This is a genomic window from Pseudomonas sp. LBUM1663, from assembly GCF_059695905.1.
On record NZ_CP166792.1, the window covers coordinates 6,243,417 to 6,470,382 of the forward strand.

The following is a 226,966-nucleotide window of genomic DNA, read 5'->3' on the forward strand; positions in this document are numbered from 1 at the left end:
GTGCCTCATTACAACAAAAACCGGAGCCGACCATGACCGCCGACATCGCGTACCTGCAGAACCTGCAACAGCCTCTGGACGAGCTCCATGCCCTGTTCGATGCGCAGCGTGCGGCGTATGCGGCCAACCCGATGCCACCGGCCGCCCAGCGCCAGCAATGGCTCAAAGCCCTGCGCGACCTGCTGAGCAATGAACGTCAGGCCATGATCGACGCGATCAGCCAGGATTTCAGCCACCGCAGCGCCGATGAAACCCTGCTTGCCGAACTGATGCCCAGCCTGCACGGTATTCATTACGCCAGTCAGCACCTCAAAGGCTGGATGAAAGCCTCGCGGCGCAAGGTCGGTATCGCGTTTCAGCCGGCTTCGGCGAAAGTGGTTTATCAGCCGCTGGGCGTGGTCGGCGTGATCGTGCCGTGGAACTACCCGCTGTATCTGGCCATCGGGCCGCTGGTGGGTGCGTTGTCGGCGGGCAATCGGGTGATGCTCAAACTGAGTGAGTCGACCCCCGCCACCGGTTTGCTGCTCAAGGAGTTGCTCGGCCGGATCTTCCCGCAAGACCTGGTCTGCGTAGTGCTGGGCGAAGCCGATATCGGTGTCGCGTTCTCCCGACTGCGTTTCGATCACCTGCTGTTCACCGGCGCCACCAGCATCGGCAAGCACGTAATGCGTGCGGCGGCCGAGAACCTGACGCCGGTGACCCTTGAGCTGGGTGGCAAGTCCCCGGCCATCGTGTCCCTCGACGTGCCGCTCAAGGACGCCGCCGAACGTATCGCGTTCGGCAAGACGCTCAATGCCGGGCAAACCTGCGTGGCCCCGGACTACGCGCTGGTGCCGGAAGACCGCGTCGGTGCTTTCGTCGAAGCCTATCGCCAGGCGGTTCGCGGGTTTTATCCGACACTGGCCGACAACCCGGACTACACCGCGATCATCAATGACCGGCAATTGGCGCGGCTCAATGGCTACGTCGGCGATGCCACCAGCAAGGGCGCGCTGCTGATTCCGCTATTTGATCAGGGCCAGGGCCGGCGCATGAGTCACAGCGTGCTGCTGAACGTCAGCGACGACATGACCGTGATGCAGGACGAAATCTTCGGCCCGCTGCTGCCGATCGTTCCGTACAAGGATCTCGATCAGGCGTTTGCCTACATCAATCAACGACCTCGTCCGCTGGCGCTGTATTACTTCGGCTACGACAAGCGCGAACAAAATCGCGTACTCCACGAAACCCATTCCGGCGGTGTTTGCCTCAACGACACCTTGCTGCACGTGGCGCAGGACGATATGCCGTTCGGCGGCATCGGCGCCTCGGGCATGGGCCATTACCACGGCCACGAAGGCTTCCTGACTTTCAGCAAGGCCAAAGGCGTGCTGATCAAGCAACGCTTCAACGCGGCGAAACTGATTTACCCGCCCTATGGAAAATCCATTCAGAAACTGATCCAGAAGCTGTTTATCCGCTAACGATCACACCGTCGGGTAATAACAATAATGAGCCCAAGCCTGTCCGATACACCCGCGCTGTCACGGCGCGGCCTGCTTAAATTCAGCCTCGGCGCGAGTGCTTTCCTGGCCACGGCCGGATTGGGCGCGAGCCTCAGCGGCTGCTCATCGAGCATCCCGGCCAGTGGTTTCGCGATTCTGCGCAGCGGCGATTTGCTGTTTCTACGGGCGCTGATCCCGGTGATGCTCGAAGGCGCCGTGGCTGCCGGGAAGATGCCGAAGGCAGTCGATGAAACTTTGCACTGCCTGGATAACAGCCTGAATCACCTGTCGCCGGAAATGCTCAAGCTCACTCAGCAATTGTTCGACGTGCTAGGGATGGCGGTGACCCGCGGGCCGCTGACCGGGATCTGGGGCAGTTGGGAAAACGCCAGTGCCGATGAGATCCGGCACTTTCTCGATCGCTGGGAAAACAGCTCGTTGAGCCTGTTGCGCATGGGGCACAGCTCGTTGCTGCAACTGGTGATGATGGCGAGGTACAGCCGCGCGGAATCGTGGGTGCATTGCGGGTATCCGGGGCCGCCTGCTGTTTGAGACCGAGTCGCTCCCTTCGCGGGCAAGCCTCGCTTCTTCAAGGGCTTACGCGGTTGTGTAGGAGCGGGGCTTGCCCGCGAAGACGTCAGCCGCCTCACCACTGCATCCAAAACCATAACAACTAGAGAACCCAAAGATGCCCGTACCCGACCCGTTCCGCGAAGGCATGGCCCGTGGCTGGAAAACCTACGACGGCTCGCAACTGACCCAGGACCTGACCCTCGAAGCGGACGTGGCGATCATCGGCAGCGGCGCGGGCGGCGGGACCACCGCGGAAATCCTCAGCGCCGCCGGCTACAAGGTGTTGCTGATCGAAGAAGGCCCGCTCAAGACCAGCAGCGACTTCAAGATGCTCGAAGACCAGGCCTACACCAGCCTCTATCAGGAAGGCATCGGCCGCATGAGCAAGGACGGCGCGATCACCATCCTCCAGGGCCGCGCGGTGGGCGGCACCACGTTGATCAACTGGACGTCGAGCTTTCGCACCCCCGAGCCGACGCTCGAGCATTGGGCCAAGGAGCATGACGTCAAAGGCCACAGCCCGGCCGAGATGGCGCCGTGGTTCGAAAAAATGGAACAACGCCTGGGCGTCGCGCCGTGGAGGATGCCGCCCAACGCCAACAACGACGTGATCCGCAAAGGCTGCGAGCAGCTGGGTTACACCTGGCATGTGATCCCGCGCAACGTGCGCGGTTGCTGGAACCTTGGCTATTGCGGCATGGGCTGCCCGACCAACGCCAAGCAATCGATGATGGTCACGACCATTCCCGCGACCCTGGAAAAAGGTGGCGAGCTGCTGTACCTGGCCCGCGCCGAAAAGCTCTCGATCAAGGACGGCAAGGTCACCGGCCTGCAATGTGTAGCGATGGACGACCGTTGCGTAGCGCCTACCGGACGCACGATCACGGTCAAGGCGCGGCATTACGTGCTGGCGGGCGGCGGGATCAACAGCCCGGCGCTGCTCCTGCGCTCGGAGGCGCCCGATCCACACCAGCGGCTGGGCAAGCGCACGTTCCTGCACCTGGTGAACATGTCCGCCGGGCTGTTCGACGAGGTGATCAACCCGTTCTACGGTGCGCCGCAGTCGATCTATTCCGACCATTTCCAATGGCAGGACGGCACCACCGGCAAGATGTCCTACAAACTCGAAGTGCCGCCGCTGCACCCGGCGCTGGCCAGCACCTTGCTCGGTGGTTTCGGCAAGGAAAACGCCGCGCACATGGAAAACCTGCCCCACACCCACGCGATGCTGGCGTTGTTGCGCGACGGCTTCCATCCGGACAGCCCCGGCGGCAGCGTCGAATTACGCGGTGACAACACGCCGGTGCTCGACTATCAGGTTTCACCTTATGCCTGGGACGGCTTGCGCAGGGCTTTCCACAGCATGGCCGAGATCCAGTTCGCCGGTGGCGCCAACGCGGTGATGCCGATGCACGCCGACGCGCGCTACGTGAAAACCCTCGCCGATGCACGCGCGCTGATCGACGGATTGAGCCTTGAGTTGTATCGCACGCGCCTGGGCAGCGCTCATGTGATGGGCGGTTGCGCCATGGGCGAGGACCCGAAAAACGCGGTGACCGACAGCCTTGGCCGGCATCACCAGATCAGCAATCTGTCGATCCACGATGGCTCGCTGTTCCCCACCAGCATTGGCGCAAACCCGCAATTGTCGGTCTACGGATTGACCGCGCAACTGGCGACTTCGCTGGCCGAACGTTTGAAAAACCTATGAAAACGGAGAATATTCCAATCGTCTATAGTGCTTTCTTACCCAACAGGCGACTTGGCCGACCGGGAAGGCTGCGATACCATCCGACTCCCCAACGGACTCCCGCCAGGACGACGCGATGAACCGAGTGTTGTACCCAGGTACCTTCGACCCTATTACCAAGGGCCATGGCGACTTGGTCGAACGCGCCGCGCGCCTGTTCGATCATGTGATCATCGCCGTCGCTGCCAGCCCGAAGAAAAACCCGTTGTTTCCCCTGGAACAACGTGTGGAGCTGGCCCGCGAGGTCACTAAACATCTGCCCAACGTTGAAGTCGTCGGCTTCTCGACGTTGCTGGCGCATTTCGCCAAAGAGAAGAACGCCAACGTGTTCCTGCGTGGTTTGCGCGCGGTGTCGGACTTCGAATACGAATTCCAGCTGGCCAACATGAACCGCCAACTGGCGCCGGATGTGGAAAGTCTGTTTCTTACCCCGTCCGAGCGTTATTCGTTCATTTCCTCGACGCTGGTCCGTGAAATCGCAGCGTTGGGCGGCGATATCACCAAGTTCGTCCACCCTGCGGTGGCGGATGCCCTCACCGAACGCTTCAAGAAGTAACGACCGCTCAAGCGGCGCCCGCGTGCACTGCGGGCGCCAATGCGGCACAATTGCGCGCATTGGTTTATTGCGCCCGGGCCGTCCGCCCTGGCTGGAGTTAGCATGTCCCTGATCATCACCGACGATTGCATCAACTGCGACGTCTGCGAACCCGAGTGCCCGAACGCCGCCATTTCCCAAGGCGAAGAGATCTACGTGATCGACCCGAACCTGTGCACCCAGTGTGTCGGCCACTACGACGAACCTCAGTGCCAGCAAGTGTGCCCGGTGGATTGCATTCCGCTGGATGAAGCGCATCCGGAGACTGAAGAGCAGTTGATGGCGAAGTATCGGGTTATTACCGGAAAGGCGTGAACATTGCGGTGCCTGTACTGACGCCATCGCGGGCAAGCCTGCTCCCACAGTGGATCTGCTGTGTTCACACCATCTGATTAACAACACAAGTCAATGTGGGAGCGGGCTTGCCAGCGATGAGGCCATCAGCCAAACAGAAGCTGTAACTGATTTCACTCCCGCTGCTCAAACCCCTCCCCGATACACCCCAGGCACCGCACAAACGCAGCCCTCGCCGGATCAACCACCAGCGCCTGCCCCGCATCGCCAACGCCGCCGCCCAACGCGGTAAACGGTAACGACACCACAAACGCCCCGGCACCGATCACCGTCGCCACGACCAGCAAGGGTCGGGCGATCAGCAAGTCGCCGAGCATGGCGTAGGCCGGGGGATTCTGAATGGTGTAACGCGGGTCACCGCTGCCGCTGTTGGCCGCCAGCGCGGGCGCACCGACGCTCAGCAGCAGCGCAACAACAAGGGTTCGAAACGAATTCATGGCACGGTCCTTCGGCTAGGCAGTGAGAACACTGACTATAGACCGTCGGACGCATCAGCTCTGGCAGCGTGGGCAAAAGACGCTGGCGCGCTGCCCCAGTTTCACTTCGCGCAGTTCAGTGCCACAGACTTTGCAGGGCTCACTGCCCCGGCCGTAGACGAACAATTCCTGCTGGAAATACCCCGGCTGACCGTCGCCGCCGATAAAGTCCCGCAACGTCGTACCGCCACGCTCGATGGCCGCGGCCAGAATGCGTTTGATCTCGATCGCCAGCTTCAAATAGCGCGCTCGGGAAATGCTCTTGGCCTCGCGGCGCGGGTCGATACCGGCGGCGAACAGGGCTTCGGTCGCGTAGATATTGCCGACGCCGACCACCACCGCGTTATCCATGATGAACGGCTTGACCGCCATGGATCTCGCCCGAGACTGCTGGAACAGACGCTCGCCATCAAACAGGTCGGTCAACGGCTCCGGCCCCAGGCGGATCAACAGTTCGTGGTTGAGCGGGTCGAGGCTCCAGAGCATCGCGCCAAACCGGCGCGGGTCGGTATAGCGCAGGGCCAGGCCGGACTCGAGTTCGATGTCCACATGCTCATGCTTGGCCGCCGGCATACCGACTTCTACCAATCGCAGGTTGCCCGACATACCCAAATGGCTGATCAGCGTGCCCACTTCGGCATTGATCAGCAGGTACTTGGCGCGGCGCTCCACCAGCACGATGCGCTGGCCTGACAGGCGCACATCGAGGTCTTCAGGAATCGGCCAGCGCAAGCGGCGGTCACGCACGATCACCCGGCTGACGCGCTGGCCTTCCAGGTGCGGCGCAATCCCGCGGCGAGTGGTTTCGACTTCCGGCAGTTCAGGCATGGTGCTCTCGAATCAGGGTTCTCGAATAAATGAAGCCGCTGATGCTCAGTGGTGAGTCCTGAGGTCACGAATCGTTTGCTTGAGGGTCTCGAAGTCGTAGTCCGAGAGGCCGACATAATCGAGCACCAGATGCCCGATGCTGTTCCACTCATGGTCTTCGTTCTGATTACCCAACACCCGGTAAGACGCACAAATGTGCTCGGCCATCTTCAGGATCGCCAGCAGGTTCTTGAGCTGAGCGTTGCGCGACGATTCATCGCTGAAGATCGCCAGGGCATTGTGGTGATTGGCGATCGCGGCGGTCACATGCTCCGGCAGGCGCCAGGACTTGGCCGTGTAATAACCGACCACCGCGTGGTTGGTGTTGAACACCCGGTTCTCGGTGTCGACCACCCGGCATTCCGCACTGGCGTTGGCGTAAGCCTCTTCCAGAACGGTCATGTAGTTGGGGAAACGTTGCAGCATCAGCGGCACGCCGCAGTCGTGGAACAGCCCCAGCGCATACGCTTCATCGCCGGCCTGGGCGCCGATGCGCTTGGCCAGCGTCAGGCAGGTCATCGCCACGTCCTGAGCCGTATCCCAGAACCGGTTCAGGGTGACGATGGTGTCGTCGTTCATCTCGCCCTTGATCGACTGCGCATTGATCAGGTTGATGATCGAGCGGCTGCCCAGCAGGTTCACCGCACGCTGGATCGAGGCGATCTTGTTGCTCAAGCCGTAATACGGCGAGTTGACGATCTTCAGCAGAGCGCCAGAGAGTCCCGGGTCCTGGGAGATCAGCTTTGCGATCACTTCCAGATCCGGGTCGGGCATGTACTGCTCCATCTGCAAATCCACCATGATTTGCGGCTGGGCAGGCACACTGATGCCTTGCAGGGACTGTTGAATCTGTTCGGAAGTCAGCTCTTGGGACATAAGTACACACTCTGGGCCAGGCGCAGATTCTAGCTTCTAAAAGTTGGATCCGACACACCGGCCGACACATTGGCGAAAGTTTCATTTCCGCATAGCAATCGAAATCGCTTTCGCGGGCAAGCCTCGCTCCTACAGGTTTACACGATCCAGTAGGCGCGAGGCTTGCCCGCGAAGAGGCCATCAGCGTTTCATCGCCCGCCCGGCCCGCCACAAGCCTCAACACGCTATACTCCCGCTCTTTTTTCCGGAGCGACGTCATGTCCCTGCCTAGCCTGCGCCTCAAAGCCAACGCCGACCGTCGCCTGCGAAACGGCCACTTGTGGGTCTATAGCAACGAAATCGATGTAGCGGCAACCCCTTTGCACGGTTTTCAAGCCGGCGACCAGGCGATCCTTGAAGCCGCCGGCGGCAAGACGCTGGGCATCGTGGCCATGAGCCCGAACAACCTGATCTGCGCCCGCCTGCTGTCGCGCGACATCAAGTTGCCGCTGGACAAATCGCTGCTGGTCCATCGTCTGAACGTTGCGCTGTCCCTGCGCGATCGCCTGTTCGACAAGCCGTTCTATCGCCTGGTCTACGGTGACTCCGACCTGCTGCCAGGTCTGGTGGTCGACCGCTTCGGCGACATCCTGGTGGTGCAGATCGCGTCGGCGACCATGGAAGCCCATAAAGAAGACGTGATCGCCGCGCTGACCCAAGTGCTCAAGCCAAGCGGCATTCTGTTCAAGAATGACTCCGCGGCCCGTGACGCCGAAGGCCTCAACCGTTATGTCGAAACCGTGTTCGGCCTGGTGCCGGAATGGGTCGCGCTGGAAGAGAACGGCGTGAAATTCGAAGCACCGGTCATCCAGGGTCAGAAAACCGGCTGGTTCTACGACCACCGCATGAACCGCGCACGCCTGGCTCCTTATGCCAAAGGCAAACGCGTGCTGGATCTGTACAGCTACATTGGCGGCTGGGGTGTGCAAGCGGCCGCGTTCGGCGCCAGTGAAGTGTTCTGCGTCGACGCGTCGGCATTCGCCCTTGACGGCGTCGAGCGCAACGCCGCGTTGAACGGTTTCGCCGAAAAAATGACCTGCATCGAAGGCGACGTGTTTGAAGCCCTGAAAGAGCTGAAAGCCAGCGAAGAACGCTTCGACGTGATCGTTGCCGACCCACCCGCCTTCATTAAGCGCAAGAAAGACATGAAGAACGGTGAAGGCGCCTACCGTCGCCTGAACGAGCAAGCCATGCGCCTGCTCAGCAAGGACGGCATTCTGGTCAGCGCGTCGTGCTCGATGCACCTGCCGGAAGACGACCTGCAGAACATCCTGCTGACCAGCGCCCGCCATCTGGACCGCAACATCCAGATGCTCGAGCGTGGCGGTCAGGGCCCGGATCACCCGGTGCACCCGGCCATCGCCGAAACCCGCTACATCAAGAGCATCACCTGCCGGTTGCTGCCAAACAGCTGATAACGCCGGTTTGACGGGGAGCCAGACGGCTCCCCGTTTTATTATCTGATATTGAATTCCGCTCTAACTTCCTACACTTACAATCCTACGAACTAGCAGGACGTTTCCCTGCGCCTTTCACTATTAAGCATTCGACTGACAAAACTTGTTCACGCCCAAGATCGATCTGACAAAATTACTGGAAGATTCCTACCTAATATCGCCTTGATAAGAGCTCATTACACTCTATGATTGTGAGTGTCACCACGAAGTGACACTTACTTTCAATTACAAGGAGTTCCAAATGAAAGCAATTACTCTGGAAGCTAACAGCATCGCCAACCTGGCTTTTCTGGTTGCCCCTAAAGCCCGCTAAGTGAATGAGACGCTGGGGAGTGCCAGCTACCCAGCGTTTTCTATGGCATTGCCCAGAGCGAACCGTCCATCATGCAGATCAGCCCTCATTTATTCATACTTCCTCGCACGCCCGGTCAAATAGTCTGGGATTACAAGAACCATAAACAGTTTGAACTGAACCTCAAGTACTCCACTCGACTGGCGGAACTTATCGACAATCCCGAAAAGTTCAATGAACGCAATACAATTGACACTCAGCTACTTGGCGCTGGAATACTGACAACTGCAACAACAGACATTACTGAGTGGGGCTGGGACGAACTGTCGAAGATATTCCATATCGGCACCAAGAACATTCCTTGCGAACACATTCCGCAAAATATCAATGAATGGTCAAAGCAATACCTTGATCATTGCACCGACGTACTGAGCACGCCCTCGCCGAAAGCCAGGCGCTCGGAACGCTTGGCATGCGAGCTGATTACCCTGCCAAAACCTTCCTGCCTGCCGGAAGGCACCCTGGCAAACGCCCTGTCCAATCGGAAAACCTGCCGCACCTTCACGGGGGAAGCGGTTTCCCTCGAAGCGGTGAGTTCATTGCTTTACCTGTCCCTCGGTTATCTGCATGAGCGCGAAAATGACGTTGACGAAAGCATCGTCGAAGGTCTCGGCGCCCGGCGCAGCAGCCCGTCCGGTGGCGGACTGAATGCCTGCGAAGGCTTTTTGCTGGTGCAAAACGTCAGCGGCCTGCCACCCGGCGTCTACGCCTATCACCCCGCCGGGCACTCACTGAGTCTGGTTAATCCGCTGCCTTCCCAACCCTTGGGACAACTGATGTGTGGTCAACATTTCATCAATAACCTGCCCGCAGGCCTGTTCATCACCAGCCGATTCGACAAGCTGTGGTGGAAATATGAACACTCGCGGGCGTACCGAATGGCCTACGTCGAGGCCGGCCACATTTCCCAGACCTTTCAACTGGCGGCCACCTCGCTGGGACTGAACACCTGGCTGACCGGCGCATTGACAGATGACCAGGTCGAAGCGCTGCTGGGACTTGTGGGCAGCGCAGAGCAACCGTTGTTCTTTGTCGGCTGCGGCCAGAGCGACGGGCAAGTGATGTGCAAGGAGTTGAAAGCGCTGCTGAGCAATCGGGGGGCGGAACAATGAGCGAGCCCCTCATCGACCCCGCATCAGCCCCTGCCTCATGGGCCCATCGCTTCACCCTTGGAGACTGGAACACCCGAGCCTCGGTGCGGGTCAGCGAACACACCTACCATTTACCACCGGACCTGAAACGGCAACTGGAAACCCGCCACTGGTTTGCGCCGGAGTTTCTGCCTTACCTGAATCATCCGGCAATCAAAGCAGCAGGCAGAGCAATCGCTCATCGTCTGTCCGCCAACCATCTGGTGTATTTCCTCGACTACACCACCCTGCTCGAACACCGCATCGTCAACCGATCCGTGGAAACCATCATCCACAACGAACTGGGGCTTTCCATCCCCCCACGGATGAAAACGGCCGCGCTGCAGCTCTACACCGATGAGGCTTACCACGCGCTGTTCTCCAACAACCTCGCCGAGCAGATTGCCGATATGTACGGCATGACTGAACGCCCAGTCCTGCCCCAACGGATCGCCCGGCTGAACGTCCTGCTCGACCGCACGCCGGACAAGCACAAAGCACTGGCGTGGTTTCTCGTCGGCTTCGTTTCGGAGACGATCATCGCCAAGGAGCTGCTCGACGTTTGCCGCGACACGCTGGTGAGCAGCGTTCAGGAAATGCTCAGGGACCACCTTGCCGATGAGGCAAGGCACAGTCGCTACTTTTGCGAAGTGTTCCATTATCTGTGGCTGCAATTGAATTGCGGCCAACGCACGTTCACCGCCAGGTCGCTCCTGGAAATCCTGCTGCTTTTCTTTGAAATCGATGAACGCTGGCTTGGGGAAAGCCTGCGCAGCGCCGGCGTGAGTGAAACCTCTGTCGCGCAGATCCTTGGTGATCTGACCGGCCCGCAAGCACAGCGCCTGCGCGCCCGGTCGGGTGCAGGGGCGACGCTCAATGCAATGAAAAAAGCGGGGTTCTTCGATCTGCCTGCCAATCGGCAACTTTTCTCCAGGGCAGGGCTGCTCGATGAATGACGGAAAACAGGTAGCCCGGGGCGAACAGCGTGCCATGGTCATTCTGTTGATGACCATGACGCTGCTCGGCGTCTTTCCCCTGGATGTGGTGCTCCCCTCCTTTCCCGATCTTTCTGACTACTTTCGGACCTCACCGTCCGACATCGCCCTGTCCGTCAGCGTGTTCGCCATTGGCCTGGCGTTGTCCGTGGTGCTGGTCGGACCCTTGTCAGACTTGTGGGGGCGCAAAAAACTACTGCTGGCCGGTATCGCAATTGCGGTAGTCGGAGCCACGGGGTGTTTGGTTTCCAGCGAATACAGCTGGTTTTTGTTCTTCCGGGTGATCCAGGCCGTTGGTTGCGGGTCCTTTGTCCTGTCACAGGCATTGGTTCAGGACTTGTTCGTCGGCAAGGAACAGGAGCGAATCAGAATCTGGATGGTGACCGGCGGCGGGGTGTTCATTTCGATTTCGCCGCTGCTGGGGACGTGGTTGCAATTACAGTTAGGCTGGCAGGGCAGCTTTTATGTGTTTATCAGCCTGGCCGTCATTGTCTGGCTTAAAGCCTTCTTTCTGCTCAGGGAAAACCCTCACCTTCATACCACGGCACATGAACGCTTCTTCAGCGCCTATTGGCGGGTGTGTTCGGATTTGCGCTTCATGGGGTATTGGTTGATTTCAGCCTTGGCTTTTGCCTGCCATTTCTCGTTCATCGTCATTTCACCGATCATTTTCATGGAGCGGCTGGCGCTGTCGCCTTACGCATTTGCCTGGGCGTTGCTGCTGTATGGCGTGGCCTATGTGGTTGGCGGGATTGTCGCCAGCGCTCTGCATCGGCATCTGCAGGCCAACACGCAAATAGTCATCGGCCTGGGGCTGATCGCTTTGTCAGGACTGGTCATGCTGTGGTTGGCGGAACAGTTCGGGCTCTCTGCGGCAGCGGTGCTGATACCCATGCTGATTTGTACGGCAGGCACCACCATTGCCAGGCCCATCGCCAACTCCAAAGCCATGAGTCTCTACCCCCGGAATGCCGGAACCTCGACCTCGGTCGGCGGCGTGCTGATTTTCATGTGCGGCGGTGTGATCAGCGTGGTGATCAACCTTGCCTCCGAAGACCTGACCACGGCACTCGCCTTGTGCTTCTTGACTTTGAGTGCCGCGGGTCTTGGCCTGAATGCGTTGATCATTCGGCGGCATATGGCGCTAAAAACGGGCTGACACCTGCCGGCATTCCGGGCGGGTCGTGAGCCGTCGCATCCGTCTGCGCAACCCGGTCTTGCGCGAAGCCTGATGCAATGTTTCTGGAGTCATTGCTCCTCAGGCTCGGGGACTAACGAAAGCGTACCTATTTGAATGTTCTTATAGCGCGGTTCGATGAGTTTCACGTCTCCCGCACGCAACTGGTCAAGGTGCTGCGACATGACATTGGCGCCCTGGAGCACGGTGACATATTTCCACTCACCGTCGGCTGCGCGTTTATAGAGGAACGCCCTGTGGTCCCACTCCTGCTGATTGAATTGCACCACTTCGGCTTGGCCATCACCGTCCAGGTCGACCGCCCACATCACGCATCCTTCATCCTGGCACTGACGTTTTTGGCTGTTGAGGCTGATGAATTGCTCGCTGCCGTCCACCTTCGGCCCTATCCACTCAACGTTCACGGGAGTCGGTTCCGACGAAAGGTACGTAGCGGTGGGTTCGCCGGATGTTTGTTTGATCTGGGCGCGCAACACCTCTCGCGAAGGCGCATCAAGAATTTCATTGCGTTCAAGCAGCTCGGACAACGCCTCGAATTGCCGCCGTCCGGACACGCCGAGCCCGTTGCGCAAGTAGTTGGTATCGAACGTCGACACCGGCGTCCGACCATCGAGCAAGCGTTGAACCTGATCCCGTGCGCTAAACGATTGCGCATTGAGCCACGGTGTATTGATCAGAACCAACACCACGCACACGGCCAGAGCAAGGGCCGGGTTACTGCGCCGCAGACCGTCCAGCCATTGGACCTTGCGTTGCACCACCGTCCACATGGCGGCCAGGCTATACGCCGCGAAAACCGCAACCAGCAACAGACTGACAAAACGCCGGGGCGACAGGCCGTATTGCTCAACCCGCAACCAGCTTGAGTACCCGGCCACCGCAACCAGTACTGGCAAGCACAGCAAGCCCACCTCGACACCGCGCATCAGCCATGCCGGATAAGGCTGGGACTGACGCCCGTCCTGAAACACCCCGTTTAGCAAGAACAGATAAATCCCCACCAAACACAACAAAATCGGGGTCGAGTAGCCGGTGGCCCAGATCTGTTGCAGGCCGGTAAAGGGGAGCGTCACGGTAAACAGAACGGTAATGAGCGTGATCAGCGGCAACAGAAAATGACACGCCGCCAGGAAGACTCCCCGCAGCATGCCGATGACTTTTTCGTTGTGCAGCCCGAGGCGCATGGTCAGGGAAAACACCACCGGCCCACTCAGACAAATAAACATCGAGGAACCGAATAGCTCGGCATAGAACCCGATGCCCAGCATGACAAACAGCTTGCTCCAGAGCAGAAGCAGCAAACCGAACACGCCGGTCAGCGTCAGTGCAAAAAACACCACGAACACATGGCTCCAGGCGTACTGGAACAGATTTTCATAGCGCCAACTGCGGTCTTCGCCGCAAGGCCAACTGGCCAGAAACGCACACACCACGTAACACAGCGGCACGCTGGTCAGCAGCCATGTGTTCGTCACCCAGCGGTTGCCATACTCCAGGCCCGACGCCACGACCCAGCTGCTGATTGACATCGTCAACACGCAAAAAACCAGCGTCAGAGCCAGAACCCGCGGGTTTCTGAGTTTAGGGCCGAGCAATTGCAGGAACAGGCCACCCACCAACACCAGCGTCAGGCTTGCCGCCAGCACCCCCGCGCCCAATGTCTTGAGTGTTTCGAACTGCCAGAACACTAACCCTTGGCACAGGCCGGTCAGCAGGTAAAACCACAACGAACGATTCAACAGCGACATTCCAATTCCTTTTGGTGGAGTTGCACGAGGGGCAGGCAGTTTAGCCAAGCGTTCTGCGCGCTGATATCCCCACGAAACGTTCGCTCACCCTACCGATGGTCATGCCGCACGTTGTATCAGCGCCGGATCAACGCTTCCCGGCATTCCCTCCTGACGCCAGCCGTGTAGAATCGCGACATTCATCGCCAGTCATCCCCCGGCGGGTTTATGAGCTCAAGCTGAAGCGCGCGGCGATCCCGCAAAGTTATCGGCAACTTCCGGACACACGGCCATTTCTGGGTGTTCCAGACGTCAATAGAAGCTCACTTCCCTTTTGATACCTGATTAGCCGCCCGGAGTGCTTCATGCCTGATTACCGCTCGAAAACATCCACCCATGGCCGCAACATGGCCGGCGCCCGCGCACTGTGGCGCGCCACGGGGATGAAAGATGACGACTTCAAAAAGCCGATCATCGCCATTGCCAACTCCTTCACCCAGTTCGTACCGGGCCACGTCCACCTCAAGGACCTCGGCCAACTGGTTGCCCGCGAAATCGAACGCGCTGGCGGTGTGGCAAAAGAATTCAACACCATCGCCGTGGATGACGGCATCGCCATGGGCCACGACGGCATGCTCTATTCGCTGCCGAGCCGCGAGATCATCGCCGACTCCGTCGAATACATGGTCAACGCCCACTGCGCCGACGCCATCGTCTGCATCTCCAACTGCGACAAGATCACCCCTGGCATGCTGATGGCCGCCTTGCGCCTGAACATCCCGGTGATCTTCGTCTCCGGTGGCCCGATGGAAGCCGGCAAGACCAAACTGGCCAGCCACGGTCTCGACCTCGTCGACGCCATGGTCATCGCCGCCGACTCCAGCGCTTCTGACGAGAAAGTCGCTGAGTACGAGCGCAGCGCCTGCCCGACCTGCGGCTCGTGCTCCGGCATGTTCACCGCCAACTCGATGAACTGCCTGGTTGAAGCCCTGGGCCTGGCATTGCCGGGCAACGGTTCGACCCTGGCCACCCACAGCGATCGCGAACAGCTGTTCCTGCAGGCTGGCCGCACCATCGTCGAGCTGTGCAAACGTTATTACGGCGAGAACGACGAATCGGTATTGCCACGCAATATCGCCAACTTCAAGGCGTTCGAAAACGCCATGACGCTGGACATCGCCATGGGCGGTTCCACCAACACCATCCTGCACTTGCTGGCCGCCGCCCAGGAAGCCGAGATCGATTTCGACCTGCGCGACATCGACCGTCTCTCCCGTCACGTGCCGCAACTGTGCAAAGTCGCGCCGAACATCCAGAAGTACCACATGGAAGACGTGCACCGTGCCGGCGGGATCTTCAGCATCCTCGGTTCCCTGGCCCGCGGCGGCCTGCTGCACACCGACTTGCCGACCGTGCACAGCAAAACCCTGGCCGAAGGCATCGCCAAGTGGGACATCACCCAGACCAGCGACGAAGCCGTGCATCACTTCTTCAAGGCCGGTCCTGCGGGCATCCCGACGCAAACCGCGTTCAGCCAGTCGACCCGCTATGAAACCCTCGACGACGATCGTGAAAACGGCTGCATCCGCAGTGTCGAGCACGCTTACTCGAAAGAAGGCGGCCTGGCCGTTCTCTACGGCAACATCGCTTTGGACGGCTGTGTGGTGAAAACCGCGGGCGTCGACGAATCGATCCACGTGTTTGAAGGCAACGCGAAGATCTTCGAAAGCCAGGACAGCGCCGTACGCGGCATCCTTGCTGACGAAGTGAAGGCCGGCGACATCGTGATCATCCGTTACGAAGGCCCGAAAGGCGGCCCGGGCATGCAGGAAATGCTGTACCCGACGTCGTACCTGAAATCCAAAGGCCTGGGCAAAGCTTGCGCCCTGCTCACCGATGGCCGTTTCTCCGGCGGCACCTCGGGCCTGTCCATCGGCCACGCTTCGCCAGAGGCTGCTGCGGGTGGCGCGATCGGTCTGGTGCAGGATGGCGACAAGGTGCTGATCGACATTCCGAACCGCTCGATCAATCTGTTGATCAGCGACGAAGAAATGGCCGGCCGCCGTGCCGAGCAGGATCAGAAAGGCTGGAAGCCTGTGGAAAAACGTCCACGCAAGGTGACCACTGCACTGAAGGCCTACGCCCTGCTGGCCACCAGCGCCGACAAAGGTGCTGTGCGTAACAAGGCGATGCTCGACGGGCTGTGATGCTTAACCGTTGAACAAAAAATGCCCCGCCAAGTGCGGGGCATTTTTTTTCTGGCGTCCTCGGTCAAATGTGGGAACGGGCTTGCTCGCGAAGGCGGTGGGTCAGTCGACATCAATGTTGGATATGACGGCCTCTTCGCGGGCAAGCCCGCTCCCACAGGGGTCTTCGGTGTTCACACAATCGACGCTCCACTTCAAATCCTGTGGGAGCGGGCTTGCCCGCGATGGATGCGCCTCGGTCTTACTGAATTTCTTCAGGCTTGACGATCACCCAGTTCTTGTCCGCCGTCACCGGCAACCCTTCCTTGGCCTGGGCCGCTGCGTGCTTGGCCATCATGCCGTTAATCTGGGTCATGTATTTGTCCTTGCGGTTGACCCACAAGTGGATGCCGCCCTTGGCCACGTCGACGCTGTGGAACAGCATGAAACCGTCGCTGCTCGGGGTGTCGCCGCCCACCAGCACCGGTTTTTTCCACTCATCGATGTAGGTCAGGATCGCCGCTTGTTTGCCGGCCATCCAGGTCGCCGGGGTCCACAGATACGGGGTCAGTTCGAGACCGAGGTTGGCCTTCTCGTCATACTTGCCCGCGGTGATTTGCTTGCGCGCCGTGGTCAGTTCGCCGGACTTGGGGTCCTTGAGCAGCAAGCTCACGCCAATGACGTTTTGCGGTTTGACGTTGTAGCCGTACTTCGGATCGGAAGCGACCATGCGCACCAGCTCTTCGGAGGCGGCGGTCATCACGTAGACCTCGATGCCGTTCTCCATCAGCTTGTTGTAGAGCTCTTTCTGACCGGTGAAGATTTTCGGCGGGTTGACGTCGAGGTTCTTGACCACATCGCCTTCGTAATAGGTCGCCGGCACTGGCTTGCCCAAGGCCATCAGCTCATCGACGTAGCCTTTGAGTTCCTGGAGGGTGAAACCGGAGAACACTTGCGCGACCCATGGATAGCACACCATGTCGTCGATTTCGCAGAGGCGATAGTAGTAGCTGAACAGGCTTTCCTTATGGTCGGCGGTGTCCTTGAACGGGATCAGTTTCAGGGAGGGGTCGAGTTTCTCGCGGGTGATCAGGCCTTTGCTTTCCATGTACGGCAGCAACGACTCTTCGAGGTCGTAGCGGTAACTGGTGTTGTCCATGTCGAACACCGCGTAGTTACCTTTGTTGGCGTTGGCCGCAATCATCGCGTCCAGCGCCTTGGCCTGATCGGCTGGCCAGTGTTTCAAATCCGTGGCGAAGACCTGGCCGGCGAGGCCAAGACAGAGTGCTGCTGCGAGAAATTTCGGTGCGAGTTTCATCGGCGGTTTCTCCCTGATCCAAAGATATCGACGCTAACAAATAAGTGTGACAGCTCTCGCCTGCCAGCGACCGCTCGCGTCCCTTTCGCGCCAAGTGCAACCCCGACAGCGACACCGGCTTATTCCAAAAACGACAGTTATCAGACTTTTTTGATATTAATTCATTGGAAATCAAGCTGTTAGGCTTCCCGGTTCGCAGCTGCCCCGGAAGGTGGCCGGCACAAGTCACTTTCGGAGTTCTCATGAATCTGCCGCTGATCCTCAATCTGCTGGTATTCCTCGCCCTGCTCTTTGGCTTGGCGCAAACCCGTCATACGACGTGGAGCTTAGCTAAAAAAGTCCTGCTCGCGCTGGTGTTGGGCGTGGTGTTTGGTGTCGCTTTGCACACGATTTACGGTGCCGGCAACCCAGTGCTGAAAGCCTCGATCGGCTGGTTCGATCTGGTGGGCAACAGTTACGTGCAGTTGCTGCAAATGATCGTCATCCCGCTGGTGTTCGCCTCGATCCTCAGCGCCGTGGCCCGTCTGCACAACGCGTCGTCGTTGGGCAAGATCAGCTTCCTGACCATCGGCACGCTGCTGTTCACCACCGCCATCGCGGCGCTGATCGGCATCGGCTTGACCAACCTGTTCGGCCTGACCGCCGAAGGTCTGGTGGCCGGCACGCAGGAAATGGCCCGTCTGCAAACCATCCAGAACGACTACGCGGGCAAGGTCGCTGACCTGAATGTGCCGCAGTTGCTGCTGTCGTTCATTCCGCAAAACCCGTTCGCCGACCTCGCTCGCGCCAAGCCGACTTCGATCATCAGCGTGGTGATCTTCGCAGCGTTCCTCGGTGTCGCGGCGCTGCAACTGCTCAAGGACGATGTCGAGAAAGGTCAGAAAGTGATCAACGCCATCGACACCCTGCAAGCCTGGGTCATGCGTCTGGTGCGTCTGGTGATGAAGCTGACCCCGTACGGCGTCCTGGCGCTGATGACCAAAGTGGTCGCCGGTTCCAACCTGCAAGACATCATCAAACTCGGCAGTTTCGTGGTGGTTTCCTACATCGGCCTGGGCCTGATGTTTGTGGTCCATGGCCTGCTGGTGTCGGCGGCCGGGATCAACCCGTTGCGCTTCTTCCGCAAGATCTGGCCGGTGCTGACGTTCGCGTTCACCAGCCGCTCCAGCGCCGCGACGATTCCGCTGAGCATCGAAGCGCAGACCAGCCGATTGGGCATCCCGCAGTCCATCGCCAGTTTCGCCGCGTCGTTCGGCGCGACCATTGGCCAGAACGGCTGTGCCGGTCTGTACCCGGCGATGTTGGCGGTGATGGTGGCGCCAACTGTCGGCATCAATCCACTGGACCCATTGTGGATCGCAACGCTGGTGGCGATTGTGACCTTGAGTTCGGCCGGTGTGGCGGGCGTGGGTGGTGGTGCGACGTTTGCCGCGCTGATCGTGCTGCCGGCGATGGGTTTGCCGGTGTCATTGGTGGCGTTGCTGATTTCGGTTGAGCCGCTGATCGATATGGGCCGCACGGCGTTGAACGTGAGTGGTTCGATCACGGCCGGGGCGATTACCAGCCAGATCATGCAGCAGACGGATAAAGAACTGCTGGATGCCGATGAGCATGCGGAGTTGGCGCACGCTTAAGTTCTTTAGCGTCTGATCTGGCCTCATCGCCAGCAGGCTGGCTCCCACAGGGATTTGGGGTGTTCACACAATCCGTGTTTCACCTCAAACCCACTGTGGGAGCCAGCCTGCTGGCGATGCTCTTAGGCTTTTTCCCAGACTTCGAAGTTGTACGCCGGCTTATCATCCACAGCCGGATTCTCAATGTTCGACACCAATTTCCACTGCCCCACATCAAACTCCGGAAACCACGCATCCCCCTCCGGGCTCAACGCCACGCGCGTCAAATACAACCGATCAGCCTGCGCCAACCCTTGCGCATACAACTGCGCGCCGCCAATCAGCATCACCTCATCGACGCCCTGCTCGTTCGCCCATTCCTGCGCGCGAACCACGGCCGCCTCCAGCGACGGATAAACTTCCGCGCCTTCCAGCACCAGATCCGCCTGACGGCTGACCACGATGTTCAACCGGCCCGGCAGCGGACGACCGAGGGAATCCCAGGTCTTGCGCCCCATGATGATCGGTTTGCCGAGGGTGGTGGCCTTGAAGTATTTGAAGTCCCCTGGCAAGTACCAGGGCATGCTGTTGTCGACGCCGATCACACGGTTTTCACCGAGGGCTGCGATCAGGCTGAGGGGGAGTGATTTAGTCATGCCGGCGAGGATACCAGAGCCTCCCGTACCCCGATAAGCGCCACAGCGGTTATGCTCACAGCTCATTTGAGCGACGGGATGCCGCGTGACTGAACTGACTCCACTGCAAAACCTCTGGCTGACCGAGACGGTGCGCCTGCGTGAAGAACACGCCGGCCCCCTGGATGATCTGGAAGCCAACCGACTGGCCCGCAGCGCCGGCGGCGACTTGCCGACGCGGATTCAGCGCCGGGCCGTGTGGCTGGCCGAGCGCGACGGTTTGTCCAACGCCCTCGAGCATTGGCTGCAAGGCGCGCGATTGGCGCTGATCGTCATGGCGGTGCTGGCCATCGTCAGCGGCGCTGGATTGGCGTTTGCCGCATTGGGTGACGGCCAGGCCCCGGTGAATGTGTTCTGGGCCCTGGGCAGTCTGCTGGGGCTCAATCTGATTCTGCTGTTGAGCTGGGCGTTGGGCCTGGTGTTTGCCGGCGAACACGGCGCCAGCCTTGGACGCTTGTGGCTGTGGCTCAGCGAAAAACTCGCTCGCGATGCCAAAGCCGCGCAACTGGCACCGGCCCTGCTGCTGTTATTGCAGCGACGCAAACTCAATCGCTGGGCGATCGGCGTGTTGGTCAACGGCTTGTGGTTGCTGGCGATGCTCAGTGCGCTGGCGATCTTGCTGACGTTGATGGCGACCCGGCGCTACGGCTTTGTCTGGGAAACCACCATTCTGCGCGGCGACACCTTCGTCGCCATGACCCAGGCCCTCGGCGCCCTGCCGGCCTTGCTCGGTTTCAGCGTGCCCAGCGTGGAGATGATCCGCGCCAGTGGTGATGCCGCACTGAACATCGAAAGCGCCCGCCAAGCATGGGCGGCGTGGCTGGTCGGCGTGTTGCTGGTCTACGGGGTGTTGCCGCGTCTGTTGCTGGCGCTGTTCTGCCGCTGGCGCTGGACATCCGGCCAAGCCGCTTTGCGCCTGGATTTGAACCTGCCCGGTTATGCCCAGTTACGCGAACGCCTGATGCCCACCAGCGAACGCCTCGGCATCAGCGATGCCGCGCCTGCGCAACTGCATCGTGTCGAAAGCGGCGTCAGTGAACAGCAAAGCGACCGCGCGCTGCTGGTGGCCATCGAGCTGGACGATCAACGTCCATGGCCGCCGCAGCTGCCGAAAACCGTGAACAACGCCGGCATCCTCGACAGCCGCGAATCGCGCAACAAACTGCTCGAACAGCTGAGTCGTTTCCCCCCGGCACGCCTGGCGATTGCCTGCGATCCGCGACGCTCACCGGACCGTGGCAGCCTGGCACTGATCGCCGAACTGGCGCGCAATGCCGCCGCGACCCGCGTGTGGTTGCTGCAAGCGCCGCCCGGCGAAGCACTGGATGCCGAACGCCTCGGCGACTGGCACATAGCGCTGCAACAGCTGGACCTGCCGTTCGCCGATTGTGTGCCCGTGAACTGGCTGGAGACCGGCCATGACTAACGCCTGGAAAGCACCCTTGAAGCTGGCCGTGGTCGGCCACACCAACGTAGGCAAAACCTCGTTGCTGCGCACCCTCACCCGGGATGTCGGTTTCGGTGAAGTGTCCCATCGCCCCAGCACCACCCGCCATGTCGAAGGCGCGCGGTTGTCGGTGGACGGCGAGCCGTTGCTCGATCTCTACGACACGCCGGGGCTTGAAGACGCCATCGCCCTGCTCGACTACCTCGAACGTCTGGAACGTCCCGGCGAACGCCTCGACGGTCCGGCACGACTGGCACGGTTCCTCGAGGGCAGCGAAGCCCGGCAGCGCTTCGAACAGGAAGCCAAAGTGCTGCGGCAACTGCTCGCCTCGGACGCCGGACTCTATGTGATCGATGCTCGGGAACCGGTCCTGGCCAAGTACCGCGACGAACTGGAAGTGTTGGCCAGTTGCGGCAAACCGCTGCTGCCGGTGCTGAATTTCGTCAGCAGCGCCAACCATCGCGAGCCGGATTGGCGTGAAGCACTGGCACGCTTGGGCCTGCATGCCCTGGTGCGTTTCGACAGCGTTGCACCGCCCGAAGATGGCGAACGTCGACTCTATGAAAGCCTCGCCTTGCTGCTGGAAAACTCACGCGAACAATTGGAGCGCCTGATCGCCGATCAACAGTCCCAACGCTTGGCCCGCCAACAGAGTGCGGCGCGATTGATTGCCGAGTTGCTGATCGATTGCGCCGCGTGCCGGCGCAGCGTGGTCAGCGAAGCGGAGCAGGAACAACAGGCGATCAGCGAACTGCGCAAAGCCGTTCGGCAGCGGGAGCAGCGCTGCGTTGAAGGCTTGCTCAAGCTCTATGCCTTTCGCCCACAGGACGCGGCGGCCAGTGATCTGCCGCTGCTCGATGGCCGCTGGGGCGATGATTTGTTCAACCCGGAAACCCTCAAGCAACTCGGCGTGCGGGTCGGTGGCGGCATCGCGGCCGGCGCGGCGGCCGGTGCCGGGGTCGATTTGCTGGTGGGCGGCCTGACCCTCGGCGCGGCGGCATTGGCCGGCGCAATTGCCGGCGGCGCCCTGCAAACCGCCCGCAGTTATGGCAGCCGGTTAATGGGCAAGATCAGAGGTCAGCGAGAATTGACGGTCGACGACAGCGTGTTGCGGTTGCTTGCGTTGCGTCAGCGGCAATTGCTGCAAGCGCTGAATGCCCGTGGGCATGCGGCGCTGGACAGCATCCAGGTGGCCACGCCGCAGGACAAGACCTGGCGCGAAGGCAAACTGCCCGAAGCCCTGCACAAAGCCCGGGCGCATCCGCAGTGGTCGTCGCTGAATCCTCATCCCAAGTTGAGTCAGGCGGAGCGGCAAGAGCAGGTTGAGGTGTTGGCACAGCAGTTGTAAACCTGGGTGATTATGGTGTTTGGGCTGGCCCCATCGCGAGCAGGCTCGCTCCCACATTGGAATGCGTTCCCCTGTGGGAGCGAGCCTGCTCGCGATGGCAGCAACCCGGTTTCGAGCTATTACGCAGCCAACAACCGCGACGCCTTGTCCTTCAAGACACCCAGATCCATCACCGGCACGCCCATGTCCTTGGCCTGTTCATCCCACTGCCGCATCCGCAAACTGACCGCGCACAACGGATCCTTCTCGAAGGCTTCAGCCTCAGACTCAGTCATCACCCCACCCTGATATTCCAGAGTCCGGCGGCTGGCTTCGCTCAATCGCTCGTAGTACCCGGGCTCTTTGAGCGTTAGATAACGCTTGGCCTGGACGTGGTATTCCACCAGCCGCGCCAGGCGCTCGCTGAAACCGGCCCGACGCAAGTAATCGGCGCCGAGGCGCTCGTGGCTGACCACGCCGAAGCCGCCCATGTTCTCGGCGCTCCCGGCGCAGATATGCCCGATGTCGTGGAAGAACGCGGCCAGCACCACTTCATCATCAAAACCTTCGGCCATGGCCAGTTCGGCAGCTTGGGACATGTGTTCGATCTGCGACACCGGCTCGCCGATGTAATCGCTGTCGCCAAAGCGCTCGTACAAACCGAACACCTCGGCAATCACTTGTTCATGACGCGCCATCAGTTCTCCCCCAACAGTTGAGCGACGTTCCGTTCGGCCATCGCCGGCCCGACGCTCATCCCGACGCCAGTGTGCATCAGCGCCACGCTCACACCCGCCATCGGCCTCAAGAAGGAGAACGGCGCCGGCCCCCGTGAACCATAGACACCCTGCCAGCGTTCGACCACTTGCACCTTGCAGCCGAGGGTTTGCTCGGCCAGTTCAATCATCCAGTTGTCCACCTGCTCGGTATTGAACGGCGATGGATCGCGGCCGTAATGATGGGAGTCGCCGATGATCAATTCGCCATAAGGCGTCGGGCTGATCAGCAGGTGGATGCCGTTTTCATGCAGGTGGGATTCCTCGCGCAGAATCTGCGCCTGCACCGCCGCCGCTTCCGGCAGATCGGCGAAAGCGCCGTAGTGCACGCAGCTCAACCCGGTGAGCAATGCGTGTTGCAGATTGAGTTTGATTTGAGGCCGGGCGCGGAGCATTTGCAGGCGGCAGATTTGCGGGTTGAGCGCGGCAATCGGCTCGGCCAGCAACGTCTGATAGTCGTGGCCGGAACAGACGATGATCTGCTCGGCGCTGAAGGATCCAGCGGTGCTGTGCAGGCGACCTGGCTCGATGTCGCGCACCAGGGTGGAGAAGTGAAACTCGACACCGAGTTCGCGGTGCAGGTAGTCGATCAGCGCTGGAATCGCTTCGCGGGAATACAGTTGCTGATCGTCCATGCCGTGCAACGCGGCACGGTGATGCCTGAACTGACCGCCGTACAGATCGCGCAATGCAGCACCGCGCAGTAATTCGACGCGGTAACCGTGTTCCACGGCGCGACCGGTGCAGAAGGCTTCGAGCAGGTGTTCTTCGGCTTCGGTGCGGGCGAACAGGTACGAGCCGTTGCGCTTGAGTTGCAGCCCGGCCAGTTGCGCCCATTGGCCCCAGATGTCGCGGCTGGCCTTGGCCAGTTCGAGCATCGGTCCCGGTGGCTGACCGGTGACCAGGGCTTGGCCGAAATTGCGGACCGAGGCGCCCAAAGGCGTTTCGCTGCGCTCGAAAACGGTGACTTTCAGACCGCGTCTGGCAGCGGCGTAGGCGTGGGACAGGCCGAGGATGCCGGCGCCTACGATCAGCATGTCGTTGTGGTGTGTCATGAAGATAATCCCGCTTTTTGTGGCGAGGGAGCTTGCTCCCGCTGGGGCGCGTAGCGGCCCTGAAAATGGGCCTGCTGCGCAGTCCAGCGGGAGCAAGCTCCCTCGCCACAAGGTGTGAGTCAGTTACTTGGCAACCACTTTCTCGGACTTGCCGTCATAGCGCTTGCGCCACTCGGTCAGGATTTCGTCGCGATTCTTCGACGCCCAGGCAAAGTCGTTCTTGATCAGACGCTGCTCATAATCCGCCGGCAATTCAGTCTGCGGCTTGGCAATCCCCGGTTGCGCGAGCACCGCGAAGTTCTCTTTATAAAGCTCCATCGCCGCCGGACTGGCCGAGAAGTCAGCCAGTTTCTTCGCCGCCTCTTCGTGTGGTGTGCCCTTGATGACTGCGGTCGCTTCGATCTCCCAGCCCAGGCCTTCCTTCGGCAGGATGATGTCCAGCGGTGCACCCTGGCGTTTCAGCTGTACGGCCGGGTATTCAAAGGAAATGCCGATCGGAAACTCACCCGCCGCCGCCAGTTTGCAAGGCTTGGAACCGGAGTGAACGTACTGGCCGATGTTCTGGTGCAGGTCGTCCATGTACTGCCAGCCCTGCTTCTCGCCGAAGGTCTGCAGCCAGGCGCTGACGTCGAGGAAACCGGTGCCGGACGAGGCCGGGTTGGGCATCACGATCTTGCCTTTGTACTCAGGCTTGGTCAGGTCCTGCCAGCTCACGGGTTTAGTCAGACCCTGCTTCTCGGCTTCGACGGTGTTGAAGCAAATGGTCGCGGCCCAGACGTCCATACCGACCCAGGCGGGCGGGTTGGCGGCGTCGCGGTAGTTGCCACCGATCTTGCCCAAGTCTTTCGGCGCATAGCTTTGCAGCATGCCTTGCTGATCGAGAATCGCCAGGCTCGACGCGGCCAGGCCCCAGACTGCGTCAGCCTGTGGGCGGGCTTTTTCGGCCAGCAGTTTGGCGGTGATGATCCCGGTGGAATCGCGCACCCACTTGATCTCGATGTCCGGGTTGGCCTTTTCGAAGGCTTCTTTGTAGGTCTTCAGTTGTTCGGCTTCGAGGGCGGTGTACACCGTCAACTCGGTTGGCGCCGCGAAGGCGTTCAGGCTGAAAGCGGTGAGGACAGCAGCGGCCAGGGCCAGGGGCTTGAACATGATCTTTTCCTGTCTTTGAGTTGAGGGGTTGTACAGAATCAGTTGCCGGGAGCGGTCTGCCGCCAGGCCTGGGAACGGCGCAGCAAACCGCGCGAAGCCCAGGCCAGCAGCAGGGACACGCCCGCCGAGGTGAACAGAATCAGTGTCGACATCGCCGCCGCGCCGCCGACGTTGCCGGCGTCGTCCATGTTCAGCACCGCCACCGCCGCGAGGATGGTGTCGGGGCTGTAGAGGAAGATCGCCGCCGAGACGGTGGTCATGGCCGAGACGAACAGGTAGCGCACGATGTCCAACAGCGCCGGCAGGCAGATCGGCACGGTGACCCGCAGGTAGTGCCGATACAGCGGCGCCTTGAGCGACAACGCGGCGGCTTCGAACTCGGCATCGAGTTGGCGCAACGCGGTGGTGGCGGTCATTTGCGCAGTGGTCAAATAGTGAGCAATGGTGCAGACCACCAGCAGGGTCATGGTCCCGTACAGCACATGCAGCGGATTGCCGGTGAGGTTGAAGAAGAAGACATAACCCAGGCCCAGCACCAGACCCGGCACCGCCATTGGTACGAAACTGAGCATGCGCAAGGTCAGGTTCAGTCCACGCTGGCCCTTGGTTTTTTCCATCAGGTAGGCGCCGGTAAAGATCAGCACGCTGCCGATCAACGCCGTGCACAACGCCATCTTCACGCTGTTGCCGTAGGCCAGCCAGCCGCCGCCCGCGGTGTCGTTGAACTGATAGTGGTTGAGCGACAGCGACAGGTTGTACGGCCAGAATTTCACCAGCGACGAGTACACCGCCATACCGAACACCAACAGCAACACCGCGCAGATCAGCAACACGATGGCCAGGTAGCAGCCGTCCCGCCGTTTCGATGGCGCCGGTTGAAAGACCTGCGCCCGACCGCTCATGGAATCGCCGTGACGTCGACGCAACCAGGCATCGACCGCGAAGCTGAACAGCGCCGGCAGCAGCAGGACCATGCCGATCAACGCGCCGCGACCGAACTGTTGCTGGCCGACCACGGCTTTGTAGGCTTCCAGCGCCAGCACTTGATAGTCGCCACCGACCACCACGGGCACGCCGAAGTCGGTGATGGTCAGGGTGAACACCAGACAGAACGCCGCGAACACCGCCTGACGAGTGGCTGGCCATGTGATGCTGCGAAAGGCTTTGGCCGGACTGGCGCCCATGCTGGAGGCGGCGTCGAACAGTCGCGCATCCGCCAGGGAAAGGGCCGACAGCAGAATCATCAACGCGTGTGGGAAGGTGTAGATGACCTCACCCAAAACAATGCCCCAGAAGCCGTAGATATTGTCAGAGAGCAAACCGCGCAACATGCCCTGGTTGCCGAATAGATAAACCAGAGCAATGCCCGGCAACATTGACGGAGCCATCAGCGGCAACAAAGAAATCCCGCGCCAGATGCCTTTGCCGGGAATCAACGTGCGTTGCAATGCGTAGGCAAACAGGTAGGCCAGCGGTACGACAATCGCCGCGACACTGAGGGAAACCTTCAGGCTATTGCCTAGCAACCAATGGAAGTTCGCACTGGTCACCAATTCACCCGCCGCGACCCAACCACCACCCTGCCCCGCTTCCGAACTGAAGCCGCGCCAGAAGATCGCCAGCAACGGCATTAACACTGCAATACCGAGCAACACCAGCAAAAGGACTTTGCCGCCGACCACGAACACCCGGTCGCCGATCTCGGCACGGGAGGTCTGCCGAACCTGCTTGTGCGGTATCGGCAGCGCGATGTTCGTGCTCATCAGGCAAACACCTGCAAGCTACGCGGAGGCAAGGCGACCATGATCTGCTGCGCGCCCAGACGCGGCATGGCTTCCGGCGCCAGTTCCGCCAGCAATGCGTGGCCCGGCAGTTGATCGAGTTCGAAGCTCATGCGGCAGCGGTTGCCGAGGAAGGTGATTTCGCGAACCTTGGCCGGGAACAGGTTTTCTTCATGCACCAGCGGGTTGACGTTGATCGCTTCCGGGCGGCAGAACAGGCGGCCCGACGTGGTTTTAGCGCTGCCATCGGCCAGGCGCATGCTCATCCCGCCGACCTGGGCGTGGCTGTCGCTGCTGCGGCTGAATGGCAGCCAGTTGCCCTGGCCGACAAACTCCGCCACAAACGGCGTGGCCGGGCGGTCGTAGATGTCCTGCGGCGTGGCGTATTGCTCGACCTTGCCGTTGTTCATCACGGCGATGCGGTCGGCCATTAACATGGCCTCGTCCTGATTGTGCGTGACCATCAGGGTGGTGACGCCGAGGTTGCGCTGCAGTTGGCGCAGCTCGGTGCACAGATGCTCGCGGACTCGGGCGTCGAGGGCCGACATGGGTTCGTCCAGCAGCAACAACGATGGCGCCGGCGCCAACGCCCGAGCCAGCGCGACACGTTGCTGTTGGCCGCCGGACAGTTGGCCTGGGTACTTTTTCTCACTGCCAGTCAGGCCGACCAGTTCCAGCATCTGACCGACGCGCTTGCGCACTTCATCGCGACCACTGCCGGCGAGGCCGTAGGCAATGTTCGCTTCGACGGTGAGATTGGGGAACAGCGCGTAGGACTGGAAGAGGATGCCGTAGTCCCGGGCCTGGGGTGCCAGGTGGGAAACGTCGCGATCGCCGAGGTACAACTCGCCGCTGTCCTGCTTCTCAAGACCGGCGATGCAGCGCAGCAAGGTGGTTTTGCCACAGCCGGACGGGCCGAGCAGGCAAACCAGCTCACCGGCCGCCACGTCGAGAGAAACGTTATCCAGCGCGGTGAAGGCGCCAAAGCGTTTCTGCACGCCGCGCACCTTCATCGGGGCGCCAGGGTTGGTCAGGGCAGTTGCGATCGAGTGGTTCATGGACAGGCCTCATCAGCAGATGAAGCCCATCCTAGGTTTGTAATGCGTCGGTCATGTGGCAGTGAGGCAAAAACGGCTGATAGTGGTATTCAGGGATTTGGGTTGGATGGAATGAGCAATGAATAACCTGTGGCGAGGGAGCTTGCTCCCGTTGGACTGCGCAGCAGTCCCATTTTCTGGGGCCGCTTCGCAGCCCAGCGGGAGCAAGCTCACTCGCCACAGGGGCCTATGCCGGGGCCATTTCCTGCGCCAGGCCGAGAAACGCCGCCGGTAACCGGGCGCCTTTGCGCTCCTTGAGGCAATACAGATACTCGGGAATCTGCGGCGCATTCTCAATCGTCAGCACGCGCAATTGAGGGTCATGCGGCACTTCCTGCCGGGCGATGATGCTGATGCCGATGTTGCGCAAAACCGCCTCACGAATCGATTCACGGCTGCCAATTTCCAGCAGCGGCCCGAAACTAACCCCCGCGCTGGCCAGCAACTCTTCGGTCAACCGCCGAGTGGTCGAGCCCGACTCGCGCATCAACAAGGTATGCCCGGCCAATGCACTCAGAGGAACATGGTCGTGAACTGCCAGCGGATGATTGCGATGCACCGCCAACACCAGCGGATCGCTGCCGAGCACCCGCCGAATCAGCCGCGCATCGTCGAGCAACTGCGACGACGCCGCGACATCCACCCGGTAATCCTCCAGTGCCTCCAGCACCTGCTGGGAGTTGCCGATTTCCACCGACACTTCCACCTGGGGCAAGCGCTCGCGAAAGGTCTTCACCAAGTCGAGGATGTAATACGGCGCCGTCGCGGCAATGCGCAATGTGCCCTCGACCTGGCCGCTGTTGCGCAGGAAAAACTCAATGTCGGCTTCCTGCTGCAACAGCGCCTTGACCATCGGCAGCAACCGCGCGCCTTCATCGCTGACGCTCAGGCGGCGACCGCCACGGTAGAACAATTCAACCGAGTACTGGCTTTCCAGATGGCGGATCTGCGTGGTCACCGTGGGTTGGCTCAGGCCGAGCTTTTTCGCCGCCAGGGTAATGCTGCCCAGGCGGGCAACCATGTAAAACGCCTTCAGCTCGGCACTCAGCACACCCGCTCCTCATCGCTTATTTGCGCAACAGGCGCAAACCGTTGAACACCACCAACAGGCTCACGCCCATGTCGGCGAACACCGCCATCCACATGGTGGCGATCCCGGCGAAGGTTACCCCAAGAAAGATCGCCTTGATGACCAAAGCGAGGGCGATGTTCTGTTTGAGGATGCTCGACGTCTGCCGCGACAGACGTATGAACGCAGGGATCTTGCGCAGATCGTCGTCCATCAGGGCGACATCGGCGGTCTCGATGGCGGTATCGGTGCCGGCGGCAGCCATCGCAAAACCGATTTCGGCCCGGGCCAGTGCCGGCGCATCGTTGATGCCGTCGCCGACCATGCCAACGCGATGCCCCTGTGCATAAAGTGCTTCGATGGCCTGCAGCTTGTCGGTCGGCAGCAGGTCGCCCTTGGCCTCGTCGATGCCGACTTGCGCAGCAATCGCCTGAGCGGTGTGGACGTTGTCGCCTGTAAGCATCAGGGTTTTGATGCCCAGATCGTGCAGTTGCTGGATCGCTTCGCGGCTGGATTCCTTGACCGTATCGGCCACGGCGAACAGCGCCAACGGGCCGGACTTGTCGAGCAACAACACCACTGACTTGCCCTGTTTTTCCAGCGCAAACAGCTTCTCTTCCAGCTCGGGCGAGCAAAGGTTCAGCTCTTCCACCAGACGATGGTTGCCCAAGTGGTAGGTCTGACCGTTGATTTCGCCGCGTACACCGCGACCCGCCAGCGCTTCAAAGTTATCCACAACGAGTGGCGCTAATTGTTTATCCACCGCCGCATTGGCGATGGCCAACGACACCGGGTGATCCGAGCGCCCGGCCAGCGCTGCCGCAATCGCCGGGGCGGTGGCGTCAGCGGTTGGATCAAGCGACAGATAATCGGTCTGCACCGGTTTGCCATGGGTAATGGTGCCGGTCTTGTCCAAGGCCAGGTAATCGAGCTTGTAACCGCCCTCCAGATAAACACCGCCCTTCACCAGGATGCCTTTGCGCGCCGCCGCCGCGAGGCCGCTGACGATGGTCACCGGGGTAGAGATAACCAGTGCGCACGGACAGGCAACGACCAGCAAGACCAACGCCCGGTAAATCCAGTCGAACCAGACGGCGCCCATGAACAGCGGTGGAATCACTGCAACGGCCAAGGCCAGCAGGAACACCGCCGGGGTATAGATTTTCGAGAACTGATCGACGAAGCGCTGGGTCGGCGCCCGTGCGCCCTGAGCCTGTTCTACGGCGTGGATGATCCGCGCCAGTGTGGAATTGTTCGCCGCCGCAGTGACGGAATATTCCAGGGAACCCGCCTGGTTGATGGTGCCAGCGAAGACCTTATCGCCCACCGTCTTCTCGATCGGCAGGCTTTCGCCGGTGATCGGTGCCTGATCGATGGTCGAACTGCCCGACACGACTTCGCCGTCCAGGCCAATCCGCTCGCCGGGACGCACCCGCACTCGCGCACCGAGTTCGATGGTTTTGACGTTTTGCTCGACCCAACGGCCGTCGGCTTGCTGCACCGTGGCCTGTTCCGGGGTCATCTGCATCAGGCCGCCAATGGCGTTGCGCGCCCGGTCCAGCGACTTGGCTTCGATCAACTCGGCCACGGTGAACAGGAACATCACCATCGCCGCTTCCGGCCATTGGCCGATCAGGATCGCGCCGGTGACCGCGATGCTCATCAAGGCGTTGATGTTCAGGTTGAGGTTCTTGAGCGCGATCCAGCCTTTCTTGTAAGTGGTGAGGCCACCACTGAGGATCGAAATCAGCGCGATGATCGCCACCACCCAGTCCGGCGCGGCGTTGGTGAAGTGGATCACCTCTGCCGCCAACGCACCCACGCCGGACAGCGCCAAGGGCCACCAGTGCTTTTTCTCGGGGATCGGCGCTGGCACTTCGGTGCCCTGCTCCATCGGTTCGGCCACCATGCCCAGCGACTTGATCGCCTCGATAATCGGCGCAGTGCTCGACAGGTCATGGGTGACGCCCAGGACCCGATTGATCAGGTTGAATTCCAGTTGCTGCACACCCGCGAGCTTGCCGAGTTTGTTCTGGATCAGCGTCTGCTCGGTCGGGCAATCCATGGCGTCGATGCGGAAACTGCTCAGCCGGGCGCCGTCGGTCGGCTTGTCGCTCAACTTGATCAGCGAAGGTGCTGCCGCCTTGGAGGAACAGCAGGAATCGCCGTGCCCGCCATGGTCATGCTTTTGCACAGGCTGCAGCTTTTGGCTGTGATCGTGATCGTGATCGTGATCAGCCTCGGGTTTGTGGGTGTGAAGGGAATCGCTCATTGGTTGCGTCCATGAAGGTGCCTGTTGCCAAGTAAAGACCCTGTAGCCACTATAGGGTCAAGCACCCTTTTGGAGATTGTTGTCATGAAGATCGGAGAATTGGCGAAACTCACCGACTGCGCCGTCGAAACCATCCGCTATTACGAGCGCGAAAACCTGCTGCCGGAACCGGCCCGCAGCGACGGCAACTACCGCGTCTACACCCAGGCCCACGCCGAACGCCTGACCTTCATCCGCAACTGCCGCACGCTCGACATGACCCTGGAAGAGATCCGCAGCCTGCTGGCCCTGCGCGACAGTCCGCAGGATCAGTGCGAAAGCGTGAATGCGTTGATCGACGAGCACATTCACCACGTGAAGGCGCGGATTGATGGGCTGATGGCGTTGCAGGCACAACTGCTCGACCTGCGCCAACGCTGTGGCGAGGGGACGGACATTGATCAGTGCGGGATTTTGCAGCGGCTGGAAGTGAGTGGCGGGGTTGTGGCGACGGAAGTTGAGCATTCCCATGTCGGCAGGAGTCATGGGCATTAATCCCATCGCCACATCAGCGACTAGATCAATTTGAACTCCAGTACGCCTCGTAGCCCCATGCCGTAAGTGATGCCAGGGACCATGCCCGAGCCCAGAAAAAGACTGCAGAGTAAGTGAACGGACTCACCCCGATGCTCTTCATAGACGGAGGGCTCAATCCGAAACCTGGTGGGTAAGTCGGGCTTGACCGTCAATTTGCGCTGATAGTCTCTCCAGGCTCCGCCCTGCCCGCCATCTGCGCTACTTTTCCAGAACATTTCAATGGCGTTGTTTGTTCGCAGGTTTTCAATCCGAGGAATGGTCAGAATGACGCCATCGGGATGTTGATTAATCTCAAGAAAGCCCTCCGAGACGCCTTCAATAGAAACCGGGCCGGTTTGAATCAGTGCTGGGGCGAAGGTCATGAACAACGATGCAGAGGGTATAGCGTTATCGCCTCTTTCGATGACAAAAATGACCTCGAGCCGGTCTCCTTCAAACTGCCTTGCGATGTCGTCGGGGATATCAAAATGTAATGAGGTGAAACTCAGCGCTGGCTGGGGCTGCGACTGGTAACTTCCCCCGGAACCGCCTAACGCCAACCATTGCACACGAACCTGATCGCCGATCTGAAATTCCCTATCGTTTACTACCACGACCACGCGAAGTGAATCGACGAAGATGGGGGCACCGGTGAAAATCTCCATGGGCACCACGCACTCCCATGGATCGAGGCTCGGAATGAAATGAAAGAGCCCAGACTGGCTTTCACAGCCAACGTACGGCTTCCCTGTTAATTCGGCGCGCTCCGTGCCGAAATGTTTTTCCGAAAAGCCGACTGTTCCACCGGCCGCAGTGTTATTCATGACAAGGCTCCTGAAATAAAAAGAGGGTGTTGCTGACCGCGGCCTGATTGGCCTCGTGATCAGTCAAACACCCTCTCGTTTATTCGCCTACTGTCACAAATGACAGTCAGATAGAACCTTTTCTAATAAAACAGCCTAGCTCTTGAACCAATCAGACCGCCATCGGCGCCGTCATCGGCGCGTGGTGCTGATACCCCTCAAGCGAGAAATCGCTCGGCTCGATCAACTCCAGCCACTCCGGCTGATACTCACCGGTCTTGGCAAACTCCGGCACACGCTCACTGATCACCAGCTTGGGCATCGGGAACGGCTCGCGCTTGAGCTGTTCGTTGAGCATGTCCAAATGGTTTTCGTAGACGTGGGCATCACCGATGAAATAGGTGAACCAGCGCGGTGTGTAGCCGGTCAGGCGACCAATCAGGCTCAGCAGCGCGGCGCCTTCGGTGAGGTTGAACGGCGTGCCCAGGCCCAGGTCGTTGGAGCGGATGTAGAGGGTCAGGGAGATTTCCTTGGTCTCGACATTCGGGTGGAACTGGTACAGCAGATGGCACGGCGGCAAGGCCATTTCATCGAGCTGCGCCACGTTCCAGCCGTGGAACAGGATGCGGCGGCTGCCCGGGTCCTTGATGATGGTGTCGACGCACTGGCGAATCTGGTCGATCGCCTTGTACAGAACGACATAGGCCTGACCGTCTTCTTCACCTTCGGCGATCTGACGATAGCCTTGGCTCAGGGTCTGTTCGATGGCGGCCTGATTGCTGACCGGAATCTGCTTGTACGCCGGCCATTTGCGCCATTGCACGCCGTAGATTTCGCCAAGGTCGTCTTCGCCCTGACGGAACGGATTGGCCAGCCATTGCGTGTTTTCGTTGGCGTTCTGATCCCAGACTTTGCAGCCCAGCGCGCGGAATTCGGCGGCGTTGTTCACGCCCCGCAGGAAACCACACATCTCGCCGATGGCCGATTTGAAGGCCATCTTGCGCGTGGTGATCGCCGGGAAACCTTCTTTGAGGTCATAACGCAGCATCGCGCCCGGAAAGCTGATGGTGTTCACGCCGGTGCGGTTGGCTTGCTTGGTGCCATTCTTGATGACGTGGGCGACCAGTTCGAGATATTGCTTCATGAGTTACCTGTGTCCTTGAACCCGGGGTCGTCACCCCGGGATTCGAATTTATACGGCTGCCGCTGGAGTCGCCGGGGCGCGGTGATACGCCAGCCAGATCAGGAACAGCCCGCCAACGATCATCGGTACGCAGAGCACCTGGCCCATGGTCAGCCAGTTCCAGGCCAGATAGCCCAGTTGCGCGTCCGGTACGCGGACGAATTCCACGATGAAACGGAAGATGCCGTAGAACAGGGCAAACATCCCGGACACCGCCATGGTCGGCCGCGGCTTGCGCGAGAACAACCAGAGAATGGCAAACAGCGCCACGCCTTCCAGGGCGAACTGATACAGCTGCGACGGGTGACGCGGCAGCTGCGCCGGATCGCTGAACGGCGGGAAGATCATTGCCCACGGCACGTCGGTCGCCTTGCCCCACAACTCGGCATTGATGAAGTTACCGATGCGCCCGGCACCCAGGCCGATCGGCACCATCGGAGCAACAAAATCCATCAGCTGGAAGAACGACTTGTTGTTCTTTTTACCAAACCACAACGCCGCCAGCATCACGCCGATGAAGCCGCCATGGAACGACATGCCTCCCTTCCACACTTCGAAAATCAGCATCGGGTTGGCCAGGTAAGCGTGCAGATCGTAGAACAGCACATAGCCCAGGCGGCCGCCGACGATAACGCCCATCGACATCCAGAAGACCATGTCGGAGAGTTTCTCCTTGGTCCAGGTCGGGTCGAAACGGTTGAGCCGGCGCGATGCCAGCAGCCAGGCGCCGCCGATGCCGATCAGGTACATCAGACCGTACCAGTGGATTTTCAGCGGACCGATGGCCAGGGCCACCGGGTCGATCTGCGGGTAAGGCAGCATTGCGACTCCTTGTTGAAAGTTGAAAGCAGAATTCCCGGGCGACGCTGCCACCTCAGGATTAAGCCAGCATTGCGAGCTAGAGCAGGAAGCTCAGGCCTACGCAGAACAGCAAAGCCGCGAACAGCCTTTTCAGCAACTTCGGCGACAGCCTGTGGGCCAGTCGCGCACCGAGACGGGCAAACACCATGCTGGTCAGGGCAATCCCGAGCAGCGCCGGCAAATAGATAAAACCGAGACTATGGGCCGGCAGCAAGGGATCGTGCCAGCCCAGAATCATGAAACTTAATGCACTGGCCAAGGCGATGGGCAGACCGCAGGCCGACGAAGTTGCCACCGCTTGCTGCATCGGCACGCTGCGCCAGGTCAGGAACGGCACCGTCAACGAGCCGCCGCCAATGCCGAAAATCGCCGAGGCCCAGCCAATCACACTGCCGGCCACCGTGAGACCGAGTTTGCCGGGCACCGTTTGGCTGGCTTTGGGTTTGACGTCAAGCGCCAGTTGCGCCGCGATGATCAGCGCAAACACGCCGATGATTTTCTGCAGGTTCGGGCCGGAGATCGCTTCGGCCGTCAGCGCCCCGAAACCGGCGCCCATCAGAATACCGACGGTCATCCACACGAATATCGGCCAACGCACGGCGCCACGACGGTGATGCTCGCGAACCGCATTGACCGACGTAAAGATGATCGTCGCCAGGGAAGTGCCGACCGCCAAGTGGGTCAGGATCGACGCATCGAAGCCCTGCAAGGTGAAACTGAACACCAGAACCGGGACGATAATGATCCCGCCGCCAACCCCGAACAGCCCGGCCAGCACGCCTGCGCAGGCGCCCAGCGCCAGATAGAGCAGAAATTCCATGGACGATCCCAATGCTTAGCCAAAACCGGAGCGGCATGGTAACGGATGCATGGCCTCGGGCTCCACTGCGGATGGCAATGGAACGACAGGCGACGACTGCGTAGAGTGGGCAAAAAACACACAAGGACCACCTTATGTGCCTGATTGTTTTTGCCTGGCGACCGGGTCACGCCCAGCCGCTGATCGTGGCGGCCAACCGCGACGAGTTCTATGCCCGGCCCAGCCAGCCCCTGGCGCAATGGCCGCACGCACCGCACGTCTACGCCGGTCGCGACCTCGAAGCCGGCGGCACCTGGCTTGGTATCGGTGCCAATGGGCGCTTTGCTGCGCTGACCAATATTCGTGATCCGCAGCAGCCGCCCTCGCGAAAATCCCGAGGTGAGCTGGTGGCGGGTTTTCTCTTGGGCAACATGCCAATTGATGATTACTTAAGCGACATTGTCGGACGTTCGCTGGAATATGCCGGGTTTAATTTGCTGATCGGCAATGCCAACGAACTGTGGCACTTCAATGCGCGGGAGTCTGAGGCGGTGATGCTGGCGCCAGGGGTTTATGGGTTGTCGAATGCCGGGCTGGATACGCCGTGGCCGAAACTGCTCAAGGCGCGGGCGGCGCTGGAGAAAGTGCTGGAGGATCCGCAGCCAGAGGCGTTACTGGCGTTGCTGAATGATCCGCAGACCGCACCCTTTGCCGAGCTGCCGGATACCGGCGTGGGGCTGGCGACCGAGACGTTGTTGTCGAGTGTGTTTATCGCCAGCCCCACGTATGGGACGCGGGCGAGTACGGCATTGATTGTTCAGGCGGATGGGAGGCGGCGGATGGTCGAACGGAGTTTCGGGCCGTATGGGGGACATTTGGGGGAAGTGGAAATCAAGATTTGAAGGCTAGCGATCAGCTGTGGCGAGGGAGCTTGCTCCCGTTCGGTTGCGCAGCAGCCGCAAAACGATTGGGAATGCTTCGCACTCCAGCGGGAGCAAGCTCCCTCGCCACAGGGCCATCAGCCTTTCAGAGGGCTTTGACTGCCGCCGGATTGACCATCCGCGCCAACCCAAGGTTCTTCAGCGCCAGTTGCAACGAGCTGTGGATCACTTGCGGGTTGTCGATGGTCATCAGCTCGGCCAGCAATTCCTGGGCCTTGCTCAGGTTGATCTGCCGCAGCATCCACTTCACTTTCGGCAGGTTGGTGGCGTTCATCGACAGGCTGTCGAAGCCCATCGCCATCAACAGCACCGCCGCCGCAGGGTCACCGGCCATCTCGCCGCAGATGCTCACAGGCTTACCTTCGGCGTGGGCATCGCGCACCACGTTCTGCAACGCTTGCAGCACCGCCGGATGCAGATAGTCGTAAAGGTCGGCTACACGCGGGTTGTTGCGGTCCACCGCGAGCAGGTATTGAGTCAGGTCGTTCGAGCCGACCGACAGGAAGTCCACCTGCCGCGCCAGTTCCTTGGTCTGATACACCGCTGCCGGAATCTCGATCATCACGCCAATCGGCGGCATTGGCACGTCGGTGCCTTCGTCGCGGACTTCGCCCCAGGCCCGGTGAATCAAGTGCAGGGCTTCTTCCAGTTCGTGGGTGCCGGAGATCATCGGCAGCAGAATCCGCAGGTTGTTCAAGCCTTCACTGGCCTTGAGCATCGCGCGGGTCTGCACCAGGAAGATTTCCGGGTGGTCGAGGGTGACGCGAATGCCGCGCCAGCCGAGGAACGGGTTGTCTTCCTTGATCGGGAAGTACGACAGCGACTTGTCGCCGCCGATGTCCAGGCTGCGCATGGTCACCGGTTGCGGATGGAACGCGGCGAGTTGCTCGCGGTAGATCGCCAGCTGCTCCTTTTCGCTCGGGAACCTCTGGTTGATCATGAACGGCACTTCGGTGCGGTACAGACCGACCCCTTCGGCACCACGCTTCTGCGCTCGCGCCACATCCGCCAGCAGGCCGGTGTTAACCCACAGCGGCATGCGGTGGCCATCGAGGGTCACGCACGGCAAATCGCGCAGGGAGTCGAGGCCGAGCGCCAGTTGTTTCTCTTCTTCCACCACTTCGGCGAACTGCTTGCGCAGCACGTCGCTGGGGTTGGTGTAGACCTCGCCGCGATTACCATCGACGATCAATTCGATGCCGTCGACCTTGGCATAGGGCAGGTCGACCAGGCCCATCACCGTCGGGATGCCCATCGCCCGGGCGAGGATCGCGACGTGGGAGTTGCCTGAACCGAGGACAGAGACCAGACCGACCAGCGTGCCTTCCGGCACCTCGCCGAGCATTGCCGGCGTCAGCTCTTCGCTGACCAGAATGGTTTTTTCCGGGTAGATCAGATTCTGCTGACGCTCTTCCTGCAAGTAGGCGAGCAAACGGCGGCCAAGGTCCTTGACGTCCGAGGCGCGCTCACGCAGGTAAGCGTCGTCCATCAATTCGAAACGGTTGACGTGTTCAGTGACCACCTGGCGCAACGCGCCCTGGGCCCACTGACCGGTCTTGATCACCGTGGTCACTTCGTTGCCCAGCGCCTCGTCGGCGAGCATCATCAGGTAGACGTCGAACAAGGCCCGCTCTTCGGGACGCAGCTGCGAGGCCAGTTTGGCGGACAAGGCACGCATGTCGGCGCGCACGCCTTCGATGGCGGTCTTGAACAGGCCGAGTTCGGCCTCGATGTCGGTGATGGTCTTGTCGGGCACCACGTCCAGATCGGCCGGCGGCAGCATGACCACCGCGGTCCCGACCGCCGCACCCGGCGAACCCGGTACACCGACGAACTTGGCTTCCTGGATGCCTTTGCCCTGACGGCCCAGGCCACGGATCGAACCGGTGGCCTCGGCGTGGGCGATAACGCCGGCGAGCTGCGCGCTCATGGTCACGAGGAAGGCTTCTTCACCTTCATCGAACTGGCGGCGTTCTTTTTGCTGAATGACCAACACGCCGACGACGCGGCGGTGGTGAATGATCGGCGCCCCGAGGAATGAGGCGTAGCGCTCCTCGCCAGTTTCGGCGAAGTAGCGGTAGCGCGGGTGATCCGCGGCGTTTTCGAGGTTCAGGGGTTCTTCACGCGTGCCGACCAGGCCGACCAAACCTTCGTTGGGTGCCATGCTGACTTTGCCGATCGAGCGCTTGTTCAAGCCCTCGGTGGCCATCAGCACGAAGCGGTTGGTCTCAGGGTCAAGCAGGTAGACCGAGCAGACCTGGCTGCCCATGGCCTCTTTGACGCGCAACACAATAATCCCCAACGCCGCCTTGAGATCCTTGGCGGAGTTAACTTCCTGGACGATCTTGCGCAGCGTATTGAGCATGGCTCGGGGTCGAACTCCGTCGTCAGTCGCGCGTTAAAAGGCGCGGGGCAAGCTCTTTGAGAGCGCGTCGATACACCTCGCGCTTGAATGTCACCACCTGGCCCAACGGATACCAATAACTGACCCAGCGCCAGCCATCGAACTCCGGTTTACCGGTCAAATCCATCCGCACCCGCTGCTCGTTGGAGATCAGGCGCAGGAGAAACCATTTCTGTTTCTGGCCGATGCACAGCGGTTGGCTGTGGGTACGGACCAGACGTTGCGGCAAACGATAGCGCAACCAGCCCCGGGTGCAGGCGAGAATTTCAACATCTTCGCGCTCAAGACCCACTTCTTCGTTCAACTCGCGGTACAAGGCGTCTTCCGGCGTCTCCTGGGGGTTGATCCCACCCTGTGGAAACTGCCAGGCATCTTGATTGATACGGCGAGCCCATAGCACCTGTCCGGCATCATTCGTGAGAATGATCCCGACATTGGGGCGGAAACCATCGGGGTCGATCACGGCAACAACCTCGCAAACGCATGTCGCCGCATTGTTCCACAAAGGTTGTGAAGGCAGCAACGAGCCGACCTACCTTATGTGCACTCTTGTGAAAAGTCCGTATTCTGGACGCCTTTCTACAGACTTTTCAGCGAGTAACTGCAATGCGGCTGGCTTTATTCGACTTGGACAACACGCTTTTGGGCGGCGACAGTGACCACGCCTGGGGCGATTACCTGTGCGAACGCGGCTTCCTCGACGCCGTCGCGTACAAGGCTCGCAACGACGAGTTCTATCAGGACTACCTGGCCGGCAAGCTGGATAACGATGCTTATCTGAACTTCTGCCTGGAAGTCCTAGGCCGCACCGAGATGGCCACGCTGGATCAATGGCACCTGGATTACATGCGCGATTGCATTGAGCCGATCGTGCTGCCCAAGGCGATTGAATTGCTGGCAAAGCACCGTGAGGCTGGCGACAAACTGGTAATCATCACCGCCACCAACCGCTTCGTCACCGGGCCGATTGCCCGGCGTCTGGGGGTTGAAACCCTGATTGCCACGGAATGCGAAATGGTCGATGGCCGTTATACCGGGCGCAGCACCGACGTTCCATGCTTTCGCGAAGGCAAGGTGACGAGGCTGAATCGTTGGCTGGAAGAGACCGGACACTCGCTGGAAGACAGCTATTTCTACAGCGATTCGATGAATGATTTGCCGTTGCTGGAGCAAGTGGCGAATCCGGTGGCGGTCGATCCTGATCCTAATCTGCGGGCCGAGGCCGAGCAGCGTGGCTGGCCGGTAATTTCGTTGCGCGATTGACATTGCTTTCGCGGGCAAGCCTCGCGCCTACGGATCACCTAAACCCTGTAGGAGCGAGGCTTGCCCGCGAATGGGTCAACACGGTCCATCGCCTTAAACAGGCTTGGCGCCCATCAACCCCGCAATGGCGATAAAGCAGACAAAGCTGAACAGTGCGAGAGCAAAGGTGAACTTGCCGCTGCCGCCGGGCGCAGTACGCAGCTTGTTCAGCCGCACCAACAACCAGACCCACCCCAACGCCGCCAGGGTGTAAAGCACACTCGACGCCAGCAACCACGCCTGCCCCAACGGCCAGCCCACCAGATGCACCATCCACCAGCCGGTGAATGGCATGCTCAGCAACGCCAGGCCCATCAGCAGCCAAACGAACACCCGAGGCCGTTGCAGCGTGCGTGCCGCAGCAGTCGCATCGCCACTACGCCGCGTTTGCCAAAACCATATCCCCAAGCCCAGTGCACAGCCCAATAATATTGCCGTCGCCGCGGTGTGCGCCATTTTCAGGGCGGTTAACGTTTCCATTGTTCGATTTCCTTATGACCTGCCCATCAGCGTAGCCACTCAGCCAAGAAACAGCTTATAGGCCGGGTTGTCGCTTTCGTCCCAGTATGGGTAACCGATTTCTTCCAGTGCCGCCGGCACCAGATGACGTTCGTCGTGCGGCACTTGCAGACCCGCGACCACGCGGCCATCCGCCGCGCCGTGGTTGCGGTAGTGGAACATCGAGATATTCCAGCGCCCGCCGAGCTTGTTGAGGAAGTTGAACAGCGCGCCCGGACGCTCAGGGAATTCGAAGCGCAGAATCACTTCATCGACCACGTGGGCCGCGCGACCACCCACCATGTGGCGAATGTGCAGCTTGGCCAGTTCGTTATCGGTCAGGTCCAGCACCGGAAAACCCTGCTCGCCGAGGCTGGCGATCAGCGCACTGCGCGGGTCGGTTTCCGGGTGCGTTTGCACGCCCACGAAGATGTGCGCTTCGCTGCCGGTGTTGTAGCGGTAGTTGAATTCGGTGATCTGGCGCTTGCCGATGGCCTCGCAGAACGCCTTGAAGCTGCCCGGTTTCTCGGGGATGGTCACGGCGATGATGGCTTCACGACCTTCGCCCAGCTCGGCGCGCTCGGCAACGTGGCGCAGGCGGTCGAAGTTGACGTTGGCACCGGAATCGATGGCGACAAAGGTGTGCCCGGTGACACCGTGCTGCTCGACGTACTTCTTGATCCCGGCCACGCCCAGGGCGCCGGCAGGTTCGGTGATCGAGCGGGTATCGTCGTAGATATCCTTGATCGCCGCACAGATTTCGTCGGTGCTGACGGTGATGACTTCATCGACGTAGTCTTTGCAGATGTCGAAGGTGTGCTGACCGATCTGCGCCACCGCGACGCCATCGGCGAACAGGCCCACCGTCGGCAGCACCACGCGCTCGCCGGCCGCCATGGCCGCTTGCAGGCAGTTGGAATCGTCCGGTTCGACGCCGATGATTTTGATTTCAGGGCGCAGGTATTTCACATACGCCGCGATCCCGGCGATCAACCCGCCGCCGCCCACCGGAACGAAGATCGCATCGAGACGCCCGGGGTGCTGGCGCAGAATCTCCATCGCCACGGTGCCCTGCCCGGCAATGGTGTGGGGATCGTCATAGGGGTGAATGTAGACGTAGCCTTTTTCGTCGACCAGTTTGAGCGAGTAGGCCAGGGCTTCCGGGAACGAATCACCGTGAAGCACCACTTTGCCGCCACGCGAACGCACGCCTTCGACCTTGATTTCCGGGGTGGTCTTGGGCATGACGATGGTCGCCTTCACGCCCAGCACTTTCGCCGCCAGGGCCAGGCCCTGCGCGTGGTTGCCCGCCGAGGCGGTGACCACGCCGCGAGCTCGCTCCTCGTCGCTGAGCTGGGTCAGCTTGTTGTAGGCGCCGCGAATCTTGAACGAGAACACCGGCTGCAAGTCTTCGCGCTTGAGCCAAATGGCGTTGCCCAGCCGCTCTGAGAGCTGGCGGGCCGTCTGCAATGGGGTTTCTACGGCAACGTCATAAACGCGCGAGGTGAGGATCTTCTTGACGTACTGTTCGAGCATCGGAAAGCATCACTGAGCGGGTTGGGCAGGGCCAAGGAGTCTAACCCGGCTTTCGGCCGGGCGACCACACTAAACAGGTGGTTTTAGACACCATTGAACCCTTGTGGCGAGGGAGCTTGCTCCCGCTGGAGCGCGCAGCGGTCCCCCTACATTGGTTCAGACATACCGTATGTGCAGGTTTTGCGACTGCTTCGCAGCCGAACGGGGGCAAGCCCCCTCGCCACAAAAGCAAATCTGATCCGCGCGCCAATCGGGCAATGACCTGCCACACCGCCAAGCCTATAATGCCGGCCTTTCGTTCCCTCCTTCGGCACCTCGGAGCCCGCATGACCCAGGATCAACTCAAACAGGCAGTGGCTCAGGCCGCCGTCGACTTCATCCTTCCGAAACTCGACGACAAAAGCGTCGTGGGTGTCGGCACCGGCTCCACCGCCAACTGCTTCATCGACGCCCTGGCCAAACACAAAGGCGCATTCGATGGTGCGGTCGCCAGCTCCGAAGCCACCGCCGCCCGCCTCAAGGGCCACGGCATTCCGGTGTATGAACTCAATACCGTCAGCGATCTGGAGTTTTATGTCGACGGCGCCGATGAAAGCGACGAGCACCTGAACCTGATCAAGGGCGGCGGCGCGGCCCTGACCCGCGAGAAGATCGTCGCGGCCGTGGCCAAGACCTTCATCTGCATCGCCGACGCCAGCAAACTGGTGCCGGTACTTGGCGCGTTCCCGCTGCCGGTCGAAGTGATCCCGATGGCCCGCAGCCATGTGGCCCGCGAGCTGGTGAAGCTCGGCGGTGACCCGGTTTACCGTGAAGGCGTGCTGACGGACAACGGCAACATCATCCTCGACGTGTTCAACATGCAGATCACCAACCCGGTGGAGCTGGAAACGCAGATCAACGCCATTGTGGGCGTGGTCACCAATGGCTTGTTCGCGGCGCGTCCGGCGGACTTGCTGCTGCTGGGCACCAGCGAAGGCGTAAAAACCCTGCGCGCCCAGTAAGCCGACACGCAGATAAACCATGTGGGAGCGAGCCTGCTCGCGATAGCGGTCTTTCAGTCAACATCTCTATCGACTGACACGGCCTCATCGCGAGCAGGCTCGCTCCCACAGTTGTTTTGGGGTATTGGTCAGGGTTGCACTGGTTTTTTGAAGACGTAGAACAGGTTCGGCTCGCTCACCAGGTACATCGTGCCGTCGTCATCCATGGCGATGCCTTCCGCTTGCGGCACGGTCTTCTGCAAGCCCTGACGCCCCTTGCTCAGTGACATGGTACTCAGCGGTCGCCCGTCCACATCCAGTTCCAGAATCAGCCGCGACTCGTCGGACAGCGCCAGCAAATGGCCGCTGCGCTCGTCATATTGCAGGCTCGACAGGTCTCGCACGAACATCCCGGCATCGCGCTTGGGGTTGTTGACCACGTGCACCGCGTAGGATTTCTCCGGATTGTAATGCGGGAAGCCCTGCACTTCGTAGATCAGCATCGGGTCGCGCTCCTTGGCGACGAACAGCCGCTTGCCCACCGAATCGTAAGCCAGACCTTCGAAACCCTTGTTGCCGCTCATGTGCACGCCGAGGGTCATCTGCTCGGCATCCGCCGCATCGAGGAATGTCGTGTCCTTCTCCAGATGAATCTTGATCAGCCGTTGCTGGCGTTCATCGGTGATCACGTAAGTGTCGGCGCTGATGAACTCCACCGCCTCCGGGTCGCCGAAGCCAACCAGCGCAACGCGTCGAATGATCCGCCCGTCCAGCGACAGCTCGATCAGCTCGGCGTTTTTGTTGGTGACGGTAAACAGGCTTTTGCGCACCGGATCGAAGGTCAGCGCCGACACATCGTCGTCCAAGCCGTCAATGACCCGGGCCTCGATTGCTACCCGGTATTGATCCAGGCCAATGGACTCGCTGCTGAGCGGTTTCCAGAGGGTGTGCAGGTTGAACCAGGCACGCTCGAACAGGCGCATGTATTGGCCAACCGCAACCAGCGCGACCAGTGCAATGACTGTCAGGATCAAAAGAAGGGGTTTGGGACGGGCAAGTCGGCGCATTCAGGCGAGCTCGGAAACAGAAACAGGCGGATGAAATATCACGCCTGTATGAATTCAAGCTTAATGGCCAGTGGCCCTGAATCACAACTTTCCGATTCGGGCGCCTATTTCTGCTTTTCGAAACGGTAGAACAGGTTTGGCTCGCTTACCATGTACAGGGTGCCCGCCTCATCCATGGTCACGCCTTCGGCACGCGGAATGGTCTTCTTCAGGCCGTTGAAGCCGCCCAGCAAGGTCATGAAGCTGACCTGCTCACCCTTCTCGTCCAGTTCCAGCAACAAGTGGGAGTCGGCGGACAGCGCCAGTGTGTGGCCCGTGCGCGGATCGATGGCCAGCGCCGACAGGTTGCGGACGTCCAGTTCGTCATTGGCAAGCTTTTGCTTGTTGCCCTTGAGGGTCTGGCTGCCGTCGCTTTTCCAGCTGAACAGCGCCGGTGGGCGTTCCTCACCCAGCAGGATTTGCTGATTGCGCGGGTCATAGACGATGGCTTCGAAGGCCTTGTTCTGGTCTTTCGAAGGGCCGAGGTCATATTTCGGGAAGTTAGCGATGTTCAGCTCGCGAGTGTCGGCATCGACCTTGACGATGGAGAGCATGTGCTCACGCTCATCGACGATGGCCAGCAGACCGTTGCCCATCACGGTCAGGGCTTCCGGATTGCTCCAACCCACCAGCGGCATTTTGCGCAGGACGTCGCCCTGCAAGGTCAGCTCAACGAGAAACGGGTTTTTGCCCATGACCGAAAACAGGGTTTTGGTCTGCGGGTCGTAGGCCAGGTCCGACGCTTCGTCCTTCTCCATGCCTGGCAGCAGCTTGGCGTCGATCACCGCGCGGTAATCCGGCAGCCAGATACTTTCCTGACGCTCGGCCGGGCTTTCAAAACGCTCATGCAGCCAGAGCACACCGCGATCGTCCCAATGCATGGCAAAGGCGAGGCCATAAGCGGCGACGGCCACCAGCAAAAGCCAGGAATACCAACGCATGACAAAGCGCGAGCGGCGGGCAGTTTTGACTGTGGGCAGCGGTTGGGTGGCCATTCAGGATGCGTTCCAGAAATTCAGGCTACGGGTAATAGCACAATTGGGATCGGCACAGACGCCGGAATCCGCGGAATTATCCAGAATGGATGTGAAAAAAACGGGAAATGGCGGGATTGCCCTGCGTGAGCGCCGCTTTGCCTGAGGCAGAAACACAATACCCTGTAGGAGCCAGCAAGCCGGCTCCTACAAAGGTTGGCGTTGTGTTAGCGGACGCTGCTGGTGAAGCTGCTCGCGCCTGGCAGTTCGATCACCAGTTCATCACCGACATTCAGCGGGCCAACACCCACCGGCGTGCCGGTCAGGATCACATCACCGGCCTGCAGCGAGAAGCAGCCGGCCATGTGCTGGATCATCGGCACGATCGGGTTGAGCATGGCGCTGCTGTTGCCATCCTGGCGCACTTCGCCATTGATGGTCAGGCGGATGCCGATGTCGGTCAGGTCCTCAAAGATACTGCCGGACACGAACGGAGCAATCACTGCCGCGCCGTCGAAAGACTTGGCGATTTCCCAAGGCAGGCCCTTGGATTTCAGCTCGGCCTGCTTGTCGCGCAGGGTCAGGTCCAGGGCCGGAGCAAAGCCGGAGATCGCATCCAGCACTTCTTCACGGCTTGGCTTGGTCGACAGAGGCTTGCCGATCAGCACCGCGATCTCCGCTTCGTAATGCACCGAACCGCGCTCGGTCGGAATGCTGAAACTACCTTCCAGCGGCACCACGCAACTGCCCGGCTTGATAAACAACAGCGGTTCTGTAGGCACCGGGTTGTCCAGTTCCTTGGCGTGTTCGGCATAGTTGCGGCCGATGCACACCACCTTCCCGAGAGGGAAGTGAATACGCGTACCGTCGACATACTGGTGCTGATAGCTCATTACCGACTCCTGTTTCGTAGCGCTTAAATTCAAAAGTCAAACAGCGAAAATTTTGCCCGGGTTCATGATGCCGTTCGGGTCGAACACCGCCTTGACGGCTTTCATGTACTCGATCTCAACCGGCGAGCGGCTGTAGGTCAAGTAATCCCGCTTGGTCATGCCCACGCCGTGTTCGGCGGAAATCGAGCCGTTGTACTTCTCGACGGTTTCGAATACCCACTTGTTAACGGTCGCGCACTTGGCGAAGAACTCGTCCTTGCTCAGGTTTTCCGGCTTGAGGATGTTCAAGTGCAGGTTGCCGTCGCCGATGTGGCCGAACCAGACGATTTCGAAATCCGGGTAGTGTTCGCCGACGATCGCGTCGATTTCCTTCAGGAATGCCGGGACTTTCGATACGGTGACCGAAATGTCGTTCTTGTACGGCGTCCAGTGGGAAATGGTTTCGGAGATGTATTCGCGCAGCTTCCACAGGTTCTGCAGCTGGGTTTCGCTCTGACTCATCACGCCGTCCAGCACCCAGCCCTGCTCGACGCAGTGCTCGAAGGTTTCCAAGGCGTGGTTGGCCACTTCTTCGGTAGTCGCTTCGAATTCCAGCAAGGCGTAGAACGGGCAATCGGTTTCAAACGCCGCCGGCACGTCACCGCGCGCCATGACCTTGGCCAGGGCCTTGTCGGAGAAGAATTCGAAGGCGGTCAGGTCAAGTTTGCTCTGGAACGCGTGCAGCACCGGCATGATCGAGTCGAAATCGGCGGTGCCGAGGACCATCGCGGTGAGGTTTTTCGGCGCACGGTCCAGGCGCATGGTCGCTTCGACGACAAAACCGAGAGTGCCTTCGGCGCCGATGAACAGCTGACGCAGGTCGTAGCCGGTGGCGTTCTTGATCAGGTCGCGGTTCAGTTCCAGCAGATCGCCCTTGCCGGTGACGACTTTCATGCCGGCCACCCAGTTGCGGGTCATCCCATAGCGAATCACCTTGATGCCGCCGGCATTGGTGCCGATATTGCCGCCAATCTGGCTCGAACCTGCCGAAGCGAAATCCACTGGGTAGTACAGGCCTTTTTCTTCGGCGACGTTCTGCAAGTGTTCGGTGACCACGCCTGGCTGGCACACTGCGGTGCGGTCGGTCAGGTTCACATCGAGAATCTGGTTCATGTAGTCGAACGACACGACCACTTCACCATTGGCCGCCACCGCTGCGGCAGAAAGACCGGTGCGACCGCCCGACGGCACCAGCGCCACCTTGCGTTCGTTGGCCCAACGGACAATGGCCTGGACCTGCTCAGTGGTCTTGGGAAACACGATGGCTGTCGGGGCCGGGGCGAAATGCTTGGTCCAATCCTTGCCGTAAGCATTCAGGGAGTCGGCGTCGGTCAACACCTTGCCAGGCTCAACCAGGGTCTTCAGCTCATCAATCAGGGCAGGATTGGTCATCGACAGAACTCTCGAACAATTCATGGTCATCCTGAGAACGCTTCACGTCGCAGGAATGAGTGTTTAGCGGGGTGCGTATGCTAGCATACCGACCCCGCAGGGTAGTGCCCAACGGCTATTCTGCGGTAACGGCCTTCTTGCCGTTCGGGTCAGCATCTGTTGACCATTTCCTGCCATTTTTCTCCGGGATACAGGTTTACGCAGATGAGCAAGACTTCTCTCGATAAGAGCAAGATCAAGTTCCTTCTTCTCGAAGGCGTCCACCAATCGGCTGTCGACGTCCTCAAGTCGGCGGGCTACACCAGCATCGAGTACCTCACCGGTTCTCTGCCGGAAGCCCAGCTGAAAGAAAAGATCGCTGATGCGCACTTCATCGGCATTCGCTCTCGCACTCAACTGACCGAAGAGATCTTCGATCACGCGAAGAAGCTCGTGGCTGTTGGGTGTTTCTGCATCGGCACCAACCAGGTCGACCTGAACGCGGCGCGCGAACGCGGCATCGCGGTGTTCAACGCCCCGTACTCCAACACTCGCTCCGTTGCCGAGCTGGTGCTGGCCGAGGCGATCCTGTTGCTGCGCGGCATTCCTGAGAAAAACGCTTCCTGCCACCGTGGCGGCTGGATCAAGAGCGCAGCCAACTCCTTCGAGATCCGCGGCAAGAAGCTGGGCATCGTCGGTTACGGCTCGATCGGCACTCAACTGTCGGTCCTGGCGGAAGGCCTGGGCATGCAGGTGTACTTCTACGACACCGTGACCAAGCTGCCACTGGGCAACGCCACTCAGGTCGGCAACCTGACCGAGCTGCTGGGCATGTCCGACATCGTCACCCTGCACGTTCCGGAAACCGCAGCCACCCAGTGGATGATCGGCGAGAAGGAAATCCGCGCCATCAAGAAGGGCGGCATCCTGATCAACGCCGCTCGCGGCACCGTGGTCGAACTGGACGCCCTGGCGGACGCGATCAAGGACAAGCACCTGATCGGCGCGGCCATCGACGTATTCCCGGTGGAGCCACGCTCCAACGACGAAGAGTTCGAAAGCCCGCTGCGTGGCCTGGACAACGTGATCCTGACCCCGCACATCGGCGGTTCCACCGCTGAAGCGCAAGCCAACATCGGTCTGGAAGTGGCAGAAAAACTGGTCAAGTACAGCGACAACGGTACCTCGGTATCGTCCGTGAACTTCCCGGAAGTGGCCCTGCCGGCTCACCCTGGCAAGCACCGCCTGCTGCACATCCACGAGAACATTCCGGGCGTGATGAGCGAGATCAACAAGGTCTTCGCCGAGAACGGCATCAACGTCTCCGGTCAGTTCCTGCAGACCAACGAGAAAGTCGGCTACGTGGTGATCGACGTCGACGCCGAGTACTCGGAAATGGCCCAAGAGAAGCTGCAGCACATCAACGGCACCATTCGTTGCCGCGTGTTGTTCTGACAGCGACTTGAGCGACAAAAAAAGGAGACCCTCGGGTCTCCTTTTTCATGGGCGCTACTAACGTTACTTAACGTTGACAGTGATCTTCTCGGAGACGACCGGTGGATCGAAGGCCATATGGTTCATGTCGCCCAACTCCAACTGCAAGGTGTGCTTGCCAGGTGTCAGCGTCAGCTCGGTTTCGGTTTGCGCCTTGCCGAAATGAACGTGATTGGCATCTGCCGGGATGACTGCCCCTGCAGCCACGACATCCTTGGCATCAATCAGCAAATGGTGGTGGCCGGTGTTCTTGGTGGTATCGCCCGCTGGCGCCAGCGCAACGTTCTCGACAGCGAATTTAACCTTGAAAGTTTGCGGAACAGTCCCACCATCTTCAGGAGAAACGATGGACACTTCGGCACCCTTGGGGGCCGGTGTTGCAGCACTGGCCAGCACCGAAACGCCCATCAATAGGCCAGCCAATGCTGCTCGTGACATAAACGTTTTCATTCTCTTCTCCAGTTTTTCCGTAAAATCCGCGTGGCCGAGACAACTTCACGGCCATTCGTTGTCGAAGGATCTCGACAACCATAGCAAAGCGAGCCTGAACCAGCGCGTCGCAATAATGAATTCAAAGGAGTGACCATGCGTTTTTTGCCTGGCCTGATCTGCCTGCTACCCCTTTTGAGCCCTTTGGCTCATGCCGAACTGATTGACGACGTATTCGACCGTGGCGAATTGCGCATTGCGCTTGAGGCTAATACACCGCCCTTCAATTTCAAGGACGACGGCAAACTCACTGGTTTCGAAGTCGAATTGGGCCAACTGCTGGCCAATGAGCTGGATGTGCGAGCCGACTTTGTCGTCACTGATTCCAGCGATCTGCTGCCCGGTGTTGAAACCGGCAAATACGACATCGCCATCAACCACATAGCAATGACCCCGGAACTGAAGGATCGTTTCGACTTCACCGAACCTTACGCGCACACCAATGCGCCATTGATCGCGCAGAAAGAAGAAGAGCCGCGTTCGATCCTGTTGGTGCAGTCACTGGCGGAAGAAAAGCCGAAAGCCGCGCCGACCGTGGACCTGGCGATTCCGTTTCAGAAGGGTAACCCGGCATTTCACGCCAGCCTGGAGAACGCGTTGGCGCGGATCAAAGCGGATGGGCGACTGGGGGCGCTGGAGCAGAAGTGGCTCAAGGCAGACACGAGTGAGGCGCCCAAACCATAAGACCACCGACGATCCCTTGTAGGAGCCGGCTTGCTGGCGATTGCGGTATAACATTCAACATTTACAGTGACCGTTACACCGCAATCGCCAGCAAGCCGGCTCCTACAGGATTTCCGTTTAGAGTTGCAGCGCAGCGGCGGCTTCCGACAATTGAAGTTCGCTGAAGACTTGCACGCCATGGCGCTTGAGCAACGCCGCCGTCACTCCCTCGCCACTGACCTTCACGCCGCTGAAGCTGCCGTCATACGTCAAAAGATTCCCGCACGACGGGCTGTTAGCCTTCAGCACCGCAATCCGGATGCCGTGCTTTTGCACCAACTCCAGCGCCTGATAAGCCCCAGAAAGAAACTCGGCGCTGACGTCCTCACCCTCGGTGGTGATGACAGAGGCGTGGCCATCCAGCACTTCACCCCCCTGCCCGCCCGGAATTTCCGCCGCAGCCCTAGGCGTCGGCAACCCACCGGCCACCTCCGGGCACAGCGGCACCACCCGACCTTCATCGAGCCATTGTTGAAGCTGATCGAACGGCCCGCTCGCCCCGCCGTCGTAACGCACGCGATGGCCCAGCAGGCAGCGGCTTACCAGAATCTTCTGCATGATCAGAACGGCTCGTTGCCGCGACGCCGGAACCATCCCGTCAATGACAGGCGATCCCGGGTCGCGGGCAGGACTTCGTGGGGCACCTCGCCCGACAGGAACACCACCAGGCATCCGCCGGTGGGCACCACATCGTGTTCGACGCCGCCCGCCAGGTACATGCGCAACTGGCCACCGTGTTCGGGCAGCCAGGCGTCATTGAGGTAGATCACTGCCGAGACCATGCGCCGGTCGTCATCACGAAAACGATCGACATGCTTGAGGTAAAACGCACCGGGCGGGTACAGGGCGAAATGGCTTTCGAAATCTTCCAGGCCCAGGAAGAGCCCGCGATTCATCGCCTCACGCAGGCTGTCCATCAAGCCCAGGTAACTGTCGCACGCCACGGCTTGGCCGGGCTCGAGCCACTGGATGTGGTCGCCGCGAATCCCCTCGCGAATCTCCGACGTCGGCCCGCGCCCCACGGCCGCCGGGGCCAGTTCGCCCTCGGCTGCACGTTTACGGCACTCAGCCGCCAGTTCCCGGGTCAGACCCAGAGGCAGGAAAATATTCTGCTGCGACCAGCCGCGCTCGGCCAGGTCGTCGACGATACGTAACAGCAGCGGATGATCAGAGGGTATTTGCATGGCGCGCATAGTATTCCTGTGCCTGCAAATCCGACAGAGCCGTGCGGCGGAGGATTTGTCGGATTACTGATACGAATTCTCGACAAGTACGAAAGCCGCACGGAGAATAGTCGCCTGCTGACAGGAGTCCCTATGCGCCGTTTGCTTTTTTCATTGCTGATGCTCTGTGTGTTGCCCGCTTGGGCAGACGGCCACGACCAGTTGTACAAGGTCGCCGGTTGGCCAGATCAGCGCGCGCATTTTAACGACGCCCTCTCAGCCGCTCAGCAGCGCTACCAGAACAGCCTGCCACCGGCGGTGTTTCAAGCCTTGGTGAACAACAGCAATCAACGTTTCGCCCCCCAGGCCGTGGACCAGCGCGCCGAAGCGCAATTGCGCAAGAGCCTCGCCGATCCGAAACCTGCACTGACCTTCTTTGAATCGCCCCTGGGCAAAAAAATCGTCGCCGCCGAACTTCTGGCGACCCGTCGCGATCAGTTGGCGAAAAACGCCAAGGGTTTACCGAAGATTCAGGCCAGCGACAGCCGCATGCTGATCATCGGCCACCTGGCCCAGGCCCTGCCCGCTCGAGAGGCCGGCGCGGAAGTCAGCCTGGCGATTGCCGGCGTCGCGGCCGACAGCCTGAGTTCGATGATCCCCGGTTTGCTCGGTGGTGGTCAGGCGCAGGGGATGTTGAATGGTCAGCGCCAGCGGTTGATGGATCAGATCGGGGCTGATCTGAACAACACGCTGTTGTATGTCTATCGCGATTTGTCGGATGAAGAACTGGAAGAGTTCGCTACGTTTGCCGAGTCCACCGAGGGCAAGGCGTATTACCAGGCGGCGTTGGCGGCGATTCGGGCGGGGTTGGCGGTGGGGCAGAATCCGGCGAACCTCAGCCAGTAATCTTTAGCGCCTGAAAGATCGCTATCGTCGGAACGCCGCCCGGAGCAAGCCCCGCTCCCACAGGGTCCTGTGTACACGGAACAAATGTGGGAGCGGGCTTGCCCGCGATGGGGCCTTAGCGGTCGCTAAAGATTCCGGCCCTTGATCCGCTTGCTCAAAAACCCGAAATACTCTTCCCGCATCGCCAGAGTCTCATTCGCCAGATGATGCCGAGCCTCCGGCAGCATCAGCACCTGGGGCCGATCAAACTTGGCCTTCAACACCTCGAGGTTATGCTCCCAATCCACCGTCATGTCCGCCTGCCCCTGCACAATCAGCGGTCGCCGTGGACTGTTCGGCGCGGCCTCTATGCGCTTGATCCACCGCACCAACGCACCGACCCAGGCCGTTGGCAGTCGCAGCGGTTGCAGCGGATCGGCTTGCAGGAACGGCAAAAAATCAGGGTCGTTGGAGTTCTCGCTGAAACGCCGGGCGATGGCTTTGACGAAAGGCTTGAGCAGGTAATAACTGAGCTGCGACCAGCCCCAGGCGCGCGGCCGAACCAGCGGTGACAGCAAAATCACCTGACCCTGGGCCGGACTGTTCGCGCCCTGATTGAGCACATGATCGATCACGATCGCCCCACCGGTACTCTGCCCGCACAAGTGCCACGGCTGTGGAAGGTCGAGCGACTGTGCCTCGGTAAACAACCCTTGCAGCGTGTGCTGATACTCGGCGAAATCCTTGATGCTCGCCCGTTCGCCGCTGGACAGACCATGCCCCGGCAAGTCGCAGGCAATCACCGCGAAGCCCTGATCCAGCGCCCACTCGATTACATGTCGGTAGAGCCCGGTGTGGTCGTAGAAGCCGTGGAACAGAAACAGCGTCGCCTTCGCTCGTTCAGGCCACCAGACCTGGCTGACCACTTCATAGCCATCGACCTCAAAACGCCCTAACCCGCTGCGCTGCGTTCGGCCCGGAAAATCCAGACCGTAAAACCGCTGATAGGCCAGCGCCTCCACCGAAAGCGGCTGCCACTCGGCCAGTGGCTGCAGGCTGGCGCGCAAATGATCGGGGTCGAAAGTGGCAGACATGAGCTATTCCAGAGCACTAAACAGACTTTATGGGCCTGCGATATTCATCTGTCGCGGCAAGCATGGCAAGCTAGCCGACCTTCGAGGATTGAAACCCATGCGTCCGGCCTACCGCACCACACTGCTTGCCAGCCTGCTCGCCCTCGTGTGTGCCGGCGTCTTGTGGGCGGCCTATGACTGGTTTCAGGGGCGCTACCTGCGCGCCTTCAGTTCGCACACTGCGGTATTTTCCGGCGACCCGCTGCGCCTGCCCGACGAACTCGCCGGCCCCGGCGCCATCCGCCTGGTGCATTTCTGGGACCCGGCTTGCCCGTGCAATGTCGGCAACCAGCAACACCTGACTGAACTGGTCGAGCAATACGTGCCGCAGGGCGTGGAGTTTTACGCGGTCCAAAAACCCGGCAGCCACGGTCAGTTGCCCAGCACCTTGAGCCGCCTGAAAACCATCACCGTTCTCCCGGGTTCCGAACAGATCCCCGCCAGCCCGGCGGTGGCGATCTGGGACCGCAGCGGCAAACTGGCGTATTTCGGCCCGTACAGCGAAGGCTTGACCTGCAATTCGAACAACAGCTTTATCGAGCCCATCCTGCAAGCACTCAGCGAAGGTCGTACCGTGGGCGCCACCCATACGCTGGCGGTCGGGTGCTACTGCCCTTGGCCGGAGGAAGTGAAGTAAGGCAATCCTGACTATTCCAGGACCGCGATGCCCGGCACAGGAGGTCTGTGCTACATGTTTGCAGCCCGCACGGGCGGCAATCCCGAAGAACAAGGAGTCACCATGAAACGCGTCCTGACCGTACTGGTATTGCTGATCGTCACGCTCGTCATCGGCGTCGGCGGGTACGTGTACATCAAGCAGCCAACGCGCCAGGGCCAGGTGGAGTTGCAGCATCTTCAGGGATCGGTGACCGTGCGTTACGACGAGCGCGGCGTGCCGCATATCCGCGCCGAGAACGAAACCGACCTCTACCGCACCCTTGGCTACGTGCAGGCCCAGGACCGGTTGTTCCAGATGGAAGCCATGCGCCGCCTCGCCCGGGGTGAGCTGGCTGAAATCCTCGGGCCGAGACTGATCGACACCGACAAACTGTTCCGCAGCCTGCGCATCCGTGAACGCGCCGAGAGTTATGTGGCCGCGCTGGATCGTCAGTCACCGGCGTGGAAGGCGCTGGAAGCCTATCTGGATGGCATCAATCAATATCAGGACACTCACGCGGCGCCCATGGAGTTCGACGTGCTGGGCATCCACAAGCGCCCTTTCACCGCCGAAGACAGCATCAGTGTCGCCGGTTACATGGCTTACAGCTTTGCTGCCGCGTTTCGCACCGAACCGTTACTGACGTTTGTGCGCGACCAATTGGGCGCCGAGTACCTGAACATTTTCGAACTCGACTGGCAGCCCAAAGGTGTATTGGCCAAGACGCGCTCAGTATCCGGCCCCGCCCTCGCCGCCGGAGACTGGAAAGACCTGAACGCCCTCGCCCGTCTGAGCGAACAAGCCTTGGCCGAAAACGGCCTGCCGCAGTTCGAAGGCAGCAACGCCTGGGTGATTTCCGGCAACCGCAGCAAAAGTGGCAAACCGCTGCTGGCCGGTGACCCGCACATTCGCTTCTCGGTGCCGTCGGTGTGGTACGAGGCGCAACTGTCGGCGCCGGGCTTCGAGCTCTATGGCCATCATCAGGCGTTGGTGCCGTTTGCCTTTCTCGGCCACAACCTGGATTTCGGCTGGAGCCTGACGATGTTCCAGAACGACGACCTCGACCTGATCGCCGAGAAGGTCAACCCGGACAATCCGAACCAGGTCTGGTATCGCGGCAAATGGGTCGACATGGTCACCACCGAGCAACAGATCGCGGTGAAGGGCCAGGCGCCGGTTACCCTAACGCTGCGCCAGTCGCCCCACGGCCCGATCATCAACGATGCACTCGGCACTGCCGCCGGCAAGACGCCGGTGGCCATGTGGTGGGCGTTCCTGGAAACGCCGAACCCGATCCTCGAAGGTTTCTACCAGCTCAACCGCGCCGACACCCTGGCCAAGGCACGCGCGGCAGCGGCCAAGGTTCAGGCGCCGGGCTTGAACATCGTTTACGCCAACGCCAAGGGTGACATCGGCTGGTGGGCCTCGGCGCTGCTGCCCAAACGCGCGGCCGGTGTAAAGCCCGGTTTCATCCTCGACGGCAGCACCAATCAGGCGGACAAGGACGGTTTCTACCCGTTCAGCGCCAACCCGCAGGAAGAGAACCCGGCGCGGGGCTACATCGTCTCGGCGAACTTTCAGCCCGTGTCGCCGACCGGCATGGAGATTCCCGGTTACTACAACCTTGCCGACCGCGGCCAGCAACTCAATCGTCAGCTCAGCGACAAGAGCGTGAAATGGGACAACGAGGCCAACCAGAAGCTGCAACTGGGCACCACCACCGCCTACGGCCCCCGTCTGTTGGCGCCGCTGTTGCCGGTACTGCGTGAAGTGGTGAGCGATCCCGCCGAACTCAAACTGGTCGAGCAACTGGCGCAATGGAAAGGCGATTACCCGCTGGATTCCAACAGCGCCACGCTGTTCAACCAGTTCCTGTTCAACCTGGCCGACGCGACGATGCACGATGAACTGGGCAATGATTTTTTCGAGACCCTGCTCTCGACTCGCGTGATCGACGCTGCGCTACCCCGCCTGGCCGCGACGGCCGATTCGCCGTGGTGGGACAACCGCAACACTCTCGGCAAGGAAACCCGCGCCGACACGGTGAAAGTGGCCTGGCAAGCGAGCCTCGCTCATCTCAAGACCACCCTTGGTGCTGACTTCGCGCAATGGCAGTGGGGCAAGGCACACACCCTGACCCATGGTCATCCGTTGGGCGTGCAGAAGCCTCTGGACCGGATCTTCAACGTCGGCCCGTTCGCGGCGCCCGGCACCCATGAAGTACCGAACAACCTCTCGGCCAAAATCGGCCCGGCGCCGTGGCCGGTAACTTACGGACCATCGACCCGGCGTCTGGTGGACTTTGCCGACCCGGCCCACAGCCTGACCATCAACCCGGTCGGCCAGAGCGGCGTGCCGTTCGACAGCCATTACGATGACCAGGCGGAGGCGTATGTCGAAGGGATTTACTACGAGGCGCATTTCAATGACGAAGAAGTCACGGCCAATACGCGCAGTACGTTGAAGTTTTTGCCGGCGCGCAGTGCTCAGTAGATTTGTATTGGCTGGACTGGCCTCATCGCTAGCAGGCTAGCTCCCACAGTGGTCCTGTGCTCGCAGACCCATTGTGGGAGCTAGCCTGCTAGCGATGAGGCCCGCAAGAACAATGCATATTCATGGCTCAAACCATCGCCGCAAAATTCAACCTGAACTGCTGCGGCGTCACCCCCAACCGGCGACTGAACACCGTGCGCATGTGCTGGGCATCGCGAAACCCGCACTGATACGCCACTGTCTTGAGCGGTGAATGGGTGCTTTCAAGCAGCACCCGCGCCGCGTCCACCCTCGCCCGTTCGACGAATTCCGCCGGGGTGATTTTCGCTTCCTTGGCGAACACCCGGGAAAAGTTGCGGGCGCTCATGTTGGCCGCGTTGGCCAGATCGGCAATGGCCAGGTCGCCGGTAAGGTTGGCCAGGACGTAGAGCTGCACCAGCGCCACCGCCGATGTCGGTTCGGCATGGGGTGTGAGGAACGGGCTGAACTGCGATTGCCCGCCCGAGCGCTGGGTGAACACCACCAGCCGCTTGGCCACGCTTAAGGCCACTTCCGGTCCGTGGTCCCGGGCCAAGAGGTACAACGACAAATCGATCCCCGCCGTGACGCCGGCCGAGGTGAAGAGTTCGCCGTCCTGCACGTACAGGCGATCGGCATCGACCTGAGTGGACGGGCACATCCTCGCCAACGCCGCGGCATCGTCCCAGTGGGTGGTGACGGTCCGTCCCTCGAGCAATCCGGCCCGGGCCAGCATGAACGCGCCGTTGCAGATCGAGCCAAACCGTTGCGCCCGAGCACAGGCATCGCGCAACCAGGCATCGAAGGCCGCGCCAAACTCCAGGAACGGCAACTGCGGCCCGCCGGCCACCAGCAGCAAGTCATAAGCCTCCAGCGCTTCGCTGAAATGCCGATGGGCATTGAGCGACAAACCGTTGGAGCACGCCATCATCCCGCGCTCGACACCGATGACCTCCAAGCGGTAATGGTCATGCGGTTCGAGGAAACGATTGGCTTCGGAAAACACATCCATGGGGCCGGTGACGTCCAGCGACTGGACGCCTGCGAATACCACGATGGCAACGGTTTTTTGCATGGTTCGATTGCCTCTACGGATCACACTGACCTGTGGCGAGGGAGCTTGCTCCCGCTGGAGTGCGCAGCACTCCCATTCCTGTCACCACTGTTTGCCTGGTGTAATTGAGTTGGAGGTTTTGGGGCCGCTTCGCAGCCCAGCGGGAGCAAGCTCCCTCGCCACAAAAGCGTATTCGCCGGGAGCAACCCTAGCCAATCCGGGCGCAACAAGCGAGGTTGGCGCGATATACATGCTCATTGGCCGGGATCGCAGCCATGGATCGATTGTCCAGTCCGGGAGTCGGGAACAGACTTGCTCCATCAGCGCCGCCACGGCGTTCCCCACGAGGAAAGCACCATGAGCAGCATCATTGCCGGTATCAAAATCCCCGACAGCGCGTTGGCCAAGGCCACCACTGAATACATTCGCGACGCCGAGTCCGACTTGCTTTACCACCACTCGCGCCGGGTGTTTCTGTTCGGCGCCTTGAGCGGTGAGCGCAAGCAGTTGGCCTACGATCCGGAAATGCTCTACGTCGGCGCCATGTTCCATGACCTAGGCCTGGTGGAAGGTCATCGCACGGACAACGAGCGCTTCGAAGTCGATAGCGCCAACGCCGCCAAAGCGTTCCTCAAGCCGTATGGGTTGTCGGATGGCGATATCGAGCAAGTGTGGCTGTCGATCGCCCTGCACACCACGCCGGGCGTGCCGCAACACCTGCGGCCTAACGTGGCATTGGTCACGGCCGGTGTGGAAATGGATGTGCTGGGTATCGATTACGCCGCGTTTCCCACCGTGCAGCGGGAAGCGGTGGTGCATGCGCATCCACGGGGCGAGGGGTTCAAGGAATGCATCCTGTGTGCGTTCGCCAATGGCTTCAAACACAAACCGGACACCACGTTCGGCACGGTGAACGCGGATGTGCTGGTGGACAGCGAGCCGGGGTTCAAGCCGATGAACTTCGTCGAGATCATCCGCAAATCCCCTTGGGTTTCCTGACCACCAAAGAACCTGTGGGAGCGAGCTTGCTCGCGATGGCGTCATCACAGTCAACATTGATGTTGAATGTAAGTCCGCTATCGCGAGCAAGCTCGCTCCCACAGGGTGCTAGGTTGGCCACGCATTTGTGGCCAACGCTTTAAGCCGCTTCCGGCGCCGGGGCGCGACGCACGTCCGGTTGTTTCCACGAGTCGGCCGCGCTTTCTTCGATCGCCTGCTGGATCGCACGCTTGCGCGCTTCTTCGGCACGGCGGCTGAAGAACCAGACCAGGAAGGTCATCAGCGAAACCGCCAGCAGAATCAGGCTGGCCACGGCGTTGATCTCGGGTTTAACCCCAAGGCGCACCGCCGAGAACACTTCCATCGGCAGGGTCGTGGAACCGGGGCCCGACACGAAGCTCGCCAACACCAGGTCATCGAGGGACAGGGCGAACGACATCATGCCGCCGGCACCCAGGGATGGCGCGATCATCGGGATGGTGATCAGGAAGAACACTTTCCATGGCCGCGCACCGAGGTCCATGGCCGCCTCTTCGATGGACAGGTCCAGTTCACGCAAGCGCGCCGACACCACCACCGCCACATACGCCGCACAGAACGTGGTGTGAGCGATCCAGATGGTGACGATGCCGCGTTCCTGTGGCCAGCCGATCATCTGCGCCATCGCCACGAACAGCAGCAACAGCGACAGACCGGTGATCACTTCAGGCATCACCAGCGGCGCGGTGACCAGGCCACCGAACAACGTGCGACCCTTGAAGTGGGTGATCCGCGTCAAAACGAACGCCGCCAACGTACCCAGTGCCACCGCCGCCACCGCCGTGTAGCAGGCGATTTCCAGCGAGCGCACCACCGAGCCCATCAGTTGCGTGTTGTCCATTAACCCGACGTACCACTTGATCGACCAGCCGCCCCACACCGTCACCAGTTTGGAGGCGTTGAACGAGTAGATCACCAGGATCAGCATCGGCGCGTAGATGAACAGCAAGCCCGCTATCAGCATGAAACTCGAGAAACGGAAGCGCTTCATTCTTTACCCTCCATTTCCTTGGCCTGACTGCGGTTGAACAGGATGATCGGCACAATCAGGATCAGCAGCATGACCACCGCCAGCGCAGAGGCCACCGGCCAGTCACGGTTGTTGAAGAACTCTTGCCAGAGCACTTTACCGATCATCAGGGTTTCCGGACCGCCGAGCAGTTCCGGGATCACGAACTCACCCACGACCGGAATGAACACCAGCATGCAACCGGCGACGATGCCGTTCTTGGACAGCGGAATGGTGATCTTCCAGAAACTGTTGAACGTGCTCGAACCCAGGTCCGACGCGGCTTCCAGCAGGCTGCTGTCGTGCTTCACCAGGTTGGCGTAGAGCGGCAGGATCATGAACGGCAGGTACGAATAAACCACGCCTATGTACACCGCGAGGTTGGTGTTGAGGATCTGCAGCGGTTCGTCGATCCAGCCCATGGTCATCAGGAAACCGTTGAGCAGGCCGTTGTTGCTGAGGATGCCCATCCACGCATACACGCGGATCAGGATCGCGGTCCAGGTCGGCATCATGATCAGCAGCACCAACACCGTTTGCATCTCTTTACGGGCACTGGCGATGGCATAGGCCATCGGGTAGCCGATCAGCAAACAGAGGATGGTGCTGATCAGCGCCATCTTCAACGAACCGAGGTAAGCGGCGATGTACAACTCGTCGCCGGCCAGCATCGCGTAGTTGCCCAAGTTCAACAGCACCTGGAGCTTCTGGTCGATGAAGCTGTAGATCTCGGTGTACGGCGGAATGGCTACGTCGGCTTCGGCGAAACTGATCTTCAGGACGATGAAGAACGGCAGCATGAAGAACAGGAACAGCCAGATGAACGGAACCCCGATGACCAGCTGGCGGCCACCGGGAATTATTCGATTGAGGCGGCGTTTGAATTTGCGCATGTTCATGAGCGAAGTACCACGCCGCTGTCGTCTTCCCAGTACACGTAAACCTGGTCACCCCAGGTTGGGCGCTGGCCACGGCGCTCGGCGTTAGCGACGAACGACTGGACGATCTTGCCGCTCGGCAGCTCGACGTAGAACACCGAGTGACCGCCGAGGTAGGCGATGTCGTGCACCTTGCCGCTGGACCAGTTGTATTCGCAGGTCGGCATGGTCGGGGTCACCAGCAGTTTTTCCGGACGGATCGCGTAGGTCACGGATTTGTCCTGCACCGAGGTGCTGATGCCATGTCCCACGTAGATCTTCCGGTCGAGGTCCTTGCAGGTGATGATCGCGTGACCCTCGGCGTCATCGATCACTTCACCGTCGAAAATGTTGACGTTGCCGATGAATTCGCAGACCAGGCGGCTGGTCGGGGTTTCGTAGATGTCGATCGGGCTGCCGATCTGGGCGATCCAGCCCAGATGCATGATCGCAATGCGCTCGGCCATGGTCATGGCCTCTTCCTGATCGTGGGTCACCATGACGCAGGTCACGCCGACGCGCTCGATGATCTCGACCAGCTCCAGCTGCATCTGCGAACGCAGCTTCTTGTCCAGCGCACCCATCGGTTCGTCGAGCAGCAACAGCTTCGGCCGCTTCGCCAGGGAACGCGCCAGGGCCACACGCTGACGCTGACCACCGGACAACTGATGCGGCTTGCGCTTGGCGTACTGCGTCATCTGAACCAGCTTGAGCATGTCCGCGACACGGGCATCGACTTCAGCTGCGGGGATTTTGTCCTGCTTGAGGCCAAAGGCGATGTTCTGCGCCACGGTCATGTGCGGGAACAAGGCGTAGGACTGGAACATCATGTTGATCGGCCGCTCGTAAGGCGGCATGTCGGTGATGTCCACGCCATCGAGGAAAATGCGCCCCTCCGTGGGCCGTTCGAAGCCTGCGAGCATGCGCAGCAACGTGGATTTGCCCGATCCCGAACCGCCGAGCAAGGCGAAAATCTCGCCTTTCTTGATTTCCAGGGACACATCGTCCACGGCAATCGTCTCGTCGAACTTCTTCGTGACCCGGTCGATTTTGACCAGCACCTGTTTAGGTGTCTGGTCGCCCTCGAGGGCTTTCTTATAGGCGCCGGAGGCAACTGCCATTTACGAAACTCCCAGAAAAAAAGAGTGCAGTTCGCTCAAGGTGAGCCAACCTTGGATAGTTTGAGCCTTGAAGCTATTTACCCGACTTGACCTTGGTCCAGCTGCGGGTCATCAAACGTTGAATGTTTGGTGGTAACTCGACGGACACGTAGGTCTTGTCGAGGACGGCTTGCGGTGGATAAACCGACTCGTCGGTGCGGATGGACTGTTCCATCAATTTGTCCGAGCCAGGGTTGGGGTTCGCATAGCCAACAGAATCACTGACTTGTGCGATCACCTCGGGTTTCAACAAATAGTTGATGAAGGCGTGGGCCTCTTTGACGTTGCTCGAATCCTTCGGAATCGCAAGCATGTCGAACCACAGCGCACCGCCCTCCTTGGGAATGGTATAGGCCACATTCACGCCTTTGCCGGCTTCGGATGCCCGGGCCTTGGCCTGGAACATGTCACCGGAAAAACCGATGGCGATGCAAATGTCGCCGTTGGCCAGGTCCGCGATGTATTTGGAGGAGTGGAAGTACGTCACGTAAGGGCGCACCGCCAGCAACTTGGCTTCGGCCTTTTTGTAGTCTTCGGGGTTGGTGCTGTTGGCGTTGAGGCCCATGTAGTTGAGGACGGTGGGCATCATTTCATCGGCGGAATCGAGGAACGCCACGCCGCAGCTGTGCAGCTTCTTGATGTTCTCCGGTTCGAATACCGCGCTCCAGGAATCGATCTTGTCGACGCCCAGCACAGCCTTGATCTTGTCGACGTTGTAACCGATGCCATTGGTGCCCCACAGGTAAGGCACGGCGTACTGGTTACCCGGATCGTTTTGCTCAAGACGCTTGAGCAGTACCGGATCGAGGTTGGAATAGTTCGGCAGCTTCGACTTGTCGAGCTTCTGGAAGGCGCCCGCCTTGATCTGCTTGCCGAGGAAGTGGTTGGACGGCACGACTACGTCATAACCGGTACGCCCGGCCAGCAACTTGCCTTCCAGGGTTTCGTTAGAGTCGAAGACGTCGTAAACCGGTTTGATGCCGGTCTCTTTCTGGAAGTCGGCCAGCGTGGTCGGGCCGATGTAGTCCGACCAGTTATAAATATGCACAGTGCCGGCGGCCTGGACACTGACAGCGAGTGTCAGCCCGGCGCCGACCAGCATGGCATTGCGCAACAAAGAAAAAATAGGCAAGTGGAGGTCCTCTAAAATTAGTTGGGCCCAAGTTGCCCCGCGTTACATGACAGTCATGGCTGCCCAGCAACAAAACCGGCGCGCAACTTACCCTCGAAAAACCGTTCCAGCAAAACTTTCTGTCATTTAATTACACCTGTTGCCGTCACCGCGCAGGCGACGGCAACAGGTTGTTGCCTCAAATCGGCTTATTTACCCGATTTAATCTTGGTCCAGCTGCGCGTCATGATCCGCTGGGTCGCGGCCGGCAAGTCAGCAATCGCGTACAGCTTGGCCAACACGTCCGCCGGCGGGTAGATGCCTGGATCGCTGGTGATTTCTTTATCAACCAAAGCGGTGGCGGCCGCGTTACCGTTCGGGAAGCGCACGGCGTTGGTGATTTCAGCCATGATTTCCGGCTTCTGCAGGAAGGTCATGAACTTGTAGGCGCCTTCGACGTTTTCGGCATCTTTAGGGATGGCGACCATGTCGTAGAAGCTGCCGGCACCTTCTTTCGGAATGTTGTAGCTGACTTTCACCTTGTCACCGGCTTCAGCCGCGCGAGACTTGGCCTGGTAGATGTCACCCGAGTAACCCACGGCCACGCAGATGTTGCCGTTGGCCAGGTCGGAGATGTACTTGGACGAGTGGAAGTAGCCCACCGAAGGACGAATCTTCAGGAACAGTGCTTCGGCTTCGGCCAGTTGTTTTTTGTCCTGGCTGTCGGTTGGATAGCCCAGGTAGTGCAACGCCACCGGAATCATCTCGGTTGGCGAATCGAGGAAACTGATACCACACGACTTCAACTTGGCGGCGTTTTCAGGTTTGAACAGCAGGTCCCAGGAATTGGTTGGCGCATCGGCACCCAGTGCAGCCTTGACCTTCTCGGCGTTGAAGCCAATACCAATCGAACCCCACATGTACGGGAAAGCATGTTCGTTGCCCGGGTCGCTCACCGATACCGCTTTGAGCAGGTCGGTGTTCAGGTTTTTCCAGTTAGGCAGCTTGGACTTGTCCAGCTTCTGGTAAACGCCGGCCTTGATCTGCTTGGCCAGGAAGTTGTTCGACGGCACGACGATGTCGTAGCCGGACTTGCCTGCCAGCAACTTGGCTTCCAGGGTTTCGTTACTGTCGAATACGTCGTAGACAACCTTGATGCCGGACTCGGTTTCGAACTTCTTGATGGTGTCCGGTGCGATGTAGTCGGACCAGTTATAGACGTGCAACACCTTGTCGTCCGCCTGAACCGCACCCGCCATTATGCCCATCAGGGACATGGCGAGGAGTGTCTTGCCAGCAAGCTTTTTTCCTAATGCCTTCATGCGTAATGCTCCAAATTTTTTCTTTTTTGAACCACTTTGTTCAGCGGCCGAACCCGGACAACTGGAACCGCGGCTAGTCTGGCAAGATCCGAGGCGGTCTTTCAAGGAAAGGCCTCCCTTTAGAACTGCTCTGAGCGAAAGTTTCATGACTCCCGCCCAGAGCCTAGCACTTAGCCCTGCAACGCACTCAGGGTCAGGTCCAGGCACTTGCGTGCCTTGGTGACCAGCTCATCGATTTCAGCCTTGGTAATCACCAGCGGTGGAGCAATGATCATGGTGTCCCCCACGGCGCGCATGATCAGGCCGTTGTCGAAGCAGAACGTGCGGCAGATCATGCCGACGCCCTTGCCTTCGTAACGCTTGCGAGTGGCCTTGTCCTGAACCAGTTCTATAGCCCCCAACAGACCGACCCCGCGCACTTCCCCCACCAACGGGTGATCGTTCAGTTCCCGTAGACGCTTTTGCAAATAGGGTGCCGTTTCGGCATGAACGCGCTCAATAATTTTTTCTTCGCGCAGGATACGAATGTTTTCCAGTGCCACCGCCGCGGCCACCGGGTGCCCGGAATAGGTGAAACCGTGGTTGAAATCACCGCCTTCGTTGAGCACAGCGACCACTTCGTCACGCACGATCAGGCCACCCATCGGGATGTAGCCGGATGTCAGGCCTTTGGCGATGGTCATCATGTCGGGCTTGAGGTCGTAGAAATCGGAACCGAACCACTCACCGGTACGGCCGAAACCACAGATCACTTCGTCCGCCACGAACAGGATGTCGTACTTGGCGAGGATTTCCTTGATGCGCGGCCAGTAGGTCTCTGGCGGAATGATCACGCCGCCGGCGCCCTGGATCGGCTCGGCAATAAAGGCACCGACGTTGTCCACGCCGATTTCCAGAATCTTCTCTTCCAGCTGATTGGCCGCCCACACACCGAACTCTTCCGGCGTCATGTCGCCGCCTTCGGCGAACCAGTACGGCTGGGCAATGTGGACGATGCCCGGGATCGGCAAGTCGCCTTGTTCGTGCATGTAGGTCATGCCACCCAGGCTCGCGCCGGCCACGGTGGAACCGTGATAGCCGTTCTTGCGACTGATGATGACTTTCTTCTTCGGCTGGCCCTTGATCGCCCAATAGTGGCGGACCATCCGCAGCATGGTGTCGTTGCCTTCGGACCCGGAACCGGTGAAGAACACGTGATTCATGCCCTCCGGCGCTATGTCGGCGATGGCCTTGGCCAGTTCCAGCACCGGCGGGTGAGCGGTCTGGAAGAACAGGTTGTAGTAAGGCAGTTCGCGCATCTGTTTGCTGGCGGCATCGGCCAGTTCATCGCGACCGTAGCCAATCGCAACACACCACAGGCCGGCCATGCCGTCGAGGATCTTGTTGCCTTCGCTGTCCCAGAGGTAAACGCCCTTGGCGCTGGTGATGATCCGCGGGCCTTTCTCTTTCAGCTGCTTGAAGTCGCTGAACGGGGCCAGGTGGTGATCGTTGCTCAGGGTTTGCCATTCACGGGTTTGCGGGTTGTTGCTGGTCATGCGAATTCTCCTAAGATTTCGGTGAAGGGCGCCGCCAAGTGCAGCGGCGCCCGGCGCATCAGACGGCGAAGAGCAGGAATTCCCGCTCCCACGAACTGATCACGCGCTTGAAATTTTCATGCTCGGCCCGCTTGACCGCGACGTAGCCAGTGATGAATTTCTTGCCCAGGTATTTCTCGACGGTCGCGCTGTTTTCCATACGTTCCAGCGCGTCTTCGATGGTCAGTGGCAGGCGCAGGTTGCGGCGTTCATAGCCACGACCCACCACCGGCGCACTCGGGTTCAAGCCTTCGACCATGCCGATGTAACCGCAGAGCAGGCTCGCGGCAATCGCCAGGTACGGGTTGGCGTCAGCGCCCGGCAGGCGGTTTTCCACCCGACGGTTTTGCGGCCCGGCATCCGGAACCCGCAAGCCCACGGTACGGTTCTCTTCGCCCCACTCCACGTTCACCGGCGCCGAGGTGTCGGGCAGGAAGCGGCGGAACGAGTTGACGTTGGGCGCGAACAGCGGCAATAGCTCGGGGATCAGTTTCTGCAAGCCACCGATGTGATGCAGGAACAGTTGGCTCATGGTCCCGTCTTCATTGGAGAAGACGTTCTTGCCGGTTTCGATGTCGATGATGCTCTGGTGCAAGTGCATCGCACTGCCCGGCTCGCCTGTCATGGGCTTGGCCATGAAGGTGGCCGCCACATCGTGCTTGAGCGCCGCTTCGCGCATGGTGCGTTTGAAGATCAGGATCTGGTCGGCCAGGGACAGGGCATCGCCGTGACGGAAGTTGATTTCCATCTGCGCCGTGCCGTCCTCGTGGATCAACGTGTCGAGGTCCAGTTCCTGCAATTCGCACCAGTCGTAGACGTCCTCGAACAGCGGATCGAATTCGTTCGCCGCTTCAATGGAGAACGACTGACGACCGATCTCCGGGCGCCCGGAACGGCCAATCGGCGGTTGCAACGGGTAGTCCGGGTCGTCACTGCGCTTGGTCAGGTAAAACTCCATTTCCGGCGCCACGATCGGCTGCCAGCCCTTGTCGGCATAGAGTTTCAGAACCTTCTTGAGCACGTTTCGTGGCGACAGCTCGATCGGGTTGCCCTGCTTGTCGTAGGTGTCGTGGATCACCTGGGCGGTCGGCTCAATGGACCAGGGCACCAGATAAACCGCGTTCTGGTCGGGCCGGCAGATCATGTCGATGTCGGCCGGGTCGAGCAGTTCGTAATAGATGTCGTCTTCGACATAGTCGCCGGTCACGGTCTGCAACAGAACGCTCTCGGGCAGGCGCATGCCTTTTTCGGCAATGAACTTGTTGGTCGGCGAAATCTTGCCCCGGGTGATCCCGGTCAAGTCGGCGATCATGCATTCGACTTCTGTGATCTTGTGGTCTTTCAACCAATCGGTGAGCTGGTCGAGGTTGTTACTCATAAATGCCTCTTAGGCTGAGTTTCCTGACTCTTATAAGTCAGGCGTTGTTTGACGCATGGGCGTCGCGTGATACAGATTGCCACTGCAATAGCCGCGCACAAGTACCCACTCGGGTAATAGCGTGGGTCAGCGAGAGCGTAGTGGAACGTGCAGAATCATGAGCAGAAGCCGACGCGTTGGTCGGGCTGCCAGGGCGAAACGGTTCTATATTGGAAAGAGAGCCAGTAAAGAGAATGTCGTGCAGACCGTCCAGAATATCGGACGGCGCCAGCAGGTTCGCCGGGGAAGAAAGAGTCGGCGGCACGCCTGTGGCAACGCTTGCCTTGGCGTGGACGCAACAATCGCCACTGATATGATAAGCATGCAGACCGATCTGCCTTGAGCAGATGGCGACGCCGATTAACGGCAGGCGAGACATGAAGCACCCCGGTATTATTGCTGTTATGGGTTTGAATCGAGCTTAGCCTTGTTCATTTTTTTACACAACACCCCCGTAAAAAATACAACACGGCCCGCTCAAGCTCGCGGGCGCCAAAGCGCTCAAAGGCATAAAAACGCCCCAAACTGCCTCAAAAAAGCCCTACGAGCGCTTTTTTAGGGCAAAAAAGGCCTCGCTTGACTTCGGCAGGCCGTTCGGGTTGACTGAAACCCGAAGAGATCAATGATTGATATTTTTAACAACAAAGGTGTTGCATCATGTCGGTACCCCCGCGTGCCGTTCAGCTTAACGAAGCGAACGCGTTCCTTAAGGAACATCCTGAGGTTCTGTACGTTGACCTTCTGATTGCGGATATGAATGGTGTGGTGCGCGGCAAGCGCATTGAACGCACCAGCCTCCACAAGGTTTACGAGAAAGGCATCAACCTGCCGGCCTCTCTATTTGCTCTGGATATCAATGGCTCGACGGTGGAAAGCACCGGCCTGGGCCTGGACATCGGCGATGCTGACCGAATCTGCTATCCAATCCCTGACACCCTGTGCAATGAGCCCTGGCAGAAGCGCCCTACCGCGCAACTGTTGATGACCATGCACGAACTCGAAGGCCAGCCGTTCTTTGCCGACCCGCGAGAAGTGCTGGCCAATGTGGTTCGCAAGTTCGACGAGATGGGCCTGACCATCTGTGCCGCGTTCGAACTGGAGTTCTACCTGATCGACCAGGAGAACGTGAACGGTCGTCCGCAACCGCCACGCTCGCCGGTATCCGGCAAACGCCCGCATTCGACCCAGGTTTACCTGATCGACGACCTCGACGAATATGTCGACTGCCTCCAGGACATTCTGGAAGGTGCGAAGGAGCAAGGCATCCCTGCCGATGCAATCGTCAAGGAAAGTGCCCCGGCGCAGTTCGAAGTGAACCTGCACCACGTGGCCGACCCGATCAAGGCCTGCGACTACGCGGTCCTGCTCAAGCGCCTGATCAAGAACATCGCCTACGACCATGAGATGGACACCACCTTCATGGCCAAGCCTTACCCAGGCCAGGCGGGTAATGGTCTGCACGTGCACATTTCGATTCTTGATAAAGAAGGCAAAAACATTTTTGCCAGCGAGGATCCCGAGCAGAACGCCGCACTGCGTCACGCGATCGGCGGTGTGCTCGAGACCCTACCGGCGCAGATGGCTTTCCTCTGCCCGAACGTCAACTCCTACCGTCGTTTCGGCGCACAGTTCTACGTGCCGAACTCGCCGTGCTGGGGTCTGGACAACCGTACCGTAGCGATCCGCGTTCCAACCGGTGCCGCCGATGCCGTGCGCATCGAACACCGTGTGGCCGGCGCCGATGCCAACCCGTATCTGTTGATGGCTTCGGTCCTGGCGGGCGTGCACCACGGCCTGACCAACAAGATCGAGCCGGGCGCTCCCGTGGAAGGCAACTCCTACGAGCAGAACGAGCAGAGCCTGCCGAACAACCTGCGTGATGCATTGCGCGAGCTGGACGACAGCGAAGTCATGGCCAAGTACATCGATCCGAAGTACATCGATATCTTCGTGGCCTGTAAGGAAAGCGAGCTGGAGGAGTTTGAACACTCCATCTCTGACCTTGAATACAACTGGTACCTGCATACCGTGTAAGCGGTTGCAGTAAAAAGCAAACGCCGCAGGCTGTTAAAAGCCTGCGGCGTTTTTTTATGGCTGAACACCAAACCCTGTGGCGAGGGAGCTTGCTCCCGCTGGGTCGCGAAGCGACCCCAAACCGGTCAATGCGGCGTGCCTGACAGAACCGCATTTCGGATTAAAGGGAGTCCTTCGGCCTCCAGCGGGAGCAAGCTCCCTCGCCACAGGGAATGTAGGCACCACAGGGGAGATGGCACATCTGGCTGCTCTGCGTACAATGCCCCCTGCCCCGCAGGAGACTCCAATGACGCGCACCGCCACCGTTCGCAAACCCCGCGCCCGCAGCCAAGCCCGGATCGATTCGATACTCGATGCCGCCCGCACGCTGCTGGCGGCCGAAGGGGTGGCCAGCCTGTCGATCTACAGCGTCGCCGAACGCGCGGAGATCCCGCCCTCCTCCGTCTACCATTTCTTCGCCAGCGTTCCGGCGCTGCTCGAAGCCTTGACGGCCGACGTCCACGCCGCGTTCCGCGCCTGCCTGCAAGCACCCATCGACCACCACGCCCTCAGCGGCTGGCGCGACCTGTCGAGAATCGTGGAGCAGCGCATGCTCGACATCTACGGCGAAGATGCCGCTGCCCGCCAACTGATCCTGGCCCAGCACGGTTTGACCGAAGTCACCCAGGCCGACCGCCAGCACGACATCGAACTCGGTGACCTGATGCACAAGCTGTTCGATCATCACTTCGAGTTGCCGAAGTTGCCAACCGATGTCGATGTGTTTGCACTGGCGATGGAGCTCGGCGACCGCGTTTATGCGCGTTCGGTGCAGCAGCATGGGCAGATCACGCCGCGCATGGCTGAGGAAGGGATGCGGGTGTTTGATGCGTATCTGGGGCTTTATCTGCCGCCCTACCTGCCGAAACGCGCCGTTTCAGCCTGATCTCTGTGGTGGCTGCGACGGCCTCATCGCGAGCAGGCTCGCTCCCACATTGGATCTTCGTCGAACACAGCATTTGTGTACGGCACAATTCCCTGCTCGCGATGCCCGCACCGCCGAATTCGCTGACTCACACGCATAAAAAACCCCGAAGGGCTCACGTCCTCCGGGGTTGCTCACAGTGCACGCCCTTACAACTTGGCGATCGACACCTCGGTGGATTTCACAAACGCGATCACTTCACTACCAACCACCAGTTCCAGCTCTTTCACTGAACGCGTGGTAATCACCGAAGTAACGATGCCGGAGGCGGTCTGTACGTCGATTTCCGACAGCACGTCGCCCAATACGATTTCCTTGATCGAGCCTTTGAACTGGTTACGAACGTTGATGGCTTTGATAGTCATGATGTTGATTCCTGTCATTGGATAAGGCGGGTTATTGCGCCCAACGCAATTGCGTAGGCAAGGGTGAAACGGGTTCCGGTTCCGGCGGTTGGCCGGGCAGCGCCAGCACGCGATTGAGGACTTCGGTTTCCAGCGCCGCCAGCCGATGGGAGCCGCGCACCCGAGGGCGCGGCAGCTCAACGTGCAGGTCTAGGCCGACTTCGCCCTCTTCGATCAGGATCACCCGATCGGCTATCGCCACCGCTTCGCTGACGTCGTGGGTCACCAGCAACACGGTGAAGCCGTGTTTCTGCCAGAGCCGTTCGATCAGCTGCTGCATTTCAATTCGGGTCAGGGCGTCCAGCGCGCCCAGGGGTTCGTCCAGTAATAGCAATCGCGGTTGGTGGATCAGCGCGCGCGCCAGGGCCACACGTTGCTTCTGGCCACCGGACAGCGCCGCTGGCCACTCATTGGCCCGATCTGCCAGGCCAACCGATTCCAACGCTTCCAGCGCTTGCGGCCGCCAGTTGCCCTTGAGCCCGAGACCCACGTTGTCGATGACCTTCTTCCAGGGCAGCAAACGCGCTTCCTGGAACATCAACCGGGTGTCTTCCCGGGCATCGCTCAGCGGCGCGGAGCCGGCGAGCAATTCACCACCGGTGGGTTTGTCGAGGCCGGCGAGCAAGCGCAGCAAGGTACTTTTGCCACAACCACTGCGACCGACCACGGCGACGAACTGACCGGCCGGTATGTGCAGGTCGATCTCACGCAACACCTGCCGCGAACCAAACGTCTTCTGCAGCTTGCGCACCACCAGCGGAATTCCGCGCAGCAGGCGTGGAGGTTGTTGAGCGGTCATGCGGCACCTCCTTTGGCAACCTGATACGCCGGATGCCAGCGCAACCAGACACGTTCAAGTCCACGGGCCGCGAGGTCGGCAAGCTTGCCCAGCACGGCGTACATCAGGATCGCCAGCACCACCACGTCGGTCTGCAGGAACTCCCGGGCATTCATGGCCAGGTAGCCGATGCCGGAGCTGGCGGAAATGGTTTCCGCCACGATCAGCGTCAGCCACATGAAGCCCAACGCGAAACGCACACCCACCAGAATCGAAGGCAGCGCCCCCGGCAAAATCACTTGGCGGAACAGGCTGAAACCGGACAAGCCATAACTGCGCGACATTTCCACCAACGCCGGGTCGACGTTGCGGATGCCGTGATAGGTGTTGAGGTAGATTGGGAACAACGTGCCCAACGCCACCAGAAAAATCTTCGCTGACTCGTCGATGCCGAACCACAGGATCACCAGCGGAATCAGCGCCAGGTGCGGCACGTTGCGGATCATCTGCACCGAACTGTCGAGCAGGCGTTCGCCCCACTTCGACAGGCCGGTGATGAAGCCCAAGGCCAGGCCGATGCTGCCACCGATGGTGAAGCCCAATGCGGCACGCCAGCCGCTGATCGCCAGATGCGTCCAGATTTCGCCACTGCGCACCAGGCTCACGCCGGCCTCGATGACCGCGATCGGCGCCGGCAGGATCCGTGTCGACAACCAGCCCGCCGACACCGACAACTGCCACACCGCCAGCAGCAACACCGGCAACGCCCAGGGCGCGAGGTTGTGGATAATTCTCTTCATGGGGCGCCTCAGTTCTGGGACGCGGCTTTGGGAAGAATATCGTTGGCGACCATCTCACCGAACGGGCTGACGTAATTGGCGCCCTGGGGCAGCTCCGGACGTTCGATGTCGAGGTGCGGGAACAACAACTCCGCAACCCGGTACGACTCTTCCAGGTGTGGATAACCGGAGAAGATGAAGGTATCGATGCCCAGGTCCGCGTATTCCTTCACGCGGGCGGCCACGGTCGGACCATCTCCTACCAACGCCGTACCGGCACCACCACGCACCAGGCCGACGCCGGCCCACAGGTTGGGGCTGACTTCCAGGTTGTCGCGGCTGCCGCCATGCAGCGCGGCCATGCGTTGCTGACCGACCGAATCGAACCGCGCCAGAGAAGCCTGGGCCCGGGCGATGGTTTCATCATCCAGATGGGAGATCAGCCGATCCGCTGCTTGCCAGGCTTCGTCATTGGTTTCGCGAACGATTACGTGCAAGCGAATACCGAAACGCACGGTGCGTCCCAGCTTCGCCGCTTTGGCACGCACTTGTTCAATTTTCTCGGCAACGGCGGCCGGTGGTTCGCCCCAGGTCAGGACCATTTCCACCTGCTCTGCGGCGAGGTCTTGCGCCGCCTCCGACGAGCCGCCGAAGTACAGCGGCGGACGCGGTTGCTGGATCGACGGATAGAGCAATTTGGCGCCCTTCACGCTGATGTGCTGACCGTCGTAGTCAACGGTTTCGCCTTCCAGCACGCGGCGCCAGATGCGGGTGAATTCCACCGAAGCTTGATAGCGTTCTTCGTGGGTCAGGAACAAACCGTCGCCGGCCAATTCTTCCGGATCACCGCCGGTGACCAGGTTGAACAGCGCACGACCGCCGGACAGACGATCCAGAGTCGCTGCCTGACGCGCGGCCACCGTCGGGGAAATGATCCCGGGGCGCAGCGCGACAAGGAATTTCAAACGCTGGGTCACCGGGATCAGCGATGCCGCCACCAGCCACGAGTCTTCGCAAGACCGACCGGTGGGAATCAACACCCCGCCGAAGCCCAGGCGATCCGCCGCCTGGGCGATTTGTTGCAGGTAACCGTGGTCGACGGCGCGGGCGCCTTCGGCGGTGCCAAGGTAATGGCCGTCGCCGTGGGTAGGCAGAAACCAGAAAATATTGAGGCTCATGGAGTGGTCTCCTTGGGGAATCGAATTACTGCGCTTTGGCAACGACTGCCGGTGGCGTCCAGATCACGTCTTTGATGCTCAACTGTTTCGGAATCAGCTTGAGCTGGTAGAAGCTGTCGGCGATTTTCTGTTGGGCGGCGACCACTTCAGGCGTGAGAAACAGGGCGCCGTAACCCTGGCGCTTCACCGAGGTCAGGGTGATGTCCGCGGGCAGGCCGAGCAGTGGCGAGACTTGTTTGGTCACGTCTTCGGGATTGGCTTTGGACCATTCACCGACGGCGCGCACTTCTTCCACCAGGGTCTTGATCACCTCAGGATTTTTCTGCGCGTAAGGCTTGGTCGCGAGGTAGAACTGATGGTTGTCGACGATGCCCTGGCCGTCGCGCAGGGTGCGCGCTTGCAGTTGCTGTTCGGCGGCGGCCTGGTACGGGTCCCAGATCACCCACGCATCGACGCTGCCACGTTCGAACGCGGCGCGGGCATCGGCCGGCGGCAGGAAGACGGTCTGGATGTCGGTGTATTTGAGGCCGGCGTCTTCCAGTGCGCGGACCAACAAGTAGTGGACGTTGGAGCCTTTGTTCAGGACGACTTTCTTGCCCTTGAGGTCCTGCACCGATTTGATCGGCGAGTCCTTCGGCACCAGGATCGCTTCGCTGTGTGGCGCTGGCGGTTCGTAAGCGACATAGAGCAAATCGGCGCCAGCGGCTTGAGCAAATACTGGCGGGGTTTCGCCGGTAACGCCGAAGTCGATGGAGCCGACATTCAAGCCTTCAAGCAGCTGCGGGCCGCCGGGAAACTCAGTCCATTGCACGTCCACACCTTGGGCGGCGAGGCGTTTTTCGAGGGTGCCTTTGGCTTTGAGCAGCACTAGGGTGCCGTACTTTTGATAACCGATCCGAAGCGTCTCGGCCTGAGCTTGAGTAATGGCGCCGAAGGTGACAGCCGCTGCAAACAGAGCGACCAGACCACGACGCAAAATGACAGTGCGCATGGCGCTCTCCTTTTTGCAGTTGGGTTTTGGCTGCACCTGCTTGCCCGTTAGCGGGCGAGTAAGGCCAGTACATCAATTTCAGGTGTGACTTAAGTGCTGACTTAAATGCTCCAGCGAGCACTCAACAAACGTTCATTCAACAGGTTCGGATCGAGCGGCTTCGGCCGTCGGGCCATGGCGCTGAAAAACAATTCCAGCGATTCATTCAGTCGTTGTTCCAGCTCTGGCGCCAACTGCGCCTGGGCGCTGCCTTCGCCGTAAGCGATCTGGCTGTCTACCGCGAAAATCCCGTGGAGCATTTCCTGGGCTTTCAACGCCGACAGCACAGGCTTGAGCGCGTAATCCACCGCCAGCATGTGGGCGATACTGCCGCCGGTAGCCATGGGCAAAACCACTTTGTGGTCCAACGCGCGCTCCGGCAGCAGGTCCAGCACGGTTTTCAGCGCGCCGGAAAACGACGCCTTGTAGACCGGGGTGGCGATCAACAGGCCGTCGGCATTTTCAATCTGTTGCAGCAGGTCGATCACCTTCGGGCTGTCGAAGCGTGCATGCAGCAAGTCTTCGGCCGGGAAGTCCCGTACCTGGTAACTCACCACTTCCACACCTTGCTCCTGCAACCAGCGTTGGGAGCGCTCCAGCAGCACCCCGGAACGGGAGCGTTGGCTGGGACTACCACCGAGTGAGACGACCAGCATTCAGGCGATTCCTTGAACGGTGTTGGCGGTTCGCGGTTTGCGATCTCGCTGTGATGGAGATGACCTTAACAGGTGATTGTTATATCCATAAATCATATTTATTCATTTGGTTATGCATTTTGGAGATATAGAAAAACGCTTCCTGCGGGCGAAAAAAAGGCCGTCGAAACGGCCTGAAATCCCCTGCTTTATGGATTCTGCGGTGTCTGTCAGTCCGCCATCGCGAGCAGGCTCGCTCCCACATTGGAATGCGGTCAACTGTGGGAGCGAGCCTGCTCGCGATGGCGATACCAGCCGCGCCAAAAATGCTGATGACTTACCTGTTGGGCTGCGGCGTCAGGCGCAGGTACGGTTTCACCGAGCGATAACCCTTGGGAAAGCGTTTCTTGATTTCGTCTTCGTCCTTGAGCGACGGCACGATCACCACTTCATCACCGTCCTGCCAGTTGGCCGGGGTGGCCACCTTGTAGTTGTCGGTGAGTTGCAGCGAGTCAATCACCCGCAGGATCTCGTGGAAATTGCGCCCGGTACTCGCCGGGTAGGTGACGGTCAACCTTACCTTTTTGTTCGGGTCGATCACGAACAGCGAGCGCACGGTCAGGGTGTCATTGGCGTTCGGGTGGATCAGGTCGTAGAGGTCGGAGACCTTGCGGTCCGCGTCGGCCAGGATCGGGAAGTTGACGAGGGTGTTCTGGGTTTCATTGATGTCCTCGATCCACCTGTGGTGCGAGTCCACCGGGTCCACGGACAGAGCGATGGCTTTCACACCGCGATTGGCAAACTCATCCTTGAGTTTTGCAGTGAAGCCCAGTTCGGTGGTGCACACCGGCGTGAAGTCCGCCGGATGGGAAAACAGCACGCCCCAGCTATCGCCCAGCCATTCGTGGAAACGGAGGGTGCCGGCGCTGGAATCCTGTTCGAAGTCGGGGGCGATATCGCCCAGTCTGAGGCTCATGGTGCTGCTCCTGGTGAGTGCTTGTTGAGCTCAACTGTGCCTGTGTTCCTTATGGATTAAAAAGAATAAATATCGATTTATTTAGATCATAAGTGAATATTAAATATCTGTTCACTGGACCTGCGCGAGCATCAGGACGAACATCGCCCACAAGGTTCGAGAAGGCCTTGAGTGGCTGCAAAGAGGGAATTTTCACGGCGGGATTACGGGGGTGACCCCGCCTTGAAAACGCAAAAGCCCCGCCCGGCGAGATGCCGGGCGGGGCTTTTTTTCAGCGGTTACGCGAGCGCTATTACAACAGCGGGATCGAGTAGCTGACGATCAGACGGTTTTCGTCCTGGTCGCGTTGGCCTGGGACGTCGTTGCGCCACATGGCGTTTTTCCAGGTGAGGCCCAGGTTTTTCAGTGGGCCGCTCTGGACTACATAGGCCAGGGTCAGGTCGCGTTCCCACTCGGAACGGCCGGAACCGGCCACTGCGGTGCTGGAGCTGCTGATGGTGTCGATGTTGTCACCGCGCAGGTAAACGATGCCAGCAGTAGCGCCTGGCAAGCCAACCTTGGCGAAGTCATACGAGTAGCGAGCTTGCCAGGTACGTTCGCCGGCGCGGGCGAACTTGGCGATCTGGCTATCGGTAGTCAGGTAAGCCGACGAGCCGTCACCCTGGTTCAGCCAAGGGAAATCGCTGCTGCCGTTGCTGACCTGGTAACCGCCACCGAAGGTGTGACCAGCAACGGTGTACAGGAACAGGCCGCTGTAAAGGTTGTTGTCAACTTTGCCCCGGCCAGCGCGGAAGCCCTGATAGTTACCGGAGCTGAAATAAGTCGAATCGTGGCCGTTGGCACCATCGTCAGAGCTGTTGAAGTAACGCAAGTCAGACTTCAGCACACCTGGACCGATCGACCAGTTGTGAACCAGACCCAGGAAGTGTTGCTTGTAGAAGTCTTCCAGGTTGCCGTAGTAGTACTGGGCAGTCAGATCTTTGGTGATCTTGTAGTCGCCACCACCGTAGATGAACTTGTTGCTGTCACGGCCGGAAGCAGTACGACCATTAGCACCAGCGATCGACAACTCTTCATTGTTGCTGGAGTTACGGCCCTTGACGTGCTCGATCTGACCACCGATCAGTGTCAGGTCCTTGATCTCGTTCGAAGTGATCTGACCGCCCTGGAAGGTTTGCGGCAGCAGACGACCGTCGTTGGTCACGATCACCGGCAGTTTTGGCTGCAGGGTGCCCAATTTCAGTTCGGTCTGGGAAATCTTGGCTTTAGCAGTCAGGCCCAGGCTGGAGAAGTTATCAACTGCTTCGCCGTTGGACTTGCTTGGAAATACAGTACCGCCATAAGAACCATAGTTCGTGGCGGTTGCAGGGCTCGCACCATTAGTGCCGCCGCCCGAATCCAGACGCACACCCAGCAGGCCGATAGCATCGATACCGAAGCCGACAGTGCCTTGGGTGTAGCCGGAGATAAAGCGCAGGTCGAAGCCTTGACCCCATTCTTCGTTCTTGTTCTGAGCGCCAGCAGCTTTGGTGCCCGAATCACGGTTATCGTTATTGATGTAGAAGTTACGCAGACCCAGAGTGGCCTTGCTGTCTTCGATGAAACCGGCGGCGCCTGCCTGCTGCGCCAAAACCCCTACGGCCACAGCCAGGGCCAAGGTGGACTTGTTCATTTGTTTCGCTCCTATCGTTTCTAATCTTGTGTTCCTGGTCCTGAGTCGAATGCCCTGGATCCTAAGACGCGCAATTTTTGCCGAACTCTCTAGCCCGGTCGTTTTGGCCGCGCAGGATACATCGACATAAAGCCAAAAAGAATTGTGTGATTCTTTTTCATAGCGATACGGAATATGCCTGCGCAGCACAGATCCGAGGTATCGGCTAAAAAGCCGATTCCTGAACCTGTTCTTCTGACGGGGATTATTTTGCTTAACACCGGGCTCCGTGCTGAGTACCGGACGGGGCCTACTTTAGGTGCTGGCAAAAAAAACTAAAAGGAATAAAAAATACTCAACACTGTGGTTTTTGGAATATATACAGACAAAAAAAAGCCTCGCCTGCCGGCAAGGCTTTTTCTGACGACTTGTTACATGAAGCTGTAGGTGTAGTTGAAGATCAGACGGGTCTGATCCTGATCAACAAGGCTTATGCCGTCGCCACGATAAGTACCGTGACGCAGAGTTGTACCAAACCCTTTCAGCATGCCCGTTTGAATCACGTAATCGATACGTGCGTCGGTCTCATGCTCGCTTAGGTCTTTACCAGTGCCGTTGGTAGCTTTGATGTCCTGACCACTCAGGTAAGCAATCGAAGCTTTCAGGCCGGGCACGCCCAGCGAGGCGAAGTCATAGGAGTACTGGCCGTACGTGGTGTTTTCACCAGCACGGATGAAACTGCCCACCGTGGCGTCGGTAAACGAGTAGAAGCTGGCGCCGCCGCCGCCTTCAGGACGCCCGTTACCATCAACAACGTTACCTTGGTTCAAGAAGACAAAGCCGCCGTCATCGCTGACACGCTGATGACCGAGCAGGAATGCGCTGCCACCCAGGGTATAGGTGAACGTGGCGTTCCAGGTGTTGTTATCAACTTCGCCCTTGTTCTTGGCGTAGCCACCGTTGTTGTTGAACTGATAGCCGGCGCTGCCGTTGCCGTTCTTGCCGTCGGAGCTGCTGTCGAAATAACGCAGGTCAGTCTTGAACGACTGGTTCGGGGCGATTGGGAAAACGTGCACCAGGCCGAGGAAGTTCTGTTTGTAGAAGTCTTCCAGGTTCGCGTAGTAGTACTGCAGCGTCAGGTCTTTGGTGACCTTCCAGTCAGCACCGGCGTAACGGAACTGGTTGCTGTCCTGAGTCGCGCCCGCCACAGACAGGCCTGTGGAGTTCGAGGAGGCGCGACCTGTCGCGTGCTCCAGTTGACCCAGGTTGAAGGTGACGTTGTCGATTTCCTTCGAGGAGATGGTGCCACCTTCAAAGGTTTGCGGCAGCACGCGGCTGTCGTTCGCAATCAGGATCGGCATGTTTGGCTGAAGAGCGCCGCCCAAGTGGGCCTCGGTCTTGGAGAAGCGCGCTTTGACGTTGCCCGACAGGCGGCTCCATGCATCCGATGCCGATTTATCGCTATCGCTAGGGTTGAAGGAGTTGCTGTCCGGGTGATGGCCCTTGCCACCGTCCAGATGGATACCGACCAGCGCCTGGGCGTCGATACCGAAACCGACGACACCTTGGGTAAAGCCCGACAGGTAATCGAACTTCAGACCTTCAGCGGTCTCGCGCTGTCTGTTTGAAGGAGTACTGGAAGTGGTGTTGGCAGCATTTTCACGGTTATCGGCGTCGAAATAATAGGTACGCGAACTAACCGATGCCTTGCTGTCTTCGATGAAACCGGCGGCGCCTGCCTGCTGCGCCAAAACCCCAACGGCCACGGCTAACGCCAAGGTGGACTTGTTCATTGTGAAGCTCCTCTCGATTCTAATTCTTGTGTTCCTGGCCCCAAGTCGATGCTCGGGATCCTAAGATGCGCGATTAGCGCCAGAGCGAGACCCACAAGTCAATCGTAACTATGTGTGTCTACGACTATGGTCTAACCCTCCGTTTTTTGGTCCATGCAGGTCATGAGCTCGTCACAAACCTGAAAAGAACTAGCCAGTTCTTTTCTCATACCGTTTAGGAATTCAGCTGAGAACTCATCACTGACCCCAAGACAGAGCCTCCAGCTCATAAGCTAATTCCTAAATGGTATTTGTTAGCTATTTTTTAGATCGTTTAGCGTTTGAAGCAATTCGGAAACATTCCCCTACCGAAAGGCGACGCCATGACGACCAAACGCGCACTATCCAGACCAATTGTTACAGTTTATGTATCGCTATTATTTTCACTCAGCGCTCAGGCGGCGAACCTCACCGTCGGTTATCAAACCGGCATCGACCCCAGCAAAGTCCCCCAAGCGGACGGTGTTTACGAAAAGACCATCGGCGAAACAATCGACTGGCGTCGCTTCAACAGCGGCCCGGAAGTGGTGACGGCCATTGCCTCCGGCGACGTGCAGATCGGCAACCTTGGCTCAAGCCCGCTGGCCGCGGCCGCCTCGCGCAATCTGCCGATTGTTGCGTTCATTGTTTCCGCGCAGATCAACGCCGCCGAAGCACTGGTGGTGCGTAACGGCAGCGGCATAGAAAAACCGGAAGATTTGATCGGCAAGACGATCGCCACGCCGTTCGTTTCCACCTCCCATTACAGCCTGCTCGGCGCGCTCAAGCACTGGGGCCTGGACGCCTCGAAGGTCAAAGTGGTGAACCTGCAACCGGCGGAAATCGCTGCGGCCTGGAAGCGTGGTGACATTGATGGCGCGTTTGTCTGGTCGCCGGCGCTGGGGGACATTCGCAAGACGGGCAAGACGTTGACCGACGCCGCACAAGTGGGTCAGTGGGGCGCGCCGACGTTTGAAGTGTGGGTGGCGCGTAAGGATTACGCCGAGAAGCATCCGGACGTTGTGGCGAAATTCGCCAAGGTCACCCTGGACTCGTTCGCCGACTATGCCGCGCATAAAGACAGCTGGACCGCTGACTCGGTGCCGGTGCAGAAAATCGCCAAATTGACCGGTGCCAATGCGGTGGATGTGCCGGAGTTACTGGCCGGCTCAACGTTCCCGGATGCCAAGGCCCAACAGACCACTGCGCTGCTGGACGGCGGCACGGCCAAGGCCATTGGCGAGACGGCAAAGTTCTTGAAGGAGCAAGGTAAGGTCGAGACGGTGCTGCCGGATTATTCGGCGTATGTCAGCGCGAAGTTCGTGCAGGAGTAACACACAAACCCTGTGGCGAGGGAGCTTGCTCCCGCCGGGCTGCGGAGCGGCCCCAAACCCGGTAAACGCGTTATGTCTGATAGACCGAGTTGCCGGGATTGGGAGTCCTTCGGCCTCCAGCGGGAGCAAGCTCCCTCGCCACAAAAGCCCGCAGTTACAGGGCTTTTTCGAAGATCTTCGAATTACGCTGATAGTTGTACAGCGACGCACGCGCCGACGGCAGGCGTTCAACGCTGCTCGGCACGAACCCACGTTCGCGGAACCAGTGAGCGGTCCGGGTCGTCAGCACGAACAAGGTTTTCAAGCCCTGGGCCCGGGCGCGGGTTTCGATGCGCTCCAGCAGCTCATCACCGCGACCGCCGTGGCGGTATTCCGGGTTGACCGCCAGACACGCCAACTCACCCGCATCCGAATCGGCAATCTGATACAACGCCGCACAAGCGATGATCATGCCTTCGCGCTCAACCACGCTGAACTGCTCGATCTCGCGTTCCAGCACCTCGCGGGAACGACGCACCAGAATCCCCTGCTCTTCCAGCGGGCTGATCAGGTCCAGCAAACCACCGACATCTTCGATGGCCGCTTCGCGCACGATCTCGAATTGCTCCTGGGCCACCAACGTACCGCCACCGTCGCGGGTGAACAGTTCGGTCAGCAGCGCACCGTCTTCGGCGTAGCTGACGATATGGCTGCGGGCGACACCGCCCCGACACGCTTCAGCCGCCGCATCCAGCAGTTCCGCCTGATAGTTGCTGCCCAGACGCTGCAAATGCGCCGGGACTTGTTGCGGACGCAGCTCACGAACCAGCCGACCGTTTTCATCGATCAAGCCGAGGTCGGCACCAAACAGCAGCAGTTTGTCCGCCCCCAGGTCGATGGCCGCGCGCGTGGCGACGTCTTCGCAGGCCAGGTTGAAAATCTCACCCGTCGGCGAGTAACCCAACGGCGACAGCAACACGATGGAGCGCTCGTCCAGCAGGCGATTGATGCCCTTGCGGTCGACCCGGCGCACTTCGCCGGTGTGGTGATAGTCGACGCCTTCCAGCACGCCGATCGGCCGCGCCGTCACCAGGTTGCCGCCGGCTACCCGCAGGCGCGAGCCCTGCATCGGCGATGAGGCCATGTCCATGGACAACCGCGCTTCGATGGCGATGCGCAACTGGCCAACGGCATCGATCACACATTCCAGGGTCGCGGCATCAGTGATGCGCATCCCGTGGTGGTAATGCGGGGTCAGGCCTCGCGCGGCAAGGCGGGTTTCGATTTGCGGACGGGAGCCGTGAACCAGCACCAACCGCACGCCCAGGCTGTGCAGCAGCACCAGGTCGTGGACGATGTTGCCGAAATTCGGATGCTCAACGCCGTCGCCGGGCAGCATGACGACGAAGGTGCAATCGCGGTGGGCATTGATGTAAGGCGAAGCGTGACGAAGCCAATTAACGTATTCGGGCATGAACCTGGGCCTGTAATAAATAGCAGCCAAAAAATGGGCGAAACTGAAAACGCACAGCGGGCTGATGGTTATCGTCGGAACAGGCTTGGCGACACGCGCGCTCTCCTCATGAATACGGGTTGGGACACTGGCAATTTACAAGGCTTGCCAGCCATGACACAGCCCCTGCTCGCGAAGGCAGAGTGTCAGTCGCAACTGACGTGTCTGACACACCGCTTTCGCGAGCAAGCTCGCTCGTACAGGGATCTCGTTCAACTGGCTGGCATTGGCGTTTGGGCCGGCGTCAGGCAGTAATGTTCAATCAGTTGTCGTAATAGATGCACGGTAGGCTGCAAACGTGACATTTCGAGGTATTCCCCCGGTTGGTGCGCACAGGCGATATCGCCCGGACCCAGCACCAATGTTTCGCAGCCAAGACGCTGAAGATAAGGCGCTTCGGTGCCGAACGCCACTGCTTCGGCGCGATGGTCGGTCAGCTTTTCGGCGACCCGGACCAATTCGGCGTCCTCAGCCTGCTCGAACGGCGGCACTTCGGGGAACAGCGGCGCGTAATTGATCTTCACCTGATGGCGTTCGGCAATGGGATTGAGCCGCTGCAAAATTTCCGCGCGCAGGACTTTGGGGTCCATGCCCGGCAACGGCCGCAAGTCGAACTCCAGTGAACACTGGCCGCAGATGCGGTTGGGGTTGTCGCCGCCATGGATGCAGCCGAAGTTCATGGTCGGCGTCGGCACGCCGAATTGCGGATTACGGAATTCACGCTGCCACAGCAGGCGCAGACCGCGAAGCTCGCCGATGGCATCGTGCATGGCTTCGAGGGCGCTGTGGCCCAGGCGCGGATCCGAGGAATGGCCGCTCTGCCCGAGGATGTCGATGCGCTCCATCATGATGCCTTTGTGCATGCGGATCGGCTTCAGCCCGGTCGGCTCGCCAATCACTGCCGCACGCCCCAACGGACGGCCCGCTTCGGCCAGGGCACGAGCGCCGGACATCGAGCTTTCTTCATCGCAGGTGGCGAGGATCAGCAGCGGCTGTTTGAACGGTTGATCAAGCAGAGGTATCACCGCCTCGATGGCCAGGGCGAAAAAGCCTTTCATGTCGCAACTGCCCAGGCCCACCCAGCGGCCATCGACTTCGGTCAGTTTCAGCGGATCGGTCTGCCACAGTGCGCCATCGAACGGCACCGTATCGCTATGCCCGGCCAGCACCAGGCCACCCGGGCCAGAGCCGAAACTGGCCAGCAAGTTGAACTTGCCGGGGCTGACCTGCTGGATGTCGCAGGCAAAACCCAGGTCACCGAGCCACGTCGCCAGCAAGTCGATGACCGGACGGTTGGATTGATCAAGGCTGGGCTGGGTACAGCTGACCGTCGGCGCGGCAATCAGCGCTGCGAATTGATCTTTCATGGACGGCAAAGGCATCGCTGACTCCAACTCGCGAATAGAAGTCCATCATAGAACCATCCGGCGACAGGAATAAACCGTCGCGGCGCGTAGGACGAGTGAGTCCTGTACACTGCACGACCTTGGCAGCCACACATTCCCCCGGCTGCGCTCCCGATCCTGGATTTTCCGGCCATGCAGAAAGAAACCGAAATCAAACTCCGCGTCAGCCGCGAAACCCTCGCCGCCCTGCGCGAGCACCCGCTCCTGAAAAAACGCAACAAAAGTGGCTGGGAACGCCGTGAGTTGATGAACCAATACTTCGACACGCCTGAGCGCGACTTGGCCCGCGCCAAGGTTGCCCTGCGCCTGCGCAAGGACGGCGAAGAAGTGATCCAGACCCTCAAGACCCGTGGCCAGAGCGTCGCCGGTCTGTCCGAGCGTAACGAATACGACTGGAACCTGCCCAAAGCCAAGCTCGACGTTAAGAAACTCGACGGCGAATGCTGGCCTGAAGAGTTGGCCGAGCTGGACAAAAAAAACCTGAAGCCAATCTTCACCACCGATTTCGTTCGCGAACGCGCCGAAATCGCCTGGGGCCGCGGCAAGACCAAAGTGGTCATCGAAGCCGCGCTGGACTTGGGCCACGTGGTGGTCGGCAAGCAGAAAGAAGAAATCTGCGAGCTGGAACTGGAACTGCGCGAAGGCGAGCCCGCCGCCCTGCTGGAACTGGCCGCCGAACTGGCTGCGACCCTGGCCCTGATGCCGTGTGACATCAGCAAGGCTGAACGCGGCTATCGCTTGTACGACGCCAACAGCTATTCGTTGAGCCTGCCGGCACCGCAAATCACCGCTGAAATGCCGCTGGACGATGCATTCGCCGCACTGAGCTGGCATTTGCTGAGCAGCAGCCAGCGTCTGGCCGAGCAGTACCGCTTCAACGGCCACTGGCGCCTGTTGCTGGACTGGGTAGAGAACCTGGCTGAGCTGCGCGCTTTGCTGAGCAGCCTGGGCCAGGCCGCACCGCGCCAGTCGACCCACGACCTTCGCGTGGCACTGGATGCCTTGCTCGAAGACTGGCGTCCGCTGGTACAAGCCGGTATCGACGACGAAGACGTGCGCAAAGCCGCGCCGGAGCAGTTCCTCGAAGAACTGGAGGACCCGCGCTGGGGCCTGTTCTCGCTGAACACTTCGCGTTGGTTGCTGGCCCGCACCTGGGCAGCTGATCGCAACGTCCGTGGCAATCGCCAGGGCGCTGCCCAGTTGGGTAGCTGGTTGCCGCGCTTGCTCGGTGAAGAAGCGACCTCCCTGCAATTGCAGCGTTATCAGCAACAGCCGGAAGACCTGGCCGAGCAACTGCCACGCATCGAACGTATACAGGCCTGGCTGCACCATGCCCGTGGCGTGCTGGACATCCCGGAGATGGATCGCTTGTACGGTGAGCTGAAGCAACTGGCGCAGCTGGCTAACGAACCGATCACCGATGAATCGCTGGATGCGCGCAAGCAGCAGGCGATTGCGGTTTATCAGAATCGTGCCTGGAAAATGCTGCTGCGTATGTAAATTAACTTCTGTGGCGAGGGAGCTTGCTCCCGTTGGGCTGCGCAGCAGCCCTGATTTTGGGGACGCTTCGCGCCCCAGCGGGAGCAAGCTCCCTCGCCACAAAAGCTCTCCACCGTACTAGCGCAACACCGGCAAACTCGTCGTCGACTTGATTTCGGACAACGCCACAATCGAGTTCACCTCCTGAATCCCCGGCACCATCGACAGCTTTTCAAAGAAAAACCGCTCATACGCCTCGATGTCCGCCGTGACAATCCGCAGCAAGAAATCCACCGACCCCATCAGCACATAACACTCCAGCACCTCGGGAAAGCCGCGAATCGCCTCGGTAAACTCAGTGAAGTTCGAACGCCCGTGCGCGTTGAGTTTGATCTCGGCAAAGATCTGCGTGTTAAGCCCGATCTTCTTGCGGTCGAGCAGTGTCACCTGACCCCGAATGATCCCCTCCTCCTTCATCCGCTGAATCCGCCGCCAGCACGGCGACTGAGAAAGTCCCACCTGCTCGGCAATCTGTGCGCTGGAGAGCGAAGCGTCTTCTTGCAGCAACGCGAGAATCTTGCGGTCGTAGCCATCCAGCTCGCTTTGCATAAATAAACCCATTATTGATAGCCAGCCGAATCAAACAATTCGAAAAAAAGGCAATAAGCCCCATCATAGATAAGAAATGCCCGGCACCGAATGTAAAAATTCCTCCATTGATTTGGAGACCGACCATGCCGCACCTGGAAGCTGTGAACACCTCGCCTATTCGCACCGATGTCTGGAACGCCAGCAACGTGCACTGCCGCGTTCATTACCAACTGCTGGCCGAAGCCGAGCCGGACCTGATGTGCCGGGCGCTCAACCTGTTCGCCTTGCAGCTTCTGACGCCACAACAGGTCAGCGCGCAGCGGATGGACGATTTGATGTCGATCGACATCGTCATGGACGGGCTGAGCTGGCATCGCGCCGAAGTGATTGCGGAAAAATTACGTAACCTGATCAGCGTGTGTTCGGTGGAGTTGCAAGCGGCTGATTCCCTGCGGGAAGCGCCAGTTCAGGCGGCAGGCTGACAAACCTCGACACGGCTTCGTCGGGTAGTGGCCCAACGGTCGGCGGGTCCGCGACTATCCTTTGCGAACTGTTGTTCATGAGGAGCCCGCATGTCCGTTCAACTTGCCATTCAGGACCGCTGGCTGGATCTCAATGATTTGCTGCGTGAACTGGTCGCCCAAGGCTTTATCAGCCAGGACTCGGCCGAACACGCGCTCAATGCCCGCCGCCGCCACGCCGCCAATGGCCAGATGCATCCCCTGGAATTCATCGCCAGCCAGCACCTGGACGACCTCAGCCGTCCGGGCAAACACCTCGATCTGGAAAGCCTGACCCTGTGGCTTTCGCAACAGGCCGGCCAGCCCTATTTGCGCATCGACCCGCTGAAAATCAACGTCGCGGCGATTACGCCGCTGATGTCCTACGCCTTCGCCCAGCGCCACAAGATTCTGGCGGTGTCCATCGACCGCGACGCGGTGACCGTGGCCAGCGCCCAGCCTTACGTCAACGGCTGGGAAGCTGACCTGACCCACGTGTTGAAGCTGCCGATCAAGCGCGTAGTGGCCAACCCGGTGGACATCCAGCGCTTCAGCGTCGAGTTTTTCCGCCTGGCCAAATCGGTCAGCGGTGCGACCAACGCCGATCAGCAAACCAGCTCCCTGGGCAACTTCGAACAACTGCTCAACCTCGGCGCCAGCGATCAGGAACCGGACGCCAACGACGCGCACATCGTCAACATCGTCGACTGGCTGTTCCAGTACGCCTTCCAGCAGCGCGCCAGCGATATCCACATCGAACCCCGGCGCGAGCAAGGCACGGTGCGGTTTCGCATCGACGGCGTGCTGCACAACGTCTACCAATTCCCGCCGCAAGTGACCATGGCCATCGTCAGCCGCCTGAAAAGCCTCGGGCGGATGAACGTTGCGGAAAAGCGCAAACCTCAGGACGGCCGGGTGAAGACCAAGACCCCGGACGGCGGCGAAGTCGAGCTGCGGCTGTCGACATTGCCGACGGCGTTCGGCGAAAAAATGGTCATGCGGATCTTCGACCCGGAAGTGCTACTCAAGGACTTCGATCAGTTGGGCTTCTCCGCCGAAGACTTGCGCCGCTGGCAGGACATGACCCGCCAACCCAACGGCATCATTCTGGTCACCGGGCCGACGGGTTCGGGCAAAACCACCACGCTGTACACCACGCTCAAGAAACTGGCGACGCCGGAGGTCAACCTCTGCACCATTGAAGACCCGATTGAAATGGTCGAGCCGGCCTTCAACCAGATGCAGGTCCAGCACAACATCGACCTGACCTTCGCCGCCGGTGTACGCGCGCTGATGCGGCAGGACCCGGACATCATCATGATCGGCGAGATCCGTGACCTCGAAACTGCGGAAATGGCCATTCAAGCCGCGCTCACTGGCCACTTGGTGCTCTCGACCTTGCACACCAACGATGCGCCCAGCGCCATCAGCCGCCTGCTGGAACTCGGCGTGCCGCATTACCTGATCAAAGCCACCGTGCTCGGCGTCATGGCCCAACGCCTGGTCCGTACCTTGTGCCCGCATTGCAAGGCACCGCTGACGTTGGGTGAAGAAGACTGGCAAACCCTGACCAAACCCTGGCAAGCGCCACTGCCCACCAATGCCCAGCGCGCCATCGGCTGCCTGGAATGCCGCGACACCGGCTATCGCGGCCGCGCCGGGGTCTACGAAATCATGCAATTGACGGATGGCGTTAAGGCGCTGATAAATCCCGACACTGATTTGCTGGCGGTGCGGCGTCAGGCGTTCAAGGAAGGCATGCGCAGCTTGCGGCTGTCGGGGGCACAGAAAGTGGCGGCCGGGTTGACGACGATCGAGGAAGTATTGCGTGTGACGCCGCAGAGCGAACAAAAGTAGGCGCGGCAATCACGGAACTGGATTGGGGAAATGGCGATCCAACCCCGTAGTTAACCAGTGGAGTCCCCCCATCATGCGTCTCAAACTTGCTGTCGCTACCATCGCTTTGTTGTCCCTTCCAGTCGGTTCGGCGATGGCCGATAGCTTTTGGCGTAACGTCATCTCTTCCGGTGCCACCACCGGTTCGACCTACCTGACCTTCAAGGATCACAAGCTGATCGTTGCCGCGCAGGACGACGCCGGCAGCTTCGTCGCCAGTGACGGCGGCATCCGCGGTCCTTATCTGGAAGCCGCGATGCAGAAAGTCCGCGCCGACAACCCGGGCCTGCAGGCGACGGACATGGAACTGGCGAATGCGATCCTGGCGAAGAATGCCGTCGCTTCGGAATAAGCTTTGGCTAAACAAAAATGCCGCTCAAACGAGCGGCATTTTTTTGCCCAACACAAACCCCTGTGGGAGCGGGCTTGCCCGCGATGAGGCCATTGGCTTCACATTAATGTCGCCTGACAGAACGCCATCGCGGGCAAGCCCGCTCCTAAAGGACTTGCATGTACTTCGCAGTTTTTAGCGGTAATCGTCCACCGGCACGCAGGCGCAGAACAGGTTCCGGTCGCCATAGACGTTATCCACCCGATTCACCACCGGCCAATATTTATGCGCCTTGGTGTGCGCATCCGGGGTCACCGCTTGCTCGATGCTGTAAGGCCGCTCCCAAACCCCGGTGATATCAGCCAGGGTATGCGGTGCCCGCTTCAGCGGATTGTCTTCGGCGGGCCAGTTGCCGTTCTGCACCTCGGTGATTTCCGCACGAATGCTCAGCATCGCCCCGATAAACCGGTCCAGCTCGGCCTTTGACTCACTCTCGGTCGGCTCGACCATCAGCGTTCCCGGCACCGGAAACGACATGGTCGGCGCATGGAAACCGTAATCCATCAGGCGCTTGGCTACGTCCTCTTCACTGATCCCGGTCAGCGCCTTCAATGGCCGCAAATCCAGAATGCATTCGTGCGCCACCCGCTCGTTGCGCCCGGCGTAGAGCACTGGAAATGCTCCGGATAAATGCTGCGCCAGGTAATTCGCCGCAAGGATCGCCACCTCGCTGGCATCCGCCAATTGTGGGCCCATCATGGCGATGTACATCCAGCTGATCGGCAAAATGCTCGCACTGCCCCAAGGCGCGGCGCTGACTGCGCCATTTTGCGGCAACGGTCCCTCAATCGGCACCACCGGGTGATTGGCGACGAACGGCGCCAAGTGTGCGCGCACACCAATCGGGCCCATGCCCGGCCCACCGCCGCCATGGGGAATGCAGAACGTCTTGTGCAGGTTCATGTGGGACACGTCGGCGCCAATGTCCGCCGGACGGGCCAATCCCACCTGAGCGTTGAGGTTGGCGCCATCCATGTACACCTGGCCGCCGTGGCTGTGGATAACTTCACAGATTTCGCTGATGCCTTCCTCATACACGCCATGGGTCGACGGATACGTCGCCATCAGGCAGGCGAGTTTGTCGCCCGCCTCCGCGGCCTTGCCTTTGAGGTCATCCAGATCGACGTTGCCGGCCTCGTCGCACTCGACGATCACCACGCGCATCCCGGCCATCTGCGCCGAGGCCGGGTTGGTGCCGTGGGCCGAGGACGGAATCAGGCAAATGTCTCGCGCCCCCTGTTGACGGCTCTCGTGATATTTGCGGATCGCCAGCAGCCCGGCGTACTCGCCTTGGGCGCCGGAGTTGGGTTGCATGCAGATCGCGTCGAAACCGGTGATCGCGCAGAGCCAGCGTTCCAGTTCCTCGATCATCAGTGAATAACCCACTGCCTGCTCTTTCGGCACAAACGGGTGCAGGTTGGCGAACTGCGGCCAAGTGATGGGGATCATCTCGCTGGTGGCATTGAGTTTCATGGTGCAGGAGCCCAGCGGGATCATCGATTGGTTGAGCGCCAGGTCTTTGTTTTCTAATTGCTTGAGGTAACGCAGCATCTCGGTTTCGCTGTGATGGGCGCTGAATACGGGATGGCGCAGATAAGGCGAACTGCGCAGTAGCCCTGCGGGAATGCCGGAAGCAAGGGTTTCAGCGTCCAGTTCGTCGACGTTGAGCCCATGATCGGCACCGAGGAACACATCAAACAACTTCGCGACGGTGGTTTCGTCAGAGGTTTCGTCGAGGCTCAGCCCTAACTGCCCGCGCCCGAGAATGCGCAAATTGATCTGTGCGGCCCGGGCACTTTCGATGATTGCCGTCTGAGTGCCACCGACCTCCAGCGTCAGCGTGTCGAAAAAGTGTGTGTTGAGACGGGTGATGCCATGGCGCTCCAGGCCAGCGGCAAGGATGCTGGTCAGCCGGTGGACGCGCTGGGCAATGCGTTTGAGCCCTTCCGGACCGTGGTAGACCGCATAGAAACTGGCGATGTTGGCCAGCAGCACCTGAGCGGTGCAGATGTTCGAGTTGGCCTTCTCCCGGCGGATATGTTGCTCACGGGTTTGCAGGGCCATGCGCAGCGCGACATTGCCGCGAGCATCTTTCGACACGCCGATGATCCGCCCGGGAATCGCGCGCTTGTACTCATCGCGGCTGGCAAAAAACGCCGCGTGCGGCCCGCCGTAACCCATCGGCACACCGAAGCGCTGGGACGAGCCGAACACCACGTCAGCGCCCAATTCCCCAGGCGGGGTCAGCAACAGCAAGCTCAGCAGATCCGTCGCAACACAGGCCAGCGCCTGCTGGGCATGCAGATGATCGATCAACGGACGCAGGTCGCGGATCTCGCCGTGGGTGTCGGGATATTGCAGCAACGCGCCGAACACCTCGTGCTGCTTCAAGTTATCCACAGCGTCGACGATCAACTCGAAACCGAACCCTTCGGCCCGGGTCTGCACCACGGAAATGGTTTGCGGATGGCAGTTCTCGTCGACGAAGAACAGATTGCTCCGGGACTTGGCGACCCGCTTGGCCAGCGCCATGGCTTCCGCCGCCGCCGTGGCTTCATCGAGCAGCGAAGCGTTGGCCAGTTCAAGGCCCGTGAGGTCGATGGTCAATTGCTGGAAATTCAGCAGCGCTTCGAGCCGGCCCTGGGCGATCTCCGGCTGATAAGGGGTGTAGGCGGTGTACCAACCGGGATTTTCCAGCACGTTGCGCAAAATGACGGCCGGCGTGAGGGTGCCGTGGTAACCCATGCCGATCAGACTGGTCCAGACCTGATTCTGCTCGGCGTACCCGCGCAGCTTGGCCAGCGCCGCTTCTTCGTCAAGTGCAGGCGGCAAATCGAGCGCCCGGTTCAGGCGAATTCCCGGCGGCACCGTCTGCTCGATGAGCTCGACCCGGCTGCCGAGGCCGAGACTGTCGAGCATCGCCTGTTGCTCGGCGGCATCGGGTCCGAGGTGGCGGCGAAGAAAGGCATTGGGGTCGCGTAACTGGCTCAAGGACGGCAACTGGGACATGACGGGCTCTCTCTTGACTGGCGCTCAACGTCGATGCAACACGGTCAAACCAGCATAGCAGCCGCTGCCATCGGCGAATTCTGGAAATCGGACACTGCCCTCTGTGGGAGCGAGCCTGCTCGCGATGGCGGTGTATCAGTCGCTGATGATGTCGACTGATCCACCGCCATCGCGAGCAGGCTCGCTCCCACAAGGGAAAATCCGTCAGGCGAAAAAAAGCCCCGACTAGTCGGGGCTTTGGGATGACGCTGAAGGCTTACTCGCCGATGGCGGCCTTGTAGCCGGCGGCATCGAGCAGCTTGTCCAGCTCAGCCTTGTCGCTAGGCTTCAGTTTGAAGATCCAGGCACTGTACGGTTCGGAGTTGAGCAGTTCCGGGTTAGCGCTCAACTCTTCGTTGATCGCGATCACTTCACCGGATACCGGGGAGTAAATGTCGGATGCGGCTTTAACCGACTCAACGACACCGGATTGATCACCGGCAGCGAATACTTTTCCGACTTCGGTCAGCTCAACGAACACCACATCGCCCAAGGCTTCCTGAGCGTGATCGCTGATGCCCACGGTGACGGTGCCATCGGCTTCGAGACGGGCCCATTCGTGACTTTCGGCAAAACGCAGGTCGGCAGGGATATCGCTCATGTTCTGTGTCCTCAAGAGAATTGTCAGCGGTCGTTGCCCGCCAAAAAGGTTAGATCAAGGTTTTGCCATGGCGGACGAAGGTCGGTTTGACCACCCGAACCGGGTACCACTTGCCACGGATTTCCACTTCTGCGCGGTCGGCAGTTGCCATCGGCACGCGCGCCAGTGCTATCGACTTGCTAAGCGTAGGAGAGAAACTACCACTGGTGATCTCTCCTTCGCCAACATTGGCGATACGGACCACTTGATGAGCGCGCAAAACCCCGCGTTCCTCAAGGACCAGACCGACCAGCTTGTGCTGCACGCCACCGGCCCGCTCGGCTTCCAGGGCACTGCGACCGATGAACTGGCGAGTGGCCGGTTCCCAGGCAATGCTCCAGGCCATGTTCGAGGCCAGCGGTGAAACGTCTTGATGAATGTCCTGGCCGTACAGGTTCATGCCGGCTTCGACACGCAAGGTATCGCGGGCGCCCAGACCAATAGGAGAAATGCCCGCGCCCACCAGGTCGTTGAAAAACCCTGGCGCCTGATTGGCCGGCAGAACGATTTCCAGGCCATCCTCACCGGTATAACCGGTGCGCGCGATAAACCAGTCGCCGTCAGGCTGGCCTTCAAAAGGCTTGAGCATCTGGATCAGGTTGCCGCGGGACTGGGTCACCAGTTCGGAAATCTTGTGTCGGGCGTGTGGACCCTGAATCGCGAGCATCGCCAGTTCGGAGCGCTCGTTGAGCTGCACATCGAAACCGTCGAGATGGGCCTGCATCCAGGCGAGGTCCTGATTGCGGGTGGAGGCGTTGACCACCAGCCGATAACCGTCCTCGAGACGGTAGACGATCATGTCGTCGACGATGCCGCCGCGCTCGTTCAGCATCGTGCTGTACAAGGCACGGCCGGCGCTGTGCAGGCGCTCGACGTCATTGGCCAGCAAATGCTGGAGCCAGGCCTTGGCCTGGGGGCCGCCGACATCGATCACGGTCATGTGGGATACATCGAAAACTCCGCAATCGCGGCGCACCTGATGGTGTTCCTCGACCTGCGAGCCGTAATGCAGAGGCATATCCCAACCGCCAAAATCGACCATCTTCGCGCCGAGGGCGAGATGAAGGTCATACAGAGGCGTGCGCTGTCCCATGGGTTTCTCCTTCCGGGCGTGGCGAAGGTGCGGGTCGGTGCTGCATGGGGTGAAAGCCTTGAAATAGAAGGCTTTCAGCCGATTTCAGCTACCAGGTCCGTAGGACGGACCGCACCGAATGCCGCGCATTGTAGCCTCAAGGTGTAGGACTGACACCTAGGCGTTTCGATGCGCCGAACGTCGAATCAATCCGATGACCGGTAACAGCCCGACCAAAACCAGGGTCAGGGCTGGCAGAGAAGCCCTCGCCCACTCGCCTTCGCTGGTCATTTCAAAGATCCGTACTGCCAGCGTGTCCCAGCCAAACGGGCGCATCAGCAGGGTCGCGGGCATTTCCTTGAGCACATCGACGAACACCAGCAACGCGGCGCTCAACGTGCCGGGCAGCAATAACGGCAGATACACTTTGAAAAACAGTCGTGGCCCACTGACGCCAAGGCTACGTGCCGCTTCGGGCAAAGATGGCCGTATTCGCGCCAGGCTGCTTTCCAGCGGCCCGTAAGCCACTGCAATGAAACGCACCAGGTAGGCCAGCAACAACGCCGACAGACTGCCCAGCAGCAATGGCTTGCCGGCGCCCCCCAGCCAACCCGACAACGGGATCACCAGTTCACGGTCCAGGTAACTGAACGCCAGCATGATCGACACCGCCAGCACCGAACCCGGCAGGGCGTAGCCGAGATTGGCCAGGCCGACACCGGAGCGGATCGCCCGGGTCGGCGCCAGTCGCCGGGCAAATGCCAGTATCAGGGCAACGCTTACGGTAATCAGCGCGGCCATGCCGCCCAGGTACAAGGTGTGGACGATCAGACCGGCGTAACGCTCATCCAGGTCGAAGCGACCACGCTGCCAGAACCACACCACCAGTTGCAGCATCGGAATGACAAAGGCACAGGCGAACACTAAGCCACACCAGCTCGTGGCCGCCAACGCTTTGAAACCCCGCAGGTGGTACAGCGCCTGGACCCGGGGTCGCTCATTGCTCGTGCGATTGGCCCCGCGAGCACGACGTTCGCCGTACAACACGATCATCACCACCAGCAGTAACAGGCTGGCCAGTTGCGCGGCGGTGGAGAGGCTGAAAAATCCGTACCAGGTTTTGTAGATCGCCGTGGTGAAGGTGTCGAAGTTGAACACCGACACCGCACCGAAGTCCGCCAGGGTTTCCATCAACGCCAACGCCACGCCGGCACCAATGGCTGGGCGCGCCATGGGCAAGGCCACTCGCCAGAACGCCTGCCACGGCGATTGACCCAGCACCCGCGCCGCTTCCATCAAGCCTTTGCCCTGAGCGAGGAATGCCGTGCGCGCCAGCAGGTAAACGTAGGGATAGAACACCAGCACCAGTACCAGGATGACACCGCCGGTGGAGCGCACTCTCGGCAACCTGAGACCGGTGCCGAACCATTCCCGCAGCAGGGTTTGCACGGGGCCGGCGAAATCCAGCAGGCCGACGAAGACGAAGGCCAGCACGTAAGCGGGAATGGCAAATGGCAGCATCAGCGCCCAGTCCAGCCATCGCCGACCGGGGAATTCGCAGAGGCTGGTCAGCCAGGCGAGGCTGACGCCCAGGAGTGTGACGCCGATTCCGACGCCGAGCACCAACGTCAGCGTGTTGCCCAGCAGGCGCGGCATCTGGGTGTCCCAGAGGTGGGACCAGATTTGGTGATCGATGGTTTGCCATGACAACAGCAAAACGCTAAGTGGCAGCAGGACCAGCGCAGCGATGGCGAAGACCAGGGGGTACCAGCGGCGTTGGGCGGGGTGGGCCAAGGGGATTCTCTAGAAAATGCAGGGCCGACTCTAACTTGAAGTCGGCTCCATTTTGTGGCGAGGGAGCTTGCTCCCGCTCGGGTGCGAAGCAGCCGCAGGAGGTTATCAGATATCTCGATTCTGACCTGTCGACGCCAACGGGGCCGCTTCGCACCCCAGCGGGAGCAAGCTCCCTCGCCACAGGTAGCCGCTCGCCACAATAACGGTGAGGTCAGTTCCAGCCCGCCCGATCCATCATCCGAATCGCTTCAGCCTGACGCTTGCCGGCAATTTCCACCGGCAGCGTATCAGCCACAAACTTGCCCCAACTCGCCACTTCCGCAGACGGTTGAACCTCAGGGTTGGCCGGGAACTCCTGGTTCACGTCAGCGAAGATCTTCTGCGCTTCAGGCGTCGTCATCCACTCAACCAGGGCTTTGGCGGCTTCCGGGTGTGGTGCATGCTTGGTCAGGCCGATGCCCGACAGATTGACGTGCACGCCACGGTCGCCCTGGTTCGGCCAGAATAGCTTCACCGCCAGGTCGGGTTTCTGCTTGTGCAGGCGGCCGTAGTAGTAAGTGTTGACGATGCCCACGTCGCATTGGCCGGCATTGATCGCTTCCAGCACCGCGATGTCATCGGAGAACACATCGGTGGACAGGTTGTTGACCCAACCCTTGAGGATCTTCTCGGTTTTGTCAGCGCCATGCACTTCGATCATGGTGGCCGTCAGGGACTGGTTGTAGACCTTCTTCGCCGTGCGCAGGCACAGGCGGCCTTCCCAGTTTTTATCGGCCAGACCTTCGTAAGTGGTCAGCTCGCCCGGCTTCACCCGCTCGGTGGAGTAGGCGATGGTCCGCGCCCGCAGGCTCAGGCCAGTCCAGGCGTGAGCCGAGGAGCGGTATTGCAGCGGAATGTTGGCGTCGATCACCTTGGAGGTGAACGGTTGCAGGATGCCCATCTGCTCGGCCTGCCAAAGGTTGCCGGCATCGACAGTCAGCAGCAGGTCGGCGGTGGCGTTCTCGCCCTCGGCCTTGATCCGCTGCATCAACGGCGCTTCCTTGTCGGTGATGAATTTCACCTGCACACCGGTTTTCGCGGTGTAGGCATCGAAGACCGGCTTGATCAGCTCGTCGATACGCGAGGAGTAAACCACCACCTCGTCGGCGGCCTGGGCAGCGGTGGTGCCGATCAGGGTCAGGGCGAGTGCGGTCAGTAGACGCTTCGGTGCCAACATGGGAGCGGTCTCTCGATTGGAAAAGTGAGGGCAAATGATAAGGACTCACATTTACCATCTCAATCGATCAGTTGGCGGAGGAGTTACCAGATGTTGCACCGTTGGAATTTGCGGTGAATGTTCCGGCCTCATCGCGAGCAGGCTCGCTCCCACAGGGATCTCCAGCGTTCACAAATAATGTGTGATGAACTGAGCCCTTGTGGGAGCGAGCCTGCTCGCGATGAGGCATCAGCCACAACGAAGATGTCAGGCCTTGGCCAACGCTGGCAAATCCCCAATCAACCCCAGCGCTTCCCGCACAAACAACGCCTTGGCTTCCGGCATCTGGTCGACCATCTTCAACCCGGCATTACGCAACCAGCGCACCGGCAACGGATCCGCCTGGAACAAACGCTCAAAGCCTTCCATCGCCGCCATCAGCGCCAGGTTGTGCGGCATGCGCCGACGCTCGTAACGACTGAGCACCTTCACATCCGCCAACCGCTCACCGCGCTCCGCCGCCTGCAGCAACACTTCGGCCAGCACGGCGGCATCGAGGAAACCGAGGTTGACGCCCTGCCCGGCCAGCGGATGGATGGTGTGCGCCGCATCGCCGATCAGCGCCAGGCCTTCTGCCACATAACGCTTGGCATGGCGCTGGCGCAGTGGCACGCACAGACGCGGGTCGGCGCTGAGTACCGTGCCGAGCCGGCCTTCAAAGGCACGTTCCAATTCGAGACAGAAACCGCCATCGTCCAGCGCCATCAGCCGTTCGGCTTCGCTCGGCGTGGTCGACCAGACGATCGAACACCAATCTTGCTGACCATCGCGCTCCAACGGCAGAAACGCCAATGGACCGTTGTCGGTGAAGCGCTGCCACGCGGTCATTTGATGAGGTTTGGAGCTGCGCACGCTGGTAACGATCGCATGGTGCAGATAGTCCCACTCGCGCGTCGCCACGCCGGTCAGGCGCCGGACCGCCGAGTTGGCGCCATCCGCCGCAATCACCAGGGGCGCACGCAAGGTACGGCCATCGGCCAGGGTCAGCAGCCAGTCATCGCCGGAGCGGCGCATCTGCTCCAGGCGCGCATTGGCCAGCATCCCGAGGTCGCAGTCGTGCAGACGATCCAGCAAGGCATCCTGAACCACGCGGTTCTCGACGATATGGCCCAGCACGTCGGCATGCACACTGGCGGCCGAGAAACGGATCTGCCCGGTGCCGCTGCCGTCCCAGACCTGCATCTCGGTGTATGGGCTGCTGCGCCGGTCGGCGATGCCTTCCCACACGCCCAGGCGCTCAAGAATTCGCTGGCTGGCCGCCGACAAGGCGCTCACCCGAGGTTCGAACGGCGCCTGGGCATCGAAGGGTTTGACGCTCATCGGACTGCCGTCCAGCAGCAGAACTTCCAGCCCGCTGTCCTGCAACGCCAGCGCCAGGGCGCTGCCGACCATTCCGGCCCCGACAATCAGCAGATCTGCGCGCATTTCCATGCTTTAAGCCTGTCTCGCTTGCGGTTTGAGCCGCACGTAAAGGGTTTTCTGCACCCGCGCCACCAGGGCGCCGGCACCGTCATGAATATCGACCTGCAACTGCGGCAGGTATTTTTCGCCATTCGCCGTCTGTCGGCGGATCTCGTCGAGCAAGGTCTCGTCGATGCTGAAGCGGGCAAACACCGGGCCTTTACCTGGCGCGATGAAATCGATGTCAGCGGCCTTGTCCCAGACGATGAACCGGCGACCGAGGTTTTCCATCAGCATCAGCATGTAGAACGGGTCGACCATCGAATACAGGCTGCCGCCAAACTGGGTACCGACGTAATTGCGGTTGTACCAACTCAGGCCCATGGACACTTGAATGTCCCGGAAGTCATCGCTGATGTGTCGCACCCGAACCCCGGCGCCGAGGTACGGCGGGTAGAACGACATGAACCAACGCATCAACCGCGCTTTGCCGAATGTGTCAGTCAGCCACTTAAGCATCAGGACGCGTACCCAGGCCCATGGCTTGCCGGGCGAACCAGCGCTTGGCCGGCGGCAGCAGATCGAGACCGAGCAGGCCAATGTTGCGGCCCAGCGAAACCAGTGGCTGCGTGCTGCCGAACAAACGGGTCACCTGATCGGAGAACCCCACGGTCAGGTTCTGATCCATGCGCTGACGCTCGCGATAAGCCTGCAAGGTCGCGAAGTCACCGGGCGATGTGTCGCTTGCCAGCAGCGCATCGGCCAAGGCCTGGGCATCGCGCAGCGACAGGTTGAAACCCTGGCCGGCAATCGGGTGCAGGCTGTGGGCGGCGTTGCCAAGAATCGCCAGGTGCGAACGCACTTGCTCTTCGGCTTCGATCAACGTCAACGGGTACAGATGCCGCGCGCCCACCTGTTTCAAGGTGCCAAGGCGATAACCGAACACGCCCTGCAACTCGCTGAGGAAGCTGCGTTCATCCAACGCCGCCAGTCGTTGCGCGTCCATCCCCAATCGGGTCCAGACCAGGGCGCAGCGGTTGTCCGGCAGCGGCAACAACGCCATCGGGCCGTCGTCGGTGAAGCGCTCGAAGGCCATGCCGTTGTGGGCTTCGCTCGGGGTTATGTTGGCGATCAGCGCACTCTGGTTGTACGGACGCTTTTTGATGCCGATGCCCAATTGCTCGCGCAGGCCGGATCGGCCGCCATCAGCGAGCACTGCAAGGTCGCATTCGAGAGTGGTTTCATCGTTGAGGGTCAGGCGATAACCATCGGTCAGCGGCTCCATGCGCGTAACTTCCGCCGGGCAGCGCCTACTGATCACATCCTTGTCCAGGCCCTGCCAGAGGCATTGGCCGAGCCAGGCGTTTTCCACCACATACCCCAGCGCCGGAACGCCCTCTTCCATCGCTGACAAACGTGCGGTGGAAAAACGTCCACGGTCGGAGACATGAATCTGCTTGATCGGCTCGGCGCGGCGGGAGATTTCCTGCCACACGCCCAACCGTTGATAAATCTGTTTGGCACCGTAGGACAGCGCCGAAGAACGAGCGTCATAGCTCGGCTGATACGTATCGCCGGGGGCAAACGGTTCGATCAGCACGATCTTCCAGCCGCGCGCCTTGGCCCCGGCCTGCAACGCCAATGCAAGGCTGGCGCCCACCAGACCACCACCGATAATGGCTAGATTGACTCGACTCATGCGGCTTGTGTCCGCGCGGCGGCCATCAAGGCCTCGATCTCGGCGACCGTTTTCGGCACGCCTTGGGTCAGGATTTCACAACCGTTTTTGGTGACCACCACGTCGTCCTCGATGCGCACGCCAATGCCGCGCCATTTCTTCGCTACGTTCTGGTTGTCCGGGGCAATGTAGATGCCCGGCTCCACAGTGAGCGCCATGCCGACTTCCAGCACCCGCCATTCGCCGCCGACCTTGTATTCGCCGACGTCATGCACATCCATGCCCAGCCAATGGCCGGCGCGATGCATGTAAAACGCTTTATAGGCTTCGCTGGCGATCAACTCGTCGACGGCGCCCTGCAACAGGCCCAACTTCACCAGACCGGTGGTAATCACCCGGACCGTGGCTTCGTGCGCCTGATTCCAGTGTTTGTTCGGGGCGATTTCGGCGAAGGCGGCTTCTTGCGACGCCAGCACCAGTTCGTAAATCGCTTTCTGCTCCGCTGAATACTTGCCGTTGACCGGCCAGGTGCGGGTGATGTCGCTGGCGTAGCAGTCGATCTCGCAACCGGCATCGATCAACACCAGGTCGCCGTCCTTGAGCACGGCGTCATTCTGCTGGTAATGCAGGATGCAGCTGTTGCGCCCGGCGGCGACGATCGAACCGTAGGCCGGCATCTTCGCCCCGCCCTTGCGGAACTCGTAATCGAGTTCGGCTTCGAGGCTGAACTCATGCAGCCCGGCCCGACTGGCCTGCATCGCCCGGATATGCGCCTGAGCGGAAATCCGCGCGGCTTCGCGCATCACTTTCACTTCTGCCGCCGATTTATACAGGCGCATGTCGTGCAGCAGATGATCCAGGGCAACGTATTCGTTCGGCGGCTGGGCGCCGAGGTGCGCTTTAGAGCGGATCACGTTGATCCACTCCATCAGGTGCCGGTCAAATTCCGGGTTGCTGCCCATGGCCGAATACACCCGGTCGCGACCTTCGATCAGGCCCGGCAGGATGTCGTCGATGTCGGTGATGGGAAACGCGTCGTCGGCGCCGAAGTCGCGGATCGCGCCTTCCTGGCCGGCGCGCAGGCCGTCCCACAGTTCGCGCTCGGCGTTGCGTTCACGGCAGAACAGAATGTACTCGCCATGTTCGCGACCGGGCATCAGCACGATGACGGCTTGCGGTTCGGGGAAACCGCTCAGGTACTGGAAATCGCTGTCCTGGCGGTAAACGTGCTCGACGTCACGGTTGCGAATGGCCACCGCGGCGGCGGGCAGGATCGCGATACTGTTGGGTTCCATCTGCGCCATCAGGGCCTTGCGGCGACGGCTGTATTCCGATTTCGGGATATGAATCATGGGCAGATGGCGTTCCCTGGCAAACGATTAATGCAGCGACGGTTTGGCGGCGGCCGGCTCGGCAGGTTTCTTGGTTTCGGTGAACAGCAGCAGCGGCGCGACGCGCAGGTACTCCATGACTTCCATGTAGTCGCTTTCGCCGTCTTCGGACTCTTCCAGGGCGTCTTGCACCTGGGAAATGGCGGCCAGATCCTGCAACACTTCGGTGGCTTCGGTGCTCAGCATGCTGCTGTCACGGCAGTTCAGGCCGAAACCGCTGAGGAAGCCCTGGCACCATTGGCCCAGTGCCGCGGCACGGTCAGCCAGTGGTGCGTCATCGGTCGGCAGCAACAGAACCACGGTGACGTCGTCGCCGGTGAGCTCGCCCTTGACCATCTCCTGCAAGCCGATCAAGGCGTTGCGGACATTATCCTGGGGCTCGGTTTCGAGCAGCTCGGCGGCATCGATCAACCACTCTTCTGCATTGAAGCCGGCACCGGCGCAACTGCGGCCGAGCAGCAGGCCATGCAGTTCGGCAGGCGAGACGTTATGACCGCTGGAAGTCAGCAGGGTGGCGAAGGCTTGGTACGGGGAATTCTGAATGGGCATGGGCAGCTAGGCGCCAGACGGCGCTATGTCTAGAATGAAGGCCTTGTATCCTACATCGACAGACTCGCCAAGACTATTAAAGGCTGTCCGCCCGTTACCTCCCCATCAGACACGAGCCCAGTGGACATAATGGAAGACACCGACCTGCAAGCGCTGATGGCCAGACTCGAACTGCTAATTAGTCGAGTCGAGCAACTTAAGAGTCAAAACGGACTCCTATTAGCTCAGGAAAAAACCTGGCGCGAGGAACGCGCTCACCTCATTGAAAAGAACGAAATCGCCCGGCGTAAGGTCGAATCAATGATTTCGCGCCTCAAGGCCCTGGAGCAAGACTCATGAGTTCAAGCAATAGCGTTACCGTGCAGATCCTCGATAAAGAGTATTCGATCATCTGCCCCCAGGAAGAGCGCAGCAACCTGGTGAGCGCCGCCCGTTACCTGGACGGGAAGATGCGCGAAATCCGCAGCAGCGGCAAAGTCATCGGTGCCGACCGCATCGCCGTGATGGCAGCGCTGAACATCACGCACGATCTTCTGCACAAGGAAGAACGCCCGGATGTGCAGGCCAGCGGCTCGACTCGCGAGCAGGTTCGCGACCTGCTGGATCGCGTCGATCTGGTGCTCGCCACCGATCCGGACGTCACCAAGGGCTGAAACACGAAACCGCTTGGGGTATACTCGCATCACTCCCTGGGGTGCTTGCCAGTTGACCACGTCCCTGAGCCGATTCGCACTACCCTGGAGGCTGCACGTTGGGCTGGTGTGCATGTCCGCTAGACGGAAAGCCTTAAAGCCTACTGCATCTTCCACCTTGAACTTTCGGGTTCAAGGGCTAAGTCAGCAGCGGTTCATCCGGGGAGCCTGATTCCAGTCCGATGCCGGTTTAAATACCGGCATCGGCTTTTTTACGGGTACGCTTTACGTATCCGTCCTGTCGAAGCCTGAATCCATGACCGAACCTGCGCTGCTGCCCCGCCCGCAACTTCGACGCATGCTGCGCAAGGCCCGCCGCGCACTGACCCCCAGTCAGCAACGCCAGGCGGCTCGTGGGCTCTACAAGCAATTGGCTCAGCAACCGCTGTTCCGCCGGGCAAAACACATTTCTCTTTATCTGCCCACCGACGGTGAAATCGACCCGCGTGTTTTGCTGCGTGCCGCTCAGCGTCGAGGCAAGGCAACGTATCTACCGGTGCTCAGTGCCTGGCCGCGGACCAAAATGGTGTTCCAGCGGATCCGTCCCGGCGAAAAACTCAAACCCAACCGCTTTCGTATTCTCGAACCCCGGCACAACCTCGCCCGCCAGCGCAAAGTCTGGGCGCTGGACCTGGTGTTGTTGCCATTGGTGGGATTTGACGACGTCGGCGGCCGCCTGGGAATGGGCGGCGGTTTCTACGATCGAAGTCTCGCCTACCTGGCGCGCAGAAAAAACTGGCGCAAACCGACGCTGCTGGGCCTGGCCCATGAATGTCAGAAAGTGGAACGTTTGGCTCAGGCGAGCTGGGATGTACCGTTGCAAGGAACGGTTACCGACAAGGCGTGGTATTTCGCAGGCTAGACGCCACTGGAGTCAGCGGCGTCCGAAAGACAGGCTCAGCGCTTGAAGGCCGACGGCTGTTGTTGCTGTGCAATTTCAATTGGCGCGTCAGTCTTGTTGTTCCACAGGCTTTGGGCATAGCCGGTGGTCACGACGCCGAGGCCAAACAAAATAACCAAAATCCATAGTAAATCCGGTTTGCGTTTCATCGATTGCCCCCCAAAGGCACATCAACACGATGACAGCAGCGGTTTCCGTTGTAGGTGTAGGCCGTGCAGCAGCGTCAAGCTTAGAAGGCCGGCATTTTGCGACAACGTGAACTGACACGCAAACGCTGGCGTCAACCGACTGTCGGTTTGTCATAAAATTGCCCGACAACTTGCCCACTCACCTCGCAAGGAGCAAAAACCATGGCCTATTGGCTAATGAAATCCGAGCCCGATGAACTCTCGATCAAAGACCTGGCGAAGCTTGGCAAAGCGCGCTGGGACGGGGTTCGCAACTATCAGGCGCGTAACTTTTTGCGGGCGATGGCCGTGGGCGATGAGTTTTTCTTCTATCACTCCAGCTGCCCGGAGCCCGGGATTGCCGGAATCGGAAAGATTGTTGAAGCGGCGTATCCGGACCCAACGGCGCTGGAGCCGGAAAGTCATTACTACGATCCAAAGGCCACGCCAGAGAAAAACGCCTGGAGCGCGATTGATGTTGCGCATGTCGAGACGTTTGCCAAGGTGTTGAAGTTGGATTATTTGAAGCAGCAGACGGCGTTGGCCGAGATGCCGCTGGTGCAGAAAGGCTCGCGACTGTCGGTGATGCCCGTTACCGCCGAGCAATGGTCTGCGGTGCTGGGCCTGCGCTGAAAAAAGCTGCACTGCCCGCCGCTCTGACCTGGATCGGTCAGGCGTGACACCCAGTTGACAGATATCAAGTCGGCCCGCCGCTTGCCTGTCAGACTACGACGCTACAGACGCAGGATGCCAACATGTCGATTCACAGCCGCTCTTCACTTTTTTTCGCCTTTTTACTGGGAGCTTTGCTGCTGGCCGCTGGGGGGTTTGGTTATTGGAAGTCGACCCTTAGCCGACTGCCCGAAGGGTTGTATGTCGGTAATGGTCGACTTGAAGCCACTGAAGTGCAGATCGCCAGCAAAACACCCGGCCGGCTGGCCGAAGTCCTGGTGGATGAAGGCGACAAGGTTACCAAGGGTCAACTGCTGGCACGCATGGACACCCGGACCCTTGAAGCCCAGCGCAACCAAGCTGAAGCCGAAGTGATACGCGCCCGGGAAAACCTCAATGCAGCCCAGGCCAATGTGCAACTGCGCCAGAGCGAGCAACGGCTTGCCCACCAAGAGCTCAACCGCTCCCAGGAATTGTTCAAGCGCGGTTTCTCCAGTGGCCAGATCATCGATCAACAGCAGTCGCGCTTCGACACCGGCAACGCGGCCGTCACCGCCGCCCGTGCGCAGGTGTCCGCCGTCGGCGCAGCCATTGGCGCGGCACAGGCACAAGTCGCTCAGTTGACCAGCGAAATTGACGACAGCAGCCTGCGGGCGCCCATTGACGGGGTGATTCAGCTGCGCATGGCCGAACCCGGCGAAGTCCTCGGTGCCGGTGGGCGGGTATTGTTGCTGATTGATCCCAACGATCAGTACATGAACCTCTATCTCGCCGCATCCGTCGTCGGACGCCTGGCGGTCGGTGATGAAGCGCGGATCCTGCTGGACGCCCTGCCCGGCCAGCCGTTGCCGGCAAAAATCAGCTTCGTGGCAGCCAAATCGCAGTTCACACCCAAAGAAGTCGAGACCCGCGACGAACGTCAGAAACTGGTGTTTCGGGTCAAGCTACGCCTGACCCAACCCAGCAGCGTGCCCCAGGCCAAACCGGGAATGCCCGGTAACGGCTACGTGCGCACCGCGCCCATTGGCTGGCCGGCCAATCTTCAATGACCGGCCTGGCGCTGCATGCCGAAGGCCTTCAGCACCGTTACGGCCAACAGCAGGTGCTGACCGACATCACGTTCAGCCTGCCTGCCGGCACCCGGTGCGGGTTGATCGGTCCGGACGGCGCGGGGAAATCCAGCCTGTTGGGATTGATCGCCGGCGTGAAGACGCTGCAAGACGGCCAACTGGACGTGCTCGGCGGCTCGATCAAGGACCGCCGCCACCGTAACAGCCTCTACTCGCGAATCGCGTTCATGCCTCAAGGCCTGGGCGGCAACCTGTATCCCGAGCTGTCGATCAGCGAGAACATTCACTTCTTCGCCACCTTGTTCGGGCTGTCCGGGGCCGAATGCGATCAGCGCATGCAAAGTCTGCTGCTCGCCACCGATCTCCTGCGATTTGCCGAGCGCCCGGCGGGCAAGTTATCGGGCGGGATGAAACAGAAGCTCGGCCTCTGTTGTGCGCTGATTCATGAACCCGACCTGCTGATCCTCGATGAACCGACCACCGGTGTCGATCCGTTGTCCCGGCGGCGCTTCTGGGAGTTGATTGATGACGTCCGCCGTCAACGCCCGCAATTGACGCTGCTGGTTGCCACCGCCTACATGGAAGAGGCCGAGCAATTCGAACACTGCCTGATGCTCGATGGCGGCAAACTGATCGCCGCCGGTTTGACCCGCGATCTCGCGGCGACGACCCCCAGCGGCAAGCTCGATGAAGCCTTTACCCACTTTCAGGGCGACACCGGCCGTGACAACCAGCCGCTGGTGATCCCTGCCCGGACCAACGCCACGGCCGACATTGCCATCGAAGCCCATGACCTGACCCTGCGCTTCGGCGATTTCACGGCGGTGGACAAGGTTAGCTTCGCCATCGGCCGCGGCGAGATCTTCGGGTTTCTGGGCTCCAATGGCTGCGGCAAAACCACCACCATGAAAGTGCTCACCGGGCTGATCCCGGCCAGCGAAGGCAGCGCCACGCTGCTGGGCAATCCAGTGAACGCCAAGGATCTGGCCACCCGCAAGCGCGTCGGGTTCATGTCCCAGAGCTTCTCGCTCTATGGCGAGCTCAGCGTGCGGCAGAATCTGGATTTGCACGCCCGGTTGTTCGATTTGCCCAAGGCCGAGAGCGCGCAACGCATCGACGAGTTGATCCAGCGCTTCAACCTGGGCAGCGTCGCTCATCAGCCGTCCGGAGCACTGCCACTGGGCCTGCGCCAACGGTTATCGCTGGCGGTGGCGGTGCTGCATCGCCCGGAAGTGCTAATCCTCGACGAACCGACCTCCGGCGTCGACCCGGCCGCACGGGATGATTTCTGGCGGCTGCTGATCGAATTGTCCCGCGAACAGGGCGTGACGATTTTCCTGTCCACACATTTCATGAACGAAGCCCAACGCTGCGACCGCATCTCGCTGATGCACGCCGGCAAGGTCCTGGCCTGCGACACCCCGGCAGCCCTGCAACGGCAGTTCAAAGGCCAGACACTGGAGGCGGCGTTCGTCACCTGCCTCGAGCAGGCCCAAGGCCCGATCGCGGCAGCAGCGCCGCCAGCACCCATCGACACGACGCTCGCGTCGGCCGCCCCAATGCAAGATCGCCGCTTCAGTTTTGGACGGTTGCGGGCGCTGGCGAGTCGTGAAAGCAAGGAGTTGCTGCGCGATAAAGTGCGCATGGCCTTTGCCCTGCTCGGGGCGATGTTCATGATGGTGATCTTCGGCTACGGCATTTCCCTGGATGTGGAAAAACTCGCCTTCGCGGTTTACGACCAGGACCAGACCCCACAAAGCCGGGCGTATCTGGAGGCTTTTCGCAGCTCCCGTTATTTCGATGAACAACCGCCCATCCGCGATGCAGCGCAATTGCATCGACGATTACAACGCTCGGAAATCAAACTAGCGCTAGAGATCCCGCCTGGATTCGGCCGGGACCTGTTCGCCGGTCGCCAACCGGCTGTCGCGGCCTGGTTCGATGGCGGTATGCCGTTTCGTGCCGAAACCAGCCGCAATTACGTGGAAGCGGTACACCAGGCCAACCTGGTGCAGTTGGCCGAGCAGTCCAGTCCCGCACTGAACCGACAAGCGGCAGCCAAACTTGAAACCCGCTTCCGTTACAACCAGGATGTCGTCAGCGTCAACGCCATCGGTCCCGGCGTGATGGCGCTGATCCTGGCGTTCATCCCGGCCATGCTGACGGCACTGGGCATCGTGCGGGAGAAAGAACTGGGCTCGATCACCAACTTCTACGCCACACCGCTGACGCGACTGGAGTTCCTGTTAGGTAAACAAGCGCCGTATCTGGCCATCAGCCTGATCAACCTCGCCATCCTGACAGCCATGAATCGCTGGTTGTTCGGCGTGCCCTTCAAAGGCAGCGCCCTGACCCTGGCCTTCGGCGGGCTGCTCTACGTGCTGGCGACCACCAGCATGGGCCTGTTGATTTCAGCGTTCACCCGAACCCAGATTGCCGCCATTCTCGGCACCATGATCATTACCAGTCTTCCGACCATTCAGTTTTCCGGCTTGATCGTGCCGCGCTCGTCCCTTGATGGCGCGGCCGCGGTCATGGGGATGCTGTTTCCGGCGGGTTACTTCCTCGATATTGCCGTTGGCACGTTTACCAAGGCCTTGGACATCCGACAGTTGTGGCCGCAATGCCTGGCACTGTTCGGGTTCTTCCTGGGGTTTACCGGCCTTAGCCTGGCCATGCTGAAAAAGCAGGAGGCCTGATGCACAAGCTTGCGCACATCCTGCGTCTTGGCCTCAAGGAACTCACAAGCCTGCGACACGACAGCGTGTTGCTGCTGTTCCTGTTCTATGCCTTCACCGTCGCGATCTACATGCCGGCCGCCGGCTCGGTGATCGGCGTGCACAACGCCAGCGTGGCCATGGTCGATGAAGATCACAGCCACCTGTCACGACAATTGGCGCAAGCCCTGCAGCCGCCGGAATTCCAGCCGCCGGTCTCGCTGCCCTATGAACAACTGGACGACGTGCTGGACAGCGGGCGATTCACTTTCGTGATCAATGTCCCGGCGAATTTCCAGGCGGATCTGTTGGCTGGCCGCCAGCCGGCGGTGCAGGTGAACGTCGACGCCACCGCCATGAGCCAGGCATTCATGGGGGCGGGCTACATCGGACGGATTTTCCAGCGCGAATTGCTGACCTACAGTGGCCAGGGCGATGCGGCGAGCAAAGCCCCCGTGCTGTTGACCACCCGAGCGCTGTTCAATACCAACCTGGAGGGCGGCTGGTTCCTGGCGGTGATTCAAATCGTCAACAACATCACCATCCTCGCCATCATCCTGACCGGCACAGCGTTGCTGCGTGAGCGCGAACACGGCACCCTCGACCATTTGCTGGTGCTGCCCCTAACGGCGCTTGAAATCATGCTGGCGAAAATCTGGAGCAACATGCTGGTGGTGGTGCTGTGCACCTGGGTGTCGCTGGAGGTGATCGTCAAAGGTGCACTCGGCGTGCCGCTGGCCGGTTCCATGACCCTGTTCTTGCTGGTGACAGCCGTTTATCTGTTCGCCAGCACAGCGCTGGGAATATTCCTCGCGACCCTCGCCCGCTCGACACCGCAATTCGGCCTGCTGGCGATTCCGGTGATCATCCCGATGTTGCTGCTCTCCGGCGGCAGTACGCCGCTCGACAGCATGCCGCAATGGCTGCAATGGGTCATGCAGGGCTCGCCATCGACCCACTTCGTCAGCCTGAGTGCCGCGATCCTGTTTCGCGACGCGGGTATCAATGTGGTGTGGCCGGACTTGCTGGCATTGAGCGCCATTGGCCTGCTGTTTTTTAGCGTTGCGCTGATGCGGTTTCGCAAGAGCCTGGCGTCTTGAATCGCGGGCAAGCCGGTGCCCACAGGGTTCTGTGCAGGTCCTGTGGGAGCGGGCTTGCTCGCGAAGAAGCCGGCCCGGGCAGCGAGAGACTTACTGGATGATCAGGTTGTTGAACAACAAATCCTCAACCACCGGCTTGCCGGTTTCGTCGTTCATCACTTGCTGAGTCTGCTTCAAGGCTTCCTGACGCAGCTTTTCCTTGGCTTCAACGTTGCTCATCGCTTCGGTCGTCTGCTGGGCAAACAACGCCACCAGCTGATTACGGATCAACGGCTCATTGGCCTTCACCGCCTTGGTCGCCTCGTCACCGGTCACGCGCAAGGCCACATCGGCCTTGTAGACCTTGAGCTTCGGCGTACCGTCCAGCCCATAGTTGCCCACGAACGGCGGGCTCAGGGTGATGTAATTGACCTTCGGAGCTTCACCTTCTTTGGCTTCTTCGGCCATCGCTGCCACGGGCAGAGAGAGGGCCAGCAACAACATGATCCACGCTTTCACAATTCGCTCCTTATCCGGTTTGCGGCCTAGCATAACGACCCGCCGCTCAAGCACAAGCTTATGGCTGGCTATCAGGGTCGGGCATGCTCGTTGACCCATCGACTCACACACCTACACTTATCGGCCATCACTCACAAAGGAATAGCCCTGATGAAAGCCGTGCTGTGCAAAGCCTTCGGCCCCGCCGAATCGCTGGTGCTGGAAGACGTCGCCAGTCCTGTCGCGAAGAAGAATGAAATCCTGCTGGACGTGCATGCCGCCGGGGTGAATTTCCCGGACACGCTGATCATCGAGGGCAAATATCAGTTCAAGCCGCCCTTCCCGTTTTCCCCGGGTGGCGAAGCGGCCGGCGTGGTCAGTGCGGTGGGTGAAAAGGTCAGCCACCTCAAGGTCGGTGACCGGGTCATGGCCCTGACCGGCTGGGGCAGTTTCGCCGAACAGGTCGCCGTGCCGGGCTACAACGTGCTGCCGATCCCGCCCTCGATGGACTTCAACACTGCCGCGGCATTCAGCATGACCTACGGCACCTCGATGCACGCACTCAAGCAACGGGCCAATCTGCAACCGGGTGAAACACTGCTGGTGCTCGGCGCTTCCGGCGGTGTTGGCCTGGCCGCCGTGGAAATCGGCAAAGCCATGGGCGCCCGCGTGATCGCCGCCGCCAGCAGCGCCGAAAAACTGGCCGTGGCCAAGGCGGCCGGCGCCGATGAACTGATCAACTACAGCGAAACCAGCCTCAAGGACGAAATCAAACGCCTGACCGACGGCCAGGGCGCCGACGTGATCTACGACCCGGTGGGTGGCGATCTGTTCGACCAGGCCATCCGCGCCATCGCCTGGAATGGCCGCTTGCTGGTGGTCGGTTTCGCCAGTGGACGCATTCCGGAACTGCCGGTGAACCTGGCGCTGCTCAAGGGCGCGGCAGTGGTCGGCGTGTTCTGGGGTTCGTTTGCCCAACGTCAGCCGCAGGACAACGCGGCGAACTTCCAGCAATTGTTTGTCTGGTTTGCCGAGGGCAAGTTGAAGCCGTTGGTGTCGCAGGTGTATCCGCTGAGCAATGCGGCGCAGGCGATCAATGATCTTGGCCAGCGCAAGGCGGTCGGGAAAGTGGTGGTACAGGTTCGCTGAGCCTGAAGAAGCGGTCCGGATTGTCCGGGCCGCTTTTTTTGCGTTGGGCTAAATCAATTTCCGGATATCTTCCGGCAGCAAGCTCATGTACTTGCGAACCGGACTCGCCCGACAATCCCTGACAATTTTCGGCACGCGCTTATTGAGCTTGGCAATCAATGCCAGGCGCTCCTCATTCTGTAACTGCGTCGTATAAATCACGTTCGACAAATAAGCACGCGTGTAGTCAAACACCGCTGAATCAACCCACGCGTACTCCGGAAAATCGGCCAACGCCTCATTGATGTCACGGCACCTCAATTGCTTGAGCCACTTGTTAGTGTGAATGGGCGTATCCAGATCCAATCTGAAAACCATTGGGGCCGTCACTTCCTGTTCAGCAGGTATGTCGCCTTCGACCGTCCACGGCTTGAAGCGCCACTGCGTGATCGCCTTCCGGGCCGCTTCAGCCAGATCGGGATGGTCGCTTTGCAGAATGCTCACGTTGTTGACCGCACCATCGGCATATACGATGAATCTGACCCTGACTTCCCCCGTGACCCCGGCCCTGAACAGCTCTCTCGGGTAAATCGGCTTCGGATTGTTTTCAGGGATCAAAAACACCTCCCCTGCCCAGGCACCCACGGCCCCAACCACCCACAGTACAAACACCAACCACCGCATAGTCCCTCCCCTTCACCACTGAAATGCCAATCCCGACACCAGCACAAAGGTTAAGACCCAGCGGCCCGAAACAGAACGCCGCGACTTCCTGTTCGGTCGAAGGACATTTCCCAAAGCCCCGTCCTACCCGGGACTGAAATGCGTCATCAATGACCACTCGGGACGTTTCCCACAACGCCCTTCACTTATACCTGTGCGACATGTTCATAAAGGAACACACGATCTCCCATATTTCCGCTGTTTGGTCGATGCGAACCGGTGCTATTTTCGGTAACGAAACTGTAACATTCGCATCCGCAGTCAAAACAAGAAATCTGGAGCTCTTGAATGTTTGCTTTCTTTCGTCCTGCCGCACATCAGGCTCCATTGCCTGAAGAAAAAATAGACGACACCTATAAACGCCTTCGCTGGCAGATCTTCGCCGGGATTTTCATCGGGTATGCGGGTTACTACCTGCTGCGCAAGAACTTCACCCTGGCGTTCCCCGATCTGATTGCCCAAGGCTATTCGAAGGGTCAACTGGGTGTGGCCATGTCGGCGATTGCCATCGCCTACGGTCTGTCCAAGTTTCTGATGGGCATCGTGTCCGACCGCTCCAACCCGCGTTACTTCCTGCCCTTCGGCCTGGTGGTCTCTGCCGGGGTGATGTTCGTGTTCGGTTTCGCACCGTGGGCGACGTCGAGCGTGACCATGATGTTCATCTTGTTGTTCATCAACGGCTGGGCGCAAGGCATGGGTTGGCCGCCAAGTGGCCGCACCATGGTGCACTGGTGGTCACAGAAAGAACGCGGTCAGGTGGTATCGGTCTGGAACACCGCGCATAACGTCGGCGGTGGTTTGATCGGCCCGCTGGCGATTCTCGGCATGGGCTGGTTCAACGACTGGCACAGCAAGTTCTACGTCCCGGCCGCCGTGGCGCTGCTGGTCGCCGTCTTTGCATTCATCGTGATGCGCGACACGCCGCAATCGACCGGCCTGCCGCCGATCGAGAAGTACAAGAACGACTACCCGGAAGGCTACGACGCCAGCCACGAAGAAGAATTCAGCGCCAAGGACATCTTCGTCAAATACGTGCTGCGCAACAAAATGCTCTGGTTCATCGCCCTGGCCAACGTCTTCGTCTACTTGCTGCGCTACGGCATCCTGGACTGGGCACCGACTTACCTTAAAGAGGTCAAGCACTTCGACTTCGACAAGAGTTCGTGGGCGTATTTCCTCTATGAGTGGGCCGGCATTCCGGGCACGTTGCTGTGCGGCTGGATGTCGGACAAGGTTTTCCGTGGCAACCGTGGCCTGACCGGCATGGTGTTCATGGCATTGGTAACCGTTGCGACGATCGTGTACTGGCTGAATCCACCGGGCAACCCGATGGTCGACATGATCTCGCTGTTCGCGATCGGCTTCCTGATCTACGGTCCGGTAATGCTGGTGGGCTTGCAAGCGCTGGAACTGGTGCCGAAGAAGGCCGCCGGTACCGCCGCGGGCTTTACCGGTCTGTTCGGTTACTTGGGCGGGTCAGTCGCGGCGAGTGCGCTGATGGGCTACACCGTGGACTATTTCGGTTGGGATGGCGGCTTCATCCTGTTGGTAGCCGCCTGCTTGCTGGCAATGGCATTCCTGGCCCCCACGCTGGGGCACAAGCAAATCGCCAGTCAGACCCGCGAAGAAGCGATCGCCTGATCAGCCTTTGATTTGCAGCGCTTGAGCCGCGCCTCCAGATTCCGGTCTGGCATGGCGTGGCTACGCAGGGCGTTGGCGGTCTGCTCGACATAATCGCGAGTGGTGCCGTAACGCCCGCAAGCGTTTTCGAACACGTGGCTCAGCACATGATCTGGCAAGTTGCCGGCATAGCTGGGCAAGTGCCGCTCCAATACAAACCCCAATGCCTGAACCTGGCTTCCGTCTTCGAGACGGCAGTTGAGCCAGTGTGGGCGATAGGATGGAAAGGGCATTTCGCGCTGCCAAAGCGCATAAAGCGAGGCGTCCAATTGTTCTTCGGGCAAACGATAAGCAAAGCCGCTGCAAGACCCGCCGCGATCCAGGCCAAAGACCAAGCCAGGGACTTCCGGCGTGCCGCGATGTTCGTGGGACCACAGGTACAAGCCGCGATGGTAGCCATGCACTCGACCGCGCACGCGTTCCACCGCCGCACATTCAGGGCGCCAGATCAGCGAACCATAAGCGAACAACCAGACTGGCCCGCCCTTGTGACGCGCCATGGTCGACTGCATCGAGCTGAGCAATTGTTCATGCGTAAGCTGCGGCCCCAGATCGAGCCGCGGAGGGTAAGCCAGATTCAAAAATGCAGATTCAATGGCACTCATGGCGAATAGCGTTCAGCTCCCCGCGGATAAAGAATTACTTAATAGAACGCACCGCTGTAACAATAAGGCACATATGTTTTAAGGCAATTTAAGTGCCATGGCACAGTTCTTAAATAATGACCTTGCTGGATATAACCTACCGGTATTTATATAAATCTATAAATACCGATCAGCTATATGGGGAGTTATAACGACCAAGATCGCGGATCAAGATCGCGGATCAAGATCGCGGCGCGTAGGCAAAGACATCCGCACGCATCTGATGAGCATCCATCCCCGCGTCGACCAAAGCATCCAGCGTGCCGTAGACCATGGCCGGTGAGCCGCTGGCATACACGTGCAGCGCTTTCAGATCAGGGAAGTCCTCACACACCGCCTCATGCAACATGCCGCAACGCCCCTGCCAGCCGCATTGATCGCTGACGACTTTATGCAGGAACAGATTGGGCAGCTTCAGCCACTCATCCCAATGCTCGATTTCATAAAAGTCTTCCGGCCGACGCACACCCCAATACAGATGCACCGGATGCTTGAAACCTGCGGCCCGACAATGTTCGATCAGGCTGTGGATCTGGCCCATTCCGGTGCCGGCGGCAATCAGCACCAGCGGACCGTCCGGCAGTTCCGCCAGATGGGTATCGCCGAACGGCATCTCGATGCGCACCATCGGATTGCGTTGCAGTTGTTCGATCAGGTTCAGCGCACTGCTTTCGCGCGCCAGCACATGGATTTCCAGGTCGCGCCCGGCATGCGGCGCCGAGGCCAGGGAGAATGCGGATTTCTCGCCGTTCTCGCGCTCGATCATCAAATACTGACCCGCGTGATAACGCGGCGGCTTGCCGGCTGGCGCCCGCAGATGCACGCGAAAGGTATCTCCGCCGACGTCCCTGCATTCAATGACCTGACACGACAAGCTGCGCACCGGCAATTCTCCCAGCGCGAGCACGCCATCCCACAGCACGATGCAGTCTTCCAGCGGCTCTGCTATGCAAGTGTAGAACTCGCCATGGTCACGCACACCGCCGTCCTGTTGGACCCGGCCTTCCACCAGCAACGCCGCGCACACGTGGCAATTGCCGTTGCGGCAGCTTTGCGGGCATTCATAGCCCAGACGCCGCGCGCCATCGAGAATCCGCTCGCCGGGCAGAATCTCTAGCACTGCTCCGGAGGGCTGCAAGGTTACACGCATCAATCTATTCCTAACTGATTCCAGATGGCATCGATCCGTTGGGTCACGGCGTCGTCCTTGACGATCACCCGGCCCCACTCGCGAGTGGTTTCGCCCGGCCATTTATGCGTGGCATCGAGCCCCATCTTCGAGCCCAGTCCAGAGACCGGCGAGGCGAAGTCGAGGTAGTCGATCGGCGTGTTGTCGATCATCACCGTGTCACGCTTGGGGTCCATGCGCGTGGTGATGGCCCAGATCACGTCGTTCCAGTCGCGTGCGTTGATATCGTCATCACAGACGATAACGAACTTGGTGTACATGAACTGTCGCAAAAACGACCAGACACCCAGCATTACCCGCTTCGCGTGACCCGGATACGACTTCTTCATGGTCACGATGGCCATGCGGTACGAACAACCTTCCGGCGGCAGGTAGAAGTCGGTGATTTCCGGGAACTGCTTCTGCAGGATCGGCACGAACACTTCATTCAGCGCCACGCCGAGAATCGCCGGCTCATCCGGCGGACGGCCGGTGTAGGTGCTGTGGTAGATCGGTTTGATCCGGTGGGTGATGCGCTCGACGGTGAACACCGGGAAGCTGTCGACTTCGTTGTAGTAACCGGTGTGGTCGCCGTAGGGGCCTTCGTCGGCCATTTCGCCCGGATGGATCACGCCTTCAAGGATGATCTCGGCGGTGGCCGGCACTTGCAGGTCGTTGCCACGGCATTTCACCAGCTCGGTACGGTTGCCGCGCAGCAGACCGGCGAAGGCGTATTCGGAGAGGCTGTCTGGTACCGGCGTGACGGCGCCAAGGATGGTCGCCGGGTCAGCGCCCAGCGCCACGGAGACCGGGAACGGCTGGCCGGGATGTTTTTCGCACCACTCGCGATAATCCAGTGCGCCGCCACGGTGGCTCAGCCAGCGCATGATGACCTTGTTGCGGCCAATCACTTGCTGACGGTAGATGCCGAGGTTCTGGCGGTCCTTGTTCGGACCTTTGGTGACGGTCAGGCCCCAGGTGATCAGCGGGCCGACGTCGCCTGGCCAGCAGGTCTGCACCGGCAGCATCGCCAGGTCGACGTCGTCGCCTTCAATGACCACTTCCTGGCACACCGCGTCTTTGACGACTTTCGGCGCCATCGCGATGATCTTGCGGAAGATCGGCAGCTTGGACCAGGCGTCTTTCAAGCCCTTCGGTGGCTCGGGCTCTTTGAGGAAGGCCAGCAGCTTGCCGATCTCGCGCAATTCGCTGACCGCTTCTGCGCCCATGCCCAGCGCTACGCGCTCAGGGGTGCCAAACAGGTTGCCGAGCACCGGGATGTCATAACCCGTGGGTTTTTCGAAAAGAAGAGCCGGACCTTTGGCACGCAGGGTGCGGTCGCAGACCTCGGTCATTTCGAGCACTGGGGACACCGGAACCTGGATGCGCTTGAGTTCGCCGCGCTTTTCCAGGCCGCTGATAAAGTCGCGCAAGTCGCGATACTGCATGCGTGAGCCTCGTGTTGGCCGTGCCGTTCGGGGGTGGCAGTTTAGCGCCGAACCCCTCTATTCAGAACCACGAACTACCGGTTCTTCAAAAATCAGATAGCAAAAAGCCGGGTTTCCCCGGCTTTTTGGCCCGTTCGACTTACTTGCGTTTCATCGACAGGAAGAACTCATCGTTGGTCTTGGTCGTTTTCAGCTTGTCGACCAGGAACTCGATGGCAGCGATTTCATCCATCGGATGCAGCAGCTTGCGCAGGATCCACATGCGCTGCAACTCGTCGTCGGCCGTCAGCAACTCTTCGCGGCGGGTGCCGGAACGGTTGATGTTGATGGCCGGGAAGACGCGTTTTTCAGCGATACGACGATCCAGAGGCAGTTCCATGTTGCCAGTGCCTTTGAATTCTTCGTAGATCACTTCGTCCATCTTCGAGCCGGTTTCAACCAGCGCGGTGGCGATGATGGTCAGCGAACCGCCTTCTTCGATGTTCCGCGCGGCGCCGAAGAAACGTTTCGGTTTCTCCAGGGCGTGGGCATCGACACCACCGGTGAGTACTTTGCCGGAGCTCGGGATCACGGTGTTGTAGGCGCGAGCCAGACGGGTGATGGAGTCAAGCAGGATCACCACGTCTTTCTTGTGTTCGACCAGGCGCTTGGCCTTCTCGATCACCATCTCGGCAACCTGCACGTGGCGGGTTGGCGGCTCGTCGAACGTCGAGGCAACCACTTCGCCGCGCACGGTGCGCTGCATTTCGGTTACTTCTTCCGGACGTTCGTCGATCAGCAATACGATCAGATGAACTTCAGGATTGTTACGTGCGATGTTTGCCGCGATGTTCTGCAGCATGATGGTTTTACCGGCTTTCGGCGGTGCAACGATCAGACCGCGCTGGCCTTTGCCGATCGGAGCGCACAGGTCGATGACACGACCGGTCAAGTCTTCGGTGGAACCGTTGCCGGCTTCCATCTTCATGCGCACGGTCGGGAACAGCGGGGTCAGGTTCTCGAAGAGAATCTTGTTTTTCGCGTTCTCGGGACGATCGTAGTTGATCGTGTCGACCTTGAGCAGCGCGAAATAACGCTCGCCTTCCTTGGGAGGGCGGATCTTGCCAACGATGGTGTCACCGGTGCGCAAGTTGAAGCGACGGATCTGGCTCGGCGAGACATAGATATCGTCTGGGCCGGCGAGATAGGAAGCGTCAGCGGAGCGCAGGAAGCCGAAGCCGTCCTGGAGAATCTCCAGCACGCCATCACCGGAGATTTCCTCGCCGCTTTTAGCGTGCTTTTTGAGCAGGGAGAAAATCACGTCCTGCTTGCGCGAACGGGCCATATTTTCTATGCCCATCTGTTCGGCCAATTCGAGCAGTTCGGTAATCGGCTTTTGCTTGAGTTCAGTCAGATTCATATAGGAATGACGTAATCATTTATGGAGGGGGGGAAATTAAGCTTTTGGCTTAATGAGGCCGCGCCGCAGAGAAGGCGACAGGATCGCGTACTTATTCGAAAAGGAGTGCGTCGGCGACGGCTAGCAGGGGGCAATGGAGAAACCAGTGCGGGGCCGAATGTACCACCTGAGTTTCGGAGCGTCTAGCCCTCAATAACGAAAAGGCCCCGCAATATGCGGGGCCTTTTCATGACGCTTTATAACAACGCTTAAATGTTGGCGTCGAGGAAGGCAGCCAGTTGCGACTTCGACAGTGCGCCGACCTTAGTCGCTTCAACGTTGCCGTTCTTGAACAGCATCAGAGTCGGGATACCACGCACGCCATGCTTGGCCGGGGTTTCCTGATTCTCGTCGATGTTCAGCTTGGCAATGGTCAACTTGCCTTTGTAGGTTTCAGCAATTTCGTCCAGGACAGGAGCGATCATCTTGCAAGGGCCGCACCATTCTGCCCAGTAGTCGACCAGTACAGCGCCTTCGGCCTTGAGTACGTCAGCCTCGAAGCTAGCGTCGGTGACGTGTTTGATAAGATCGCTGCTCATGGAAGTCTCCAGGTTGTAAGCAAAAAAACGTGGCCCATCATAGCCGCCCTTCCCTCGTTCAGGAAGGTGCAGTTGATTGAGTCTCGCTATGGTGCGGCATGAGTTTGGGTATAGCTCAAGTCACGGTGTGGCGGGAGCGACGAAGGCAATTCCGGTGCGCAGGGCGGCATTGCGCACATGTTCCTGCATGGCTTTCTGCGCTGCGCCGGACGAGCGCCGGGCCAGCGCGCGGAGGATTTTGCGGTGTTCCTGCCAGGTTTCCATGGCGCGCTCGGCCCGGATGAACGGTAGCTTCTGGCTCTCCAGAAAAATGTCGGCGCTGGCCGTGAGAATGCTCAGCATCGCCTGATTACCGCTGGCCAGCAGGATGCGCCGGTGAAAATCGAAATCCAGTCGCGCCGCCGCCTCGAAGTCACCGACCTTCAATTCGTTGCGCATGGCGGCCACGTTATCTTCCAGCGTATCGAGTTCGTGAGTGCTCAGGGTTACCGCCGCCAAACCGGCGGCAAAACCCTCCAGGGCATAGCGCAACTGGAAGATGTCCAACGGCGATGCCTGGGCCGCGAATGGCCAGCTCAGCGCCGCATCGCCGCGCGGAAAATCCACCGGCGACTGCACAAAAACGCCCTTGCCCGGCTGGATACTGATCACGCCCAGCGCACTCAACGACGACAGCGCCTCACGCAGGGACGCCCGACTGACCCCCAATTGCACCGCCAGATCCCGCTGCGAAGGCAACGCATCACCCGGCGCGAAACCCTGCTCGGTGATCAGTTTACGGATGGCTTGCAGCGCCACTTCAGGTACGGCTCGGGAAATCGAATTCATGGTTTTTTCAGACGAACCAGGACAATGAGCGGCTAGTTGTAAAGCTATTCGCCGCCCTCGGCAAGTCGTGCCCCATGGGGGTTCGGCACGTTTCACGGATGCGCCATGAGGGTGCGAAATGCCCTTTCACTGTTCAGACCAGTAAGACCGAACGAATCCAGTAAAACCGCGGCCTGCGGTACCCAAAACCGCTTCTTGGCATGGCCCGTGCTCTGTCGATCCGCAGAATTCATTCCTCGCCGATCCGGAGATTCGCCATGACCCTGCGTTACAGCGCCCTTCTCACTGCCCTGTTTGCCAGCCTGATGTTGAGCCAGGCACCCGCTCACGCCGACGGCCTGGAGGATGTGGTCAAACGCGGCGTCCTCAAGGTGGCCGTGCCTCAGGACTTTCCACCGTTCGGCTCGGTCGGCCCGGACATGAAACCGCGCGGCCTCGACATCGACACCGCCAAACTGCTGGCCGAGCAACTCAAGGTCAAACTTGAACTGACCCCGGTCAACAGCACCAACCGCATCCCGTTCCTGACCACCGGCAAGGTCGACCTGGTGATCTCCAGCCTGGGCAAAAACCCCGAGCGCGAGAAAGTCATCGACTTCTCAAGCGCCTATGCGCCTTTCTACCTCGCCGTGTTCGGCCCGCCAGACGCCGACATCAAAAGCCTGGACGACCTCAAGGGCAAGACCGTCAGTGTCACCCGAGGCGCCATCGAAGACATCGAGCTGACCAAAGTCGCTCCCGAAGGCGTGACCATCAAACGCTTCGAAGACAACAACTCGACTATCGCCGCCTACATCGCCGGCCAGGTTGACTTGATCGCCAGCGGCAACGTGGTGATGGTCGCGATCAGCGAGAAGAACCCGAAACGCATTCCAGCGTTGAAAGTGAAGCTCAAGGACTCGCCGGTCTATGTCGGCGTGAACAAGAACGAGCCGGCACTGCTGGGCAAGGTCAATCAGATCCTCGCCACCGCCAAAACCGACGGTGCACTGGAGAAAAACTCCCAGACCTGGCTGAAAGAGCCATTGCCGGCCGACCTCTGATCGTCGCTCGGGAGATTAGATATGGCCTATCAATTCGACTTTCTGCCGGTGGTGCAAAACACCGACCTGCTGCTGCGCGGCGCGTTGTTCACCCTTGAACTGACGGCCATCGGCGCGGTGTTGGGTGTGGGGTTGGGCATTGTCGGGGCGCTGGTGCGGGCGTGGAACATTCGCCCGTTCTCGGCGATCTTCGGGGTCTACGTCGAGTTGATCCGCAATACGCCGTTCCTGGTGCAGCTGTTTTTTATCTTCTTCGGCTTGCCATCGCTGGGCGTGCAGATTTCCGAATGGCAGGCGGCGGTGCTGGCGATGGTGATCAACCTCGGCGCCTACTCGACCGAAATCATTCGCGCCGGCATCCAGGCGATCCCCCGAGGACAGCTGGAAGCTGCTGCAGCCCTGGCGATGAGCCGATTCGAAGCGTTCCGCCACGTGATTCTGCTGCCGGCGCTGGGCAAAGTCTGGCCGGCCCTGAGCAGCCAGATCATCATCGTCATGCTCGGCTCGGCGGTCTGTTCGCAAATCGCCACCGAAGAATTGAGCTTCGCCGCCAACTTCATTCAGTCGCGCAACTTCCGCGCCTTTGAAACCTATGCCCTGACCACGCTGCTGTACCTGTGCATGGCGCTGCTGATCCGCCAACTGCTGAACTGGATCGGCCGTCGCTATATATCGAGGAGCAGCCAATGAGCGATTTCACGTTCTGGGACGTCGTACGCAACCTGCTCACCGGCCTGCAATGGACCGTGGCACTGTCATTGGTGGCGTTTATCGGCGGCGGGTTGATCGGCTTGCTGATCATGGTCATGCGCATCTCGAAAAAGCCCTTGCCGAGCAACGTTGCCCGCACCTACATCGAGTTGTTCCAGGGCACGCCTTTGTTGATGCAGCTGTTCCTGGTGTTCTTCGGCGTGGCGCTGGCCGGTGTGGAGATTTCGCCGTGGATGGCGGCGGCGCTGGCCCTGACGCTGTTCACCAGCGCCTATCTGGCGGAGATCTGGCGCGGCTGCGTCGACTCGATTCCCAACGGCCAGTGGGAAGCCTCGTCGAGCCTGGCGCTCAACCCGCTGGAGCAACTGCGCTACGTGATTCTGCCGCAAGCGCTGCGGATCGCCGTGGCGCCCACCGTGGGCTTCTCGGTGCAAGTGGTCAAAGGCACCGCCGTGACCTCGATCATCGGCTTCACCGAACTAACCAAGACTGGCGGCATGCTCGCCAACGCGACGTTCGAACCGTTCTTGGTCTACGGCCTCGTGGCCCTCGGTTACTTCCTGCTTTGCTACCCCTTGTCCCTCAGTGCGCGCTATCTGGAAAGGAGACTGCATGCCTCTGCTTAGAATTTCCGCCCTGCATAAATATTACGGCGACCACCATGTGCTCAAAGGTATCGACCTCAGTGTCGAGGAAGGCCAGGTGGTGGCGATCATCGGCCGCAGCGGCTCGGGCAAATCTACGTTGCTGCGCACCCTCAATGGCCTGGAATCGATCAACGACGGCGTGATCGAGGTCGACGGCGAATACCTTGACGCCGCACGCGCCGATTTGCGCAGCTTGCGGCAGAAAGTCGGGATGGTGTTTCAGCAGTTCAACCTGTTCCCGCACCTGACCGTGGGCGAAAACGTGATGCTCGCGCCGCAAGTGGTGCAGAAAGTACCGAAGGCTAAAGCGGTCGAGCTGGCACGGGAGATGCTGGAGCGGGTCGGGCTGGGCGAGAAGTTTGATGCCTTCCCGGACCGACTGTCGGGCGGACAGCAACAGCGCGTGGCGATTGCCCGGGCGTTGGCAATGTCTCCCAAAGTCTTGCTCTGCGACGAAATCACGTCAGCGCTGGACCCGGAATTGGTCAATGAAGTGCTGAGCGTGGTCCGGCAACTGGCCAAGGAAGGGATGACGCTGATCATGGTCACCCATGAAATGCGTTTTGCCCGGGAGGTGGGGGATAAGCTGGTGTTCATGCATCAGGGCAAGGTGCATGAGGTCGGGGATCCGAAGATTTTGTTTGCAAATCCGCAGACGGCGGAGCTGGCGAATTTCATCGGCACAGTTGAAGCGGCGGGCTAACCCTTTTGTGGCGAGGGAGCTTGCTCCCTCGCCACAGGAACTCATGCCGTCCGTGCTCTGGATCAAGGCTTTGAACGCTGCGCGTTGGCGCCAGCCTTTGATCGTGGCACGATGTCGAGGTTATCGACCGAGACCCCATGACCATGCCGCAATCCCAAGCCAAGAATCTGTCCCTGATCGCCGCAATCGACCTGGGCTCCAACAGCTTTCACATGGTCGTGGCCAAGGCCCAGAACGGCGAAATCCGTATTCTCGAGCGCCTCGGGGAGAAGGTTCAGCTGGCCGCCGGCATCGACGAAGAGCGTCAGCTCAACGAAGAATCGATGCAGCGCGGGCTTGATTGCCTGAAGCGTTTTGCCCAACTGATCAACGGTATGCCGCCGGGTGCCGTGCGGATCGTCGGCACCAACGCCCTGCGTGAAGCCCGCAACCGCGGCGAATTCATCCGCCGCGCCGAAGAGATCCTCGGCCACTCGGTGGAAGTCATCTCCGGTCGTGAAGAAGCACGCCTGATCTACCTTGGCGTCTCCCACACCCTCGCCGACACCCCGGGCAAACGCCTGGTGGCCGACATCGGCGGCGGCAGTACCGAATTCATCATCGGCCAGCGCTTCGAACCGCTGCTGCGCGAAAGCCTGCAAATGGGCTGCGTCAGTTATACCCAGCGTTATTTCAAGGACGGCAAGATCACCCCGGCCCGCTACGCCCAGGCGTACACCGCAGCGCGGCTGGAGATCATGAGCATCGAACACGCCCTGCACCGCCTGACCTGGGATGAAGCCATCGGCTCCTCGGGCACCATCCGTGCGATCGGCTTGGCCTTGAAGGCCGGCGGTCATGGCACGGGCGAGGTCAACGCCGAAGGCCTGGCCTGGCTCAAGCGCAAACTGATGAAGCTGGGCGACGTCGAGAAAATCGACTTCGAAGGCATCAAGCCCGACCGCCGCGCAATCTTCCCGGCGGGCCTGGCGATTCTCGAAGCGATCTTCGACGCCCTCGAACTGCAACGCATGGACCACTGTGAAGGCGCCCTGCGCGAAGGCGTGCTCTATGACCTGCTGGGCCGTCATCATCATGAAGACGTCCGTGAGCGCACCCTCAGCTCGCTGATGGAGCGTTACCACGTCGATCTGGAACAAGCCGCGCGCGTCGAACGCAAAGCCCTGCATGCCTTCGATCAAGTGGCCAAGGATTGGGATCTGGACGACGGCGTCTGGCGCGAATTGCTCGGCTGGGCCGCCAAGGTCCATGAAGTGGGCCTGGACATCGCTCACTATCAGTACCACAAGCACGGCGCCTACCTGATCGAGCACTCGGACCTGGCCGGGTTCTCCCGCGAAGACCAACTGATGCTCGCGCTACTGGTGCGCGGTCACCGGCGCAATATTCCCAAGGACCGGTTTGCCGATTTCGGCGATGACGGTATCAAGCTGATTCGCCTGTGCGTGCTGCTGCGCTTTGCGATCCTGTTCCATCACATCCGAGGCACCCAGGAAATGCCGCAGGTGGTACTGCACGCCAGCCGCGACAGCCTCGATGTGTTGTTCCCGGAAAACTGGCTGGACGAAAACCAACTGACCCAGGCTGACTTCGCCCTCGAAGCGGAATGGCTGACCCGGGTCAGCTTCACCCTGAACGTTCGCTAAACCCAACGTTGTGTGAGGAGATTGCTGTGGCAAGGGGATTTATCCCCGTTCGGCTGCGAAGCAGTCGTGAAGTCAGTGGATGCGGTCTGCCTGATGCACTGAGGTGGCAGTTTTCGGGGCCGCTTCGCAGCCCAACGGGGATAAATCCCCTCACCACAGTTAAGTAGCCACAAACAAAAATGGCGATCCGCAGGGATCGCCTTTTTTTATGCAGCGTGTGGGTTAACGCACGGCCAGAATCGGGCTGCCCAACCGCTCCAGCAAGGTCGCCTGCGCGCTGCGCGGGTTCTGGTTGCCGGTCGGGGTGTTGCGGATGTAGCGACCATCCGCCTGCAGGCTCCAGCTGTGGGTGTTATCGGTTAGATAAAGCTCCAGCTCTTTCTTGACCCGCATGATCAGCTTCTTGCCTTCCACCGGGAAGCAAGTCTCGACGCGCTTGTCGAGGTTGCGCTCCATCCAGTCGGCACTGGACAGGAACATCTGCTCTTCGCCGCCATTGAGGAAGTAGAAAACCCGGGTGTGCTCCAGGAAACGCCCGATGATCGAACGCACGTGAATGTTGTGCGAAACCCCGGCGATGCCCGGCCGCAGGCAGCACATGCCGCGCACCACCAGATCGATACGTACCCCGGACTGGCTGGCCTTGTACAGCGCACGGATGATCTTCGGATCGGTCAGCGAGTTGAACTTGGCGATGATGTGGGCCGGTTTGCCGTCGAGGGCGAACTGGGTTTCGCGGGCAATCATGTCCAGCATGCCCTTCTTCAACGTGAACGGCGCATGCAGCAGCTTCTTCATGCGTAGGGTTTTACCCATGCCGATCAGCTGGCTGAACAGTTTGCCGACGTCTTCGCACAAGGCGTCGTCCGAGGTCAGCAAGCTGTAGTCGGTGTAAAGACGGGCGTTGGCCGCGTGGTAGTTGCCGGTACCCAAGTGGGCGTAACGCACGATCTCGCCGGCTTCGCGACGCAGAATCAGCATCATCTTGGCGTGGGTCTTGAAACCGACCACGCCGTAAATCACCACCGCACCGGCCGCTTGCAGACGGCTGGCCAGTTGCAGGTTGGACTCTTCATCGAAGCGCGCACGCAATTCGATCACCGCGGTGACCTCCTTGCCGTTACGCGCCGCATCCACCAGCGCATCGACGATTTCCGAGTTGGCGCCGGAGCGGTACAGCGTCTGGCGGACCGCCAAGACATGCGGGTCCTTCGCGGCCTGGCGCAACAGGTCGACTACCGGGGTAAACGACTCGAACGGGTGCAGCAGCAGGATGTCCTGCTTGCTGATCACGCTGAAGATGTTCTCGCTGTTCTGAAGCAGTTTCGGGATCTGCGGCGTGAACGGCATGTATTGCAACGCGCGCTGACTGTCCAGGCCGGTAATGCTGAACAAGCGGGTCAGGTTGACCGGACCGTTGACCTGATACAGCTCGGTCTCGTGCAGGTTGAACTGCTTGAGCAAATAGTCGGACAAGTGTTTCGGGCACGTATCGGCCACTTCCAGGCGCACCGCGTCACCGTAGCGACGGGAGAACAACTCGCCGCGCAAGGCGCGGGCCAAGTCTTCCACGTCTTCGGTATCGACCGCGAGGTCGGCGTTTCGGGTCAGGCGGAACTGGTAGCAGCCCTTGACCTTCATGCCTTGGAACAGGTCATCGGCGTGCGCGTGGATCATCGACGACAGGAACACATAGTTGTCGCCCGCGCCGCCCACTTCTTCCGGCAACTTGATCACGCGCGGCAGCAAACGTGGCGCCGGGATGATCGCCAGGCCGGAATCGCGACCGAAGGCGTCGATACCTTCGAGCTCGACGATGAAGTTCAGACTCTTGTTCACCAGCAACGGGAACGGGTGCGTCGGGTCGAGGCCGATCGGGGTAATGATCGGCGCGATCTCGTCGCGGAAATAGCGACGCACCCAGGTTTTGATCTTGGTGGTCCAGTGACGCCGACGGATGAAGCGGACCTGATGTTTTTCCAGTTCCGGCAACAGAATGTCGTTGAGAATCGCGTATTGGCGGTCGACATGACCGTGCACCAGTTCGCTGATGCGGGCCAGAGCCTGATGCGGTTGCAGGCCATCGGCGCCGGCCTGTTCACGGGCGAAGGTGATCTGCTTCTTCAGCCCGGCCACGCGAATCTCGAAGAACTCGTCCAGGTTGCTGGAGAAGATCAACAGAAACTTCAGCCGCTCCAGCAACGGGTAGGACTCATCCAGCGCCTGTTCCAGCACGCGGATGTTGAACTGCAGTTGCGAGAGCTCGCGATGGATATACAGGCTGCTGTCATCCAGGCCGGGAATCGCAATCGCCGGTGCCGCGGTCGCGGGTTCGGTCACCGCCGCGGGTGGAGCAGGCTCCAGCTCCGGCGGGGTCTCGGCGATTTGCTCGACCACGGGTTGAGCCTCTTTTACGGCAACTTCAGTAAGTCCTTCGGTATTCATGGAATGTTCCTGGGAGGGCTATTTCTGCTCTCGTAACAATTGAGCGGCGCGCACGGCAAAGTAAGTCAGGATGCCATCAGCCCCTGCACGTTTAAAAGCGGTCAGGGATTCGAGAATAACCCCTTCACTCAACCAGCCATTCTGGATGGCCGCCATGTGCATGGCGTATTCACCGCTGACCTGATAAACAAAGGTCGGCACTTTAAATTCTTCTTTGACCCGGTAAAGGATGTCCAGATACGGCATGCCTGGCTTGACCATGACCATGTCCGCGCCTTCTGACAAGTCCGCCGCCACTTCGTGCAGGGCTTCGTTGCTGTTGGCCGGGTCCATCTGATAGGAGGCCTTGTTGGCCTTGCCCAGGTTCAGCGCCGAACCTACTGCGTCGCGGAACGGGCCGTAATAGGCGCTCGCGTACTTGGCCGAGTAAGCCATGATCCGCACATTCACGTGATCGGCCAGCTCCAGCGCTTCGCGGATAGCCTGGATGCGACCGTCCATCATGTCCGACGGGGCCACCACCTGAGCACCGGCCTCAGCGTGAGACAGTGCCTGCTTGACCAGTGCGTCGACGGTAATGTCGTTCTGCACGTAGCCTTCTTCGTCGAGGATGCCGTCCTGGCCGTGGGTAGTGAACGGGTCCAGAGCGACGTCAGTGATCACCCCCAGTTCCGGGAATTGCGCACGCAGGGCGCGGGTCGCGCGCTGGGCAATACCATTGGGGTTCCAGGCTTCGGCGGCGTCCAGGGACTTGAGCTCCGGCGGCGTGACCGGGAACAACGCCAGCGCCGGAATCCCCAGTTCGACCCACTTAGCCGCTTCTTCGAGCAACAGATCGATGGTCAGGCGCTCGACGCCCGGCATCGACGCCACCGCTTCGCGACGGTTTTCACCGTCCAGCACGAACACCGGCAGGATCAGGTCATCGACGGTCAGAACGTTTTCACGGACCAGTCGACGCGAAAAATCATCACGGCGATTGCGACGCAGGCGGGTTGCAGGAAACAAACGGTTGGCGGGGGTAAAGCTCACGGCAGACTCCTGAGCCCGCTGGCGTGCGAGCGTGACAGTTATAAGCGGCCATTATGACCGTGGTATTACAGTTATGTGCACCCCTGCGGCAGGTAGTCGCATTCCATTGTCCTTGTAGGAAATGTTCACGTCGAGACACATTTGGACACTTTCATGAATGTGCACGAAGGCGTAGGCTGCGCGTTCATTTCGCCAGCATCCAGACAATGCTCCAACAATTTCTTCAGGAATTCGGCTACTTCGCCCTCTTTCTCGGCACGTTCTTCGAAGGCGAGACCATTCTGGTGCTCGCAGGCTTCCTCGCGTTCCGCGGATACATGGACATCAAGATCGTCACGATCGTGGCGTTCTGTGGCAGCTATGCCGGCGATCAGCTGTGGTATTTCCTCGGGCGCAAACACGGTCGCAAATTGCTTGCGCGCAAGCCACGCTGGCAAATGATGGGTGACCGGGCGCTGGAACATATCCGCAAACACCCGGACATCTGGGTGCTGAGCTTCCGCTTCGTCTACGGATTGCGCACGGTCATGCCGGTGGCGATCGGCCTGTCGGGTTATCCGCCGGGGCGTTATCTGCTGCTCAACGGGATTGGTGCTGCCATCTGGGCAGCGGCGCTGGCCGCTGCGGCATATCACTTCGGCGCGGTGCTCGAAGGCATGCTGGGCAGCGTCAAGAAGTACGAGCTATGGGTGCTCGGCGCCCTGCTGATCCTGGGCCTGGGCCTGTGGCTGCGCCGGCGCTTCAAGAATGCCCGTCTGGCGAAGAAGATCTACGCCGACGAGCAAGCCGAGCTGGCCAAGGCCGCCGAGACTAAGACGCCAATCGAGTGAAACGGTCCCTGCAACAGTAGAGACCGATGCCGCTGAGCAGGCTGTAGCTGAGCAGGCCGATCCAGCCCACCGCGCTGGCTGGCCACAGCCCGACCACCGGCGCCAGCCACACCAGCGGCACATTCGATGCCAACCGCAGCAGCTCCAGTTTCAACGCCTGCGGACGATTCTCCAGGGCCATGCCCAACGTAAACAGACCGAATGCCACTGCGCCCCAGCCCAACACCAGCGCGGCAGTCGGCAAACGTGGCTCAAGGTTCATCAAGTAGCTGCCCAGCGCGATGTAGACGCAGAACTGCAACGCCACATACACCTGCTGACGCCCGTCCAGCGGCACCTCGAATTTGCGGAACTGGCTCAGGTCCGGTTTGTTCATCGGGTACTTGGCCGCCACATCCGCCGGCCGCCAACCGGTGCGCATGAACCAGATCCGCAGCTTGTCCCATTTGCTTTCAGCCCGCCGCGCGTCATCCCAAAGCTGCGCGTAAAACTGCACGTTCGCCCACAAAGGATTCCAGCTCGCCAACGGCGTGGTCACGCCAAAAATCACCGGCTCATTGTCGTCCTCTTCCTGGAACGAGCCGAATAGACGGTCCCAAATAATGAACACCCCGCCGTAGTTGCGATCCATGTAGAGAGCGTTCTGTGCATGGTGAGCCCGATGATTGGACGGCGTGACAAAGAACCACTCGAACCAGCCGAGCTTGGGAATGTGTTTGGTATGCACCCAGAATTGATAGAGCAAGTTCAGCGCGGCGACGCTGATGAACACCAGCAGCGGCACACCGAGCACCGCCATCGGCAGGTAGAAAATCCAGCTCAGCAGGAAGCCGGTACTGGTCTGGCGCAGGGCCGTGGAAAGGTTGTAGTCCTCGCTCTGGTGATGCACCGAGTGCGCGGCCCAGAGGATGTTGCGCTCATGCCCCATGCGATGCAGCCAGTAGTAGCAGAAGTCATAGAGAACAAAGGCAAACACCCAGACCCAGACGCTGTCGGCCGACAGCTCGAACAGCGCCAGATGCTTAAGGGCAAACGCATAGGTCAGCAGGCCGATGCCTTTGGTCAACAGGCCCGTGGTGGTCGAAAGCACCCCGGTGCTAATGCTGTTGATCGCGTCCGCCAGCCGATAATTGCTCAACCCGCGCCAACGGTCCGCCAGCAGCTCGACGGCAATCAGCACAAAGAAAAACGGCACCGCATACAGAATGAAGTCCATTGACGCGCCCTGATCGGAATCTTGAGGACAGATGCTAGGTGTAGCCGCGAATTAACCCTATGGCAACGAGTGACAAATTAGTGGACATTTAACGCCATGAATCTGGAGAAAAACCCATGAGCAAAAAAATTGCAGTGATCCTTTCCGGCTGTGGCGTGTACGACGGCGCCGAGATCCACGAAAGCGTGATTACCTTGCTGCGCCTGGACCAGCGTGGCGCCGAGGTGCAGTGCTTTGCCCCCAATATCTCGCAATTGCATGTGATCAATCACCTGACCGGCGACGAAATGCCCGAGTCGCGCAATGTGCTGGTGGAATCGGCGCGGATTGCCCGGGGCAACATCAAGGACATTCGCGAGGCCAGCGTAGAAGACTTCGACGCGCTGATCGTGCCCGGCGGTTTCGGCGCAGCCAAGAACCTGTCGAACTTTGCCATCGAAGGCGCGGGCTGCACGGTTCAACCGGACGTCCTGGCGCTGACCGAAGCGTTTGCCGAAGCGGGCAAACCGGTGGGGTTGATCTGCATTTCGCCAGCACTGGCGGCGAAAATCTATGGCCCGGGCGTGACCTGCACCATCGGCAACGACGCCGATACCGCCGCCGCCATGAACAAGATGGGCGCCACTCACCAGGATTGCGCAGTGAGCGACATCGTCGAAGACAAGGCCCGCAAACTGGTCTGCACCCCGGCTTATATGCTGGCGCAGAGCATCAGTGAGGCTGCATCGGGGATCAACAAACTGGTCGACCGCGTGCTCGAACTGACCCACGAGAATGATGTGTAACACAGGCTCGCTCCCGCAGGGTTCTTTGTAAGGCTCAGGTTTTGCGGGTCAGCCGCGTGAGTATCCGATCCAGCGCATTGGCGAACGCCTGCTTTTCGCGCTCACTAAACGGCGCCGGCCCGCCGCTCATCTGGCCCTGCTCACGCAGATCGGTAAACAGGTTACGCACCGCCAACCGATCGCCCATGTTTTGCGCATCGAACTCCTTGCCCCGTGGGTCCAGCGCGGCAACGCCCTTCTTCACCAGCCGATCGGCCAGCGGCACATCGCTGCAAATCACCAGTTCACCCGGCACCGCATGTTCCACCAGATAGTCATCGGCGGCATCCGGGCCGCTGGGCACCACGATCAGCTTCACCAGGGCCAGGCCCGGTTTGATCTGTGGCTGCCCCGCCACCAGCACCACTTCGAACTGGCGCTTGAGGGCGAACTTCACCACCAGATCCTTCGCCGCCCGTGGACAGGCGTCGGCATCGATCCATACGCGCATTGTGTTTTCCTCCGTTAAAAGCTTCGCGGGCAAGCCTCGCTCCTACAGGATTCGCGCGTTATATAGGGCCGCGTATAACCTGTAGGAGCGAGGCTTGCCCGCGAATGTGAGCGAAGCGAATGCTTCTTAAGAAACCGAAACCCGCCGCTTCTCCGCCACCCAGCTACGCCCATACAACACAATAATCGCAATGATCGCCACCGCCTGAGCACTCAGCGAGTACGCATCCGCGTGGATCCCCAACCAGTCGAAGTCAAAGAACGGCACCGGCCGCGTGCCGAAGATCCCGGCTTCCTGCAACGCCTTCACGCCATGCCCGGCAAACACCACCGACAGCGCGCACAGCAGACCGGCGTTGATGCTGAAAAACAACGACAGCGGCAGTTTCTGCGAGCCGCGAAGGATCACCCACGCCAGCCCGACCAGCAACACCAGCGCCGTTGCACCACCGGCCAGCACCGCGTTATGCCCCGCAGGCCCCGCCTGCAGCCACAGGGTCTCGTAGAACAGAATCACTTCAAACAGCTCGCGATACACCGAGAAAAACGCCAGCGTCGCAAAGCCGAAGCGTCCGCCGCCGCCCACCAGGCTGCTCTTGATGTAGTCCTGCCACGCCGCCGCATGGCGACGGTCGTGCATCCACACGCCGAGCCAGAGCACCATGACGGCGGCAAACAACGCCGTCGCACCTTCCAGCAATTCACGCTGCGAACCGCTGACATCAATCACATAGGCCGCCAGTGCCCAGGTCGCCAGACCGGCCAACAACGCCAGGCCCCAACCGACGTTGACGCTGCGCACCGCCGACTGCTGGCCGGTGTTGCGCAGGAACGCCAGAATCGCCGCCAGCACCAGAATCGCTTCCAGGCCTTCGCGCAGCAAAATCAGCAACCCGGAGATGTAGCTTAAGGACCAGCTCAAGCCGTCGCTGCCCAGCAACCCGGCGGACTCCTTCAACTTCGCCTTGGCTGCGTCCAGACGCTGCTGGGCCTGGGCCACCGGCAAACCGTCCTGCAACGATTGACGGTAAGCCATCAGGGACTTTTCGGTGTCCTTGCGCACGTTGGCGTCGACGTTGTCCAGCGAGCTCTCGACCAGCTCGAAGCCTTCCAGATAGGCCGCTACCGACAAGTCATAGGCTTGATCGTGATCGCCGGCACGATAGGCCAAGAGGCTCTTGTCCAGGGTCGCAGCGGTGTAATCGAGCAACTGCGCCGGGCCACGCTTGACCTGCGGAGGTTGTGCCCGCTGCGCACGGAAGGTCGCGGCGGCTTGCGGGCCATCGGCGGCCTGCACTTCGGCTGGCGTCTGACGAGCGAGGTCGGCGATGTTGAAGGTCTTTTCGGATTTGGCTGCGGCCGGATCGGCGCTGAAACTGGCGATGTAAGTCGCCAGGTCCCAGCGCTGACGATCGTCCAGCTGATCGGCGAAGGCCGGCATGTCCGTACCTTCGACGCCCAGGCCCAAGGTGCTGTAGATCGCGTACAGACTCAGGTGATCCAGGCGCGCAGTGTCTCGCAGATTGGCCGGCGGCGGTGTCAGACCGACACCCGCCGGGCCGTCACCGCCCCCCGTATCGCCGTGGCAGACCGAGCAATGCTGGGCGTACAGCGGTGCGCCACGGGTCGGATCCGGGGTAATGATCGGCGCCTGACTGACTTCATAGGTCACGGCCAGTTTCGCACCCAGCTGTCGAGCCTGACGGGCCACGTCCGTACCGTCCTGACGGGCAGCGATGGCGTTGCGCAGCGTGCTGACGCCTTGCTCCAGCGCGGGTTTTTCCGGTTTGGCCGGCATCGCGGCGATCAAGCCTTGCAAGACCTTGATGAATTCCAGCTGCTCGCGGTATTCGGAGTCGTCGATGACGTTGCCCGCTTGCACCGTCTGCGGGTAATCCGCGCCGATGTAATCGAGCAAATGCAGGGCTTGCGGCGCGCCTTCCACGGTGTCCGCCAGCAGATTGAAACTGCACAAGGCAAACAGCGGCAACACCAGCCAGGCCAGGAAACGGGACGGGGCAGTCATGAATGAATCTCAATTGGTAATACGAAGTAACACATTGTTCACTTCCAGTGCCATTCACTCAAGCTTTGTCTGCGTCGGCCGCTGGAGTGCAGGAACAAAGTGCCATCATCCAAGTCTATAATTTGCCGCCTCATGGCGGCTTATCTTCAAGGAAGACACTCAGTAAATGGCCACCCGCCTGCGCTTCTTGTTTGTACTCGGTGCATGTTTGCTACTGAGCGGCTGTCCCACCCTGCGTGACTACAACGCGGAGCTGGGCGAAACACTCGAGTATTTCAAGGCAGGGCAGCTCGACGGTGCGGTTGCCGTACTCGACCGCAACAATCCCATTCCCCCGGGCGACCTGCTTTACCACTTCGAAAAAGGCGAATTACTGCGCCTCACCGGCAATTTCACTGACAGTTATCAACAGTGGGACTACGCCGACCGGTTGATCGAAGGGTGGGACAATTCGCCCCTGTTCGTCCCCTTCAAAAAATTCACCGAGTTCAACAGTTACAGCGCCAACGACAAGGTGCGCTTCTACGATGGCTACGATTTCGAGAGAGTCGCCCTGACCACGCAAATGGCCCTGATGCTGCTCTCCGGCTCCGAAACGGAACTGGCGCGCGTCATGATCAAGAAAACCCACGAGCGCGAAGCAACCATTGCCGACAAACGTGACAAGCAATACCTGGAACTGGAAAACCAGGCGAAGGAAGAAGGGGTCGCGATGAAATTCCAGGACCTTCAGGGCTACCCGGTAGCGACCCTCGACGCCCCCGAAGTGATCGCGCTGAAGAACAGCTACCAGAGTGCGTTCAGCCATTACCTCGCCGGTTTCATTTACGAATCGCTGAACGAGAAAGACCTCGCCGCGCCGGGCTATCGCCAGGCCATCGAACTGCGCCCCAATACGCCACTGCTTGAACAAGCCTTGCGCAACCTGACCAAATCCCCGCTGAAGGCTGGCGAGGTCGACGTTTTGCTGATCGTGCAAACCGGTCTGGCGCCGGCGCGCAGTTCGGTGCGCGTGCCGATTTCAGTGGACGTCGAAGGTGAAACCTACATCACTAACATGTCGTTCCCGATCCTCATCCCCGACACGTCCACTGCGCCTGTGGACTTCGTCAGGGTGGATGGCAAAAAACAGAAACTGACGTTGCTCAACAGCTTCGGCGACATGTCGCGGCGCACGTTGCGTGACGACATGCCGGGCATTATTCAACGCACGCTCCATCGCGCCCGTTCCAATGTCGAGTACCTGGCCTATCTGAAAAAACACAGGCCCGAGAAACTTGAGGAAACGATCCTGCAGCAGCTTCAACGCGAGGATGCCGACACCCGCGGCTGGCGTACGTTGCCGGACAAGACGCTGGTTGCCCGCCTGCGGCTCAAGAAAGGCCTGCACCAACTGACGCTGCCCAACGCGCCGGACGCAGCACCGGTCAGGTTCAAGGTGGATCAGACCCATCAAGCCTTCAGCCTGCGCGCCGTGGGTGACCGCCGATTCGCCGCCGATGTCGCCCTGCAGCTCGACCCCCTTCCCGCACCGCAGGCTGCCATCAGCCCTGCTCGACCCTGAACGGAGATTTTCATGGGATTGAAATGCTTCGCCGTTGTCGCCCTGGCCTTGTTGGCTGGTTGCGCCACCCCGTCGCCGCCGCCGGAACCCGGCAGTGCCGCCAGCAAAGTCATGGCCACCGGACCGATCGAGAACGTGGCCATCGGGCCGATGCGCATGGCCAGGGAAAACGGTTTCCTGACGGTCAATACGCAGCTGAGCAACACCGACTCCCACAACCGAACGCTCTATTACCGCTATCTTTGGCTGGGGCCGGAAGGCTTCCCGGTGGCCGACGCCGATACCTGGAAAAGCCTGACTCTTTATGCCGAGCAGACGAGCTTTCTGCCGGCCATCGCCCCCGTGCCCCAAGCCGTGGATTTCCGCCTGGAGATCAATACGCCGTGAACCGCCCACTTGAGACTTTGCCCATGTTTGCACGCGTTTCGTTCCTTGCCCTGGCCGCGCTGCTGATCGGTGGCTGCGCCGACAATCGCTCACCGGTGCTGGGCAGTGGCAACATCAGTTATGGCGACCCGAAAGCCGTGGAACTGATCACCAACGAATTCGGCTCGACCGACCTGCAAATGATCGCGGAAAGCATGACCCGCTCCCTCGCCCAGTCCGGTGTTTTGAAGGGCCGCCCGGTGGTTCAGGTGTACGACGTGATGAACAAGACCAGCGAATACATCGACACCCGGGAAATCACCACGTCGATCAAGACCCAGCTGATGCGTTCCGGCACCGCGCGCTTTGCCAGCGACAACACGGACATGCAGAGCCAGGTCGACCATCTGAAATTGCAAAACCAGAGCGGTCTGTACAAGAAGAGCACGGTGGCCAAAACCGGCAACATGATCGCCGCCCGTTATCGCCTGGAAGGCTCGATCAGTTCCATCGTCAAGCGCAGCAACGATTACAAGGACGTCTTCTACAAATTCAGCCTGCAGTTGGTCGATGTCGAAAGCGGGCTGGCCGAGTGGATGGACGAAAAAGAAATCCGCAAGACTACGGAGCGCTAAGCAATGCGTGCATGGATTGGCATCCTGGCCCTGGCCTGCGCCGCTGGCGTACAGGCGGCCCCGAAAATCGCCGTCACCGACCTCGCCTACGAGGCCAGCGTGGATCAATACGTTCACGTGGTCTCGGCCCGGGACAATCATCAGCAGGACTATTACGGCGCCAGTGGCTCGTCCAGTTACGACGAGTACACGACGCAGAACAGCTATCTGGAACAGACCGAAATCCGCCGATTCAGTGGCGACATCAAAGGCCAGATGCTCAAGACCGGGATGTTCCAGCTGATTCAGGGCTCACCCTACACCGCCAGCGCCAAAAGCGATGTGTACGACGTGATCAAACGCATCAAGGCCGGCGACTTCAAAGGCGCCGACTACGTGCTGTTCGGCACACTGTCGGACATCGACTTCACGCAGGACATGAATGAACTGGCCAACACTGACAGCTATTCGGCAGTGCTGGCGCTGACCCTGGTGGCGGACTTCAGCCTGATCAACACCCAGACGTATGAGATCACCTCAGCGTTCACGGCGATGGGCGAAGCTCAGGACACCAAATTGGTGAATGATCGGGATATCCACGTTTCGCTGAACCGGCCCCGGGTGGTGCGGGACGTGTCGAGGTCGTTGGGCGAGGACGTGGCTCGCCAGTTGAGCGAACAGCTCGGGGATGGCAGTTATGTGCCGTCAGGACAACCGCAGCCGCGCAACGACCTGCCGCCGGATACGGCGCCGGTCATCCTGCGCTGATATCCAGGCTGACATTCCAATGTGGCGAGGGGCTTGCCCCCGTTGGGTCGCGAAGCGGCCCCAATCCCAGCAATATCGATGCATCAGGTAAACCGCGGTTGCCGGTTTTACGACTGCTTCGCAGCCGAACGGGGGCAAGCCCCCTCGCCACAATGGATCGCGTCTCCCTTGAGAGGTTTTACACCGCAGCTTTGCGCAGCGTCGCCATAAACGCCGCCGCACCAATGAACAGCCCGGCAAACGTGCGGTTCATGCGTTTCTGCTGTTTTGGCGTGCGCAGCAGACGCAGTACCTTCGACGCCAACCCGGTGTACCCGGCCATGACGATCAGGTCGACGCAGACCATGGTCACGCCGATGATCAGGTACTGAGCCAACAGCGGCGCGTGCGGATCAATGAACTGCGGCAATACCGCCAGCATGAACACGAGGGCCTTGGGGTTGCTGATATTGACCAGGAAGCCGCGAAACACCAGGGCCATCGGCTTGCCGATCTGACGCACGGCTGCGTCGTCACTCATGTCGGTGGGCAGTGCACGCCATTGCTTGATCGCGAGGTAAACCAGGTACGCCACACCGAACCATTTGATCGCATAGAACGCGGTGGCTGATGCCGTGAGAATCGCGCCCACACCGGCGCCGACAATCGCGATCTGTACCGCGAGGCCCAATTGCAGGCCCAGGGCGTTCCAGTAACCGCGCCAGAAACCGTATTGCAGACCGCTGGACATCGACGCAATGGCGCCGGCACCGGGAGACAGACTGATCACCCAGCAGGCGGCAAAAAACGCCAGCCATGTTTGAAGCTCCATTGCACACCTCGACTCAGACTTGTGACAGACGTCTAAGCTAATGCGGCTTTGGGCTGATGACCATCGATTTTTTACGGGATGTTGCGGGTGCCGACCAGTGTTTACGGCTTGAGGGGCTCATCGTCTGACACATCGATATCGCGAGCAGGCTCGCTCCCACAGGTTTTTGGGTTGGATTGCAGATTTGTGATCAACCCGGACCCCTGTGGGAGCGAGCCTGCTCGCGATAGCGGTGTGTCAGGCAACAGAAGGCTTACTTTTCGATCCCGCTCAACGGAAACACATCACTCCCGCGCCAGCGCCGAACCGAGCGCTGGAAGAACAGGCTGTTGGGCACTTGCACCATGGCGCTGCCGGTACCGAGTTCTTCCGCTTCAATCAGCGTGGTGTAAAGCAGATTGATCGCCACCACCCGACCTTTGACGCCGGGCTTGTCGGTGGTGTCCACCAACTCGACGACGTCACCGATGCGGAACGGGCCGACGGTGAAGATCAGGATCGCGCAGAGCAGGTTGGAGAGCACGCTCCACATGGCGAAGAATGCCACTGCCGCGACAGCCACAAACCCGGACAACGCAGTCCAGAGCACGGTGGCCGAGACTCCGAGGCGTTCGAGTACGAAAATCAGCGCACTGCCCATGATCAGCCAGCGCAAACCGCCGCGCAGCGGCATCAGCAGCTGTGGTGGAAACGGGTAGCGCTCGCCCAGGCGAGTCAGGCATTTAGCGACGAAGCGTTGGGCGAAGTAACCCGCCAACAGAATCAGCAGGATTTGCGCGGCGAACCAGATCGGCTCGCCCCACCCCGCCGGCAGCGGCAGCTTGAAGGCTTCCATCAAGACAGCGCCTCCAGCTCCGCCTGCATGCTTTCGAGCAGTTCCAGAGCTTCCATCCAGGCTTCTTCGAGTTCGGCTTCACGCATCTTCAACTTGGCCTGTTCAGCCAGCAGATCGCGCAAGTCGTTTTTGCGCGCCGGTTCGTAAATGTCGCTGTCGCCGAGGCTGGTATCGATCTTCGCCAGTTTCTCGTGCAGCTTGCCCAACTCGGCTTCGAGCTTGTCAGCCTCTCGCTTGTGCGGTGCCAGTTGCTGACGCAACGCAGCAGCAGCCTGGCGCTGGGCCTTCTTGTCGGTCTTGTCCGGGTTGACCGGGGTGTTGCTGACCGGGGCATTGCGCTGACGGTAGTCGACCAGCCAACGGGCGTAGTCTTCCAGATCGCCGTCGAACTCCTCGACCTTGCCGTCCGCCACCAGATAGAAATTGTCGGTGGTGCTTTTGAGCAGATGGCGATCGTGAGAGACCACCAGCACCGCACCACTGAATTCCTGCAGGGCCATGGTCAGCGCCAGTCGCATTTCCAGGTCCAGGTGGTTGGTCGGTTCGTCGAGCAGCAACAGGTTCGGCCGATCCCAGGCAATCAACGCCAGGGCCAAACGGGCCTTTTCGCCACCGGAGAAATTCAGCACCGGCTCGTCGATACGCGCGCCACGGAAGTCGAAACCGCCGAGGAAGTCGCGCAGGGTCTGCTCGCGTTCGGTGGGTGCCAAACGCTGCAAGTGCAGCAACGGGCTGGCCTTGGAATCCAGAGAGTCCAGCTGATGCTGGGCGAAGTAGCCCACGACGGTGTTTTCGCCACGGGTCAGGCGACCGGCCAACGGCGAGAGTTCACCGGCGAGGTTCTTGATCAGGGTCGACTTACCGGCGCCGTTCGGGCCCAGCAAACCGATCCGCGCACCGGGGGTCAGTTGCATCTTGACCTTCTCCAGCACGGCTTTGTCGCCATAACCCAGGCGAGCATCCGACAGATCGATCAGCGGGCTGGAGATTTTCTGCGATTCGCGGAAGACGAAGTCGAACGGCGAATCGACATGCGCGGCGGACAGTTCTTCCATCCGCTCCAGGGCCTTGATCCGGCTCTGGGCCTGACGGGCCTTGGTGGCCTGGGCCTTGAAGCGGGCGATGTAGCTTTCCATGTGCGCACGTTGCGCCTGCTGCTTCTCGTAGGCCTGCTGTTGCTGGGCCAGGCGTTCGGCGCGGGCACGTTCGAACGCGCTATAACCGCCGCGGTACAGGGTGATCTTGCGCTGATCGACATGGGCCACGTGATCGACCACGGCGTCGAGGAAATCCCGGTCGTGGGAAATCAGCAACAAGGTGCCGGGATAGCTCTTCAGCCATTCTTCGAGCCAGATGATGGCGTCGAGATCCAAGTGGTTGGTCGGTTCGTCGAGCAGCAACAGGTCCGAGGGGCACATCAAAGCCTGCGCCAGGTTCAGACGCATCCTCCAGCCACCAGAGAAATCTCCTACCGGACGATCCATTTGCTCGTTGGTGAACCCAAGGCCAGCCAGCAGCTTGCGGGCCCGAGCGTCTGCGGTGTAACCGTCGGCACTGTCGAGTTCCGCGTGCAGGCGTGCCTGAGCCGCGCCGTCATGCGATGCTTCGGCCGCGGCGAGGTCGCGTTGCACCTCACGCAGTCGCAGGTCACCATCGAGCACGTAGTCGACCGCTAGGCGTTCGAGGGTCTCGATTTCCTGACGCATGTGGGCGATACGCCAGTCGGCCGGCAGGAAGCAGTCACCCGAGTCCGGGTGCAGCTCGCCCCGGATCAAGGCGAACAGGCTCGATTTGCCGGCGCCGTTGGCACCGATGAGGCCGGCTTTGTGGCCGGCGTGCAGGGTCAGCTCAGCGTCTTCTAGCAGACGTTGAGGGCCACGCTGTAAAGTCAGGTTCTGAAGTCGAATCATAATGGCGGCGGAGTCTACCAGCTTCGCTCGCAACTGGCGCGAGTAGCACTATGTCCTCTGACCTGTGGAGCTTTTCCGTTACCACTTACTCCCGTCGCGGCGTTGAAGCCGCGTGCCTGACGTTGCAGTCGGCGGGTGTGAACGTGTGCTTGCTGCTATGCGGGTTGTGGCTGGGAGAACGTGGCGTTACCTGCAACGAACAACGCTTGCAGTTGCTTCGCGATGTAGCCGGACCTTGGGACGCCGATGTCGTGCAACCGTTGCGCGCCTTGCGAATGCAATGGAAAGCCGCCGCTGGCGAGGATGCCGGGCTGGATGATTTGCGCGAACAAGTGAAAACGCTGGAGATGGAAGCAGAACGGCATTTGCTGTTGCGACTGGAGCGTTTGGCGCAGAGTTGGCCGCAGTATGAGGTGACCGATTCAACGGCCTGGCTGGAAGGTGTGGCGGCAGGCGCCGCCCACCTGGACCGCGACGCGCTGCATCAGCTGCGCGTCGCGGCAACCGGCACTTAGGAAGCGCTGGCTGGGGTGGTGCTCGACGGTGCGGCTGGCGTTGGCGCAGACGATGGGGTCGAGGTGGTGGCTACTGGAGCAGGCGAAGCCGATGCAGCTGGCGACGGAGCTGGAGTCGCTGGTTTGGCAACTGGCGCAGTCGCTGGCTTGGCAGCAGCGGCCGGTTTTTTCACGGCTGGCTTCGCGGCAGGTTTTGCGGCTGGCTTCGCGGCAACAGGTTTTGCAGCGGCTGGTTTGGCTGCTGGTTTGGCTGCTGGTTTCGCTGCAGCAGGCTTGGCGGCGGCAGCGGGTTTCGCGGCGGCGGCTTTGGCAGCGGGTTTAGCAGCGGGTTTCGCCGCAACTTTTGCAGCGGGTTTCGCAGCCGGTTTGGCGGCTGGTTTGGCGGCAGCGGTTTTAGCCGCGGCAGGTTTTGCGGCTGGCTTGGCGGCAGCAGCTTTTGCAGCGGCAGGTTTTGTAGCTGGCTTGGCAGCAGGTTTGGCAGCAGCCGTTTTAGCAGCTGGTTTTGCTGCCGATTTTGCAGCAGGTTTTGCCGCTGCGGTTTTCGCCACAGCCGGTTTCGCAGCCGCGGTTTTTGCAGCAGGTTTAGCGGCGGCCGTTCTGGCAGCAGGTTTGGCAGCCGTCGATTTAGCAGCTGGTTTTGCAGCGCTGGCAGCAACCGGTTTTTTCGCCGCAGGTTTTGCCGCAGCTTTCACCGGCGCTTTGGCGACAGGTTTGGCCGGTGCTTTTGCAGCAGTCGGTTTGGCAGCAGCTTTCTTGGCAGGTGCGGCAGAAGGCTTGGCCGAACGCAGGGACAACGCCTTGCCGACAGCCTCCTGTACGCGACCGATACCCTGGGCCAGTTTCAGGCTTTCTTGAGCATCGCGCTTGAGTTGCAGAATGTAGCTGCGGGTTTCGGATTGACGATCCTTGAGGGCATCGAGCAAGTCCTCAAGTTCTTTCACCGCACCCTTCGCTTTGGTTTGTGCCTTGGCTTTACCGGCAGCTGCGGCGTCCTGCAATTTGGTACGGGATTTGTGCAATTTCTCCTGCGCTTTTCCGCGCTGCTTTTCCAGTTTGGCGAGCAGTTTTTCAGCATCAGCCAAGGCTTGGGAACAAGCGTTTTCCAAATGATCGAGCAGGCTGCCCGAGAGTTGTTGGAGTAAGTGCAACGGGGTATTTACAGGCTTCTTGGTGGCCGACATGGTTTACCTCCTGGCTGACGTGGGTGCGGCTCATACTAGACCTCTGATGACACCGCCGCTAGGGCATGTTGACAGTATCGAAAGCGCTGCGTTGCAACAGATTGAAATTCTTCTGCGCGGGTGCAAAACCAGTTCACCTTTGAGCGCACTCACACTGGCATAATCCACCGCATCTCAGATCGGAGTGTGCCCATGTCGCGCTACTTTTTTTTATCGTTGTGTGTGTTTTTTTCCGTGGCCCAGGCCGCCGAAAAAACCACCCCAAATGAGGCTCACGATCTTGCTTACAGCCTGGGTGCGAGCCTGGGTGAGCGCTTGCGCCAAGAGGTGCCGGATCTACAACTCCAGGCATTGCTCGACGGCCTGCAACAAGCCTATCAAGGCAAGCCACTGGCATTGAAAGACGAGCAGATCGAACAGATTCTGGCCGAGCACGAAGCCCAAGTCGCCGAGCAACCCGCCGTCGCGCAAAGTGAAGTCGCACTGGAAAAAGAGCAGCGGTTCCTCACCGAGGAAAAAGCCAAACCGGGTGTTCGTGAATTGGCGGATGGCATTTTGCTGACCGAGTTGGCTCCGGGCACGGGGGCCAAGGCGGGTCCTAATGGCAAGGTCGAAGTTCTATATGTAGGACGCCTTCCCGACGGCACTGTGTTCGATCAAAACAGCAAGCCTCAGTGGTTCAGTCTTGATAGCGTGATCAGCGGCTGGCGCAGCGCATTGCAAAACATGCCGGTGGGTGCGAAATGGCGCCTGGTGATTCCGTCGTCGCAAGCCTATGGCGCGGACGGTGCCGGCGACCTGATCGCCCCCTTCACGCCACTGGTGTTCGAAGTCGAATTGCGCGGCGTCACAGGCTGAAAGCCGGAAACGAAAAACGGCGCGCATCGCGCACCGTTTTTTAGTCTTGCAGGAGAGGTTCAGGCCTGAACCGGGTCCTCTTCCTTATGAGCAGTGTGCAGCACTTCGATCAGGCAATCTTCCAGTTCGAAGCGTTCGTGCAACAGCCCGCCCAGCTCCTTGAATTTCTCTGCGACGCACTTGCCTGCATCACACAGGTCATTGAACGCCAGCAACTTCTCGGTGATGACGTCGATGCGCGGGTAAATCGTCTCGGCCAGCTCCAGCCCGCGAGTATCGCCAAAAGCCTTGGCTTCGCCGGTCAGCTGTTCGTAGATTTCGAAGTGCCCGGCAGATACGTAATCGACCAGCACGCCGCAGAATTCCTGCAACGGCTTTCGGTTTTCGCCCAAAGCCGCTGGCTCGGCACCGAGAGCATCGTAGGCTCGAACCAGTTCGTGACGCTCCTGCAACCAGCGATCGATCAGCAGATGCACTCCACCCCAACGTTCCTGAGCATTCTGACAACTTTCGAGCATGGTGATCTCTCTTCCCTTGTGGGTCATGCTGCCCTACACCTGTCGCAGTCTTGATAATCAAGAATCGACCAGGCAGAGCGTCATCGAGCAACATAATTCCAATGACACGTGCGGGCCAGATTATGCCCGCGCGACAATGGCTTCAAGGTACGCAGGAGATAAAGTTCATACAAGTGTTTAATCACCCGCCAGCCCCCGGGGCGACGACACGCCGCTGAGCGGTCGCTCGCAGGCAAGCCAGACAACGCGCAGCAACTGATAAACACCCAGAATCGTCATCGCCATGAAGAGCAGCAGACTCCATTCGGGGATGCTCAGGTCGAACAGCGTCCAGGAAATTTCTGCGCAATCTTCGTCCCCTTTGAACATCCGCGTCACTTTGCACAGCCAGGGCAGGTTCTCGTATAGGACCTGCGGATGGGTGGAGCAGGTCGATAGCTGATGCGCCGGATCGCTTTGCAACAAGACTTGCCGCCACGCCGTGACCATACCGGCGAGACTGCATGACAAACCGAGCAGCCAATAAAGAAAAGTCCCGAAGCGGCCGGGGCCATGCACCGAAGCCGTCAGGCAGACACCGGTAAACAACGCCAGGCAGACTCGCTGCAAAAGGCATAACCCGCAAGGCTTGAGGCCGATTGCGTATTCCAGGTAATAGGAAACGCCCAAGGCCAGGGCACCTGCAATAAAAGCCATGAAAAACAAGGAGCGTGAGCAGGCCAAAAACATGGCTTATCCGTAACAGTAGAGACAGGCGGTTACGGTAGAGGAAAGCGCGCCAGCCTTTCAAGGCAGGCCGGCACGGACACTTCACCAGAAGTGTAGGGAATTCCCGACAGCGTCGAGAGGACTTGATGTAGCCCCCTGTAGGACAAAGCCGATCAGGGATTGCAAAGCTAAACATTCAACGAGATTTGAGCGGCCAGATCGCGCTCAGGAATGACTCCCGCCCCTGTAGCAGCAGGCGCAGCCTGCGTCCGGCTGCAGAGCAGTCTTCATAAATTTAAACGCGATTTGCCTGATGAAACCGTAGCGCTCGTTTTACGACTGCTTCGCAGCCGGACGCAGGCTGCTGCAGAGGGAGTACGTCAGGCGTAAACGGGCGCTGGGAGTGGCGCCGCCAAGAGGCGCTCGTCCAGCAGGACCAGGCCTTCCTGGAACAACTGGTTGCTGCGCTCTGTGTCGCCAAGCTGAGCGAGCAACCGCGCCAGTTCCGCACAGGCTTCCGGGTTGCGCTGTACCCGCAAACTGCTTTCCAGATAGTCCCGCGCCTTGCCCCACAGACTGCTTTGCAGGCACAGCCGGCCGAGTGTCAGCAGAAGGCTTGGGTCGGCCGGATGATCCTTGAGCCAACCCTCGGCCGTTTGCAGTTGACGAGCCGGATCGCTACCGCGCACCAGACCGTAGAGACGCGCCAAATGACTGTCGTACTTGCGCTTGAGCGCCGTGCGCAGAACTTCTTCTGCTTCGACCTGTGCGCCCAGTTGCCGCAGTTGCTCCGCGTAGGCCAGCACCAACTGAGGCTCCTGGCGCTGAGCCGAGGTGAGTTGCTGCCAGGCGCGATTGAGCGATTGCAAACCCACCGTGCCGTCCGCTTCCTGATGCGCCGCCAGGGAAAGGTTTTCACCCCACGCCCGGCGTTCCAGATCGGCCAGCTCGGCGGGCGGCAAGACTTTATCCTTGCGCAGCTCAGGCAGCAGGCGAATCACCGCCGACCAGTCGCCGCGCTGCTGATGCAGACGCTGCAACTGGCGCAGGGTCTGGACGTTATGAGGATGGCGCTCGTGCATGGCTTGCAACGTCACCAGAGCGCCTTCCGTGTCGCCACGGTCGTTCTGCAACTGCGCGTGACTCAAGGCAATCGCCAACTCCGCCCGGGGCTGGCGTTCGAGGGCGCGCTCCAGCAAGTTGTCGCATTCCTCGTAGTGACCTTGTTCATTGGCGGCGCGTGCAGCCCCGAGGTAGTAGAGCAGCGGCTGGCGCTCGGCTTCGGCGGCGCGATGCAGGTGACGCTGCGCACTGGCCCATCGACCTTCTGCCAAGTCCAGCTGACCATGTTCGATCGCCACTTGCACCCGACGGCTGCGATTGCGCCGCGACCACGGATTGACCACGCCGCTGGACGTCATCACCAGCTCGACCAACGCCTTGATGCCCCAGAACACCAGCCAGAGCACGACGACCAACGCCAGGGTTGCCCACAGGCTCGCTTCATAGCGGAAGGTCTTGTAGGCGATCAACACGTAACCGGAATGCTCGGCGATCGCCAGGCCCAGTGCGGCAGCTGCGGCGATGACCAGAAACACGATCACATAAAGGCGTTTCATGGCGTGGCCTCCTGCGCAGTATTGGCGGCCGGTTTCGCCATCGGCTTGATCGAGTCTTCGGCGTTGACATTACGCCGCTCCAGATACCCCTGAACCGCACTCAACGTCCCGGTGAGGTCCGGCGTGACCACCGTGACCGGCTGCTTGCTCAACTCGCCCACCTGCTCAAGCATGACTTTGCTTTGAGGGTTGTCCGGGTTGAAGTTGCCCGTCAATACATCACGCGCCTCGGCCAGCGCCTGTGTGTAGACCGCTGCCTGGCCATTGAGCGCGGCCCACTGCGCCTGCTCCAGCGCCAGGCTCAGCGCCAGACGCACCTGACTCAAGCTCTGCCCTGCCAGCAATGGGCGAACATTTTTGTCAGCATTGAAGTCGATGCGGATGTAGCGCGAAATCTGATCCCACCACTGCGCCCAACGACTGGCACCGTCGCCATCGGCCGTCAGGCCCAACAGCGATTCGCCACGATCTTTGTACTCAGGGGCCAGCTCGGTGAGGTCGATGACCTGATCGCGCAATGCGCCCAATCGCAGGAACAACCCGGTACGATCCGGCTGCTCTGTGCTGCGCAGCGCCACCAGGGTTTTGGCGACTTGCTCGCGAGCGGCGAAGGCACCGGGATCGTTCTGTTCACGCAAAATTTCATCGGCGCCCTGCACCAGGGCCTGGGCGCTGCTGATGTCCTGCAGCGCAGAAAGACGCAGGCTGGCCAGACGCAACAAGTGCTCGGCTTCGGCTAGACGCCAATCCTTGCGGCTCGCGCCGAGGACGGTTTCAAGACGCTGATTCAAGCGTTGCTGATCGCCTTGCAACTGCGTCACCAGACGGCTGCGAGCGTCCAGTTCTTCGGCCGCAGGCATTTGTTCAAGGCGCGCGCTCAAGCGCTGTTCGTTGAGTTTCAGGCTCTGCGCCTGATCGCTCAACGCCTGGACCTGGCTCAACTGCTGCTGATTGTTGGCTTGCAGGTGACGCACCTGCCAGACACCCCAACCGCCCACGGCAACACCGGCGGCGCCCAGCAGTAGCGCGACGATTGCCAGCCCATTGCCCCGGCGCTGCACTGTGGCAGGTGGTGGAGTTTCAACCGGCGCTTCAAGCACCGGCAGCACGTCATCTTTAGGCAAGGCTGTTTCGCTCACGTATCCATCCTTTGCATTAGAGAACGGGTTCGGGATGCTCCCGTAACGCCGTCAGCAAAGCCGTGGCACTGGCGCCACGACAATCCACAACTGTTTGGGCCCCGGCGGCACGTGCCAGCTCGGCGACCCTGGGGCTTGGAACAAACAACGGCAACCGCGCCATTTCAGGCCAGGCATCGCCCGCCAATTGGCGCAGGTGCTCAAAACCCTGTCCACTGCTGACCACCAGCCCGTTCAAGCGTTCCGCTTCGATCCGGTCAGGCAGCACCGTCGACGGGTATTGAGGCAGTCCGCGACGGTACAACTCCAGATACTCGACACTAGCACCAAGCTCGCGCAAACGCTCAGCCAGCAACTCGCGCCCGCCCTCCCCGCGCAGGATCAGCACCCGCGCATCGGATCGAGTAACAGCTTCGCGCAACGAAGGAAGCTCGAGCAAGGCTTCGCTGTCATCGCCCTCGGCGGGGGAGCTCACGTCCAACCCGTTATCGGCCAGGATCTGCGCAGTCGCCGCGCCCACGCTGAACCAGCGTGGGGACGGTGGCTGCGGCCAATACTGATTGAGCAGGTCGACGCCGATTCTGGCGGCCGGTTTACTAACTACGATCACCGCACAGTAACGATCCAGCCCCTGAATCACCTCGCGCATTGTGTCAGAGACAGCAATCGGCTCGATCTCCAGAAGCGGCAAGCTGCTGCTGAAAATCCCCGCTTGCGACAAAACGCCGCTCAGCGCCGCCGATTCATCCGCAGGGCGTGTCAGCAGCAGGCGCCAGCCCGTCACTCGTGACCTGCCTCGCCATAGACCGCCTTCAGAATGTCGTTGGCGCCCTGGCTCAGTAAGTCTTCAGCCACTTGCACACCCAAGGCTTCTGCATCGCCACGCGGTGCGCGGGCCTCGGCACTGAGCAGCAGGCCGCCGCTCGGATCGCCCACCAGACCGCGCAACCAGATCTGCTCGCCTTCAAGCACGGCGTAGCAGGCGATTGGCACTTGGCAGCCGCCATTCAGATGTTTGTTGAGGGAACGTTCCGCGGTCACGCGGGTGGCTGTGTCCTGGTGATGCAACGGCGCCAGCAAGGCGTGAATTTCGCTGTCAACGCTACGGCATTCGATGCCGACCGCGCCTTGGCCACCGGCCGGCAAGCTGTCGTCGACGCTGATTGCCGAGGTGATGCGCTCTTCGAAGCCCAAGCGAATCAGGCCGGCGGCTGCGAGGATGATGGCGTCGTATTCGCCGGCATCAAGCTTGGCGAGGCGCGTGTTGACGTTGCCGCGCAGAAAGCGGATTTCAAGGTCCGGGCGGCGGGTCAGCAACTGAGCCTGGCGGCGCAGACTGGACGTGCCGACGATGCTGCCTTGCGGCAACTCATCCAGGCTGGCGTAGGTATTGGAAACGAACGCATCGCGCGGGTCTTCGCGCTCGCAGATGCAGAAAAGACCGAGACCTTCGGGGAAATCCATCGGCACGTCTTTCATCGAGTGCACGGCGATGTCGGCTTCGTTTTCCAGCAGCGCGGTTTCGAGTTCCTTGACGAACAGACCCTTGCCACCGATTTTCGACAGGGGCGAGTCGAGCAGCTTGTCGCCACGACTGACCATGGGCACCAGCGTCACAAGCAGGCCAGGATGAGCCTGCTCCAGACGGGTCTTGACGTATTCGGCCTGCCACAGGGCAAGAGCACTTTTGCGGGTGGCGATGCGGATTTCGCGAGAGGACATGGATCAATCCGTACTGAATAGATACGGCGGATAATAACAGCTCAGCCAAATCCACTTTGACTTGTATCAGACACTGCGTGGCCTCCCTGGCCTCAAACTTCCAGCAAACGGATATGAAGTTCGCCTGTGATCAGCGAATTAAAGCTGTTGCATCATTTTGCGCACGCCGGCCACGTGGCGACGGCTGACGATCAGGGCATCGCCATTGAGCCCTTTAAGGAACAGTTGAAAATGCCCCAGCGGCGTGCGTTGCAGACGTTCGATGCGTTCGCGGGCGACCAGCGCGTTGCGGTGGATGCGCACGAAACGATCGCCAAATTCATCTTCCAGGGCCTTGAGCGGTTCATCCAGCAGCACTTCGCCGCCTTCATGGCGCAAGGTCACGTATTTGTGGTCAGCAATGAAGTAGACCACCTGACCCAGCGGGATCAGCTCAATGCCTTTACGTGTTCGGGCACTGATGTGGCTGCGGGGGCCGCTACCGCTTTCGGCGGCTGGACGGGTCAGGGCGGCGAGCTGGACGCGATTGGGCCGCTCGGCTTTTTTCAATGCATCATGTAAATGTTCAGTTCGCACAGGCTTCACCAGATAGCCCACGGCGCTGGCCTGCAGGGCTTCCACGGCAAATTCATCGGGCCCGGTGCAAAACACCACGGCGGGCGGGGTTTCGCGTTCGCACAACCGGGCAGCCACTTGCAGGCCATCAAGGCCAGGCATGCCGATATCGAGCAACACGATATCCGGCTTGTGACTGTCGATCAGCGCTAACGCCTCTTCGCCGTTCGTGGCGCTGGGCTCCAGGACATTGTATCCCTCGAGTTCGCCAACCATTCGGCTCAGGCGCTCGCGGGCTAGGGGTTCGTCATCAACGATCAGGACATTCATATTGCGCTGGATTCCTGCGTGAGTCTCGCACAAGGATAGCGTAGACAGGTGAAGTGACGTCCGTCACCGCGATCCACGCTAAGACTAGCGCGAGGGCCAAAAAGTGCCGCGAGACCGGCGGCTAAATTTTCATCTGCCAAGTGATTGGAGGCTCTGGCCCGCATAAGCGAGGTATCGCCGTAGGGTTTGCCGATACACAATATGAACACCCCCTCTTCTTATAGTCAGCCGCAGCGCCCCAGAAGTGCGCTGATCCTACTGTCCAACTGTAGACGGTTGCCGGGACGATATTGCTCAATCGAAAAATATCGTTGCGCAATTTCCCACAAGGCATGTCCTGAGTATGGACCCCGCCTTGTGAAAAAAACCTGTCGACCAGCGTCAGCGACAGGATTGGCAACCCTGTTATTATCCGCGGCAGCTTCCAACGTCATTTTTTTCTTCAGCCGACACGAGCGAATTCATGAGCACTGACAAGACCAATCAGTCCTGGGGCGGCCGCTTCAGTGAACCCGTCGACGCCTTCGTCGCCCGCTTCACCGCCTCCGTCACTTTCGACCAGCGCCTGTATCGCCACGACATCATGGGCTCGATCGCCCACGCCACGATGCTGGCCAAGGTCGGCGTGCTGACCGACGCCGAGCGCGACAGCATCACCGATGGCCTGAAGACCATCCAGGGTGAAATCGAGGCCGGTCAGTTCGACTGGCGCATCGACCTCGAAGACGTGCACATGAACATCGAGGCGCGTCTGACCGACCGCATCGGCGTCACCGGTAAAAAACTGCACACCGGGCGCAGCCGCAACGACCAGGTCGCCACCGACATCCGCCTGTGGCTGCGTGACGAGATCGACCTGATCCTCAGCGAAATCACCCGCCTGCAAAAAGGCTTGCTGGAGCAGGCCGAGCGCGAAGCCGGCAGCATCATGCCGGGCTTCACCCACCTGCAAACCGCGCAGCCGGTGACTTTCGGGCACCACATGCTGGCCTGGTTCGAAATGCTCAGCCGCGACTACGAGCGCCTGGTCGACTGCCGCAAGCGCACCAATCGTATGCCGCTGGGCAGCGCCGCGCTGGCCGGCACCACGTACCCGATCGACCGCGAATTCACGGCTCAGCTGCTGGGCTTCGACGCCGTGGGCGGCAACTCGCTGGACAACGTGTCCGATCGCGACTTCGCCATCGAGTTCTGCTCGGCCGCGAGCATCGCGATGATGCACTTGTCGCGGTTCTCCGAAGAGCTGGTGCTGTGGACCAGCGCGCAGTTCCAGTTCATCGATCTGCCTGACCGATTCTGCACCGGCAGCTCGATCATGCCGCAAAAGAAAAACCCGGATGTGCCAGAGCTGGTGCGCGGCAAGACCGGCCGCGTCTTCGGCGCGCTGATGGGCCTGCTGACTTTGATGAAGGGCCAGCCACTGGCCTACAACAAGGACAATCAGGAAGACAAGGAACCGCTGTTCGATGCCGCCGACACCCTGCGCGACTCGCTGCGGGCCTTCGCCGACATGATCCCGGCGATCAAGCCCAAGCACGCGATGATGCGCGAGGCGGCTCTGCGTGGTTTCTCCACCGCCACCGACCTGGCTGACTACCTGGTACGCCGTGGCCTGCCGTTCCGTGACTGCCACGAAATCGTTGGCCATGCCGTGAAGTACGGCGTGGAAAGCGGCAAGGACCTGGCGGAAATGAGCCTGGAGGAGCTGCGCAAGTTCAGCGACCAGATCGACCAGGACGTGTTCGCCGTGCTGACCCTGGAAGGCTCGGTGAACGCCCGTGACCATATCGGCGGGACTGCGCCGGCGCAGGTGAAGAAGGCTGTGGCGCGCGGTCAGGCACTGCTCGCCAGCCGCTAAGTCAAAAGCTTCGCGAGCAAGCCCGCTCCCACATTGGGTCTTTGGCGTTCACAAAATGTGTGTTCGCCGCCGATCAAGTGTGGGAGCTGGCTTGCTCGCGAAGACGATCTAACAAACGCTACAAAACCTACTTCTTGGACGCGACCATCGCCATAAACGCTGGCATCGCCGCTTCCTTGTCCGCCGCAATCCGCTGCACGTTCGGGTTCTGCTCCAGTCGCTCCAATAGCGCCCTGGCCGCCGGCATCTCGGCCAGCAGATCGATTTCGAACAGCTTCTGCGCCACCGCACAGGCCAACGGTACGCTGTACAAGAAATACAGATCCGCAATGCTCAGACTGTTCCCCGCCACATAAGGGGCGAATTTGCCATGCCTGCCTAATGCGGCAAACCCCGCCAACAGCTCGGCCTTGGTCTTGTCCTTGATCGCCTCTGGCACCTGCATGCCGAAAAACGCCTGGGGGTAACAGGCGCGAGCCGGCAACTCGATGTACAACTCGATTTCCTTGGCCACTGCCAGCACCTGCGCCCGCTCGAACGGATCGCTCGGCAGGAGCGGTGTGCCTTTCTGACTTTGCTCGATGAACTCGAGGATTACCGCAGTTTCGTTGATGAAACCCTGCTCGGTGCGCAAGACCGGCACCTTGCCGCGCGGACTGATGGCCAGCGCCTCCGGGCTTGTACCGGCGTAAAACGGCACTTCTTCAAACGGCACGCCCTTCTCCAGCAGCGCCAGCTTGACCATGTTGTAGTAGTTACTGACAGAAAATCCATAAAGCTTGAGCATCACAAAGCCTCCAGGCCGTGCGGGGTTGGCAGTGCCTGTTTATAGAACGCCGAAGCGATTCTTGCCAGCAGCATCACAGCGCTGAATGCAGGTAAACTGGCCGCCTTAAACTTGAGGAGCCTGCCATGAGCGAGCCAACTGATATCGAGATCGACGAAGAAGAATTCGCCGAAAACACCCTGATCGAAGCCATCGAAAACCAGATCGAAAGCGACAACCCGCCTGCGGCCAAGGCCACTTTCAACAAGCTGACCCTGGTGGGTTACGAGCGTGAGGAAATCCTCAATCTGATGGCCCACGTGTTGGCGGTAGAAATCGACGCGATCCTCGAAGAAGACCGCGCGTTCAACACCGAATGGTACGAAACAGCCCTGCGTGCATTGCCAGAGTTGCCGCCGGAAAAGAAGTAACCCCGACCTCCAGGGCGCAGGCCTCTGTGGCGAGGGAGCTTGCTACCGCTGGAGGGCGAAGCGCTCGCAATATCTTCGACAGTTGCCGAGATTTTGGGGCTGCTTCGCAACCCAGCGGGAGCAAGCTCCCTCGACACAAAAACCCCTTTGCCACAGAAGCTCCATCGCCTCACAACCTTCTCTCAACACAGATTGTCACCAATCTCCTCCGCCTTCCCCCAGACCCTGACTACACTGATTCCACCCCGCTGCCGCACCACCCTCCGGGGAATGCATCCCGAGGCGAAAAAACCCTGTCGCGAGCACTGGACATGCCGCACGAGTGGGCTCACCTTAGGGGCGCTGTCGTCCAATTCCTAGAAAGTCTGGAGTCCTTATGTCGCTTACCCCTGAGTTGGTTGCCGAACTGGAAATCCTCGCCCTCTTCAACCTGGACAGTACCCAGGAAGGTTTGAAAATTCATCAGACCGCTGCCCCGAAAGCCATTGCTGCCGCTCAACGCCTGTACGAAAAAGAACTGATCGATCAGCCCGATGGCGGTTATCTGACCAGTCTGGGGCGTGACGCCGCGCAAAATGTACAAACCGTTCTGACGATTCTGAGCGTCCAGGAAACAGCCTGAGTATTACCGCATCGCCCACGGAAACCCCTGCTACGGGATTTCCGCGGGCACACTTTTTGACCTGCGGTCGCCGCACGGTAGAAATCTGACGTCAAAAACAAAATCAGCTTAAAAGTCCCGGGCCCGAGGCGCTAAACTGCCCCTCATCCGCAGACCCTACGTCCGAGCCTCGCGAGCCGGTTTGAGCTGACATGACCCGCACCCATGAAATCCGCCCCGATCTGGACCAGGGAATCGACCGCAAGGTTCTCAGCCAGCTGCGCGCGCGTTTTCTGAAGCTCAACGAAGGCCGCATGGCCCGTGCCATGGAAGGGTTGTCACCCCGCCAGCAAACGGTGCTGACGCTGCTGCCGCTGTTTTTCCACGTGAATCACCCGCTGTTGCCCGGTTATGTGTCGGGCAGCACGCCGGCCGGGCTGTCGAATTTCGAGCCTGACGCCAACGCCCTCGCCGAAGCCCAGCGCCTGACCCGATCGTTTTCCTATAAGCCACGCCACGGCAGCAATCCACCGCGACCGATCCACGGGCTGTTCCTGATGGGCAGCCTCGGCACCCTGGCCCAGGCCGATCAAAGCGACATGGACGTGTGGGTCTGTCATGGGCCGGACTTGAGCGAGAGCGAACTCGCCGAGCTGCGCAAAAAGTGCCAGTTGCTTGAGGCCTGGGCTGCCAGCCAGGGCGCCGAGGCGCATTTCTTTCTTATCGACCCGACCCGCTTCGTGCTCGGCGAGCGCGATACGCAATTGAGTTCGGAAGACTGCGGCACGACCCAGCACTACCTGCTGCTGGATGAGTTCTACCGTACCGCGATCTGGCTGGCCGGCCGCACGCCGATCTGGTGGCTGGTGCCGGTCTACGAAGAAGCCGCCTACGACCATTACACCCACACGCTGCTGTCGAAGCGTTTCATCCGCGCAGACGAGTCACTGGATTTGGGGCATCTGGCCTATATCCCGCCGGGGGAATTCATCGGCGCCGGGCTCTGGCAGTTGTTCAAAGGCATCGAGTCGCCCTACAAGTCCGTGCTCAAGCTTCTGCTGACCGAGGTTTACGCCAGCGAACACCCGAAGGTCCACTGCCTGAGCCTGCGTTTCAAGCAGGCGGTATTCGCCAATCAACTGGACCTCGACGAGCTCGACCCCTACATCGTCGTTTACCGGCGCATCGAGGAATACCTCAACGCGCGTGGCGAGCCGGAGCGCCTGGAACTGGTACGCCGAGCGTTGTACCTGAAGGTCAACCGCAAGCTCACCGGCAGCAGTCGCACCCAGAGCTGGCAACGTTCGCTGCTTGAGCGTCTGGCTCACGAATGGAACTGGGATCAGCGGCAACTGGCACTGCTCGACAGCCGCAGCCAATGGAAAGTCCGCCAGGTCAGCACCGAACGCCGAGCCCTGGTCAACGAGCTGAACTACAGCTACCGCTTCCTGACCCAGTTCGCCCGCAACGAGCAAACCGTCAGCCTGATCAACAAACGCGACCTCAACGTGCTGGGTCGGCGGCTGTATGCAGCCTTTGAGCGCAAAGCGGACAAAGTCGAGTTCATCAACCCTGGCATCGCCCCGGACTTGGCCGAAGACACCCTGACCCTGGTGCAGGCGCCCAACAAGAAAGAACCCGGGCAAACCCAGTGGGGTTTGTACAACGGCAGTCTTGCAGCCCACGAGTGGGAACATTTCGCGCCGATCAAGCGCAGTCGCCAATTGCTGGAGTTGCTGACCTGGTGCCACCGCAATGGCGTCATCGACAGCAGCACCCGCCTCGCCTTGCACCCCGGCACCAGCGATTTGAGCGAGTTCGAACTGTTCAACCTGCTCGGCAGCCTGCAACAAAGCATCGCCCTGCCGTTGGCGACGGTCGCCGAAGAGCCGTTGCTGCGCGCCAGTGTGCCGAGTGAAGTGCTGATTCTGGTGAACGTCGGCGTCGACCCGCTCAAGCATCACCGCGACCTGAATATCCTGATGACCACCGAGCGCACCGATTCCCTGAGCTACGCCGGTGTCCGGGAAAACCTGGTGCTGACCCTGGACCAGGTCACGCTCAACAGCTGGAACGAAGTGTTGGTCAAACGCTACGACGGCCCTCACGCCCTGCTCGACTGCCTGCGCGATTACCTCAACAACTTGCCGAACGGCCCACAGCAACCCCGTTTGAGGGTGCGTTGTTTCTGCCACAACCGGGCGCAATTCATCGCCCGGCGGGTCGAAGAGGTACTCGACACCGCACAGAACCTGCTGCTGAGCCAGCTCAATCATCGTTACCTGCTACAGGTCCAGCAGCATTATCACGTACTGGAACTGGTGCCCGGCCAGGTCAATCACGTCGCCCTCGCCACGCTGCCAGCGCTGTTCGATTACCTGGGTGAAGAACTGGCGAGCTACAGCCCGCTGCACTTGGACCCGATGGCACTGGAAGACCACGACCTGGCGCTGATCCTGCCCATGGGCCAGCCCGAATGCATTCAGGTGTTCTACCGGATCACCGAACAGCAGGCGGATCTGTACGTACTGGATGAGTTCAATGCCCTGTGGCAACAACGATTGCCCTATCACGACGAGCAAAGCCTGCTGGTGCCGCTGCAACGGTTCCTGCAATCGATCCAGTACCGGCGCGACGCGTTACTGCCGATGAACACGGCCCAACCCCTGAACCTCGACACGTTGTATTACCAGCTATTGCCGTCAGGTCCCGGCCGGGCCCGTCGCGTCGAAGCCCGGCCGGCGCCGCAAACCCCGATCAACAAACCGTTCTACGACGTGCAGGCGATCATCGGCAAAGCCGCGCCGGGACAGGTGCAGGTCACGTTGTATTGCAATCAGCGGGAGTTTTCAGAGCTGGAATATGGCAACCAACTGTTCAGTGTGGTCGCCCAGGAAATCGTCGAGCAGCGCCGGGAAACCGAGCGCTATCGCTGCTACATCACCGACCTGGACCTGTCGGGTCTGCTCGGTGATGCTCAGAGTTCAAGTAATTTGTACTTGCGCTACAAGGCTGACCTGGAGCGCGCGTTGAATGAGGCGCTCGAGCAGGTCTAAGCGGTTTATTCCGGAAAGTGGCCGCCCTCGGCTGGCTGTGATTCCACTTCCAGCAGGGTCAGTTTCAGGGTTTTGCCACCCGGTGCAGGCCAGTCGATGTGTTGACCAACCTTGAGGCCAAGCAGCGCGCTGCCGACTGGCGCCAGAATCGAAATTTTGCCTTCGTCAGCGTTGGCATCCTTGGGGTAGACCAAGGTCAGGTGATAGTCCTTGCCACTGCCTTCTTCGCGGCAATGCACACGGGAATTCATGGTGACGACATCGGCGGGCACTTCATCGTGACCGACCAGGGTATCGGCGCGATCCAGTTCGGTTTGCAGCGCGATAACGCCCGGCAGCGTGTCATCCAGGCTGTCGATCAGGCGCTCCAGACGTTGCACGTCCAGACGAGTAAGGGTGATGGAAGGTGCGGTCATGATTGAGGCAGACTCCTTTCTTCTGCACAAAAAAAGCAAAACCCCGCCAGAAAAAGGCGGGGTTTTCACGAGCCTCGATGGGTTGAGGCGTTTCTGGACACTATCACAGCTCAATAAATATACAAGTGAGGGGCGACCAAGCCCCTGCGCTGACATTTTGGAGAGGGGCTTGCCTGTGGCGAGGGAGCTTGTCGGATCGCCACAAAAGCTCTTATGCCAAGACTTTGCGCTGGACTGCCTGGGCGCAGATTACCCGGCGGCGATCATCGTCGGCCGAGCGCCACTCCCGGATGTCTTCGACATGGCGAAAACACCCGAGGCAGACTTTTTGCTCGTCCAGCCGGCACACGCCGCTGCACGGTGAAGGCACCGCCGGGCTGACATTGCTGTAGAGCGGCTTGGGCGGACGAATGGGCGCAGGTTGCGTCACGATCTCACAGACCTTCGAAGTCGAGGTCGACGTCAGCCTGCTGCTTGACGATGCGCTCAAGCATTTCACCCAACTGCTCTTCGCTCTTGTCGCACATCCAGCGCTCGCTCTCGGCGTCGTAATCGAAGTGGAAACCACCCGAGACGGCTGCGAGCCACAGCTGACGCAGCGGTTCCTGGCGGCTGAAGATCAACTGGCTGCCGTTTTCGAACTTGACGGTGAGCACACCGGCCGAGCTCTCCAGATCAATATCCAGGTCGCTGTCATCGAAAATATCTTCCAGCGTTTGCTGGGTGGCATCGACCAGGTCGTGGAAACGGGCTTCGGTCAAACTCATTGCGGCAACCTCAAAAAGTGTCTGTTCACGCTCAAGCGCCGCAAGATACGGGCGAGCCCCGGTGATTGCAAAGGATAACGATCAAGCGGCTGCCCGGCAGACTTCGAAACTTGTGGGAGCGAGCCGGCTCCGGGCGGCGCTCCGACGATAGCGGTGTGTCAGACAACATCAATGTTGAATATTAGACCGCTATCGTCGGAGCGCCGCCCGGAGCCGGCTCACTCCCACAGGGATTGCACCTGGCTCGTCGGCATAGAGCGCAGCCCCGCCGGACGGGAGCCCCGTCGCATAGGCAATCCGCCGGGTGGCCGGTATACTCCGGCGCAATTAACGCATTTTCAAGGATTTCGCCATGAAGCGCCTGATCTCTTCCCTTGCCGCGCTCCTCGCGGTTGCCTGTCTTGTGTCGGCGTGCGGCCAAAAAGGCCCGTTGTACCTGCCTGACGATTCCCAGGACCCAGCCGAGCAGGCACAGTCCTCGCAAAAGCAGCCGTCCAAAGCACATAAGCACGACGTCTACCAATAAGGGAACGCCATGGACGCTTTTAACTACCGTGACGGTGAGCTGTTCGCGGAAGGGGTTGCCCTGTCCGCCATCGCCGAGCGCTTCGGCACACCGACTTACGTCTACTCCCGCGCCCACATCGAAGCCCAGTACCTGGCTTACGCCGATGCGCTGGCCGGCATGCCGCACCTGGTGTGCTTTGCGGTCAAGGCCAACTCCAACCTGGGTGTATTGAATGTCCTGGCGCGTCTCGGCGCCGGTTTTGACATCGTTTCCCGTGGCGAGCTGGAACGCGTACTGGCCGCTGGCGGCAGCGCCGACAAGATTGTCTTCTCCGGTGTCGGCAAGACCCGTGACGACATGCGTCGCGCCCTGGAAGTTGGCGTCCATTGCTTCAACGTCGAATCCACCGATGAGCTGGAGCGTCTGCAAGTGGTCGCCGCCGAACTGGGCGTTCGCGCACCGATCTCGCTGCGTGTGAACCCGGACGTCGATGCTGGCACGCACCCGTACATTTCCACCGGTCTCAAAGAAAACAAGTTCGGCATCGCCATCGCCGACGCCGAAGACGTGTACATCCGCGCCGCCCAACTGCCAAACCTGGAAGTGGTCGGTGTCGATTGCCACATCGGTTCGCAACTGACCACCCTGCCCCCCTTCATCGACGCCCTCGACCGCCTGCTGGGCCTGGTCGACCGCCTTGGCGATTGCGGCATCTACCTGCGCCACATCGATCTCGGTGGTGGATTGGGCGTGCGTTATCGCGATGAAGAGCCGCCAATGGCTGCCGACTACATCAAAGCCGTGCGCGAGCGTCTCGACGGTCGCGACCTGGCGCTCTTATTCGAGCCGGGCCGCTTCATCGTCGCCAACGCCGGCGTGCTGCTGACGCAGGTCGAGTACCTCAAGCACACCGAACACAAAGACTTCGCCATCGTCGATGCGGCCATGAACGACCTGATCCGCCCGGCGCTGTACCAAGCCTGGATGGACGTCACCGCCGTGCGCCCGCGCACTACCTCGGCTCGCGCTTACGACATCGTTGGCCCGATCTGCGAAACCGGCGACTTCCTGGCCAAGGATCGTGAGCTGGCCCTGGAAGAAGGCGACCTGCTGGCCGTGCATTCGGCCGGCGCCTATGGGTTTGTCATGAGTTCCAACTACAACACCCGCGGCCGCGCCGCTGAAGTGTTGGTGGACGGTGATCAGGCATTTGAAGTGCGTCGCCGTGAGACGGTAGCCGAGTTGTTTGCTGGCGAAAGCCTGCTGCCGGAGTAATCCCATGCTGCTGCGTTTTACCAAGATGCACGGCCTGGGCAACGACTTCATGGTCCTAGACCTGGTCAGCCAGCACGCGCACATCCTGCCCAAGCACGCCAAGCAATGGGGCGATCGTCACACCGGCATCGGTTTCGACCAGTTGCTGATCGTCGAAGCGCCGAGCAACCCGGACGTGGACTTCCGCTACCGGATTTTCAATTCCGACGGTTCCGAGGTGGAACAGTGCGGCAACGGTGCGCGCTGCTTCGCCCGCTTCGTGCTCGACAAACGCCTGACCGCCAAGCGGCAGATTCGCGTCGAGACCAAAAGCGGCATCATCGAGCTGGATATCCGCAGCGACGGCCAGATCGGTGTCAACATGGGTGCACCGCGCCTGGTGCCGGCCGAGATACCGTTCGAAGCGTCGGAGCAGGCCCTGAGTTATCAGGTTGACGTCGACGGCGCTGCGGTCGAACTGGCCGCCGTCTCCATGGGCAACCCCCATGCCGTGCTGCGGGTCAGCGACATCAACAACGCACCGGTGCATGAACTGGGGCCGAAAATCGAACACCACCCGCGCTTCCCGGCGCGGGTCAACGTCGGTTTTCTCCAGGTCATCGACCGGAACCGTGCGCAGTTGCGCGTCTGGGAACGTGGCGCCGGGGAAACCCAGGCCTGCGGCACCGGCGCGTGCGCTGCCGCAGTGGCCGCGATCAGCCAGGGGTGGATGGATTCGCCGCTATTGATCGACCTGCCCGGCGGGCGTCTGTCCATTGAATGGGCAGGCCCTGGCCAACCGGTCATGATGACCGGCCCAGCAGTCCGCGTTTATGAAGGACAAGTGCGTCTTTGAGAGAGTTGAATCCATGAAAGACAAGCCTCAGGTTCCCGCCCCACAGCCCGACGAATCCCCTTCCGAAAGCCTTGAGGCGGCGGCGATTGCCGCGTACCTGGAGGCTCATCCGGATTTCTTCGTCGAGCACGAAGAACTGCTCCCGGCCTTACGCATTCCGCACCAGCGTGGCGACACTATTTCGCTGGTCGAGCGCCAGATGACCATCCTGCGCGACCGCAACATCGAGTTGCGCCATCGCCTCTCGCATTTGATGGACGTGGCCCGGGACAACGACCGCCTGTTCGACAAGACCCGCCGCCTGATTCTGGCGCTGATGGACGCCAATAGCCTGGAAGACGTGGTGATCAGTGTCGAAGACAGTCTGCGCCAGGACTTCCAGGTGCCTTTTGTCAGCCTGATCCTGCTGGGCGACAACCCGATGCCGGTGGGCCGCTGGGTCACCCATGCCGAGGCGCAAACGGCCATTGGCGGCTTGCTCTCGGAAGACAAAAGCGTCAGCGGCAGCCTGCGCGATCACGAACTGGACTTCCTATTCGGTGAAGAACAGCGCAAACAGATCGGCTCCACCGCCGTCGTCGCCATCAGCTATCAAGGCATCCACGGCGTCCTGGCCATCGCCAGTCGTGACCCGCAGCACTACAAAAGCTCGGTCGGTACGCTGTTCCTGAGCTACATCGCCGAAGTCATGGGCCGCGTGCTGCCTCGGGTCAACAGTTCCCTGCGCTCGGTACGCTGATCGTGGAACGGCAACTAGACGCTTACTGCGAACACCTGCGCAGTGAGCGACAGGTGTCGCCCCACACGCTGTACGCCTACCGCCGCGACCTCGACAAAGTGCTGGGCTGGTGCGTCAAACAGAACATCAGTAGCTGGGCCGCGCTGGATATTCAGCGTCTGCGCAGCCTGATCGCGCGCCTGCATTCTCAGGGTCAATCGTCCCGCAGCCTGGCACGCCTGCTGTCGGCCGTGCGTGGGCTCTATCATTATCTGAACCGCGAAGGCCTGTGCGATCACGACCCGGCCAACGGCCTGGCACCGCCCAAAGGCGAACGCCGGCTGCCGAAAACCCTCGACACCGACCGTGCGCTGCAACTGCTTGAAGGCGCGGTGGAGGATGACTTCCTGGCGCGTCGGGATCAGGCGATTCTGGAGCTGTTCTATTCCTCGGGTTTGCGGCTTTCGGAACTGACCGGACTCAATCTGGATCAGCTGGATCTGGCCGACGGCATGGTTCAGGTGCTCGGCAAGGGCAGCAAGACTCGATTGCTGCCGGTGGGCAAAAAGGCCCGCGAAGCCCTGGAACTGTGGCTGCCGTTGCGGGCCATGACTAATCCGGCGGATGACGCGGTGTTCGTCAGCCAGCAAGGCCGGCGCCTTGGCCCTCGGGCTATTCAGGTTCGAGTCAAAGCCGCTGGTGAGCGTGAGCTGGGGCAAAACCTGCACCCGCACATGCTGCGGCATTCCTTTGCCAGCCATTTGCTGGAATCCTCGCAGGACCTGCGCGCCGTACAGGAATTGCTCGGCCACTCGGACATCAAGACCACCCAGATCTACACCCACCTGGACTTCCAGCACCTGGCCACGGTCTACGACAGCGCCCATCCACGGGCCAAACGCATTAAAGGCGATGATTCATGACCCTCCAATTGATCACCTTCGACCTCGACGACACCCTGTGGGACACCGCCCCGGTGATCGTCAGCGCCGAAGCCGTACTGCGTGAATGGCTGACCGAGCACGCACCGAATCTGGGCGCGGTGCCGGTGGAGCATTTGTGGGCCATTCGTGAGCGGATCCTGACCAGCGAGCCGAGCCTCAAACACCGCATCAGCGCGCTGCGGCGCCGGGTGCTTTTCCATGCACTGGAAGAATCCGGATACGACCACGGACAGGCTTCGGAGCTGGCCGACAAGGGTTTTGAAGTGTTCCTGCATGCCCGACACCAGATCGAGGTATTCCCCGAAGTCGAGCCGACGCTGGAAACCCTGGCCAAGCATTACGCCTTGGGTGTGGTCACCAATGGCAACGCCGATGTACGCCGACTGGGGCTGGCTGATTACTTCAAGTTTGCGTTATGCGCCGAAGACATCGGCATCGCCAAGCCTGATGCACGACTGTTTCATGAGGCGTTGCAGCGTGGCGGGGCGACGGCGGCGACGGCGGTGCATATCGGCGATCACCCGGGTGATGACATTGCCGGAGCGCAGCAGGCGGGGTTGCGGGCGATCTGGTTTAACCCGGCGGGGAAGGCTTGGGAGGCTGAGAAAGCACCGGATGCCGAGATTCGCAGCCTGACCGAGTTGCCAGCGTTGTTGGCCCTCTGGAATTCCGTTTCGTAGCGTCTTCGAGATCGCCTTCGGGCAAGCCTCGCTCCTACAGGATTTGTGTCGCACGCCAATTATGTGAGCGACGCAAAACCTGTAGGAGCGAGTTTTGCCGGCGAAGAACGATAACGCGGTCTACTTACCCATACCCCATGAAAAAGCCCGCAGCGACGGCGGGCTTTTTCAGCAAGCAAGGGCAGACGCTTAGATAGGCCGGCTGCCGTACTTGTTGTCAGGCTTCTTGGGAGGATCGGCGACCACATTGGCCTCCACTTCCTGCACCTTGCCGCCCTTGGCCAAAAACTCTTCCATGGCCCGCGCGAGAGCATCGCGTTCCTTGTTCTTGGCTTCGACGCTCGGCAGCTCATCGACCGATACCGCAGCCTTGGCTTTACCCTTGGCGGTCGGAACGGGCGTTTCACCGCCGTCGTCTTCAGCGACGTCTTCGGCCGCTGCTTCCAGACCTTCTTCGGTTTCGTCGTCGTCGCCTACTTCGAGGTCGTCGTTTTCCAGATCATCGTCGCTCATGTTCTACCTCATGACTTGCGAAAAGCAGATTAGTTATAGCCCAGCTTCACCGTCTGTCGACAGCCGCCGGAAAAATTCAATAACCGCTGGTGACCAGCGGTTCATGCCTCTTCACCGTGCACGGTGGCCAGGACTTTACGGGCACCGCCAAAATCACGGTGCTCGCCCAGATAAACACCTTGCCAGGTCCCCAGCGCCAGTCGGCCTGCCGAAATCGGCAAACTGAGCTGACAGCCAAGCACGCTGGCCTTGAAGTGCGCCGGGAGGTCGTCCAGGCCTTCGTCGTTATGCTCATAGCCGTCTGTTCCTTGTGGGATCAGACGATTGAAAAATCGTTCGAAGTCGCGACGTACCGCCGGATCGGCGTTCTCGTTGATGGTCAACGACGCCGAGGTATGCTGCAGCCACAAATGCAACAGACCGACCCGGCACGCCTTGAGTTCAGGCAGGCCGGCGAGTAACTCGTCCGTTACCAGATGAAAGCCCCGGGGCCGTGCCCGCAGGGTAATCAGAGTCTGTTGCCACATACAGTTCTCCGCACGTTCGGGGCGCATTCTAGCGCGCTCAGGGAAAAAACAAAGGCCCTAATATTCCTTCAATCATGTAAGCCATTGGCCGCAGAAAAACGCCCGTCGTAAACGCCAATAAACGTGTACGAAAAAACCTTTCAGCAGTCCCTTCACTGACAAACGCCAGACAAAAAAATGCCCGGCAAGCCGGGCAAGTTTTTTATGCGCGTACTACAAGTTGTAGCCGCGTTCGTTGTGGAGCGCCAGATCGATGCCGACAGCCTCTTCTTCTTCCGTGATACGCAGGCCCATGACAGCGTCCAGAACCTTGAGAATGATGTAGGTGACGATCGCGGTGTAGATCACCGTGAAGCCCACGCCTTTGCACTGAATCCAGACTTGAGCGGCGATGTCGGTGACGGTGCCGAAACCACCCAGGGACGGTGCGGCGAACACACCGGTCAGGATCGCGCCGAGGATACCGCCGATGCCGTGTACACCGAAGGCGTCCAGGGAATCGTCATAACCGAGTTTGCGTTTCAGGGTGGTGGCGCAGAAGAAGCACACCACGCCCGCAGCCAGGCCGATGACCAGAGCGCCCATCGGGCCCACGGTGCCAGCGGCCGGGGTGATGGCGACCAGACCGGCCACAACACCCGAAGCGATACCCAGTGCACTTGGTTTGCCGTGAGTGATCCACTCGGCGAACATCCAGCCCAGTGCAGCGGCGGCGGTTGCGATCTGGGTCACCAGCATCGCCATACCGGCGGTGCCGTTGGCCGCAGCGGCGGAACCGGCGTTGAAACCGAACCAGCCGACCCACAGCATCGCGGCACCCATCAGGGTGTAACCGAGGTTGTGCGGGGCCATCGGAGTGGTCGGGAAGCCTTTACGCTTACCGAGCACGATGCACGCAACCAGACCGGCCACACCGGCGTTGATGTGCACCACGGTGCCGCCCGCGAAGTCGAGTACACCCCAATCCCACATCAGACCGCCGTTGCCGGACCAGACCATGTGCGCAATCGGTGCGTAAACCAGGGTGAACCACACGCCCATGAAGATCAGCATGGCGGAGAACTTCATCCGCTCGGCGAAGGCACCGACGATCAGCGCAGGGGTGATGATGGCGAAGGTCATCTGGAAGGTGATGAACACCGCCTCAGGGAACAGCGCCGCAGGACCGGTCAGGCTCGACGGCGTGACACCGGCGAGGAATGCCTTGCCCATGCCACCGAAGAACGAGTTGAAGTTGACGACGCCCTGCTCCATGCCGGTGGTGTCGAACGCGATGCTGTAGCCATAAATGACCCACAGAATGCTGATCAGACCGGTAATGGCGAAGCACTGCATCATCACGGAAAGAATGTTTTTGGAGCGAACCATGCCGCCGTAGAACAGGGCGAGACCGGGAATGGTCATGAACAGCACGAGGGCTGTCGAGGTCATCATCCAGGCGGTATCGCCGGAGTTGAGGACTGGGGCCGCCACTTCGTCTGCCGCCATAGCCAGGCTGGGCATTACGAGGGACAACAGGGCTCCTAGCCCTGCGAATTTACGCAGAGTCATATTGTTTTCTCCTGGGGCGTTGGGTTTGTGGCGGCGTTTAAATCGCGTCGGTATCGGTTTCGCCGGTACGGATGCGAATCGCCTGTTCCAGATTGACCACGAAGATCTTGCCGTCACCGATCTTGCCGGTGTTGGCGGCCTTGGTTATCGCCTCGATAACCCGGTCCAGATCCTTGTCGTCAATGGCGACATCGATCTTCACCTTGGGCAGAAAATCGACCACGTACTCCGCGCCGCGATACAGCTCGGTGTGACCCTTCTGCCGACCGAAGCCTTTGACTTCAGTAACGGTAATGCCCTGCACGCCGATCTCGGACAGCGACTCGCGCACGTCGTCCAACTTGAACGGCTTGATGATGGCAGTGACTAGCTTCATGAAAACTCTCTCCCGAATTGGTGGACTTGCCCCAGGAAAACAAACCCGTCTCAAGTCTAAGCGCAGTGCCTGGCTTTGTAACGCATCGTCGGCCTTTGATTGCCCGTCCGACGCCAGCTAACCGCTCCTCACGAAACAACTCCCCGTTCCGCTTGGCGCACTGCATTCGTCACAGCGACTGCATCAGTGCATGGGTTACTACTGACTAAGCAGAAAGCTTGCCATCTCGCCAAAACCCACTGAATTCAATTCCTTGGCCGCTGCCAACAGCCACTTCCCTCAATCGGTCCGACGGATACGCACAACAACAGTGCGTAGCCGTCCGTCCACATGCGCGAAAAGCGTGCATCCCTGCTGTCGGAATTGACTATAGACACTGCGTGATACACTGCCCGCCATTGTTGACAGGACATTTCCCATGCTCGCACCCAAAGACTTCCTCGACGCCCTGACCGGCACCGCCTCCCGCCTCTTCAGCGGCGAAACCCCGTTGCCGAAAAGCGAAATCGAAAGCCAGTTCAAAGCGTTGTTGCAGAGCGGCTTCAGCAAGCTGGATCTGGTGAGCCGTGAAGAGTTTGATAGTCAGATGGTTGTGCTGGCGCGGACTCGGGCGCGGCTGGAAAGCCTCGAAGCGAAGGTTGCAGAGCTGGAAGCGAAGCTCAATCCCCCAACCGAATAACCCATCTGACAATGCAATCCCCTGTGGGAGCGAGCCTGCTCGCGAATAGCGTCACCTCGGTCTCCAGCCATCCCACACTGGACAGACCAACCCTGTAGGACCTGCCAAAAGCTGCGATCGTTTGATCTGCCGCCCCGCCACCATCTCGGCAACGTCCTACAAAGATCACCACCGCCGTCCGATAGCGTCGTGAAGCCCAGGCTCCTAAGCTCATCCCCAGCTGAACATTCAGCACTGGGTTTGGCGACCTGGAAGACCCCGACGCACCGCGACCACATTCGACCGAGGAGTTTATTCCCATCTCGAATTATGGCGGCTATGCGTGGGAGACCTTCGGGTCTGCCGGTTCTCGGGCGTCACCGGTTCGCCAACCCGCGCATAGCTGCCACCTTTTTCGTTTGGCGACGATCAGAGGCAGTTTTCTTCACTCGACCCCGAGAACTGCACCATGAATGAAAACTATCTAATCCCTCACGTCTTCACCCGCCACAAACTCCACCTCCACGCGCTTTTGATCGAAAACCAGCCTTGGTTCAGCGCCCGAGACCTAGGCCGTCTGCTTCGCCTTTTCCTCGACGAACGCGCCGTCCGAAAACTCGATCCCGATCAACATCAAACCGCACGAGTCGTCATCCACGGCACCCTCGAAAATACCCTGCTGATCAGCGAATCCGGCGTCTACGCCCTGCTCGTCTACCACTACTGCCCCGAATACCGAGGCCTGCGCGAATGGCTGACCCACGACGTCGTACCCGCCCTCAGAGACGCCCAACAACCGACGTCAAGCGAACGCCCGGTACTGAGCCTGCTGAACTGGCCAGAGATGTCGCTGAGTTTGCTGCACTGGAATAACCAGCCGTGGATCCGGCTGCAGGATGTTCCGCAGATGCTGGTGGATGGTGAACGGACGCAACGTGCGGTCAATGTACCGTGGTGGAAGCGTGCTTCGCGGAAGCTGCAATCGCGTTAAGTGGCTAAAGCGCGACCACGTCCGATTTCGGCTTTGCGCAGATCGTAAGTCAATTGCAGGTTCAGCCAGAACTCGGGCGCGGTGTTCAGGAAGCCAGATAGCTTCCCCGGTAGATCAACACTGACACAACGCTGCTGCATCACGATTTCGTTGACCACTTTTAACGTTTCGTTCAACGAACGGGCGAAAGCCGACTCTGAAATGCCCAACGGATCAAGAAACTCCTCCTGAAGAATTGCGCCAGGATGAACCGGTCGCATTCCATTACCGTTCATTTTCCTCTCCGAAGTCAGCGATCAATTAATGATCATAAGCAGCCCTGCCAGACAGACAAGAGCGCTCACACACTTTCACCGGGGTCCTTCATTGATCTAGGCAAGGTCCTACAAAAACCTCATCCCGCGACTGATTACATCGGCAATCCGCACTCGCTTACGCTTGATCACCAGAAAGACACTCGCAACATCCAGTGAAAGTTTGTCGCTTCATTCGTAACGCCGAAAAACAACACCCCGACTACCCTTCAAAAAACCGCAGGAAGCGGTCCCCGTAAAGATCAAGGAACGACCATGTCCCTCTCCATCGTCCACAGCCGCGCCCAGATTGGCGTGGATGCGCCCGCCGTTACCGTCGAAGTCCATCTGGCCAACGGCTTGCCGTCCCTGACGATGGTCGGATTGCCCGAAGCGGCTGTTAAGGAAAGCAAGGACCGGGTGCGCAGCGCGATCATCAATTCAGGCCTGCAATTTCCTGCACGGCGTATCACCTTGAATCTCGCTCCCGCTGACCTACCGAAGGACGGCGGACGATTCGATCTGGCGATTGCCTTGGGAATTCTGTCCGCCAGCGTGCAGGTGCCGACGTTGACGCTGGATGACATTGAATGCCTGGGAGAACTGGCACTGTCAGGCGCGGTACGTGCCGTGAGAGGCGTATTGCCGGCTGCGCTGGCAGCTCGCAAGGCCGGACGCTCGTTGATGGTGCCGCGGGCGAACGCCGAGGAGGCGTGCCTGGCATCGGGTTTGAAGGTGTTTGCCGTGGACCACCTGCTGGAAGCCGTTGCGCACTTCAATGGACATACGCCGGTTGAACCCTACGTTTCCAATGGCTTGCTCTACGCCAGCAAACCCTATCCGGACTTGAATGAAGTGCAGGGGCAAATCTCGGCCAAGCGCGCATTGCTGATTGCGGCGGCTGGGGCTCATAACCTGCTATTTAGCGGACCACCGGGGACTGGGAAAACGTTGTTGGCGAGTCGTTTGCCGGGTTTGCTTCCACCGCTCGCCGAAAACGAGGCGCTGGAAGTCGCAGCCATTCAATCCGTCACCAGTTGCGTGCCCTTGAGCCACTGGCCGCAACGACCATTCCGCCAACCCCATCACTCGGCCTCCGGCCCTGCATTGGTGGGTGGCGGATCGAAGCCGCAACCCGGCGAAATCACCCTCGCCCATCATGGCGTGCTGTTCCTCGACGAACTTCCGGAATTCGATCGCAAGGTGTTGGAGGTTTTAAGGGAGCCGCTGGAGTCCGGCCACATCGTGATTTCCCGCGCCAAGGATCGCGTGAGGTTTCCGGCACGCTTTCAATTGGTGGCCGCGATGAACCCGTGTCCCTGTGGATATCTTGGTGAACCCAGCGGCAAATGCAGTTGTACACCGGACATGGTCCAGCGCTATCGGAACAAATTGTCGGGGCCGCTGCTGGATCGGATCGACCTGCACCTGACCGTCGCTCGGGAAGCCACGGCGTTGAATCCTGCGCTCAAACCCGGTGATGACACCGCCACTGCTGCGGAACTGGTCGCCGACGCCCGGGAGCGTCAAAACAAACGCCAAGGCTGTGCCAACGCATTCCTTGATTTGCCAGGGCTGCGTCGACACTGCAAGTTATCCACAACTGACGAAGCGTGGCTGGAAACTGCTTGCGAGCGTTTGACCTTGTCACTCCGGTCGGCCCATCGACTGCTCAAGGTTGCCCGCACGCTGGCAGACCTTGAACAGATCGATGGCATCACCCGCGAACATCTGGCGGAGGCATTGCAGTATCGGCCAAGCACAAACTGACAAGAATCATTCTTTAGTGAGATCAACCAACGGCGTTTGTCGCACCTCAGTCGCCCGCCCACCCTGTATCTCATTCACCCGCTGCATCGCTTTATCCACAGCCCCTTTATCCGCCAGCAAACTGTAATGAATCTGAAACTGCTTCTGCTCTTTAACCCCAATCATCGGCACCAAACCAATCGGCCGTTGATACCGTCGGTTATAGGAAAAACTCGTCCCAGGCTCCAACCCGGTCACATACCCCTGCCCTTGTGTATCCGTGTTCTTCCACAACGAAAACACCGGCAACTGCCGCGTGTTGAACCCAACCGACACCCCCAGGCTCCCGGCCTTGTTATGCAACACAGTCAACGTATCGCCCTTGGCATCGCCATAAGGCACAACGTTGTAAACCGTCTCGTCGTAGTCCTTGGTCGGTGCACGGTAAGTCTGCCAATCCGGCAAATCCCCTTTGGCCTTGTCGTTGAACGGAGACACCTGTTTCACCGGCGCCGCGAAACGCGCGCCCTGTTCCAGAAACGGAGTGCTGAAGTTGCTGTGGTAAAGCGCCTGGTATTCCTTCGGATAGTCGCCGTTGTTGGTCAAGGTGTCATTGAGGGCAAACGCTACGCTGCCGGGCTCAGTGACCAACTCAGTCACCACCGAGAAGTCGACCTTCTTGAATGCCTGTTCTTTAAGCTCGCCGCGCAGGCTGATGGTGTAAGGCGGTTTTTCGTCGATGTGCAGGGTGACTTTACTGGCCGGGATGTTGGCGGCGCGGCCATGCAGGGTCAGCAGTTCACCGTTGTCGATGCCGGGATGGCCGACCCATTCGTAGCCACAGCGGGCGACCAATTCGTTGAAGCCTTCGAGCCAGCCCAGTCCGCCGCGGCCGTTGAGTTCGATGAAGGACGGATTGACCACGTCCTTGACCGGCGAATCCCAGCCCATGCGCACATCGCCGACCGACGCTTGCAGCACGTTCATGCCGCGAGTCGGCACCACCGAGAGTTTCAGCGTGCCGTTATCGATGTCGACGATGCTGACGCCCTCTTGCCGGCCTCCGTGCAAGGTGCGCAGGGTCACGGAGAAAGGTTTGCCGGTTTTGACGCCGAGTTGCTGGCTGGTGATCTGCCAGTTTTGCGCAGCCTTGTCGGTATCGAGCAGCACGTAATCCCAAGCCATGGCGTGGGAGGCAGCGGTCAGCGTACCGAGGGCGACGGCGAATTTGAGCGGGGTCATGAGGAAAGCCTTTCTTGGAGTTGTGCATTTTTATAGCGCTGATGAAACGATTCAGCAAGCTTAAAAAAGCGGACCTCCGGGCCTTCCCAAATCAATTCACATTGACCTCATGCAACCTCCGCACACTTACGCTAGTCTCATACGGTTTTGGACCTCCGCTGATTGACGGCGACATCATAATGCCATTAAGGTCGCCAGCTAATTGCAGGAGCAAGAACAGACGTCTTTGTCTGTCATTTTTGCGCAACGGAACATATGGAGTTTGAATGCGCGGGGCACTATTACGCAGCGGTAAGAGCGGGTCATTCACAGCCCTGGGCGAAACAGGTCAACCGGTCTACCGGGCAGCCCTGCAATTGCGCGAAGCCATTCGCCGCAAGAACCCCGAGATGGTCGATCACCTGGCCATTCCTCAAAGCGATGAACTCGGCAACCAGATCGATTGGTACAGCGGTCTCGAAGGCGATGTGATCCCTTGGAGCAGCGCGACCGAAGAAGAACGCGCGCCAGCCCGTCGCCAACTTGAAGCCCTGAAGACTGCGCTCGATGAATTGAGCCAGCGTTTCCTGGGCACGGACCCGGCCGAACGGCAGCAAGGCGACAAAGCCGTGTTCGGCAAGCTGCTCAAGCGTGTGATTCATTTCCCCGACGAAAACTTCGTCTACCTGGTGCAAGGCAAACCGGTGCTGACCTTCTGGGGTTTCGAGCACGCCGGTACCGGCAATCGCGATCCCCTGCACTGCCTTTATCAGGTTCCGCCTGTGTTCACGCTGCCCCCCGTGGTCGAAGAACCGGTGGTGGCGCCCGTCGTGCCGGTGGTGGCTCGTCCGTGGTGGCGTCGCTGGTGGTGGCTGTTGCTGCTGCCGTTTCTGTTGCTGCTGTTGTGGCTGTTGCTCGGCCTGCGCGGGTGCGTGCCGATTCCGTTGGTGGCGGTGGACTTGCTGCCTGAGGGCATCGTGCCGATGGAAAAACAGCTGGAAGAGCCGCAACTGACCGGCAATGCCACAACGCTGAATGGCGTTCCCGTAACCGGCACGGTCGCAGGTTCCACCACAGGCACCGCCGTGACCGGCACCCATGGCGTAGAAGCTCCAGCCGTCACCGGTAACGAAGCTGATGCCGCGACCGCCGACGTGACCCAAGACCCGGCCGCCGAATCACCAACAGCGCCAATCACGCCAACCGCGCCCCCCGAAAATAAAACCGAGGCGCCGTCTGCCACCACACCGCCCGACGCGCAAAAATCCGCCGCCGCAAAACCGGGTCCGGCCCTGAGCATTCCGCCTGACGCCGCCGACGGCGCGGCCAAGTTCCTCGACGGTCAGTACCGCGCCGGTGCCGGCATTCAGGATCGCCGGACCGGCAAACCGCTGCGCCTGGAATACCAGCTCAAGGACGGTAAGGGCGAAGTCACCGTACACCAGGCCGACGGCACGAAGTGCAGCGGGCCGGTGAGCGCTACCATGAAGGGTGGCAGCCTCGCCATCGACAGCCAGGGCCAGGCCGTGTGCGGCGATGGCAGCACTTACGACATGCCCAAGGTCAACTGCCGCAAAGGGGCGACCACGGTCGCGGACTGCACCGGCGGTTACGGAAAAGATCAATTCCCCATGTCCATGCGGCAAATGGGCGAATAAGACTGGAATAACCCGACATGTTGCCTGAAGTCACCCAATTCGAAGACACCGTCACGCTCGTCAGTGACACCGGTATCCAGTTCATGGATTTCGCCCTGCGCCTGGATCCTCGCAAGGAACCGGCGGGCGAGTTCGCGCCGATGATCAGCGGGCTGATCTGCCGGCTGATGTACAACGAAGAGAAAGACTTCTACTTCTACGAGCCCGAACCGGAGAAGGTCGAGAAGGCCAAACCGGCATTCAGCGTCGACATGAAAAGCAGCCTCGAGCTGCTGGACGGTGTCTGGCTGCCGACGCCGTTTTTCCGTTTCATGCCGCCGCATCGCTTCGACGAAGGCCCGACCAACTGGTCGCGCATGCGCCTGGTGAAACTGGCCACGCCAGACATCGATGGCAACACCCATCGCCTGACGATGGCGTTCGACAGCCGTGTCATGCCCAAGCGTGACGGCACTGCCTACCTGGCACCGAACGAAGAAGACATCAGCTCTGGCGTGTCCTTCAAGCTGGCGACCAAGGCCAGCGAAACCCGTTGGTTCCTGGCCCAGCCGTGGGTCAATGAATGGCTGCTGGAAGTGTTCAACGAGGGCAACGCCCATCGTTCACGCGAAGAGCTGGACATAGACATCCGCGCCAACCATCACCTTGCGCACTACCTCAACCTGCTGAGCCTGTTGAGCACGCCGTCCGCGGCAGCGCAGTCGACCGCCAGGCCGAAGGTGGAAATCCCTGAGCTGAAAGTGGTCGCCAACGACAGCAATGGCCTGGTCAAACCGATTCCGGTGGACCTGGTGCTGGACGTCGGCAACTCGCGCACCTGCGGCATCCTGATCGAGAACCACGGTCAGGCCGGTTCCGGGCTGAAGCAGAATTACGTGCTGGAACTGCGCGACCTGATCACCCCCGAACACACCTACAACCTGCCGTTCGAAAGCCGCGTGGAGTTTGCCCAGGCGTATTTCGGCAAGGACCACTGCTCGGTCAAGAGCGGTCGTCACGATGCGTTCCAGTGGGCGACGATTGCCCGGGTCGGCAACGAGGCCAGCCGCCTGGCCAGCCGCCGTCGCGGCACCGAAGGCTCGACGGGGCTGTCCAGCCCGAAACGTTACCTGTGGGACGAAAACGCCTACGGTCACGGCTGGCGTTTCAACTGTTCCTACATCAAGACCGACAACGAGCCTTACGCCACCGCCGCACCGTTCTCGCACCTGATCAATGAAACCGGCGAGGCACTTTACAGCCTCGAAGAAGACGATCGCCTGCCGGTGTTCATGCCGCGTTACTCGCGCAGCTCGCTGATGACGTTCATGCTCGCCGAGGTGCTGGCCCAGGCGCTGTCGCAAATCAACAGCCCGGCCCAACGCTCGCGCCAGGGGCACACCCGCGTGCCGCGCCAGCTCAACAGCATCACCCTGACCGTGCCGCCGGGCATGCCCCAGGCTGAGCGCAGCATCCTCAACGAACGCATGCAGCAGGCCATTGGCCTGGTGTGGAAAAGCCTCGGCTGGCACGCCGGCGAGGAAGACCCGCATCAGGATCAGGCCGTCAGCCCGCGCACGCCGATCCCGAGCATCCGCGTGGAATGGGACGAAGCCTCCTGCGGCCAGTTGGTGTACCTGTACACCGAGGTCAACGAGAACTTCGCCGGTCACCCGGAAGAGTTTTTCGACACCATCGCCCGCCCGGACAAAACCGATCGCGAACGCATCACCCTGGCGACCATCGACATCGGCGGCGGCACCACCGACCTGGTCATCACCGACTATCGCCTCGACCGCGCCGGCAACACCGGCAGCGGCAGCAACGTGCACATCGTGCCCGAGCAGCGTTTTCGCGATGGCTTCAAAGTGGCCGGCGACGACATCCTGCTGGACGTGATTCAGGACTTCATCCTGCCGAGCTTCGAGAAAGCCTTGCAGAACGCCGGCGTAAAAGCCCCGGATTCGCTGATGTCGCGGCTGTGCGGCGACGAATCGGTCAGCGCTCAGGACATGATCCTGCGCCAGCAACTGAACCTGCAGGTGTTCGCGCCGCTGGGCCTGGCGTTGCTCAAGGCCTACGAGCATTACGATCCGCAGGTCCCGCAGGAAGTCACCCCGCAAAGCTACCGCCAGTTGCTGGGCGACAACGCGATCAGCCAGACCGTCCTCGACTACGTCAACGCCGCCGTGCGCCGTGATGTCGGTGGTCAGAGCGGTTTCGACCTGTACGAAGCGCTGATCGGCTTCGACCTGCAAAAGCTCCACGCCGCATTCCTCAACGATCAGATCAACATCACCAAGATCCTCGGCGCGCTCTGTGAAGTGGTCGCGCATTATCCGTGCGACGTCCTGTTGCTGACCGGCCGCCCTTCGCGCTTGCCCGGCATTCAGGCGTTTATCCGCAAGGTGCTGCCGCTGCCACCGGGGCGCATTCTGGCGCTGCAAAACTACCGCACCGGCGGCTGGTATCCGTTCCACAAGAACGGCCGGATCGACGACCCGAAAAGCACCGCCTCGGTGGGCGCCATGCTGTGCCTGTTGTGCGCCAACCACAGCGTGCCGAACTTCTACTTCCGTTCTTCGGCGCTCAAGCCGTATTCGACGGTCAAGCACATCGGCGTGATCGACCTGAACAACGTGATCAAGGACGCCGACGTGCTGTACCGCGACATCCAGTCCGAAGACTACAAAATCAAGTTGCCGGAAATCGGCACGGGCGATGACGCTGACACGCCGCAACTGGAAATGCGCGGCGATCTGCGCCTCGGCTTCCGCCAGTTGGCTGCCGACCGCTGGGCCGCTTCGCCCTTGTACACACTGCGTTTCACCAAGGCCGGCCGGGAAAAGTTCTCCCGGGCGATTGGGGAAAACGGCAGTGCACCGCTGCTCAAGGTGCGCTTCGAAGTCAAAGCGGCTGACAAGTACACGCGCAAGCAGGATCTGGTCAGCGACCGCCTCTCGGTTCGCGACATCGAATCCAACAGTAACAACGTCAACTTCAACCCGCGCAGCGACCTCGAGCTGGAACTCAACACCATGCTCGACGCCGGCCTGAGCGAGACCAAGTACTGGCTCGACAGTGGAAGTGTGAAACGCAAATGAATGACCTGACCCCCGAACAAACTCAGCTTTCAGCCCGTTGGGCCGCTGTTTATGAAGGTGCCGGTCAGGCGCTGGAATGGATTGGCCAGACACGCGGTAACGCGCCACGGCTGGACAGCGAAGCCGACAACCTGAACATCCGTCTGCACCGCGCCCGCAACCTGGCTCACAGCCTCGGTCGCGTGGCCTGCACGCCGATGACCATTGGCTTTTTCGGCCTGTCCCAAGCCGGCAAGTCCTACCTGATCTCGGCGCTTGCGGCCGGTCAGAACGGCAAACTGGAAACCGATTTCGGTGGCCAGCGCCTGGACTTCATCAAGCACATCAACCCGGTGGGTGGCGGCAAGGAAGCCACCGGCCTGGTGACGCGCTTCAGCCGCCGCGCCACGCCGAGCCAGGATCCGCAATTCCCGGTCGAGCTGACGCTGTTCAAGGAAATCGAGCTGGCGAAGATTCTCGCCAACTCGTGGTTCAAGGACTTCGACCTTGAGCGGATCTCCTACGAAATCGACGAGGAGCGCATCCAGCGCGTGCTGAAACCGTTTGAAGGGCGCGAGACCGGGCCGCTGCAACCGGGCGTCAGTGCCGACGATCTGGTGTCGCTGTGGGATTACCTGCGGGACAACTTCCGCAACTCGGTGAAGAAGCTTGAGCACCTGTATTGGCCGACGGCGTTGCAACTGGCACCACGCCTGAATTTCCAGGAGCGTGCCGAGCTGTTCTCCATCCTCTGGGGTGAGCAGAGCGAGCTAACGCGCGTTTACCAGCAATTGGCCGGCGCGCTGCACAAGCTGGGCTTGCCGGAGACCGTGTTCGCGCCACTGAAGGCCTTGGTGAGTTTCGAAAACGACACCTACAGCCAACGCGACAGCATCATGAACGTCGACATACTCGAGCGCTTCGGCAGCCCGCAGGACTTGCCGATCGATGTGCGGCCCCGGGTCGACGGACGCCTGCAAAACAGTCAGGGCATCCCGGTCGCGCAACTGGCGGCACTGACCGCCGAGATGACTTTCGGTTTGATCGAAGCCCCGGCGGACGACATCGTCAACCAGGTCGACTTGCTGGACTTCCCCGGTTATCGCGGGCGCAAGAAGCTGCACGAGATCGCCAACTCCAGTGACCCGGAATCCGCCACCAAGGACAACTCCGTCTCGCAGTTGATTCTGCGTGGCAAGGTCGCTTACCTGTTCGAACGCTACACCGACAACCAGGAAATGAACGCGCTGGTGGTCTGCACCGGCTCGACCAAACAGAGCGACGTCAACGACGTCGGCCCGGTGCTGACGCGCTGGATCGAGAAGACCCAAGGCGCCGACGCGGCCGCTCGCAGCAAACGCGACACTGGCCTGATCTGGGCGCTGACCATGCTCGACCTGCGCATCACCAACTCCCTGAGCCTGACGCCTGATCAGTACGACGAGAGCTGGAACGGCATGGTCAAGCTGACCATGCTCGAACGCTTCGGCAGCCTGAGCTGGATGAACGACTGGGCCGGCACGCCGTTCCAGAACACCTTCCTGGTGCGCAAACCGCGCATGGACGCGGCGTTCATCGTGCAAGACGCCAGCGGCGCCGAAACCGGCCTCAACCCCAGCTACCTGGAGCGCGTCGACGCCCTGGGCACAAGCTTTGCCGGCAACGAGCTGGTGTGCAAACACATCAATAATCCCGCCAATGCCTGGAAAGAGATGCTGCGCAACGATGACGGTGGCATTAGCCATTTCAGCGGCAGCTTCAAGGGCGTGGCCAACATCGAATTCAAACTGCAACGCATCCGCGAGCAGTTGAACGAATGCCTTGAGGGCCTGACCACTCACGGCCTGAGCACCTGGTATCACGCCGACGGTGACGGCGCCGCAGCGGCGAAGAAAGCCCAAGCGCAGATGATTCTGACAGGCCTGGGCCGTCGTCCGGCGGTGCTCGGTGAGTTCATCGATGAACTCGACATGCCCAGCGAATCGGTGCGCGACCTGTACCTCAGCGGTGTGTACGAAACCGACGACGCCCCCGCCGCCAGCGATGAGCCGGCTGCGCCGACCCCGAGCCAGAGCCTGTACGGCAACGACGCCGGGTTCGACTTCGATTTCGGCGACGACCTGAGCCACGAAGCGCCGGTCAGCAGCAAAACCGGCACCCCGGCGCCGGAACTGCAAAGCAACGAACACCGCTTCGCCAAAGCCGCGTTCAAGGCCTGGATTGCACACCTGCGCGAACTGACCACCCGGCAAAGCCTGCTCACCCTGCTGGGGCTGGAAAAAGCGTTGATCGAAGCGGTGGTCGACGAATTGATCACCGCCGGTTATCGCCAGGACTTGCCCGGCCAACTGAGCCGTGCGGTGCTCAAGCGTGCACAAAGCGGCGCTCGGCGCGATCAACTGGTCGAACGCCAAGTGCTGGAAGTGCAACGCGTGCTGCGCGATTTCGTGTCCTGGTTCGGCTACCTGCAGAAACCGGTCAACGAGCGCCCGAACAGCCGTGCCGGTGCCAAGGCGCCGTTGTTCTCGTTCTATACCGACATCGGTCCGGGACAAGTGCCGGTGTTGCCGCCGCAACCGGCGAACCAGGCGCAGCGGTATCTGGGCGACTGGCTCTCGGGCCTGGCCTACATCACGCAGGACAACGCCGGCCATGGTGCCGGTCGCGAAATCACCCCTGAACAGAATGAACGGCTGGGCCATGTGCTCACAGCCTTCACAGCGAGATAAGCAATGCCAATTCGTGTCGACCTGCTCGCCTTAGAACCCAACGTGCCTGGCCAGGCGTGCCTCACTGTGAAGAAATGGCAGGGTGGCGAAGAACAGCTGGAGTTTTCCATTCAGCGTAACCAGGACGGTTTCTACCTCCAGGATCAGAAGGCCTGGAGCAACAATCCATTCTGGTTCAAGGTCTCGCGCTTCAGCGTTGCAGCCAGTGGTGAAGCCCTTGAAGCCCAGGTCGGCCCGGAAGTGGTCGATCCGTTGCTCGAAGGCGGCGCCAATTCGCAATTCATGATCGAGCTACGCGAACAGAGCCAAGGGCACACCGACAAAGGTGTGGTCCGGCCAGGCGTCGGGTTGCTGCCGTCCACGGCCGGTGGCCAGACGCGTTCGACTTACGGTGGCGCGGAGTTGACTGCACCTGCTGCACCGGAACCCGAAATTCCAGAGCTGCCGGAATTGGTCCTGAACACCGCCGAGCCAGAAATCGAACTGGAATCGGTGCCCAACGAACCCGCTTACACCCCGCCTCCGACCCCGGTGAAGAAAAGCCACAAAGGCCTCATCGGCCTCGCGCTCGTCGTGCTGTTGCTGGTGGCAGCAGCGGCCGGGTTCTGGTTCTACAAACGCACTCCGGCCCCCGCCCCGGCCATCGCTGCCGCCGCACCGGCGGGTGCCGACGCACAAGCCTGCACCCTCGACAGCATGAACAGCCTGCCCGAGCTGACCTTCGTCCAGACCTGCATCAAGGCCGCACCCGATAGCGCCAAGTTGCTGGAGATCATCAACGAAGCCAAGGCCGGCAAGCACTGCGGTGTTGCCCAGCGTCTGTACGCCAACCGGGCCCAGGCCGGTGACGCGCTGATCGCCAATGCCTATGCCCGCGAGTACGACCCGAAATACCTGAAAGCCAGTGAGTGCTTCCCGGTCGCGGACAATGCCACCGCCGCCTACTGGTACGAAACCATCCTGACCCAGGACCCGAACAACGCCGAAGCCAAGCAGCGCTTCGAGGAGTTGCAGAAGTGATGCGTTCGCCCCTGAGTCGTTTCCTGCTGAGCAGCGCCGCGCTGTTGGCGCTGTGCATCAGCCCGCTGTCCCGGGCCGATGACAAACCGCTGATCCAGGCTGGCAAGAAAACCCTGTTCCAGCGCGTGCTGACCACACCGGGCTGCAAACTCAGCCCAACGGCAGGCGGCGCGGCAGGCGATGCGCAACCGGTGTTCAGCCGTTTCTATGTATACGAGCGCGCCCAGGCGGCCAATGCCGAGTGGCTCAAAGTCGGCCCCGACAGTTACGGCAAAACCATTGGCTGGTTGCCGGCGAGTTGCACCACCGACTGGAAGATGCAGCTGACACTGGCGTTCACCAACCCGGCCAACCGCGACCGGCTGCTGTTCTTCAAGGACCGCGCCACGGTCGAGGGCATCCTTGATGCGCCGGACCCGGTGAGCAAAGTCGCCCCGCTGCGGGCCACGCTGAAAAAGGGCAAGCAAGCACCGGGCGTGCTCGCCGAAGAACCTGAATACTTCGTCGACCTGCAAAAGCAGTTCTACCTGCTGCCGGTCCTCAGCGGCGAAGAAGTCATGACCGAAGGCGGTTTCCGCACGCGTTTGCTCAACGTGGCGTCGGTCAGTAAACCGGATGACAAGAACGCCAAGGGCGGTGCTGCCAACAGCGCGGCCGGCGGCAAGGAAGCCGAGGACAAAGCGGCCAGCCAGCTGAAGGAATTCAGTGCGGCGGTGGTGTTTGTCATCGACTCGACGATCTCGATGGACCCTTACATCGACCGCACCCGCGAGGCGATCCGCAAGGTCTATCAGCAGATCGAATCGCAGAACCTCGGCAAGCAGGTCAAGTTCGGCCTGGTGGCGTTCCGCTCCAGCACCCAAGCGGTGCCTGGGCTGGAATACACCACCAAGATGTACGCCGACCCGACTCAGGTGAAGGACAGCTCCGACTTCCTCGCCAAAGTTGCCGACCTCAAACAGGCCAAAGTATCGAGCAGCAGTTTCGATGAAGACGCCTTTGCCGGTGTCATGGAAAGCATCGACAAGGTCGACTGGAGCCAGTTCGGCGCACGCTACGTGGTGTTGATCACCGACGCCGGCGCCATCGAAGGCGACGACAAGCTGTCGAAAACCGGTTTGAGCGCCTCGCAGGTTCGCCTCGAAGCCGCTAATCCCGGCGTAGCGATTTACACGCTGCACCTGAAAACCCCAGCCGGGATCAAGGACCACGCCAAGGCCGAGGCGCAGTATCAGAACCTGTCGACCTACCCGGGCACCAACACCTCGCTGTATTACCCGGTGAACGCGGGTGACATTCAGGAGTTCGGGCGCAAGGTGGATTCGCTGGCCACTGCGATCACTTCCCAAGTGAAAGCCGCCTACATGGGCGAAGACGCCATCGGCAGTGCGGTGAATGCCAAGCAGGACCCGGCCGAGAAGAAAATGCTCGAAGACGCGGCGCTGATCGGCCACGCCATGCAACTCGCCTATCTGGGCGAAAAGACCAACAGCAAGGCGCCGCCGGTGTTCAAGGCGTGGATCACCGACCGTGACCTGATCAAGCAGAACGTCCCGACCACCGACGTGCGGGTGTTGCTGACCAAATCCCAGCTCAGCGACTTGAGCGACGTGATGAAGCAGATCCTCGACGCGGCCAACGAAGGCCTTATCTCGCCGACGGAAATGTTCGACCGCCTGCGCTCGGTGGCCGCCACCATGGGTGCCGACCCGAACCAGCTCAAGCAGAACGGCAACGCAAAACTGGCGGACATGGGCGTGCTCGGCGAGTACCTCGAAGACCTGCCGTACCAGAGCGAAGTGCTGAACCTGGACGAAGAAACCTGGAAAAGCTGGGATGGCCTGGCGCAGGAGAAATTCATCCGCACGCTCAATACCAAACTGCGGCACTACCAGCGCTACAACGCTGACGTTGACCGTTGGGTGGCGTTAGCCAAGGACAGCGATGCACGGGACAACGTGTACCCCGTGCCACTGGAAATGATGCCTTAACGAGACGCCGATGCTCGATATCAAGAACCTGCTGGTGCGCCGTGGTGAAGGCGCGCTGGCCCATCACGTGCGCCTGCCTCGCTTGCAGATCGGTGCCGGGGAAATCCTCGCCATCACTGGCGAGAGCGGCAGCGGCAAAAGCACCTTGCTCGAAGCCATCGGCCTGTTACTGGCGCCGGTCGAACTCGAGCGTTTTCGGCTGGGCGCAACGCAGGATCAAGACATCGCGCAATTGCTGGCCACCGATGACCAGCCTGCCTTGGCGGCGGTGCGTTCGCGGCACTTGGGGTTCATTTTGCAAAGCGGCGGTTTGCTGCCGTTTTTGAACGTGCGCGACAACATCAGCCTGCCGCGCCGCTTGCTCGGCATGCCGGTAAAGAGCGCGCACATCGATCACGCGGTTGAGGTGCTGCGCCTGCAAGGCTTGCTGGATAAACAGCCTCAAGCGCTGTCGATCGGTGAGCGCCAGCGCGTGGCCTGCGTGCGGGCGATTGCCCATGAACCGCTGCTGCTGTTGGCCGACGAGCCCACCGCTGCACTTGATCCACACAGCGCCCGGCGGTTGTTCGAATTGTTGATGAGTCTGGTGTCGAGCATGGGCTTGAGTGCGCTCGTTGTGTCCCATGACTGGGCCCTGCTGAAGGATTTCGGCTTGCCGCGACTCGGCGCTATCAGCCGTCAGGGAGAGACTCTGTTTGAACCGATGGACTGACCGCTTGCGCCTGCTCGGAATGCTGGCCCTGCAAGACCTCTGGCACGATCGTAAGGTGTCGTTGTGCATCGCCGCCTCCTTGGTGGCGGTGATCGCGCCGCTGTTGCTGCTGTTCGGCCTCAAACACGGCGTGGTCAGCCAGTTGCAGGACGAACTGCTGCGCGACCCGCGCAACCTTGAAGTGAAAATGCTCAGCAACGGCAACTACGACAGCGCCTGGATCGAGCGGGTGCGCCAGCGTCCCGAGACCGGTTTTGCCCTCGGCCAGACCCGCTCGCTCAACACCCAGGCAGACTTGCTGATGGGCATGCAACGGTTTGTCGAAGGCGCGGAAATCATCGCCACGGAACCCGGCGACCCGCAGCTGAACCTGCCGCAACTCAACCCCACCGGCGATCAAGTGATCCTCAGCGCCCGCGCTGCGCAACGCTTGCAGGCCAAGGCCGGCGACCGCGTGCAACTGCGCGTGTTGCGCCGACTGGAAGGCGTCAACGAGCGCGGCGAGATGACGCTGACGGTGCTGGCGGTGCTCGACGGTGCGCGTTTCGGTCGCGCGGCCGGGTTCGTTGCCCCGCCGTTGTTGCTGAACCTGGAGCGCTTTCGCGATGGTTATCAGGTCAGCGCATTCGGCATCGAAACCGGCAAGCCGTTGGGCGATCTGCAACCGCTGTACGCCCGCGCCCGCCTCTATGCCCGCGACATCGACCAGGTCGCGCCGCTGGAACGCTGGCTCAACGAACAACACATCGAAACGTCGAGCCGACTGGCCGACATCGACAACGTCAAAGCCATCAACCATGTGCTGGGGCTGATCTTCGGGGTGATTGCCCTGGCTGCGTTGATCGGCTGTGTGGCGTCGATGGTCGGGGCGTTCCTGGCCAACATCGACCGCAAGCGCAAAAGCCTCGCGGTATTGCGTCTGCTGGGTTTCAAGCGCACGGCGGTCGCCGGGTTCGTGGTCTTGCAAGCGTTGGTGCTGAGCCTGGCCGGCTACCTCGGTGGATTGGGGTTTTACGCCGTTGGCAGCCATTTGTTCGACTACCTGCTCGGCAGCAGCCAGGCCACCGGCACCTTCGTTTGCCACATCACACTCTGGCACGGCCTCGCCGCCCTGCTCCTGACCTTTCTGGTCGCTGCACTGGTGGCCGTGATCGGCGCCGTGCGAGCGATCAACATCCAACCTGCGGAGAGTCTGCGTGAGCTATAAACGTTTGGGCTTGCTGTTGCCCCTGAGCCTCGGCTACCTGCTCGACGCTTCGGCGGCGGGCTGGGAAGAGAAGTATTACAACCCGATGCCCGAGGCCAGCGACGTCGTGCTGCCGATGCCGTGCGAAGGCTCGATGGTGTTTCGCAAGGTGTTCATTCCGGTTGCCGGACCGCTTGACGACTACCCGATCAACATCGGTCAGGACGGCGCGGAGTACGGCTATGTCGAACAGACCCGGCCAACGTTCATCGCCGGCAGTTTCACCGGCGCGAAAAATGACAAATCCCGCTACTACCTGATGGCCAAGTACGAGATGAGTCAGCTCCAATACGCCGCGCTGACCGAAGAAACCTGCCCTACCGCCGCCACCAAAATGCGCCTGCCGCAAGTGTCCGTGAGCTGGGTGCAAGCCGTTGAAGCGGCCGACAAATACAACCTGTGGCTGCGCAAAAACGCCGCGGCCAAGCTGCCGAAAGAAGACGGCGCACTGGGTTTCCTGCGCCTGCCGACGGAAGTCGAGTGGGAGTTCGCGGCGCGCGGGGGCCTGGAAGTCGGCGCGGCAGAATTCCGCGATACGCGCTACCCGATGCCCGACGGCATCAACGCCTACGAGTGGTTCGCCGGGGCGCAATCGTCCAACGGCAAACTGCAATTGTCCGGCCTGCAAAAGCCCAATCCATTGGGCCTGCACGACATGCTCGGCAACGTCGACGAGATGATGTTCGAACCGTTCCGCCTCAACAAACTCGACCGCCAGCACGGCCAGGCCGGTGGCTACGTGGTCCGTGGTGGCAACTACCTGACCGCCCAGGCCGACCTGCGCACCGGTTTGCGCAAGGAAGAGCCGTACTACAACGCCGAAGGCCAGGTGAAAAACAAAACCACCGGTATGCGACTGGTGCTGGTGTCGCCGACCCTGACGTCTCGCGAACGTGTCGCCAGCATTGAAAGCAGCTGGAAGAAACTCGGCACCGGCAGCAAGGAAACCGAGTCGGCCGATAAAGGCACCGTTCAGTCGCTGAATACCCTGGCCTCGGGCGTCGAAGACAAGGCGCTCAAGGAAAAGCTTCAGGCGTTGGAAAACCAATTGCGCGCCAGCAACCAGCAGCAGGAAGAAACCCGCGACCAGGCGATCCGCGCCAGCCTCAACCTCGGTGCGTTCCTGTGCACCAAGATGCTCGACGACGGCCAGTACGTGGACTTCCTGCAGAAGAACTACAAGCTCAATTGCGAAAGCGCCGACAAAGACGCCAGCTGCGACATGCGCAAAGGCAAGCTCGACGAGCAGAAGGATCGCCTGCACAAACTCAGCCGTTACTACGCCAGCAGCCTGGTGGAATCGGCGACCTTGTACGGCCAGCCGCTGTTGGAAGCGCAGGTCCCGGTGATGGAAGAAATCATCACCCGCAACAAACAGCTGCAAGAACTCAAACCCTATTTGCGCACCCACTGGGCCAATCAGAAGACCTTCCTGCAAAAGCAAAAGATCGACACCGATGCCTGGCTGACCAGCTGCAAAACCGTCACTCAATAACTTACCTCAACAACAACAGCCAACACCGTCACCAAGGAGTTTCACCATGTCGCGCAGCCTTTGGACTCGCTTCAAGCTTCAGATCGCTTTTGTCCTCACTGGCAGCCTGCTGCTGACCGGTTGTGCCAACACTGGCAGCTCGATGCTCGGTGGCAGCGAGGGTGCCGACCCGCGCCTGACCCAAGGCAATGACGCAGAGTTCTTTAGCAAATCCGGTTACCAGGCCTGTGCGGTCGGCGCCGGTGTCGGCATCCTCGGTTGCGCACTGTCCAATAGCAGCAACAAGGCGGTCTGCGCCATCGCCGCCGGGATTACCGCGTGTGGCGTGGCCATGGGCGCGAACTACTACCTGGATCAACGTCGCAGCGAATACTCCGACACCACCACCCGCTTGGCGAAGATGAACAGCGACGTCGAGCAAGACACCCAGAACGTGATCGCCCGTACCGCGACCGCTCAGCAAGTCATCAATGATGACCAGGCGCAAATCGCCCAGATCAAAAAGGACATCGCCAACAAGAAAGTCGACAAGGCCAAGGCCCAAGTGCAAATCGCCGAGATCGATTCGAACATCGCACGTCTGCGTAAAGACCTCGGCAACATGCGCAACAAGGTCACCGAGTACACCAAAGTGGCGGATGCCGAGCGTGCACAAGGCGCCGGTGCCGAGATCAAGCAGGTGGACATGAACATCATGAAAATGAACCAGAAAGTCGCCGCCCTGCAAAAGGAAGTCGACGGTCTGTACAACCAGCGTTCCGCGATCACCCTGGGTTAAGCACATGACTCTACGACAGCTGGCGGTCCTCACCGCCGTCCTGGCCCTGAGCGGTTGCGCGACGAAGCCGGGCGAATGCGATGCGACCAATCGCGACAGCAGCATGCTGACCAAGATGAACTGCGACTACTCTGGTGGTTATAGCGACCAGGTCAAGCAGAAGGAACTGGCCCTGACCGCGTCCCGTCAGGAAAACGCGATGTTCCGCCAGGTGTACGAGAACATTCAGGCCCAGCAGCTGAGCACCAAGACCGACCTGGCCAGCCAGCAGAAGTCCCAGGCGGCGCTGAACCAGTCACTGGGCCAGTTGTTGACCTCGCTCAAGGCCCGGCATGGCAATGAAAGCCAGGTGCAGAAGCAGATTGCCGGGCTTGAGCAGCAGCTCAAGGCCTCGCAGGCGGCGCCCGTGACCAAGACCTCACCCGCGACACTGGCTGCCAAGCAGGAACAACTGAAGGCCTTGCAGAAGAAAGTGAATCAGCTGCAATTCAGCCTCGGTTACGAAGAGTAACTTTTCACCCCGCAGGCCTGCCGATGGCGGCCTGCACCCTTTTCAGGAATCGTCGTCATGCAGCGGGTCATCAGGGATGCGCAAGCCACACCAGAGGGGATGAGTGCGCTGCAAGCCAAAGTCGCCCTCATCCAGAAACACTTTCCGCCGACCGTCGCCAGCCTCTTCGCCATCCCGCGAATGGGCAGCGGTGATGTGCTGGAATGGTGGACCGAACTGGGTGGTCAACCCACGCCCTATGCCGACCTCAACGAGGACGCGCAACGACGTTTGCTGGAAACCTATGAAGTGCGTCAGACGTCCCTTGGACAGCTGGCGGACGAACTGCAAAAACGCGGTCAGCCCACGGTAGCGGATGACCTGCGCAGCCTGCTCGGCACGCCCGAGCTAGACAAACTCTACAGCCTCAACGGCGAGCCGCTGGTGGTGCGCTGGAACCAGCGTCCACCCAAACCGATCGTGCCGCCGGTGGTTCCGGTGGTGCCGGTCGTACCGCCGTCGCGTCGCGGCTGGTGGATCGCGGCGGCCTTGCTGGCGCTGCTGTTGCTGCTTCTGGCGCTCTGGGCTTACTGGTGGTTTATGCACCGTGAACCCGTCGTCGTGGTCCCACCTGTAGCGCCAGTGGTGACGCCAGTCGAGAAACCGGTCGAGCCTGTTCCCGAGCCTGTCGTGGAACCCGAGCCGGTTCCAGAACCAGAACCGGAACCCGAGCCAGAACCCGTGCCAGAACCGGTACCGGCACCCAAGCCCGTCCCTCCACCCAAACCGGTCGTGGCCGCCCCGCCACCGGCCCCGACGCTGGACAACTTCGCTTGCCGCAAAAAAGCACCGAACGCAGAGATCCCGCAATTTGTGGTGGTGCTCGACACTTCGGGCTCGATGGATTTGAACATCAAGTCAGTGAAAGCCGACGAGGACTGGTTCTTCGGCAATGAGCTGAACAAGTACCTGGACGCGAACCGCACCATGCAGATCTTCGCCAAACCGAGCCGCATGGACGTCGCCAAGGACTCGCTGGCCGGGATGATCAACGGGCTGGACCCGAAGATCGACACGCGCCTCATCACCTTCGCCGGCTGCGAAAGAACGCCGGACCAGGGCGTGTTCAAGTTTGGCGACCGCCAGCGGCTGATCAACGGGATTCAAGGCCTGGTGCCCAACGACGGCACACCGCTGGCCGACAGCCTGGCCCACGCCGCAAGCACCGTCGACGGGCGCAATAACGATGCCGTGATCGTGATGTTCGTCGACGGTGAGGACGGTTGCCAGAAAGACGTGTGCGCCGTGTCCCGCCAAATCGCCAGGGATCAACCGCGGCTGCGGGTCAACGTAGTGAAAATCGGTGCCGGCGGCCCGTCACGTTGCATCGCTGAAAACACCGGCGGCCGGGTTTACAGCAGCACCAATGCGGCGGAGCTGGGCAAACAGTTGAAACTGGCGAGCAAGGAAGTGTCGAGCAATGCCAAGTGTGATTAGTCGTCTGCCCGGGCAAACCCCAGTAACAACGCGGCGACTTCCATGACTTCATCCAGGGCCGCTTCGGCGGCCTTGGATGAAGGCTGCAACAACAAATCATCGGCGTAGCCCATCGCTTGCGCAAAAATCTGCCGCGCTGCCCGCTCGGGTGAAGCGCAGCGAAACACCTCAGTGACGACACCTTGCTCGATGATCTGCGCCAGCATCGCCTGCCATTGGGTGTTGACGACCAGGTAGGCGGCAGCCAGTTCGGCGTCGTGCATCGCTTCATCCCACGCGTCCAGCCACAACGCCCAGCCATCATCGGCGGAGGCCGGCAGGCAATCCTTCAGAAAATCCTGCAACGCCGTCAAAGGTGCAACGCCGACCAGCGGTGCGTGGACTTCTTCCAGCTGCTCGTTGGAAAAACGTATGAAGGCTTCGCGTCGCAACTCCTTCCAGTCCGTGAAGTAGTGATAAACGTGACTGCGTGACAGTCCGGCGTGTTCAGCCAGATCACGGGTAGACACATCAGCGAAACCTTTGCTGCGAAACAGCTCCAGTGCGGCGGCGATGATCTGGTCTTTGCGTTCAGTGCGCGACATTTTGAAATGACCTCGTGGCGCCGGGTAGATGGACGGCGCTTGCTTCTTGAGCGGTCGCTCAAGGATACTTGAGCAGTCGCTCAATAGTAGCGTTTATCTTCCTTTTGGTGCACCCATGACAGCCGTCACCCCACGCATCCTGATCGATGAAAGCAAAAAACTCGGTCAGCAATCCGCCAGCCAGACGCTCAAGGCCATCGCCAGGGCCTATCCCGGAAAGCTGTTTTTTACGTTATCGCTGGTGGCGCTGGAGAACGCGCTGCTGTTGGCGTATCCGCTGTTTGCCGGCTTCGCCGTGGACTCGATCATCCGCGGCGATGCCACCAGTGCGCTGTTTTATGCACTGGTGGTGTTGGCGTTCTGGGTGGTCGGGGCGGCACGCAGGGCGGTGGATACGCGCACGTTCACGCGGATCTATGCCGACCTCGCCGTGCCGGTCATCCTCAATCAGCGCCTGCAAAACCAGAGCACTTCCGCATCGGCGGCGCGGGTGGTGCTGGCGCGTGAATTCGTGGATTTCTTCGAGAAACATGTGCCGACCATCGCCACGGCGTTGGTGTCGATTGTCGGCGCGGCGGTGATGCTGCTGGTGATCGAACCGTGGATTGGCCTGGCCTGCCTGGGGGCGTTGCTGTTGTGCATGACCTTGCTCCCACGGTTCGCCCGGCGCAATCAGGAGCTGCATGAGCGGTTGAATGATCGGCTGGAGAAAGAGATCGGTCTGGTCGAGAAAGTCGGCGCTGACACGTTGCAGCGTCATTATCGAGTGCTGTCGCGGCTGCGAATCTGGCTCTCGGACCGTGAGGCAATCGCCTATCTGTTTGTAGGCTCGGTGGCGGCGGTGTTGTTTGTGATAGCCATCAGTCAGCTGGCGCTGGCGCCGGCGGTGAAGGCGGGGCATGTGTATGCGGTGATGACGTATCTGTGGACGTTTGTCAGCAGTCTGGACGAAGCGCCGTCGATGGTGGATCAGTTGGCGCGGTTGAAGGATATCGGCAAGCGGGTTGATCCGGGGCTTGGGGATAAGCTTGAGGATTAAGGTGATGCCATCGCGAGCGGACTCGCTCCCACAGGTTCAGTTGTGACCTTGTGGGAGCGAGCTTGCTCGCGATAGTTGTTACAGAGGCGACTCAACGAAAACGATCAACCTCATGGCGCAAGTCCGCGGCCAGCTTCTCCAGCTCTTTAGCGGTCACGGCCAGGTTCGACACCACTTCCCGCTGCTCGCTGTTTGCCAACGCGATGCTTTGCAGGTTGCTGCTGAGCAATGTCGCAGTGCTGCTCTGCTCCTGGGTCGCGGTGGTGATCGCCGCAAATTGCTGGCCAGCCGAACGGCTCTGCTCATCGATCCGCGCCAGGGCCGAGGCTACGTTGGCGTTGCGTGACAGACCTTCCTGCATCAGCACGTTGCCTTGTTCCATGGTGCTGATCGCATTGCCGGTTTCCTGCTGGATGCTTTGAATCATCCCGGAAATTTCATCAGTGGCCTGACGTGTACGCGAAGCCAGGTTACGCACCTCGTCGGCAACCACCGCAAAACCACGACCCTGCTCACCGGCACGGGCCGCTTCGATGGCCGCGTTCAGCGCCAGCAGGTTGGTTTGATCGGCGATCGAGGTAATCACCCCGACGATGCCGCCGATTTCCTGGGATCGCTGCCCCAAGGTATTGATCACGGTGGCGGTGCTGTTCAACGCGCCGGCGATTTGTTCCAGAGACGAGGACGCCTCGTCCATCGATGTACGACCGATCTGAGTTTGCTGTGCGTTTTCCTGCGCCAGACGCTGGGTGTTGCCCATGTTGTCGGCAATGTTCAGCGAGGTTGCGCTGAACTCTTCCACGGCGCCGGCCATGCTGGTGATTTCGCCCGACTGCTGCTCCATCCCTTCATAGGCACCGCCGGACAGGCCGGACAACGCCTGGGCGCGGCTGTTGACTTCGCCCGAGGCCTTGCGGATGTGCTCGACCATGGTCGACAAGGCCTGGCTCATCTGGTTGAAGGCACGGGCCAGCTGACCGATTTCGTCATTGCTCGTCACGTTCAGGCGCACGCTCAAATCACCGGCGCCCAAGGCTTCTGCCTGACGCACCAGATCACCCAGCGGTGCGAGTTTGCTGCGCAGCAGCCAGACCGCCGAGCCGACGGCGATCAACATCGCCAGCAGACTGCCGATGGCCAATTGAATGCCGACGCTCCAGGTCACGGCGCTGATTTCGGCTTTCGGCATGCTCGCCACCACCGACCACGGGCCGCCATCGAACGGCACGGCCACGCTGTAGAAGTCTTCGGACTTGTCGCTCCAGAAATCACCCTTGCCCGGCGTTTTCGCCAGATCGACGATAGCCGGGACCGCTTGATCCAGCGCTTGCACGCCGGCAATCGGCACCAACCACTTCTTCTGCTCATCGAGCAGCGCCAGCGAACCGGTCTGGCCGATACGGAAGCGTTTGAGATTCTCGAACTGCGCGTTCTGCGCGTCGGTGTAATCGAATCCTACGAACAGCACGGCAATCACCTTACCGCTGCTGTCGCGTACAGGCGTGTATTGCGTCATGTAGGAGCGGTCGAACAGCAAGGCGCGACCGACATAGCTCTGTCCCGCCATCAAGCGTGCATAGGCCGGGTGAGCGTGGTCCAGCAAGGTGCCGATGGCCCGGTTGCCGTCTTGCTTGCTCAAGGACGTACTGACGCGGATGAAGTCTTCGCCGCTGCGCACAAACACCGTCGCAACGCCCGCGGTCATCTGCTTGAACTCGTCCACTTCCTTGAAGTTGTTGTTCAACACTTCGCTGCCCAGGTGCAAGCCCGGGGTCTGCACACCGGCCACCGCCACCGGCTCATCCGGGTGCACGCTCAAGCCGGCGCTGAATCGCTTCTCGAACAGACCGCTCAGGCGCTGGGTGCTTTCACGCAACGTGCCGTGAAAGGTACTCAACTGATCGGCCAGCAACCGGGCCTCACTGGCCAAGTGCTCTTCGCGGGTGGCGAGGTTGGCGGTGTCCAGCGAACGCAAGGCGAACACGGTACTGCCAGTGATGACAATCGCCAGTATCACGGCAAGCGCAAGACCAAGCTGTGAGGCGATCCGGGCACGAGGTTGAGACATGACAGCTCCTGGCCGAGTGACCGGATCATCCTGATCACGATGCACACTCGGCAAAATTCTAATAAGGGAATTACAGGGAACCTGCACGAAGGTCCCACCTGCAGATTTTCGGCGGCAAACCTGAATACTTGAGTAATTAGCCGGGATATGGCGCAAGGCCTCTATTGCAGGGGCTCCATCGATTCAGCTCAAGCGTTCTACATCCGGTAAATCCATGGCCCGGACCTCCCCTTGCAGAAAGTCGCTGAGGCGGCGCAAACGTTCACCTCCCGGGCGGGTTTTCGGCCAGACGAGGTAATAATGCTCACCGCTGGCGACAGCCGTCGGCCACGGCAAACTCAGACGACCCTGCGCGACATCCTCCGCCACCATCAGCAAATCGCCCATGGACACGCCGTAGCCTCGGGCGGCGGCGATCATGCCCAATTCCAGCGTGTCAAACACTTGCCCGCCCTTGAGCGAGACCTGATCGGCCAGACCCATGCGTTGCAGCCACGTGCGCCAGTCACGCCGGTCCGGTGCCGGGTGCAGCAGCTCAGTGCTGGCCAGACGCGCGACATCCCACGGTTGATCGTCCATCAGGTTCGGCGCGCCCACCGGAATCAGTTCTTCCGGGAACAGCAGCGTCGCCTCCCAGTCCGGTGGAAAATTCCCGGTGCTGAGGATGACGGCGCAGTCGAAGGGTTCGTGGTTGAAGTCCACGGTGTCGATGTCCATCCAGGCACTGGTCAATTGCACTTCGTTGCCCGGTTGCAAGTGCCGGAAGCGACTCAGGCGCGCCAACAGCCAACGCATGGTCAACGTCGACGGGGCTTTCATGCGCAGGATGTCGTCTTCGGCGCGCAGGGTGTTGCAGGCGCGTTCGAGCGCGGTAAACCCTTCACGGATGCCAGGCAGGATCAACCGCGCCGACTCGGTCAGTTGCAGGTTGCGCCCGCTGCGGTGAAACAGCCGGCAGGCGAAATGCTCTTCGAGGGTACGAATGTGTCGACTGACCGCGCTTTGGGTGATCGACAGTTCTTCAGCGGCGCGGGTAAACGAGCTATGCCGCGCCGCCGCTTCGAATGCGCGCAGGGCATACAAGGGAGGAAGACGACGGGACATTGGGAAAGCTCCTATAGCGCGGTTACGCCACGTTAGCAGAAACTTGCCAGCATGAGTTTGACTCATGCCACCCATCCTTTTTATCCCTTTGTGAAAAGCCCGCAGAGCGCCGAGAATCGGCTCTCTCCTGTTTACTCTGATAACCGAGGCGTGATGACCATGCAGCATCCAGCACGTACCGAACTCTGGGCCATCCTGCGGCTGGCGGGGCCGTTGATTGCCTCGCAGTTGGCGCACATGCTGATGGTCCTCACCGACACCTTGATGATGGCGCGCCTGAGTCCCGAAGCGCTGGCCGGTGGTGGCCTGGGCGCGGCGACTTACTCGTTCGTTTCCATCTTCTGCATCGGCGTGATCGCGGCGGTCGGCACCTTGGTGGCGATCCGTCAGGGCGCGGGCGATATCGTCGGCGCCGCGCGACTGACCCAGGCCGGTTTGTGGCTGGCGTGGTTGATGGCGCTGGTGGCCGGGTTACTGCTGTGGAACCTAAAACCGGTGCTGCTGCTGTTTGGCCAGACCGAAACCAACGTCCAGGCTGCCGGGCAGTTCCTGCTAATCCTGCCGTTCGCCCTACCCGGCTATCTGAGCTTCATGGCCCTGCGCGGTTTCACCAGCGCCATCGGCCGGGCGACCCCGGTGATGGTCATCAGCCTCGGCGGCACCGTGGCCAACTTCCTGCTCAACTATGCGTTGATCACCGGGATGTTCGGCTTGCCAAAAATGGGCCTGGTGGGCATCGGGCTGGTCACGGCGATTGTCGCCAACCTGATGGCCGTGGCGCTGGCGCTGCACATCCGTCGGCATCCGGCCTACGACGCTTATCCGCTGCGCCAGGGTTTGTCGCGGCCTAACCGCCAGTACCTGAAAGAGCTGTGGCGCCTCGGCCTGCCCATTGGCGGCACCTACGCGGTGGAAGTCGGGTTGTTTGCGTTCGCCGCGCTGTGCATGGGCACCATGGGCAGTACGCAACTGGCGGCACACCAGATCGCCCTGCAGATTGTTTCGGTGGCGTTCATGATTCCGGCGGGGCTTTCGTATGCGATCACCATGCGCATCGGCCAGCACTACGGCGCCGGGCAGTTGCTGGACGCGCGGCTGGCCGGACGGGTCGGTATCGCCTTTGGCGCGGCGGCGATGCTGGGTTTTGCCATGGTCTTCTGGTTCCTGCCGAATCAGTTGATCGGCTTGTTCCTGGACCACAACGACCCGGCCTTTCGAGACGTCATCAATCTGGCCGTGAGCCTGCTGGCGGTGGCGGCGTGGTTCGAGCTGTTCGACGGCACGCAAACCATCGCCATGGGCTGCATCCGCGGGCTCAAGGACGCCAAGACCACGTTCCTGGTCGGGCTGGGTTGCTATTGGCTGATCGGTGCGCCAGCGGCGTGGTGGATGGCGTTCAACTTGAACTGGGGTCCGACGGGCGTCTGGTGGGGATTGGCGCTGGGGTTGGCGTGCGCGGCGGTGAGCCTGACGCTGGCGTTTGAGTGGAAGATGAAGCGGATGATTCGGCGCGAGCCGTCGTCAGGGGCCAGTTTCCAAATCGCTCAGCCAGACTGAGACCCCCTGTAGGAGCGGGCTTTGTGGCGAGGGAGCTTGTTCCCGCTGGGTCGCGCAGCGGCCCCAAAAGCATTGCGACTGCTTCGCAGCCGAGCGGGAGCAAGCTCCCTCGCCACAAAAGCTCCAACATTTGCGCGTGGTTAGTTCACGACTTCCAGGACGGGCTGCTGGCTGCTGCCGAACGTCAGGTACTCAACCAACTCCGCCAACGGGAGCGGTTTGCTGATCAGATACCCCTGCACCTGATCGCAACCAAACCCGCGCAATAACTCCAGTTGCTCCACCGTCTCCACGCCTTCGGCCACCACTCCAAGGTTGAGGTTGTGCGCCAGGTTGATCATCGCGTGGACCAGTTTGCGATTTTCTTCCCGCTCTTCCATGCCGCCGACAAAGCTCTTGTCGACCTTGAGCAAGGCAATCGGCAGGCTGTTGAGGTGCACGAAGGACGAGAACCCGGTGCCGAAGTCATCCAGCGAGAAGCGCACGCCCAGGCGGCCGAGGGCGTCCATGGTCTGCTTCACCAGATCGCTGCGGCGCATGACGGCGGTTTCGGTCAGCTCGAACTCCAGCCATTGCGCCTCGACACCACGCTCGGCGATCAGCCGGCTCAGGGTCGACAGCAATTGGCTGTCCTGAAACTGCCGGAACGACAGGTTGATCGCCATGTGCAGCGCCGGCAAACCACGTTCGCGCAGTGCCTGCATGTCCCGCAGGGCCCGGGAAATCACCCAGTAACCGAGCGGCACGATCAAACCGCTCTGCTCGGCCAGCGGCACGAACTCGCTGGGCGCCAGCAAACCGCGTTCGGCATGTCGCCAGCGCACCAGGGCTTCGAGGCCGACGATCTGCCCGTCCTCAAGGTTCAGACGCGGCTGGTAATGCAACTCCAGTTCGTCACGGCGCAACGCCCTACGCAGCTCGCTTTCGAGGTCGGCCATGCTACGGGCATTGCGGTTGATGCGTTCGTTGAAGATATGAAAGGTGCAGCCCTGAGTGCTCTTGGCTTGCTGCATGGCGATGTGCGCGTGCCACATCAGCGGGTCGGCACCGGCCTGGACCCGGGCGTGGGCAATGCCCAGGCTGGAACCGATCAACAGGCTTTCGCCGTCGACCCAGTAAGGCTCGGCCAGGGCTTCGGTGATGCGTTCGGCCATCCATTCGGCACGCTGAGGCGCGCGGCGGGTGTCGATCAGCAGGGCGAATTCGTCACTGCCCAGCCGCGCCAGTTGATCGCCGGCCTCAAGCTGGCTTTTCAGCCGCGCGACCACTTGCAGGATCAACCGGTCGCCGGCCTGGTGGCCGAGGGCATCGTTGGCGTGACGGAAGTTGTCGAGATCAAGGTGACCGAGGGCCAGGCCGCGACCGTCGTTTTCCGCCAGACGCGCGGCCAGCAAGGTCTGGAAGCCCTGACGGTTGGCGATACCGGTGAGCGGATCTTGCTCAGCCAGGCGTTGCAGGGTGTGTTCCAGCAAGCCACGTTCGCGCACATGCCGCAGGCACCGGCGCAACATGCCGGGATCAAGATGATCGCGCACCAGCCAGTCGCTCACGCCATCGGGCGGCGTCAGGGGCTCGTGCTCAAGCAGCAACACCGTCGGCAGGCTGCAACGGCCAGGCAGAGGCTGAAGCGCAGGAATGGTCAACAACACCGCGTTGCGGTTGTCATCGAACAGACTGCTGACCGACTCCCAGCTCGGCGCGCTGATGAGCACGGCCGAGCTCCCCATCGGAGCCAGACACTCGCGCAACAACGCTGCCCACGCTGGCTCTTCGGCCAGTAGCAGCAAACGCAAGGGTTCGACAGGCGTAGACAAGCTAGCTCCCTAGACTCTGCAAAGATGTAGGCGGCGGGCATTATGCCGCGCCGGTAACCAATGACCAAATGACATCAGTTATCAAACGAGGCTTTGTGTCTGGAATACGAACATTAGCCGCACATTCACCGTGCATCCTGCTTGAAAGTATCAAAACCGGCAAATAGAGATAGCGTGCTGCGTCACAAGTCGGAGAGAGCAGCACAATTCGCTGAGCCTGTTAAAATGCCGGCCCATTTCACAAATGACTCCCTGATTCCGTATGTCCCGACTCAATCCCCGGCAGCAAGAAGCCGTGAGCTACGTCGGCGGCCCTCTTTTGGTGCTCGCCGGTGCAGGCTCCGGCAAGACCAGCGTGATCACCCGCAAAATTGCGCACCTGATCCAGAACTGCGGCATCCGCGCCCAATACATCGTCGCCATGACCTTCACCAACAAGGCGGCGCGCGAGATGAAAGAACGGGTCGGCACCCTGCTCAAGGGCGGCGAAGGCCGTGGCCTGACGGTGTGCACCTTCCACAACCTGGGCTTGAACATCATCCGCAAGGAACATGTTCGCCTGGGCTACAAGCCGGGCTTCTCGATCTTTGACGAGACCGACGTCAAAGCCTTGATGACCGACATCATGCAGAAGGAATACTCGGGCGACGACGGCGTCGACGAGATCAAGAACATGATCGGCTCCTGGAAAAACGACCTGATCCTGCCGCCCGAAGCCCTGGAAAACGCACGCAATCCCAAGGAACAGACCGCCGCCATCGTCTACACCCACTATCAGCGCACGCTCAAGGCGTTCAACGCGGTGGATTTCGACGACCTGATCCTGTTGCCGGTGAAGCTGTTCCAGGAACACGCCGACATCCTCGAAAAATGGCAGAACAAAGTCCGCTACCTGCTGGTGGACGAATACCAGGACACCAACGCCAGCCAGTATTTGCTGGTGAAACTGCTGATCGGCACACGCAACCAGTTCACCGTGGTCGGTGACGATGACCAGTCGATCTACGCCTGGCGCGGCGCCCGCCCGGAAAACCTGATGCTGCTCAAGGACGATTACCCGTCCCTGAAAGTCGTCATGCTCGAGCAAAACTACCGCTCCACCAGCCGCATCCTGCGCTGCGCCAACGTGCTGATCTCGAACAACCCGCACGAATTCGAAAAACAGCTGTGGAGCGAGATGGGCCACGGCGACGAAATCCGCGTGATCCGTTGCCGCAACGAAGACGCTGAAGCCGAGCGCGTGGCCGTGGAACTGCTGACCCTGCACTTGCGCACGGACCGGCCTTACAGCGATTTCGCGATCCTGTATCGCGGTAACTACCAGGCCAAGCTGATCGAGCTGAAGCTGCAGCACCACCAGATTCCTTACCGACTGTCCGGCGGCAACAGCTTTTTCGGACGTCAGGAAGTGAAAGACCTGATGGCCTACTTCCGCCTGATCGTAAACCCGGACGACGACAACGCCTTCCTGCGGGTGATCAACGTCCCACGCCGGGAGATCGGTTCGACCACGCTGGAAAAGCTTGGCAATTACGCCACCGAACGAAAAATCTCGATGTACGCCGCCACCGACGAAATCGGTCTGGGCGAACATCTGGATGCGCGCTTCACCGATCGCCTGTCGCGCTTCAAGCGCTTCATGGACAAGGTCCGCGAGCAGTGCGCCGGCGAAGACCCGATCTCCGCGCTGCGCAGCATGGTCATGGACATCGACTACGAGAACTGGCTGCGCACCAACAGCTCCAGCGACAAGGCCGCCGATTACCGCATGGGCAACGTCTGGTTCCTGATCGAGGCGTTGAAAAACACCCTGGAGAAAGACGAAGAAGGCGAGATGACCGTCGAGGATGCCATCGGCAAACTCGTCCTGCGCGACATGCTGGAACGTCAGCAGGAAGAAGAAGACGGCGCCGAAGGCGTGCAGATGATGACCTTGCACGCCTCCAAGGGTCTGGAATTCCCTTACGTGTTCATCATGGGCATGGAAGAGGAAATCCTCCCGCACCGCTCCAGCATCGAAGCCGACACCATCGAAGAAGAGCGCCGTCTGGCCTACGTCGGGATTACCCGGGCGCGTCAGACGCTGGCCTTCACCTTCGCCGCCAAGCGCAAGCAATACGGCGAGATCATCGACTGCGCGCCGAGCCGCTTCCTGGATGAGCTGCCGCCGGACGACCTGGCGTGGGAAGGCACCGACGACACGCCTGTCGAAGTCAAAGCCGTTCGCGGCAATACCGCATTGGCGGATATACGGGCGATGTTAAAGCGCTAGAATTGAGCACTTTTTAACCGAACACTTTTAGACAAGCTAGGCGCACATGGCGCCAGTAGAGGAACGCTTCATGGAAGCACTGCACCAGAAAATCCGCGAACAAGGCATTGTGCTTTCCGATCAGGTCTTGAAGGTCGACGCCTTTTTGAACCACCAGATCGACCCGGCTCTGATGAAGCTGATCGGCGACGAGTTCGCCGCGCTGTTCAAGGACTCGGGGATCACCAAGATCGTCACGATCGAAGCTTCGGGCATCGCCCCGGCGATCATGACCGGCCTGAACCTCGGCGTGCCGGTGATTTTCGCCCGCAAGCATCAGTCCCTGACCCTGACTGAAAACCTGCTGTCGGCGACCGTTTACTCGTTCACCAAGCAGACCGAAAGCACCGTGGCCATCTCCCCGCGCCACCTGACCAGCAGCGACCGCGTGCTGATCATCGATGACTTCCTGGCCAACGGTAAGGCATCGCAGGCGCTGATCTCGATCATCAAACAGGCCGGTGCGACCGTGGCCGGTTTGGGGATCGTGATCGAGAAGTCGTTCCAGGGTGGGCGTGCGGAACTGGATGCGCAGGGTTATCGGGTTGAGTCGCTGGCTCGTGTGCAGTCGCTGAAGGATGGCGTCGTCACCTTCATCGAATAACCCGCCACACCGCATTTCCCCTGTGGGAGCCAGCCTGCTGGCGATGGCGTTGTGTCAGTCAAAACCTTCATGACTGACAGACAGCCATCGCCAGCAGGCTGGCTCCCACAGTTGTTTTGTGTTGGCTGTTATTGCACGGTGGCTTTGAGGCCGGTGAGCAGCAACCGCTGAAACAGGTCCTCTTTCAACCCCTCAGGGTTGGTCAGCTGCATGCGTGCCAAATGCTCGGGAAACGCCGAAGCCTCGGGCGCATCCAGCGCGGCTTTGCCCAACTCAAGAATCTCCGTCAGCTTGAACTTGCTCTTCAACCAATTCAGCGCCCGCAACAAATCCCTCTCCACCTCAGTGAAATCACACCCCAGCGGATACTCCGGAAACAGATTCGGATGGAGCGCCTGAATCGCCTGCAAGCGCTCCGGGCTGTTGTCGGCAAAACGCGGATCGATGCGGAAATTTTTCGGCAATTTGCCAACGTTTTGCGCCTGCTCGATCAGGCCCGGCTGGAAGCGAGAGTCGCTGATATTCAGCAACGCCTCGATCACTGCCGCGTCGGTCTTGCCGCGCAGATCGGCGATGCCGTATTCGGTGACCACGATGTCACGCAAATGCCGCGGGATCGTGCAGTGCCCGTATTCCCAGACAATGTTCGAACTGACCTCACCACCCGCCTCGCGCCAGCTACGCAACAACAGCACCGACCGCGCGCCTTCCAGCGCATGGCCCTGGGCAACAAAGTTGTATTGCCCGCCGACGCCGCTGAGCACGCGCCCGCTTTCAAGCTGATCAGCCACACCTGCGCCGAGCAGGGTCATGGTGAACACGGTGTTGATAAAGCGCGCATCCAGGCGCTGCAAGCGTTTGAGCTCTTCCTGACCGTAGAGCTCGTTGATGTAGCTGATGCGGGTCATATTGAATTCGAGGCGCTTGCTTTGCGGTAGCTCGCGCAGGCGCTCGTAGAAACTGCGTGGCCCGAGGAAAAACCCGCCATGCACGCTGATGCCGTCCGTTTGCGCGGCCTCGTCGAGGGTGCCGGCATTGGCCTGCTGCTGGGTCGGTACGTCCGGGTAGACCTTGCGCCGCACGATCCCGGCGTCGGCCAGCACCAGCAAGCCGTTGACGAACATTTCGCTGCACCCGTAAAGGCCCTTGGCGAACGGTTCGATGCCGCCTTCGCGGTCGATCAACTGCGCCCACTGGCTGAGATTGATATCCGCCAGCAACGCTTTGTAACCGGCATTGTCGGCCTGGCGCGCCAGCAACGCCGCGGTCAGAGCATCGCCCATGGCACCGATGCCGATCTGCAAGGTGCCGCCATCGCGTACCAGCGTACTGGCGTGCAAGCCGATGAAGTGATCCTGAAAGCCCACCGGCATGTTCGGCGTGGAGAACAACGTGGTGTTGTCCTTCTCGTCGATTAAAAAGTCGAACGCGTCGATGCCGATTTCGGCGTCACCGGGCATGTAGGGCAAGTCGTTGTGGACCTGGCCCACCAACAGAATCGTCTCCCCCGCCGCCCGCCGTTTGGCGATCATCGGAAACAGGTCGAGGGTGATGTCCGGGTTGCAACTCAGGCTCAGTCGATCCGGATGCTCGGAGTGGCTGGCCACCAGTTGCGCCACGATATTCAAGCCAGCGGCATTGATGTCCCGCGCGGCGTGGCTGTAGTTGCTGCTCACGTAATCCTGCTGGGCCGACGCGCTATGGAGCAGGCTGCCAGGCTGCATGAAAAACTGCTGGATATGGATGTTCGCCGGCAGGCTGTCCTTGTGCAGGCCGGCGAGGAAATCCAGTTCCGGATAATCGCCAAAGACCCGCTCGATAAAGGGTTCGAGAAAGCGCTTTTGCAAACCGTCACCCAAGGCAGGACGGCCCAGGCACAGAGCGGTGTAGATCGTCAGCTGTCGTTCGGGCAATTGCGCGATGCGCTGGAACAGTGCGTTGACGAAGTGGTTGGGTTTGCCCAGACCGAGTGGCAGGCCCATGTGGATATGCGCCGGCAACCGCGCCAATACGTCATCGACCGCTTGCTCGATAGAACACAGCTGCACCATCTGATCCTCCCTTACATTCCGTGAATTGGGGTTGGACCGAGCTTGCCGGGTCTTTGCTGCAATGAACAGTCTTGGGCAGTAAATCGCAGGCACAAAAAAGCCGCTCGAAAGCGGCTTTTTGCTGAAGATGAACGCTTATTTCAAGCCGGACATTTTCTGGATCGCGCCTTTGAGCTCGGCATCGGAGCAATCGGCGCAGGTGCCCTTAGGTGGCATCGAGTTGATACCGGTAATGGCTTTGGCCAGGATGCCGTCGAGGCCGCCCTGGTGATCGGCACGTTCTTTCCACGCTGCCGTGTCACCGATTTTCGGCGCGCCCAACAGGCCTGTACCGTGGCAAGCGTTGCAATGTTTTGCAACCACTTCGTCCGGGGTTTTGGCTCCGCCACCACCACCAGCGGAAGCGGCCACTTCCATCCCCTTGCACTCTTGACCCGTCACACAGACCTGGCCGACTGGTTCAAGGCGTTTTGCAATATCGTCGTTGGTCGCTGCTTGTGCGCTGACTGCCCATAGGGCCAATACGGTTGCTGGTACGGCCAGCATTTTCATAATTAGATTCACGCGTTCACCCTCAATGGTGGCTAGTCACGCCTACGGCCACGGTTCGCAGGCGGGCGCAAGTATAACGGTAACCCCGTCACACTGAAACAACCCCAAAGTCGAAGGGGTCTTGTTGCGCAATGGAAAAACGGTTCGGGTACCTCCGCCATGCTGGCAGGACGCCTCTTCTCTTAGAAATTCGCGGGCGTGGCTGCGCTGATTAGTCGCGCCGGCGCGTCGAACGGATTACGGAAACGGTGTGGCTTGGTACTTTCAAAGTAGTAGCTGTCGCCGGCTTCGAGCACAAAAGTTTCGAGCCCTACCACCAGTTCCAGTCGGCCTTCCACCAAAATGCCGGTTTCCTCGCCCTCATGGGTGAGCATCTCGTCACCGGTGTCGGCGCCAGGCGGATAGATTTCATTGAGGAAGGCGATAGCCCGGCTCGGGTGCGCCCGACCGACCAGTTTCATGGTCACTGCGCCATCGGAAATATCGATCAGCTCGTTGGCTTTGTAGACGATCTGCGTCGGTTTTTCCTGCAGGATTTCTTCGGAAAAGAACTCGACCATGGACATGGGAATCCCGCCCAGTACTTTCCTCAGCGAACTGATCGAGGGACTGACGCTGTTCTTCTCGATCATCGAAATCGTGCTGTTGGTGACGCCCGCGCGCTTGGCGAGCTCACGCTGGGAAAGACCTTTGAGCTTACGGATGGATTGCAGTCGTTCACCGACGTCCAATGCTGGAGCCTCCAGGGATTCAGGTTGTTGGAATATTGAGCGATATCATGGCGACAGCGTTCAGTATTTACAACACTTGGACCTGAATCCTGTTCGGTGAAGCGACTTTCGGTCGGGACGCTTTGACCTAAGCCCCGGAATAGAGCTTTGGAACCCGGCGCAGGTTGCAGAAGATCTGATAAGGAATCGTGTCAGCGGCAGCAGCCACCTCGCTGGCGAGGATGTTCTTGCCCCACAACTCGACGGTCGAACCCAGGCCGGCCTGCGGCACATCGGTCAGATCGATGCAGAGCATGTCCATCGACACGCGACCAATCAACTGGCTGCGCTGCCCGGCGACCAACACTGGCGTGCCGGTCGGTGCCTGACGCGGGTAACCATCGGCATAACCCATGGCCACCACCCCGACGCGCATCGTCTTGGGGGTGATGAATTTGGCGCCGTAACCGATCGGCTCGCCGGCCGGCAGTTCACGCACGCAGATCACTTTCGATTCCAGGGTCATCACCGGCTGCAAACGGGAGGGCACGGCGTTGGCTTCTTCAAACGGCGTGGCGCCGTAGAGCATGATGCCCGGGCGAACCCAATCGCTCGGAATCTGCGGCCAACCGAGTACCGCCGGCGAATTGCGCAGGCTGATCTCGGCCGACAAACCTTTACGTGCCGCTTCAAATACCGCGACCTGCTCGGAGCTGGCCTGCTCGTGCAGCTCATCGGCGCGGGCGAAGTGGCTCATCAAGACAATCTTCGCCACCTTGCCGCTGGCCAGCAGCCGTTGATAAGCCGCCTGATAATCCTTTGGATGCAAACCCACCCGGTGCATGCCCGAATCAAGCTTGAGCCAGACCGTGATCGGCTTGCTCAACGCGGCGTTCTCGATAGCTTCGAGCTGCCACAACGAATGCACCACGCACCAGAAATCATGCTCGACGATCAGCGACAGCTCATCGGCTTCGAAAAAACCTTCCAGCAACAACACCGGCGCCCGGATACCCGCTGCGCGCAGCTCCAACGCTTCTTCGATGCAAGCCACGGCAAACCCGTCCGCCTCGGCTTCCAGCGCCTGGGCGCAACGCACCGCACCATGGCCGTAGGCATCGGCCTTGATCACCGCGAGGGCCTTTGCCCCCGTGACTTCACGGGCGATCTGGTAGTTGTGACGCAAGGCTTGAAGGTCGATCAGGGCACGGGCTGGACGCATGGCGGCAGGCTTCTAGGCGGTCATGGGAATAAAAACCGGCGCTGGCTGACGGCGTGAACCGCCAACAGCACCGGGAGAGGGATCTTTCTGACAGGCTTATGGCAGAGCGGCTACAACCGACAGCTCAACCAGGATTTCCGGTTCGCACAGTTTCGACTCAACGGTGGCGCGGGCCGGGGCGACGCCTTTTGGCAGCCACTTGTCCCACACCGCGTTCATGCCTTCGAAATGCGCGTCGATGTCTTTCAGGTAAATCGTGACCGACAGCAAACGGCTCTTGTCGGTGCCTGCCAGATCGAGCAAACGTTCGATATTGGCGAGGGTTTCACGGGTCTGCTGTTCAATCCCGGCACTCATGTCGTCGCCGACTTGCCCTGCCAGATAGACGGTGCCGCTGTGGACAACGATCTGGCTCATGCGCTCATTGGTGAGCTGGCGCTGGATTGACATGTTTTGCGGACTCCTGAAGTTTGGTGCCGTAACGGGAAATATCGAGGCCTTCGGCGCTGATCTGCGGCGTTTTCTTCGCCATCAGGTCAGCCAGCAAACGGCCGGAGCCGCACGCCATGGTCCAGCCGAGCGTGCCGTGACCGGTGTTCAGGAACAGGTTGCTGAACGGGGTGGCGCCAACGATCGGCGTGCCGTCCGGGGTGGTCGGACGCAGACCGGTCCAGAAACTCGCCTGGGCCAGATCGCCGCCCTGAGGATAAAGGTCGTTGACGATCATCTCCAGGGTTTCGCGCCGACGCGGGTTCAGCGACAGGTCAAAACCGGCTATTTCAGCCATGCCGCCGACGCGGATACGGTTGTCGAAGCGGGTGATCGCGACCTTGTAGGTCTCGTCGAGAATGGTCGAAGTCGGGGCCATCGCCGGGTTGGTGATCGGCACGGTCAGGGAGTAACCCTTGAGCGGATACACCGGGGCCTTGATACCCAGCGGCTTGAGCAGTTGCGGCGAATAGCTGCCGAGTGCCAGCACGTAGCGGTCGGCGGTTTCCAGCTTGCCGTCAATCCACACACCGTTGATGCGATCACCGGCGAAGTCGAGCTTCTGAATGTCCTGGCCGAAACGGAACTCCACGCCCAGTTTCACAGCCATTTCGGCCAGTCGAACGGTGAACATCTGGCAATCGCCGGTCTGGTCGTTCGGCAGGCGCAGGGCACCGGCGAGGATATCGGTGACGCTGGCCAGGGCCGGCTCAACGCGGGCAATGCCAGCGCGGTCCAGCAGTTCGAACGGCACGCCGGACTCTTTCAGTACGGCGATGTCTTTCGCGGCGCCGTCCAGTTGAGCCTGGGTGCGGAACAGTTGGGTCGTACCCAGGCTGCGGCCTTCGTAGGCAATGCCGGTTTCAGCGCGCAATTCGTCGAGGCAGTCACGGCTGTACTCGGACAGACGGACCATGCGCTCTTTGTTCACCGCATAACGGCTGGCGGTGCAGTTACGCAGCATCTGTGCCATCCACAGGTATTGGCCGATGTCGGCGGTGGCCTTGATCGCCAGCGGTGCGTGGCGCTGCAACAGCCACTTGATGGCCTTGAGCGGCACGCCCGGTGCGGCCCACGGCGAGGCATAACCCGGCGATACCTGCCCGGCGTTGGCGAAACTGGTCTCCATGGCAGCGGCTGGCTGACGGTCCACCACCACCACTTCGAACCCGGCACGCGCCAGATAATAAGCACTGGTGGTACCGATGACGCCGCTACCCAAGACCATAACGCGCATTTTCATATCCCTCATCGCGGCTTGCCGCTGACGTTCGTAGTTGTAGAGCATTGATGTGCGCAGTGTAAAAAAGATTAGGCAGTGCTTTTCACTATATAACTGCCTATATTTGGCGAGAATTCTCGGCAAAAACCCTTTTCACGGAGGCGCATCCCCTATGCGTACCAACACTCAAACCAAACGTGAGCTGGACAAGATCGACCGCAACATCCTGCGGATCCTGCAAGCGGACGGGCGCATCTCCTTCACCGAGCTTGGGGAAAAGGTCGGGCTCTCGACCACGCCGTGTACCGAGCGGGTCCGGCGGCTGGAGCGCGAAGGGATCATCATGGGCTACAACGCCCGGCTCAATCCGCAGCACCTCAAGGGTAGTCTCCTGGTGTTCGTCGAGATCAGTCTCGACTACAAATCCGGCGATACTTTCGAAGAGTTCCGACGTGCGGTGCTGAAACTGCCCCATGTGCTGGAGTGCCATTTGGTGTCGGGGGATTTCGACTACCTGGTGAAGGCGCGGATTTCCGAGATGGCTTCCTACCGCAAGCTGCTGGGCGACATTTTGCTCAAGCTGCCGCATGTGCGGGAATCGAAGAGCTATATCGTGATGGAAGAGGTGAAGGAGAGTTTGTGCCTGCCGATTCCGGATTGAGGCTTTGTGGTGTCTGTTCAGACCCCATCGCTAGCAGGCTAGCTCCCACAGTTGATCTTCAGTGGTCAGAAATTCGGCGTACACACAGATCCAGTGTGGGAGCTAGCCTGCTAGCGATTACAGGCAACTCGGTCTTCCCTCAGACGAGGACCTGCCGAGTAGACACCATGTACTCATGAATCTGCTTCTCAACCCGCGGATGAATAAGCTCCACCGGCCCACGCCCATTCGGGCACGGCAAGGTCTTGGTGGTACCAAACAGCCGGCAGATCAGCGGCCGCTCGTCATACACCGTGCAGCCATTGGGCCCCAGGTGCACGCAGTTGAGCTCATCCATCGCCGCATCCTGCTCGGCCCGGGTCTTGCGCGGCAGGCGGGACATTTCTTCCGGCGAGGTGGTCACCGGCCCACAGCAGTCATGGCAGCCGGGCACGCACTCGAACGAGGGGATCTGCTGGCGCAGCGTGCGAATTTTCTGACTGTTGCAGCTCATCGAAGCGGTAACCAAAAGCGGAATAGACCGGGAGTCTGACGCAAAAGCCGCGATCCAGACAGCCTCAACCGACCAGTGTTGCCCGTGCCGGAAGGTCCGGCTTATGCTCCGTCAAATTTTATAGACACACGAATCAGGGACGCTCACATGAATGCCCGTGCCCAGCACACTGCCTCTTACTACGCCGCCAGCAGCCTGCCGCAGCCCGATCATCCGGCGCTGCAAGGCGATCTGGTAGCGGACGTATGCGTGGTCGGCGGCGGGTTTTCCGGGCTGAACGCGGCGCTTGAGCTGGCCGAACGCGGCCTCAGCGTGATCTTGCTGGAAGCGCACAAGATCGGCTGGGGTGCCAGCGGACGCAATGGCGGGCAATTGATTCGTGGCGTCGGTCATGGCCTCGATCAGTTTGCCAACGTAATCGGTGCGGACGGCGTGCGCCAGATGAAACTCATGGGCCTGGAAGCGGTGGAAATCGTCCGCCAGCGAGTCGAGCGTTTTCAGATTCCGTGCGACCTGACCTGGGGTTATTGCGACCTGGCGAACAAGCCTCGCGACCTCGAGGGTTTCGCCGAAGACGCCGAAGAGCTGCGCAGCCTTGGCTACCGCTACGAAACCCGGCTGCTGCAAGCCAATGAAATGCACAGCGTGGTGGGTTCGGACCGCTACGTCGGCGGCCTGATCGACATGGGCTCGGGCCATCTTCACCCGCTTAACCTGGCCTTGGGCGAAGCGGCCGCCGCGCAGCAGCTGGGCGCGAAGCTGTTCGAACACTCGGCGGTGACCCGCATCGATTACGGCCCCGAAGTAAAGGTCCATACCGCCCAAGGTTCGGTTCGCGCCAGGACGCTGGTGCTGGGCTGCAACGCCTACCTCAACGAACTCAACCCGCAGCTCAGCGGCAAAGTGCTGCCTGCGGGCAGCTACATCATTGCCACCGGGCCGTTGAGTGAAGAACTGGCGCACTCACTGCTGCCGCAGAACATGGCGGTCTGCGATCAACGAGTGGCCCTGGATTACTACCGACTCTCAGCGGATCGACGCTTGCTGTTCGGCGGTGCCTGCCACTATTCAGGACGCGACCCGAAGGACATCGGCGCGTACATGCGGCCGAAGATGCTGGAAGTCTTCCCGCAACTGGGCGGGGTGAAGATCGACTATCAATGGGGCGGGATGATCGGCATCGGCGCCAACCGCCTGCCACAGATCGGCCGGCTCAAGGACCAGCCGAATGTGTATTACGCCCAGGCGTATTCCGGGCATGGGGTGAATGCCACGCATTTGGCGGGCAAGTTGTTGGCTGAAGCGATCAGCGGGCAGCAGGGTGGAGGGTTTGATCTGTTTGCTAAGGTGCCGCATATCACCTTCCCGGGCGGGAAGCATTTGCGCTCTCCGTTGTTGGCGTTGGGGATGTTGTGGCATCGGCTTAAAGAGTTGGTCTGAAAGATTTTCAGTGCCTGTACCGACGCCTTCGCGGGCAAGCCCGCTCCCACAAGGGTCTTCGGTGTCCACAAAATTTGTGTTCACCACTCAACCCTGTGGGAACGGGCTTGCCCGCGAAGAGGCCCGCATGAACACCGCAAGACTCAGATCCGCCAGAAAGGCTTAAGCCCCTCCTCCCGCGCCTGCTCCCGACTCAGCCCGACATCCCTGAGTTGCTCCGGTGTGAGCGCCAGCAACGCCTTGCGCGTGTGCAGGCGATGCCAGAACAGACCCCAGCGACTCAGGCCGGACGGTGCGTTGCGCATGACCGCCTCGCGTGTGCCGTTGATTTGCCCTGCCGCCAGTTCCTGACTGTGTATCGTCAGCCGCACATCGCTCAAGCCGTTCATTTTGATTGCTCCTGTTTACTTGGGTAGCCAGAGCTTTCATGATGCGCGGAGTGCAAAAAGCATTACAGATTCAACGAGACTGTATTAACTCCATACAGATTCTTCGATTTAGCGTCTGAATCCGATAATTTCGCCCCATCTGTACTGGTTAACCCAATCACCCACACCGAGACTGCGCCATGACCCTCTACGTCAACCTCGCCGAATTGCTCGGCACCCGTATCGAACAGGGCTTCTATCGCCCCGGTGACCGGCTGCCGTCGGTGCGAGCGTTGAGTGTCGAGCACGGGGTCAGCCTGAGCACGGTGCAGCAGGCTTATCGCGTGCTGGAAGACAGTGGGCTGGCGACCCCCAAACCCAAGTCCGGCTACTTCGTACCGGTGGGCCGCGAATTACCGGAGCTGCCGGCCATCGGCCGTCCGGCCCAGCGTCCGGTGGACATTTCGCAGTGGGATCAGGTGCTGGAATTGATCCGCGCCGTCCCGCGCAAGGACGTCGTGCAACTGGGCCGCGGCATGCCAGACATCAACACGCCGACCATGAAACCGTTGCTGCGCAACCTGGCGCGCATCAGCCGTCGCCAGGACATGCCCGGTCTGTATTACGACAACATCTACGGCACCCTCGAACTGCGCGAACAGATCGCCCGCCTGATGCTCGATTCCGGTTGCCAATTGACCGCCCATGACCTGGTGGTGACCACCGGTTGCCATGAAGCGCTGTCCACCAGCATTCGCGCCATCTGCGAGCCGGGGGACATTGTGGCGGTGGACTCGCCAAGCTTTCACGGCGCCATGCAGACCCTCAAAGGCTTGGGCATGAAAGCCCTGGAAATCCCTACAGACCCCATCACCGGGATCAGCCTCGACGCGCTCGAACTGGCGTTGGAGCAATGGCCGATCAAGGCCATACAGTTGACACCCAACTGCAACAACCCGCTGGGCTACATCATGCCGGAATCGCGCAAACGCGCGTTGTTGACGCTCGCACAGCGTTTCGACGTGGCGATTATCGAAGACGATGTGTATGGCGAACTGTCCTACAGCTACCCGCGCCCACGCACGATCAAATCCTTCGACGAGGACGGCCGCGTGTTGCTGTGCAGTTCCTTTTCCAAAACCCTGGCGCCCGGTCTGCGCATTGGCTGGGTCGCGCCCGGACGCTATCTGGAACGGGTGTTGCACATGAAATACATCAGCACTGGCTCCACAGCGCCACAACCGCAGATTGCGATTGCCGAATTTCTCAAGGCCGGGTATTTCGAACCGCATTTGCGGCGGATGCGCACGCAATACCAACGCAGTCGCGACCTGATGATCGACTGGGTCACGCGCTACTTCCCTGCCGGCACCCGCGCCAGTCGCCCGCAAGGCAGCTTCATGTTGTGGGTTGAGCTGCCGGACGGCTTCGACACCCTGAAACTGAATCGCGCCCTGCACGATCAAGGCGTACAGATTGCCGTCGGCAGCATCTTTTCCGCCTCGGGCAAGTACCGCAACTGCCTGCGGATGAACTACGCTGCCAAGCCAACACCCCTGATCGAAGAGGCCGTGCGCAAGGTCGGCGCAGCGGCGATCAAACTGCTCGCGGAAACGGATCACATCACGAACTGACCTTTCTCAGGAAACCAGCGTCCATATGCCGACAATTGCCGCCAATCGGAACGTTCCCACGTGAGAGTCAGACAGCCCCTGCTCGCTCTTCTGTTATTCGCCTCGTTCCTGGGCGGTTGCGCCAGCTTTGATGTTCAACGCGAACCGAGCCAGGCGCTGCCCGCCAGCGACTCGTCATTCGGCCGCTCAATCCAGGCCCAGGCCGCGCCCCATGAAGGCAAGTCCGGCTTTCGCTTGCTGTCCAACAGCAGCGAGGCCTTCATGGCCCGTGCCGAGCTGATCCGCAACGCCCAAAGCAGCCTCGACTTGCAGTACTACATCGTGCATGACGGCATCAGCACGCGGATGCTGGTGGACGAATTGCTCAAGGCCGCCGACCGTGGCGTGCGCGTGAGAATCCTGCTCGATGACACCACCAGCGACGGTCTGGACTGGATCATCGCAACCCTCGCCGCGCACCCGCAGATCCAGATTCGCCTGTTCAACCCGCTGCACCTGGGTCGCGCCACGGGCGTGACGCGCACCATGGGCCGCTTGTTCAACCTGTCGCTGCAACACCGACGCATGCACAACAAGTTGTGGCTGGCGGACAACAGCGCGGCCATCGTCGGCGGCCGCAACCTGGGAGACGAATACTTCGATGCCGAGCCTAACCTGAATTTCACCGACATCGACATGCTCGGTGTCGGGCCGGTGGCGGAACAGCTTGGCCACAGCTTCGACCAGTACTGGAACAGCGCGCTGAGCAAGCCGATCGACGAGTTCCTGTCGAGCAGACCGACGCAAAAGGACCTGCAAAACACCCGCACGCGTCTGGAAGAATCCCTGGAAGAGACCCGCAAGCAGAATCATGCGCTGTATCAGCAGTTGATGACTTACACCACAAAGCCACGCATGGACATCTGGCGCCGGGAGCTGATCTGGGCCTGGAACCAGGCGTTGTGGGATGCACCGAGCAAGGTCTTGTCGGACGGCGAGCCTGACCCCCATTTGCTGCTGACCACGCAACTGGCGCCGGAGCTTACGGGCGTCAGCAAAGAGCTGATCATGATCTCGGCCTACTTCGTACCGGGGCAACCGGGGCTGGTCTACCTCACTGGCCGGGCCGACGCCGGGGTGTCGGTGAGTTTGTTGACCAACTCGCTGGAAGCCACGGACGTGCCGGCCGTGCACGGCGGTTACGCTCCTTATCGCCGGGCGCTGCTGGAACATGGCGTGAAGTTGTACGAACTGCGCCGCCAGCCCGGCGAAGGCGGCGGCAGCGGACCGCATATTTTCTACAGCAAGTCCTTCCGGGGTTCCGATTCCAGCCTGCACAGCAAGGCAATGATCTTCGACCAGCAGAAATCCTTCATCGGCTCATTCAACTTCGACCCACGCTCGGTGCTGTGGAATACCGAAGTCGGGGTTCTGGTGGACAGCCCCGAACTCGCCGCGCATGTGCGCAAAGCGGCCATGGAAGGTATGGCGCCGACCTTGAGCTATCAGGTGAAACTGGAGAATGACCGGATCGTCTGGGAGACGGAAGATGACGGCAAAATGCACACATTGACCAAGGAACCGGGAAGCATGTGGCGCCGTTTCAACTCCTGGTTCAGCACGGCGGTCGGCCTGGAGCGGATGTTGTAGCGTTGCATCCAATCAAATGTGGCGAGGGAGCTTGCTCCCGCTGGGTCGCGAAGCGGCCCTAAACCAGAAGCCCCGTTCATTCAGACTGAACGGGGGCTCCGATAGGCGACTGCTGCGCAGTCGAGCGGGAGCAAGCTCCCTCGCCACAGACTTGTGCAAGGTTTAAGCAGGCTCGGCGACCGTGCCAAACGCGCCCTGACGCATCAGCAGAATCACCAACCCGAACGCCCCCGCCGCCATCAGCAGCGGCAACGCATGCCCACTGATCCACTGGCTGCCAGCCCCGGCAGCCAACGGCCCGATCAGGCAACCGATGCCCCACAGCTGCGCAATGTGCGCGTTGGCTCGCACCAGTGCGTCGTCGCGATAGCGTTCGCCGATCAGGATCAGCGACAAGGTGAACAACCCCCCGGCGCTGGCGCCGAACAACACCCACAGCGGCCAGATCAGCAACGTATCGATGAGCAACGGAATCGCCAGGCTCGACACCAGCAACACGACTGCACATCCGGTGAACAGCGTGCGTCGCGACAAACGATCCGCCAGTGCGCCAATCGGCAATTGCAGCAAGGCATCACCCACCACCACGGTGCTGACCATCGCCAGCGCGATTTCCGTGGTGAAACCCTGACGCAGGCAATACACCGGCAACAAGGTCAGGATCATCGCTTCAAACGCCGCGAACAACGACACCGCCCAGGCAATCGCCGGCAGGCCACGGCAGAAGCCCCACAAGTCGCCAAACGTCACGCTGGCAGCCTCACTGGACGGTGCGCCGCTGCGGCCCAGCAACAGGAGCGGCGCCGCCATGAGCAAGCCGACACCGACCCAGAAGCCGTAATCGTGTTCGGTGCCCAGAACACCCAGCAGCAGCGGCCCGGCCAGCTGACTCAGCGCATAACTGCTGCCATACAGCGCTACCAGGCGCCCTCGCCATTGTTCGACCACCAGTTGGTTGATCCAGCTTTCGCCGAGGATGAAGACCAGAGTCAGGATAACCCCGATCATCAGGCGCAACAGCAGCCAGACCGGATAGCTCGGCAACAGCGCCAGCAAACCGATGGACACCGCTCCGGCCCACAGGCACAGGCCCATGAGGTTGGCCGTGCCAAGACGCGAGGCCAGATGGCTGGAAATCTTCGCCCCGAGCAGCACGCCAATGGCCGGCATCGCCGCCATCACACCAATGGCGAACGAACCGTAGCCCCAACTTTCCAGGCGAAACGACACCAGCGGCATGCTGACACCCAGGGCCAGGCCGACACTCAAGACAGACGCCAACACGGCGAAATAAGTCGCCCAACGCATGTTCCACGCTCCTGTGGATATTTTTTGGCACCACACAAAACAATGTGGGAGCAAGCCTTTGTGGCGAGGGGATTTATCCCCGTTGGGTCGCGCAGCGACCCCAAAACCTGCATTTACGGAGTATCAAATACGCCGCATGCATTGGTTCTGCGACTGCTTCGCAGCCGAACGGGGATAAATCCCCTCACCACAAAGACTTGCTCCCACAAGGATCTTTGTCGGGAGCCTGATTTGGCAGGCTCCCTTTAAGGACTTACAACTTGATCCAGGTCGCCTTCAGCTCGGTGTATTTGTCGAACGCGTGCAGCGACTTGTCGCGGCCATTGCCCGATTGCTTGAAGCCACCGAACGGTGCGGTCATGTCGCCGCCATCGTACTGGTTGACCCAAACGCTACCGGCGCGCAGTGCCTTGGCGGTCAGGTGCGCCTTGGAGATGTCCTTGGTCCACACCGCAGCAGCCAGGCCGTAAGGCGTGTCGTTGGCAATCGCTACGGCTTCTTCGGCGGTGTCGAATGCGATCACCGACAACACTGGACCAAAGATTTCTTCCTGAGCGATTTTCATCGCGTTGGTCACGCCGTCGAAAATCGTCGGCTCAACGTAAGTGCCACCGCTTTCCTGCAGCGTGCGCTTGCCGCCAGCCACCAGTTTGGCGCCGTCGGCGTGGCCGGATTCGATGTAGGACAGCACGGTGTTCATCTGCTGGGTGTCCACCAGCGCGCCGACGTTGGTCGCCGGGTCCAGCGGATTGCCCGGCTTCCAGGTTTTCAGCGCTTCGATCACCAGCGGCAGGAAGGTGTCCTTGATCGAACGTTCGACCAGCAGCCGCGAACCGGCAGTGCAGACTTCGCCCTGGTTGAACGCAATAGCGCCGGCCGCCGCTTCGGCTGCGGCTTGCAGGTCCGGGGCATCGGCGAACACGATGTTCGGGCTCTTGCCGCCCGCTTCGAGCCAGACGCGCTTCATGTTCGATTCGCCGGAGTAGATCAGCAATTGCTTGGCGATCTTGGTCGAACCGGTGAACACCAGGGTGTCGACGTCGTTGTGCAGGGCCAAGGCCTTGCCGACGGTGTGACCGTAACCTGGCAGGACGTTGAGCACGCCTTTCGGAATGCCGGCTTCGACGGCCAGCGCAGCAATGCGAATAGCCGTCAGCGGCGATTTTTCCGACGGTTTGAGGATCACCGAGTTACCGGTGGACAGCGCCGGGCCGAGTTTCCAGCAGGCCATCATCAACGGGAAGTTCCACGGCACGATGGCGCCGACGACGCCGACCGGCTCGCGGGTCACCAGACCCAGCTGATCGTGCGGAGTGGCGGCGACTTCGTCGTAGATCTTGTCGATGGCTTCACCGCTCCAGCTCAGGGCTTGCGCCGCGCCGGGAACGTCGATGTACAGGGAATCGCTGATCGGCTTGCCCATGTCCAGGGTTTCAAGCAGCGCCAGCTCTTCGGCGTGCTGCTTCAGCAAGCCGGCGAAACGGATCATGGTGGCTTTGCGTTTGGTCGGCGCCAGGCGCGACCAGACGCCGGAATTGAACGTGGTGCGGGCGTTTTCAACGGCGCGCTGGGCGTCGGCGGCGTCACAGCTGGCAATCTTGCCCAGCAGACGGCCATCGACCGGGCTGATGCACTCGAAGGTCTCGCTGGAGACGGCATCGGTGTATTCGCCATTGATGTAGGCGCGGCCTTCGATCTTCAGATCGCGAGCCCGTTGCTCCCAATCGGCACGAGTCAGGGTGGTCATACGAGTGTCCTCCTCTTATTGAATACGAGCGCCCCGCGATCTTCGCGGACGCTGTCAGGAATTCTGCCCAGCCAGCCTGATTTTTCGGCCCAAGGCAACCGCCACCCTAAACCAGCGGCAGGTGAAGTTTCAATATATTTGACACATGGCGGTCAAACGGCCTTGCGATGTTCATTTTAATAAACATAGACTTTGAGTCTTTTCAGCCATCGCGCCGCAATCACGGGGGATTACAACAATGAATATCCAGGATGTCGTCGACTTCAGCCTCGCCACCACCGAGCCCGAGCGCTATAAGCCGGACCAGGCAAAAATCCTGAAGGGCGATCCCGAGCAAGTGGTCTACAACCACTACAACAGCCCTTGCGGTCAGTTGAATGCGGGCGTGTGGGAAGGCGCTGTTGGCCAGTGGCACGTGAACTTCACCGAGCATGAGTACTGCGAAATCATTCAGGGCGTTTCAGTACTTCGCGACAACGAAGGCAACGGCAAGACCTTGCGCGCGGGTGATCGCTTCGTTATTCCTGCCGGGTTCCGCGGCACTTGGGAGGTGCTCGAAACGTGCCGCAAGATCTATGTGGCGTTTGAACAGAAGGCTTGAGGATTTGTGGTGTTCGGGCCGGCCTCATCGCGGGCAAGCCACGCTCCCACAGGTTTTGTGGTCCAAACAGATCACTGTGGGAGCGGGCTTGCCCGCGATGAGGCCCTGAAGGGCAACGCAAAAACCCAGGCAACAAAAAAGGCCCGTATCTCGCGATACGGGCCTTTTTCGTAAGAGGGAAAAATCAATTACTTGATTTTGCCTTCTTTGTAGATCACGTGCTTGCGAACAACCGGATCAAATTTCTTGATCTCGATTTTGTCCGGAGTAGTACGCTTGTTCTTGTCGGTAGTGTAGAAGTGACCAGTACCGGCGCTCGAAATCAAACGAATCAATTCACGCATGATTAGCTCCCTTAGATCTTGCCGGCTTTGCGGATTTCGGCCAGCACGACAGTGATGCCACGCTTGTCGATGATACGCATGCCTTTGGCAGATACGCGCAGACGCACGAAACGTTTCTCTTCTTCAACCCAGAAGCGGTGATGCTGCAGGTTCGGCAGGAAACGACGACGGGTTTTGTTGTTTGCGTGGGAAATGTTATTCCCAGTCACCGGACCCTTACCGGTAACTTGACATACTCTCGACATGCCTCAGCCCTCTAAAACCACATGCCCAACCCGGCATGGGTTGGCCGCTTAATCTCTCAGTCATTTGGCGCCAGGCGCCGCGTTTCTTTAGAGGTCTTACCGGCTACACCTACAGTGAAGGAACCGGGCCCCTAGAAAAGAGCGCTGCTTTATACCAGAAAGACTGGAGAGCAACAACATTCCGTGTGCGCGGACTTGATAAATTCCCCATTTTTCGGGCGCCGAGCGCTTTGGATAAAGGCTGTGGCCGATTAAGACCGCTCGTCGCAGAGAATCGGCCAACCGACCGATTCCGGGTTTTCCTCGGCCCGCATCACCGAAAACAAGCGCACATAGTCCCCTGAAAATGAAAAAGGGGATAGTCATTTGCAAAAGAGCCCACTAGGGTAAGCCTTTTCCAGACTGCACTTGCAGATGGGCCTTCGATCTGTAAAGGAATCCGACCATGCGCCTCGCTGCCCTACCGCTGTTGCTCGCCCCGCTCCTGCTGAGCCCGCTGGCCCATGCCGCCGCCCTGAGCGTCTGCACCGAGGCCAGCCCGGAAGGGTTCGACGTGGTGCAATACAACTCGCTGACCACCACCAACGCGTCGGCCGATGTGCTGATGAATCGGCTGGTTGACTTCGACACCGCCAGCGGCAAAGTGGTCGCCAGCCTCGCAGACAGCTGGGAAGTCACGCCCGACGGCCTGACGTATGTGTTCAAGCTTCACCCGCAGGTGAAATTCCACCGCACCGAATATTTCAGCCCGACCCGCGAGCTGACCGCCGAAGACGTGAAGTTCAGTTTTGACCGCATGCTCGATCCGGCACACCCTTGGCACAAAGTGGCTCAAAGCGGCTTCCCGCACGCCCAGTCGATGCAGTTGCCGGCGTTGATCAAGAAGATCGATGCCCTGGACCCGCTGACCGTGCGTTTCACCCTCGATCACCCGGATTCGACCTTCCTCGCGACCCTGAGCATGGGCTTCGCCTCGATCTATTCCGCCGAATACGCCGACAAACTGCTTAAGGCCGGCACCCCGGAGAAGCTCAACAGCCAGCCGATCGGCAGCGGCCCGTTCGTGTTCACGCGTTTCCAGAAAGATGCCTCGATTCGCTACAAGGCCAACCCGGACTACTTCCGTGGCAAGCCGTCGGTGGACCCACTGATCTTCGCTATCACGCCGGATGCCAACGTGCGCTTGCAGAAATTGCGCCGCAACGAGTGCCAGATCGCCCTGTCGCCCAAACCTCTGGACGTACAGGCCGCGCTGAAAGAACCGACTCTGAAAGTGGAAAAGACTGACGCCTTCATGACCGCGTTTGTCGGCATTAACAGCCAGCATCCACCGCTGGACAAACCTGAAGTGCGCCAGGCGATCAACCTCGCGTTCGACAAGGCTAACTACGTCAAAGCCGTGTTCGAAGACACCGCCGAGCCCGCCAACGGCCCGTACCCGCCCAACACCTGGAGCTACGCCAAAGGCCTGCCGGGTTATCCGCATGATGTCGAAAAGGCCAAGGCACTCATGGCCAAGGCCGGACTCAAGGACGGTTTCCAGACCACCATCTGGACCCGACCTTCCGGCAGCCTGCTGAATCCGAACCCAAGCCTCAGCGCTCAAATGCTGCAATCGGACCTCGCAGAAATCGGCATTCAGGCCGAGATTCGGGTGATCGAATGGGGCGAGCTGATTCGTCGTGCCAAGGCCGGCGAGCACGACCTGCTGTTCATGGGCTGGGCAGGTGACAATGGCGACCCGGACAACTTCCTCACGCCGCAGTTTTCCTGCGCCGCGGTCAAATCTGGCACCAACTTCGCCCGCTACTGCAACCAAGACCTGGACAAACTGATCAGCGCTGGCAAGACCACCGGCGAGCAAGGCGTGCGCACCAAGCTCTACGAACAGGCCCAGGCGCAGATCCAGCAGCAGGCGTTGTGGCTGCCGCTGGCGCATCCGACGGCGTTCGCGTTGACGCGCAAGGACGTCGAGGGTTACCAAGTCAGCCCGTTCGGCCGCCAGGACTACTCGAAGGTCAACCTGAAGTAACCGCCACACCACAAAACCTTGTAGGAGCCGGCTTGCTGGCGATGGCATCAACGCGGTTAATCAGCCACACCGCGCCGTCCGGATCGCCAGCAAGCCGGCTCCTACACAGTCCGCGTTTATCCTGTTACATCCACCCATACTCAGCCATCGACAACGGATCGCCGTCACCGATGATGAAATGGTCGAGCACCCGCACATCAACCAGATCTAGCGCCTCTTGCAGGCGCTTGGTCAGCAACCTATCGGCCTGACTGGGGCTGGGATTGCCCGAAGGATGGTTGTGGCACAGGATCAACGCGGCGGCGTTGTGGGCCAACGCACGCTTAACCACTTGTCTCGGATAGACACTGGTGTTGTCGATGGAACCGCGAAACAACACTTCAAAGGTCAGCACTTGATGCTTGGAATCCAGAAACAAACAGCCAAATACCTCATGGGGCTCATGGCGCAGCATCGATTTCAGGTAATCCCGAACGGCCTGCGGATTTTCCAGCGCTGATTTTTGGCGTGCCCGCTCGGCCAAATGCCTCCGCCCCATCTCCTGAGCTGCTTGTAACTGAGCGAATTTCGCTGGCCCGAGCCCCAAATGTCTGCTGAACGCTACCTGATCAGCCTCAAGCAATGAGCGCAGGCTGCCAAACTGATTCAGCAGGTGTCGAGCCAGGTCCACCGCGCTTTTACCCGACACGCCGGTCCGTAAAAATATCGCCAGCAGTTCGGCGTCTGAAAGACTCGCCGAACCCAACTCAAGTAACCTCTCCCGCGGCCGCTCAGCCGCCGGCCAATCGCGAATACTCATACCACCTCCTTGGTCTGTGGGCGCCGCTGTTCCATAGCGGTCGCTGTGATATCGTAGCCCATCTTTTTTGCGAGCGATTTCACTCCTGGGGAGGGGGTATCGCCACGCAGTCATCCAACGAAATGAAAGGCAGACCTATGCAGCGGCTGTATCGGAAACGCATCGTTCTGGGCGTCGGCGGCGGCATTGCTGCCTACAAGAGCGCCGACCTGGTTCGCCGCCTGATCGACCAGGGTGCCGAAGTGCGCGTGGTCATGACCCGTGGCGGCAGCGAGTTCATCACCCCGTTGACCATGCAGGCCTTGTCCGGCCACCCGGTTCATCTCGACCTGCTGGACCCGGCAGCCGAAGCTGCCATGGGCCACATCGAGCTGGCCAAGTGGGCCGATATGGTGCTGATCGCCCCCGCTACGGCGGACCTGATCGCCCGACTGGCACAAGGTATTGCCGACGACCTGCTGACCACGCTGGTGCTGGCCACCGATGCCGTGGTCGCCGTCGCCCCGGCGATGAACCAGGCCATGTGGCGCGACCCAGCGACCCAGGCCAACCTGCAAATCCTCGAAAGCCGCGACATCAAAGCCTTCGGTCCGGCCTCCGGCAGCCAGGCCTGCGGCGACGTCGGTCTGGGTCGCATGCTCGAAGCCCTCGAGCTCGCCCAATGCGCGGCGGACTGCTTCAAGCGCCAGGCATTGACTGGCAAACACGTGCTGATCACCGCCGGCCCGACCCAGGAAAACATCGACCCGGTGCGCTACATCACCAACCACAGCTCCGGAAAAATGGGATTTGCCCTGGCCGAAGCCGCGGTAGAAGCCGGCGCCCGTGTCACGCTGATCACCGGACCGGTGCACCTGCCGACCCCGGATCGTGTCACGCGCATCGACGTGGTCAGCGCTCGCGACATGCTCGCCGCCTGTGAAGCTGCGATCCCTTGCGACCTGTTTATCGCCTCGGCAGCGGTCGCGGATTACCGCCCGGAGGTGGTCGCCCCACAGAAACTCAAGAAAGACCCTACGAATGGCGACGGCTTGTTGCTACAGATGGTGCGCAACCCCGACATCCTGGCCACCATCGCCACACGCCCCGACCGTCCGTTCAGTGTCGGGTTTGCCGCCGAAACCGAACACCTGCTCGACTACGCTGCCCGCAAGTTGAAAGACAAGAACCTCGATTTGATCGTCGCCAACGACGTCGCCAACCCGAGCATTGGCTTCAACAGCGAAGAAAACGCCTGCAGCGTGATCGATCGTGAACTGCACGCCACACTTTTCGCCCAGACCAGCAAGAGCAAAATTGCTCGCCAGCTGATCACTTTTATCGCCGAACGTCTGAACCAGGTTTAATTTACATGCACGCTTTGCAAGCCAAGATCCTCGACCCCCGCATCGGTACCGAATTCCCGCTGCCGCAGTACGCCACGCCAGGCTCCGCCGGCCTCGACCTGCGCGCCATGCTGGAAAAAGACACCGTCATCAAGCCGGGCGAAACCCTGCTGATCCCGACCGGCCTGTCGGTCTACATTGGCGATCCAGGTTTGGCCGCGCTGATTCTGCCGCGCTCCGGCCTGGGCCATAAACACGGCATCGTACTGGGCAATCTGGTCGGTTTGATCGACTCCGATTACCAGGGCCCGCTGATGGTCTCGTGCTGGAACCGTGGCCAGACCGACTTCAACATGGTAGTCGGTGAGCGCCTGGCTCAATTGGTTCTGGTGCCGGTGGTTCAAGCGCACTTCGAGATGGTCGAAGAGTTCGTTGAAACCGAGCGCGGCGCGGGTGGTTTCGGACATTCCGGCAGCCATTGATCCGATAGATGCCCCACTTGTGGCGAGCGAACTTGCTCGCGCTGGGCTGCGAAGCGGCCCCAAAAGATAGGACTGCTACGCAGTCCGACGGGAGCAAGCTCCCTCGCCACAGGTGCATTTCAGGGTACAAATTGCACAGCCGTCATCTGGAAGGGTTACCACTGAATATCAAGGGATTGGCGGGCCAAATGCGCGCCGATGCCGCGGTCATGGCCTTTGCACACCACGAACTCTCTGTGGAAAACGCCGTCATACCCTTCAGTTTGTGCCTGCCGACGAGTCATTCCCAGGCAGGTCCAGTCACTTTCGAAATGGAGCAATCCCACAGATGAGCAGTCCAGCCCAAGTCGCACCCAAGTTCCCCGACAGCATCTTCCGCGCCTACGACATTCGCGGCACCGTCCCGGAATTCCTGAACGCTGAGACCGCTTACTGGCTCGGCCGCGCCATCGGTGCCCAAAGCCTGGCCCAAGACGAACCGAACGTTTCCGTTGGCCGCGACGGCCGCCTCTCCGGCCCTGAACTGGTCGAACAATTGATCAAGGGCCTGGCCGATAGCGGCTGCCACGTCAGCGACGTCGGCCTGGTGCCAACCCCGGCGCTGTACTACGCCGCCAACGTACTGGCCGGCAAATCCGGCGTCATGCTGACCGGTAGCCACAACCCGTCGAACTACAACGGCTTCAAGATCGTCATCGCTGGCGATACCTTGGCCAACGAACAGATCCAGGCCCTGCACGACCGCCTCAAGACCCACAACCTGAGCAGCGGCAAGGGCAGCGTCACCCAGGTCGAGATCCTCGACCGCTACAACACCGAAATCGTCCAGGACATCAAACTGGCCCGTCGCCTGAAAGTCGTGGTCGACTGCGGCAACGGCGCGGCCGGCGTGATCGCCCCGCAATTGATCGAAGCGTTGAACTGCGAAGTCATCCCGCTGTTCTGCGACGTCGACGGCAACTTCCCGAACCACCACCCGGACCCGGGCAAGCCTGAAAACCTGGTGGACCTGATCGCCAAGGTCAAGGAAACCAACGCCGACCTCGGCCTGGCTTTCGACGGCGACGGCGACCGCGTTGGCGTAGTCACCAACACCGGCAGCATCGTCTACCCGGACCGCCTGCTGATGCTGTTCGCTCGTGACGTGCTGGAACGCAATCCGGACGCGGAAATCATCTTCGACGTCAAATGCACCCGCCGCCTGACGCCGCTGATCAAGGAATACGGCGGTCGTCCGCTAATGTGGAAGACCGGTCACTCGTTGATCAAAAAGAAAATGAAACAAACCGGCGCGCTGTTGGCCGGCGAAATGAGCGGGCACATCTTCTTCAAGGAACGCTGGTTCGGTTTTGACGACGGCATTTACAGCGCCGCGCGTCTGCTGGAGATACTCAGCAAGGAAAAATCCACCGCGGAAGAGCTGTTTGCGACCTTCCCGAACGATATTTCTACGCCGGAAATCAATATCCATGTGACCGAAGAGAGCAAATTCAGCATCATTGATGCATTGCACGACGCGAAGTGGGGCGAAGGCGCCGACCTGACCACCATCGACGGCGTGCGAGTCGACTACGCCAAAGGCTGGGGCCTGGTTCGCGCGTCCAACACCACACCGGTGCTGGTGCTGCGTTTCGAGGCCGATGACGAGGCGGAATTGCAGCGCATCAAGGACGTATTCAAAGTCCAGCTGAAGCGTGTTGCACCCGATCTCCAATTACCGTTTTGATCTTCTGAAGCACCCGGAGCCCTGAATGACCCTCGAACGCGAAGCCGCCGCCAACACCGCCAAGGTCCTGTCCGAAGCGTTGCCTTACATTCGCCGCTATGTCGGCAAGACGCTGGTGATCAAATACGGCGGCAACGCGATGGAAAGCGAGGAGCTGAAAACCGGCTTCGCCCGCGACATCGTGCTGATGAAAGCTGTCGGCATCAACCCGGTGGTGGTTCACGGCGGCGGCCCGCAAATCGGCGACCTGCTCAAGCGTCTGTCGATCGAGAGCCACTTCATCGATGGCATGCGCGTGACTGACGCGCAGACCATGGACGTGGTGGAAATGGTCCTCGGCGGCCAGGTGAACAAGGACATCGTCAACCTGATCAACCGTCATGGCGGCAGCGCCATCGGCCTGACCGGTAAGGACGCCGAGCTGATTCGTGCGAAGAAGCTCACCGTGACCCGCCAGACGCCGGAGATGACCCAGCCGGAAATCATCGACATCGGGCAAGTGGGCGAAGTGGTCGGCATCAACACCGACCTGCTGAACCTGCTGGTCAAAGGTGATTTCATCCCGGTGATCGCGCCGATTGGCGTTGGCGCCAACGGCGAGTCGTACAACATCAACGCTGACCTGGTGGCCGGCAAAGTCGCTGAAGCGCTGAAAGCTGAAAAGCTGATGCTGCTGACCAACATCGCCGGCCTGATGGACAAGTCGGGCACCGTCCTCACCGGCCTGACCACCCAGCAAGTCGACGACCTGATCGCCGACGGCACGATCTACGGCGGCATGCTGCCGAAGATCCGTTGTGCGCTGGAAGCGGTTCAGGGCGGCGTCGGCAGCTCGTTGATCATTGATGGCCGGGTGCCGAATGCGATTCTGCTGGAAATCTTCACCGATACCGGTGTGGGTACGTTGATCAGCAATCGCAAGCGTCACTGATTCACGCACGGCAAAAGATCGCAGCCTTCGGCAGCACCTACGAATGTACGAATATTCCGTAGGCGCTGACGAAGCCTGCGATCTTTTTTATGCGTGCCGGAAACATCCGACCTGACTTAGCGAAACGTCCGACATCCTGCCTGCAACAGTCCGCATAGGATCTTCCCTGTATCCACAGGAGAATGACCTCATGCAAAAAGACTACGTCCCTTACGGCAGCGATGTTTCAGCAGGCACCTTTGAATGCGTGGACTGCGGACATCGGTATTCGAATCAGGCTAAAACCTCGATTCCGCCGTGCCCCCAGCGCCAGAAATCAGTGCATCTGCTTAATGGCTGGAAAGTTCTGACCGGCCAGGGCGACGCGGTGAAAGATCCGTATCCAAACAGATAAGCACAGCCGTTTCTTTTCCCGATAAAAAAAGGCCCTGTTCTCACAGGGCCTTTTCTTTAGACGCCGAACTGAGCCCTATAGGCTTCAACGGCTGGCAAATGCTGCTTGAGCTGCGGATCGTCCGCGAGGAATTCCAGCACCTGGTTCAGCGACACGATGCTGATCACCGGAATACTGAAATCACGCTCCACTTCCTGGATCGCCGACAACTCGCCGTTGCCACGCTCCTGACGGTTCAGGGCGATCAGTACGCCCTTGGCCTTGGCGCCGTCCTGGGAAGCGATGATCTGCATCACTTCGCGGATCGCGGTGCCGGCAGTGATCACGTCGTCGATGATCAGCACTTCGCCGGTCAACGGCGCGCCAACGAGACTGCCACCTTCGCCGTGGGCCTTGGCCTCTTTGCGGTTGAAGCACCATGGCAGGTCACGGCCGTGATGTTCGGCCAGAGCCACTGCGGTGGTCGCCGCCAACGGGATGCCTTTGTACGCCGGGCCAAACAATACATCGAACGAAATACCGCTCTCGACGATGGCTGCCGCGTAGAAACGCCCCAGCTGCGCAAGGGCCGAACCCGAGTTGAAAAGCCCGGCATTGAAGAAGTAAGGACTGGTGCGCCCGGACTTCAGGGTGAACTCGCCGAAGCGCAAAACGCCGCGATCGATGGCAAAACGAATGAAATCGCGCTGATACGCTTGCATGAAAAAAACCCCAAATACCACGGATTTAGCTAATTAGGTTGACGCCGTGTATCATACACGCACGCGATTTTTGGGGCCATTTATGCGGATCATCAGTGTGAACGTCAATGGTATTCAGGCTGCAGTGGAGCGAGGTTTGCTCAGTTGGCTGCAAGCACAGAATGCCGACGTCATCTGCCTGCAGGACACCCGCGCCTCCGCCTTTGAACTGGACGATCCAGCCTTCCAACTGGATGGCTACTTCCTTTATGCCTGCGAAGCCGAAGTTCCCGCCCAGGGTGGCGTGGCTTTGTATTCGCGGTTGCAACCGAAGGCAGTCATCAGCGGTCTCGGCTTCGAGACGGCCGACCGCTACGGGCGCTACCTGCAAGCCGATTTCGACAAGGTCAGCATCGCGACCTTGCTGCTCCCTTCGGGGCAGAACGGCGATGAAGACTTGAACCAGAAGTTCAAGCTAATGGACGACTTCGCCCGTTATCTGGATAAACAGCGACGCAAACGTCGCGAGTACATTTATTGTGGCTCGCTGTACGTGGCGCAACAGAAGCTGGATATCAAGAACTGGCGCGACAGCCAGCAATCCCCTGGCTTCCTGGCACCTGAACGTGCCTGGATGGACGAGATTGTCGGCAACATGGGCTATGTTGATGCCTTGCGTGAAGTCAGCCGTGAAGGCGACCAGTACAGCTGGTGGCCGGACAACGAACAGGCGGAAATGCTCAACCTCGGTTGGCGTTTCGACTACCAGTTGCTCACCCCTGGCCTGCGCCGTTTTGTTCGCAGCGCACGCCTGCCACGCCAGCCACGGTTCTCGCAGCACGCACCACTGATCGTGGACTACGACTGGACGCTGACCATCTAAGCGTCGTTTCGCAGACACAAAAAAGCCGACAGCAGTGTCGGCTTTTTTGTGCGCACCTCATTCCTGTAGGAGCGAGGCTTGCCCGCGAAGAACGATAACGCGTTTTTCCTGACAGACCGAGGCGCCGCAATTCGCGGGCAAGCCTCACTCCTACAGGACAGCGGTGACTATTTGATCAGCCGCCAGGTAAATGGGTAACGGTAAGGCACCCCTTCATTGGCTTTCACGCCACCGATGATCGTCAGTACCAACGCACCAATCGCCACCAGACCCAACAGAAAGAACCCGACGATCACCACCATCAGCAGGAAGCAGATGGCGGAGGCAATGGCGACGGTGATCTGAAAGTTCAGCGCCTCCTTGCCCTGGGCATCGACAAACGGGTCCATCTCGCGCTTCATCTGCCAGAGAATCAGCGGGCCGATCAACGTACCGAACGGAATCCAGATCCCCAGCAAGGCGGACAAGTGACAAAACATTGCCCACTGCCGAACCTCTTTGCTCGGGATGGGAAGTAGCTGCTGCTCGTCACTCATGGTGTCCTCCTTGCGTGGAACATCCGATCAGTCGGCCAGTGCGGCCTTTTGCAATTCGAAGATCTCGGTCATGCCTTTCTTCGCCAGTTCAAGCATAGCGTTCAGCTCTTCGGGCTGGAACGGTGCGCCTTCGGCAGTGCCCTGAACTTCGATGAAGCCGCCAGTGCTGGTCATCACCACATTCAGGTCAGTCTCGGCAGCCGAATCTTCCAGGTAGTCGAGGTCGAGCACAGGCTCGCCTTGGTACATGCCCACCGAAACGGCTGCGATCATTTGCTTAAGCGGGTCGCCGCCTTTCAGGCCGCCGCGCTTCTTGATCACTTTCAAGGCATCGACCAGTGCAACCATGGCGCCGGTGATGGACGCGGTGCGAGTGCCGCCGTCAGCCTGGATCACGTCGCAGTCGACGTACAGAGTGACGTCGCCCAGCTTGGACATGTCCAGCGAAGCACGCAGGGAACGACCGATCAGACGCTGGATTTCCAGGGTGCGACCGCCTTGTTTGCCACGGCTCGCTTCACGCTGGTTACGCTCGCCGGTGGCGCGCGGCAGCATGCCGTATTCGGCGGTCAACCAGCCCTGGCCCTGGCCTTTCAGGAAACGCGGCACGCCGTTCTCGACGCTGACGGTGCAGATGACTTTGGTATCACCGAACTCGACCAGTACAGATCCCTCGGCGTGTTTGGTGTAGTTGCGGGTAATGCGGATCGAGCGGAGCTGATCGGCAGCGCGACCACTTGGACGTTTCATAGGGAATACCTGTACGGGGGACGGAAAACTGCCGAGCATTATAGAGCCGCGCGCCAAGACTGGGCACTTCTAAAAAATCCACCCGACGATTGAAGGCGCTGACTAGAGCTTAGAACAGCGCTTTACCGACGGCCTGCAGCCGTTTGTCACACCGTGTGTTTGGGCGCATCCGTCCCACTGCGCTACAATCCTGCGCCTTTGCTGCCTGTCGGCTTTAATTCACAGATATCAGGTCCCGCGAAACCTTTGGTAACGCAAACCTGAATTGCGAGGTACCTCCATGGTGCACAGCATGACCGCCTTCGCCCGCGTTGAAAAAGCCGGCGCCCAAGGCACCCTGAGCTGGGAATTGCGCTCGGTCAACAGCCGCTACCTGGAACCCCACCTGCGCCTGCCGGAGTCGTTTCGCGACCTCGAAGGTGCGGTCCGCGAAGCGTTGCGCCAGGGCATCTCCCGGGGCAAACTCGAATGCACCCTGCGCTTCACCGAAGAAAACACCGACAAACCCCTGCAAGTGGATCGCGAGCGCGCCGCGCAATTGGTCGCCGCCGCCGAGACCATCGCCAGCCTGATCAAGAATCCGGCCGCGCTCAATCCACTGGAAGTCCTGGCCTGGCCCGGCGTACTGGTGGGCGACGCCACCGACCCGCAAGCCCTGAATGCCGAAGCCCTGGCGCTGTTCAACGAAGGCCTGAAAGAACTCAAGGCCGGCCGCGAGCGCGAAGGCGCGGAGCTGGCCCGGCTGATCAACGATCGCCTGACCTCCATTGAAGAAGATGTGGTGACCCTGCGCGAACTCGTACCGCAGATGCTCGCCACCCAGCGCCAGAAAGTCCTCGACCGCTTCGCCGACATGAAAGCGGAGATGGACCCGCAGCGCCTGGAACAGGAAATGGTCATGCTCGCGCAAAAGAGCGATGTCGCCGAAGAACTGGATCGCCTGAGCACACACATCATTGAAGTTCGCCGGGTGCTCAAATCCGGCGGCGCTGCCGGTCGGCGCCTGGACTTCCTGATGCAGGAGCTCAACCGCGAAGCCAACACACTGGGCTCCAAAGCCTTCGACCCGCGCAGCACCCAGGCGGCGGTCAACCTCAAAGTGTTGATCGAGCAGATGCGCGAACAAGTGCAGAATATTGAGTAAGGCAACCCTGACATGACCCACAGCACCGGCACCCTTTACATCATTTCCGCCCCTTCGGGCGCGGGCAAGAGCAGCCTGGTCAAGGCCCTGACCGACGCTGATCAGGAGATCCGCGTCTCGGTCTCCCACACCACCCGCGCCATGCGCCCCGGTGAAGTGAACGGCGTGAACTATCACTTCGTCGAACGCGGCGAGTTCGTGAAGATGATCGAGCATGGGGATTTCCTTGAACGCGCCGAAGTGTTCGGCAACCTCTACGGCACTTCGCAAAGCCACCTGCAGCAGACCCTGGACGAAGGCCACGACCTGATTCTGGAAATCGACTGGCAGGGTGCCGAGCAAGTGCGCAAGTTGATGCCCCAGGCCCGTTCGATCTTCATTCTGCCGCCCTCTCTCCAAGCCTTGCACCAGCGCCTGAACAATCGCGGCCAGGACAGTGACGAGGTCATTGAGGGCCGGATGCGCGAAGCCGTCAGCGAAATGAGCCACTACGTCGACTACGACTACCTGATCATCAATGACGATTTCGCCCATGCGCTGAAGGATTTGCAGGCGATTTTCCGTGCCAATCAGCTGCATCAGAAGCGTCAGCAGCAGCGTAACGGAAAACTTTTGGCTGAATTGCTCGGCTAAACAGCTCTTCCCAAAACCGCTGCAAGGGCTTTACATTGGCACTTGCAGCGCGTTGAAGGGCTTGGTCAAAAAATCAGCGCTTCCCTAATCGCTGGTGATTTTTTAAACTGTTCAGTCCGCTCGCCCACCCGGGCAGCGCGCATATTGCATTCGCTCCGAGGAATACCATGGCCCGCGTAACCGTTGAAGACTGCCTGAACCACGTGGAAAACCGTTTTGAACTGGTCATGCTGTCCACCAAGCGTGCCCGTCAACTGGCCACCGGCGGCAAAGAGCCACTGGTACAGTGGGAAAACGACAAGCCTACCGTTGTAGCCTTGCGTGAAATCGCCGAAGGCCTGATGAGCTACGAGTTCATCGCCAATGCTGAAATCGTCGAAGACGAACCGCTGTTCGCAGCGTTCGAGGACGAGTCCAACGAGGCCGTCTAAGCCTATGCCTGGTCGACGTAGCACGGCGCGGGGTCACAGCGAACGGCAGGAGTCATCATGCCGAGCATAGACGCCCTCGCCGATCGCTTATCGACCTACCTCGGCAAGGATCAGGTCAACCTGGTCCGCCGAGCGTATTTCTACGCCGAACAAGCCCACGACGGCCAACGCCGCCGTAGCGGTGAGGCGTATGTCACGCATCCTCTTGCGGTGGCGAATATTCTTGCCGACATGCACATGGACCATCAGAGCCTGATGGCTGCGATGCTGCATGACGTAATCGAAGACACCGGTATTGCCAAGGAAGCGCTGCAA

The 226,966-nt window shown here is 60.3% G+C and carries 211 protein-coding genes, 1 other RNA gene and 1 pseudogene (1 of these 213 running past the window's edge); 98 read left to right on the forward strand and 115 right to left on the reverse strand.

Annotation, left to right across the window (positions count from 1 at the left end):
* Positions 1–32 precede the first annotated feature (32 nt).
* The 5 genes from ACA075_RS28655 (at position 33) to ACA075_RS28675 (ending at position 4,717) form a co-directional block, all read left to right on the forward strand.
* Positions 33–1,463, forward strand: a complete 1,431-nt coding sequence (locus tag ACA075_RS28655; protein WP_497296481.1) for a coniferyl aldehyde dehydrogenase — start codon at positions 33–35, stop codon at positions 1,461–1,463.
* Positions 1,464–1,490: 27 nt separating this feature from the next.
* Positions 1,491–2,036: a twin-arginine translocation pathway signal protein gene (locus tag ACA075_RS28660; protein WP_497296482.1), complete on the forward strand. Its 546-nt coding sequence runs from the start codon at positions 1,491–1,493 to the stop codon at positions 2,034–2,036.
* 136 nt (positions 2,037–2,172) lie between these two features.
* A complete protein-coding gene (locus ACA075_RS28665) occupies positions 2,173–3,768 on the forward strand; it encodes a GMC family oxidoreductase (protein ID WP_497296483.1) in 1,596 nt (531 codons plus the stop codon).
* A 115-nt stretch (positions 3,769–3,883) separates the two neighbouring features.
* Positions 3,884–4,363 (forward strand): pantetheine-phosphate adenylyltransferase, encoded by a 480-nt coding sequence (gene coaD, locus ACA075_RS28670; protein WP_007945531.1) that lies wholly within the window; start codon positions 3,884–3,886, stop codon positions 4,361–4,363.
* Positions 4,364–4,465: 102 nt separating this feature from the next.
* Entirely contained in the window at positions 4,466–4,717 is a 252-nt protein-coding gene (locus ACA075_RS28675) for a YfhL family 4Fe-4S dicluster ferredoxin (RefSeq protein ID WP_048722619.1), read from the forward strand.
* 152 nt (positions 4,718–4,869) lie between these two features.
* Here the strand turns inward: ACA075_RS28675 and ACA075_RS28680 are convergent, their stop codons facing one another.
* Genes ACA075_RS28680 through ACA075_RS28690 form a run of 3 tightly spaced genes read right to left on the reverse strand, consistent with a single transcriptional unit; the run spans position 4,870 to position 6,921 of the window.
* A complete protein-coding gene (locus ACA075_RS28680; protein WP_497296484.1) occupies positions 4,870–5,193 on the reverse strand; it encodes a multidrug transporter in 324 nt (107 codons plus the stop codon).
* Between the two features lie 54 nt (positions 5,194–5,247).
* Positions 5,248–6,060, reverse strand: a complete 813-nt coding sequence (mutM, locus tag ACA075_RS28685; RefSeq protein WP_497296486.1) for a bifunctional DNA-formamidopyrimidine glycosylase/DNA-(apurinic or apyrimidinic site) lyase — start codon at positions 6,058–6,060, stop codon at positions 5,248–5,250.
* Positions 6,061–6,105: 45 nt separating this feature from the next.
* Complete coding sequence (locus ACA075_RS28690; protein ID WP_497299348.1) at positions 6,106–6,921, reverse strand: HDOD domain-containing protein; 816 nt, start codon at positions 6,919–6,921, stop codon at positions 6,106–6,108.
* Between the two features lie 311 nt (positions 6,922–7,232).
* Between ACA075_RS28690 and ACA075_RS28695 the strand changes: the two genes are divergently transcribed.
* From ACA075_RS28695 to ACA075_RS28710, 4 genes are all read left to right on the forward strand, one after another.
* Positions 7,233–8,429, forward strand: a complete 1,197-nt coding sequence (locus tag ACA075_RS28695) for a class I SAM-dependent rRNA methyltransferase (protein ID WP_003195152.1) — start codon at positions 7,233–7,235, stop codon at positions 8,427–8,429.
* A 426-nt stretch (positions 8,430–8,855) separates the two neighbouring features.
* Positions 8,856–9,935 carry a SagB family peptide dehydrogenase gene (locus ACA075_RS28700; RefSeq protein ID WP_497296487.1) on the forward strand — a complete coding sequence of 360 codons (1,080 nt, stop codon included), beginning with the start codon at positions 8,856–8,858 and terminating at the stop codon, positions 9,933–9,935.
* The gene (locus ACA075_RS28705) at positions 9,932–10,909 is read left to right on the forward strand and encodes a diiron oxygenase (protein ID WP_497296488.1); all 978 of its coding nucleotides are present in this window, start codon (positions 9,932–9,934) and stop codon (positions 10,907–10,909) included. Before ACA075_RS28700 ends, ACA075_RS28705 begins: the two co-directional genes overlap by 4 nt.
* Entirely contained in the window at positions 10,902–12,107 is a 1,206-nt protein-coding gene (locus ACA075_RS28710) for an MFS transporter (RefSeq protein WP_497296489.1), read from the forward strand. The genes ACA075_RS28705 and ACA075_RS28710 overlap by 8 nt, the downstream gene beginning before the upstream one ends.
* 89 nt (positions 12,108–12,196) lie before the next feature.
* On the opposite strand, the gene ACA075_RS28715 is transcribed toward ACA075_RS28710, so the two are convergent.
* A complete protein-coding gene (locus tag ACA075_RS28715; protein ID WP_497296490.1) occupies positions 12,197–13,894 on the reverse strand; it encodes a DUF4153 domain-containing protein in 1,698 nt (565 codons plus the stop codon).
* Positions 13,895–14,238: 344 nt separating this feature from the next.
* On the opposite strand from ACA075_RS28715, the gene ilvD reads away from it, so the two are divergent.
* Positions 14,239–16,080, forward strand: a complete 1,842-nt coding sequence (gene ilvD, locus ACA075_RS28720) for a dihydroxy-acid dehydratase (protein WP_497296491.1) — start codon at positions 14,239–14,241, stop codon at positions 16,078–16,080.
* A 241-nt stretch (positions 16,081–16,321) separates the two neighbouring features.
* On the opposite strand, the gene ACA075_RS28725 is transcribed toward ilvD, so the two are convergent.
* A complete protein-coding gene (locus ACA075_RS28725) occupies positions 16,322–17,377 on the reverse strand; it encodes an HAD family hydrolase (protein WP_219095040.1) in 1,056 nt (351 codons plus the stop codon).
* Between the two features lie 242 nt (positions 17,378–17,619).
* Here ACA075_RS28725 and ACA075_RS28730 point away from each other — a divergent pair, with 242 nt between their 5' ends.
* Entirely contained in the window at positions 17,620–19,011 is a 1,392-nt protein-coding gene (locus ACA075_RS28730; RefSeq protein WP_497296492.1) for an L-cystine transporter, read from the forward strand.
* A gap of 122 nt (positions 19,012–19,133) precedes the next feature.
* On the opposite strand, the gene ACA075_RS28735 is transcribed toward ACA075_RS28730, so the two are convergent.
* On the reverse strand, positions 19,134–19,646 hold the full coding sequence (locus ACA075_RS28735; protein ID WP_497296493.1) for a dihydrofolate reductase: 513 nt from the start codon (positions 19,644–19,646) through the stop codon (positions 19,134–19,136).
* A gap of 85 nt (positions 19,647–19,731) precedes the next feature.
* On the opposite strand from ACA075_RS28735, the gene ACA075_RS28740 reads away from it, so the two are divergent.
* Both ACA075_RS28740 and ACA075_RS28745 read left to right on the forward strand, forming a co-directional pair.
* On the forward strand, positions 19,732–21,111 hold the full coding sequence (locus ACA075_RS28740) for a DUF2868 domain-containing protein (protein ID WP_497296495.1): 1,380 nt from the start codon (positions 19,732–19,734) through the stop codon (positions 21,109–21,111).
* Positions 21,104–22,480, forward strand: a complete 1,377-nt coding sequence (locus ACA075_RS28745; RefSeq protein ID WP_497296496.1) for a GTPase/DUF3482 domain-containing protein — start codon at positions 21,104–21,106, stop codon at positions 22,478–22,480. Before ACA075_RS28740 ends, ACA075_RS28745 begins: the two co-directional genes overlap by 8 nt.
* 119 nt (positions 22,481–22,599) lie before the next feature.
* On the opposite strand, the gene ACA075_RS28750 is transcribed toward ACA075_RS28745, so the two are convergent.
* The 7 genes from ACA075_RS28750 to ACA075_RS28780 all read right to left on the reverse strand — a co-directional run bounded on the left by ACA075_RS28750 (position 22,600) and on the right by ACA075_RS28780 (position 31,658).
* The gene (locus tag ACA075_RS28750; RefSeq protein WP_497296497.1) at positions 22,600–23,157 is read right to left on the reverse strand and encodes a phosphonate degradation HD-domain oxygenase; all 558 of its coding nucleotides are present in this window, start codon (positions 23,155–23,157) and stop codon (positions 22,600–22,602) included.
* Positions 23,157–24,290 (reverse strand): TIGR03364 family FAD-dependent oxidoreductase, encoded by a 1,134-nt coding sequence (locus ACA075_RS28755; protein WP_497296498.1) that lies wholly within the window; start codon positions 24,288–24,290, stop codon positions 23,157–23,159. Before ACA075_RS28755 ends, ACA075_RS28750 begins: the two co-directional genes overlap by 1 nt.
* Positions 24,291–24,413: 123 nt before the next feature.
* Positions 24,414–25,439 carry a putative 2-aminoethylphosphonate ABC transporter substrate-binding protein gene (locus ACA075_RS28760; RefSeq protein WP_497296499.1) on the reverse strand — a complete coding sequence of 342 codons (1,026 nt, stop codon included), beginning with the start codon at positions 25,437–25,439 and terminating at the stop codon, positions 24,414–24,416.
* Between the two features lie 38 nt (positions 25,440–25,477).
* Positions 25,478–27,202: a putative 2-aminoethylphosphonate ABC transporter permease subunit gene (locus tag ACA075_RS28765; RefSeq protein ID WP_497296500.1), complete on the reverse strand. Its 1,725-nt coding sequence runs from the start codon at positions 27,200–27,202 to the stop codon at positions 25,478–25,480.
* A complete protein-coding gene (locus tag ACA075_RS28770; protein WP_083375526.1) occupies positions 27,202–28,278 on the reverse strand; it encodes a putative 2-aminoethylphosphonate ABC transporter ATP-binding protein in 1,077 nt (358 codons plus the stop codon). Before ACA075_RS28770 ends, ACA075_RS28765 begins: the two co-directional genes overlap by 1 nt.
* Positions 28,279–28,504: 226 nt before the next feature.
* Entirely contained in the window at positions 28,505–29,368 is an 864-nt protein-coding gene (locus ACA075_RS28775) for a LysR family transcriptional regulator (protein WP_497296501.1), read from the reverse strand.
* 16 nt (positions 29,369–29,384) lie between these two features.
* Positions 29,385–31,658, reverse strand: coding sequence for a heavy metal translocating P-type ATPase (locus tag ACA075_RS28780; protein WP_497296503.1), 2,274 nt, complete (start codon positions 31,656–31,658; stop codon positions 29,385–29,387).
* 84 nt (positions 31,659–31,742) lie between these two features.
* On the opposite strand from ACA075_RS28780, the gene cadR reads away from it, so the two are divergent.
* Entirely contained in the window at positions 31,743–32,192 is a 450-nt protein-coding gene (gene cadR / locus ACA075_RS28785; protein WP_497296504.1) for a Cd(II)/Pb(II)-responsive transcriptional regulator, read from the forward strand.
* Positions 32,193–32,212: 20 nt separating this feature from the next.
* Here cadR and ACA075_RS28790 read toward each other — a convergent pair whose 3' ends face one another.
* The 4 genes from ACA075_RS28790 to ACA075_RS28805 form a co-directional block, all read right to left on the reverse strand.
* A complete protein-coding gene (locus ACA075_RS28790) occupies positions 32,213–33,037 on the reverse strand; it encodes a hypothetical protein (RefSeq protein ID WP_497296506.1) in 825 nt (274 codons plus the stop codon).
* 151 nt (positions 33,038–33,188) lie between these two features.
* Complete coding sequence (locus ACA075_RS28795; RefSeq protein WP_497296507.1) at positions 33,189–34,160, reverse strand: thymidylate synthase; 972 nt, start codon at positions 34,158–34,160, stop codon at positions 33,189–33,191.
* A gap of 48 nt (positions 34,161–34,208) precedes the next feature.
* Positions 34,209–35,021, reverse strand: a complete 813-nt coding sequence (gene lgt, locus ACA075_RS28800; RefSeq protein ID WP_497296508.1) for a prolipoprotein diacylglyceryl transferase — start codon at positions 35,019–35,021, stop codon at positions 34,209–34,211.
* 76 nt (positions 35,022–35,097) lie between these two features.
* Complete coding sequence (locus tag ACA075_RS28805) at positions 35,098–35,880, reverse strand: sulfite exporter TauE/SafE family protein (RefSeq protein WP_497296509.1); 783 nt, start codon at positions 35,878–35,880, stop codon at positions 35,098–35,100.
* Positions 35,881–36,014: 134 nt separating this feature from the next.
* Between ACA075_RS28805 and ACA075_RS28810 the strand changes: the two genes are divergently transcribed.
* Positions 36,015–36,761, forward strand: coding sequence for an NRDE family protein (locus ACA075_RS28810; protein ID WP_497296510.1), 747 nt, complete (start codon positions 36,015–36,017; stop codon positions 36,759–36,761).
* A gap of 124 nt (positions 36,762–36,885) precedes the next feature.
* Here the strand turns inward: ACA075_RS28810 and ptsP are convergent, their stop codons facing one another.
* Positions 36,886–39,165 (reverse strand): phosphoenolpyruvate--protein phosphotransferase, encoded by a 2,280-nt coding sequence (gene ptsP, locus ACA075_RS28815; RefSeq protein WP_497296511.1) that lies wholly within the window; start codon positions 39,163–39,165, stop codon positions 36,886–36,888.
* Positions 39,166–39,187: 22 nt separating this feature from the next.
* Positions 39,188–39,667 (reverse strand): RNA pyrophosphohydrolase, encoded by a 480-nt coding sequence (locus ACA075_RS28820; protein ID WP_007945562.1) that lies wholly within the window; start codon positions 39,665–39,667, stop codon positions 39,188–39,190.
* A 143-nt stretch (positions 39,668–39,810) separates the two neighbouring features.
* On the opposite strand from ACA075_RS28820, the gene ACA075_RS28825 reads away from it, so the two are divergent.
* Entirely contained in the window at positions 39,811–40,467 is a 657-nt protein-coding gene (locus ACA075_RS28825) for a histidinol-phosphatase (protein ID WP_497296513.1), read from the forward strand.
* A 93-nt stretch (positions 40,468–40,560) separates the two neighbouring features.
* On the opposite strand, the gene ACA075_RS28830 is transcribed toward ACA075_RS28825, so the two are convergent.
* Together ACA075_RS28830 and ilvA are read right to left on the reverse strand one after the other, a co-directional pair.
* The gene (locus tag ACA075_RS28830) at positions 40,561–40,986 is read right to left on the reverse strand and encodes a DUF2269 domain-containing protein (RefSeq protein WP_497296515.1); all 426 of its coding nucleotides are present in this window, start codon (positions 40,984–40,986) and stop codon (positions 40,561–40,563) included.
* Positions 40,987–41,025: 39 nt separating this feature from the next.
* Positions 41,026–42,540: a threonine ammonia-lyase, biosynthetic gene (ilvA, locus tag ACA075_RS28835; protein ID WP_497296516.1), complete on the reverse strand. Its 1,515-nt coding sequence runs from the start codon at positions 42,538–42,540 to the stop codon at positions 41,026–41,028.
* Positions 42,541–42,866: 326 nt separating this feature from the next.
* On the opposite strand from ilvA, the gene rpiA reads away from it, so the two are divergent.
* A complete protein-coding gene (gene rpiA, locus ACA075_RS28840; RefSeq protein ID WP_497296517.1) occupies positions 42,867–43,541 on the forward strand; it encodes a ribose-5-phosphate isomerase RpiA in 675 nt (224 codons plus the stop codon).
* A gap of 128 nt (positions 43,542–43,669) precedes the next feature.
* Here the strand turns inward: rpiA and ACA075_RS28845 are convergent, their stop codons facing one another.
* Positions 43,670–44,587 carry an SdiA-regulated domain-containing protein gene (locus ACA075_RS28845; RefSeq protein ID WP_497296518.1) on the reverse strand — a complete coding sequence of 306 codons (918 nt, stop codon included), beginning with the start codon at positions 44,585–44,587 and terminating at the stop codon, positions 43,670–43,672.
* Positions 44,588–44,691: 104 nt separating this feature from the next.
* Positions 44,692–45,621 carry an SdiA-regulated domain-containing protein gene (locus ACA075_RS28850; RefSeq protein ID WP_497296519.1) on the reverse strand — a complete coding sequence of 310 codons (930 nt, stop codon included), beginning with the start codon at positions 45,619–45,621 and terminating at the stop codon, positions 44,692–44,694.
* On the opposite strand from ACA075_RS28850, the gene ACA075_RS28855 reads away from it, so the two are divergent.
* Positions 45,566–45,766 carry a hypothetical protein gene (locus ACA075_RS28855; RefSeq protein ID WP_497299362.1) on the forward strand — a complete coding sequence of 67 codons (201 nt, stop codon included), beginning with the start codon at positions 45,566–45,568 and terminating at the stop codon, positions 45,764–45,766. The two genes, ACA075_RS28850 and ACA075_RS28855, sit on opposite strands and share 56 nt — an antisense overlap.
* 61 nt (positions 45,767–45,827) lie before the next feature.
* Here ACA075_RS28855 and ACA075_RS28860 read toward each other — a convergent pair whose 3' ends face one another.
* Together ACA075_RS28860 and ACA075_RS28865 are read right to left on the reverse strand one after the other, a co-directional pair.
* Positions 45,828–46,493: a fumarylacetoacetate hydrolase family protein gene (locus tag ACA075_RS28860; protein WP_497296520.1), complete on the reverse strand. Its 666-nt coding sequence runs from the start codon at positions 46,491–46,493 to the stop codon at positions 45,828–45,830.
* A gap of 36 nt (positions 46,494–46,529) precedes the next feature.
* Entirely contained in the window at positions 46,530–47,924 is a 1,395-nt protein-coding gene (locus ACA075_RS28865; RefSeq protein ID WP_497296521.1) for a D-2-hydroxyglutarate dehydrogenase, read from the reverse strand.
* Between the two features lie 204 nt (positions 47,925–48,128).
* Here ACA075_RS28865 and serA point away from each other — a divergent pair, with 204 nt between their 5' ends.
* Complete coding sequence (gene serA / locus ACA075_RS28870; RefSeq protein ID WP_497296523.1) at positions 48,129–49,358, forward strand: phosphoglycerate dehydrogenase; 1,230 nt, start codon at positions 48,129–48,131, stop codon at positions 49,356–49,358.
* A gap of 63 nt (positions 49,359–49,421) precedes the next feature.
* Here serA and ACA075_RS28875 read toward each other — a convergent pair whose 3' ends face one another.
* Positions 49,422–49,847, reverse strand: a complete 426-nt coding sequence (locus tag ACA075_RS28875) for a DUF4399 domain-containing protein (protein WP_497296524.1) — start codon at positions 49,845–49,847, stop codon at positions 49,422–49,424.
* A 135-nt stretch (positions 49,848–49,982) separates the two neighbouring features.
* Here ACA075_RS28875 and ACA075_RS28880 point away from each other — a divergent pair, with 135 nt between their 5' ends.
* Positions 49,983–50,570 (forward strand): transporter substrate-binding domain-containing protein, encoded by a 588-nt coding sequence (locus tag ACA075_RS28880; RefSeq protein ID WP_497296526.1) that lies wholly within the window; start codon positions 49,983–49,985, stop codon positions 50,568–50,570.
* Positions 50,571–50,687: 117 nt separating this feature from the next.
* On the opposite strand, the gene ACA075_RS28885 is transcribed toward ACA075_RS28880, so the two are convergent.
* A complete protein-coding gene (locus tag ACA075_RS28885) occupies positions 50,688–51,167 on the reverse strand; it encodes a 2-thiouracil desulfurase family protein (protein WP_497296527.1) in 480 nt (159 codons plus the stop codon).
* A gap of 2 nt (positions 51,168–51,169) precedes the next feature.
* Positions 51,170–51,802, reverse strand: a complete 633-nt coding sequence (locus tag ACA075_RS28890; RefSeq protein WP_497296528.1) for a 2OG-Fe(II) oxygenase — start codon at positions 51,800–51,802, stop codon at positions 51,170–51,172.
* A gap of 123 nt (positions 51,803–51,925) precedes the next feature.
* On the opposite strand from ACA075_RS28890, the gene ACA075_RS28895 reads away from it, so the two are divergent.
* The gene (locus ACA075_RS28895) at positions 51,926–52,678 is read left to right on the forward strand and encodes a DUF2059 domain-containing protein (RefSeq protein WP_497296529.1); all 753 of its coding nucleotides are present in this window, start codon (positions 51,926–51,928) and stop codon (positions 52,676–52,678) included.
* 125 nt (positions 52,679–52,803) lie between these two features.
* Here the strand turns inward: ACA075_RS28895 and bipL are convergent, their stop codons facing one another.
* Positions 52,804–53,751, reverse strand: a complete 948-nt coding sequence (gene bipL, locus ACA075_RS28900; protein WP_497296530.1) for a phospholipase BipL — start codon at positions 53,749–53,751, stop codon at positions 52,804–52,806.
* A gap of 97 nt (positions 53,752–53,848) precedes the next feature.
* Between bipL and ACA075_RS28905 the strand changes: the two genes are divergently transcribed.
* Together ACA075_RS28905 and ACA075_RS28910 are read left to right on the forward strand one after the other, a co-directional pair.
* Positions 53,849–54,427, forward strand: a complete 579-nt coding sequence (locus ACA075_RS28905) for a DUF6436 domain-containing protein (RefSeq protein WP_497296531.1) — start codon at positions 53,849–53,851, stop codon at positions 54,425–54,427.
* A gap of 102 nt (positions 54,428–54,529) precedes the next feature.
* On the forward strand, positions 54,530–56,941 hold the full coding sequence (locus ACA075_RS28910; RefSeq protein WP_497296532.1) for a penicillin acylase family protein: 2,412 nt from the start codon (positions 54,530–54,532) through the stop codon (positions 56,939–56,941).
* A gap of 127 nt (positions 56,942–57,068) precedes the next feature.
* Here ACA075_RS28910 and ACA075_RS28915 read toward each other — a convergent pair whose 3' ends face one another.
* Positions 57,069–58,034, reverse strand: coding sequence for a GlxA family transcriptional regulator (locus ACA075_RS28915; protein WP_497296533.1), 966 nt, complete (start codon positions 58,032–58,034; stop codon positions 57,069–57,071).
* A gap of 336 nt (positions 58,035–58,370) precedes the next feature.
* Here ACA075_RS28915 and ACA075_RS28920 point away from each other — a divergent pair, with 336 nt between their 5' ends.
* A complete protein-coding gene (locus ACA075_RS28920; protein WP_219095013.1) occupies positions 58,371–59,012 on the forward strand; it encodes an HD domain-containing protein in 642 nt (213 codons plus the stop codon).
* Positions 59,013–59,151: 139 nt separating this feature from the next.
* On the opposite strand, the gene ACA075_RS28925 is transcribed toward ACA075_RS28920, so the two are convergent.
* The 8 genes from ACA075_RS28925 to ACA075_RS28960 form a co-directional block, all read right to left on the reverse strand.
* Complete coding sequence (locus tag ACA075_RS28925) at positions 59,152–60,042, reverse strand: ABC transporter permease subunit (RefSeq protein ID WP_497296534.1); 891 nt, start codon at positions 60,040–60,042, stop codon at positions 59,152–59,154.
* Positions 60,039–60,959 (reverse strand): ABC transporter permease subunit, encoded by a 921-nt coding sequence (locus ACA075_RS28930; RefSeq protein WP_497296535.1) that lies wholly within the window; start codon positions 60,957–60,959, stop codon positions 60,039–60,041. The genes ACA075_RS28925 and ACA075_RS28930 overlap by 4 nt, the downstream gene beginning before the upstream one ends.
* A complete protein-coding gene (locus ACA075_RS28935; protein WP_219095011.1) occupies positions 60,956–62,098 on the reverse strand; it encodes an ABC transporter ATP-binding protein in 1,143 nt (380 codons plus the stop codon). Before ACA075_RS28935 ends, ACA075_RS28930 begins: the two co-directional genes overlap by 4 nt.
* A gap of 73 nt (positions 62,099–62,171) precedes the next feature.
* The gene (locus ACA075_RS28940; RefSeq protein ID WP_497296536.1) at positions 62,172–63,269 is read right to left on the reverse strand and encodes a polyamine ABC transporter substrate-binding protein; all 1,098 of its coding nucleotides are present in this window, start codon (positions 63,267–63,269) and stop codon (positions 62,172–62,174) included.
* 188 nt (positions 63,270–63,457) lie between these two features.
* Positions 63,458–64,570 carry a polyamine ABC transporter substrate-binding protein gene (locus tag ACA075_RS28945; protein WP_219095010.1) on the reverse strand — a complete coding sequence of 371 codons (1,113 nt, stop codon included), beginning with the start codon at positions 64,568–64,570 and terminating at the stop codon, positions 63,458–63,460.
* Between the two features lie 170 nt (positions 64,571–64,740).
* Positions 64,741–66,105: an aspartate aminotransferase family protein gene (locus tag ACA075_RS28950; protein WP_497296537.1), complete on the reverse strand. Its 1,365-nt coding sequence runs from the start codon at positions 66,103–66,105 to the stop codon at positions 64,741–64,743.
* 58 nt (positions 66,106–66,163) lie between these two features.
* Complete coding sequence (locus ACA075_RS28955) at positions 66,164–67,522, reverse strand: glutamine synthetase family protein (RefSeq protein WP_461977656.1); 1,359 nt, start codon at positions 67,520–67,522, stop codon at positions 66,164–66,166.
* A gap of 37 nt (positions 67,523–67,559) precedes the next feature.
* On the reverse strand, positions 67,560–67,940 hold the full coding sequence (locus tag ACA075_RS28960; protein ID WP_497296538.1) for a gamma-glutamyl-gamma-aminobutyrate hydrolase family protein: 381 nt from the start codon (positions 67,938–67,940) through the stop codon (positions 67,560–67,562).
* 278 nt (positions 67,941–68,218) lie between these two features.
* Here ACA075_RS28960 and ACA075_RS28965 point away from each other — a divergent pair, with 278 nt between their 5' ends.
* Together ACA075_RS28965 and ACA075_RS28970 are read left to right on the forward strand one after the other, a co-directional pair.
* Positions 68,219–69,595 (forward strand): glutamine synthetase family protein, encoded by a 1,377-nt coding sequence (locus ACA075_RS28965; RefSeq protein WP_109635714.1) that lies wholly within the window; start codon positions 68,219–68,221, stop codon positions 69,593–69,595.
* 286 nt (positions 69,596–69,881) lie between these two features.
* The gene (locus tag ACA075_RS28970) at positions 69,882–70,520 is read left to right on the forward strand and encodes a TetR/AcrR family transcriptional regulator (protein WP_497296539.1); all 639 of its coding nucleotides are present in this window, start codon (positions 69,882–69,884) and stop codon (positions 70,518–70,520) included.
* A gap of 188 nt (positions 70,521–70,708) precedes the next feature.
* Here ACA075_RS28970 and ACA075_RS28975 read toward each other — a convergent pair whose 3' ends face one another.
* The 9 genes from ACA075_RS28975 to ACA075_RS29015 all read right to left on the reverse strand — a co-directional run bounded on the left by ACA075_RS28975 (position 70,709) and on the right by ACA075_RS29015 (position 79,783).
* Positions 70,709–70,924 carry a TOBE domain-containing protein gene (locus ACA075_RS28975; protein ID WP_003229256.1) on the reverse strand — a complete coding sequence of 72 codons (216 nt, stop codon included), beginning with the start codon at positions 70,922–70,924 and terminating at the stop codon, positions 70,709–70,711.
* Between the two features lie 31 nt (positions 70,925–70,955).
* Entirely contained in the window at positions 70,956–71,762 is an 807-nt protein-coding gene (ssuB, locus tag ACA075_RS28980) for an aliphatic sulfonates ABC transporter ATP-binding protein (protein ID WP_109635717.1), read from the reverse strand.
* Complete coding sequence (ssuC, locus tag ACA075_RS28985) at positions 71,759–72,541, reverse strand: aliphatic sulfonate ABC transporter permease SsuC (RefSeq protein WP_219095005.1); 783 nt, start codon at positions 72,539–72,541, stop codon at positions 71,759–71,761. Before ssuC ends, ssuB begins: the two co-directional genes overlap by 4 nt.
* A gap of 8 nt (positions 72,542–72,549) precedes the next feature.
* The gene (gene ssuD / locus ACA075_RS28990) at positions 72,550–73,698 is read right to left on the reverse strand and encodes an FMNH2-dependent alkanesulfonate monooxygenase (RefSeq protein ID WP_497296540.1); all 1,149 of its coding nucleotides are present in this window, start codon (positions 73,696–73,698) and stop codon (positions 72,550–72,552) included.
* Between the two features lie 25 nt (positions 73,699–73,723).
* Complete coding sequence (locus tag ACA075_RS28995) at positions 73,724–74,689, reverse strand: sulfonate ABC transporter substrate-binding protein (protein ID WP_497296541.1); 966 nt, start codon at positions 74,687–74,689, stop codon at positions 73,724–73,726.
* Positions 74,690–74,790: 101 nt separating this feature from the next.
* Positions 74,791–75,384: an NADPH-dependent FMN reductase gene (gene ssuE / locus ACA075_RS29000; RefSeq protein WP_403107610.1), complete on the reverse strand. Its 594-nt coding sequence runs from the start codon at positions 75,382–75,384 to the stop codon at positions 74,791–74,793.
* 316 nt (positions 75,385–75,700) lie between these two features.
* On the reverse strand, positions 75,701–76,339 hold the full coding sequence (locus tag ACA075_RS29005; protein WP_497296542.1) for a peroxiredoxin: 639 nt from the start codon (positions 76,337–76,339) through the stop codon (positions 75,701–75,703).
* A gap of 292 nt (positions 76,340–76,631) precedes the next feature.
* Positions 76,632–78,011: an OprD family porin gene (locus ACA075_RS29010; RefSeq protein WP_497296543.1), complete on the reverse strand. Its 1,380-nt coding sequence runs from the start codon at positions 78,009–78,011 to the stop codon at positions 76,632–76,634.
* Between the two features lie 410 nt (positions 78,012–78,421).
* The gene (locus ACA075_RS29015) at positions 78,422–79,783 is read right to left on the reverse strand and encodes an OprD family outer membrane porin (RefSeq protein ID WP_497296544.1); all 1,362 of its coding nucleotides are present in this window, start codon (positions 79,781–79,783) and stop codon (positions 78,422–78,424) included.
* Positions 79,784–80,145: 362 nt separating this feature from the next.
* On the opposite strand from ACA075_RS29015, the gene tauA reads away from it, so the two are divergent.
* Positions 80,146–81,135 carry a taurine ABC transporter substrate-binding protein gene (gene tauA / locus ACA075_RS29020; protein WP_497296546.1) on the forward strand — a complete coding sequence of 330 codons (990 nt, stop codon included), beginning with the start codon at positions 80,146–80,148 and terminating at the stop codon, positions 81,133–81,135.
* Between the two features lie 154 nt (positions 81,136–81,289).
* Here the strand turns inward: tauA and argA are convergent, their stop codons facing one another.
* Both argA and argE read right to left on the reverse strand, forming a co-directional pair.
* Positions 81,290–82,588, reverse strand: a complete 1,299-nt coding sequence (gene argA, locus ACA075_RS29025; RefSeq protein WP_109635728.1) for an amino-acid N-acetyltransferase — start codon at positions 82,586–82,588, stop codon at positions 81,290–81,292.
* Between the two features lie 251 nt (positions 82,589–82,839).
* Positions 82,840–84,009 carry an acetylornithine deacetylase gene (argE, locus tag ACA075_RS29030; RefSeq protein ID WP_497296547.1) on the reverse strand — a complete coding sequence of 390 codons (1,170 nt, stop codon included), beginning with the start codon at positions 84,007–84,009 and terminating at the stop codon, positions 82,840–82,842.
* A 156-nt stretch (positions 84,010–84,165) separates the two neighbouring features.
* Here argE and ACA075_RS29035 point away from each other — a divergent pair, with 156 nt between their 5' ends.
* On the forward strand, positions 84,166–85,533 hold the full coding sequence (locus ACA075_RS29035; RefSeq protein ID WP_497296549.1) for a CYTH domain-containing protein: 1,368 nt from the start codon (positions 84,166–84,168) through the stop codon (positions 85,531–85,533).
* 117 nt (positions 85,534–85,650) lie between these two features.
* Here the strand turns inward: ACA075_RS29035 and ACA075_RS29040 are convergent, their stop codons facing one another.
* Positions 85,651–86,121: an Lrp/AsnC family transcriptional regulator gene (locus tag ACA075_RS29040; protein WP_310262187.1), complete on the reverse strand. Its 471-nt coding sequence runs from the start codon at positions 86,119–86,121 to the stop codon at positions 85,651–85,653.
* Between the two features lie 125 nt (positions 86,122–86,246).
* Between ACA075_RS29040 and ACA075_RS29045 the strand changes: the two genes are divergently transcribed.
* From ACA075_RS29045 to ACA075_RS29055, 3 genes are all read left to right on the forward strand, one after another.
* Positions 86,247–86,585: an ACT-like domain-containing protein gene (locus ACA075_RS29045; RefSeq protein ID WP_497296551.1), complete on the forward strand. Its 339-nt coding sequence runs from the start codon at positions 86,247–86,249 to the stop codon at positions 86,583–86,585.
* A 90-nt stretch (positions 86,586–86,675) separates the two neighbouring features.
* Complete coding sequence (tfpB, locus tag ACA075_RS29050; RefSeq protein ID WP_497296552.1) at positions 86,676–88,460, forward strand: type IV pilus assembly ATPase TfpB; 1,785 nt, start codon at positions 86,676–86,678, stop codon at positions 88,458–88,460.
* 70 nt (positions 88,461–88,530) lie between these two features.
* Positions 88,531–88,851: a DUF2388 domain-containing protein gene (locus tag ACA075_RS29055; protein WP_169857239.1), complete on the forward strand. Its 321-nt coding sequence runs from the start codon at positions 88,531–88,533 to the stop codon at positions 88,849–88,851.
* Positions 88,852–89,025: 174 nt separating this feature from the next.
* Here the strand turns inward: ACA075_RS29055 and gcvP are convergent, their stop codons facing one another.
* From gcvP to ACA075_RS29105, 10 genes are all read right to left on the reverse strand, one after another.
* Positions 89,026–91,899: an aminomethyl-transferring glycine dehydrogenase gene (gcvP, locus tag ACA075_RS29060; protein ID WP_497296554.1), complete on the reverse strand. Its 2,874-nt coding sequence runs from the start codon at positions 91,897–91,899 to the stop codon at positions 89,026–89,028.
* Between the two features lie 256 nt (positions 91,900–92,155).
* On the reverse strand, positions 92,156–92,539 hold the full coding sequence (gene gcvH, locus ACA075_RS29065; protein ID WP_497296555.1) for a glycine cleavage system protein GcvH: 384 nt from the start codon (positions 92,537–92,539) through the stop codon (positions 92,156–92,158).
* A 49-nt stretch (positions 92,540–92,588) separates the two neighbouring features.
* Entirely contained in the window at positions 92,589–93,671 is a 1,083-nt protein-coding gene (gene gcvT / locus ACA075_RS29070; RefSeq protein ID WP_497296556.1) for a glycine cleavage system aminomethyltransferase GcvT, read from the reverse strand.
* A 156-nt stretch (positions 93,672–93,827) separates the two neighbouring features.
* The gene (locus ACA075_RS29075) at positions 93,828–95,444 is read right to left on the reverse strand and encodes an ABC transporter permease (RefSeq protein ID WP_497296557.1); all 1,617 of its coding nucleotides are present in this window, start codon (positions 95,442–95,444) and stop codon (positions 93,828–93,830) included.
* A 211-nt stretch (positions 95,445–95,655) separates the two neighbouring features.
* The gene (locus ACA075_RS29080; protein WP_497296558.1) at positions 95,656–96,660 is read right to left on the reverse strand and encodes an extracellular solute-binding protein; all 1,005 of its coding nucleotides are present in this window, start codon (positions 96,658–96,660) and stop codon (positions 95,656–95,658) included.
* Positions 96,661–96,906: 246 nt separating this feature from the next.
* The gene (locus ACA075_RS29085; protein WP_497299349.1) at positions 96,907–98,124 is read right to left on the reverse strand and encodes a 2-octaprenyl-3-methyl-6-methoxy-1,4-benzoquinol hydroxylase; all 1,218 of its coding nucleotides are present in this window, start codon (positions 98,122–98,124) and stop codon (positions 96,907–96,909) included.
* 9 nt (positions 98,125–98,133) lie between these two features.
* The gene (locus tag ACA075_RS29090; RefSeq protein WP_497296559.1) at positions 98,134–98,619 is read right to left on the reverse strand and encodes a DUF4442 domain-containing protein; all 486 of its coding nucleotides are present in this window, start codon (positions 98,617–98,619) and stop codon (positions 98,134–98,136) included.
* Positions 98,612–99,799: a 2-octaprenyl-6-methoxyphenyl hydroxylase gene (ubiH, locus tag ACA075_RS29095; RefSeq protein ID WP_497296560.1), complete on the reverse strand. Its 1,188-nt coding sequence runs from the start codon at positions 99,797–99,799 to the stop codon at positions 98,612–98,614. Before ubiH ends, ACA075_RS29090 begins: the two co-directional genes overlap by 8 nt.
* The gene (pepP, locus tag ACA075_RS29100) at positions 99,796–101,130 is read right to left on the reverse strand and encodes a Xaa-Pro aminopeptidase (RefSeq protein WP_497296562.1); all 1,335 of its coding nucleotides are present in this window, start codon (positions 101,128–101,130) and stop codon (positions 99,796–99,798) included. The genes ubiH and pepP overlap by 4 nt, the downstream gene beginning before the upstream one ends.
* Before the next feature lie 27 nt (positions 101,131–101,157).
* A complete protein-coding gene (locus tag ACA075_RS29105; RefSeq protein WP_497296563.1) occupies positions 101,158–101,718 on the reverse strand; it encodes a YecA/YgfB family protein in 561 nt (186 codons plus the stop codon).
* A gap of 129 nt (positions 101,719–101,847) precedes the next feature.
* Between ACA075_RS29105 and ACA075_RS29110 the strand changes: the two genes are divergently transcribed.
* The 4 genes from ACA075_RS29110 (at position 101,848) to ACA075_RS29125 (ending at position 103,272) form a co-directional block, all read left to right on the forward strand.
* Entirely contained in the window at positions 101,848–102,057 is a 210-nt protein-coding gene (locus ACA075_RS29110) for a TIGR02449 family protein (protein WP_007942437.1), read from the forward strand.
* Positions 102,054–102,371 (forward strand): cell division protein ZapA, encoded by a 318-nt coding sequence (locus ACA075_RS29115; protein WP_007942435.1) that lies wholly within the window; start codon positions 102,054–102,056, stop codon positions 102,369–102,371. The genes ACA075_RS29110 and ACA075_RS29115 overlap by 4 nt, the downstream gene beginning before the upstream one ends.
* Positions 102,372–102,401: 30 nt before the next feature.
* Positions 102,402–102,580, forward strand: a non-coding RNA gene (gene ssrS, locus ACA075_RS29120) — 6S RNA.
* Between the two features lie 86 nt (positions 102,581–102,666).
* Positions 102,667–103,272, forward strand: coding sequence for a 5-formyltetrahydrofolate cyclo-ligase (locus ACA075_RS29125; protein WP_046045124.1), 606 nt, complete (start codon positions 102,667–102,669; stop codon positions 103,270–103,272).
* A gap of 35 nt (positions 103,273–103,307) precedes the next feature.
* On the opposite strand, the gene ACA075_RS29130 is transcribed toward ACA075_RS29125, so the two are convergent.
* On the reverse strand, positions 103,308–103,460 hold the full coding sequence (locus tag ACA075_RS29130) for a hypothetical protein (protein ID WP_007942433.1): 153 nt from the start codon (positions 103,458–103,460) through the stop codon (positions 103,308–103,310).
* Positions 103,461–103,661: 201 nt separating this feature from the next.
* On the opposite strand from ACA075_RS29130, the gene ACA075_RS29135 reads away from it, so the two are divergent.
* The 4 genes from ACA075_RS29135 (at position 103,662) to ACA075_RS29150 (ending at position 109,037) form a co-directional block, all read left to right on the forward strand.
* The gene (locus tag ACA075_RS29135) at positions 103,662–104,111 is read left to right on the forward strand and encodes an EVE domain-containing protein (RefSeq protein WP_497296564.1); all 450 of its coding nucleotides are present in this window, start codon (positions 103,662–103,664) and stop codon (positions 104,109–104,111) included.
* A 122-nt stretch (positions 104,112–104,233) separates the two neighbouring features.
* Positions 104,234–105,199, forward strand: a complete 966-nt coding sequence (locus ACA075_RS29140; protein ID WP_497296565.1) for an HlyD family secretion protein — start codon at positions 104,234–104,236, stop codon at positions 105,197–105,199.
* On the forward strand, positions 105,196–107,919 hold the full coding sequence (rbbA, locus tag ACA075_RS29145) for a ribosome-associated ATPase/putative transporter RbbA (RefSeq protein ID WP_497296566.1): 2,724 nt from the start codon (positions 105,196–105,198) through the stop codon (positions 107,917–107,919). Before ACA075_RS29140 ends, rbbA begins: the two co-directional genes overlap by 4 nt.
* Positions 107,919–109,037, forward strand: coding sequence for an ABC transporter permease (locus ACA075_RS29150; protein ID WP_497296567.1), 1,119 nt, complete (start codon positions 107,919–107,921; stop codon positions 109,035–109,037). The genes rbbA and ACA075_RS29150 overlap by 1 nt, the downstream gene beginning before the upstream one ends.
* 90 nt (positions 109,038–109,127) lie before the next feature.
* Here the strand turns inward: ACA075_RS29150 and ACA075_RS29155 are convergent, their stop codons facing one another.
* Positions 109,128–109,535: a flagellar basal body-associated protein FliL gene (locus tag ACA075_RS29155; RefSeq protein WP_109635761.1), complete on the reverse strand. Its 408-nt coding sequence runs from the start codon at positions 109,533–109,535 to the stop codon at positions 109,128–109,130.
* Between the two features lie 150 nt (positions 109,536–109,685).
* On the opposite strand from ACA075_RS29155, the gene ACA075_RS29160 reads away from it, so the two are divergent.
* A complete protein-coding gene (locus ACA075_RS29160; RefSeq protein WP_497296569.1) occupies positions 109,686–110,663 on the forward strand; it encodes an NADPH:quinone oxidoreductase family protein in 978 nt (325 codons plus the stop codon).
* Between the two features lie 48 nt (positions 110,664–110,711).
* Here the strand turns inward: ACA075_RS29160 and ACA075_RS29165 are convergent, their stop codons facing one another.
* The gene (locus ACA075_RS29165; protein ID WP_497296570.1) at positions 110,712–111,326 is read right to left on the reverse strand and encodes an energy transducer TonB; all 615 of its coding nucleotides are present in this window, start codon (positions 111,324–111,326) and stop codon (positions 110,712–110,714) included.
* A gap of 327 nt (positions 111,327–111,653) precedes the next feature.
* Here ACA075_RS29165 and glpT point away from each other — a divergent pair, with 327 nt between their 5' ends.
* On the forward strand, positions 111,654–113,006 hold the full coding sequence (gene glpT / locus ACA075_RS29170; protein WP_497296572.1) for a glycerol-3-phosphate transporter: 1,353 nt from the start codon (positions 111,654–111,656) through the stop codon (positions 113,004–113,006).
* Here glpT and ACA075_RS29175 read toward each other — a convergent pair.
* The 6 genes from ACA075_RS29175 to ACA075_RS29200 form a co-directional block, all read right to left on the reverse strand.
* Positions 112,979–113,650 carry a gamma-glutamylcyclotransferase gene (locus ACA075_RS29175; RefSeq protein WP_497296574.1) on the reverse strand — a complete coding sequence of 224 codons (672 nt, stop codon included), beginning with the start codon at positions 113,648–113,650 and terminating at the stop codon, positions 112,979–112,981. The two genes, glpT and ACA075_RS29175, sit on opposite strands and share 28 nt — an antisense overlap.
* 220 nt (positions 113,651–113,870) lie before the next feature.
* A complete protein-coding gene (locus tag ACA075_RS29180; protein ID WP_497296575.1) occupies positions 113,871–114,839 on the reverse strand; it encodes a CDP-6-deoxy-delta-3,4-glucoseen reductase in 969 nt (322 codons plus the stop codon).
* Positions 114,839–116,305 (reverse strand): 4-hydroxy-3-polyprenylbenzoate decarboxylase, encoded by a 1,467-nt coding sequence (ubiD, locus tag ACA075_RS29185; protein WP_219094975.1) that lies wholly within the window; start codon positions 116,303–116,305, stop codon positions 114,839–114,841. Before ubiD ends, ACA075_RS29180 begins: the two co-directional genes overlap by 1 nt.
* A gap of 139 nt (positions 116,306–116,444) precedes the next feature.
* Positions 116,445–117,704 (reverse strand): transcription termination factor Rho, encoded by a 1,260-nt coding sequence (gene rho, locus ACA075_RS29190; RefSeq protein WP_007942421.1) that lies wholly within the window; start codon positions 117,702–117,704, stop codon positions 116,445–116,447.
* 248 nt (positions 117,705–117,952) lie between these two features.
* Entirely contained in the window at positions 117,953–118,282 is a 330-nt protein-coding gene (gene trxA / locus ACA075_RS29195; RefSeq protein ID WP_003438289.1) for a thioredoxin TrxA, read from the reverse strand.
* 120 nt (positions 118,283–118,402) lie between these two features.
* Positions 118,403–119,110 carry a FadR/GntR family transcriptional regulator gene (locus tag ACA075_RS29200; protein WP_497296576.1) on the reverse strand — a complete coding sequence of 236 codons (708 nt, stop codon included), beginning with the start codon at positions 119,108–119,110 and terminating at the stop codon, positions 118,403–118,405.
* Between the two features lie 257 nt (positions 119,111–119,367).
* Here ACA075_RS29200 and ACA075_RS29205 point away from each other — a divergent pair, with 257 nt between their 5' ends.
* The 5 genes from ACA075_RS29205 (at position 119,368) to ppx (ending at position 123,860) form a co-directional block, all read left to right on the forward strand.
* On the forward strand, positions 119,368–120,153 hold the full coding sequence (locus tag ACA075_RS29205) for a transporter substrate-binding domain-containing protein (protein WP_219094972.1): 786 nt from the start codon (positions 119,368–119,370) through the stop codon (positions 120,151–120,153).
* A 21-nt stretch (positions 120,154–120,174) separates the two neighbouring features.
* The gene (locus ACA075_RS29210; RefSeq protein ID WP_497296577.1) at positions 120,175–120,843 is read left to right on the forward strand and encodes an amino acid ABC transporter permease; all 669 of its coding nucleotides are present in this window, start codon (positions 120,175–120,177) and stop codon (positions 120,841–120,843) included.
* Positions 120,840–121,490, forward strand: a complete 651-nt coding sequence (locus ACA075_RS29215; protein WP_497296578.1) for an amino acid ABC transporter permease — start codon at positions 120,840–120,842, stop codon at positions 121,488–121,490. Before ACA075_RS29210 ends, ACA075_RS29215 begins: the two co-directional genes overlap by 4 nt.
* On the forward strand, positions 121,477–122,214 hold the full coding sequence (locus ACA075_RS29220) for an amino acid ABC transporter ATP-binding protein (RefSeq protein WP_497296579.1): 738 nt from the start codon (positions 121,477–121,479) through the stop codon (positions 122,212–122,214). Before ACA075_RS29215 ends, ACA075_RS29220 begins: the two co-directional genes overlap by 14 nt.
* A gap of 143 nt (positions 122,215–122,357) precedes the next feature.
* The gene (ppx, locus tag ACA075_RS29225) at positions 122,358–123,860 is read left to right on the forward strand and encodes an exopolyphosphatase (protein WP_497299350.1); all 1,503 of its coding nucleotides are present in this window, start codon (positions 122,358–122,360) and stop codon (positions 123,858–123,860) included.
* A 222-nt stretch (positions 123,861–124,082) separates the two neighbouring features.
* Here the strand turns inward: ppx and ppk1 are convergent, their stop codons facing one another.
* Both ppk1 and hemB read right to left on the reverse strand, forming a co-directional pair.
* Positions 124,083–126,305 (reverse strand): polyphosphate kinase 1, encoded by a 2,223-nt coding sequence (ppk1, locus tag ACA075_RS29230; RefSeq protein ID WP_497296580.1) that lies wholly within the window; start codon positions 126,303–126,305, stop codon positions 124,083–124,085.
* 18 nt (positions 126,306–126,323) lie between these two features.
* A complete protein-coding gene (hemB, locus tag ACA075_RS29235; RefSeq protein ID WP_008150323.1) occupies positions 126,324–127,337 on the reverse strand; it encodes a porphobilinogen synthase in 1,014 nt (337 codons plus the stop codon).
* A 206-nt stretch (positions 127,338–127,543) separates the two neighbouring features.
* Between hemB and ACA075_RS29240 the strand changes: the two genes are divergently transcribed.
* Positions 127,544–128,167, forward strand: coding sequence for a DedA family protein (locus tag ACA075_RS29240; RefSeq protein ID WP_219094969.1), 624 nt, complete (start codon positions 127,544–127,546; stop codon positions 128,165–128,167).
* On the opposite strand, the gene ACA075_RS29245 is transcribed toward ACA075_RS29240, so the two are convergent.
* On the reverse strand, positions 128,148–129,383 hold the full coding sequence (locus ACA075_RS29245) for a sterol desaturase family protein (protein ID WP_497296582.1): 1,236 nt from the start codon (positions 129,381–129,383) through the stop codon (positions 128,148–128,150). The two genes, ACA075_RS29240 and ACA075_RS29245, sit on opposite strands and share 20 nt — an antisense overlap.
* A gap of 116 nt (positions 129,384–129,499) precedes the next feature.
* Between ACA075_RS29245 and elbB the strand changes: the two genes are divergently transcribed.
* The gene (gene elbB / locus ACA075_RS29250) at positions 129,500–130,168 is read left to right on the forward strand and encodes an isoprenoid biosynthesis glyoxalase ElbB (RefSeq protein ID WP_497296583.1); all 669 of its coding nucleotides are present in this window, start codon (positions 129,500–129,502) and stop codon (positions 130,166–130,168) included.
* A 34-nt stretch (positions 130,169–130,202) separates the two neighbouring features.
* Here elbB and ACA075_RS29255 read toward each other — a convergent pair whose 3' ends face one another.
* A complete protein-coding gene (locus ACA075_RS29255) occupies positions 130,203–130,658 on the reverse strand; it encodes a YaiI/YqxD family protein (protein WP_497296584.1) in 456 nt (151 codons plus the stop codon).
* 126 nt (positions 130,659–130,784) lie between these two features.
* Positions 130,785–132,683: an FTR1 family protein gene (locus tag ACA075_RS29260; RefSeq protein WP_497296585.1), complete on the reverse strand. Its 1,899-nt coding sequence runs from the start codon at positions 132,681–132,683 to the stop codon at positions 130,785–130,787.
* 166 nt (positions 132,684–132,849) lie between these two features.
* On the opposite strand from ACA075_RS29260, the gene ACA075_RS29265 reads away from it, so the two are divergent.
* The 4 genes from ACA075_RS29265 to ACA075_RS29280 are packed head-to-tail and all read left to right on the forward strand — an operon-like array spanning position 132,850 to position 135,995.
* Complete coding sequence (locus ACA075_RS29265; RefSeq protein ID WP_497296586.1) at positions 132,850–134,247, forward strand: COG3014 family protein; 1,398 nt, start codon at positions 132,850–132,852, stop codon at positions 134,245–134,247.
* 12 nt (positions 134,248–134,259) lie between these two features.
* Complete coding sequence (locus ACA075_RS29270; RefSeq protein ID WP_497296587.1) at positions 134,260–134,634, forward strand: YcfL family putative periplasmic lipoprotein; 375 nt, start codon at positions 134,260–134,262, stop codon at positions 134,632–134,634.
* A 23-nt stretch (positions 134,635–134,657) separates the two neighbouring features.
* On the forward strand, positions 134,658–135,248 hold the full coding sequence (gene lpoB / locus ACA075_RS29275) for a penicillin-binding protein activator LpoB (RefSeq protein ID WP_497296588.1): 591 nt from the start codon (positions 134,658–134,660) through the stop codon (positions 135,246–135,248).
* A 3-nt stretch (positions 135,249–135,251) separates the two neighbouring features.
* A complete protein-coding gene (locus ACA075_RS29280; protein WP_497296589.1) occupies positions 135,252–135,995 on the forward strand; it encodes a penicillin-binding protein activator LpoB in 744 nt (247 codons plus the stop codon).
* A 178-nt stretch (positions 135,996–136,173) separates the two neighbouring features.
* Here the strand turns inward: ACA075_RS29280 and rhtB are convergent, their stop codons facing one another.
* The 3 genes from rhtB to ACA075_RS29295 all read right to left on the reverse strand — a co-directional run bounded on the left by rhtB (position 136,174) and on the right by ACA075_RS29295 (position 139,551).
* A complete protein-coding gene (gene rhtB, locus ACA075_RS29285; protein ID WP_497296590.1) occupies positions 136,174–136,806 on the reverse strand; it encodes a homoserine/homoserine lactone efflux protein in 633 nt (210 codons plus the stop codon).
* A gap of 253 nt (positions 136,807–137,059) precedes the next feature.
* Positions 137,060–137,641, reverse strand: coding sequence for a mechanosensitive ion channel family protein (locus ACA075_RS29290; protein ID WP_077747155.1), 582 nt, complete (start codon positions 137,639–137,641; stop codon positions 137,060–137,062).
* Positions 137,641–139,551, reverse strand: coding sequence for an ATP-binding cassette domain-containing protein (locus ACA075_RS29295; protein WP_497296591.1), 1,911 nt, complete (start codon positions 139,549–139,551; stop codon positions 137,641–137,643). The genes ACA075_RS29290 and ACA075_RS29295 overlap by 1 nt, the downstream gene beginning before the upstream one ends.
* 50 nt (positions 139,552–139,601) lie before the next feature.
* On the opposite strand from ACA075_RS29295, the gene ACA075_RS29300 reads away from it, so the two are divergent.
* The gene (locus tag ACA075_RS29300; RefSeq protein WP_497296592.1) at positions 139,602–140,066 is read left to right on the forward strand and encodes a TIGR02444 family protein; all 465 of its coding nucleotides are present in this window, start codon (positions 139,602–139,604) and stop codon (positions 140,064–140,066) included.
* On the opposite strand, the gene ACA075_RS29305 is transcribed toward ACA075_RS29300, so the two are convergent.
* On the reverse strand, positions 140,063–141,247 hold the full coding sequence (locus ACA075_RS29305) for an AlgP family protein (RefSeq protein ID WP_497296593.1): 1,185 nt from the start codon (positions 141,245–141,247) through the stop codon (positions 140,063–140,065). The two genes, ACA075_RS29300 and ACA075_RS29305, sit on opposite strands and share 4 nt — an antisense overlap.
* A gap of 192 nt (positions 141,248–141,439) precedes the next feature.
* Between ACA075_RS29305 and ACA075_RS29310 the strand changes: the two genes are divergently transcribed.
* Positions 141,440–142,105, forward strand: coding sequence for an FKBP-type peptidyl-prolyl cis-trans isomerase (locus tag ACA075_RS29310; RefSeq protein WP_497296595.1), 666 nt, complete (start codon positions 141,440–141,442; stop codon positions 142,103–142,105).
* 59 nt (positions 142,106–142,164) lie between these two features.
* Here the strand turns inward: ACA075_RS29310 and rsd are convergent, their stop codons facing one another.
* The 7 genes from rsd to ACA075_RS29345 form a co-directional block, all read right to left on the reverse strand.
* A complete protein-coding gene (rsd, locus tag ACA075_RS29315; protein ID WP_497299351.1) occupies positions 142,165–142,623 on the reverse strand; it encodes a sigma D regulator in 459 nt (152 codons plus the stop codon).
* Between the two features lie 177 nt (positions 142,624–142,800).
* Positions 142,801–143,352, reverse strand: a complete 552-nt coding sequence (locus tag ACA075_RS29320) for a disulfide bond formation protein B (protein ID WP_497296596.1) — start codon at positions 143,350–143,352, stop codon at positions 142,801–142,803.
* A gap of 359 nt (positions 143,353–143,711) precedes the next feature.
* A complete protein-coding gene (locus tag ACA075_RS29325) occupies positions 143,712–144,950 on the reverse strand; it encodes a heme biosynthesis protein HemY (protein ID WP_497296597.1) in 1,239 nt (412 codons plus the stop codon).
* Positions 144,947–146,089 carry a uroporphyrinogen-III C-methyltransferase gene (locus tag ACA075_RS29330; protein WP_497296598.1) on the reverse strand — a complete coding sequence of 381 codons (1,143 nt, stop codon included), beginning with the start codon at positions 146,087–146,089 and terminating at the stop codon, positions 144,947–144,949. Before ACA075_RS29330 ends, ACA075_RS29325 begins: the two co-directional genes overlap by 4 nt.
* Positions 146,090–146,105: 16 nt before the next feature.
* Positions 146,106–146,873, reverse strand: coding sequence for a uroporphyrinogen-III synthase (locus tag ACA075_RS29335; RefSeq protein ID WP_497296600.1), 768 nt, complete (start codon positions 146,871–146,873; stop codon positions 146,106–146,108).
* The gene (gene hemC, locus ACA075_RS29340) at positions 146,870–147,811 is read right to left on the reverse strand and encodes a hydroxymethylbilane synthase (RefSeq protein WP_497296601.1); all 942 of its coding nucleotides are present in this window, start codon (positions 147,809–147,811) and stop codon (positions 146,870–146,872) included. The genes ACA075_RS29335 and hemC overlap by 4 nt, the downstream gene beginning before the upstream one ends.
* A 138-nt stretch (positions 147,812–147,949) precedes the next feature.
* Positions 147,950–148,696: a LytR/AlgR family response regulator transcription factor gene (locus ACA075_RS29345; protein WP_109635818.1), complete on the reverse strand. Its 747-nt coding sequence runs from the start codon at positions 148,694–148,696 to the stop codon at positions 147,950–147,952.
* Positions 148,697–149,159: 463 nt separating this feature from the next.
* Between ACA075_RS29345 and argH the strand changes: the two genes are divergently transcribed.
* A complete protein-coding gene (argH, locus tag ACA075_RS29350; RefSeq protein ID WP_010465079.1) occupies positions 149,160–150,554 on the forward strand; it encodes an argininosuccinate lyase in 1,395 nt (464 codons plus the stop codon).
* A gap of 127 nt (positions 150,555–150,681) precedes the next feature.
* On the opposite strand, the gene ACA075_RS29355 is transcribed toward argH, so the two are convergent.
* Complete coding sequence (locus ACA075_RS29355; RefSeq protein ID WP_497296602.1) at positions 150,682–151,341, reverse strand: glutathione S-transferase family protein; 660 nt, start codon at positions 151,339–151,341, stop codon at positions 150,682–150,684.
* A 125-nt stretch (positions 151,342–151,466) separates the two neighbouring features.
* Between ACA075_RS29355 and ACA075_RS29360 the strand changes: the two genes are divergently transcribed.
* From ACA075_RS29360 to ACA075_RS29370, 3 genes are all read left to right on the forward strand, one after another.
* A complete protein-coding gene (locus ACA075_RS29360) occupies positions 151,467–151,751 on the forward strand; it encodes a hypothetical protein (protein WP_007894899.1) in 285 nt (94 codons plus the stop codon).
* Positions 151,752–152,127: 376 nt separating this feature from the next.
* On the forward strand, positions 152,128–152,373 hold the full coding sequence (locus ACA075_RS29365; protein ID WP_497296604.1) for a TIGR02647 family protein: 246 nt from the start codon (positions 152,128–152,130) through the stop codon (positions 152,371–152,373).
* Between the two features lie 191 nt (positions 152,374–152,564).
* Positions 152,565–155,408, forward strand: a complete 2,844-nt coding sequence (locus tag ACA075_RS29370; RefSeq protein WP_497296605.1) for a class I adenylate cyclase — start codon at positions 152,565–152,567, stop codon at positions 155,406–155,408.
* A gap of 5 nt (positions 155,409–155,413) precedes the next feature.
* On the opposite strand, the gene rnk is transcribed toward ACA075_RS29370, so the two are convergent.
* From rnk to cyaY, 3 genes are all read right to left on the reverse strand, one after another.
* Positions 155,414–155,824 carry a nucleoside diphosphate kinase regulator gene (rnk, locus tag ACA075_RS29375; RefSeq protein ID WP_046045088.1) on the reverse strand — a complete coding sequence of 137 codons (411 nt, stop codon included), beginning with the start codon at positions 155,822–155,824 and terminating at the stop codon, positions 155,414–155,416.
* 211 nt (positions 155,825–156,035) lie between these two features.
* On the reverse strand, positions 156,036–156,254 hold the full coding sequence (locus ACA075_RS29380) for a DUF1289 domain-containing protein (RefSeq protein WP_497296606.1): 219 nt from the start codon (positions 156,252–156,254) through the stop codon (positions 156,036–156,038).
* 4 nt (positions 156,255–156,258) lie between these two features.
* Positions 156,259–156,591: an iron donor protein CyaY gene (cyaY, locus tag ACA075_RS29385; RefSeq protein WP_497296607.1), complete on the reverse strand. Its 333-nt coding sequence runs from the start codon at positions 156,589–156,591 to the stop codon at positions 156,259–156,261.
* Positions 156,592–156,943: 352 nt separating this feature from the next.
* On the opposite strand from cyaY, the gene lptM reads away from it, so the two are divergent.
* Genes lptM through ACA075_RS29415 form a run of 6 tightly spaced genes read left to right on the forward strand, consistent with a single transcriptional unit; the run spans position 156,944 to position 161,551 of the window.
* Positions 156,944–157,117, forward strand: coding sequence for an LPS translocon maturation chaperone LptM (gene lptM / locus ACA075_RS29390; RefSeq protein WP_075946461.1), 174 nt, complete (start codon positions 156,944–156,946; stop codon positions 157,115–157,117).
* Positions 157,118–157,126: 9 nt separating this feature from the next.
* A complete protein-coding gene (lysA, locus tag ACA075_RS29395) occupies positions 157,127–158,374 on the forward strand; it encodes a diaminopimelate decarboxylase (RefSeq protein WP_497296608.1) in 1,248 nt (415 codons plus the stop codon).
* A gap of 4 nt (positions 158,375–158,378) precedes the next feature.
* Complete coding sequence (gene dapF / locus ACA075_RS29400) at positions 158,379–159,209, forward strand: diaminopimelate epimerase (RefSeq protein ID WP_497296609.1); 831 nt, start codon at positions 158,379–158,381, stop codon at positions 159,207–159,209.
* 13 nt (positions 159,210–159,222) lie between these two features.
* The gene (locus tag ACA075_RS29405; protein ID WP_497296610.1) at positions 159,223–159,948 is read left to right on the forward strand and encodes a DUF484 family protein; all 726 of its coding nucleotides are present in this window, start codon (positions 159,223–159,225) and stop codon (positions 159,946–159,948) included.
* 2 nt (positions 159,949–159,950) lie between these two features.
* Positions 159,951–160,850 (forward strand): tyrosine recombinase XerC, encoded by a 900-nt coding sequence (gene xerC, locus ACA075_RS29410; RefSeq protein WP_090178141.1) that lies wholly within the window; start codon positions 159,951–159,953, stop codon positions 160,848–160,850.
* Complete coding sequence (locus ACA075_RS29415) at positions 160,847–161,551, forward strand: HAD family hydrolase (RefSeq protein WP_497296611.1); 705 nt, start codon at positions 160,847–160,849, stop codon at positions 161,549–161,551. Before xerC ends, ACA075_RS29415 begins: the two co-directional genes overlap by 4 nt.
* A gap of 189 nt (positions 161,552–161,740) precedes the next feature.
* On the opposite strand, the gene sutA is transcribed toward ACA075_RS29415, so the two are convergent.
* From sutA to glnK, 4 genes are all read right to left on the reverse strand, one after another.
* On the reverse strand, positions 161,741–162,064 hold the full coding sequence (gene sutA, locus ACA075_RS29420) for a dormancy-specific transcriptional regulator SutA (RefSeq protein ID WP_094470027.1): 324 nt from the start codon (positions 162,062–162,064) through the stop codon (positions 161,741–161,743).
* Positions 162,065–162,165: 101 nt separating this feature from the next.
* Positions 162,166–162,591, reverse strand: a complete 426-nt coding sequence (locus ACA075_RS29425) for a secondary thiamine-phosphate synthase enzyme YjbQ (protein WP_008030499.1) — start codon at positions 162,589–162,591, stop codon at positions 162,166–162,168.
* A 213-nt stretch (positions 162,592–162,804) separates the two neighbouring features.
* Positions 162,805–164,142, reverse strand: coding sequence for an ammonium transporter (locus tag ACA075_RS29430; protein ID WP_010465110.1), 1,338 nt, complete (start codon positions 164,140–164,142; stop codon positions 162,805–162,807).
* Between the two features lie 37 nt (positions 164,143–164,179).
* Entirely contained in the window at positions 164,180–164,518 is a 339-nt protein-coding gene (glnK, locus tag ACA075_RS29435; protein WP_002555808.1) for a P-II family nitrogen regulator, read from the reverse strand.
* 418 nt (positions 164,519–164,936) lie between these two features.
* Between glnK and ACA075_RS29440 the strand changes: the two genes are divergently transcribed.
* Positions 164,937–165,197, forward strand: coding sequence for an accessory factor UbiK family protein (locus tag ACA075_RS29440; protein ID WP_033060695.1), 261 nt, complete (start codon positions 164,937–164,939; stop codon positions 165,195–165,197).
* A 448-nt stretch (positions 165,198–165,645) separates the two neighbouring features.
* Positions 165,646–166,167 (forward strand): BRO-N domain-containing protein, encoded by a 522-nt coding sequence (locus ACA075_RS29445; protein ID WP_497296612.1) that lies wholly within the window; start codon positions 165,646–165,648, stop codon positions 166,165–166,167.
* Here ACA075_RS29445 and ACA075_RS29450 read toward each other — a convergent pair.
* On the reverse strand, positions 166,164–166,442 hold the full coding sequence (locus tag ACA075_RS29450; RefSeq protein ID WP_497296614.1) for a HigA family addiction module antitoxin: 279 nt from the start codon (positions 166,440–166,442) through the stop codon (positions 166,164–166,166). The genes ACA075_RS29445 and ACA075_RS29450 overlap by 4 nt on opposite strands.
* 294 nt (positions 166,443–166,736) lie before the next feature.
* Here ACA075_RS29450 and ACA075_RS29455 point away from each other — a divergent pair, with 294 nt between their 5' ends.
* On the forward strand, positions 166,737–168,230 hold the full coding sequence (locus ACA075_RS29455) for a YifB family Mg chelatase-like AAA ATPase (RefSeq protein ID WP_497296615.1): 1,494 nt from the start codon (positions 166,737–166,739) through the stop codon (positions 168,228–168,230).
* 6 nt (positions 168,231–168,236) lie between these two features.
* On the opposite strand, the gene ACA075_RS29460 is transcribed toward ACA075_RS29455, so the two are convergent.
* Entirely contained in the window at positions 168,237–169,451 is a 1,215-nt protein-coding gene (locus ACA075_RS29460) for an aldose 1-epimerase family protein (protein WP_497296616.1), read from the reverse strand.
* 266 nt (positions 169,452–169,717) lie between these two features.
* Here ACA075_RS29460 and ACA075_RS29465 point away from each other — a divergent pair, with 266 nt between their 5' ends.
* The 11 genes from ACA075_RS29465 to ACA075_RS29515 are packed head-to-tail and all read left to right on the forward strand — an operon-like array spanning position 169,718 to position 186,108.
* Positions 169,718–171,088, forward strand: a complete 1,371-nt coding sequence (locus ACA075_RS29465) for an SrfA family protein (protein ID WP_497296617.1) — start codon at positions 169,718–169,720, stop codon at positions 171,086–171,088.
* Between the two features lie 17 nt (positions 171,089–171,105).
* Positions 171,106–174,171: a virulence factor SrfB gene (locus ACA075_RS29470; RefSeq protein WP_497296618.1), complete on the forward strand. Its 3,066-nt coding sequence runs from the start codon at positions 171,106–171,108 to the stop codon at positions 174,169–174,171.
* Entirely contained in the window at positions 174,168–176,879 is a 2,712-nt protein-coding gene (locus ACA075_RS29475; protein WP_497296619.1) for a putative virulence factor, read from the forward strand. Before ACA075_RS29470 ends, ACA075_RS29475 begins: the two co-directional genes overlap by 4 nt.
* Positions 176,880–176,882: 3 nt before the next feature.
* The gene (locus ACA075_RS29480; RefSeq protein ID WP_497296620.1) at positions 176,883–177,899 is read left to right on the forward strand and encodes a hypothetical protein; all 1,017 of its coding nucleotides are present in this window, start codon (positions 176,883–176,885) and stop codon (positions 177,897–177,899) included.
* Entirely contained in the window at positions 177,899–179,890 is a 1,992-nt protein-coding gene (locus tag ACA075_RS29485; RefSeq protein ID WP_497296621.1) for a vWA domain-containing protein, read from the forward strand. Before ACA075_RS29480 ends, ACA075_RS29485 begins: the two co-directional genes overlap by 1 nt.
* 10 nt (positions 179,891–179,900) lie before the next feature.
* Complete coding sequence (locus ACA075_RS29490; RefSeq protein WP_497296622.1) at positions 179,901–180,602, forward strand: ABC transporter ATP-binding protein; 702 nt, start codon at positions 179,901–179,903, stop codon at positions 180,600–180,602.
* The gene (locus tag ACA075_RS29495; RefSeq protein ID WP_497296623.1) at positions 180,586–181,809 is read left to right on the forward strand and encodes an ABC transporter permease; all 1,224 of its coding nucleotides are present in this window, start codon (positions 180,586–180,588) and stop codon (positions 181,807–181,809) included. The genes ACA075_RS29490 and ACA075_RS29495 overlap by 17 nt, the downstream gene beginning before the upstream one ends.
* Entirely contained in the window at positions 181,799–183,343 is a 1,545-nt protein-coding gene (locus tag ACA075_RS29500) for an SUMF1/EgtB/PvdO family nonheme iron enzyme (RefSeq protein WP_497296624.1), read from the forward strand. The genes ACA075_RS29495 and ACA075_RS29500 overlap by 11 nt, the downstream gene beginning before the upstream one ends.
* A gap of 46 nt (positions 183,344–183,389) precedes the next feature.
* Complete coding sequence (locus tag ACA075_RS29505) at positions 183,390–184,121, forward strand: hypothetical protein (RefSeq protein ID WP_497296625.1); 732 nt, start codon at positions 183,390–183,392, stop codon at positions 184,119–184,121.
* A gap of 4 nt (positions 184,122–184,125) precedes the next feature.
* Complete coding sequence (locus tag ACA075_RS29510) at positions 184,126–184,632, forward strand: hypothetical protein (RefSeq protein WP_094470009.1); 507 nt, start codon at positions 184,126–184,128, stop codon at positions 184,630–184,632.
* A 57-nt stretch (positions 184,633–184,689) separates the two neighbouring features.
* Positions 184,690–186,108 carry a vWA domain-containing protein gene (locus ACA075_RS29515; protein ID WP_497296626.1) on the forward strand — a complete coding sequence of 473 codons (1,419 nt, stop codon included), beginning with the start codon at positions 184,690–184,692 and terminating at the stop codon, positions 186,106–186,108.
* On the opposite strand, the gene ACA075_RS29520 is transcribed toward ACA075_RS29515, so the two are convergent.
* Positions 186,105–186,692, reverse strand: a complete 588-nt coding sequence (locus tag ACA075_RS29520; RefSeq protein ID WP_497296627.1) for a TetR/AcrR family transcriptional regulator — start codon at positions 186,690–186,692, stop codon at positions 186,105–186,107. The two genes, ACA075_RS29515 and ACA075_RS29520, sit on opposite strands and share 4 nt — an antisense overlap.
* Before the next feature lie 115 nt (positions 186,693–186,807).
* Here ACA075_RS29520 and ACA075_RS29525 point away from each other — a divergent pair, with 115 nt between their 5' ends.
* A complete protein-coding gene (locus ACA075_RS29525; protein ID WP_497296628.1) occupies positions 186,808–187,731 on the forward strand; it encodes an ABC transporter six-transmembrane domain-containing protein in 924 nt (307 codons plus the stop codon).
* Positions 187,732–187,822: 91 nt separating this feature from the next.
* Here ACA075_RS29525 and ACA075_RS29530 read toward each other — a convergent pair whose 3' ends face one another.
* Both ACA075_RS29530 and ACA075_RS29535 read right to left on the reverse strand, forming a co-directional pair.
* Positions 187,823–189,799, reverse strand: coding sequence for a methyl-accepting chemotaxis protein (locus ACA075_RS29530; RefSeq protein ID WP_497296629.1), 1,977 nt, complete (start codon positions 189,797–189,799; stop codon positions 187,823–187,825).
* 183 nt (positions 189,800–189,982) lie between these two features.
* Complete coding sequence (locus ACA075_RS29535) at positions 189,983–190,903, reverse strand: LysR substrate-binding domain-containing protein (protein ID WP_462029229.1); 921 nt, start codon at positions 190,901–190,903, stop codon at positions 189,983–189,985.
* A gap of 159 nt (positions 190,904–191,062) precedes the next feature.
* Between ACA075_RS29535 and ACA075_RS29540 the strand changes: the two genes are divergently transcribed.
* On the forward strand, positions 191,063–192,460 hold the full coding sequence (locus tag ACA075_RS29540) for a NorM family multidrug efflux MATE transporter (protein WP_219094625.1): 1,398 nt from the start codon (positions 191,063–191,065) through the stop codon (positions 192,458–192,460).
* A 140-nt stretch (positions 192,461–192,600) separates the two neighbouring features.
* Here the strand turns inward: ACA075_RS29540 and ACA075_RS29545 are convergent, their stop codons facing one another.
* The gene (locus ACA075_RS29545; protein ID WP_497296631.1) at positions 192,601–194,274 is read right to left on the reverse strand and encodes a putative bifunctional diguanylate cyclase/phosphodiesterase; all 1,674 of its coding nucleotides are present in this window, start codon (positions 194,272–194,274) and stop codon (positions 192,601–192,603) included.
* Positions 194,275–194,536: 262 nt separating this feature from the next.
* Between ACA075_RS29545 and rep the strand changes: the two genes are divergently transcribed.
* Entirely contained in the window at positions 194,537–196,546 is a 2,010-nt protein-coding gene (gene rep, locus ACA075_RS29550) for a DNA helicase Rep (protein WP_497296633.1), read from the forward strand.
* A 70-nt stretch (positions 196,547–196,616) separates the two neighbouring features.
* Positions 196,617–197,189 carry a xanthine phosphoribosyltransferase gene (locus ACA075_RS29555; RefSeq protein WP_109626693.1) on the forward strand — a complete coding sequence of 191 codons (573 nt, stop codon included), beginning with the start codon at positions 196,617–196,619 and terminating at the stop codon, positions 197,187–197,189.
* Between the two features lie 128 nt (positions 197,190–197,317).
* Here ACA075_RS29555 and ACA075_RS29560 read toward each other — a convergent pair whose 3' ends face one another.
* From ACA075_RS29560 to dadA, 6 genes are all read right to left on the reverse strand, one after another.
* Positions 197,318–199,240, reverse strand: a complete 1,923-nt coding sequence (locus ACA075_RS29560) for an acetyl-CoA hydrolase/transferase C-terminal domain-containing protein (protein ID WP_497296634.1) — start codon at positions 199,238–199,240, stop codon at positions 197,318–197,320.
* A gap of 135 nt (positions 199,241–199,375) precedes the next feature.
* On the reverse strand, positions 199,376–199,792 hold the full coding sequence (locus ACA075_RS29565) for a c-type cytochrome (RefSeq protein ID WP_497299352.1): 417 nt from the start codon (positions 199,790–199,792) through the stop codon (positions 199,376–199,378).
* A gap of 182 nt (positions 199,793–199,974) precedes the next feature.
* Positions 199,975–200,523: a cupin domain-containing protein gene (locus tag ACA075_RS29570; RefSeq protein WP_007947433.1), complete on the reverse strand. Its 549-nt coding sequence runs from the start codon at positions 200,521–200,523 to the stop codon at positions 199,975–199,977.
* 127 nt (positions 200,524–200,650) lie between these two features.
* The gene (gene alr / locus ACA075_RS29575; RefSeq protein WP_497296635.1) at positions 200,651–201,724 is read right to left on the reverse strand and encodes an alanine racemase; all 1,074 of its coding nucleotides are present in this window, start codon (positions 201,722–201,724) and stop codon (positions 200,651–200,653) included.
* Between the two features lie 96 nt (positions 201,725–201,820).
* Positions 201,821–202,174, reverse strand: a complete 354-nt coding sequence (locus ACA075_RS29580; protein ID WP_109626698.1) for a RidA family protein — start codon at positions 202,172–202,174, stop codon at positions 201,821–201,823.
* Complete coding sequence (dadA, locus tag ACA075_RS29585; protein ID WP_497296637.1) at positions 202,146–203,450, reverse strand: D-amino acid dehydrogenase; 1,305 nt, start codon at positions 203,448–203,450, stop codon at positions 202,146–202,148. Before dadA ends, ACA075_RS29580 begins: the two co-directional genes overlap by 29 nt.
* A gap of 157 nt (positions 203,451–203,607) precedes the next feature.
* Between dadA and ACA075_RS29590 the strand changes: the two genes are divergently transcribed.
* Positions 203,608–204,096: an Lrp/AsnC ligand binding domain-containing protein gene (locus tag ACA075_RS29590; RefSeq protein ID WP_010465173.1), complete on the forward strand. Its 489-nt coding sequence runs from the start codon at positions 203,608–203,610 to the stop codon at positions 204,094–204,096.
* 139 nt (positions 204,097–204,235) lie between these two features.
* On the opposite strand, the gene ACA075_RS29595 is transcribed toward ACA075_RS29590, so the two are convergent.
* Complete coding sequence (locus ACA075_RS29595) at positions 204,236–204,589, reverse strand: YkgJ family cysteine cluster protein (RefSeq protein WP_497296638.1); 354 nt, start codon at positions 204,587–204,589, stop codon at positions 204,236–204,238.
* A 147-nt stretch (positions 204,590–204,736) separates the two neighbouring features.
* On the opposite strand from ACA075_RS29595, the gene ACA075_RS29600 reads away from it, so the two are divergent.
* Positions 204,737–206,029, forward strand: coding sequence for an NAD(P)/FAD-dependent oxidoreductase (locus tag ACA075_RS29600; protein WP_497296639.1), 1,293 nt, complete (start codon positions 204,737–204,739; stop codon positions 206,027–206,029).
* A gap of 143 nt (positions 206,030–206,172) precedes the next feature.
* On the opposite strand, the gene ACA075_RS29605 is transcribed toward ACA075_RS29600, so the two are convergent.
* A complete protein-coding gene (locus ACA075_RS29605; RefSeq protein WP_497296640.1) occupies positions 206,173–206,418 on the reverse strand; it encodes a DUF1127 domain-containing protein in 246 nt (81 codons plus the stop codon).
* 179 nt (positions 206,419–206,597) lie between these two features.
* Here ACA075_RS29605 and ACA075_RS29610 point away from each other — a divergent pair, with 179 nt between their 5' ends.
* Together ACA075_RS29610 and ACA075_RS29615 are read left to right on the forward strand one after the other, a co-directional pair.
* The gene (locus ACA075_RS29610; protein WP_497296641.1) at positions 206,598–208,031 is read left to right on the forward strand and encodes an aminotransferase-like domain-containing protein; all 1,434 of its coding nucleotides are present in this window, start codon (positions 206,598–206,600) and stop codon (positions 208,029–208,031) included.
* A gap of 60 nt (positions 208,032–208,091) precedes the next feature.
* Positions 208,092–209,660, forward strand: a complete 1,569-nt coding sequence (locus tag ACA075_RS29615; RefSeq protein ID WP_497296642.1) for a phospholipase D family protein — start codon at positions 208,092–208,094, stop codon at positions 209,658–209,660.
* Positions 209,661–209,822: 162 nt separating this feature from the next.
* On the opposite strand, the gene ACA075_RS29620 is transcribed toward ACA075_RS29615, so the two are convergent.
* A complete protein-coding gene (locus ACA075_RS29620) occupies positions 209,823–210,968 on the reverse strand; it encodes an MFS transporter (RefSeq protein WP_497296643.1) in 1,146 nt (381 codons plus the stop codon).
* Positions 210,969–211,221: 253 nt separating this feature from the next.
* A complete protein-coding gene (locus tag ACA075_RS29625; protein WP_497296644.1) occupies positions 211,222–212,715 on the reverse strand; it encodes an aldehyde dehydrogenase in 1,494 nt (497 codons plus the stop codon).
* Positions 212,716–212,953: 238 nt separating this feature from the next.
* Between ACA075_RS29625 and ACA075_RS29630 the strand changes: the two genes are divergently transcribed.
* Complete coding sequence (locus ACA075_RS29630; protein ID WP_109626712.1) at positions 212,954–213,316, forward strand: cupin domain-containing protein; 363 nt, start codon at positions 212,954–212,956, stop codon at positions 213,314–213,316.
* A gap of 188 nt (positions 213,317–213,504) precedes the next feature.
* On the opposite strand, the gene rpmG is transcribed toward ACA075_RS29630, so the two are convergent.
* Together rpmG and rpmB are read right to left on the reverse strand one after the other, a co-directional pair.
* Positions 213,505–213,660, reverse strand: coding sequence for a 50S ribosomal protein L33 (gene rpmG / locus ACA075_RS29635; RefSeq protein WP_007894709.1), 156 nt, complete (start codon positions 213,658–213,660; stop codon positions 213,505–213,507).
* A gap of 11 nt (positions 213,661–213,671) precedes the next feature.
* Positions 213,672–213,905, reverse strand: coding sequence for a 50S ribosomal protein L28 (gene rpmB / locus ACA075_RS29640; RefSeq protein ID WP_007894701.1), 234 nt, complete (start codon positions 213,903–213,905; stop codon positions 213,672–213,674).
* A gap of 445 nt (positions 213,906–214,350) precedes the next feature.
* Between rpmB and ACA075_RS29645 the strand changes: the two genes are divergently transcribed.
* A complete protein-coding gene (locus ACA075_RS29645; protein ID WP_497296645.1) occupies positions 214,351–215,937 on the forward strand; it encodes an ABC transporter substrate-binding protein in 1,587 nt (528 codons plus the stop codon).
* A 124-nt stretch (positions 215,938–216,061) separates the two neighbouring features.
* On the opposite strand, the gene radC is transcribed toward ACA075_RS29645, so the two are convergent.
* Complete coding sequence (gene radC / locus ACA075_RS29650; protein ID WP_497296647.1) at positions 216,062–216,736, reverse strand: RadC family protein; 675 nt, start codon at positions 216,734–216,736, stop codon at positions 216,062–216,064.
* Between the two features lie 137 nt (positions 216,737–216,873).
* Between radC and coaBC the strand changes: the two genes are divergently transcribed.
* From coaBC to ACA075_RS29675, 5 genes and pseudogenes are all read left to right on the forward strand, one after another.
* A complete protein-coding gene (gene coaBC / locus ACA075_RS29655) occupies positions 216,874–218,082 on the forward strand; it encodes a bifunctional phosphopantothenoylcysteine decarboxylase/phosphopantothenate--cysteine ligase CoaBC (RefSeq protein WP_497296649.1) in 1,209 nt (402 codons plus the stop codon).
* Between the two features lie 5 nt (positions 218,083–218,087).
* The gene (gene dut / locus ACA075_RS29660; RefSeq protein WP_010465200.1) at positions 218,088–218,543 is read left to right on the forward strand and encodes a dUTP diphosphatase; all 456 of its coding nucleotides are present in this window, start codon (positions 218,088–218,090) and stop codon (positions 218,541–218,543) included.
* Between the two features lie 349 nt (positions 218,544–218,892).
* Positions 218,893–220,269 (forward strand): annotated as a pseudogene (locus ACA075_RS29665) (phosphomannomutase/phosphoglucomutase); the annotation flags it as partial.
* A gap of 25 nt (positions 220,270–220,294) precedes the next feature.
* The gene (argB, locus tag ACA075_RS29670; protein WP_008007602.1) at positions 220,295–221,200 is read left to right on the forward strand and encodes an acetylglutamate kinase; all 906 of its coding nucleotides are present in this window, start codon (positions 220,295–220,297) and stop codon (positions 221,198–221,200) included.
* A 190-nt stretch (positions 221,201–221,390) separates the two neighbouring features.
* A complete protein-coding gene (locus ACA075_RS29675) occupies positions 221,391–221,594 on the forward strand; it encodes a zinc ribbon-containing protein (protein ID WP_219094640.1) in 204 nt (67 codons plus the stop codon).
* A 56-nt stretch (positions 221,595–221,650) separates the two neighbouring features.
* Here ACA075_RS29675 and pyrE read toward each other — a convergent pair whose 3' ends face one another.
* Positions 221,651–222,295 (reverse strand): orotate phosphoribosyltransferase, encoded by a 645-nt coding sequence (gene pyrE, locus ACA075_RS29680; protein WP_497296650.1) that lies wholly within the window; start codon positions 222,293–222,295, stop codon positions 221,651–221,653.
* An 82-nt stretch (positions 222,296–222,377) separates the two neighbouring features.
* On the opposite strand from pyrE, the gene crc reads away from it, so the two are divergent.
* Entirely contained in the window at positions 222,378–223,157 is a 780-nt protein-coding gene (crc, locus tag ACA075_RS29685) for a catabolite repression control protein Crc (RefSeq protein WP_007934608.1), read from the forward strand.
* Positions 223,158–223,324: 167 nt separating this feature from the next.
* On the opposite strand, the gene ACA075_RS29690 is transcribed toward crc, so the two are convergent.
* Entirely contained in the window at positions 223,325–223,693 is a 369-nt protein-coding gene (locus ACA075_RS29690; RefSeq protein WP_094469980.1) for a DUF4870 domain-containing protein, read from the reverse strand.
* 27 nt (positions 223,694–223,720) lie between these two features.
* Entirely contained in the window at positions 223,721–224,443 is a 723-nt protein-coding gene (gene rph, locus ACA075_RS29695; protein WP_010465211.1) for a ribonuclease PH, read from the reverse strand.
* 280 nt (positions 224,444–224,723) lie between these two features.
* Between rph and ACA075_RS29700 the strand changes: the two genes are divergently transcribed.
* From ACA075_RS29700 to spoT, 4 genes are all read left to right on the forward strand, one after another.
* On the forward strand, positions 224,724–225,587 hold the full coding sequence (locus ACA075_RS29700) for a YicC/YloC family endoribonuclease (protein WP_033059347.1): 864 nt from the start codon (positions 224,724–224,726) through the stop codon (positions 225,585–225,587).
* A gap of 12 nt (positions 225,588–225,599) precedes the next feature.
* On the forward strand, positions 225,600–226,220 hold the full coding sequence (gmk, locus tag ACA075_RS29705; protein WP_010465215.1) for a guanylate kinase: 621 nt from the start codon (positions 225,600–225,602) through the stop codon (positions 226,218–226,220).
* Positions 226,221–226,387: 167 nt separating this feature from the next.
* Positions 226,388–226,651: a DNA-directed RNA polymerase subunit omega gene (gene rpoZ, locus ACA075_RS29710; RefSeq protein ID WP_007894670.1), complete on the forward strand. Its 264-nt coding sequence runs from the start codon at positions 226,388–226,390 to the stop codon at positions 226,649–226,651.
* Positions 226,652–226,708: 57 nt separating this feature from the next.
* A protein-coding gene (gene spoT / locus ACA075_RS29715; protein WP_403099825.1) for a bifunctional GTP diphosphokinase/guanosine-3',5'-bis pyrophosphate 3'-pyrophosphohydrolase crosses the window boundary here: on the forward strand, positions 226,709–226,966 show its beginning. It continues 1,848 nt past the right edge of the window; the window shows 258 of its 2,106 coding nt (coding positions 1–258); the start codon lies at positions 226,709–226,711; the stop codon falls past the right edge of the window.

What these genes read in the sequence shown, in the direction of transcription:
- ACA075_RS29430 (WP_010465110.1), bottom strand. Translation starts at nt 164,142, where the DNA reads ATGACTCTGCGTAAATTCGCAGGGCTAGGAGCCCTGTTGTCCCTCGTA.
- ACA075_RS29260 (WP_497296585.1), bottom strand. Translation starts at nt 132,683, where the DNA reads ATGACTGCCCCGTCCCGTTTCCTGGCCTGGCTGGTGTTGCCGCTGTTT.
- ssuE (WP_403107610.1), bottom strand. Translation starts at nt 75,384, where the DNA reads ATGCTGGTCGTCTCACTCGGTGGTAGTCCCAGCCAACGCTCCCGTTCC.
- ACA075_RS29125 (WP_046045124.1), top strand. Translation starts at nt 102,667, where the DNA reads ATGACCGAACCTGCGCTGCTGCCCCGCCCGCAACTTCGACGCATGCTG.
- lptM (WP_075946461.1), top strand. Translation starts at nt 156,944, where the DNA reads ATGAAGCGCCTGATCTCTTCCCTTGCCGCGCTCCTCGCGGTTGCCTGT.
- ACA075_RS29370 (WP_497296605.1), top strand. Translation starts at nt 152,565, where the DNA reads ATGACCCGCACCCATGAAATCCGCCCCGATCTGGACCAGGGAATCGAC.
- ACA075_RS29265 (WP_497296586.1), top strand. Translation starts at nt 132,850, where the DNA reads ATGGCCACCCGCCTGCGCTTCTTGTTTGTACTCGGTGCATGTTTGCTA.
- ACA075_RS28745 (WP_497296496.1), top strand. Translation starts at nt 21,104, where the DNA reads ATGACTAACGCCTGGAAAGCACCCTTGAAGCTGGCCGTGGTCGGCCAC.
- sutA (WP_094470027.1), bottom strand. Translation starts at nt 162,064, where the DNA reads ATGAGCGACGATGATCTGGAAAACGACGACCTCGAAGTAGGCGACGAC.
- ilvA (WP_497296516.1), bottom strand. Translation starts at nt 42,540, where the DNA reads ATGCTCGAACAGTACGTCAAGAAGATCCTCACCTCGCGCGTTTATGAC.
- ACA075_RS29040 (WP_310262187.1), bottom strand. Translation starts at nt 86,121, where the DNA reads ATGCAAAGCGAGCTGGATGGCTACGACCGCAAGATTCTCGCGTTGCTG.
- ACA075_RS29525 (WP_497296628.1), top strand. Translation starts at nt 186,808, where the DNA reads ATGACAGCCGTCACCCCACGCATCCTGATCGATGAAAGCAAAAAACTC.
- ACA075_RS29620 (WP_497296643.1), bottom strand. Translation starts at nt 210,968, where the DNA reads ATGCGTTGGGCGACTTATTTCGCCGTGTTGGCGTCTGTCTTGAGTGTC.
- argA (WP_109635728.1), bottom strand. Translation starts at nt 82,588, where the DNA reads ATGCCCGAATACGTTAATTGGCTTCGTCACGCTTCGCCTTACATCAAT.
- ACA075_RS28850 (WP_497296519.1), bottom strand. Translation starts at nt 45,621, where the DNA reads ATGGCCACCCAACCGCTGCCCACAGTCAAAACTGCCCGCCGCTCGCGC.
- ACA075_RS29150 (WP_497296567.1), top strand. Translation starts at nt 107,919, where the DNA reads ATGCACAAGCTTGCGCACATCCTGCGTCTTGGCCTCAAGGAACTCACA.
- ACA075_RS29295 (WP_497296591.1), bottom strand. Translation starts at nt 139,551, where the DNA reads ATGATTCGACTTCAGAACCTGACTTTACAGCGTGGCCCTCAACGTCTG.
- ACA075_RS29255 (WP_497296584.1), bottom strand. Translation starts at nt 130,658, where the DNA reads ATGCGCGTATGGATCGATGCCGACGCCTGTCCACGGGCGGCGAAGGAT.
- ACA075_RS29565 (WP_497299352.1), bottom strand. Translation starts at nt 199,792, where the DNA reads ATGAAAATGCTGGCCGTACCAGCAACCGTATTGGCCCTATGGGCAGTC.
- ACA075_RS28760 (WP_497296499.1), bottom strand. Translation starts at nt 25,439, where the DNA reads ATGTTCAAGCCCCTGGCCCTGGCCGCTGCTGTCCTCACCGCTTTCAGC.
- pyrE (WP_497296650.1), bottom strand. Translation starts at nt 222,295, where the DNA reads ATGCAAGCGTATCAGCGCGATTTCATTCGTTTTGCCATCGATCGCGGC.
- ACA075_RS29045 (WP_497296551.1), top strand. Translation starts at nt 86,247, where the DNA reads ATGCCGCACCTGGAAGCTGTGAACACCTCGCCTATTCGCACCGATGTC.
- ACA075_RS28960 (WP_497296538.1), bottom strand. Translation starts at nt 67,940, where the DNA reads ATGTCTCGCCTGCCGTTAATCGGCGTCGCCATCTGCTCAAGGCAGATC.
- ACA075_RS29480 (WP_497296620.1), top strand. Translation starts at nt 176,883, where the DNA reads ATGCCAATTCGTGTCGACCTGCTCGCCTTAGAACCCAACGTGCCTGGC.
- ACA075_RS29130 (WP_007942433.1), bottom strand. Translation starts at nt 103,460, where the DNA reads ATGAAACGCAAACCGGATTTACTATGGATTTTGGTTATTTTGTTTGGC.
- ACA075_RS29135 (WP_497296564.1), top strand. Translation starts at nt 103,662, where the DNA reads ATGGCCTATTGGCTAATGAAATCCGAGCCCGATGAACTCTCGATCAAA.
- ACA075_RS29530 (WP_497296629.1), bottom strand. Translation starts at nt 189,799, where the DNA reads ATGTCTCAACCTCGTGCCCGGATCGCCTCACAGCTTGGTCTTGCGCTT.
- ACA075_RS29440 (WP_033060695.1), top strand. Translation starts at nt 164,937, where the DNA reads ATGCTCGCACCCAAAGACTTCCTCGACGCCCTGACCGGCACCGCCTCC.
- ACA075_RS28860 (WP_497296520.1), bottom strand. Translation starts at nt 46,493, where the DNA reads ATGAGCTATCAGCACCAGTATGTCGACGGTACGCGTATTCACTTCCCT.
- ACA075_RS29645 (WP_497296645.1), top strand. Translation starts at nt 214,351, where the DNA reads ATGCGCCTCGCTGCCCTACCGCTGTTGCTCGCCCCGCTCCTGCTGAGC.
- ACA075_RS28735 (WP_497296493.1), bottom strand. Translation starts at nt 19,646, where the DNA reads ATGACTAAATCACTCCCCCTCAGCCTGATCGCAGCCCTCGGTGAAAAC.
- rpiA (WP_497296517.1), top strand. Translation starts at nt 42,867, where the DNA reads ATGACCCAGGATCAACTCAAACAGGCAGTGGCTCAGGCCGCCGTCGAC.
- dadA (WP_497296637.1), bottom strand. Translation starts at nt 203,450, where the DNA reads ATGCGCGTTATGGTCTTGGGTAGCGGCGTCATCGGTACCACCAGTGCT.
- gmk (WP_010465215.1), top strand. Translation starts at nt 225,600, where the DNA reads ATGACCCACAGCACCGGCACCCTTTACATCATTTCCGCCCCTTCGGGC.
- ssuD (WP_497296540.1), bottom strand. Translation starts at nt 73,698, where the DNA reads ATGAGCCTCAATATTTTCTGGTTTCTGCCTACCCACGGCGACGGCCAT.
- ACA075_RS29630 (WP_109626712.1), top strand. Translation starts at nt 212,954, where the DNA reads ATGAATATCCAGGATGTCGTCGACTTCAGCCTCGCCACCACCGAGCCC.
- glnK (WP_002555808.1), bottom strand. Translation starts at nt 164,518, where the DNA reads ATGAAGCTAGTCACTGCCATCATCAAGCCGTTCAAGTTGGACGACGTG.
- rbbA (WP_497296566.1), top strand. Translation starts at nt 105,196, where the DNA reads ATGACCGGCCTGGCGCTGCATGCCGAAGGCCTTCAGCACCGTTACGGC.
- ACA075_RS29090 (WP_497296559.1), bottom strand. Translation starts at nt 98,619, where the DNA reads ATGCTTAAGTGGCTGACTGACACATTCGGCAAAGCGCGGTTGATGCGT.
- coaBC (WP_497296649.1), top strand. Translation starts at nt 216,874, where the DNA reads ATGCAGCGGCTGTATCGGAAACGCATCGTTCTGGGCGTCGGCGGCGGC.
- radC (WP_497296647.1), bottom strand. Translation starts at nt 216,736, where the DNA reads ATGAGTATTCGCGATTGGCCGGCGGCTGAGCGGCCGCGGGAGAGGTTA.
- gcvP (WP_497296554.1), bottom strand. Translation starts at nt 91,899, where the DNA reads ATGTCCCAGTTGCCGTCCTTGAGCCAGTTACGCGACCCCAATGCCTTT.
- ptsP (WP_497296511.1), bottom strand. Translation starts at nt 39,165, where the DNA reads ATGCTCAATACGCTGCGCAAGATCGTCCAGGAAGTTAACTCCGCCAAG.
- ACA075_RS29540 (WP_219094625.1), top strand. Translation starts at nt 191,063, where the DNA reads ATGCAGCATCCAGCACGTACCGAACTCTGGGCCATCCTGCGGCTGGCG.
- ACA075_RS29015 (WP_497296544.1), bottom strand. Translation starts at nt 79,783, where the DNA reads ATGAACAAGTCCACCTTGGCGTTAGCCGTGGCCGTTGGGGTTTTGGCG.
- ACA075_RS28875 (WP_497296524.1), bottom strand. Translation starts at nt 49,847, where the DNA reads ATGAAAACGTTTATGTCACGAGCAGCATTGGCTGGCCTATTGATGGGC.
- ACA075_RS29450 (WP_497296614.1), bottom strand. Translation starts at nt 166,442, where the DNA reads ATGAACGGTAATGGAATGCGACCGGTTCATCCTGGCGCAATTCTTCAG.
- dapF (WP_497296609.1), top strand. Translation starts at nt 158,379, where the DNA reads ATGCTGCTGCGTTTTACCAAGATGCACGGCCTGGGCAACGACTTCATG.
- ACA075_RS29490 (WP_497296622.1), top strand. Translation starts at nt 179,901, where the DNA reads ATGCTCGATATCAAGAACCTGCTGGTGCGCCGTGGTGAAGGCGCGCTG.
- ACA075_RS29610 (WP_497296641.1), top strand. Translation starts at nt 206,598, where the DNA reads ATGACCCTCTACGTCAACCTCGCCGAATTGCTCGGCACCCGTATCGAA.
- tfpB (WP_497296552.1), top strand. Translation starts at nt 86,676, where the DNA reads ATGTCCGTTCAACTTGCCATTCAGGACCGCTGGCTGGATCTCAATGAT.
- rsd (WP_497299351.1), bottom strand. Translation starts at nt 142,623, where the DNA reads ATGCTCGAAAGTTGTCAGAATGCTCAGGAACGTTGGGGTGGAGTGCAT.
- argH (WP_010465079.1), top strand. Translation starts at nt 149,160, where the DNA reads ATGAGCACTGACAAGACCAATCAGTCCTGGGGCGGCCGCTTCAGTGAA.
- ACA075_RS29215 (WP_497296578.1), top strand. Translation starts at nt 120,840, where the DNA reads ATGAGCGATTTCACGTTCTGGGACGTCGTACGCAACCTGCTCACCGGC.
- ACA075_RS29505 (WP_497296625.1), top strand. Translation starts at nt 183,390, where the DNA reads ATGTCGCGCAGCCTTTGGACTCGCTTCAAGCTTCAGATCGCTTTTGTC.
- rep (WP_497296633.1), top strand. Translation starts at nt 194,537, where the DNA reads ATGTCCCGACTCAATCCCCGGCAGCAAGAAGCCGTGAGCTACGTCGGC.
- ACA075_RS28730 (WP_497296492.1), top strand. Translation starts at nt 17,620, where the DNA reads ATGAATCTGCCGCTGATCCTCAATCTGCTGGTATTCCTCGCCCTGCTC.
- ACA075_RS29455 (WP_497296615.1), top strand. Translation starts at nt 166,737, where the DNA reads ATGTCCCTCTCCATCGTCCACAGCCGCGCCCAGATTGGCGTGGATGCG.
- lpoB (WP_497296588.1), top strand. Translation starts at nt 134,658, where the DNA reads ATGTTTGCACGCGTTTCGTTCCTTGCCCTGGCCGCGCTGCTGATCGGT.
- rpmG (WP_007894709.1), bottom strand. Translation starts at nt 213,660, where the DNA reads ATGCGTGAATTGATTCGTTTGATTTCGAGCGCCGGTACTGGTCACTTC.
- ACA075_RS29600 (WP_497296639.1), top strand. Translation starts at nt 204,737, where the DNA reads ATGAATGCCCGTGCCCAGCACACTGCCTCTTACTACGCCGCCAGCAGC.
- ACA075_RS29080 (WP_497296558.1), bottom strand. Translation starts at nt 96,660, where the DNA reads ATGTTGGCACCGAAGCGTCTACTGACCGCACTCGCCCTGACCCTGATC.
- ACA075_RS28880 (WP_497296526.1), top strand. Translation starts at nt 49,983, where the DNA reads ATGCGTTTTTTGCCTGGCCTGATCTGCCTGCTACCCCTTTTGAGCCCT.
- ACA075_RS29010 (WP_497296543.1), bottom strand. Translation starts at nt 78,011, where the DNA reads ATGAACAAGTCCACCTTGGCCCTGGCTGTGGCCGTAGGGGTTTTGGCG.
- ACA075_RS29360 (WP_007894899.1), top strand. Translation starts at nt 151,467, where the DNA reads ATGAGCGAGCCAACTGATATCGAGATCGACGAAGAAGAATTCGCCGAA.
- ACA075_RS28920 (WP_219095013.1), top strand. Translation starts at nt 58,371, where the DNA reads ATGAGCAGCATCATTGCCGGTATCAAAATCCCCGACAGCGCGTTGGCC.
- ACA075_RS29475 (WP_497296619.1), top strand. Translation starts at nt 174,168, where the DNA reads ATGAATGACCTGACCCCCGAACAAACTCAGCTTTCAGCCCGTTGGGCC.
- lgt (WP_497296508.1), bottom strand. Translation starts at nt 35,021, where the DNA reads ATGCTGCCTTACCCGCAGATCGACCCGGTGGCCCTGGCCATCGGTCCG.
- ACA075_RS29535 (WP_462029229.1), bottom strand. Translation starts at nt 190,903, where the DNA reads ATGTCCCGTCGTCTTCCTCCCTTGTATGCCCTGCGCGCATTCGAAGCG.
- ACA075_RS29115 (WP_007942435.1), top strand. Translation starts at nt 102,054, where the DNA reads ATGAGTTCAAGCAATAGCGTTACCGTGCAGATCCTCGATAAAGAGTAT.
- ACA075_RS29245 (WP_497296582.1), bottom strand. Translation starts at nt 129,383, where the DNA reads ATGGACTTCATTCTGTATGCGGTGCCGTTTTTCTTTGTGCTGATTGCC.
- ACA075_RS28700 (WP_497296487.1), top strand. Translation starts at nt 8,856, where the DNA reads ATGCAGATCAGCCCTCATTTATTCATACTTCCTCGCACGCCCGGTCAA.
- ACA075_RS29520 (WP_497296627.1), bottom strand. Translation starts at nt 186,692, where the DNA reads ATGTCGCGCACTGAACGCAAAGACCAGATCATCGCCGCCGCACTGGAG.
- argE (WP_497296547.1), bottom strand. Translation starts at nt 84,009, where the DNA reads ATGCCTTTGCCGTCCATGAAAGATCAATTCGCAGCGCTGATTGCCGCG.
- argB (WP_008007602.1), top strand. Translation starts at nt 220,295, where the DNA reads ATGACCCTCGAACGCGAAGCCGCCGCCAACACCGCCAAGGTCCTGTCC.
- ACA075_RS29510 (WP_094470009.1), top strand. Translation starts at nt 184,126, where the DNA reads ATGACTCTACGACAGCTGGCGGTCCTCACCGCCGTCCTGGCCCTGAGC.
- ACA075_RS28790 (WP_497296506.1), bottom strand. Translation starts at nt 33,037, where the DNA reads ATGAATAACACTGCGGCCGGTGGAACAGTCGGCTTTTCGGAAAAACAT.
- ACA075_RS29580 (WP_109626698.1), bottom strand. Translation starts at nt 202,174, where the DNA reads ATGTCAATCCAGCGCCAGCTCACCAATGAGCGCATGAGCCAGATCGTT.
- ACA075_RS28675 (WP_048722619.1), top strand. Translation starts at nt 4,466, where the DNA reads ATGTCCCTGATCATCACCGACGATTGCATCAACTGCGACGTCTGCGAA.
- ACA075_RS28805 (WP_497296509.1), bottom strand. Translation starts at nt 35,880, where the DNA reads ATGGAATTTCTGCTCTATCTGGCGCTGGGCGCCTGCGCAGGCGTGCTG.
- ilvD (WP_497296491.1), top strand. Translation starts at nt 14,239, where the DNA reads ATGCCTGATTACCGCTCGAAAACATCCACCCATGGCCGCAACATGGCC.
- ACA075_RS28865 (WP_497296521.1), bottom strand. Translation starts at nt 47,924, where the DNA reads ATGACCAATCCTGCCCTGATTGATGAGCTGAAGACCCTGGTTGAGCCT.
- ACA075_RS28890 (WP_497296528.1), bottom strand. Translation starts at nt 51,802, where the DNA reads ATGCGCGCCATGCAAATACCCTCTGATCATCCGCTGCTGTTACGTATC.
- ACA075_RS29205 (WP_219094972.1), top strand. Translation starts at nt 119,368, where the DNA reads ATGACCCTGCGTTACAGCGCCCTTCTCACTGCCCTGTTTGCCAGCCTG.
- ACA075_RS28845 (WP_497296518.1), bottom strand. Translation starts at nt 44,587, where the DNA reads ATGCGCCGACTTGCCCGTCCCAAACCCCTTCTTTTGATCCTGACAGTC.
- mutM (WP_497296486.1), bottom strand. Translation starts at nt 6,060, where the DNA reads ATGCCTGAACTGCCGGAAGTCGAAACCACTCGCCGCGGGATTGCGCCG.
- lysA (WP_497296608.1), top strand. Translation starts at nt 157,127, where the DNA reads ATGGACGCTTTTAACTACCGTGACGGTGAGCTGTTCGCGGAAGGGGTT.
- ACA075_RS28895 (WP_497296529.1), top strand. Translation starts at nt 51,926, where the DNA reads ATGCGCCGTTTGCTTTTTTCATTGCTGATGCTCTGTGTGTTGCCCGCT.
- ACA075_RS29300 (WP_497296592.1), top strand. Translation starts at nt 139,602, where the DNA reads ATGTCCTCTGACCTGTGGAGCTTTTCCGTTACCACTTACTCCCGTCGC.
- ACA075_RS28975 (WP_003229256.1), bottom strand. Translation starts at nt 70,924, where the DNA reads ATGACTATCAAAGCCATCAACGTTCGTAACCAGTTCAAAGGCTCGATC.
- ACA075_RS28665 (WP_497296483.1), top strand. Translation starts at nt 2,173, where the DNA reads ATGCCCGTACCCGACCCGTTCCGCGAAGGCATGGCCCGTGGCTGGAAA.
- ACA075_RS29345 (WP_109635818.1), bottom strand. Translation starts at nt 148,696, where the DNA reads ATGAATGTCCTGATCGTTGATGACGAACCCCTAGCCCGCGAGCGCCTG.
- ACA075_RS29560 (WP_497296634.1), bottom strand. Translation starts at nt 199,240, where the DNA reads ATGGTGCAGCTGTGTTCTATCGAGCAAGCGGTCGATGACGTATTGGCG.
- ACA075_RS29460 (WP_497296616.1), bottom strand. Translation starts at nt 169,451, where the DNA reads ATGACCCCGCTCAAATTCGCCGTCGCCCTCGGTACGCTGACCGCTGCC.
- ACA075_RS28855 (WP_497299362.1), top strand. Translation starts at nt 45,566, where the DNA reads ATGACAAAGCGCGAGCGGCGGGCAGTTTTGACTGTGGGCAGCGGTTGG.
- ACA075_RS29445 (WP_497296612.1), top strand. Translation starts at nt 165,646, where the DNA reads ATGAATGAAAACTATCTAATCCCTCACGTCTTCACCCGCCACAAACTC.
- ACA075_RS29110 (WP_007942437.1), top strand. Translation starts at nt 101,848, where the DNA reads ATGGAAGACACCGACCTGCAAGCGCTGATGGCCAGACTCGAACTGCTA.
- ACA075_RS28830 (WP_497296515.1), bottom strand. Translation starts at nt 40,986, where the DNA reads ATGGAAACGTTAACCGCCCTGAAAATGGCGCACACCGCGGCGACGGCA.
- ACA075_RS29405 (WP_497296610.1), top strand. Translation starts at nt 159,223, where the DNA reads ATGAAAGACAAGCCTCAGGTTCCCGCCCCACAGCCCGACGAATCCCCT.
- tauA (WP_497296546.1), top strand. Translation starts at nt 80,146, where the DNA reads ATGACGACCAAACGCGCACTATCCAGACCAATTGTTACAGTTTATGTA.
- ACA075_RS28780 (WP_497296503.1), bottom strand. Translation starts at nt 31,658, where the DNA reads ATGAGCGATTCCCTTCACACCCACAAACCCGAGGCTGATCACGATCAC.
- ACA075_RS29180 (WP_497296575.1), bottom strand. Translation starts at nt 114,839, where the DNA reads ATGCGTGTAACCTTGCAGCCCTCCGGAGCAGTGCTAGAGATTCTGCCC.
- crc (WP_007934608.1), top strand. Translation starts at nt 222,378, where the DNA reads ATGCGGATCATCAGTGTGAACGTCAATGGTATTCAGGCTGCAGTGGAG.
- ACA075_RS29240 (WP_219094969.1), top strand. Translation starts at nt 127,544, where the DNA reads ATGCTCCAACAATTTCTTCAGGAATTCGGCTACTTCGCCCTCTTTCTC.
- ACA075_RS29165 (WP_497296570.1), bottom strand. Translation starts at nt 111,326, where the DNA reads ATGCGGTGGTTGGTGTTTGTACTGTGGGTGGTTGGGGCCGTGGGTGCC.
- gcvH (WP_497296555.1), bottom strand. Translation starts at nt 92,539, where the DNA reads ATGAGCGATATCCCTGCCGACCTGCGTTTTGCCGAAAGTCACGAATGG.
- gcvT (WP_497296556.1), bottom strand. Translation starts at nt 93,671, where the DNA reads ATGGGACAGCGCACGCCTCTGTATGACCTTCATCTCGCCCTCGGCGCG.
- ACA075_RS28925 (WP_497296534.1), bottom strand. Translation starts at nt 60,042, where the DNA reads ATGAAGCGCTTCCGTTTCTCGAGTTTCATGCTGATAGCGGGCTTGCTG.
- dut (WP_010465200.1), top strand. Translation starts at nt 218,088, where the DNA reads ATGCACGCTTTGCAAGCCAAGATCCTCGACCCCCGCATCGGTACCGAA.
- ACA075_RS29220 (WP_497296579.1), top strand. Translation starts at nt 121,477, where the DNA reads ATGCCTCTGCTTAGAATTTCCGCCCTGCATAAATATTACGGCGACCAC.
- ACA075_RS28750 (WP_497296497.1), bottom strand. Translation starts at nt 23,157, where the DNA reads ATGGCGCGTCATGAACAAGTGATTGCCGAGGTGTTCGGTTTGTACGAG.
- ACA075_RS29590 (WP_010465173.1), top strand. Translation starts at nt 203,608, where the DNA reads ATGCGTACCAACACTCAAACCAAACGTGAGCTGGACAAGATCGACCGC.
- ACA075_RS29325 (WP_497296597.1), bottom strand. Translation starts at nt 144,950, where the DNA reads ATGAAACGCCTTTATGTGATCGTGTTTCTGGTCATCGCCGCAGCTGCC.
- glpT (WP_497296572.1), top strand. Translation starts at nt 111,654, where the DNA reads ATGTTTGCTTTCTTTCGTCCTGCCGCACATCAGGCTCCATTGCCTGAA.
- ACA075_RS28995 (WP_497296541.1), bottom strand. Translation starts at nt 74,689, where the DNA reads ATGCGCACTGTCATTTTGCGTCGTGGTCTGGTCGCTCTGTTTGCAGCG.
- ACA075_RS28945 (WP_219095010.1), bottom strand. Translation starts at nt 64,570, where the DNA reads ATGAAGGCATTAGGAAAAAAGCTTGCTGGCAAGACACTCCTCGCCATG.
- ACA075_RS28795 (WP_497296507.1), bottom strand. Translation starts at nt 34,160, where the DNA reads ATGAAGCAATATCTCGAACTGGTCGCCCACGTCATCAAGAATGGCACC.
- ACA075_RS29515 (WP_497296626.1), top strand. Translation starts at nt 184,690, where the DNA reads ATGCAGCGGGTCATCAGGGATGCGCAAGCCACACCAGAGGGGATGAGT.
- ACA075_RS29365 (WP_497296604.1), top strand. Translation starts at nt 152,128, where the DNA reads ATGTCGCTTACCCCTGAGTTGGTTGCCGAACTGGAAATCCTCGCCCTC.
- ACA075_RS29700 (WP_033059347.1), top strand. Translation starts at nt 224,724, where the DNA reads ATGGTGCACAGCATGACCGCCTTCGCCCGCGTTGAAAAAGCCGGCGCC.
- cadR (WP_497296504.1), top strand. Translation starts at nt 31,743, where the DNA reads ATGAAGATCGGAGAATTGGCGAAACTCACCGACTGCGCCGTCGAAACC.
- ACA075_RS28915 (WP_497296533.1), bottom strand. Translation starts at nt 58,034, where the DNA reads ATGCAAAAAACCGTTGCCATCGTGGTATTCGCAGGCGTCCAGTCGCTG.
- ACA075_RS29175 (WP_497296574.1), bottom strand. Translation starts at nt 113,650, where the DNA reads ATGAGTGCCATTGAATCTGCATTTTTGAATCTGGCTTACCCTCCGCGG.
- ACA075_RS29485 (WP_497296621.1), top strand. Translation starts at nt 177,899, where the DNA reads ATGCGTTCGCCCCTGAGTCGTTTCCTGCTGAGCAGCGCCGCGCTGTTG.
- ACA075_RS28885 (WP_497296527.1), bottom strand. Translation starts at nt 51,167, where the DNA reads ATGCAGAAGATTCTGGTAAGCCGCTGCCTGCTGGGCCATCGCGTGCGT.
- ACA075_RS29160 (WP_497296569.1), top strand. Translation starts at nt 109,686, where the DNA reads ATGAAAGCCGTGCTGTGCAAAGCCTTCGGCCCCGCCGAATCGCTGGTG.
- ACA075_RS29355 (WP_497296602.1), bottom strand. Translation starts at nt 151,341, where the DNA reads ATGCTCAAGCTTTATGGATTTTCTGTCAGTAACTACTACAACATGGTC.
- ACA075_RS28965 (WP_109635714.1), top strand. Translation starts at nt 68,219, where the DNA reads ATGTCGGTACCCCCGCGTGCCGTTCAGCTTAACGAAGCGAACGCGTTC.
- ACA075_RS28695 (WP_003195152.1), top strand. Translation starts at nt 7,233, where the DNA reads ATGTCCCTGCCTAGCCTGCGCCTCAAAGCCAACGCCGACCGTCGCCTG.
- ACA075_RS28680 (WP_497296484.1), bottom strand. Translation starts at nt 5,193, where the DNA reads ATGAATTCGTTTCGAACCCTTGTTGTTGCGCTGCTGCTGAGCGTCGGT.
- ubiD (WP_219094975.1), bottom strand. Translation starts at nt 116,305, where the DNA reads ATGCAGTATCGCGACTTGCGCGACTTTATCAGCGGCCTGGAAAAGCGC.
- rho (WP_007942421.1), bottom strand. Translation starts at nt 117,704, where the DNA reads ATGAATCTGACTGAACTCAAGCAAAAGCCGATTACCGAACTGCTCGAA.
- ACA075_RS28955 (WP_461977656.1), bottom strand. Translation starts at nt 67,522, where the DNA reads ATGAGTAACAACCTCGACCAGCTCACCGATTGGTTGAAAGACCACAAG.
- ACA075_RS28950 (WP_497296537.1), bottom strand. Translation starts at nt 66,105, where the DNA reads ATGACCAGCAACAACCCGCAAACCCGTGAATGGCAAACCCTGAGCAAC.
- ACA075_RS29085 (WP_497299349.1), bottom strand. Translation starts at nt 98,124, where the DNA reads ATGCGCGCAGATCTGCTGATTGTCGGGGCCGGAATGGTCGGCAGCGCC.
- ACA075_RS28930 (WP_497296535.1), bottom strand. Translation starts at nt 60,959, where the DNA reads ATGAACATGCGCAAATTCAAACGCCGCCTCAATCGAATAATTCCCGGT.
- ACA075_RS28770 (WP_083375526.1), bottom strand. Translation starts at nt 28,278, where the DNA reads ATGAACCACTCGATCGCAACTGCCCTGACCAACCCTGGCGCCCCGATG.
- ACA075_RS29595 (WP_497296638.1), bottom strand. Translation starts at nt 204,589, where the DNA reads ATGAGCTGCAACAGTCAGAAAATTCGCACGCTGCGCCAGCAGATCCCC.
- rph (WP_010465211.1), bottom strand. Translation starts at nt 224,443, where the DNA reads ATGAAACGTCCAAGTGGTCGCGCTGCCGATCAGCTCCGCTCGATCCGC.
- ACA075_RS29105 (WP_497296563.1), bottom strand. Translation starts at nt 101,718, where the DNA reads ATGCCCATTCAGAATTCCCCGTACCAAGCCTTCGCCACCCTGCTGACT.
- cyaY (WP_497296607.1), bottom strand. Translation starts at nt 156,591, where the DNA reads ATGAGTTTGACCGAAGCCCGTTTCCACGACCTGGTCGATGCCACCCAG.
- serA (WP_497296523.1), top strand. Translation starts at nt 48,129, where the DNA reads ATGAGCAAGACTTCTCTCGATAAGAGCAAGATCAAGTTCCTTCTTCTC.
- elbB (WP_497296583.1), top strand. Translation starts at nt 129,500, where the DNA reads ATGAGCAAAAAAATTGCAGTGATCCTTTCCGGCTGTGGCGTGTACGAC.
- ACA075_RS29035 (WP_497296549.1), top strand. Translation starts at nt 84,166, where the DNA reads ATGCAGAAAGAAACCGAAATCAAACTCCGCGTCAGCCGCGAAACCCTC.
- hemC (WP_497296601.1), bottom strand. Translation starts at nt 147,811, where the DNA reads ATGTCCTCTCGCGAAATCCGCATCGCCACCCGCAAAAGTGCTCTTGCC.
- ACA075_RS28905 (WP_497296531.1), top strand. Translation starts at nt 53,849, where the DNA reads ATGCGTCCGGCCTACCGCACCACACTGCTTGCCAGCCTGCTCGCCCTC.
- ACA075_RS28765 (WP_497296500.1), bottom strand. Translation starts at nt 27,202, where the DNA reads ATGAGCACGAACATCGCGCTGCCGATACCGCACAAGCAGGTTCGGCAG.
- ACA075_RS28705 (WP_497296488.1), top strand. Translation starts at nt 9,932, where the DNA reads ATGAGCGAGCCCCTCATCGACCCCGCATCAGCCCCTGCCTCATGGGCC.
- ACA075_RS28655 (WP_497296481.1), top strand. Translation starts at nt 33, where the DNA reads ATGACCGCCGACATCGCGTACCTGCAGAACCTGCAACAGCCTCTGGAC.
- rpmB (WP_007894701.1), bottom strand. Translation starts at nt 213,905, where the DNA reads ATGTCGAGAGTATGTCAAGTTACCGGTAAGGGTCCGGTGACTGGGAAT.
- ACA075_RS29555 (WP_109626693.1), top strand. Translation starts at nt 196,617, where the DNA reads ATGGAAGCACTGCACCAGAAAATCCGCGAACAAGGCATTGTGCTTTCC.
- ACA075_RS28825 (WP_497296513.1), top strand. Translation starts at nt 39,811, where the DNA reads ATGCGGCTGGCTTTATTCGACTTGGACAACACGCTTTTGGGCGGCGAC.
- ACA075_RS29625 (WP_497296644.1), bottom strand. Translation starts at nt 212,715, where the DNA reads ATGACCACCCTGACTCGTGCCGATTGGGAGCAACGGGCTCGCGATCTG.
- ACA075_RS29310 (WP_497296595.1), top strand. Translation starts at nt 141,440, where the DNA reads ATGTCGCGCTACTTTTTTTTATCGTTGTGTGTGTTTTTTTCCGTGGCC.
- ACA075_RS29320 (WP_497296596.1), bottom strand. Translation starts at nt 143,352, where the DNA reads ATGTTTTTGGCCTGCTCACGCTCCTTGTTTTTCATGGCTTTTATTGCA.
- ACA075_RS29465 (WP_497296617.1), top strand. Translation starts at nt 169,718, where the DNA reads ATGCGCGGGGCACTATTACGCAGCGGTAAGAGCGGGTCATTCACAGCC.
- rhtB (WP_497296590.1), bottom strand. Translation starts at nt 136,806, where the DNA reads ATGGAGCTTCAAACATGGCTGGCGTTTTTTGCCGCCTGCTGGGTGATC.
- ssuC (WP_219095005.1), bottom strand. Translation starts at nt 72,541, where the DNA reads ATGAAGAGAATTATCCACAACCTCGCGCCCTGGGCGTTGCCGGTGTTG.
- ACA075_RS29005 (WP_497296542.1), bottom strand. Translation starts at nt 76,339, where the DNA reads ATGAGCCTCAGACTGGGCGATATCGCCCCCGACTTCGAACAGGATTCC.
- ppk1 (WP_497296580.1), bottom strand. Translation starts at nt 126,305, where the DNA reads ATGAATACCGAAGGACTTACTGAAGTTGCCGTAAAAGAGGCTCAACCC.
- ACA075_RS28710 (WP_497296489.1), top strand. Translation starts at nt 10,902, where the DNA reads ATGAATGACGGAAAACAGGTAGCCCGGGGCGAACAGCGTGCCATGGTC.
- ACA075_RS29690 (WP_094469980.1), bottom strand. Translation starts at nt 223,693, where the DNA reads ATGAGTGACGAGCAGCAGCTACTTCCCATCCCGAGCAAAGAGGTTCGG.
- ACA075_RS29290 (WP_077747155.1), bottom strand. Translation starts at nt 137,641, where the DNA reads ATGGAAGCCTTCAAGCTGCCGCTGCCGGCGGGGTGGGGCGAGCCGATC.
- ACA075_RS29605 (WP_497296640.1), bottom strand. Translation starts at nt 206,418, where the DNA reads ATGAACGGCTTGAGCGATGTGCGGCTGACGATACACAGTCAGGAACTG.
- trxA (WP_003438289.1), bottom strand. Translation starts at nt 118,282, where the DNA reads ATGAGCAGCGATCTTATCAAACACGTCACCGACGCTAGCTTCGAGGCT.
- ACA075_RS28725 (WP_219095040.1), bottom strand. Translation starts at nt 17,377, where the DNA reads ATGAAACTCGCACCGAAATTTCTCGCAGCAGCACTCTGTCTTGGCCTC.
- ACA075_RS29140 (WP_497296565.1), top strand. Translation starts at nt 104,234, where the DNA reads ATGTCGATTCACAGCCGCTCTTCACTTTTTTTCGCCTTTTTACTGGGA.
- ACA075_RS29675 (WP_219094640.1), top strand. Translation starts at nt 221,391, where the DNA reads ATGCAAAAAGACTACGTCCCTTACGGCAGCGATGTTTCAGCAGGCACC.
- ACA075_RS29280 (WP_497296589.1), top strand. Translation starts at nt 135,252, where the DNA reads ATGCGTGCATGGATTGGCATCCTGGCCCTGGCCTGCGCCGCTGGCGTA.
- ACA075_RS28970 (WP_497296539.1), top strand. Translation starts at nt 69,882, where the DNA reads ATGACGCGCACCGCCACCGTTCGCAAACCCCGCGCCCGCAGCCAAGCC.
- ACA075_RS29200 (WP_497296576.1), bottom strand. Translation starts at nt 119,110, where the DNA reads ATGAATTCGATTTCCCGAGCCGTACCTGAAGTGGCGCTGCAAGCCATC.
- ACA075_RS29305 (WP_497296593.1), bottom strand. Translation starts at nt 141,247, where the DNA reads ATGTCGGCCACCAAGAAGCCTGTAAATACCCCGTTGCACTTACTCCAA.
- ACA075_RS28755 (WP_497296498.1), bottom strand. Translation starts at nt 24,290, where the DNA reads ATGACACACCACAACGACATGCTGATCGTAGGCGCCGGCATCCTCGGC.
- ssuB (WP_109635717.1), bottom strand. Translation starts at nt 71,762, where the DNA reads ATGACCGCTCAACAACCTCCACGCCTGCTGCGCGGAATTCCGCTGGTG.
- ACA075_RS28715 (WP_497296490.1), bottom strand. Translation starts at nt 13,894, where the DNA reads ATGTCGCTGTTGAATCGTTCGTTGTGGTTTTACCTGCTGACCGGCCTG.
- ACA075_RS29415 (WP_497296611.1), top strand. Translation starts at nt 160,847, where the DNA reads ATGACCCTCCAATTGATCACCTTCGACCTCGACGACACCCTGTGGGAC.
- ACA075_RS28660 (WP_497296482.1), top strand. Translation starts at nt 1,491, where the DNA reads ATGAGCCCAAGCCTGTCCGATACACCCGCGCTGTCACGGCGCGGCCTG.
- ACA075_RS29425 (WP_008030499.1), bottom strand. Translation starts at nt 162,591, where the DNA reads ATGTGGCAACAGACTCTGATTACCCTGCGGGCACGGCCCCGGGGCTTT.
- ACA075_RS28810 (WP_497296510.1), top strand. Translation starts at nt 36,015, where the DNA reads ATGTGCCTGATTGTTTTTGCCTGGCGACCGGGTCACGCCCAGCCGCTG.
- rpoZ (WP_007894670.1), top strand. Translation starts at nt 226,388, where the DNA reads ATGGCCCGCGTAACCGTTGAAGACTGCCTGAACCACGTGGAAAACCGT.
- pepP (WP_497296562.1), bottom strand. Translation starts at nt 101,130, where the DNA reads ATGATTCATATCCCGAAATCGGAATACAGCCGTCGCCGCAAGGCCCTG.
- coaD (WP_007945531.1), top strand. Translation starts at nt 3,884, where the DNA reads ATGAACCGAGTGTTGTACCCAGGTACCTTCGACCCTATTACCAAGGGC.
- ACA075_RS29270 (WP_497296587.1), top strand. Translation starts at nt 134,260, where the DNA reads ATGGGATTGAAATGCTTCGCCGTTGTCGCCCTGGCCTTGTTGGCTGGT.
- ubiH (WP_497296560.1), bottom strand. Translation starts at nt 99,799, where the DNA reads ATGAGTCGAGTCAATCTAGCCATTATCGGTGGTGGTCTGGTGGGCGCC.
- bipL (WP_497296530.1), bottom strand. Translation starts at nt 53,751, where the DNA reads ATGTCTGCCACTTTCGACCCCGATCATTTGCGCGCCAGCCTGCAGCCA.
- ACA075_RS28935 (WP_219095011.1), bottom strand. Translation starts at nt 62,098, where the DNA reads ATGGCAGTTGCCTCCGGCGCCTATAAGAAAGCCCTCGAGGGCGACCAG.
- ACA075_RS28910 (WP_497296532.1), top strand. Translation starts at nt 54,530, where the DNA reads ATGAAACGCGTCCTGACCGTACTGGTATTGCTGATCGTCACGCTCGTC.
- ppx (WP_497299350.1), top strand. Translation starts at nt 122,358, where the DNA reads ATGCCGCAATCCCAAGCCAAGAATCTGTCCCTGATCGCCGCAATCGAC.
- ACA075_RS29210 (WP_497296577.1), top strand. Translation starts at nt 120,175, where the DNA reads ATGGCCTATCAATTCGACTTTCTGCCGGTGGTGCAAAACACCGACCTG.
- ACA075_RS29470 (WP_497296618.1), top strand. Translation starts at nt 171,106, where the DNA reads ATGTTGCCTGAAGTCACCCAATTCGAAGACACCGTCACGCTCGTCAGT.
- alr (WP_497296635.1), bottom strand. Translation starts at nt 201,724, where the DNA reads ATGCGTCCAGCCCGTGCCCTGATCGACCTTCAAGCCTTGCGTCACAAC.
- rnk (WP_046045088.1), bottom strand. Translation starts at nt 155,824, where the DNA reads ATGACCGCACCTTCCATCACCCTTACTCGTCTGGACGTGCAACGTCTG.